General features: G+C 54.0%; 233 protein-coding genes, 1 tRNA gene, 2 other RNA genes and 1 pseudogene. 157 read left to right on the top strand and 80 right to left on the bottom strand.

Features of this window, described 5'->3' with window-relative positions; all coding sequences use genetic code 11:
- Positions 1-74 precede the first annotated feature (74 nt).
- On the top strand, positions 75-797 hold the full coding sequence (locus EFB11_RS09810; RefSeq protein WP_164706709.1) for a peptidoglycan recognition protein family protein: 723 nt from the start codon (positions 75-77) through the stop codon (positions 795-797).
- A gap of 97 nt (positions 798-894) precedes the next feature.
- Positions 895-1,905, top strand: a complete 1,011-nt coding sequence (gene aroF, locus EFB11_RS09805; protein WP_122790064.1) for a 3-deoxy-7-phosphoheptulonate synthase — start codon at positions 895-897, stop codon at positions 1,903-1,905.
- Positions 1,906-1,948: 43 nt separating this feature from the next.
- Here aroF and EFB11_RS09800 read toward each other — a convergent pair whose 3' ends face one another.
- Together EFB11_RS09800 and EFB11_RS09795 are read right to left on the bottom strand one after the other, a co-directional pair.
- Positions 1,949-2,770: a polysaccharide deacetylase family protein gene (locus tag EFB11_RS09800; RefSeq protein ID WP_442906856.1), complete on the bottom strand. Its 822-nt coding sequence runs from the start codon at positions 2,768-2,770 to the stop codon at positions 1,949-1,951.
- A gap of 62 nt (positions 2,771-2,832) precedes the next feature.
- Positions 2,833-3,165, bottom strand: a complete 333-nt coding sequence (locus tag EFB11_RS09795; RefSeq protein WP_164706707.1) for a BofC C-terminal domain-containing protein — start codon at positions 3,163-3,165, stop codon at positions 2,833-2,835.
- A gap of 219 nt (positions 3,166-3,384) precedes the next feature.
- On the opposite strand from EFB11_RS09795, the gene EFB11_RS09790 reads away from it, so the two are divergent.
- The 8 genes from EFB11_RS09790 (at position 3,385) to EFB11_RS09755 (ending at position 11,661) form a co-directional block, all read left to right on the top strand.
- A complete protein-coding gene (locus tag EFB11_RS09790) occupies positions 3,385-5,661 on the top strand; it encodes a transglycosylase domain-containing protein (RefSeq protein ID WP_122790062.1) in 2,277 nt (758 codons plus the stop codon).
- Positions 5,662-5,741: 80 nt separating this feature from the next.
- An RNA gene (gene ffs / locus EFB11_RS09785) (signal recognition particle sRNA large type) lies at positions 5,742-6,010 on the top strand.
- A 98-nt stretch (positions 6,011-6,108) separates the two neighbouring features.
- Positions 6,109-7,776 (top strand): DNA polymerase III subunit gamma/tau, encoded by a 1,668-nt coding sequence (dnaX, locus tag EFB11_RS09780; protein ID WP_122790061.1) that lies wholly within the window; start codon positions 6,109-6,111, stop codon positions 7,774-7,776.
- Between the two features lie 14 nt (positions 7,777-7,790).
- Positions 7,791-8,141, top strand: coding sequence for a YbaB/EbfC family nucleoid-associated protein (locus EFB11_RS09775; RefSeq protein WP_122790060.1), 351 nt, complete (start codon positions 7,791-7,793; stop codon positions 8,139-8,141).
- A 3-nt stretch (positions 8,142-8,144) separates the two neighbouring features.
- A complete protein-coding gene (recR, locus tag EFB11_RS09770; protein WP_122790059.1) occupies positions 8,145-8,750 on the top strand; it encodes a recombination mediator RecR in 606 nt (201 codons plus the stop codon).
- 42 nt (positions 8,751-8,792) lie between these two features.
- Positions 8,793-10,391 carry a peptide chain release factor 3 gene (locus EFB11_RS09765; protein WP_122790058.1) on the top strand — a complete coding sequence of 533 codons (1,599 nt, stop codon included), beginning with the start codon at positions 8,793-8,795 and terminating at the stop codon, positions 10,389-10,391.
- 101 nt (positions 10,392-10,492) lie between these two features.
- A complete protein-coding gene (locus tag EFB11_RS09760) occupies positions 10,493-10,807 on the top strand; it encodes an imidazolonepropionase (protein WP_122790057.1) in 315 nt (104 codons plus the stop codon).
- A gap of 50 nt (positions 10,808-10,857) precedes the next feature.
- Positions 10,858-11,661 carry an IS3 family transposase gene (locus EFB11_RS09755; protein WP_243115205.1) on the top strand — a complete coding sequence of 268 codons (804 nt, stop codon included), beginning with the start codon at positions 10,858-10,860 and terminating at the stop codon, positions 11,659-11,661.
- A gap of 81 nt (positions 11,662-11,742) precedes the next feature.
- Here EFB11_RS09755 and EFB11_RS09750 read toward each other — a convergent pair whose 3' ends face one another.
- The gene (locus EFB11_RS09750) at positions 11,743-12,477 is read right to left on the bottom strand and encodes a GntR family transcriptional regulator (protein ID WP_122790055.1); all 735 of its coding nucleotides are present in this window, start codon (positions 12,475-12,477) and stop codon (positions 11,743-11,745) included.
- Between the two features lie 234 nt (positions 12,478-12,711).
- Here EFB11_RS09750 and treP point away from each other — a divergent pair, with 234 nt between their 5' ends.
- From treP to EFB11_RS09710, 8 genes are all read left to right on the top strand, one after another.
- Positions 12,712-14,661, top strand: coding sequence for a PTS system trehalose-specific EIIBC component (gene treP / locus EFB11_RS09745; RefSeq protein ID WP_122790054.1), 1,950 nt, complete (start codon positions 12,712-12,714; stop codon positions 14,659-14,661).
- 12 nt (positions 14,662-14,673) lie between these two features.
- Positions 14,674-16,326, top strand: a complete 1,653-nt coding sequence (gene treC, locus EFB11_RS09740; protein WP_122790053.1) for an alpha,alpha-phosphotrehalase — start codon at positions 14,674-14,676, stop codon at positions 16,324-16,326.
- 148 nt (positions 16,327-16,474) lie between these two features.
- Entirely contained in the window at positions 16,475-17,659 is a 1,185-nt protein-coding gene (gene cbiE, locus EFB11_RS09735) for a precorrin-6y C5,15-methyltransferase (decarboxylating) subunit CbiE (protein WP_122790052.1), read from the top strand.
- Between the two features lie 207 nt (positions 17,660-17,866).
- Complete coding sequence (locus tag EFB11_RS09730) at positions 17,867-18,880, top strand: Gfo/Idh/MocA family protein (RefSeq protein WP_122790051.1); 1,014 nt, start codon at positions 17,867-17,869, stop codon at positions 18,878-18,880.
- A gap of 198 nt (positions 18,881-19,078) precedes the next feature.
- A complete protein-coding gene (locus EFB11_RS09725) occupies positions 19,079-20,806 on the top strand; it encodes a phospho-sugar mutase (protein WP_122790050.1) in 1,728 nt (575 codons plus the stop codon).
- A 78-nt stretch (positions 20,807-20,884) separates the two neighbouring features.
- A complete protein-coding gene (locus EFB11_RS09720; protein ID WP_122790049.1) occupies positions 20,885-21,463 on the top strand; it encodes a hypothetical protein in 579 nt (192 codons plus the stop codon).
- Between the two features lie 429 nt (positions 21,464-21,892).
- Entirely contained in the window at positions 21,893-22,159 is a 267-nt protein-coding gene (rpsO, locus tag EFB11_RS09715) for a 30S ribosomal protein S15 (RefSeq protein WP_122790048.1), read from the top strand.
- 192 nt (positions 22,160-22,351) lie between these two features.
- A complete protein-coding gene (locus EFB11_RS09710) occupies positions 22,352-24,475 on the top strand; it encodes a polyribonucleotide nucleotidyltransferase (protein WP_122790047.1) in 2,124 nt (707 codons plus the stop codon).
- 49 nt (positions 24,476-24,524) lie between these two features.
- Here the strand turns inward: EFB11_RS09710 and EFB11_RS09705 are convergent, their stop codons facing one another.
- Positions 24,525-24,731: a hypothetical protein gene (locus EFB11_RS09705; protein WP_122790046.1), complete on the bottom strand. Its 207-nt coding sequence runs from the start codon at positions 24,729-24,731 to the stop codon at positions 24,525-24,527.
- A gap of 365 nt (positions 24,732-25,096) precedes the next feature.
- On the opposite strand from EFB11_RS09705, the gene EFB11_RS09700 reads away from it, so the two are divergent.
- The gene (locus EFB11_RS09700) at positions 25,097-26,434 is read left to right on the top strand and encodes an IS110 family transposase (RefSeq protein WP_122790045.1); all 1,338 of its coding nucleotides are present in this window, start codon (positions 25,097-25,099) and stop codon (positions 26,432-26,434) included.
- Between the two features lie 176 nt (positions 26,435-26,610).
- Here EFB11_RS09700 and EFB11_RS09695 read toward each other — a convergent pair whose 3' ends face one another.
- Both EFB11_RS09695 and EFB11_RS09690 read right to left on the bottom strand, forming a co-directional pair.
- The gene (locus EFB11_RS09695; protein ID WP_122790044.1) at positions 26,611-26,790 is read right to left on the bottom strand and encodes a hypothetical protein; all 180 of its coding nucleotides are present in this window, start codon (positions 26,788-26,790) and stop codon (positions 26,611-26,613) included.
- Positions 26,791-26,976: 186 nt separating this feature from the next.
- A complete protein-coding gene (locus EFB11_RS09690; RefSeq protein ID WP_122790043.1) occupies positions 26,977-27,960 on the bottom strand; it encodes an RluA family pseudouridine synthase in 984 nt (327 codons plus the stop codon).
- Positions 27,961-28,097: 137 nt separating this feature from the next.
- Here EFB11_RS09690 and EFB11_RS09685 point away from each other — a divergent pair, with 137 nt between their 5' ends.
- The 14 genes from EFB11_RS09685 (at position 28,098) to EFB11_RS09620 (ending at position 43,986) form a co-directional block, all read left to right on the top strand.
- Positions 28,098-28,604: a YceD family protein gene (locus EFB11_RS09685; protein WP_122790042.1), complete on the top strand. Its 507-nt coding sequence runs from the start codon at positions 28,098-28,100 to the stop codon at positions 28,602-28,604.
- 41 nt (positions 28,605-28,645) lie between these two features.
- Complete coding sequence (rpmF, locus tag EFB11_RS09680) at positions 28,646-28,828, top strand: 50S ribosomal protein L32 (RefSeq protein WP_122790041.1); 183 nt, start codon at positions 28,646-28,648, stop codon at positions 28,826-28,828.
- A 78-nt stretch (positions 28,829-28,906) separates the two neighbouring features.
- Positions 28,907-30,208 carry a DUF512 domain-containing protein gene (locus EFB11_RS09675; RefSeq protein WP_122790040.1) on the top strand — a complete coding sequence of 434 codons (1,302 nt, stop codon included), beginning with the start codon at positions 28,907-28,909 and terminating at the stop codon, positions 30,206-30,208.
- Positions 30,209-30,221: 13 nt separating this feature from the next.
- Positions 30,222-31,547, top strand: coding sequence for a ribosome biogenesis GTPase Der (gene der, locus EFB11_RS09670; protein WP_122790039.1), 1,326 nt, complete (start codon positions 30,222-30,224; stop codon positions 31,545-31,547).
- A gap of 21 nt (positions 31,548-31,568) precedes the next feature.
- On the top strand, positions 31,569-32,198 hold the full coding sequence (gene plsY, locus EFB11_RS09665) for a glycerol-3-phosphate 1-O-acyltransferase PlsY (protein WP_122790038.1): 630 nt from the start codon (positions 31,569-31,571) through the stop codon (positions 32,196-32,198).
- 11 nt (positions 32,199-32,209) lie between these two features.
- Positions 32,210-33,220 carry an NAD(P)H-dependent glycerol-3-phosphate dehydrogenase gene (locus tag EFB11_RS09660; RefSeq protein WP_122790037.1) on the top strand — a complete coding sequence of 337 codons (1,011 nt, stop codon included), beginning with the start codon at positions 32,210-32,212 and terminating at the stop codon, positions 33,218-33,220.
- Positions 33,221-33,349: 129 nt separating this feature from the next.
- A complete protein-coding gene (murB, locus tag EFB11_RS09655; protein WP_122790036.1) occupies positions 33,350-34,261 on the top strand; it encodes a UDP-N-acetylmuramate dehydrogenase in 912 nt (303 codons plus the stop codon).
- Positions 34,262-34,274: 13 nt separating this feature from the next.
- Positions 34,275-35,135 carry an RNase adapter RapZ gene (gene rapZ / locus EFB11_RS09650; RefSeq protein ID WP_122790035.1) on the top strand — a complete coding sequence of 287 codons (861 nt, stop codon included), beginning with the start codon at positions 34,275-34,277 and terminating at the stop codon, positions 35,133-35,135.
- Positions 35,136-35,147: 12 nt separating this feature from the next.
- Positions 35,148-36,062, top strand: a complete 915-nt coding sequence (gene whiA, locus EFB11_RS09645; RefSeq protein WP_122790034.1) for a DNA-binding protein WhiA — start codon at positions 35,148-35,150, stop codon at positions 36,060-36,062.
- Positions 36,062-39,580 carry a DNA polymerase III subunit alpha gene (locus EFB11_RS09640; protein ID WP_122790033.1) on the top strand — a complete coding sequence of 1,173 codons (3,519 nt, stop codon included), beginning with the start codon at positions 36,062-36,064 and terminating at the stop codon, positions 39,578-39,580. Before whiA ends, EFB11_RS09640 begins: the two co-directional genes overlap by 1 nt.
- A gap of 92 nt (positions 39,581-39,672) precedes the next feature.
- Positions 39,673-40,650 carry a 6-phosphofructokinase gene (gene pfkA / locus EFB11_RS09635; protein ID WP_122790032.1) on the top strand — a complete coding sequence of 326 codons (978 nt, stop codon included), beginning with the start codon at positions 39,673-39,675 and terminating at the stop codon, positions 40,648-40,650.
- Positions 40,651-40,715: 65 nt separating this feature from the next.
- Positions 40,716-41,441 carry an elongation factor P 5-aminopentanone reductase gene (ymfI, locus tag EFB11_RS09630; protein WP_122790031.1) on the top strand — a complete coding sequence of 242 codons (726 nt, stop codon included), beginning with the start codon at positions 40,716-40,718 and terminating at the stop codon, positions 41,439-41,441.
- On the top strand, positions 41,438-41,956 hold the full coding sequence (locus EFB11_RS09625; RefSeq protein ID WP_122790030.1) for a hypothetical protein: 519 nt from the start codon (positions 41,438-41,440) through the stop codon (positions 41,954-41,956). Before ymfI ends, EFB11_RS09625 begins: the two co-directional genes overlap by 4 nt.
- Positions 41,957-42,273: 317 nt before the next feature.
- A complete protein-coding gene (locus EFB11_RS09620; protein WP_164706706.1) occupies positions 42,274-43,986 on the top strand; it encodes a polysaccharide deacetylase family protein in 1,713 nt (570 codons plus the stop codon).
- A 260-nt stretch (positions 43,987-44,246) separates the two neighbouring features.
- Here EFB11_RS09620 and EFB11_RS17175 read toward each other — a convergent pair.
- The 5 genes and pseudogenes from EFB11_RS17175 to EFB11_RS09595 all read right to left on the bottom strand — a co-directional run.
- A pseudogene (locus EFB11_RS17175) lies at positions 44,247-45,107 on the bottom strand (PSP1 domain-containing protein); the annotation flags it as partial.
- Positions 45,108-45,127: 20 nt separating this feature from the next.
- Complete coding sequence (locus EFB11_RS09610) at positions 45,128-46,003, bottom strand: DNA polymerase III subunit (RefSeq protein ID WP_122790027.1); 876 nt, start codon at positions 46,001-46,003, stop codon at positions 45,128-45,130.
- Positions 46,004-46,327: a cyclic-di-AMP receptor gene (locus EFB11_RS09605; RefSeq protein WP_122790026.1), complete on the bottom strand. Its 324-nt coding sequence runs from the start codon at positions 46,325-46,327 to the stop codon at positions 46,004-46,006.
- Entirely contained in the window at positions 46,324-47,715 is a 1,392-nt protein-coding gene (locus EFB11_RS09600) for an aminotransferase class I/II-fold pyridoxal phosphate-dependent enzyme (RefSeq protein WP_122790025.1), read from the bottom strand. Before EFB11_RS09600 ends, EFB11_RS09605 begins: the two co-directional genes overlap by 4 nt.
- Positions 47,712-48,593 (bottom strand): epoxyqueuosine reductase, encoded by an 882-nt coding sequence (locus tag EFB11_RS09595; RefSeq protein WP_122790024.1) that lies wholly within the window; start codon positions 48,591-48,593, stop codon positions 47,712-47,714. Before EFB11_RS09595 ends, EFB11_RS09600 begins: the two co-directional genes overlap by 4 nt.
- Before the next feature lie 225 nt (positions 48,594-48,818).
- Between EFB11_RS09595 and serC the strand changes: the two genes are divergently transcribed.
- Both serC and EFB11_RS09585 read left to right on the top strand, forming a co-directional pair.
- The gene (gene serC / locus EFB11_RS09590; protein ID WP_122790023.1) at positions 48,819-49,910 is read left to right on the top strand and encodes a 3-phosphoserine/phosphohydroxythreonine transaminase; all 1,092 of its coding nucleotides are present in this window, start codon (positions 48,819-48,821) and stop codon (positions 49,908-49,910) included.
- A 75-nt stretch (positions 49,911-49,985) separates the two neighbouring features.
- On the top strand, positions 49,986-51,137 hold the full coding sequence (locus EFB11_RS09585; RefSeq protein ID WP_122790022.1) for a 3-phosphoglycerate dehydrogenase family protein: 1,152 nt from the start codon (positions 49,986-49,988) through the stop codon (positions 51,135-51,137).
- A gap of 109 nt (positions 51,138-51,246) precedes the next feature.
- On the opposite strand, the gene EFB11_RS09580 is transcribed toward EFB11_RS09585, so the two are convergent.
- Positions 51,247-52,155 (bottom strand): C40 family peptidase, encoded by a 909-nt coding sequence (locus EFB11_RS09580; RefSeq protein WP_122790021.1) that lies wholly within the window; start codon positions 52,153-52,155, stop codon positions 51,247-51,249.
- A 33-nt stretch (positions 52,156-52,188) separates the two neighbouring features.
- Complete coding sequence (locus EFB11_RS09575; protein ID WP_122790020.1) at positions 52,189-52,488, bottom strand: hypothetical protein; 300 nt, start codon at positions 52,486-52,488, stop codon at positions 52,189-52,191.
- Positions 52,489-52,834: 346 nt separating this feature from the next.
- On the opposite strand from EFB11_RS09575, the gene mtaB reads away from it, so the two are divergent.
- The 6 genes from mtaB to EFB11_RS09550 all read left to right on the top strand — a co-directional run bounded on the left by mtaB (position 52,835) and on the right by EFB11_RS09550 (position 56,896).
- Positions 52,835-54,127: a tRNA (N(6)-L-threonylcarbamoyladenosine(37)-C(2))-methylthiotransferase MtaB gene (gene mtaB, locus EFB11_RS09570; RefSeq protein WP_122790019.1), complete on the top strand. Its 1,293-nt coding sequence runs from the start codon at positions 52,835-52,837 to the stop codon at positions 54,125-54,127.
- Between the two features lie 112 nt (positions 54,128-54,239).
- A complete protein-coding gene (locus tag EFB11_RS09565) occupies positions 54,240-55,385 on the top strand; it encodes a hypothetical protein (RefSeq protein WP_122790018.1) in 1,146 nt (381 codons plus the stop codon).
- Positions 55,386-55,466: 81 nt separating this feature from the next.
- Positions 55,467-55,604, top strand: a complete 138-nt coding sequence (locus EFB11_RS16865; protein ID WP_164706705.1) for a hypothetical protein — start codon at positions 55,467-55,469, stop codon at positions 55,602-55,604.
- 199 nt (positions 55,605-55,803) lie between these two features.
- Complete coding sequence (gene efp / locus EFB11_RS09560) at positions 55,804-56,367, top strand: elongation factor P (RefSeq protein ID WP_122790017.1); 564 nt, start codon at positions 55,804-55,806, stop codon at positions 56,365-56,367.
- Between the two features lie 36 nt (positions 56,368-56,403).
- Positions 56,404-56,799 (top strand): CD1247 N-terminal domain-containing protein, encoded by a 396-nt coding sequence (locus tag EFB11_RS09555; protein WP_122790016.1) that lies wholly within the window; start codon positions 56,404-56,406, stop codon positions 56,797-56,799.
- 21 nt (positions 56,800-56,820) lie between these two features.
- Positions 56,821-56,896: transfer RNA gene (locus tag EFB11_RS09550), tRNA-Val, on the top strand.
- 38 nt (positions 56,897-56,934) lie between these two features.
- Here EFB11_RS09550 and EFB11_RS09545 read toward each other — a convergent pair.
- The 6 genes from EFB11_RS09545 to EFB11_RS09515 form a co-directional block, all read right to left on the bottom strand.
- Positions 56,935-58,182, bottom strand: coding sequence for a tyrosine-type recombinase/integrase (locus EFB11_RS09545; RefSeq protein WP_122790015.1), 1,248 nt, complete (start codon positions 58,180-58,182; stop codon positions 56,935-56,937).
- A 79-nt stretch (positions 58,183-58,261) separates the two neighbouring features.
- The gene (locus tag EFB11_RS09540; protein ID WP_122790014.1) at positions 58,262-58,831 is read right to left on the bottom strand and encodes a Uma2 family endonuclease; all 570 of its coding nucleotides are present in this window, start codon (positions 58,829-58,831) and stop codon (positions 58,262-58,264) included.
- A gap of 39 nt (positions 58,832-58,870) precedes the next feature.
- Positions 58,871-59,311, bottom strand: a complete 441-nt coding sequence (locus tag EFB11_RS09535) for a PH domain-containing protein (RefSeq protein WP_122790013.1) — start codon at positions 59,309-59,311, stop codon at positions 58,871-58,873.
- A 265-nt stretch (positions 59,312-59,576) separates the two neighbouring features.
- Positions 59,577-60,716 (bottom strand): DUF4236 domain-containing protein, encoded by a 1,140-nt coding sequence (locus EFB11_RS17170; RefSeq protein ID WP_243115204.1) that lies wholly within the window; start codon positions 60,714-60,716, stop codon positions 59,577-59,579.
- 142 nt (positions 60,717-60,858) lie between these two features.
- Positions 60,859-61,479 carry a hypothetical protein gene (locus EFB11_RS16860; protein ID WP_164706704.1) on the bottom strand — a complete coding sequence of 207 codons (621 nt, stop codon included), beginning with the start codon at positions 61,477-61,479 and terminating at the stop codon, positions 60,859-60,861.
- A 214-nt stretch (positions 61,480-61,693) separates the two neighbouring features.
- Positions 61,694-62,038, bottom strand: coding sequence for a helix-turn-helix domain-containing protein (locus EFB11_RS09515; protein ID WP_243115203.1), 345 nt, complete (start codon positions 62,036-62,038; stop codon positions 61,694-61,696).
- A 126-nt stretch (positions 62,039-62,164) separates the two neighbouring features.
- Between EFB11_RS09515 and EFB11_RS09510 the strand changes: the two genes are divergently transcribed.
- From EFB11_RS09510 to EFB11_RS09490, 6 genes are all read left to right on the top strand, one after another.
- Positions 62,165-62,377 (top strand): helix-turn-helix transcriptional regulator, encoded by a 213-nt coding sequence (locus tag EFB11_RS09510; protein WP_122790010.1) that lies wholly within the window; start codon positions 62,165-62,167, stop codon positions 62,375-62,377.
- Entirely contained in the window at positions 62,368-62,634 is a 267-nt protein-coding gene (locus tag EFB11_RS09505; RefSeq protein ID WP_122790009.1) for a hypothetical protein, read from the top strand. Before EFB11_RS09510 ends, EFB11_RS09505 begins: the two co-directional genes overlap by 10 nt.
- 76 nt (positions 62,635-62,710) lie before the next feature.
- On the top strand, positions 62,711-63,178 hold the full coding sequence (locus EFB11_RS09500; protein WP_122790008.1) for a helix-turn-helix domain-containing protein: 468 nt from the start codon (positions 62,711-62,713) through the stop codon (positions 63,176-63,178).
- A gap of 125 nt (positions 63,179-63,303) precedes the next feature.
- Entirely contained in the window at positions 63,304-63,468 is a 165-nt protein-coding gene (locus EFB11_RS16855) for a hypothetical protein (protein ID WP_164706703.1), read from the top strand.
- Positions 63,469-63,472: 4 nt separating this feature from the next.
- Positions 63,473-64,141: a hypothetical protein gene (locus EFB11_RS09495; protein ID WP_122790007.1), complete on the top strand. Its 669-nt coding sequence runs from the start codon at positions 63,473-63,475 to the stop codon at positions 64,139-64,141.
- Positions 64,134-64,898, top strand: coding sequence for a DnaB-like helicase C-terminal domain-containing protein (locus tag EFB11_RS09490; RefSeq protein WP_122790006.1), 765 nt, complete (start codon positions 64,134-64,136; stop codon positions 64,896-64,898). The genes EFB11_RS09495 and EFB11_RS09490 overlap by 8 nt, the downstream gene beginning before the upstream one ends.
- Before the next feature lie 154 nt (positions 64,899-65,052).
- On the opposite strand, the gene EFB11_RS09485 is transcribed toward EFB11_RS09490, so the two are convergent.
- The gene (locus tag EFB11_RS09485) at positions 65,053-65,232 is read right to left on the bottom strand and encodes a DUF6774 domain-containing protein (RefSeq protein WP_122790005.1); all 180 of its coding nucleotides are present in this window, start codon (positions 65,230-65,232) and stop codon (positions 65,053-65,055) included.
- A 422-nt stretch (positions 65,233-65,654) separates the two neighbouring features.
- On the opposite strand from EFB11_RS09485, the gene EFB11_RS09480 reads away from it, so the two are divergent.
- The 5 genes from EFB11_RS09480 to EFB11_RS09460 all read left to right on the top strand — a co-directional run bounded on the left by EFB11_RS09480 (position 65,655) and on the right by EFB11_RS09460 (position 70,419).
- Complete coding sequence (locus EFB11_RS09480; protein ID WP_122790004.1) at positions 65,655-66,518, top strand: sugar phosphate isomerase/epimerase family protein; 864 nt, start codon at positions 65,655-65,657, stop codon at positions 66,516-66,518.
- A gap of 93 nt (positions 66,519-66,611) precedes the next feature.
- Complete coding sequence (locus EFB11_RS09475; protein WP_122790003.1) at positions 66,612-67,505, top strand: NAD(P)-dependent oxidoreductase; 894 nt, start codon at positions 66,612-66,614, stop codon at positions 67,503-67,505.
- 38 nt (positions 67,506-67,543) lie between these two features.
- A complete protein-coding gene (locus EFB11_RS09470) occupies positions 67,544-68,068 on the top strand; it encodes a TRAP transporter small permease (protein WP_122790002.1) in 525 nt (174 codons plus the stop codon).
- Complete coding sequence (locus EFB11_RS09465) at positions 68,065-69,354, top strand: TRAP transporter large permease (RefSeq protein WP_122790001.1); 1,290 nt, start codon at positions 68,065-68,067, stop codon at positions 69,352-69,354. The genes EFB11_RS09470 and EFB11_RS09465 overlap by 4 nt, the downstream gene beginning before the upstream one ends.
- A 15-nt stretch (positions 69,355-69,369) precedes the next feature.
- Positions 69,370-70,419 (top strand): TRAP transporter substrate-binding protein, encoded by a 1,050-nt coding sequence (locus tag EFB11_RS09460; protein ID WP_122790000.1) that lies wholly within the window; start codon positions 69,370-69,372, stop codon positions 70,417-70,419.
- Positions 70,420-70,459: 40 nt separating this feature from the next.
- Here the strand turns inward: EFB11_RS09460 and EFB11_RS09455 are convergent, their stop codons facing one another.
- Positions 70,460-71,359, bottom strand: coding sequence for a helix-turn-helix domain-containing protein (locus EFB11_RS09455; protein ID WP_122789999.1), 900 nt, complete (start codon positions 71,357-71,359; stop codon positions 70,460-70,462).
- An 88-nt stretch (positions 71,360-71,447) separates the two neighbouring features.
- On the opposite strand from EFB11_RS09455, the gene EFB11_RS09450 reads away from it, so the two are divergent.
- The 8 genes from EFB11_RS09450 to EFB11_RS09415 all read left to right on the top strand — a co-directional run bounded on the left by EFB11_RS09450 (position 71,448) and on the right by EFB11_RS09415 (position 76,743).
- On the top strand, positions 71,448-72,227 hold the full coding sequence (locus EFB11_RS09450; RefSeq protein ID WP_164706702.1) for a TIM barrel protein: 780 nt from the start codon (positions 71,448-71,450) through the stop codon (positions 72,225-72,227).
- A 19-nt stretch (positions 72,228-72,246) separates the two neighbouring features.
- On the top strand, positions 72,247-72,534 hold the full coding sequence (locus EFB11_RS09445; protein ID WP_122789997.1) for a putative quinol monooxygenase: 288 nt from the start codon (positions 72,247-72,249) through the stop codon (positions 72,532-72,534).
- A 1-nt stretch (position 72,535) separates the two neighbouring features.
- A complete protein-coding gene (gene aroE, locus EFB11_RS09440) occupies positions 72,536-73,396 on the top strand; it encodes a shikimate dehydrogenase (protein WP_122789996.1) in 861 nt (286 codons plus the stop codon).
- A gap of 28 nt (positions 73,397-73,424) precedes the next feature.
- Positions 73,425-73,967 carry a chromate transporter gene (locus EFB11_RS09435; protein WP_164706701.1) on the top strand — a complete coding sequence of 181 codons (543 nt, stop codon included), beginning with the start codon at positions 73,425-73,427 and terminating at the stop codon, positions 73,965-73,967.
- Complete coding sequence (locus EFB11_RS09430; protein ID WP_164706700.1) at positions 73,964-74,506, top strand: chromate transporter; 543 nt, start codon at positions 73,964-73,966, stop codon at positions 74,504-74,506. The genes EFB11_RS09435 and EFB11_RS09430 overlap by 4 nt, the downstream gene beginning before the upstream one ends.
- A 76-nt stretch (positions 74,507-74,582) precedes the next feature.
- Entirely contained in the window at positions 74,583-75,020 is a 438-nt protein-coding gene (locus EFB11_RS09425; RefSeq protein WP_122789993.1) for a putative ABC transporter permease, read from the top strand.
- A gap of 338 nt (positions 75,021-75,358) precedes the next feature.
- The gene (locus tag EFB11_RS09420; RefSeq protein WP_122789992.1) at positions 75,359-76,495 is read left to right on the top strand and encodes a G5 domain-containing protein; all 1,137 of its coding nucleotides are present in this window, start codon (positions 75,359-75,361) and stop codon (positions 76,493-76,495) included.
- 71 nt (positions 76,496-76,566) lie between these two features.
- On the top strand, positions 76,567-76,743 hold the full coding sequence (locus EFB11_RS09415; protein ID WP_206424173.1) for a YjfB family protein: 177 nt from the start codon (positions 76,567-76,569) through the stop codon (positions 76,741-76,743).
- Between the two features lie 33 nt (positions 76,744-76,776).
- Here EFB11_RS09415 and EFB11_RS09410 read toward each other — a convergent pair whose 3' ends face one another.
- On the bottom strand, positions 76,777-77,829 hold the full coding sequence (locus tag EFB11_RS09410) for a hypothetical protein (RefSeq protein ID WP_122789991.1): 1,053 nt from the start codon (positions 77,827-77,829) through the stop codon (positions 76,777-76,779).
- Positions 77,830-78,082: 253 nt separating this feature from the next.
- Between EFB11_RS09410 and EFB11_RS09405 the strand changes: the two genes are divergently transcribed.
- From EFB11_RS09405 to EFB11_RS09265, 29 genes are all read left to right on the top strand, one after another.
- A complete protein-coding gene (locus EFB11_RS09405; RefSeq protein WP_122789990.1) occupies positions 78,083-79,261 on the top strand; it encodes an IS110 family transposase in 1,179 nt (392 codons plus the stop codon).
- Between the two features lie 340 nt (positions 79,262-79,601).
- Positions 79,602-81,584 carry a methyl-accepting chemotaxis protein gene (locus EFB11_RS09400; protein ID WP_122789989.1) on the top strand — a complete coding sequence of 661 codons (1,983 nt, stop codon included), beginning with the start codon at positions 79,602-79,604 and terminating at the stop codon, positions 81,582-81,584.
- A gap of 109 nt (positions 81,585-81,693) precedes the next feature.
- Complete coding sequence (locus EFB11_RS09395) at positions 81,694-83,943, top strand: S-layer homology domain-containing protein (protein WP_164706699.1); 2,250 nt, start codon at positions 81,694-81,696, stop codon at positions 83,941-83,943.
- A 385-nt stretch (positions 83,944-84,328) separates the two neighbouring features.
- Positions 84,329-84,712, top strand: a complete 384-nt coding sequence (gene flgB, locus EFB11_RS09390) for a flagellar basal body rod protein FlgB (RefSeq protein ID WP_122789987.1) — start codon at positions 84,329-84,331, stop codon at positions 84,710-84,712.
- 12 nt (positions 84,713-84,724) lie between these two features.
- Positions 84,725-85,192, top strand: coding sequence for a flagellar basal body rod protein FlgC (gene flgC, locus EFB11_RS09385; protein WP_122789986.1), 468 nt, complete (start codon positions 84,725-84,727; stop codon positions 85,190-85,192).
- 33 nt (positions 85,193-85,225) lie between these two features.
- Positions 85,226-85,537: a flagellar hook-basal body complex protein FliE gene (locus EFB11_RS09380; protein WP_122789985.1), complete on the top strand. Its 312-nt coding sequence runs from the start codon at positions 85,226-85,228 to the stop codon at positions 85,535-85,537.
- 59 nt (positions 85,538-85,596) lie between these two features.
- Complete coding sequence (gene fliF / locus EFB11_RS09375; RefSeq protein ID WP_164706698.1) at positions 85,597-87,222, top strand: flagellar basal-body MS-ring/collar protein FliF; 1,626 nt, start codon at positions 85,597-85,599, stop codon at positions 87,220-87,222.
- On the top strand, positions 87,215-88,222 hold the full coding sequence (gene fliG / locus EFB11_RS09370; protein WP_122789983.1) for a flagellar motor switch protein FliG: 1,008 nt from the start codon (positions 87,215-87,217) through the stop codon (positions 88,220-88,222). The genes fliF and fliG overlap by 8 nt, the downstream gene beginning before the upstream one ends.
- Positions 88,206-89,060 carry a FliH/SctL family protein gene (locus EFB11_RS09365; RefSeq protein WP_122789982.1) on the top strand — a complete coding sequence of 285 codons (855 nt, stop codon included), beginning with the start codon at positions 88,206-88,208 and terminating at the stop codon, positions 89,058-89,060. The genes fliG and EFB11_RS09365 overlap by 17 nt, the downstream gene beginning before the upstream one ends.
- A 26-nt stretch (positions 89,061-89,086) precedes the next feature.
- Positions 89,087-90,388 (top strand): flagellar protein export ATPase FliI, encoded by a 1,302-nt coding sequence (fliI, locus tag EFB11_RS09360; RefSeq protein WP_122789981.1) that lies wholly within the window; start codon positions 89,087-89,089, stop codon positions 90,386-90,388.
- A 37-nt stretch (positions 90,389-90,425) separates the two neighbouring features.
- Positions 90,426-90,881 (top strand): flagellar export protein FliJ, encoded by a 456-nt coding sequence (gene fliJ, locus EFB11_RS09355; protein ID WP_122789980.1) that lies wholly within the window; start codon positions 90,426-90,428, stop codon positions 90,879-90,881.
- A gap of 43 nt (positions 90,882-90,924) precedes the next feature.
- Positions 90,925-92,061: a flagellar hook-length control protein FliK gene (locus EFB11_RS09350; protein WP_122789979.1), complete on the top strand. Its 1,137-nt coding sequence runs from the start codon at positions 90,925-90,927 to the stop codon at positions 92,059-92,061.
- 19 nt (positions 92,062-92,080) lie between these two features.
- The gene (locus tag EFB11_RS09345) at positions 92,081-92,659 is read left to right on the top strand and encodes a flagellar hook capping FlgD N-terminal domain-containing protein (RefSeq protein ID WP_122789978.1); all 579 of its coding nucleotides are present in this window, start codon (positions 92,081-92,083) and stop codon (positions 92,657-92,659) included.
- A complete protein-coding gene (locus EFB11_RS09340) occupies positions 92,656-93,051 on the top strand; it encodes a TIGR02530 family flagellar biosynthesis protein (RefSeq protein ID WP_243115201.1) in 396 nt (131 codons plus the stop codon). Before EFB11_RS09345 ends, EFB11_RS09340 begins: the two co-directional genes overlap by 4 nt.
- A 97-nt stretch (positions 93,052-93,148) precedes the next feature.
- The gene (locus EFB11_RS09335; RefSeq protein WP_122789977.1) at positions 93,149-94,237 is read left to right on the top strand and encodes a flagellar hook-basal body complex protein; all 1,089 of its coding nucleotides are present in this window, start codon (positions 93,149-93,151) and stop codon (positions 94,235-94,237) included.
- A 97-nt stretch (positions 94,238-94,334) separates the two neighbouring features.
- Positions 94,335-94,556 carry a flagellar FlbD family protein gene (locus tag EFB11_RS09330; RefSeq protein ID WP_122789976.1) on the top strand — a complete coding sequence of 74 codons (222 nt, stop codon included), beginning with the start codon at positions 94,335-94,337 and terminating at the stop codon, positions 94,554-94,556.
- Between the two features lie 65 nt (positions 94,557-94,621).
- On the top strand, positions 94,622-95,464 hold the full coding sequence (locus EFB11_RS09325) for a motility protein A (RefSeq protein WP_122789975.1): 843 nt from the start codon (positions 94,622-94,624) through the stop codon (positions 95,462-95,464).
- A gap of 35 nt (positions 95,465-95,499) precedes the next feature.
- Positions 95,500-96,264, top strand: coding sequence for an OmpA/MotB family protein (locus tag EFB11_RS09320; RefSeq protein WP_122789974.1), 765 nt, complete (start codon positions 95,500-95,502; stop codon positions 96,262-96,264).
- Positions 96,265-96,289: 25 nt separating this feature from the next.
- Positions 96,290-97,312, top strand: a complete 1,023-nt coding sequence (locus EFB11_RS09315; RefSeq protein WP_122789973.1) for a flagellar motor switch protein FliM — start codon at positions 96,290-96,292, stop codon at positions 97,310-97,312.
- 8 nt (positions 97,313-97,320) lie between these two features.
- Positions 97,321-98,832, top strand: a complete 1,512-nt coding sequence (gene fliN, locus EFB11_RS09310; RefSeq protein WP_122789972.1) for a flagellar motor switch protein FliN — start codon at positions 97,321-97,323, stop codon at positions 98,830-98,832.
- Positions 98,833-98,887: 55 nt separating this feature from the next.
- Positions 98,888-99,253 carry a response regulator gene (locus EFB11_RS09305; RefSeq protein ID WP_122789971.1) on the top strand — a complete coding sequence of 122 codons (366 nt, stop codon included), beginning with the start codon at positions 98,888-98,890 and terminating at the stop codon, positions 99,251-99,253.
- 7 nt (positions 99,254-99,260) lie between these two features.
- Entirely contained in the window at positions 99,261-99,620 is a 360-nt protein-coding gene (fliO, locus tag EFB11_RS09300; protein WP_122789970.1) for a flagellar biosynthetic protein FliO, read from the top strand.
- A 12-nt stretch (positions 99,621-99,632) separates the two neighbouring features.
- Positions 99,633-100,298 (top strand): flagellar type III secretion system pore protein FliP, encoded by a 666-nt coding sequence (gene fliP / locus EFB11_RS09295; RefSeq protein WP_122789969.1) that lies wholly within the window; start codon positions 99,633-99,635, stop codon positions 100,296-100,298.
- Between the two features lie 21 nt (positions 100,299-100,319).
- A complete protein-coding gene (fliQ, locus tag EFB11_RS09290) occupies positions 100,320-100,580 on the top strand; it encodes a flagellar biosynthesis protein FliQ (protein WP_122789968.1) in 261 nt (86 codons plus the stop codon).
- Positions 100,581-100,595: 15 nt separating this feature from the next.
- A complete protein-coding gene (locus EFB11_RS09285) occupies positions 100,596-101,372 on the top strand; it encodes a flagellar biosynthetic protein FliR (RefSeq protein ID WP_122789967.1) in 777 nt (258 codons plus the stop codon).
- Between the two features lie 24 nt (positions 101,373-101,396).
- Positions 101,397-102,467, top strand: coding sequence for a flagellar biosynthesis protein FlhB (flhB, locus tag EFB11_RS09280; RefSeq protein ID WP_122789966.1), 1,071 nt, complete (start codon positions 101,397-101,399; stop codon positions 102,465-102,467).
- A gap of 36 nt (positions 102,468-102,503) precedes the next feature.
- Positions 102,504-104,579, top strand: coding sequence for a flagellar biosynthesis protein FlhA (flhA, locus tag EFB11_RS09275; protein WP_122789965.1), 2,076 nt, complete (start codon positions 102,504-102,506; stop codon positions 104,577-104,579).
- Positions 104,580-104,611: 32 nt separating this feature from the next.
- Positions 104,612-105,394, top strand: a complete 783-nt coding sequence (locus EFB11_RS09270) for a sigma-70 family RNA polymerase sigma factor (protein WP_122789964.1) — start codon at positions 104,612-104,614, stop codon at positions 105,392-105,394.
- Between the two features lie 17 nt (positions 105,395-105,411).
- Positions 105,412-106,167, top strand: coding sequence for a flagellar hook-basal body protein (locus tag EFB11_RS09265; RefSeq protein WP_122789963.1), 756 nt, complete (start codon positions 105,412-105,414; stop codon positions 106,165-106,167).
- A 135-nt stretch (positions 106,168-106,302) separates the two neighbouring features.
- Here the strand turns inward: EFB11_RS09265 and EFB11_RS09260 are convergent, their stop codons facing one another.
- Entirely contained in the window at positions 106,303-107,511 is a 1,209-nt protein-coding gene (locus EFB11_RS09260) for an IS110-like element ISEnfa110 family transposase (RefSeq protein WP_002382856.1), read from the bottom strand.
- Between the two features lie 288 nt (positions 107,512-107,799).
- Here EFB11_RS09260 and EFB11_RS09255 point away from each other — a divergent pair, with 288 nt between their 5' ends.
- From EFB11_RS09255 to EFB11_RS09235, 5 genes are read left to right on the top strand one after another with little or no spacing between them, the layout of a single operon-like run.
- Positions 107,800-108,519, top strand: coding sequence for a flagellar hook-basal body protein (locus EFB11_RS09255; RefSeq protein WP_122789962.1), 720 nt, complete (start codon positions 107,800-107,802; stop codon positions 108,517-108,519).
- 16 nt (positions 108,520-108,535) lie between these two features.
- A complete protein-coding gene (locus tag EFB11_RS09250; protein ID WP_330510778.1) occupies positions 108,536-109,159 on the top strand; it encodes a chemotaxis protein CheC in 624 nt (207 codons plus the stop codon).
- Positions 109,156-109,635, top strand: coding sequence for a chemotaxis protein CheD (locus EFB11_RS09245; RefSeq protein WP_122789961.1), 480 nt, complete (start codon positions 109,156-109,158; stop codon positions 109,633-109,635). Before EFB11_RS09250 ends, EFB11_RS09245 begins: the two co-directional genes overlap by 4 nt.
- 25 nt (positions 109,636-109,660) lie before the next feature.
- Positions 109,661-110,593 carry a chemotaxis protein gene (locus EFB11_RS09240; RefSeq protein WP_122789960.1) on the top strand — a complete coding sequence of 311 codons (933 nt, stop codon included), beginning with the start codon at positions 109,661-109,663 and terminating at the stop codon, positions 110,591-110,593.
- Positions 110,594-110,619: 26 nt separating this feature from the next.
- Complete coding sequence (locus EFB11_RS09235) at positions 110,620-111,897, top strand: EAL and HDOD domain-containing protein (RefSeq protein ID WP_243115200.1); 1,278 nt, start codon at positions 110,620-110,622, stop codon at positions 111,895-111,897.
- A 103-nt stretch (positions 111,898-112,000) separates the two neighbouring features.
- Here the strand turns inward: EFB11_RS09235 and EFB11_RS09230 are convergent, their stop codons facing one another.
- From EFB11_RS09230 to EFB11_RS09215, 4 genes are read right to left on the bottom strand one after another with little or no spacing between them, the layout of a single operon-like run.
- Positions 112,001-116,788: an S-layer homology domain-containing protein gene (locus tag EFB11_RS09230; protein WP_122789959.1), complete on the bottom strand. Its 4,788-nt coding sequence runs from the start codon at positions 116,786-116,788 to the stop codon at positions 112,001-112,003.
- Positions 116,789-116,827: 39 nt separating this feature from the next.
- Positions 116,828-117,418: a PilZ domain-containing protein gene (locus tag EFB11_RS09225; protein WP_122789958.1), complete on the bottom strand. Its 591-nt coding sequence runs from the start codon at positions 117,416-117,418 to the stop codon at positions 116,828-116,830.
- Positions 117,415-117,732 (bottom strand): EscU/YscU/HrcU family type III secretion system export apparatus switch protein, encoded by a 318-nt coding sequence (locus EFB11_RS09220; protein ID WP_122789957.1) that lies wholly within the window; start codon positions 117,730-117,732, stop codon positions 117,415-117,417. The genes EFB11_RS09225 and EFB11_RS09220 overlap by 4 nt, the downstream gene beginning before the upstream one ends.
- A complete protein-coding gene (locus EFB11_RS09215; protein ID WP_122789956.1) occupies positions 117,719-119,137 on the bottom strand; it encodes a hypothetical protein in 1,419 nt (472 codons plus the stop codon). The genes EFB11_RS09220 and EFB11_RS09215 overlap by 14 nt, the downstream gene beginning before the upstream one ends.
- A 120-nt stretch (positions 119,138-119,257) precedes the next feature.
- Here EFB11_RS09215 and EFB11_RS09210 point away from each other — a divergent pair, with 120 nt between their 5' ends.
- From EFB11_RS09210 to EFB11_RS09160, 11 genes are all read left to right on the top strand, one after another.
- The gene (locus EFB11_RS09210) at positions 119,258-121,390 is read left to right on the top strand and encodes a chemotaxis protein CheA (RefSeq protein ID WP_122789955.1); all 2,133 of its coding nucleotides are present in this window, start codon (positions 119,258-119,260) and stop codon (positions 121,388-121,390) included.
- A gap of 34 nt (positions 121,391-121,424) precedes the next feature.
- A complete protein-coding gene (locus tag EFB11_RS09205; RefSeq protein ID WP_164706697.1) occupies positions 121,425-121,910 on the top strand; it encodes a chemotaxis protein CheW in 486 nt (161 codons plus the stop codon).
- Between the two features lie 52 nt (positions 121,911-121,962).
- The gene (locus EFB11_RS09200) at positions 121,963-122,772 is read left to right on the top strand and encodes a CheR family methyltransferase (protein ID WP_122789953.1); all 810 of its coding nucleotides are present in this window, start codon (positions 121,963-121,965) and stop codon (positions 122,770-122,772) included.
- Between the two features lie 20 nt (positions 122,773-122,792).
- Positions 122,793-123,857, top strand: a complete 1,065-nt coding sequence (locus EFB11_RS09195) for a protein-glutamate methylesterase/protein-glutamine glutaminase (RefSeq protein ID WP_122789952.1) — start codon at positions 122,793-122,795, stop codon at positions 123,855-123,857.
- 162 nt (positions 123,858-124,019) lie between these two features.
- The gene (locus tag EFB11_RS09190) at positions 124,020-124,316 is read left to right on the top strand and encodes a flagellar biosynthesis anti-sigma factor FlgM (RefSeq protein WP_122789951.1); all 297 of its coding nucleotides are present in this window, start codon (positions 124,020-124,022) and stop codon (positions 124,314-124,316) included.
- Entirely contained in the window at positions 124,313-124,777 is a 465-nt protein-coding gene (flgN, locus tag EFB11_RS09185; RefSeq protein ID WP_122789950.1) for a flagellar export chaperone FlgN, read from the top strand. The genes EFB11_RS09190 and flgN overlap by 4 nt, the downstream gene beginning before the upstream one ends.
- 35 nt (positions 124,778-124,812) lie before the next feature.
- Positions 124,813-127,215: a FlgK family flagellar hook-associated protein gene (locus tag EFB11_RS09180; protein ID WP_122789949.1), complete on the top strand. Its 2,403-nt coding sequence runs from the start codon at positions 124,813-124,815 to the stop codon at positions 127,213-127,215.
- Positions 127,216-127,235: 20 nt separating this feature from the next.
- Positions 127,236-128,261, top strand: coding sequence for a hypothetical protein (locus EFB11_RS09175; protein WP_122789948.1), 1,026 nt, complete (start codon positions 127,236-127,238; stop codon positions 128,259-128,261).
- A 107-nt stretch (positions 128,262-128,368) separates the two neighbouring features.
- Positions 128,369-128,971, top strand: a complete 603-nt coding sequence (locus EFB11_RS09170) for a DUF6470 family protein (protein WP_122789947.1) — start codon at positions 128,369-128,371, stop codon at positions 128,969-128,971.
- 12 nt (positions 128,972-128,983) lie between these two features.
- Positions 128,984-129,433, top strand: coding sequence for a flagellar assembly protein FliW (gene fliW / locus EFB11_RS09165; RefSeq protein ID WP_122789946.1), 450 nt, complete (start codon positions 128,984-128,986; stop codon positions 129,431-129,433).
- On the top strand, positions 129,427-129,675 hold the full coding sequence (locus EFB11_RS09160) for a carbon storage regulator (RefSeq protein ID WP_122789945.1): 249 nt from the start codon (positions 129,427-129,429) through the stop codon (positions 129,673-129,675). Before fliW ends, EFB11_RS09160 begins: the two co-directional genes overlap by 7 nt.
- Before the next feature lie 67 nt (positions 129,676-129,742).
- On the opposite strand, the gene EFB11_RS09155 is transcribed toward EFB11_RS09160, so the two are convergent.
- Together EFB11_RS09155 and EFB11_RS09150 are read right to left on the bottom strand one after the other, a co-directional pair.
- Positions 129,743-130,804 carry a late competence development ComFB family protein gene (locus tag EFB11_RS09155; protein WP_122789944.1) on the bottom strand — a complete coding sequence of 354 codons (1,062 nt, stop codon included), beginning with the start codon at positions 130,802-130,804 and terminating at the stop codon, positions 129,743-129,745.
- 3 nt (positions 130,805-130,807) lie between these two features.
- The gene (locus EFB11_RS09150) at positions 130,808-131,587 is read right to left on the bottom strand and encodes a ParA family protein (protein WP_122789943.1); all 780 of its coding nucleotides are present in this window, start codon (positions 131,585-131,587) and stop codon (positions 130,808-130,810) included.
- Positions 131,588-131,737: 150 nt separating this feature from the next.
- Between EFB11_RS09150 and fliD the strand changes: the two genes are divergently transcribed.
- Genes fliD through EFB11_RS09135 form a run of 3 tightly spaced genes read left to right on the top strand, consistent with a single transcriptional unit; the run spans position 131,738 to position 135,129 of the window.
- A complete protein-coding gene (fliD, locus tag EFB11_RS09145) occupies positions 131,738-134,356 on the top strand; it encodes a flagellar filament capping protein FliD (protein ID WP_122789942.1) in 2,619 nt (872 codons plus the stop codon).
- A gap of 30 nt (positions 134,357-134,386) precedes the next feature.
- Entirely contained in the window at positions 134,387-134,758 is a 372-nt protein-coding gene (gene fliS, locus EFB11_RS09140) for a flagellar export chaperone FliS (protein ID WP_122789941.1), read from the top strand.
- Complete coding sequence (locus tag EFB11_RS09135) at positions 134,755-135,129, top strand: hypothetical protein (protein WP_122789940.1); 375 nt, start codon at positions 134,755-134,757, stop codon at positions 135,127-135,129. Before fliS ends, EFB11_RS09135 begins: the two co-directional genes overlap by 4 nt.
- Before the next feature lie 6 nt (positions 135,130-135,135).
- On the opposite strand, the gene EFB11_RS09130 is transcribed toward EFB11_RS09135, so the two are convergent.
- The gene (locus EFB11_RS09130; protein WP_164706696.1) at positions 135,136-136,023 is read right to left on the bottom strand and encodes a C39 family peptidase; all 888 of its coding nucleotides are present in this window, start codon (positions 136,021-136,023) and stop codon (positions 135,136-135,138) included.
- Positions 136,024-136,126: 103 nt separating this feature from the next.
- Here EFB11_RS09130 and EFB11_RS09125 point away from each other — a divergent pair, with 103 nt between their 5' ends.
- Genes EFB11_RS09125 through EFB11_RS09115 form a run of 3 tightly spaced genes read left to right on the top strand, consistent with a single transcriptional unit; the run spans position 136,127 to position 139,147 of the window.
- Positions 136,127-136,828 (top strand): cell division ATP-binding protein FtsE, encoded by a 702-nt coding sequence (locus tag EFB11_RS09125; protein ID WP_122789938.1) that lies wholly within the window; start codon positions 136,127-136,129, stop codon positions 136,826-136,828.
- Positions 136,829-136,878: 50 nt separating this feature from the next.
- The gene (locus EFB11_RS09120; protein WP_122789937.1) at positions 136,879-138,744 is read left to right on the top strand and encodes a methyl-accepting chemotaxis protein; all 1,866 of its coding nucleotides are present in this window, start codon (positions 136,879-136,881) and stop codon (positions 138,742-138,744) included.
- A gap of 40 nt (positions 138,745-138,784) precedes the next feature.
- Positions 138,785-139,147, top strand: a complete 363-nt coding sequence (locus tag EFB11_RS09115) for a bacteriohemerythrin (protein WP_243115199.1) — start codon at positions 138,785-138,787, stop codon at positions 139,145-139,147.
- A 52-nt stretch (positions 139,148-139,199) separates the two neighbouring features.
- On the opposite strand, the gene EFB11_RS09110 is transcribed toward EFB11_RS09115, so the two are convergent.
- The 5 genes from EFB11_RS09110 to pyrB all read right to left on the bottom strand — a co-directional run bounded on the left by EFB11_RS09110 (position 139,200) and on the right by pyrB (position 144,183).
- A complete protein-coding gene (locus tag EFB11_RS09110) occupies positions 139,200-140,117 on the bottom strand; it encodes a J domain-containing protein (protein ID WP_122789935.1) in 918 nt (305 codons plus the stop codon).
- Positions 140,114-141,862: an Hsp70 family protein gene (locus EFB11_RS09105; protein WP_122789934.1), complete on the bottom strand. Its 1,749-nt coding sequence runs from the start codon at positions 141,860-141,862 to the stop codon at positions 140,114-140,116. The genes EFB11_RS09110 and EFB11_RS09105 overlap by 4 nt, the downstream gene beginning before the upstream one ends.
- Before the next feature lie 90 nt (positions 141,863-141,952).
- Positions 141,953-142,726, bottom strand: a complete 774-nt coding sequence (locus tag EFB11_RS09100) for a 4Fe-4S dicluster domain-containing protein (protein ID WP_122789933.1) — start codon at positions 142,724-142,726, stop codon at positions 141,953-141,955.
- 103 nt (positions 142,727-142,829) lie between these two features.
- The gene (locus EFB11_RS09095; protein ID WP_122789932.1) at positions 142,830-143,255 is read right to left on the bottom strand and encodes an aspartate carbamoyltransferase regulatory subunit; all 426 of its coding nucleotides are present in this window, start codon (positions 143,253-143,255) and stop codon (positions 142,830-142,832) included.
- Positions 143,248-144,183: an aspartate carbamoyltransferase gene (gene pyrB / locus EFB11_RS09090; protein ID WP_122789931.1), complete on the bottom strand. Its 936-nt coding sequence runs from the start codon at positions 144,181-144,183 to the stop codon at positions 143,248-143,250. Before pyrB ends, EFB11_RS09095 begins: the two co-directional genes overlap by 8 nt.
- A gap of 299 nt (positions 144,184-144,482) precedes the next feature.
- Here pyrB and EFB11_RS09085 point away from each other — a divergent pair, with 299 nt between their 5' ends.
- From EFB11_RS09085 to EFB11_RS09075, 3 genes are all read left to right on the top strand, one after another.
- Positions 144,483-145,121, top strand: coding sequence for an orotate phosphoribosyltransferase (locus EFB11_RS09085; protein ID WP_122789930.1), 639 nt, complete (start codon positions 144,483-144,485; stop codon positions 145,119-145,121).
- Between the two features lie 123 nt (positions 145,122-145,244).
- On the top strand, positions 145,245-146,291 hold the full coding sequence (locus EFB11_RS09080; RefSeq protein ID WP_122789929.1) for an aldose epimerase family protein: 1,047 nt from the start codon (positions 145,245-145,247) through the stop codon (positions 146,289-146,291).
- A 162-nt stretch (positions 146,292-146,453) separates the two neighbouring features.
- Complete coding sequence (locus EFB11_RS09075) at positions 146,454-146,993, top strand: biotin transporter BioY (protein ID WP_122789928.1); 540 nt, start codon at positions 146,454-146,456, stop codon at positions 146,991-146,993.
- 41 nt (positions 146,994-147,034) lie between these two features.
- Here EFB11_RS09075 and ssrA read toward each other — a convergent pair.
- The 3 genes from ssrA to EFB11_RS09060 all read right to left on the bottom strand — a co-directional run bounded on the left by ssrA (position 147,035) and on the right by EFB11_RS09060 (position 148,749).
- Positions 147,035-147,388, bottom strand: a transfer-messenger RNA (tmRNA) gene (gene ssrA / locus EFB11_RS09070).
- Between the two features lie 31 nt (positions 147,389-147,419).
- Positions 147,420-147,887 carry an SsrA-binding protein SmpB gene (smpB, locus tag EFB11_RS09065; RefSeq protein ID WP_122789927.1) on the bottom strand — a complete coding sequence of 156 codons (468 nt, stop codon included), beginning with the start codon at positions 147,885-147,887 and terminating at the stop codon, positions 147,420-147,422.
- 91 nt (positions 147,888-147,978) lie between these two features.
- Positions 147,979-148,749 (bottom strand): heparan-alpha-glucosaminide N-acetyltransferase domain-containing protein, encoded by a 771-nt coding sequence (locus tag EFB11_RS09060; RefSeq protein WP_122789926.1) that lies wholly within the window; start codon positions 148,747-148,749, stop codon positions 147,979-147,981.
- 297 nt (positions 148,750-149,046) lie between these two features.
- Here EFB11_RS09060 and EFB11_RS09055 point away from each other — a divergent pair, with 297 nt between their 5' ends.
- A complete protein-coding gene (locus EFB11_RS09055; RefSeq protein WP_122789925.1) occupies positions 149,047-150,417 on the top strand; it encodes a PhoH family protein in 1,371 nt (456 codons plus the stop codon).
- A gap of 14 nt (positions 150,418-150,431) precedes the next feature.
- Positions 150,432-151,097 carry an HD domain-containing protein gene (locus EFB11_RS09050; protein ID WP_122789924.1) on the top strand — a complete coding sequence of 222 codons (666 nt, stop codon included), beginning with the start codon at positions 150,432-150,434 and terminating at the stop codon, positions 151,095-151,097.
- Positions 151,098-151,144: 47 nt separating this feature from the next.
- Here EFB11_RS09050 and EFB11_RS09045 read toward each other — a convergent pair whose 3' ends face one another.
- Together EFB11_RS09045 and hisC are read right to left on the bottom strand one after the other, a co-directional pair.
- Entirely contained in the window at positions 151,145-152,530 is a 1,386-nt protein-coding gene (locus EFB11_RS09045; protein WP_122789923.1) for an alanine/glycine:cation symporter family protein, read from the bottom strand.
- Between the two features lie 128 nt (positions 152,531-152,658).
- Positions 152,659-153,720 (bottom strand): histidinol-phosphate transaminase, encoded by a 1,062-nt coding sequence (gene hisC / locus EFB11_RS09040; RefSeq protein WP_122789922.1) that lies wholly within the window; start codon positions 153,718-153,720, stop codon positions 152,659-152,661.
- A 141-nt stretch (positions 153,721-153,861) separates the two neighbouring features.
- Here hisC and EFB11_RS09035 point away from each other — a divergent pair, with 141 nt between their 5' ends.
- Positions 153,862-155,112 (top strand): replication-associated recombination protein A, encoded by a 1,251-nt coding sequence (locus EFB11_RS09035; protein ID WP_122789921.1) that lies wholly within the window; start codon positions 153,862-153,864, stop codon positions 155,110-155,112.
- A 24-nt stretch (positions 155,113-155,136) separates the two neighbouring features.
- On the opposite strand, the gene EFB11_RS09030 is transcribed toward EFB11_RS09035, so the two are convergent.
- Positions 155,137-156,063, bottom strand: a complete 927-nt coding sequence (locus EFB11_RS09030; protein ID WP_122789920.1) for a S1 RNA-binding domain-containing protein — start codon at positions 156,061-156,063, stop codon at positions 155,137-155,139.
- Positions 156,064-156,261: 198 nt separating this feature from the next.
- Between EFB11_RS09030 and EFB11_RS09025 the strand changes: the two genes are divergently transcribed.
- The 7 genes from EFB11_RS09025 (at position 156,262) to ispF (ending at position 161,101) form a co-directional block, all read left to right on the top strand.
- Positions 156,262-156,453 carry a DUF951 domain-containing protein gene (locus tag EFB11_RS09025; protein WP_122789919.1) on the top strand — a complete coding sequence of 64 codons (192 nt, stop codon included), beginning with the start codon at positions 156,262-156,264 and terminating at the stop codon, positions 156,451-156,453.
- Positions 156,447-157,202: a uridine phosphorylase gene (gene udp / locus EFB11_RS09020; RefSeq protein ID WP_122789918.1), complete on the top strand. Its 756-nt coding sequence runs from the start codon at positions 156,447-156,449 to the stop codon at positions 157,200-157,202. Before EFB11_RS09025 ends, udp begins: the two co-directional genes overlap by 7 nt.
- Before the next feature lie 67 nt (positions 157,203-157,269).
- Positions 157,270-158,400, top strand: a complete 1,131-nt coding sequence (locus tag EFB11_RS09015; RefSeq protein WP_122789917.1) for an SLC13 family permease — start codon at positions 157,270-157,272, stop codon at positions 158,398-158,400.
- An 82-nt stretch (positions 158,401-158,482) separates the two neighbouring features.
- Positions 158,483-159,277, top strand: coding sequence for a M23 family metallopeptidase (locus EFB11_RS09010; protein WP_164706695.1), 795 nt, complete (start codon positions 158,483-158,485; stop codon positions 159,275-159,277).
- Complete coding sequence (locus EFB11_RS09005) at positions 159,274-159,825, top strand: M50 family metallopeptidase (protein ID WP_122789915.1); 552 nt, start codon at positions 159,274-159,276, stop codon at positions 159,823-159,825. Before EFB11_RS09010 ends, EFB11_RS09005 begins: the two co-directional genes overlap by 4 nt.
- An 80-nt stretch (positions 159,826-159,905) precedes the next feature.
- Positions 159,906-160,628, top strand: a complete 723-nt coding sequence (gene ispD, locus EFB11_RS09000) for a 2-C-methyl-D-erythritol 4-phosphate cytidylyltransferase (protein ID WP_122789914.1) — start codon at positions 159,906-159,908, stop codon at positions 160,626-160,628.
- The gene (ispF, locus tag EFB11_RS08995) at positions 160,625-161,101 is read left to right on the top strand and encodes a 2-C-methyl-D-erythritol 2,4-cyclodiphosphate synthase (protein ID WP_122789913.1); all 477 of its coding nucleotides are present in this window, start codon (positions 160,625-160,627) and stop codon (positions 161,099-161,101) included. The genes ispD and ispF overlap by 4 nt, the downstream gene beginning before the upstream one ends.
- A 16-nt stretch (positions 161,102-161,117) precedes the next feature.
- On the opposite strand, the gene sepF is transcribed toward ispF, so the two are convergent.
- The 7 genes from sepF to proB form a co-directional block, all read right to left on the bottom strand.
- Positions 161,118-161,618 (bottom strand): cell division protein SepF, encoded by a 501-nt coding sequence (sepF, locus tag EFB11_RS08990; RefSeq protein ID WP_122789912.1) that lies wholly within the window; start codon positions 161,616-161,618, stop codon positions 161,118-161,120.
- A 161-nt stretch (positions 161,619-161,779) separates the two neighbouring features.
- Positions 161,780-163,042 carry a diaminopimelate decarboxylase gene (locus EFB11_RS08985; RefSeq protein ID WP_122789911.1) on the bottom strand — a complete coding sequence of 421 codons (1,263 nt, stop codon included), beginning with the start codon at positions 163,040-163,042 and terminating at the stop codon, positions 161,780-161,782.
- Positions 163,043-163,068: 26 nt separating this feature from the next.
- The gene (locus tag EFB11_RS08980; protein WP_122789910.1) at positions 163,069-163,305 is read right to left on the bottom strand and encodes a DUF3006 domain-containing protein; all 237 of its coding nucleotides are present in this window, start codon (positions 163,303-163,305) and stop codon (positions 163,069-163,071) included.
- Between the two features lie 187 nt (positions 163,306-163,492).
- The gene (gene putP / locus EFB11_RS08975; RefSeq protein WP_122789909.1) at positions 163,493-164,983 is read right to left on the bottom strand and encodes a sodium/proline symporter PutP; all 1,491 of its coding nucleotides are present in this window, start codon (positions 164,981-164,983) and stop codon (positions 163,493-163,495) included.
- Between the two features lie 192 nt (positions 164,984-165,175).
- Positions 165,176-165,772, bottom strand: a complete 597-nt coding sequence (locus EFB11_RS08970) for a CYTH domain-containing protein (RefSeq protein WP_122789908.1) — start codon at positions 165,770-165,772, stop codon at positions 165,176-165,178.
- Positions 165,772-167,019 carry a glutamate-5-semialdehyde dehydrogenase gene (locus EFB11_RS08965; protein WP_122789907.1) on the bottom strand — a complete coding sequence of 416 codons (1,248 nt, stop codon included), beginning with the start codon at positions 167,017-167,019 and terminating at the stop codon, positions 165,772-165,774. Before EFB11_RS08965 ends, EFB11_RS08970 begins: the two co-directional genes overlap by 1 nt.
- 40 nt (positions 167,020-167,059) lie before the next feature.
- The gene (gene proB, locus EFB11_RS08960; protein ID WP_122789906.1) at positions 167,060-167,878 is read right to left on the bottom strand and encodes a glutamate 5-kinase; all 819 of its coding nucleotides are present in this window, start codon (positions 167,876-167,878) and stop codon (positions 167,060-167,062) included.
- A 285-nt stretch (positions 167,879-168,163) separates the two neighbouring features.
- Here proB and zapA point away from each other — a divergent pair, with 285 nt between their 5' ends.
- The 16 genes from zapA to EFB11_RS08880 all read left to right on the top strand — a co-directional run bounded on the left by zapA (position 168,164) and on the right by EFB11_RS08880 (position 183,273).
- The gene (gene zapA / locus EFB11_RS08955; RefSeq protein ID WP_122789905.1) at positions 168,164-168,517 is read left to right on the top strand and encodes a cell division protein ZapA; all 354 of its coding nucleotides are present in this window, start codon (positions 168,164-168,166) and stop codon (positions 168,515-168,517) included.
- Positions 168,510-170,573: a U32 family peptidase gene (locus EFB11_RS08950; protein ID WP_122789904.1), complete on the top strand. Its 2,064-nt coding sequence runs from the start codon at positions 168,510-168,512 to the stop codon at positions 170,571-170,573. Before zapA ends, EFB11_RS08950 begins: the two co-directional genes overlap by 8 nt.
- A 21-nt stretch (positions 170,574-170,594) precedes the next feature.
- Positions 170,595-170,825 carry a DUF4321 domain-containing protein gene (locus tag EFB11_RS08945; RefSeq protein ID WP_122789903.1) on the top strand — a complete coding sequence of 77 codons (231 nt, stop codon included), beginning with the start codon at positions 170,595-170,597 and terminating at the stop codon, positions 170,823-170,825.
- A gap of 18 nt (positions 170,826-170,843) precedes the next feature.
- Positions 170,844-171,431: a Maf family protein gene (locus tag EFB11_RS08940; RefSeq protein ID WP_122789902.1), complete on the top strand. Its 588-nt coding sequence runs from the start codon at positions 170,844-170,846 to the stop codon at positions 171,429-171,431.
- The gene (gene mreC / locus EFB11_RS08935; RefSeq protein WP_122789901.1) at positions 171,428-172,267 is read left to right on the top strand and encodes a rod shape-determining protein MreC; all 840 of its coding nucleotides are present in this window, start codon (positions 171,428-171,430) and stop codon (positions 172,265-172,267) included. Before EFB11_RS08940 ends, mreC begins: the two co-directional genes overlap by 4 nt.
- Positions 172,268-172,780, top strand: coding sequence for a hypothetical protein (locus tag EFB11_RS08930; protein WP_122789900.1), 513 nt, complete (start codon positions 172,268-172,270; stop codon positions 172,778-172,780). It begins immediately after the preceding gene.
- A 24-nt stretch (positions 172,781-172,804) separates the two neighbouring features.
- Positions 172,805-174,850 carry a penicillin-binding protein 2 gene (gene mrdA / locus EFB11_RS08925; protein ID WP_122789899.1) on the top strand — a complete coding sequence of 682 codons (2,046 nt, stop codon included), beginning with the start codon at positions 172,805-172,807 and terminating at the stop codon, positions 174,848-174,850.
- A gap of 148 nt (positions 174,851-174,998) precedes the next feature.
- On the top strand, positions 174,999-175,739 hold the full coding sequence (locus EFB11_RS08920) for a nucleotide-binding protein (protein ID WP_164706694.1): 741 nt from the start codon (positions 174,999-175,001) through the stop codon (positions 175,737-175,739).
- Positions 175,740-175,771: 32 nt separating this feature from the next.
- Positions 175,772-176,179, top strand: coding sequence for a methylglyoxal synthase (locus EFB11_RS08915; RefSeq protein ID WP_122789897.1), 408 nt, complete (start codon positions 175,772-175,774; stop codon positions 176,177-176,179).
- A 168-nt stretch (positions 176,180-176,347) separates the two neighbouring features.
- Positions 176,348-177,709: a histidine--tRNA ligase gene (hisS, locus tag EFB11_RS08910; protein WP_122789896.1), complete on the top strand. Its 1,362-nt coding sequence runs from the start codon at positions 176,348-176,350 to the stop codon at positions 177,707-177,709.
- 27 nt (positions 177,710-177,736) lie between these two features.
- Positions 177,737-177,952: a hypothetical protein gene (locus EFB11_RS08905; RefSeq protein WP_122789895.1), complete on the top strand. Its 216-nt coding sequence runs from the start codon at positions 177,737-177,739 to the stop codon at positions 177,950-177,952.
- 7 nt (positions 177,953-177,959) lie between these two features.
- The gene (gene aspS / locus EFB11_RS08900) at positions 177,960-179,768 is read left to right on the top strand and encodes an aspartate--tRNA ligase (protein ID WP_122789894.1); all 1,809 of its coding nucleotides are present in this window, start codon (positions 177,960-177,962) and stop codon (positions 179,766-179,768) included.
- 131 nt (positions 179,769-179,899) lie between these two features.
- Positions 179,900-180,133 carry an IreB family regulatory phosphoprotein gene (locus EFB11_RS08895; protein ID WP_122789893.1) on the top strand — a complete coding sequence of 78 codons (234 nt, stop codon included), beginning with the start codon at positions 179,900-179,902 and terminating at the stop codon, positions 180,131-180,133.
- A gap of 241 nt (positions 180,134-180,374) precedes the next feature.
- Positions 180,375-181,418, top strand: coding sequence for a LacI family DNA-binding transcriptional regulator (locus EFB11_RS08890; protein ID WP_164706693.1), 1,044 nt, complete (start codon positions 180,375-180,377; stop codon positions 181,416-181,418).
- Between the two features lie 130 nt (positions 181,419-181,548).
- Complete coding sequence (locus tag EFB11_RS08885) at positions 181,549-182,121, top strand: sugar O-acetyltransferase (RefSeq protein WP_122789891.1); 573 nt, start codon at positions 181,549-181,551, stop codon at positions 182,119-182,121.
- 108 nt (positions 182,122-182,229) lie between these two features.
- Complete coding sequence (locus EFB11_RS08880) at positions 182,230-183,273, top strand: copper amine oxidase N-terminal domain-containing protein (protein ID WP_122789890.1); 1,044 nt, start codon at positions 182,230-182,232, stop codon at positions 183,271-183,273.
- A gap of 39 nt (positions 183,274-183,312) precedes the next feature.
- Here the strand turns inward: EFB11_RS08880 and EFB11_RS08875 are convergent, their stop codons facing one another.
- Together EFB11_RS08875 and EFB11_RS08870 are read right to left on the bottom strand one after the other, a co-directional pair.
- Entirely contained in the window at positions 183,313-183,885 is a 573-nt protein-coding gene (locus EFB11_RS08875) for a hypothetical protein (protein WP_122789889.1), read from the bottom strand.
- Positions 183,886-184,039: 154 nt separating this feature from the next.
- On the bottom strand, positions 184,040-184,207 hold the full coding sequence (locus tag EFB11_RS08870; RefSeq protein WP_122789888.1) for a DUF1540 domain-containing protein: 168 nt from the start codon (positions 184,205-184,207) through the stop codon (positions 184,040-184,042).
- Positions 184,208-184,414: 207 nt separating this feature from the next.
- On the opposite strand from EFB11_RS08870, the gene rbr reads away from it, so the two are divergent.
- On the top strand, positions 184,415-184,957 hold the full coding sequence (rbr, locus tag EFB11_RS08865) for a rubrerythrin (RefSeq protein ID WP_122789887.1): 543 nt from the start codon (positions 184,415-184,417) through the stop codon (positions 184,955-184,957).
- A gap of 35 nt (positions 184,958-184,992) precedes the next feature.
- Here the strand turns inward: rbr and EFB11_RS08860 are convergent, their stop codons facing one another.
- Entirely contained in the window at positions 184,993-186,354 is a 1,362-nt protein-coding gene (locus EFB11_RS08860) for a HAMP domain-containing sensor histidine kinase (protein ID WP_164706692.1), read from the bottom strand.
- Positions 186,338-187,039 (bottom strand): response regulator transcription factor, encoded by a 702-nt coding sequence (locus EFB11_RS08855; protein WP_122789885.1) that lies wholly within the window; start codon positions 187,037-187,039, stop codon positions 186,338-186,340. The genes EFB11_RS08860 and EFB11_RS08855 overlap by 17 nt, the downstream gene beginning before the upstream one ends.
- Positions 187,040-187,232: 193 nt before the next feature.
- Here EFB11_RS08855 and EFB11_RS08850 point away from each other — a divergent pair, with 193 nt between their 5' ends.
- The 3 genes from EFB11_RS08850 to EFB11_RS08840 are packed head-to-tail and all read left to right on the top strand — an operon-like array spanning position 187,233 to position 190,948.
- Entirely contained in the window at positions 187,233-189,629 is a 2,397-nt protein-coding gene (locus tag EFB11_RS08850) for a YfhO family protein (protein ID WP_164706691.1), read from the top strand.
- On the top strand, positions 189,613-189,996 hold the full coding sequence (locus tag EFB11_RS08845) for a GtrA family protein (protein WP_122789883.1): 384 nt from the start codon (positions 189,613-189,615) through the stop codon (positions 189,994-189,996). Before EFB11_RS08850 ends, EFB11_RS08845 begins: the two co-directional genes overlap by 17 nt.
- A gap of 1 nt (position 189,997) precedes the next feature.
- Entirely contained in the window at positions 189,998-190,948 is a 951-nt protein-coding gene (locus EFB11_RS08840) for a glycosyltransferase family 2 protein (RefSeq protein WP_122789882.1), read from the top strand.
- Between the two features lie 28 nt (positions 190,949-190,976).
- Here the strand turns inward: EFB11_RS08840 and EFB11_RS08835 are convergent, their stop codons facing one another.
- Together EFB11_RS08835 and EFB11_RS08830 are read right to left on the bottom strand one after the other, a co-directional pair.
- Positions 190,977-192,203: a sensor histidine kinase gene (locus EFB11_RS08835; protein ID WP_122789881.1), complete on the bottom strand. Its 1,227-nt coding sequence runs from the start codon at positions 192,201-192,203 to the stop codon at positions 190,977-190,979.
- Positions 192,200-192,889 carry a response regulator transcription factor gene (locus tag EFB11_RS08830; RefSeq protein ID WP_122789880.1) on the bottom strand — a complete coding sequence of 230 codons (690 nt, stop codon included), beginning with the start codon at positions 192,887-192,889 and terminating at the stop codon, positions 192,200-192,202. The genes EFB11_RS08835 and EFB11_RS08830 overlap by 4 nt, the downstream gene beginning before the upstream one ends.
- A gap of 144 nt (positions 192,890-193,033) precedes the next feature.
- Here EFB11_RS08830 and EFB11_RS08825 point away from each other — a divergent pair, with 144 nt between their 5' ends.
- From EFB11_RS08825 to EFB11_RS08815, 3 genes are read left to right on the top strand one after another with little or no spacing between them, the layout of a single operon-like run.
- Entirely contained in the window at positions 193,034-193,948 is a 915-nt protein-coding gene (locus EFB11_RS08825; protein ID WP_122789879.1) for an ABC transporter ATP-binding protein, read from the top strand.
- Complete coding sequence (locus EFB11_RS08820) at positions 193,945-194,694, top strand: ABC transporter permease (protein WP_122789878.1); 750 nt, start codon at positions 193,945-193,947, stop codon at positions 194,692-194,694. The genes EFB11_RS08825 and EFB11_RS08820 overlap by 4 nt, the downstream gene beginning before the upstream one ends.
- A gap of 6 nt (positions 194,695-194,700) precedes the next feature.
- Positions 194,701-195,432, top strand: a complete 732-nt coding sequence (locus tag EFB11_RS08815; RefSeq protein WP_122789877.1) for an ABC transporter permease — start codon at positions 194,701-194,703, stop codon at positions 195,430-195,432.
- Positions 195,433-195,469: 37 nt separating this feature from the next.
- On the opposite strand, the gene yunB is transcribed toward EFB11_RS08815, so the two are convergent.
- Complete coding sequence (gene yunB / locus EFB11_RS08810) at positions 195,470-196,129, bottom strand: sporulation protein YunB (protein WP_164706690.1); 660 nt, start codon at positions 196,127-196,129, stop codon at positions 195,470-195,472.
- 309 nt (positions 196,130-196,438) lie between these two features.
- Here yunB and EFB11_RS08805 point away from each other — a divergent pair, with 309 nt between their 5' ends.
- Positions 196,439-199,060 carry a cation-translocating P-type ATPase gene (locus EFB11_RS08805; protein WP_122789875.1) on the top strand — a complete coding sequence of 874 codons (2,622 nt, stop codon included), beginning with the start codon at positions 196,439-196,441 and terminating at the stop codon, positions 199,058-199,060.
- Positions 199,061-199,154: 94 nt separating this feature from the next.
- Here the strand turns inward: EFB11_RS08805 and EFB11_RS08800 are convergent, their stop codons facing one another.
- The 14 genes from EFB11_RS08800 to EFB11_RS08735 all read right to left on the bottom strand — a co-directional run bounded on the left by EFB11_RS08800 (position 199,155) and on the right by EFB11_RS08735 (position 211,132).
- Positions 199,155-201,092, bottom strand: coding sequence for a bifunctional 4-hydroxy-3-methylbut-2-enyl diphosphate reductase/30S ribosomal protein S1 (locus EFB11_RS08800; RefSeq protein WP_122789874.1), 1,938 nt, complete (start codon positions 201,090-201,092; stop codon positions 199,155-199,157).
- The gene (locus EFB11_RS08795; RefSeq protein ID WP_122789873.1) at positions 201,089-201,676 is read right to left on the bottom strand and encodes a lysophospholipid acyltransferase family protein; all 588 of its coding nucleotides are present in this window, start codon (positions 201,674-201,676) and stop codon (positions 201,089-201,091) included. The genes EFB11_RS08800 and EFB11_RS08795 overlap by 4 nt, the downstream gene beginning before the upstream one ends.
- Before the next feature lie 11 nt (positions 201,677-201,687).
- Positions 201,688-202,362 carry a (d)CMP kinase gene (gene cmk / locus EFB11_RS08790; RefSeq protein ID WP_122789872.1) on the bottom strand — a complete coding sequence of 225 codons (675 nt, stop codon included), beginning with the start codon at positions 202,360-202,362 and terminating at the stop codon, positions 201,688-201,690.
- A 13-nt stretch (positions 202,363-202,375) separates the two neighbouring features.
- Positions 202,376-203,614, bottom strand: coding sequence for an NAD(P)/FAD-dependent oxidoreductase (locus EFB11_RS08785; RefSeq protein ID WP_279220542.1), 1,239 nt, complete (start codon positions 203,612-203,614; stop codon positions 202,376-202,378).
- Between the two features lie 65 nt (positions 203,615-203,679).
- A complete protein-coding gene (locus tag EFB11_RS08780) occupies positions 203,680-204,531 on the bottom strand; it encodes a MurR/RpiR family transcriptional regulator (protein WP_206424201.1) in 852 nt (283 codons plus the stop codon).
- Between the two features lie 130 nt (positions 204,532-204,661).
- Positions 204,662-205,369, bottom strand: coding sequence for a pseudouridine synthase (locus EFB11_RS08775; protein ID WP_122789871.1), 708 nt, complete (start codon positions 205,367-205,369; stop codon positions 204,662-204,664).
- A 36-nt stretch (positions 205,370-205,405) separates the two neighbouring features.
- Positions 205,406-206,500 (bottom strand): D-alanyl-D-alanine carboxypeptidase family protein, encoded by a 1,095-nt coding sequence (locus EFB11_RS08770; protein WP_122789870.1) that lies wholly within the window; start codon positions 206,498-206,500, stop codon positions 205,406-205,408.
- Positions 206,501-206,578: 78 nt separating this feature from the next.
- Positions 206,579-207,013: a GerW family sporulation protein gene (ytfJ, locus tag EFB11_RS08765; RefSeq protein ID WP_122789869.1), complete on the bottom strand. Its 435-nt coding sequence runs from the start codon at positions 207,011-207,013 to the stop codon at positions 206,579-206,581.
- Positions 207,010-207,609, bottom strand: a complete 600-nt coding sequence (locus EFB11_RS08760; protein ID WP_164706689.1) for a DUF2953 domain-containing protein — start codon at positions 207,607-207,609, stop codon at positions 207,010-207,012. The genes ytfJ and EFB11_RS08760 overlap by 4 nt, the downstream gene beginning before the upstream one ends.
- 57 nt (positions 207,610-207,666) lie before the next feature.
- The gene (gene scpB / locus EFB11_RS08755) at positions 207,667-208,221 is read right to left on the bottom strand and encodes an SMC-Scp complex subunit ScpB (RefSeq protein WP_122789867.1); all 555 of its coding nucleotides are present in this window, start codon (positions 208,219-208,221) and stop codon (positions 207,667-207,669) included.
- Positions 208,218-208,940: a segregation and condensation protein A gene (locus EFB11_RS08750; RefSeq protein WP_164706688.1), complete on the bottom strand. Its 723-nt coding sequence runs from the start codon at positions 208,938-208,940 to the stop codon at positions 208,218-208,220. The genes scpB and EFB11_RS08750 overlap by 4 nt, the downstream gene beginning before the upstream one ends.
- An 8-nt stretch (positions 208,941-208,948) precedes the next feature.
- Complete coding sequence (locus EFB11_RS08745; RefSeq protein WP_164706687.1) at positions 208,949-209,623, bottom strand: site-2 protease family protein; 675 nt, start codon at positions 209,621-209,623, stop codon at positions 208,949-208,951.
- A gap of 125 nt (positions 209,624-209,748) precedes the next feature.
- Entirely contained in the window at positions 209,749-210,624 is an 876-nt protein-coding gene (locus EFB11_RS08740) for a hypothetical protein (protein ID WP_122789864.1), read from the bottom strand.
- Between the two features lies 1 nt (position 210,625).
- Positions 210,626-211,132, bottom strand: a complete 507-nt coding sequence (locus tag EFB11_RS08735; RefSeq protein WP_122789863.1) for a hypothetical protein — start codon at positions 211,130-211,132, stop codon at positions 210,626-210,628.
- Positions 211,133-211,314: 182 nt separating this feature from the next.
- Between EFB11_RS08735 and EFB11_RS08730 the strand changes: the two genes are divergently transcribed.
- Together EFB11_RS08730 and EFB11_RS08725 are read left to right on the top strand one after the other, a co-directional pair.
- A complete protein-coding gene (locus EFB11_RS08730; RefSeq protein ID WP_122789862.1) occupies positions 211,315-212,406 on the top strand; it encodes an FkbM family methyltransferase in 1,092 nt (363 codons plus the stop codon).
- Between the two features lie 72 nt (positions 212,407-212,478).
- Positions 212,479-212,904, top strand: a complete 426-nt coding sequence (locus EFB11_RS08725) for an HIT family protein (protein ID WP_122789861.1) — start codon at positions 212,479-212,481, stop codon at positions 212,902-212,904.
- 75 nt (positions 212,905-212,979) lie between these two features.
- Here the strand turns inward: EFB11_RS08725 and EFB11_RS08720 are convergent, their stop codons facing one another.
- Positions 212,980-213,882 carry a DUF4362 domain-containing protein gene (locus EFB11_RS08720; protein WP_164706686.1) on the bottom strand — a complete coding sequence of 301 codons (903 nt, stop codon included), beginning with the start codon at positions 213,880-213,882 and terminating at the stop codon, positions 212,980-212,982.
- A 182-nt stretch (positions 213,883-214,064) separates the two neighbouring features.
- Here EFB11_RS08720 and EFB11_RS08715 point away from each other — a divergent pair, with 182 nt between their 5' ends.
- Both EFB11_RS08715 and iolE read left to right on the top strand, forming a co-directional pair.
- Positions 214,065-215,255 carry an NAD(P)-dependent malic enzyme gene (locus tag EFB11_RS08715; RefSeq protein ID WP_122789859.1) on the top strand — a complete coding sequence of 397 codons (1,191 nt, stop codon included), beginning with the start codon at positions 214,065-214,067 and terminating at the stop codon, positions 215,253-215,255.
- A gap of 187 nt (positions 215,256-215,442) precedes the next feature.
- The gene (iolE, locus tag EFB11_RS08710; protein WP_122789858.1) at positions 215,443-216,369 is read left to right on the top strand and encodes a myo-inosose-2 dehydratase; all 927 of its coding nucleotides are present in this window, start codon (positions 215,443-215,445) and stop codon (positions 216,367-216,369) included.
- 53 nt (positions 216,370-216,422) lie between these two features.
- On the opposite strand, the gene EFB11_RS08705 is transcribed toward iolE, so the two are convergent.
- From EFB11_RS08705 to EFB11_RS08695, 3 genes are read right to left on the bottom strand one after another with little or no spacing between them, the layout of a single operon-like run.
- Positions 216,423-217,058 carry an ABC-2 transporter permease gene (locus EFB11_RS08705; RefSeq protein ID WP_122789857.1) on the bottom strand — a complete coding sequence of 212 codons (636 nt, stop codon included), beginning with the start codon at positions 217,056-217,058 and terminating at the stop codon, positions 216,423-216,425.
- Positions 217,059-217,071: 13 nt separating this feature from the next.
- Entirely contained in the window at positions 217,072-217,920 is an 849-nt protein-coding gene (locus tag EFB11_RS08700) for an ABC transporter ATP-binding protein (RefSeq protein WP_122789856.1), read from the bottom strand.
- Positions 217,907-218,299 carry a GntR family transcriptional regulator gene (locus EFB11_RS08695; RefSeq protein WP_122789855.1) on the bottom strand — a complete coding sequence of 131 codons (393 nt, stop codon included), beginning with the start codon at positions 218,297-218,299 and terminating at the stop codon, positions 217,907-217,909. The genes EFB11_RS08700 and EFB11_RS08695 overlap by 14 nt, the downstream gene beginning before the upstream one ends.
- 172 nt (positions 218,300-218,471) lie before the next feature.
- Between EFB11_RS08695 and EFB11_RS08690 the strand changes: the two genes are divergently transcribed.
- Genes EFB11_RS08690 through EFB11_RS08680 form a run of 4 tightly spaced genes read left to right on the top strand, consistent with a single transcriptional unit; the run spans position 218,472 to position 219,970 of the window.
- Entirely contained in the window at positions 218,472-218,954 is a 483-nt protein-coding gene (locus EFB11_RS08690; RefSeq protein WP_122789854.1) for an RNA polymerase sigma factor, read from the top strand.
- On the top strand, positions 218,944-219,237 hold the full coding sequence (locus EFB11_RS16850) for a hypothetical protein (RefSeq protein ID WP_164706685.1): 294 nt from the start codon (positions 218,944-218,946) through the stop codon (positions 219,235-219,237). The genes EFB11_RS08690 and EFB11_RS16850 overlap by 11 nt, the downstream gene beginning before the upstream one ends.
- Positions 219,234-219,452 (top strand): zinc-ribbon domain-containing protein, encoded by a 219-nt coding sequence (locus EFB11_RS16845; protein WP_164706684.1) that lies wholly within the window; start codon positions 219,234-219,236, stop codon positions 219,450-219,452. Before EFB11_RS16850 ends, EFB11_RS16845 begins: the two co-directional genes overlap by 4 nt.
- A complete protein-coding gene (locus tag EFB11_RS08680; RefSeq protein ID WP_122789852.1) occupies positions 219,449-219,970 on the top strand; it encodes a zinc ribbon domain-containing protein in 522 nt (173 codons plus the stop codon). Before EFB11_RS16845 ends, EFB11_RS08680 begins: the two co-directional genes overlap by 4 nt.
- A 50-nt stretch (positions 219,971-220,020) precedes the next feature.
- Here EFB11_RS08680 and EFB11_RS08675 read toward each other — a convergent pair whose 3' ends face one another.
- Together EFB11_RS08675 and EFB11_RS08670 are read right to left on the bottom strand one after the other, a co-directional pair.
- Positions 220,021-220,278 carry an HPr family phosphocarrier protein gene (locus tag EFB11_RS08675; RefSeq protein ID WP_122789851.1) on the bottom strand — a complete coding sequence of 86 codons (258 nt, stop codon included), beginning with the start codon at positions 220,276-220,278 and terminating at the stop codon, positions 220,021-220,023.
- 85 nt (positions 220,279-220,363) lie between these two features.
- The gene (locus EFB11_RS08670) at positions 220,364-221,074 is read right to left on the bottom strand and encodes an ATP-binding cassette domain-containing protein (RefSeq protein WP_122789850.1); all 711 of its coding nucleotides are present in this window, start codon (positions 221,072-221,074) and stop codon (positions 220,364-220,366) included.
- Between the two features lie 250 nt (positions 221,075-221,324).
- Between EFB11_RS08670 and EFB11_RS08665 the strand changes: the two genes are divergently transcribed.
- Positions 221,325-222,503: an IS110 family transposase gene (locus tag EFB11_RS08665; protein WP_122789849.1), complete on the top strand. Its 1,179-nt coding sequence runs from the start codon at positions 221,325-221,327 to the stop codon at positions 222,501-222,503.
- A 130-nt stretch (positions 222,504-222,633) separates the two neighbouring features.
- On the opposite strand, the gene EFB11_RS08660 is transcribed toward EFB11_RS08665, so the two are convergent.
- The 5 genes from EFB11_RS08660 to EFB11_RS08640 are packed head-to-tail and all read right to left on the bottom strand — an operon-like array spanning position 222,634 to position 226,930.
- A complete protein-coding gene (locus EFB11_RS08660) occupies positions 222,634-223,260 on the bottom strand; it encodes a hypothetical protein (RefSeq protein WP_122789848.1) in 627 nt (208 codons plus the stop codon).
- Between the two features lie 15 nt (positions 223,261-223,275).
- Entirely contained in the window at positions 223,276-224,067 is a 792-nt protein-coding gene (locus EFB11_RS08655; RefSeq protein ID WP_122789847.1) for a hypothetical protein, read from the bottom strand.
- Positions 224,068-224,082: 15 nt separating this feature from the next.
- The gene (locus tag EFB11_RS08650) at positions 224,083-225,681 is read right to left on the bottom strand and encodes a DUF3558 domain-containing protein (RefSeq protein WP_122789846.1); all 1,599 of its coding nucleotides are present in this window, start codon (positions 225,679-225,681) and stop codon (positions 224,083-224,085) included.
- A gap of 16 nt (positions 225,682-225,697) precedes the next feature.
- Entirely contained in the window at positions 225,698-226,501 is an 804-nt protein-coding gene (locus EFB11_RS08645) for a hypothetical protein (protein WP_122789845.1), read from the bottom strand.
- 51 nt (positions 226,502-226,552) lie between these two features.
- The gene (locus EFB11_RS08640) at positions 226,553-226,930 is read right to left on the bottom strand and encodes a GntR family transcriptional regulator (RefSeq protein WP_122789844.1); all 378 of its coding nucleotides are present in this window, start codon (positions 226,928-226,930) and stop codon (positions 226,553-226,555) included.
- Positions 226,931-226,942 lie beyond the last annotated feature (12 nt).

Below are 226,942 nucleotides of genomic sequence, written 5' to 3'. Positions count from 1 at the left end.
TATGGGGGTGGGGCCTTTGTATCCGAGCATACCGGCCTGGGAAGGATGGCATAAATGAGAGAGGGGATATGCTTGTGAAGATCGTAAGTTTCCGAACCAAACCCAAAAAGAAGCGCAGTCCGGCCAAATCGGCGGGGACCGGTCGGCGGGGCCGGAAAAAGCGCAACCTGCGGCCGCTGGCCGTGGGCGGCATCCTGCTGGTACTGATTTTGCTGGCCGTTGTGGTGCAGCAGACCATCGTGGCCAGTTGGCTACATAAAGAGGACGCAAACCTCACGTATATTGACGACATTCCGGTGCATGAGGACTTTTTGCCCGAAGGCTATGCCGCCCGGCCGGGCGAAAAGCGGGTGATTCGGTATGTGGTCATCCATGAAACCGACAATGAGAACGAAGGGGCCGACGCCGAAGCGCATAACCACTTTATGCACACAAATGGCAAGGATAATGAACTAAGCTGGCATTACACGGTGGATGACCATGAAATCTGGCACCACATTCCAGACGACGAAACCGCCTTCCATGCGGGCGACCATATGGAGGACGGCGGCGGCAACAAAAACGGCATTGGTGTGGAAATGTGCGTCAACGCGGACGGCGACTACGAACAGACGCTGAAAAATGCACAAAAATTGGCGGCCACCCTGCTGCATGAGTATGGTCTGTCCATTGACGATTTGAAAAAGCATCAGGACTTTTCGGGCAAAAACTGTCCGTCCCGGCTGCTCAATGCCGGCCGATGGGACGAATTTGTGCAAGGTGTGAAGACCGAACTCGAGGCCTTGGAAGCGGCATAAAATTTTTTCACATTTTATCAGTGAAAAGTATTTTCTTTTTTTCGTTCCATGTTATAATGGAAAACAGATTTATCATGTAGAAAAGGAGAATACAGCCATGATCCTCATTTTAAAGCCCAATCCGGACCAGGCCCGCATTGCCACGTTGATCGGCCATATCAAAAAGATGGGACTGTCGGTCAACTATTCCGAAGGCTCCCGTACGACGATCCTCGGCCTGCTGGGCGATACCTCCGCGATTGACCCGGAGGATTTCGAGGTTTTTGATATTGTAGAACGCGTACAGCGTGTCACCGAACCGTTCAAGCAGGTCAACCGCAAGATGCACCCCGAGGATACCGTCATCGAGGTAGCTGGCCGCAAGATCGGCGCCGGATATTTCAACGTCTTTGCCGGACCGTGCTCGGTCGAGAGCGAAGAGCAGATCCTGGAAGTTGCCGAACGGGTCAAAAAAGCCGGGGCATCTTTCCTGCGCGGCGGCGCATTCAAACCGCGCACCTCGCCCTACTCGTTCCAGGGCCTGGAAGCCGAAGGGCTCAAGCTGCTGCTCGAAGCCAAGCGGCAGACCGGCATGCCCATCGTCACCGAAATCATGAGCGAAAAGCATCTCGACCTGTTCGCCGATGTGGACATCATCCAGCTGGGCGCGCGCAATATGCAGAACTTTATGCTGCTCAAGGAGCTGGGCCGGTCGGACAAGCCCATTTTGCTCAAGCGCGGCCTGTCCGCAACCATGGAAGAATTCCTCATGGCGGCCGAGTACATCTTTGCCGGCGGCAACAAGAATGTTATGTTGTGCGAACGTGGTATCCGTACCTTTGAAACCATGATCCGCAACAATCTGGACATTTCGGCTGTGCCGCTGGTCAAGAGCCTGACCCATCTGCCGATCATCATTGACCCGAGCCATGCGGCGGGCAAGCGGGAACTGGTGCAGCCGCTCTCGCGCGCAGCGATTGCCGCGGGTGCGGACGGCCTGATGATCGAAACGCACAACAATCCGGCATGCGCCCTGTGCGATGGTGCACAGTCGCTCGACCTGCCGATGTTTGACAACGTGATGGATGACATCAAACGCCGCGTTGCATTCGAAGGACGCAGCATGTAACAGAAAAAAGGGGGCTGGAAGATCCAGCTCCCTTTTTGGCATGTTAGGGATTGGCCGTCAGTTCGGTGAGCGAGCCGAAACGATATCCCATCTGCTCGTACCGGGTGAGCAGTTCATCCAGGATTTGGGCGTTCGTGTGCGAGGTTGAATGCAGCAGGACGATCGCTCCGTTGTGGATGCGGGGGATGAGCTTTTCAAACGCCTGCTCGGCGGTTGGCTGGTTGTCGGCATACCAATCGACATAGGCCAGACTCCAAAAGACGGTCGTATAGCCCAGCGCCTTGGCCTGTTTGAGGTTTTCCTCGCTGTATTTGCCCTGGGGCGGACGATAGAACTTGGGCAGTTCCTGTCCGGTCAGAGCCTGGAATTGTTCCTCCACGCCGCGCAGTTCCTTTTCAAAAGCCGCTGCATCGGCGATTTGGGACATATCCGGATGGGTCGAGGTGTGGTTGCCGACCAGATGGCCTTCGGCGACCATGCGCTTGATTAAATCGGGCGCGCTTTCAATATAGTTGCTGACCACAAAGAAGCAGGCAGGCGCCTGATGCTTTTTCAGCGCATCCAGAATGGCTGCCGTGTCGCCGCTTTCATACCCGGCATCGAAGGTGAGGTATATGACCGGCTGGGTGGTATCGCCGACATAATAGGCATCGTATTCTTTCAAGGCTTCGGCCGTGGCATTGCCAATCGGCGCCGCGCCTTCGGTCTGGAAGGAAAGCCCCCAGTCGGTCACCGATGCGGCAACGGCGGGCGCCGGGGAATGCAGCACATGCAGAACCACCGCGCCGCACAGCACCAAGGCAAGCGCACCGCCGATGAACTTCCATTTTCTCGGCCAATGGAAGTGGGAATGCAAAAATTTCAAAATCAATCACCGCCCCATCGTGTTTGTTTCAACGTATGCACGAAAAGGGCGTAATAGAAGCATCAGCCGCTGTAATCCTCCAAAAGCTGGTTGACGTCCGCGGCATTGGCCAGCTGGATGCCTTGTTCCAGCTGTTCGCGATCGGCATCCGGCAAGGTGCGCGCATCGATTTCGGTGATAAGCACCGGCTCGGGCTGACCGTTCAGGTAAATGACCACATGATTATTCGAGAGCGTGGCATAATAACTGGGTGGCGTGCTGGTGGTGGCCGCAGCGGTGGTCGCCTCAACGGGCGCAAGCTGTTGGGAGGAAAAGAGCAGCCAAAGCGAGCAGAGGAACGCGGCGGCAGCGCCGCCAAAGGCCAGCAGCCAGAGCGGGGAACGGGATCGATTCATGGCGGGAACCTCCATATTCAAAATATTTCCTGTCAATATCATGGACAAGTGTGCATCATTTTATCCGGAAACCGGAAAAAACAGAGAAATATTCGCAGATTTTTCGGGATCAGATGAAAAATATTTGGCATTTGTCCGGCTGTGTGGTATAATGATTAGGCCTATTGGACAACGACGGAAAGCCCGCTGCCGTCTGTCCGGCAAGGAGGTTCGTAAAATATGGCAAAACGAAAAAAAGGAAGAACCGAGGGCAAACTCAAAAAGTTCCGCTTCTTCCTGGTTTCCTTTTTGCTGGTTTGCGTGATGAGCGCAAGTATCTGCGGCGTTGCATTCGCCCTGTATTTGCGCATTTACATTGAACCCAATGCAACGATCGACATCAACGAAATGATGCTGGACGTGGATATGACCAGCATGATCTACGCATGGGATAACGAAAAGCAGGACTATGTGGAGTATGAAGTCCTCCGTGCTCCGGAAAACCGCATTTGGGCTGATCTGGATGAAATTCCGAAAGATCTGCAAAATGCCTTTATTGCAATCGAGGACAAACGTTTTTATGAACATAATGGCGTAGACTGGCGTCGAACGGCCAACGGTGTGCTCAACTGGATCACCGGGTCGGAAGGCGGCGGCTCCACTATCACGCAACAGCTGATCAAGAATCTGACGAACGAAAAGGACTACTCGGTCAAGCGCAAACTCAATGAGATTTTCCGTGCGCTGCAACTGGAGAAGGACCTAAATGACAAAGATAAGATTCTGGAGATGTACCTGAATCTGATCTACCTGGGACAGGGCGCTTATGGCGTCAATACCGCGGCGACCACGTATTTTGGCAAGGACTTGCAGGATTTGGATCTCGCGGAATGTGCGATCCTGGCGGGCATTACCAAAAATCCCTCGCTGTATGACCCCTTCAACCATCCAGAAACCATCAAAGAGCGGCAGGAGACCATCCTGGACGAGATGTGTAAGCAAGGGATGATTACCGAAAGCGAGCGCGATGCCGCAAAGGCCGAAGAACTCGAATACAAGTATGAAGATGCCCAAAAGGCCATCAACAACACCTATTCGTACTTTACCGATGCCGTCATCGAAGACGTGATCAACGATCTGGTCGAAAAGAAGGGCTATTCGGAACAGATGGCACGCTGGAAAGTCACCTCGGGCGGCGTGCAGATCTATGCGACCGTGGACACGAATGTGCAGCAGGCAATGGAAGAAGTCTATGCCGACGAGTCCAATTTCCCGAGCGTATCGCGCAACGGCGTCCAGCCGCAAAGCGCGATGGTGGTATGCAACCAACAGGGCGATGTCGTCGGCATTGTCGGCGGACGAGGCGAAAAGACCCAAAGCCGATCTTTGCTGCGTTCGGAATCGCCGCGACAGGCGGGTTCGTCGATCAAACCGCTGTCGGTGTATGCGCCGGCCATGGATGCAGGAATCATCACTCCCTATTCGGTGCGTGACAACGAACCGTTTATGGAACTCAACGGCAAGGACTGGCCGCGTAACGACAGCGGCGGGTATACCGGACCAATGGTCATCCGCGATGCGGTCGCCAAGTCGATTAACGCCGTTGCGGTGCGGGTGGTCGATGAAATGACCCCGCAGGCATCGTTTGATTTCCTGACCCAGCAGCTGAATTTCACGCACCTGAACAATCCGGAAGATATCGACCTCAGCCCCATGGCGCTGGGCGGTATGAACGGTGGTGTTACCGTGCGGGAAATGGCAGCCGGATTCTCGATTTTCCTCAACGATGGCATCTACAATGGTGCGCGCACCTATACCAAGGTGCTCAATTCGGACGGAACCGTTCTGCTGGAAAATCCGCAGCTCAACCGCAAGGTCTTTGAAAATGAAAAGACGGTTTACTACATGCGGGAAGTTCTCAGCGCGGTTACCGAGGAAGGCACCGGCCGCCGGGTCAATGTATCGGGCATGGCGACCGCCGGTAAGACCGGTACGTCGCAGTCCAAGCGTGACCTGTGGTTCTGTGGTTTCACGCCATACTATGTGGGTGCGACCTGGTTTGGTTACGATACCGACTATACCCTGAACAATGTCAGCGGCAACCCCTCGATCAATCTGTGGAATGCGGTCATGAACAAGATCCATGCAAACCTGGAATCCAAGGACTTTGACATGGGCGATGACAGCAATTTCGAAACCGCATCCTTCTGTACGCAGTCGGGTCTTGCACCCAGTTCGGCTTGCCGCGCCAATGGCACGGTCGAAACCGGACGGTACTGGAAGGGCGATGCACCGAGCGAAGTGTGCACCGAGTGCCGTCGCCAGGTGGTCGAAGAACCGGAGGACGAGGAAGAGAAGCCCGAAGGCGCAACCGATCCGGAAAATCCGGAAGGCGGTTCGGGTGAACAGACCGGCGGCGAAGGCGGAAACCAGAGCGGTGACGGCGGTGGACAGACCACCACGCCGACCGATCCGGGCACGACCACACCACCGGAGGAAACCGATCCGGAAGCATAGCGCTTTTTCAAAATCCAGACTTGCTATTTGCAAAAAGGTGTAGTATAATAACTTTATCTGCGAAACAGCGCCGCACAAGGCCGTACTAGTCGGGGAGGTAGCGGTGCCTTGTACCTGCAATCCGCTCCAGCAGGGATGAATTCCGGCCGCAAGGGGCGGCATCTCGGAGTGTGCAGCCCACTGGGCGGTGATGATGGACTGGTACTACGCAACGGAGGACTGTGAACCATGTCAGGCGGGGAACCGAGCAGCATTAAGCAGAACCCACCGTGTGCCGTAGATCTGCCGGTTTTGAGCTGTCCAGCGGGAAAGGCCGCCGGGGTCGTCGTTTCGACCGGTTGGTGTACGGTCTTGTGGGGCGCTGTTTTCCAGCAGTAGCAGCATTCGAAAAGCGGGCAGATGTTCTGTCCGCTTTTTTTGTATCATGACAAGAAGGAGGGGGAGCGCATGTATCAGGCGTTATACCGCAAATGGCGGCCGCTGACCTTTGCCGATGTCATCGGCCAGCAGCACATTACCGACACGCTGCGCGCGCAGCTGACCAGCGGACGCTTGTCCCATGCCTATCTGTTCGCGGGCACACGCGGCACGGGCAAAACCACCTGTGCCAAGATTTTAGCCCGGGCGGTGAACTGCGAACATCCGGTAAATGGCGACCCGTGCGGTGAATGTGCCGCGTGCCGCGGCATTTTGGAAGGCTCGGTGCTCGACGTGGTCGAGATCGACGCAGCTTCCAACAACGGCGTCGACAACATCCGCGACATCCGCGAGGAAGTGCGCTATACCCCTTCGACGGTCAAAAAGCGTGTGTACATCATCGACGAGGTGCACATGCTGTCCACGGGCGCGTTCAACGCCCTACTCAAAACCCTGGAAGAACCGCCGTCGCACGTGCTGTTCATCCTGGCGACCACCGAAATTCATAAGGTCCCGGCGACCATTTTGTCCCGCTGCCAGCGGTTCGATTTCCGGCGCATCACGCCCGAGGACATTGCCCGGCGGCTGATGGACATTGCGCTGGCCGAACAAATCCCGCTCACCGAGGGCGGTGCACGGCTGATTGCCCGTCTGGCCGACGGCGCGATGCGCGATGCGCTGTCCATGCTCGACCGGACGGCGGGCTGTGACCCGGTGGACGAAGACGCGGTCAGCCGGTCGGTGGGCATCCTGGGCGCAAACGACGCGACCGAACTGATGGCCTGCATCCGGGCGGATGACCTGGGCGGGGCCGTGCAGCGCATCGGGCAGGCCTATGACAGCGGCCGCGACCTTGGGGGCGTGTTTGACCAGCTGCTGGGGCTGATCCGCGATATGCTACTGGTCAAGACGGCCAAGAGCGACGTATCGTCCATGCTGTCGCCCGCCTATTCGCTGCGGCAGGTGCAAAACCTGTGCGAAGGCGTCGCGGCATCGACCTTGATTGCCTGGTCGCGCATTTTGCAGGAGAGCCAGGGACGGCTCAAAACCGCAGCCAACCGGCGCGTGGAAGCCGAACTGACCATCGTGCGTCTGTGCACCCTGGGCGGGGATGGCTATGATTCGCTGGAAGGCCGGGTGGAAGCGCTCGAAGAAAAGGTGAAAAACGGCATTGCCGTGCGTGCCGTACCGGCAGATACCGGAAATGACGTTCCGCCCCCGCCGGGGGATGCGGACGCGCCTCCGCCGCCGGACGACGCCGACGCGCCGCCCTGGCTCGAGGACGAAGAACGCGCACCGGCACCGCAGGCACCTGCGGCGCCCACCAAGGCCAAACCGGCAGCCCCAGCGGCTCCGGTCGAAAAACCGTGGGAACTGTGGCCCAAGCTGCTCAATGCCTTGACCGGCAAGATCAACATGGGCGCGCTGACCTGCATGAAGGCAGGGTATGTGCGGGCGGTTTTGCAGGATGGCACCTTGCAGCTGTTCTGCGACGACGATATTACGGCCGGGCTGCTCAAAGCCGACCCGACCAAGACGCGCATCGCGGACGCCGCGGCAGCACTTCACGGCGGGCCGCTCAAATTGCGCGTGTATGAACCGGGCAAAAAGCCCAAACCGAGCAAATCCAATCACGAAATTGACGAGGTTTTGCAAAAGGCACAATCTCTGGACATTGAAATCACCGAACTATCTTAAGGAGGAACTGACATATGGCAAAGGGTAAATTTGGCGGCCTGGGCGGCGGCATGAACATGCAGGCCATGATCAAGCAGGCACAGAAGATGCAGCAGGACATGCTCAAGGCACAGGAAGAGATCGCCGTGATGGAGACCGAGGCAACCGCTGGCGGCGGCGCGGTCAAGGCAGTGGTACAGGGCACCAATGTGCTCAAGGCACTGGAGATCAAGCCCGAAGTGGTTGACCCGGACGACGTCGAGATGCTGCAAGACCTGGTGCTCGCGGCCATCAACGAGGCGTTCCGTCTGGCATCCGAAAAGAGCGAGCAGTCGATGAAGAAGGTCACCGGCGGCATGGGCGGCGGTATGCCGGGCCTGTTCTAAGCGATGCCGTTTTTTGCACAGCCGGTCGAAAAGCTGATCGAGGAATTTGCCAAGCTGCCAGGCATCGGTCAAAAGACCGCCCAGCGTCTGGCGTTTTATATCCTGAATCAGCCCAAGGAAACGGCCGAAGCCTTTGCGCAGGCGCTGCTCGACGCCAAAGAGAAGGTCTACACCTGCAAGGTCTGCCAAAACCTGACCGACAGCGAGGTGTGTTCGATTTGTTCCAACCCGGCGCGCGACCATGGCGTCATCTGTGTGGTCACCGAGCCCAAGGATGTCATTGCCTTTGAGCGCACGCGGGAATTTAATGGCCTGTATCATGTGCTGCACGGCACGATCTCGCCGCTTGGCGGCGTGGGGCCGGACGACATCCGCATCAAGGAACTGCTCGAGCGCGTGGCCGATGAAGAGGAGGACGTGCGCGAGGTGATTCTGGCCACCAACCCGGACACCGAGGGCGAGGCGACAGCCATGTATCTGTCCCGCCTGCTGCGGCCGTTCGACATCAAGATCACCCGTTTGGCTTACGGCATGCCGGTCGGCGGGCATCTGGAATACGTCGATGAAGTCACGCTCATGCGCGCGCTCGAGGGCCGGCATGAGATCTAAAATGCGCACGGCGCGATATTTCATAAATTTGGAGGAATCACGTTGTCTGATTTAAGACAGGAAATAGGGAACCGGCGCACGTTTGCCATCATTTCGCACCCGGACGCCGGTAAAACCACCATCACCGAGAAATTCCTGCTGTATGGCGGCGCCATTCAGGAAGCCGGTATGGTCAAGGGCAAGAAAAACAGCCGCCATGCGGTGTCCGACTGGATGGAGATCGAAAAACAGCGCGGTATTTCGGTCACGTCTTCGGTGCTGCAATTCCGCTATGGCGATAAATGTATCAACATTCTGGACACCCCGGGCCACCAGGACTTTTCTGAGGACACCTACCGTACGCTCATGGCGGCCGACTCGGCGGTCATGGTCATCGACGCGTCCAAGGGCGTCGAGGCGCAGACCCGCAAGCTGTTCAAGGTCTGTGCCATGCGCGGGGTACCGATTTTTACGTTCATCAATAAGATGGACCGCGATTCGCGCGACCCGTATGAACTGCTCGAGGAGATCGAAAACGAACTGGGCATCGGCACCTTTGCGGTCAACTGGCCGATCGGCTCGGGCAAGGAGTTCAAGGGCGTGTATGACCGCATGGACGATGAGGTCATCGCCTTCGAGGGCGTAGACGCCCGGCACGAAGTCGCAGCGACCCACCTGAAATTCGGTTCGGACGAACTGAAAGACCTGCTGACCGAGCAGCAGTACAGCACGCTCTCGGACGACATCGAGCTGCTTTCGGGCGCGGGCGACGAGTTCGATCTGGACGCCGTGCATCATGGCAAGCTGTCGCCCGTGTTCTTTGGATCGGCGCTGACCAACTTTGGCGTCGAACCGTTTTTGAAGAAGTTCCTGGTCATGACCCCGCCGCCGACCGCCCGTCAGGCCGACGTGGGGGAGATCGACCCCTTTGAGGACCATTTTTCGGCCTTTGTCTTTAAGATTCAGGCCAACATGAACAAGGCGCACCGCGACCGCATTGCCTTTATGCGCATCTGCTCGGGCAAGTTCGAGCGCGGCAAGGACGTGTGGCATGTGCAGGGCGGCCGCAAGATGCAGCTGGCCCAGCCGCAGCAGCTCATGGCGCAGGACCGCTCGATCGTGGACGAAGCCTACGCGGGCGACATCATCGGTGTGTTCGACCCCGGCATTTTCTCCATTGGCGATACGGTCTGCGACCCGGCCCGCAAGTGCACCTTCTCGGGCATCCCGACCTTTGCACCCGAACTGTTCGCCCGCGTGCGGCAGAAGGACACCTTAAAGCGCAAGCAGTTTGTTAAGGGTGTCGAGCAGATCGCGCAGGAAGGTGCCATCCAGATCTTCCGCGAACCGGCTTCCGGTATGGAAGAAGTCATCGTGGGCGTGGTTGGCCAGCTGCAATTTGAAGTGCTCGAATATCGCCTGAAGAATGAATACAACGTGGAAGTCATCCGCGAGATGCTGCCGTACGAGCATCTGCGCTGGATTGAAAACATCGATTTGGACACGTTCGATTATCACAAGCTGACACTGACCAGCGACACCAAGGTGGTACAGGACATGCGCGGCAATTATCTGCTGCTGTTCACCAGCCCGTGGAACATCTCCTGGGCGACCGACCACAACGAAGGCTTGGAACTGGCCGAATTTTCCGAAAACGCATAAGAAAAAAGACCCTGGGAAAAAATTTGAACCGGTCCAGTAAAAATGGACAGTGACAAAAACCCCCTGATGTAGGAAAATAGACTACATCAGGGGGTTTTGTCATGGAGAAACGAAAATACACACACATTCAAGTGCTGTTGCCAGAAATCAAGGCTATGCTGGCAGCGGGGAAAACCCAGCGGGAAGTTGCAGAATATTACGGTTTTCAGGATAAGCAGGTGATAAAAAGTCTACTTAAGCGTGAACGGAGGAAAAAACGTATGTTAGAAGCTGGCATCCTTGCGCGGCCCCAAGGGCGGCCAAGAACAAATGCCGCACCAAGAGATATTGTAACCGAGCAGGCACATGAGATCCAGCGACTTCGTATGGAGAATAAACTGCTGCGGGATTTTCTGCACTGCATAGGAAGGAAGTGAGGGCAAAGGTAAAATATCACATTATATATCGTCACAGAGCAGAGTATCCCGTGGCAGTTATGTGCAAATTCTTTGGAGTATCCAGAAGCGGATACTATGCCTTCGTCCATCGCCTTGGTAAGCCGGAGAAGGACGCAGCTCTTGCAGAACTAATTGGACAACAGCGGGAACGCAGCTTCCGCACCTACGGCTACCGGCGGATGTGTCTATGGCTGAAGAACCAGAATATTTTCTGTAATCCAAAAACAGTGCTGCGAATTATGAAGAAATATGATCTGCTCTCAGAAATCCGCCGACGCAGGAAATGGCAGCAGATGGGGCAGCAGCTCCACAAGTACGAGAATCTGCTAAGCAGGCAGTTTCAGGCCGACAAGCCCAACAGCAAATGGGTAACGGACATCTCCTACATCCACACTAAGCAGGGCGTACTGTACCTGTCCATGATCCGGGATCTCTATGACAACAGTATTGTGGCTTACAAAACCGGAACGGAACAAACGGTGAATCTGGTTCTGGACACCATTCGTCTGGCAATGAAGCAAGAGAAAAAGAGGGCCGCTGCGGAGTTGCAGCTCCACAGCGACCAGGGTGCTCAGTACGCCTCACAAGCATATTTTGAGCTAACTCAAACATACGGCATTACGCCGTCTATGTCAAGACGTGGAAATCCTTATGACAACGCTATGGCGGAAAATTTCTTCTCTATCCTCAAAACAGAGTGCATCTACCGCCACAAACCGGCTACCTTCTCGCAAGCCAATGAAATGATTGACCGCTACATCTACTTTTACAACCATGAGCGCATCCAGCTAAAGACTGGAGAGGCGCCGCTTACGCGACGCCTCTCCGCTTAAAACTCAATCTTTCCTACCAGGGCTCTTTTTTGTACTGTCCGCACAATCTGGGGCAGTCCAATTTTTTCCTGGGGTCTTTTTTTATCCAAGTGCGCCCGAGCGGCGCACCGCATTGTCCTGGAACCGGAAAAAACCGGGATGGTGGCGCGACTGGGTGTATTCAAACATCACGCCGTCGCTGTTATAGGTCTGGCTGCTGACCACGGCCAGACAATCCATGTCGCCGAGGTCCAGATATTTGCGGTCCAGCCCCGTGGCTTTTTCCACCGTGACCACGCGCTTGCTGTTGATGATGGACACATGCAGCGTTTGCTCCAAGTAGCGGTAAATGGAGCCGGATGCGATTTCGGGCGTCAGGCCCTGCGCCACATCCTGCCGGAAATAGCTGTGGTTCAAGATGAGCGCGCGGCCGTCCATAAAATGCAGACGCTGCAAATAATAAAGCGGCGTACCGACAGCAAAGCCAGTGATTTCACAAAGCGCTCGATTGGCGGTTAAGGCTTTGAAGTAGACCACCTGATTGGCGCCGCTGGAACGGTTGCGGGCCGCGGATTCGGAAAAGGATTCGATGGTGCCCAGGGTGAAGGTCGCCTGCCGGGCGGGCTGAAAGATGTTGCGCACGCCCTTGCCTTGCATGGTCTGCACATAGCCGACGCGCACCAGTTCGCCGATGGCGCGGCGCAGCGTGTTGCGCGAACAAGAAAATTCCTGCACCAGCGCATGCTCGGAGGGGAGCAGTTCCTGGGCAGGGTAGAGGCCGGACTCGATGCGCTCTTTGAGCACCTGATAAAGTTGTTCATATTTTGCTTTGGGCATGGTGCACCTCGTGATGAATCGACATTACGGTATCTATTATACCGCAAAGAATGCCAAATGTCTTGCTGGAATTTCCTTGCTATGCACTGGGGAAACAGGCATTTCGCCCAAAAAAGTTGTGTCATTTTTGTGTATTCCACTTCTTGTATTTTGGGGGTGCAAGTTGTATCCTTAACACAGTACACAACTTGTTTAAACAAGTTAAGAGAAAAGAGAATCGCAGGAGGTTTGACCATGGCAAAATACCAAAACGAAGTGCGGCAGTTGCTGGACGCCATTGGCGGAAAGGCAAACATCCAGGCCGTATCCCACTGTATGACGCGCATGCGCTTTGTGCTTGTCGACCCGAAAAACGCGGACGAAAAAGCGATTGAAAGCATTGCGTGTGTCAAAGGCACCTTCACCCAGGCGGGCCAGTTCCAAGTCATCATCGGCAACGACGTGGCCAATTTTTATCAGGAATTCACCAAGTATGCTGGCATCGAGGGCGTGAGCAAGGACGCAGTCAAGAATGCCGCTAAGACCAACCAGAATCCCTTGCAGCGCATCATGGGCGCCCTGGGCGAGATTTTCGCGCCGATTATTCCGGCCCTCATCTGCGGCGGTCTGGTGCTCGGCTTCCGCAACATCATCGGTGAAGTCGATTTGCTGAACGGCGGCACCCAGTCGCTGGCCGACGTGTCCCAGTTCTGGGCGGGCCTGTACAGCTTCCTGTGGCTGATCGGCGAAGCCATTTTCCACTTCCTGCCCGTCGGCATCACCTGGTCGATCACCAAGAAAATGGGCACCACCCAGATTCTCGGTATCGTTCTCGGCCTGACGCTGATCTCCCCGCAGCTGTTAAACGGCTTCTCGGTCGCGACCACCCCGGCCAGCGAAATCCCGGTTTGGGACTTCGGCTTTGCCCAGGTGCAGATGATCGGCTACCAAGGCCAGGTCGTCGCCGCGATTTTGGCCGGCTTTGTTCTGGTCTATCTGGAGAAGTTCTTTAAGAAAATCTGTCCCGAAGTCATCAGCATGGTCATGGTGCCGTTCTGCGCGCTCGTTCCGGCGGTGCTGATTGCACACACCATCGTCGGCCCCATCGGCTGGAAGATCGGCGACGTTATCGCAAACATCGTCAACATGGGCCTGGCTTCCAACTTCAAGCTCATTTTTGCCGCTCTGTTCGGCCTGCTGTATGCACCGATCGTTATGACCGGCCTGCATCACATGACCAATGCCATCGACTCACAGCTGGTCAATACCTACGGCGGCACCAACCTCTGGCCGATGATCGCGCTGTCCAACATCGCCCAGGGTTCGGCTGTACTCGCTATGTCCGTCCTGCAAAAGCGCAATGAACGCGCTCAGCAGGTCAACATCCCGGCGTGCATCTCCTGCTATCTCGGCGTCACCGAACCGGCTCTGTTCGGCGTCAATATGAAATATGGTTTCCCGCTCATCTGTGGTATGATCGGCTCGGCCTGCGCGGCCATGATCTCGATCGGTACCGGCGTCACCGCCGTGAGCATCGGCGTCGGCGGTCTGCCGGGCATCCTGTCCATCTTCCCGGAATACTGGATCAACTTCCTGCTCGCAATGCTCACCGCCATCGTTGTCCCGTTTGTTCTGACCTTTCTTGTCGGCAGCCGCAAGCTGTCCCGCGAAGACCGCGTGATGGAACCTGCTCCGGCGGTGGAAGCCGCTCCTGCACCGGCAGCCGTTCAGGCTCCGGCCGAAAAGGCAGCCGTTTCGCTCAAAGCCATCTGCGACGGCCGCACGCTGCCGCTGGCCGAAGTGCCCGACGAGGTGTTCTCGCAGGGCGTGATGGGCCAGGGCATGGCCTTTGAACCGTCCGGCGATACGATTTATGCCCCGGCGGATGCGACGGTTTCGGTCGTCATGGAGGACAGCCGCCACGCTTGCGGCCTTGCCCTTGCTGACGGCACCGAACTGCTCATTCACATCGGCATCGACACGGTCGATATGCAGGGCGATGGCTTTACCCTGTTTGTTCGCGAAGGCGACCAGGTCCGGGCGGGCGACAAGCTCATCACCTTCTCGCCCGACAAAATTGCAGCAGCCGGGCATCCCAAAACCACCGTATTTGTTGTGACCGAACCGGCGGGCCATGAAAATATGACCTTCCACACCGGTCTGGAAGTCCAGCACGGCCAGACGGTCTGCGCCGAACTGGCATAAGGAGGAAAAAGAATGTTTGATTTTCGTAAGAGCGTTGTCTATCAGGTGTATCCCAAATCCTTTTACGATACCGATGGCGACGGCATGGGCGATCTGCGTGGCGTGACCGCCAAGCTGGATTATCTGCAAAAGCTGGGCGTCGACTATATCTGGATGAACCCGTTCTTTGTATCGCCCCAGCGCGACAACGGGTATGACATCGCCGATTATCGCGCGATTGACCCCCGCTTTGGCACCATGGAGGATTTTGAGCAGCTTTGCCGCGAGGCCGACAAGCGCGGCATCCGCATCATGCTGGACATGGTCTTTAACCACACCTCGACCAAGCACGAGTGGTTCCAGAAAGCGCTCGCGGGCGACAAGGAATACGAAGATTTCTACATCTGGCGCGAAGGTGGTGCGGACGGCACGCCCCCGAACAACTGGGAAAGCAAATTCGGCGGCAACGCATGGGAATACGTCCCGGAAAAGGGCAAGTGGTATCTGCATCTGTTCGACCGCACCCAGGCTGACCTCAACTGGGAAAATCCGCGGGTGCGCGAGGAACTGCGGGACGTGGTCCGGTTCTGGATGGACCGCGGCGCCAAGGGCTTCCGCTTTGATGTCGTGAACCTCATCAGCAAGGGCTCGTATGAGTCCGACTATGAGGGCGACGGCCGCCGATTCTACACCGATGGCCCGCGCGTCCACGAATACCTGCACGAACTGAGCCAGGCCACCTTTGGCACGGACGCCGAATTTGTGACCGTTGGCGAAATGTCGAGCACGACCATGGAAAACTGCTACCGCTATGCGGGCGCGGACACCGGCGAACTGAGCATGGTATTCTCGTTCCATCACCTGAAGGTAGACTTTGTCGGCAACGAGAAGTGGGTGCTGGTGCCGTTCGACTTTGCGAAACTGAAAAACATCCTGTTCTCCTGGCAGACCGGCATGGCCGAGCACGATGCCTGGAACGCGGTGTTCTGGTGCAACCATGACCAGCCGCGCGTGGTGTCCCGCTTTGGTGACGAGGGCGAATATTGGGCGCCGTCGGCCAAGATGCTGGGCACGGTCATCCACTGCCTGCGCGGCACGCCGTATGTCTACCAGGGCGAAGAGATCGGCATGACCAATCCGGGCTTTACCTCGCTCGATCAGTACCGCGACGTGGAGAGCATCAACCATTTCCACATCCTGCGCGACCGTGGCCTGCACGAGGACAGCGCGTATGACATCCTGCGCGTGCATTCGCGCGACAACAGCCGCACCCCGATGCAGTGGGACGGCACCGAGAAGGCTGGTTTCACCCAAGGCACGCCGTGGATTGAAATTACCCCCAACCACACCAAAATCAACGCCGCGTCCCAGGTGGACGACCCGGATTCGATCTTTGCCCATTATCAGAAGCTGATTGCGCTGCGCAAGCAGTATGATGTGATCGCCTATGGCGATTTTCAGCCGCTGGACGCCGAAAACCCGACCATCCTGGCCTATATGCGTCAGTGGAAGGGCGAACAGCTGGTGGTCATCAACAATTTTTACCGCAAACCGGCCGAGTGGGCATGCCCGGTCGACCTGACCGGCTTTACCTGCCTGCTGTCCAACTACGCCGACCCGTCGATTGGAAGCAAGCTGCATCTGCGGCCATATGAATCGCTGGTGCTGTACCGCAAGGCAGAATAACCGAAAGGAGGAGCTGTTTGGCTCCTCCTTTTTGCGTGGCCGGAGGAAAAGGGAGGTTTACTTGTCCGACAATTTTTGCTATACTAAAACCACTGAATTCAATTTTTTCCGCGGATATGCCGCGCTTTTATAGAGGAGGAATCGCAACATGAGCCGAACATTTTCCATCATCGGCGCAGGCCCCGGCCAGTCCGGTCTGCTGACCGGCCGGGCCCAGGAGGTCATCATCAAGGCTCAGGAAGCCTATGCCACTGGGCGGACGGCGGGTGCGCTCGCTGCGCTGCGCAAGGATTGGAAACTGTGTCCGGCGGCCGATCTTGCCGAGCGGGCGGCCGAATCCACCAGCGAACAGATTGCCATTTTAGTGTCCGGAGATGCTGGATTTTATGCCCGGCTGGACGCCATGCGCAAGGTTTTGGAGCCGCATGGTTCGGTCGAAGTCTATCCCGGCATGAGCAGCCTGCAATATTTATGCGCCCAGATCGGCGAAAGCTATGACGATGTGTTTTGGATGGAGAGCGGCAAACAGGATTTGCTCGCCGCCTTGTCTTACCATAGTAAAGTTTGCCTTCTGCTCGAAGGCAACCACACCCCAGCCGCGGTCTGCACCCAGCTGTGCGCTGCCGGACTGGGACGGCTACGCGTGGTCGTCGGCACCCGGCTGGGTACCGGCCGCGAGCATATTGTCGATCAGACCGCGCAGCTTTTGCGCAACAAAAAATTCGCCGCTCCGGCGCTTTTGCTGCTGTTCCAGCAGGCGCCGGCCGACCCGAACCGTCCGATCTTCGACACCGATCTGGTCGGCATGGACGGCATGCTGCGGCAGGAAGTGCGCTGGAATGCGGCCAATCTGCTGCGCGTAAAGCCCGACGAGACCGTCTATGACATGGCAGCCGGGAACGGTGCGGTAGGTCTGGAACTGGCGCGCAAAGCCTGTGAAGGCCGCGTGTATGCGTTTGAAGAAAACGAAGACAAAATGTCGCTGCTGGTGCGCAACCGCGAAGCGCTCGGCGGCTGGAACCTGTGCCCGGCGCCGGGCAAGTGGAAGGACGTCATCCAGTCTGCGCCCGCACCGGACGCCGCGTTTGTCGGCACCGGCGTGGCCGACATCCATGAAACGCTGGCGGCGCTCAAGGAGAAAAATTCCCATGTGCGGGTGGTCGTCGCCGCCGACAGCCTGGAACGGCTGAGCCAGACCCAGCTGGCGCTGACCGCGCTGCACTTTAAAAACCAGTCGGTCAGCCAGCTTTTGCTGACGCGCGGCCGCACCCTGGGCAGTTATACTATGATGCTGGCCGGGGAAACGGTATTTTTGCTGTGCGCTGGCAAATAAAAGTCCATCGCCAAAGGGCGAGCCAAGAAGGCTCGCCCGTTCTTTTTGCACAATCGCAAGAATGGTATGATTTATCTTGAAAAATCGCAGGAAAATATATGAAAGAATTGTGGAAAATCATTATAATAAACTTGAAAATATCCTATTGATTTTTCGAAAGATTCAAGATTAAAAATATGAAAATTCACATGAGCAGGAGGAACGACCATGGAAATTCGCATCGGTATGGTCGGCGCAGGGCAGATCGGGGAAGATCATGTGCGCCGCATCACAGAGAAGATCTCCGGCGCACGGGTCACGGCGGTTGCGTCCCGCAGCCGCGGACCGGCAGAGCGGGTGGCCGCCCTTTGCGGCGCGCGGGTCGAGCCGGATGTGCAGAGCCTGCTCCGGGCCGAGGATGTGGATGCCGTCATTTTGGCTTCGCCCAGCGAGCGGCACGAGGAACAGGTGCTCTGGGCACTGGAAGCCGGAAAGCCGGTGTTCTGTGAAAAGCCGCTGGCCATTACGGCGGCGGGCTGCCGCCGGATCGTGCAGGCCGAAGTCGCATGCGGCAAGCGGATGGTTCAGGTCGGGTTCATGCGCCGGTATGACCGCGGATACCGACAGCTCAAACAGGCGGTCGAAAGTGGCACCTGGGGCAAGCCGCTCATGATTCATTGTGCCCACCGCAATATCGCGCCCCATGGACACTTTACTACCGAGATGTCGGTCACGCAGACCGCCATCCACGAGATCGACGTCACCCGCTGGCTGCTGGGCGAGGACTACGAAACCGTGCAAGTGCGCTTCCCGCGGCAGACGGCCAATGCCGATGCCAGCGTACTGCGCGACCCACAAATTATGATGTTCCAGACCAGGGGCGGCGTGTGCATCGATTTGGAAGTATCGGTCAACTGCCGGTATGGTTATGACATCCAGTGCGAAGTGGTCTGCGAAAATGGGGTGCTGCGTATGCCCGACCCGTCTGGGCTGCTCGTGCGCGCCGAGGCCAAACGGTACACCGCCCTGGAAACCGACTGGGTGCTGCGCTTTTTGGATGCGTATGATTTGGAATTGCAAGAGTGGGTGGAGGACCTGCAAGCCGGGCATCTGCGCGGACCGTCCAGCTGGGACGGTTATGCGGCTGCCGTGACCGCCGATGCGCTGCTTCGCGCGCAAAAATCGGGGCAAATCGAGCCGGTTTCGCTGGAAACCTGCCCGGATATTTATCGTTCGTTATAAATTTTTTCCAGAGCGACAGACCGAATTTCGGCCTGTCGCTTTGATTTTGGCAGGGTTTTGGGGTAAAATTGTGTGAAAAGTTGGTAAAAATTAGATAATCGTTGTGCTGTTTTGTAAAAAAGGCTTCCAAATATACAGAAAATATTGTATAATGTTTCTAAGGTATCTACACAAAAATAATCATGAGGTGATCAAAAGATGGATTTTATGTCCGAATATAAGCGCTGGTTGGATTCTGATGCTCTGAGCGCAGACGAACGCGCCGAGCTGCAGGCCATCGAAGGAGATGAAGAAGCCATCCGCGACCGCTTCTTTGCACCGCTTTCGTTTGGCACAGCCGGACTGCGCGGCATCCTGGGCACGGGCCTGTACCGCATGAACCGCTTTACGGTCGGCGCGGCAACGCAGGGCCTGGCTAACCTCATCCGCGAAAATGGCGAAGATGCCATGCGGCGCGGCGTGGCGATCGCCTATGATTCGCGTCACTATTCGCCCGAGTTTGCCCATCTGGCTGCCTGCATCCTGGCGGCCAACGGCATTCAGGTCAAGCTGTACGATGAACTGCGTCCCACGCCCGAACTGTCCTTTGCCATTCGGTATTATGGTACCATTGCGGGCATCAACATCACCGCCTCTCACAACCCCAAGGAATACAACGGCTATAAGGTCTACTGGGAAGACGGCGCGCAGCTTCCGCCCAAGGAAGCCGACGTGGTCGCCAAGGAGATGGATGCGCTCGATCTGTTCCGCGACATCAAGACCATGGACTTCGATAAGGCTAAGGCCGACGGTCTGGTGCAGATGATGGACTGGCAGACCGACGAAGCATATCTCAAGCAGGTGCTGGCGGTTGCGATCAATCCCGACTGCGTCAAACAGGTGGCCGACGAGTTTAAGCTCATCTATACGCCGTTCCATGGCGCAGGCTATCGTCTGGTGCCCGAAATCTTAAAGCGCATCGGCTATAAGCACATCCTGTGCGTGCCCGAACAGATGGTGATCGACGGTGATTTTCCGACCGTCAAGAGCCCGAACCCGGAAAATAAGGAAGGCTTCAACCTGGCTATCGCCATGGCCAAGGAGCATGACGTTGACCTCATCATCGGCACCGACCCGGATGCCGACCGCACCGGCATCGTCCTGCGTGACAAGACGGGCGACTACATCACGCTGTCCGGCAACCAGGTGGGCGTTCTCCTGAGCGACTATGTCATTACAGCCAAGAAGCTGACCGGCACCATGCCCGAGCATCCGGCGCTGCTCAAGTCCATCGTTACGACCGAGATGGCGCGCGCCGTGGCCGAAAAGAACGGCGTCGACTGCTTTGACACCTTTACCGGCTTTAAATTCCTGGCCGAGAAGATCAAGCAGCTGGAAACCTCGGGCTCGCACGAATATCTGTTTGCGTTTGAAGAATCGTATGGCTATCTGGCCGGCGATTACGCACGCGATAAGGATGCCGTGACCGCTTCGATGCTGATTGCGGAAATGGCTGCCTACTACCGTACCAAGGGCATGACGCTGTATGATGCCATGCAGACTATGTATGAAAAATACGGCTTCTATTCCGAGCAGACCATTTCGATCACCATGCCGGGCGTTTCCGGCCTGGAGCGCATGAAGGAACTGATGACCGAACTGCGCGTACGGCCGCTGGCACAGGTTGCCGGCCATAAGGTCGAATATGTGCGCGATTATCAGCCGGGTACCCGTACGTGCACGGCAGACGGCACCACGGAAACACTGGAAATGAAGGGTCAGAACGTGCTATACTATGAACTGGAAGGCGGCACGACCTTTATCATCCGTCCGTCGGGTACCGAACCCAAGGTCAAAGTCTATATTATGGCAAAGGCAGAGGACAAGGCGTCCGCTGACGCCAAGGTGGAAGCTTTGGCGGCTGCGGCGAAAGAGATCGTTCAATAAGCGGCAGGATACACGGAGAGGGGCGCGCTTGTAAAGATCGCGCCCCTTTTTCTTGTGAGAGAGAAAAGAGGAAGATACATGGGGAAACGGAGCATGACAGAGGAACGTCTGACCTGGGCGGTCTGGCTGACAGGGGGAGTGTCTGCCTGGATTGCCTGTGCGGTGTTGGTTTCCACCTATCTGGGGCGCTGGTCGGAGGGACCCAGCCGCGGACAATGTATTGCATCCAGTGTATATGTGGTCGTTTTGCTGCTGGTGACGGCGATCGGGAATTTTGCCCGCGTGCGTACCCTGTTGACGCTGCAAGCCATTTATGGCATCGGGGTGTTCGTGCGTTCGGTCGCCGGTGCCGTGTGTGCCCTGATGTTTATCGAACTGAATGAAATTCCAGGGGCGGCATGGATCGCCTGGCTGGATATTTTGGTGCGTCCGCTCTATGGGCTGGAATATGCGGCAGCCAAGCTGACGTCGCACTTTATTACCGAGATCTATTGGCTGGGCCTGGCACTGGGTGCCACGATCCTGGTCTTTTTGTCGTGCGTGGCGCGCATGGCTGTGACCAATCGGTTGGCCCGCGCGCGGCAGCAGCGCCAGCGGCGGGAGCAGCCGGCCGCCGAGCGGGAATACGCTTTTGGGCGGGAGACACGCCGCAAATAAGAAAAGCAGCCCGGATGGGCTGCAGGAAAACTTGCAAAATGAAGATGAAAAAACGCGGCATCAGGCCACACTATTGCACAGCCCCGCCGCGTTATTCACAAAAAACGTATCTTTCTGGACACCAAACGTGTCACATTGTGATAAAAATTATACTCCATTGCCGTCGAATCCTGCAATATGAAAGTTTCATAAAATTTTTGTGAATAGACTGTAAACAAATCAGCACATTGCCAAACTATACTTTGCAGGGAGAAATTCATGCGCAAGAGTTTCCAAAAAAAACTTTACAAACGGCAAAGTCCGTGGTAAACTACTATTAGTTTTGCCCCATGTTTCGTTTGAGGGGACACGGCACGTTCAGCGCGCCACATCACCAGCCTTTTACGCAGCATGCGGGGACTGAAAAATTTTTTATGAGGTGAATTTCCCATGATCCGTAAGGAAGTCAAGACCTCGGTCATCGAGGCAAATCGTACGCACGAAACTGATACCGGTTCGCCGGAGGTACAGGTTGCAATCCTGACCGCTCGCATCCAGGAGCTGACTGAGCACCTGAAGCAGCATCCGAAGGACAATCACTCCCGTCGTGGCCTGCTGAAGATGGTCGGCCAGCGCCGCAGCATGCTCGCATACCTGCAGCGCAAGGACATCAACCGTTACCGTGAGCTCATCAAGAAGCTGGGTATCCGTAAGTAATTTTTGGAAGGGGGGCTCCGCCCCCCTTTTCCGCTTTGTAATCCAGCTTCACGCAAACGCGGGATCCGCAGTTATTAGCAGTTGAAGGACAAGCCGTATCCGACGGCCTGCGCTTCAAGTGCTAAAAACTGTCGGTTTTCCGTTCCGCCCGCCCGGGACACCGGGCCATGAAAACACAAATAGGAGGCAGTTATGAGCAATATCAACCATTTTGATTTCAAAAACTACCGCGTGTTTGAAACCACCTTTGCAGGCCGGAAGCTGACCGTTGAAACCGGCAAAATGGCACAGCTCGCCAATGGCTCGTGCCTGGTACGCTACGGCGAGACCGCTGTGCTCGTCACCGCGACCGCGTCGGCCAAGCCGCGCGACGGCATCGATTTCTTCCCGCTCTCGGTCGACTTTGAAGAGCGCCTGTATGCGGTTGGCCGCATCCCGGGTTCGTTCATGCGCCGTGAGGGCCGTCCGAGCGAAAAGGCCATCCTGGCATCCCGCCAGATCGACCGCCCGATGCGTCCGCTGTTCCCGAAGGACCTCCGCAACGACGTTTCCATCGTCTGCACGGTGCTCGAGAACGACTATGACAACTCGCCCGAGGTCGTCGCTCTGCTGGGCGCGTCCATCGCGGTTTCCATTTCGGACATTCCGTTCGACTACGTCGTTGGCGGCTGCCAGGTCGGCATCGTAGACGGCAAGGTCGTTATCAACCCGACCAGCGAGCAGCGCAAGGTCAGCGAAATGGACGTGACCCTGTGCGCGACCAAGGATAAAATCGTCATGATCGAAGCCGGCGCCAAGGAAGTGCCCGAGGACGACATGTTCAACGCCCTCATGGAAGCCCATGAGGAAATCAAGAAGGTTTGTGCCTTCATCCAGAGCATCAAGGATGAGATCGGCAAGCCGAAGTTCGAATATGAGCATCACGACATCGACCACGACCTGTTCGACAAGCTCGAGGCAGAGTGCAACGACAAATTCGAAATGGCGATGGACACCGACGACAAGACCGTTCGCGACGCGGGCGTGCGCGAGATCGTCGACGCCTTCCAGGAAACCCTGGACGAAGCGTATCTGGAAGAGCACGGCGCCAATCTGGCCGAGTGCGTAGACAAGCTGCAGAAGAAGATCGTTCGCCGCTGGCTGGCCAATGGCAAGCGCGTCGATGGCCGCGGCATGGAAGAAGTCCGTCCGCTGGCTGCCGAAGTTGGCATCCTGCCGCGCGTACACGGTTCGGGTATGTTCACCCGTGGCCAGACGCAGGTACTGACTCTGTGTACCCTGGGCACCCTGGGCGATGCGCAGGAGCTCGACACCATCTTTGAAGAAAAGGAAAAGCGTTATATCCATCATTATAACTTCCCGTCCTTCTCGGTCGGCGAAACCCGCCCGTCCCGCAGCCCCGGCCGTCGTGAGATCGGCCATGGTGCGCTGGCAGAACGTGCGCTGCTGCCGGTCATCCCGAGCGTCGAGGAATTCCCGTACGCGCTGCGTCTGGTTTCGGAAGTTATTTCGTCCAACGGCTCGACCTCGCAGGGCTCTGTCTGCGGTTCGACTCTGGCCCTGATGGATGCTGGCGTGCCGATCAAGGCACCGGTTGCTGGTATCTCTTGCGGCCTGATTACCGACGGCGGCCAGGAAACCACCTTTACCGACATCCAGGGCGTCGAGGACTTCTACGGCGATATGGACTTTAAGGTCGCTGGTACCAAGAAGGGCATCACCGCTATCCAGGTGGACATCAAGGTCGACGGCCTGACCCCGAACATCATCAAGCAGGCGTTTGAGAAGTGCCGCGTTGCCCGTTATGGCATTCTGGACGAGATCATGCTCAAGGCGATCGCCGAGCCGCGCGCGGACGTATCCGACTGGGCGCCCAAGATGACCACCATGCAGATCGACCCGGACAAGATCCGTGAAGTCATCGGCAAGGGCGGCAGCGTCATTCAGAAGATCGTTGCCGAATCGGGTGCACAGATCGACATCAACGACGACGGCGTCATCACCATTGCGGCCGTCAAGGCATCGGATGCTGCGGTTGCCAAGCAGATGATCGAAGCCATCGTTAAGGAGCCGGAAGTCGGCGAAATCTACTATGGCAAGGTTGTTCGTCTGATGAACTTCGGCGCATTCGTTAACCTGACCAACAACAAGGATGGTATGGTTCACATCTCCAAGATGGCCAACCACCGTGTAGAAAAGGTTGAGGATGCTGTCAAGGTCGGCGACATGGTTTGGGTCAAGGTCATGGAAATCGATGACAAGGGCCGCATCAACCTGTCGATGAAGGACGTTAAGGACGAAGAAAAGATCCTGTAAGAACAAAAATCCCCCGGCCGCAGCCGGGGGATTTTTTGCGCTTATGAAATTACTTGTTTTTGATGTCATGTTTGGCCTTGCCGACCAGTGCGCCGACAACCGCCCCTGCCGGGCCGGCCACGACTCCACCGACCGCCGCATTTTTCACGATGGTCTTGGTCGCTTCCCGGGCTTTTAGTTCTGCCCTTGCTTTTTCCCCCGCAGAACCGGACATAAACGAGCGGGCTTCCAACAGATACTTGGGTGTGAAACTCATAACTTTTCCTCCTAGTATAATAATGGTGTAGTCAATAATGACTACGGTTTAATAGTTACAAAGTCTAAATGAATAACTGAAGGAGGGATTCCCTCTCCATCAGAAGTTATTGTTTCCTTACCGTGTCTGAGGCTTCCATGATGCACCAGATCAGATCATGAGGTATAATCACTGAGGCAGGGCAATTGACGTTTCCTCCTTGGGACCCGGCCTCCCGCCGGGAAAACCTCTTAGAAAGTCTGTCTGTCCATTCGGTGGTGATTTATGGTTTGGCTGGTTGGGAAGCCTCAGGCTATACCTGTATAAGCCGCTAGGTTGTGTATCCGCCTTTTGGAAATGGATGCCTGCCGGAAAGGATATTTTCTATGCATTACAAAAGATTACTTGCACTTATTGACAGCGTTTCTTCTCACCTCTCTGTCGGCCTTGATGTCGGCGCTGATTTTACCTGGATGTCTATCGCCCTCCCTAACGGTTCTTTTACCGGGAAGCCCTTTAAAATCGTCCATTCGGATCCAGGCTCCAGAGACCTGGCTGTCGCAAAAATAAAGGAAGCGCAAGAGACGTATTCTCTCAAAAGCCGCTGCTTCCTTGAGTCTACCGGGATCTACCACATCCCGCTCCTGTGCTTCCTTCGTGATAAGGGGTTTGACTGCTCAGTCATTAATCCTATCATCACTAAGAATAGCACAAATATCAACATAAGGAAACTGCATAATGATAAATTCGACTCGAAAAAGGCTGCCCTTGTTGGCCTGAACGTTTCTCTCAAGACTTCCATCATCCCCGATAATTCCGTTGTCGATCTGAGAAACCTGGTCCGTGATTATTATTATTTCAAAGACCTCCAGTCTGCCGTTGCCCTGAAGCTCACTGCCGAACTGAAAGTGTCTTTCCCCGCTTATGCGAAAGTCTTCAGCAAAATCACCACACAGTCTTCCTTAAAGCTGCTGAGCGCTTATCCTCTTGCTAAGGACATGCTTGCCGCTTCTAAAGACGATATCGTGGAGATCATCCGCAGTACGGCACGTTTTGGCGAAGCTTATGCTTTGCGTAAGTATAACGCCATCATTGCTGCCGCACAGGACGCTGCTGTTTTCGGAAGGGCGCTTCCCAGCAATGCTGTCCGCATCCGCCTTTATATTGATACTTACCAGGAATACCAGAAGCATCTGGACGCACTCCTGAAGGCGCTCCACGAGACGGTAGACCGGCTGCAGGATACTTTGGTCTATGACCAGATCTGTCTTCTGCAGTCCCTGCGCGGGATCGGTTTCTTAAGCGCAGTCGTCCTGATCGCGGAGATGGGCGATTTTAAACTTTTTTCTTCCCCGAAAAAGCTTTACGCTTACTTTGGGCTTGACCCTGCGGTAAAACAGTCTGGGAAACTCAATGGCGATAAAGTCCATATGTCCAAACGTGGCTCCAGCCTTGCCAGACGTGTCCTTCACATGGCTGCGCTCAATAACGTAAAGGTTGATAAGAGGAGCGGTACGCCTGTGAATCCTGTAGTTTACGACTATTACGCCCGGAAGTGTTCCGGCAAGAAAAAGCCGGTAGCAATGGGCGCTGTCATGCATAAGATCTGCAACATCATCTTTGCCATGCTCCGGGATAACAAACCCTTCGAGGTCATCCCTCCGGAGGAACACTGCAGGCGTTTTGCCGCAGAGCATCCAGACAAGATACGCAAAGCCGCATAATCAGCACGGCACTCTCAATATTTAGTTTGCGGCCAATCCAATATATCGGGATGGTCTGTTAAGGTTACCCTTTTTTCGCGGCTGTAAGAACTTTAACTTTTTTTATATCACCTCTTGACATTTCTTAGCTGGACTTTGATATCGTGGTTGCGCACAAGAAATTCATGGACCGTTGCTTAGAACAAATTTTCATCCCGCCATTCACGGTCGGCGTCGATGACAGCCTGGCGAGCCTCTTCATATTCTTCTTCGGTGACGCCGCGCAGACCTCCGGTGTCACTGCTGCTGGACCCGCAGGCTGTGAGCAATCCCATTGCAGAGATCGCCAGGACCATCAGAACCAATGCCTTTTTCATAACACCCCTCCTTGACCGAAAATAATTTACAATACAGAGAAAATTTGCTCTGTTTTTCTCATTTTAACGCGCCCCAGGGAGGGAGTCAATACACAAAGCAATCCTTAACGGGAATATGACAGATATCCAAGAATGTAGCAGAAAAAGTATTGCAAAAGGGTGCATAGAGCGGAAAAGATGCTTCTTTTAGAGGGATTCCGGTTTGCATTTCCAATCCGGGAAATACTTTTGCACAAACGGAATGTTTTGCACCGTGAACGTCCGGCCGTTCAGATACGCGAGCGCTCCGGCGTCCGACTGAAACTGGAAGGTCAGCGCGTACGAATACAGCAGCTGGCCGGTTTCGCGGTAGCGCTTGTTCTGCTCATTGCGGCCATATTTGCCGTCGCCGAGCAGCGGGCAGCCCAGAGACGCCATGTGGGCGCGGATTTGATGGGTGCGGCCGGTCAGCAGCGTACACTCGACGAGCGACAGCCCATCCCGGCTGGCCAGGGTGCGATAGACCGTCTTGGCGATCTTGGCGCCCGGCGCGGGATGGTCGAAAAGCTGCACCTGTTTGCGCTTTTCGTCGCGCCGCAGATAGTTTTCGATCAGGCCCTTGCGCGGGGCAGGGGTGCCGTGTACGACGCACAGATACCGCTTGGTCAGTTCGTGCTGCTTGATTTTGTCGTTCATCACCCGCAGGGCTTCGGCGGTCTTGGCCGCGATGACGATGCCGCCCGTGTTGCGGTCGATGCGGTTGCACAGCGCCGGGGTGAAGGACAGAGCGTCGGCCGGGTTCCACTGGCCCGTCTGGTAGAGGTACGCCTGGATATGGGCGATGAGCGTATCGGTATCGCCCTGCTCGTCGGCGTGGACGACCATGCCGGGCTTTTTGTCGGCCAGCAGGATGTGCTCGTCCTCGTAGACGATGGACAGGCGCGGCGTCTGAATTTTTTGATAGGCTTCTTGTTCGGAAGGGGTTTCAAAAAATTCATCGTTGATGTATAATTGTATCAGGTCGCCTTCGACCAGGCGGTAAGCCGGCTCCGAGCGTTTGCCGTTGACTTTGATGCGCTTTAACCGGAAATATTTGTGCATCAGCCCGGGCGGGAGCAGGGGGACAGCCTTTTCCAGGAATTTATTCAGGCGCTGGCCGCTGTCGTTTTTGGAAATGATGTATTCTTTCAAGGAAACTCCTCCGTTTTGTTGTTCCCTTTTAGTATAACGCAGCGAAGGCAAAAAGAAAATATGCTTTTCGTGCGTATTTTTGTTGACAAACCCAATTTGAGTATAGTATACTATCAGATGTACCATGTGAGGTAGGTATGAGGATTGATCTAAAAAAACTCAGCGGCGTGTATGGAAGCAAAATCCCGTTTGCCGGCCAGGCTGATCTGTCGGCCGAAGCGGTGTACGGTGAATATCCGTTCCAGCAGCCAGTGCAATACGAAGGCGAGATCGTCAACCATTTGGGCGTGCTCAAGTTGACGGCTGGCGTGCAGGCGGTGTATTCCACCCATTGCGCGCGCTGCTTGAAACCGCTCGATGTGCCGCTCGAAGCGCAGGTCGAGACTGTGCTTTCCCGCGAAGGAGAAGAGGAGGACGAAGTTTTCCTTCTGACCGAGGACACGGTGGAAGTCGAGGATGTGCTCATCCCCGAGTTGTTGTTACAGGTGCGCATGACCTATCTCTGCAAGGAGGACTGCAAAGGGCTTTGCCCGGTTTGCGGTGCGGACCGCAATGTGACCGCATGCACGTGCGAGTCCAAGCAGGTGGATCCACGCCTGGCGGCGCTTGCCGCCCTTTTGGGGGACAAGAAGGATCCAAACTAGGTTGCAAATAAACAGAACATAGAGGTAGGAGGTGTTACCACATGGCAGTACCTAAGAGAAAAACGTCCAAAGCAAGACGTGATAAGAGACGTAACTCCCACTGGAAGCTTTCGCTCCCCGGCATGACCAAGTGCCCGAACTGCGGTGAGTTCAAGCTGGGCCACAGAATGTGCAAGGCTTGCGGCTACTACAACGGCCGTGAGGTTGTCAAGACTGAGGCGTAATCAAATCGAAATGAAGGATAGGGGAAGCTCCGGCTTTCCCTATTTTCATGTGTGGACTTTTGGGAAAGGAGGGACGGCATGGCGTCCAAAATCGTATCGGTCGACCCGGGTTCGCCCTGCGCGCGCGCCGGTGTCCAGGCCGGGGAAACGCTGCTCAAGATCGACGGCGCGCCCATCCGGGACGTGCTCGACCTGAAATTTTACAGCTATGACAGCCGCGTGACGCTGCTGGTGCAGGATGCGGCCGGACAGACGCGGGAGGTCCGGGTGCGCAAGGCCGAAGGCGAACCGCTGGGCCTGAATTTTGAGCACTACCTGATGGATAAAATGAAGCGGTGCTCCAACAAATGTGTCTTTTGCTTTATCGACCAGCTTCCCCGCGGTATGCGTGATACACTGTATGTCAAGGACGACGATGCACGCCTGTCCTTTTTGATGGGCAACTATATCTCGATGACCAACCTGTCTGAGGAGGACGTGCAGCGCATTTTGCGCATGCACATCTCGCCCATCAACATTTCGGTGCAGACGACCAATCCCGAATTGCGCGTCCAGATGCTGCGCAACCCGCGCGCGGGCGAAGCGCTGAAACTGCTGCCGCGCTTTGCTGAGGCAGGCATTACGATGAACTGCCAGCTGGTCGTGTGCGAGGGTCTCAACGACGGGGAGGAGCTCGTCCGGTCGCTGCGCGACCTGGAAGCCCTGTTCCCGGCGGTAAACAGCATTTCGGTCGTGCCGTTCGGCATGACCCGCCACCGCGAAGGACTGTATCCGCTCAAACCCACGTCGGTCGAGGGCGCGGGGCGTATCCTGGACATCGTGGAAGCCTTTGCGGCCGAGTGCCTTACAAAGCATGGCACGCGCCTGGCCTGGGGCGGGGACGAACTGTACCTCAAGGCCGGCCGGCCGCTGCCCGATGCCGATTATTACGAGGATTTCACCCAGTTTGAAAACGGCATCGGCATGCTGCCCCTGTTTATGGAGGAGTTCCGGCTGGCGCTGCCCGATTATGCGGGCCGCACGGCGCGGTCGTTCACCATCGCCACCGGCACGGCAGCCGGTCCGAGTTTGGCAAAACTAATTGACGAGGCCGGACAGGTGTGCGATAATTTAGACGGAAAAGTTGTGGAGATCCGCAACGACTTCTTTGGGCATGGCGTTTCGGTGGCTGGCCTCATCACCGGCCAGGACCTGGCCGCCCAACTGGAAGGCCGGGATTTGGGCGAACGGGTGCTCATTTCGGCCAATATGCTGCGCGACGGCGGCGATGTCTTTTTGGACGACCTGACGCCCGCCGAGGTCAGCGCGCGTATCGGAGTGCCGGTGGTGCCGGTCGAGATCGACGGCGCCGACCTGCTGGCCAAGATTTTTGAAGAATAAGGAGGTTTCCCTCATGTCGAAACCTACGGTTGCGATTGTCGGCCGTCCGAATGTCGGCAAGTCGCAGCTTTTTAACCGTCTGGCCGGCAAGCGCCTGTCCATTGTCGAGGACACGCCGGGCGTGACGCGCGATCGCCTGTATGCAGACAGCGAATGGCGCGGCCGGACCTTTTCGGTCATCGATACCGGCGGCATCGAGCCGCGAAACGATAACGAAATCTTAAAATTCATGCGTTACCAGGCCGAAGCGGCCATCCATCACGCGGATGTGATCGTGTTCATCACCGACCTCAAGACCGGTGTGACCGCGGCCGACGAGGAAGTCGCCTCCATGCTCCAGCGCTCGGGCAAGCCGATTGTGCTGGCAGTCAACAAGTGCGACAAGCCGGGCGCACCCGACCCGGGCATCTTTGAGTTTTATAACCTGGGGCTGGGCGACCCGTTCGGCATTTCGGCCCTGCACGGCTACGGTACCGGCGACCTGCTGGACGCGGTGTATGAACACTTCCCGCCCGAAGAGGGGGATGGCGAGGAGGAAGGCCGCATCCGGGTCGCACTCATCGGCAAGCCCAATGTGGGCAAGTCCAGCCTTTTGAATAAGGTGCTGGGCGAAGAGCGCGTGATCGTGTCCAACGTCGCGGGCACCACGCGCGACAGTGTGGACGCCGATGTGGACAACGCCCACGGCAAGTTCACCTTCATCGACACCGCGGGCATCCGCAAGAAGTCCAAGGTCGAGGAAAAAATCGAAAAATTCTCGGTCATGCGTTCGCTTATGGCGGTCGAGCGCGCCGATGTGTGCGTCATCATGATCGACGCGACCGAAGGCGTGACCGAACAGGACACCAAGGTCGCGGGCGAAGCGCACAACGCGGGCAAGGCCTGCATCGTGGTGGTCAACAAATGGGACCTGGTCGAAAAGGACGGCAGCACGATGAAGGAATACACCCTGCGCGTGCGCGAAGGCCTGGCCTATATGCCCTATGCGCCCGTGCTGTTCATCTCGGCGCTGACCGGCCAGCGGGTGGATAAGCTCTACGGCCTGATCGCCGAAGTCTACGAGCAGAACCATAAGCGCATCCCGACCGGCCAGCTCAACTCGATTCTGGCCGAGGCGACCGCGCGCGTCCAGCCGCCCACCGACAAGGGCCGCCGCCTGAAGATCTATTATGTCACCCAGGCTGGTGTGACCCCGCCGACGTTCGTCTTTTTCTGCAACGATGCGCGGCTGTTCCATTTCTCCTATCAGCGCTATCTCGAAAATCAGATCCGGGAGGTCTTTGGCCTGACCGGTACGCCGGTGCGCATCGTTGTGCGCCAGCGCGGGGATAAAGAATAACCGAATCAGAGGAGGACAGCTATGGGGGTATCTCATTTTTGCATCATCGCAGCCATCGCCTATCTGCTCGGTTCGCTGAGCTTTGCCATCATCATCTGTAAGCTGACGCTCGGCAAGGACATCCGCACCTATGGCAGCGGCAACGCCGGATTGACCAATTCCTACCGCACCATGGGCGCGGGCAAAACGCTGCTGGTGCTGGTGGGCGACATCGGCAAAGCTGCGGTTGCGCTGGCCGTGGGCGGTATGCTCGCCGGCATGATGGGCAAACTGGTGGCAGGGATCTTTGTCATCCTGGGCCATGTGTTTCCGGTGTACTTTGGTTTTCGCGGCGGCAAGGGCGTGCTCGTCGGCGCGACCATGCTGGTCTTTTTGGACTGGCGCATCTTTCTGGTGGCGTTTGTCCTCTTTGTGATCGCCGTGGGGCTGACCCGCTGGGTGTCGCTCGGCTCCATTCTGGGGGCCATCAGCTTTCCGATCACCATGCAGATTTTCCATCACGACGTGCGGCTGACCGTCGTATCCGCCTGCATGTCGGCAGCGGTCATCTTCATGCACCGCTCCAATATCAAGCGCATCCTGACCGGCAAAGAAAACCGGTTTTCCTTCCACTCCAAACCGCAGATCGAACAGGACGCGGAAAAGAAATGAGGGTATAAATCATGAAAATCTTTGTTCTTGGCAGCGGCGGCTGGGGTTCAGCCCTGGCGATTTTGCTGCACAACAATGGGCACAAGGTCACCATGTGGACCTTCTTTAAGGAAGAGTGCGAGCGTTTGCAGCGTGAGCGCGCCAATGAGAAGTTGCTGCCCGGTGTGAAGATCCCAGAAGAAATCGAGATCACCAACGAGATGACGGGTGTGCAAGATGCAGAAATGGTCATCATGGCAGTACCGAGCTTTGCGGTGGCATCCACGGCCGAAAGCCTGGCCGCCGTGCTGCCCGAAGGCATCCCGGTGGTCAATGTAGGCAAGGGCCTGGACGCCAAGCATGGCTATTGCCGTTTTTCCGAGACCATCGACCGGGCGCTGCATGGCAAGAATCCGGTCGTCGCACTCACCGGCCCGACCCATGCCGAGGAAGTTTCGCGCGGCGTGCCGACCGCCATTGTGGCCGCCTCGGCCAGCCGGCAGGCAGCCGAACTGACCCAGGATGTGTTCATGAGCGATGTATTCCGCGTGTACACCTCGCCCGACATCGTCGGGGCAGAACTCGGCGGTGCGTTTAAGAACATCATCGCCTTGGGCGCCGGTATTTCGGATGGTTTGGGGCTCGGAGATAACTCCAAGGCTGCGTTTATGACCCGCGGCCTGACCGAGATCGCCCGCCTGGGCGTGACCCTGGGCGCGCGGCAGGATACCTTTGCCGGGCTGTCCGGCGTGGGCGACCTGATCGTCACCTGCTGCTCGATGCACTCGCGCAACCGCCGCGCGGGCATCCTCATCGGCCAGGGCAAAACGGCTAAGGAAGCCATGGAAGAAGTCGGCGCCGTGGTCGAAGGGTATTACGCGACCGAAGCCGGATATATGCTGGCCAAAAAGATGGGCGTCAATATGCCGATCGTGGAAGCGATGTACCATGTGCTGTACGAGGGCGGCGATGTGCGGGAAGGCATTACCGCACTGATGCGCCGCGCCAAAACGCACGAAAGTGAAGAAGTCTGGCTGAGCTGACAGCCAGTGGACAAAAGCCATCCTGCCGGGCGGGATGGCTTTTTCATATTTTTGAAAATGGTGTACGGATGCGCCGAGATATGGTATACTATAACATGCGATAGAGTTGTTTGATGGAGGAACTACAACATGGATTATCGTACGTTTTATGAAAAAATCACACCGGTCCGCGCGGAAATCGGCCTGATCGAAGGCGAACCGATGAAAAAGCATACAACTTTTCAAATTGGAGGCCCAGCCGAGATTTTTGTGCAGCCGCGCAGTCTGGGCGCGTTTTTGACAGTGTTCACCGCCGCACGCGCCACGGGCGCGCCGCTGACCGTCGTGGGACGCGGCTCCAACCTGCTCGTCAGCGACGCCGGGGTCGAAGGCATTGTGCTGTGCACCTGCGGCATCAACGGCGTGCGGGTCGAAGGCAACCACATCCGGGCCGAAGCCGGGGCCACCCTGGCTCAGGTCGCGCAGGCCGCGCTGCATGCCGGTCTGACCGGCGCCGAATTTGCCGCCGGGATTCCGGGCACCGTGGGCGGCGGCGTGTTTATGAATGCCGGCGCTTACGATGGACAGCTGGCCGATCTGGTCACCCAGTCGGTCTATTTGGACGAAACAGGCGCCAGCCGGGTGCTGCGCGGCGAGGAGCACCGGTTCGGATACCGCATGAGCGCCTATAAAGAGCACCCCGATTGGGTGGTAATGGAGGCCGAATTTGCCTTGCAGCCGGGCGATCCGGCGCAGATTCGCGCCAAGATGGACGATTTTGCCCGCCGTCGCCGGGAAAAGCAGCCGCTCAATTATCCGAGCGCGGGCAGCACGTTCAAACGGCCGGAAGGATACTTTGCCGGACGGCTCATTGAGGACGCGGGCCTCAAAGGCGCGTCGGTGGGCGGCGCACAGGTGTCCGAAAAGCATGCGGGCTTTGTCATCAACCAGGGAAATGCGACCTGCGCGGATGTCGCGGGTCTGATCGCACACATCCAACAGACAGTCTATGAGAAATTCGGCGTGCGGCTCGAGTGCGAGGTGCGCCGGATCGGATCGTAAGGGAGGTAGAACCGTGCATTTTTTGATTGTTTCCGGTATGTCGGGCGCGGGCAAGAGCCGTACCGTGGCCACGCTGGAGGACCTGGGGTTTTATTGCGTGGATAATTTGCCCATTGCGCTCATCCCGCAGTTTGCCGAGGTCTGCTTTGCGGCCGCTGAGCGCTATGAGCGGGTCGCTTTGGTGACCGACGTGCGCGCCGGCGGGGATTTTGAGCAGCTGTTCGGTTCGCTCGACAGCATCCGGGATATGGGCTGTGATTACAGTATCCTGTTTTTGGATACCGATACCGAGACGCTGATTCACCGCTTCAAGGAGACCCGCCGCAAGCATCCGCTGATGAAAAAAGGCGTGGGCATGCGCGAGGCCATTGAGGAAGAACGCAAGATGCTGGAAAATGTCCGCAGCCGTGCCGATTATGTGGTGGATACCACCCATCTGTCGGTGGCCGCGCTGCGCGAGCATCTCATCCAGATTTTTACCGAAAGCGACCCGGGCAGCCTGCTGCAAGTGACCGTCCAGTCGTTTGGGTTTAAGTATGGCATCCCGACCGAGGCCGATCTGGTCTTTGACGTGCGTTTTCTGCCCAATCCGTACTATGAAATCAGCCTGCGCGAACACAATGGCACCGAAAAGTGCATCCGCGACTATGTGTTCCAGGACGGTGTCGCCGACGAACTGATGGGGCATCTGAGCGGCCTGATCGACTTTTTGCTGCCGCGGTATGCCAAGGAAGGCAAATCGTCGCTGGTCATCTGCGTCGGCTGCACGGGCGGCAAGCACCGTTCGGTGGCCATTGCCGAAGCCCTGACCGAGCACATCAACACGCATGGCGGCAACGCCAGCGCGGTACACCGCGATTATCAGCGAGGATAAAGGAAACGCATCATGTCTTTTTCAAGCAAGACCAAAACCGAATTATGCCGCGCACCCTTGGGACGCGCCTGCTGCCAGCTGGCCGAGATCTATGGGGTGCTGCTGTATGCGGCCGTGTTTTCCCATCGGGAAATCCGCATCACCACCGAGCTGCCCGCCTTTGCGCGGCGTGCGGCCCGGCTGCTGGACAAGGTGTTCGGCGTGCAGGTGAAGGCTGAAACGGTGGGCCGCCGCCGGGTGCTGCGCATCACCGACGAAAAGGCGCTGCGCATGATTATGACCAGCTTGGGGTATGATTTTAAAAGCCACATCACCTATCATTTGAACCGGAATATGGTGGAAAATGACTGCTGTGCGGCCGCGTTCCTGCGGGGCATCTTCCTGATGAGCGGGTCGGTGGCAGGTCCCGATAAAAAAAGCCATCTGGAAATTAAATGCAGCCATCAGACGCTGTGCCGGGAAGTCATGAGCCTGATGCTCGATTTGGGGATTCAGCCCAAGCTGACCGCGCGGCGCACGGCGTATTTGATTTACCTCAAGGACACGGCGGGCATCGAGGACCTGCTCACGCGCATCGGCGCATCGCGCGCGGCCATGACCATCATGGAAGCCAAGATCGAAAAGAATCTGCGCAACAACATCAACCGGCAGGTCAACTGCGAAACCTCCAACCTGATGAAAACCACCGATGCGTCGGCGCGGCAGATCGCCGCCATCGAGCGGGCGCTCACCCTGGGCGGCATTGAGATTTATCCGGAGAACCTGCGCGAAACGGTCGATTTGCGCGTGGCCAATCCGGCGGCCAGTCTGGCCGAACTGGCGGCCATGTTTGACCCGCCGATCTCCAAGCCCGGCCTGAGCCACCGCCTGCGGCGCATCATGCAGATATCAGAGACCCTCATCGAGCGGGCAGGGGAGGAGACATAATGGAACAATTTGCCCATTTGCATGTGCATAGTGAATACAGCTTGCTGGATGGCGCCTGCCGCATCGAGGAACTGATGGACCGGGTGGCAGCGCTCGGCCAGCCGGCCGTTGCCCTGACCGACCATGGCGTCATGTACGGCGCCATTGATTTCTACCGCGCCGCCAAGGCGCGGGGCATCCATCCGGTCATCGGTTGTGAGGTGTATGTGGCGCCCAAATCCCGGTTTGATAAAAACTATGTGGGTGGGGAATGGCACCGGCACCTCATTTTGTTGTGCGAAAATATGGAAGGATATCGCAACCTTATCCATATGGTCAGCCTGTCGTTTGCCGAAGGGTTCTATATCAAGCCGCGCGTCGATATGGAACTGCTGCGCAAGCACCATAAGGGGCTCATTTGCCTGTCGGCCTGTCTGGCGGGCGAAATCCCCAATAAACTCATGAACGGCGACTATGACGGCGCCAAGGAAACTGCGCTGGAATTTCAGTCGATCTTCGGGGAGGGCAATTATTTCCTTGAAGTACAGGACCACGGCATCGCCGCCCAGCGGGATGTCAACCGCGCGCTCTATCATATGTCGGAAGAAACCGGCATTCCGTTGGTCGCCACCAACGACGCGCACTATTTAACGCGCGAGGACGCCAAGATCCAGGACGTCCTCATGGCCATCCAGATGGGCAAGACGGTGGACGACCCCACGCGCATGAAATTCGAAACCGAGGAATTTTATATCAAGAGCCGGGAAGAGATGGAGCGCCTGTTCCCCAATCACCTGGAAGCGCTGGAAAACACGGTCAAGATCGCCGAGCGGTGCCAGGTGGAGTTTGAATTCGGCAAATATCACCTGCCCGCATTCGATGTGCCGGATGGCTACACGGCCCGCGAATATCTGCAAAAGAAGTGCGACGAAGGCTTTGCCGTGCGCTATCCCGCCGACGACGGCACGGTCCGCGCGCGCCTGCAATACGAACTGGACATGATTACGAAGATGGGCTTTGTGGATTATTTCCTGATCGTGTCCGACTTCATCGGCTACGCCAAGAGCCAGGGCATCCCGGTCGGGCCGGGACGTGGCTCGGCGGCCGGGTCGATCGTGTCCTATTGCCTGGGCATCACCGACCTGGACCCCATCCAGTATTCGCTGTATTTCGAACGCTTCCTGAACCCCGAGCGTGTATCCATGCCCGATATTGACGTGGATTTCTGCTATGTCCGCCGTCCGGAGGTCATCGAATACGTCACCCAAAAATACGGCAAGGACCGCGTCGCGCAGATTGTGACCTTTGGCACCATGGCCGCCCGCGGCGCCATCCGCGATGTCGGCCGCGCGCTCAGTATCCCCTATAACGAGGTGGACGCGGTCGCCAAACAGGTGCCCAACGAGCTGCATATCACCATCGACAAGGCGCTCAAGGTCAATCCCGAGCTGCAAAAGATGTACGAGGACAACCCGCAGGTCAAGGACCTCATCGATACCGCCCGCAAGCTGGAAGGTATGCCCCGCCATGCGTCCACCCACGCGGCGGGCGTGGTCATCACCAAGGACCCGGTGGATACCTATGTCCCGCTCGCCCGCAACGATGAACAGATGGTGACCCAGTACACCATGGTCACGCTCGAGGAACTGGGCCTTCTCAAAATGGACTTTCTCGGCCTGCGCAACCTGACGGTCATCGCGGACGCCGAAAAGCTCATCCGCCGCCATACGCCCGATTTTTCGATCGAAAAGGTGGACATGAGCGACAAGGCCACCTATGAGATGCTGGGCCGCGGCTCGACCATGGGCGTGTTCCAGCTCGAGTCGGCGGGCATCACCAATGTCGTCACCGGCCTCAAGCCGCAGTCCATCGAAGACATCACGGCGGTCGTGGCGCTCTACCGTCCCGGACCGATGCAGTCCATCCCGCGGTATATCGCCTGCAAACACGACCCGAGCAAGGTGCAGTATCGGCATCCGCTGCTCGAACCCATCCTGTCGGTCACCTATGGCTGCATGGTCTACCAGGAACAGGTTATGCAGGTGTTCCAGAGCCTGGCCGGGTACTCGCTCGGCAAAGCGGACATGGTCCGCCGCGCGATGAGCAAAAAGAAATTCAAAGAACTCGAAAAAGAACGGGTCAATTTTATAAACGGCAACGAGGAACTCGGCATCGACGGCGCGGTCAAACGCGGCGTGCCCGAACCGGTCGCGGCCGCCATCTTTGACGAGATTCTGGACTTTGCCAACTATGCGTTCAACAAGGCGCATGCGGTTTGCTATGCGGTCGTCGCCTTCCGCACCGCGTATCTGAAATGCCACTATCCGAGCGAATACATGGCTGCGCTCCTGACGAGCGTGCTCGATTCGTCGGGCAAGATTTCGGAATACATTGCCGCCTGCAAGGAGATGGCCATCCAGGTGCTGCCGCCCGACATCAACGAATCCGAGGACGGCTTTACCGTTTCCGGCCGGAACATCCGCTTTGGTCTGGCGGCCATCAAGAATGTCGGCCGCAGCTTTATGAAGCAGCTGGTGGCCGAGCGCAGCCGGGGCGGCAAGTTCCGGTCGCTGTCCGACTTCTGCGAGCGGATGTATGACCACGAACTCAACAAACGCGCGCTCGAAAGTCTGATTAAGGCCGGGGCGTTCGACTCCACCGGCGCCCGCCGCAGCCAGCTGCTGGCGGTCTATGAGCAGGTGGCAGACGCGACCATGCACAGCCGCCGCAAGAACCTGGAAGGGCAGCTGGATTTGTTCGGCATGGGCGATGCCCAGGAGGACACCCACGACCAGGTGACGCTGCCCAATATCCCGGAACTGGACAAGCGTGAACGGCTGGCCATGGAAAAAGAGATCACCGGCCTGTACCTGTCCGGCCACCCGATGGACGAATACCAGGCGCTCGCCAAGCGCACGGGTGCGGCCTCCATCAAGGCGATTGTCGATGATTTGGGCGGCGAAGCCGAAAACCCGACCTATCACGACGGCATGAACGTCCGCCTGGCTTGTGTCATCACCACCGTGCGGCTCAAATCGACCAAAAATGGCTCGATGATGGCCTATGTCACGGTCGAGGACATTTCGGGAGCCATTGAACTGGTCGTTTTCCCGCGCACCTTGCAGCAGACGGGCACCTATCTGAAAGAGGACAGCGCGGTCCTGCTCGAAGGGCGCATCGACGCCCGGGAAGACGAAGCGCCCAAGGTGATTGTATCGGCGGCCTATCCGCTGACCGAAGAACAGATCGACGTGCTCGAAAGCAGCCGGCAGCCCGCGCGTCCGGCCCTGCCCAACCGGCAGGCGGCGGCCAAATCCGAGCAGCGGCTGTATATCAAAGTGCCGGATATGGAAGGCAGCCTGTGTGAGCAGGTCAAACAAACGCTGGCCGCAGCATCCGGCCCCATGCCGGTGGTCTTTTATGCGGCAGACACCAAAAAGAAATTGCTTGCCCCGCGCCGCATGTGGGTGCAGCCCGAGCGTGAACTGGTGGAAAAGTTGAGGTTCCTTCTCGGGGAAAAAAATGTTATAATAAAGTGAATTATAATTTGGAGGCAGGCGGGCCCTGCTTCTGAAAATCGCATTGTTCCCGGACATAAGGTAACCGGGCCCAGGAATTGGAGGGACAAACCATGGAAAACAAGACCATTCGCCGCATCGGCGTGCTGACGAGCGGTGGTGACGCACCGGGCATGAACGCAGTCATTCGTGCGGTCGTTCGTACGGCATCGGCCAATGACATTTCGGTGCTCGGCATTCGCCGCGGATACAGCGGCCTGATCAATGGCGACATCATCGAGATGGCAGCCCGCAGTGTAGACGGCATCATCCGCAAAGGCGGCACCATGCTGTATACCGCACGTTGCCTGGAAATGCTCACCGAAGAAGGACTGCAAAAGGCAGCCGATACCTGCCGGTATCTGGGCATTGACGGCCTGATCTGCTGCGGCGGCGACGGTACTTTCCGCGGCGCCCAGGCGCTTTCGCGCAAGGGCGTTCCTTGCATCGGCGTACCGGGTACGATCGATAACGACATCGGCTGCTCGGATTATACCATCGGCTTTGATACGGCCTGCAATACGGCCATCGAGTGCATCGACAAACTGCGCGACACCATGCAGTCGCACGAACGCTGCTCGGTGGTTGAGGTCATGGGCCGCCATGCCGGTCACCTGGCGCTCAATGTTGGCTGCGCCGTGGGCGCGACCGCGACCCTGCTGCCTGAGCGGGAGATCGATTTTGAAACCGATGTCATCGAAAAAATGCGCATTGGCCGCATCAAGGGCAGAAACCACCACATCATCATCGTCGCCGAAGGCTATGGTTCGGCGCAGGAAGTCGCTGACCGCATCCACGAAAGCACGGGCGTCGATACGCGCGTGACCATCTTAGGTCACATTCAGCGCGGCGGTTCGCCGTCCTCGCAGGACCGCGTCATGGCTACCCGCATGGGCTATGCCGCTGTGCGTGCCCTGATGGAAGGCAAGAGCAACCGCGTCATCGTGTTTGAGGACAACCAGATCACCGATTTGGATATTGAAGAGGGCCTGAGCCGTAAGAAGGACCTCAACCAGTGCCTGTTTGAAGCACAGCAGACGGTTGCCATTTAAGAATTTGACAGCAAAAAGAGGCCGGCCCTGCCGGCTTCTTTGATTGCAAAGGAGAGAAGAAGGAGATGAAAACCGTTTGGGTCACCGGCGGTTCGCGCGGCATTGGCGCGGCGGCGGTGCGGGAATTTGCCGGGAGCGGTTGGCAGGTGGCATTTACCTACCAGAAATCCGCGCAGGCCGCGCAAGATTTGACCAATGAATTGGCCGACTATCCGGTGCTGGCCTTGCAGGGCGATATGGCCGTGCGGGCCGAGGTCGACCGGTGCGCGCAGCAGATACGGGACCATTTTGGCCCGATCGATGCGCTGGTCGTCAATGCCGGTATCGCGCAGCAGAAGATGTTCTGCGACCTGACCGACGAAGACTGGCGGCAGATGTTTGCCGTCAACCTGGACAGCGCCTTTTATACCATCCAGGCGGTCCTGCCCGACATGGTGGCCGCCAAGGCGGGCAGCATCGTGACCGTGTCCTCGGTCTGGGGTGTGACCGGCGCGTCGTGCGAAAGCCATTACGCCGCGTCCAAGGCCGGGCTGATCGGCCTGACCAAATCGCTCGCTCAGGAACTCGGGCTCAGCGGCATTCGGGTCAACTGCGTGGCGCCCGGCGTCATCGATACCGAGATGAACGCCATGCACAGCGCCGAAGTTTTGGCCGAACTGGCCGAAGAAACCGCGCTCGGTCGTCTGGGAACGCCGGACGAGGTCGCGCGGCTGATTCGCGCCTTGTGCGGAGAGGATACATCGTTTGTCACCGGGCAGGTCATTGCCGCAACAGGAGGGTTTCGAATTTGAAAAAGCAGATCTTTGTCATCAACGGCAGCGGCGGCGCGGGCAAGGACACCGTGTGTGAGATCGCCGCGCAGGCCTACCGGGTGCGCAACGTCTCGTCGATCACCCCCATTGTCGAGATCGCGCGCTTTGCCGGTTGGGATGGCGTCAAAACGCCCGAAGCCCGTCGGCTGCTCGCCCGGCTCAAAGAGGTGTTCACCGAATACAATGACCTGTCCTTCCAGTATTGTATGCAGCAGGTCGAGCAGTTTCGGCAGAGCGACGAACAAATCCTGTTCGTGCACATCCGCGAGCCGGAGGAGATCGCCCGGTTTTGCAGCGCCGTGCCGGCAGGCTGTCAGACGCTGCTCGTGCGCCGTCCCAGCCTGGACGCCCGCGGGCCGCTCGGCAACCGCGCGGACGATTCGGTCGAGCAATATACCTACGACCATGTGCTGGTCAACGACGGCGATCTGAACTGCTTGCGCGAACGTGTTTTAGACTTTTTACAAGGTCAGTTTGCCGCGCAAGAGGGATAGCCGGGAGCGTTCGAAAAAAGAGTGCTACCCAGGGCCCGGACGCGATATAATGGGAAAGGCAGCCGGACCGGACGGGATGATGCAACTTGGAAACAATCGTGCCGCAGCCCGGATGCAAAAGTCAAAAAACGCAGGAGATTTTTCCGGATTCCTGCGTTTTTTTTGTCATTTTGTTACCCGAAATGTCGTAGAATATGTTATAATAGGCGAGAACCCAAAGAGTGTTGCCAGCGGTGCATGGGGCGGAGATGGCGGCCGCCGCAGGCGGGCACACTGGGCGGGAATTATTTCATTCTGTGGGAGAAGGTAAGCACGCTATGAAATGGAAAATTGGCGCTGTTTTAATGGCGATCGTATTCTGTCTGGCCATCCTGCCGCCGCTGATCAGCGGCGCAAGCGCAGGCGGATTTCCGCTGCTCGGCGGCTCGTCGAGTGAGCTGGTTCTGCAGGAGGGCAACGATCGCGCCATGCTCAATGGCAAAGAAGTTTCGCTGGGAGAGAATGCGGCGGTGTACCGCTCGGAAGCCGGCGATGCGATGGTCCCGATTCGCGGACTGTCGGATGCCCTGGGGCTGGAGATGGAATGGGATAACGCAGCACAGACGGCTACGTTGACCCTGGACAAAACGGCAGTGAAAATCGCCGTAGACGGCACGGAGATCACCGGCGGGGAAGAAAACGTACCGGTATCGTCCCCGGCTGTCAACACGAATGGCACGCTGTATGTACCGGTCAAGGCCGTGTCGCAGGCATTTGCCTGGGGCTATGCCGAGGACAGCACGACATCCAGCGTGATCGTCAACACCAAGCGCAAGGAAATCAAGGATAAGGACATCGAGAAGCTGGGCCAGAAGGCTGTGGAAACGCTGGGCGTACCGCGTGCCACCCTGTTGGCCAATAGCCTGGTGTTCCGCACCGATTCCGACTATGTTGTCAAAAATGGCGAAAATGTCGACCTGATGGATGGCGATGAAGTACTGTATACGCCCATGATCGCCAACGATAAATACTATCTGCCGGCCAAGGCCGTGGCTTGTGTCCTGGACGGTCAGGCAGAAGATCTGGACGACGGCGGCGCCAAGCTGACGATTGGGGAAAAATCCATCGAGCTGACCAGCGACGGCGGCGCCAAGGTCGACGGCAAGGACGCCAAGGGCGATTCCAAGGACGTTCTGGTGCAGGACGAAGTTCTGTATGTTTCGTCCAGCCTGCTCACGAGCATGCTGGAGTATTCCGAAGCAGGCGAAGGCGAAGTCTGCATGATCGGTTCGCAGAGTTTTGCAAACGCCACCAGCCAGGTCGCTTATCTGACCAGCTTGGGCGAAGCTCTGCCCGAGAAGCGGCCGCCCATCCCCAAGGCAGATGCTTATGTGGCCCTGACCTTTGACGATGGCCCGACAGGCGGTTCCTCGGGTCTGACCGCCCGCCTACTCAATGGCTTGCAGGAGCGCGGCGCACATGCAACGTTCTTTATGTGCGGCTACCGCATCAAGGATTTCCATACCCATATGGACCGCTACCTGGCCGAAGGGCATGAACTGGGCAACCACACGATGGACCATCCGGGTGTGCTCACCAAAAAGAGCTATGACACCATCATTGAACAGATTCAGTCCAACGATGAACTGATCAAGTCTTACTGCGGCGAAAAGCCGACGGTATTCCGTCCGGTTGGCGGCGCGGTCAACGATGATGTCAAGAATGCGGCCAAGGAACTCGGCCTGCCGATCATCAACTGGAGCGTGGACACCGAGGACTGGAAATACCGCAATGCCGAGCATATCCGCAGCGTGATCGTGGAAAATGCCAAGGATGGCGACATCGTCCTGATGCACGACCTGCGTGACTGCACGCTGGAAGGTGCGCTGGCAGCCATCGACGAGCTGAGCGAACAGGGTTATGCTTTCGTCACGGTGGAAGAATTGGCACGCATTAAGGGTGTCGAAATGGAGCCGGGCGAAGTGTATACCGACTTCCGGGATTCGACCGTAGAAAAAATCAAAAACGGTACCTACGAAGCCCGTTATTAAGCAGCAAAAGCCGCGCGAACGATTCGTTCGCGCGGCTTTCTCCATAAAAAGACCTGCCCAGCGGCAGGTCTTTTTGCTTATTCTTGGGTCGGCGACTCAGAAGCGCCCTCTCCGCTGGGCTTCCGGCGGCGGCGTGCACCACCCCGGCGTCGGCGGCGCGGTTTGGATTCTCCGCCCTCGCCAGCGGGCACAGCTGCCTCCTCTTCGGGCGGCAGCGCGGCAGAACTTTCCTCCATCACCGGTTTTTCGGTCTTGACCGGCTTTTCCGGCTTGGGAGCAGATTCGGTGTGGTTGGGGGTGCGCTTGGCGCGACCCGACCGCAGCATCACGCAGTCCTGACAGCAGAAGGTCTTGGGCGTGTCGGGCGCATCCTCCAGCTGCACTTTGCAGGTGCCGCAGAGCATCTGGGTCGATACGACCGTGCCGCGGCCTTCGGGCGTCTCCACCAGGCTTTCGACCTTGGGCGTCACCTTCTGCATTTCGTGATAGCCTTCATATTCGTACTTCAGGCAGCACATCAGGCGGCCGCAGGTGCCCGAGATCTTGGCCGGATTGAGCGACAGGTTTTGGTCCTTGGCCATGTTGATGGACACCGGCTGAAAATCCTCCAGATAGCTGGCGCAGCACAGTTCCCGACCGCAGATGCCCAGACCGCCGATCATCTTGGCTTCGTCGCGCACACCGATCTGGCGCAGCTCAATGCGGGTACGGAAGATGGACGCCAGGTCCTTGACCAGGGCACGGAAGTCCACACGGCCATCGGCGGTGAAGTAAAACAGGATCTTGTTTAAATCAAAGGTGCATTCGACCGACACCAGATTCATGTCCAGACCGTGCTCGGCGATCTTGGCTTTGCAGATGTCGAACGCTTCGCGTGCTTGCTGCTCATTGCCGCGCGCGACCTGCAAGTCGGTCTCGGTGGCGATGCGTACCACTTTTTTGAGCGGCTTGACCACCTGGCTGTCGTCCACATCGGTGTTGCCAAGCGCGCATTCGCCGCATTCGATGCCACGTGCCGTTTCGACGATCACGTGCTCACCCGGACGGACTTCCAGCCCGTGCGGGTCAAAATAATACACTTTGCCCACTTTTTTAAAGCGGACACCAATAATATTCGTCAATGGGGGTCCTCCTAAGCATTTTAACTGGGGAAACAGATTTGATATGCCCCGGCGCAGAGGCCGGCGCATTGAATGGCCGCCGCAGCATTGGTTTCGGCGCGGCGGGACAGTGTTCCGCAAAAATCATACAGCTGGAGCAGTCGGTCGCAGGGGACACGGGCCGCCAGACGCTGCAAATCGTCGGCTAAACTGGGCAGCAGGGCGCCCGAAAGCGCCTGGGAATAAAAGACCGCATCGCGCAGCGCGGTCTGCACAAGGCCTAAAATCGCCTGAAATCCGGCTTTGGGCTGCTTTTCCAAGGCCATGGCTGCCAGAAGCATGTGGTATTCATCGCCGTCCGCCAACGCGTGAAGGAAGGGCTGGATGAGGGGCAGAAGTTCATATTCGTCGGGCGCCTGCGCGGGCGCCAGCTGATACCGGGTGCACCGCGAACGGATGGTTTCCAAGATTTCGCCCGGCTGCTCACTGGTGAGCACGAAGAACGCATACCGGGGCGGCTCCTCGAGCACCTTGAGCAGCGCGTTCTGCGCCGCGGTATTGAGTTTGTGCGCATGCCGCAGGATGACCACACGGCGGTCGCCGTCGTTGGGCAGTACGCAGACCTTGGCGCGGATGTCCCGCGCCAGGGCGACCGGCAGATCGCTTTCGCCCTCGTCAATGATGTCGAGATCGGGGTGTGCATCGTGTGCCAGCTTGCGGCAGGAGGGACACACGCCGCAGGGCCGTTCCCCGTCGCCGGTGCACAGCAGCGCGGCGGCCAGTTGCCGGGCCAAATCCATTTTGCCGCTGCCGGGTGGGCCGATCAATAAAACAGCCTGCGGGAATCGGCTGCTCAGCGCCGCGCGCAGGCTGTCCTGGACCGCTTGATTCCCCGCAGGGAGGTGTAATCCGGCCATTTATATTTTCTCAAACCGTTCGACGCCCAGCACGAACACGGTCGCGCCGCCGACCGAAACTTCCATCGGCATGGGGGGCGCGGCGCCCAGTCCCAAATCGGTGGTCATGGGCACGATCTGGCGGCGGGACGTCGAATAGGTGCGGATGATCTCGAACGCATCGTCGACCTGATGGTCTTCCAGGCCGATGAGGATGGTCACGTTCCCCGAGCGGAGAAAGCCGCCGGTACTGGCCAGCTTGGTAATGGAAAAACCGGCTTTCATCAAATGGCTCATCACATTGCGGGAATCGTCGTAATTGACGATGGCAAGCAACATTTTCATGGAACGTTCCCCCTCACATCGTTTGCACAAATCTGAACTTCGCTGACAGTATTATAGCATCGTTCGGTCAGAAATTCAACGTGTTTTCGTTCGATTTCCTCCCCCGGCCACAGCACCGGGATGCCGGGCGGATAGGGCGTTACCGGGCGGGCGCACACGGATCCGGCGGCTTCTTCCACGGGTACGGTCCGGCGCGGCGCGAACCAGGCGCGGCGCACCGAGCACGCTTGCCGCGCGGGCGGCGGCATGGGCAAGCTGCGCGGGGGCTGGACGGCTGGGCATCCGGCCGAGAGTTCTGCCAGCGCCGTTTGCAGGGCAGCGAGGTCGTTGTCCCGGTCGGCGCCCGACACGATGCACACCAGATTGCGGTCGTCGGCCATTTCGCAGGCAATGCCATATCCGTCATACAGCCGGTCGGACAGGGCGTGGCCGCTGACACCTCCCAGCGCGCTGCACACGGTCAGGCGGCAGGGGTCGAGCCGCGGCGCGCCCGCTTCGGTCAGAACCCCAAACGCCGTATGCGCGGGCAGCCAGGCGCGCAGCGCTGCGGTTTGCTCGGCGGCATGGGCATAGGCCGCGCCGCCTTGGCCCTCCAACCAGGCGCGGGCCAGGTCGAGCGACGCCAAAATGGGATAGGATGGGCTGGAGGTGCCCACCATGCTTTCGGCGGCGCGCAGGGCGGAACCGTCCATGCCCTCGCCGAAAATCAGATACGCGCCCTGACCCAGACTGGGCAGCGTCTTGTGCGCGCTCATCACGGCCGCGTCGGCCCCCTGCGCGACCGGGGAGGGCAGCCCCAGGGCGGGCAGATGCGCGCCGTGCGCGGCGTCCACCAACAATTTTTTGCCGTACCGGTGGCACAGGTCCGCCAGCGCGGGGATGTCCTGCATCACGCCATAATAGTTGGGCGATACAATCAGCAGCGCGGCCGCTTCCGGGTGGCGGCACAGCAGCGCTTCGGTTTGGGTCAAATCGAGCGCCGCACCGATGCCGAACGGCTCGAGCGGGGCGGGGGAGAGAAAATGGGGCGTCAAGTCAAACAGCGCGCAGGCGCTGGCCGTACTTTTGTGGCAGGTGCGGTCGAGCAGGACGGTGCCGCCGTCGCCGCAGGCGGCGGCGAGCATGGCCTGTACCCCCTGGGTCGAGCCGCCGGTCAGAAAATGGCAGTCGACCGCCTGATAATAGGCCGCCGCGCGCTGCTCGGCCAGCCGAATGGGGCCGGTTTGCTCGTATAGGTTGCCGGTGTCGTAGGTTTCGGTAAAATCGAGCGGAAACACCCCGGCAAAGGCATCGAACAGGGGATAGCCCTTGTGGCCGGGCATGTGGAAACGGGTAGTCTTACGCGCCGCCAGGGCGCACAGGGCTTCATAAAGTGGGGTATCGGTCATGAATGGGACTCCTTTTGTAGGTTGAGGTTGCGGACAAGCGGCTTGGGGCCGCGCCAGGTAAACGCCCGGTCGGGATAAGCTTCGGCAAACTTACGGCGGGTGAGGCCAGCCACATCGGCCTCGCACAGCGAGGCGATTTGGTTTTCGCAGAACGCCGGGTTCTGGCTGTGCCGCACCAAACGGTTGAGCGGGCAAATGGTCTGGCACTGGTCACAGCCCCAGATGCGGTCATGCCGCGTGACCAGGGCCGCGGCTTCGGGCGACAGTTCGCCGCCTTGCTGGGTCAGCGCGGACAGGCAGCGCGTCTGGTCGACTGTGCCGTCCGGCCCCAGCGCGCCGCCCGGACAGTTCCGGTGGCACGCGCCGCAATGGTTGCATTGCAAAACGCGGCTGCTCATATCCGGCGGCGCGGTCGGCGGGTCAAATTCGTGTACGGCAGGCAGAGGGGCAAATGGCCGGTCGGTCAAAATGGTGCCGATGAACACGAACGAACCATAGTCCGGGTCGAAAATCAGACCGTTTTCGCCCAGCTTGCCCACGCCCGCCAGACGGGCCGCCTGGGTCTCGGGCAGGGGGGAGTCGTCGGTCAGCACAACGGCCTGTACCCCTTCGATTTGCTGCAACTTGGCCGCAAAGGGGGCAAGCGTGCGGGCGATGACCGTATGGTAATCGGTTCCCCGCGCATAAAGCGACAGATTGCCGGGCGCGCGGCCGGTAAAATAGGGAAACAGCGCCACCAGAACGCTTTGCGCACCCGGGCACAGCCGCTCGGCCCAGGCGCGGGCGCCCTCGTCCATCCAGGGGGTGAGCGCGCGGTATTCGCAGACACCTACGGACGAAATTCCGCCCACGGCGCACAAACTATCCAGAATGATCATCCGTATCTGACTTCTCCTTGCTTTTTTTATACATTATACCATAACAAAAATGGGCTGTGAACCTTGAAGAAAACCGGAAAAGTGGATTATAATAAATAGTATATTTATAAAGGCTCACAGGGGATTTGGGCGAGAAAAGGCAGTTTCCCTGCACTTTTTGTGCAGAGACTTTTGCAAAGCCGAAAATTCTCCGTGGCCGCGAATGAAAGGCAGGTTACTTACAAGATGTCAGAAACCAGAATTTACAACTTCTCCGCAGGACCCTCGATGCTGCCGCTCTCCGTACTGGAAAAGGCTGCATCCGAAATGACCAACTACCATGGTAGCGGTATGTCCGTAATGGAGATGAGTCACCGCTCAAAGGTCTATGACACGATCATTAAGGAAACCGAGGCCTCTTTGCGTCGTGTCCTGTCCATCCCGGAGGGCTACAAGGTTCTGTTTTTGCAGGGCGGCGCGACCACGCAGTTCGCAGCCATCCCGATGAACCTTCTCAAGACCGGCAAGGCCGATTATGCCCTGACCGGCAACTTTGCAAACAATGCTTACAAGGAAGCGCTCAAGTTCGGCGACATCCATCTGGCGTTCTCGTCCAAGGACACCAATTTTGACCACGTGCCCAGCCAGGACGAGCTGGACATCCGCCCGGATGCCGACTATTTCTACATCTGCGCCAACAACACCATCTACGGCACCGAATACCACTATGACCCGGTGACCCCGGCTGGCGTGCCGCTGGTGGCCGATATGTCCTCGAACATCCTGTCCAAGCCGGTTGACGTATCCAAGTACGGCGTCATCTATGCAGGCGCGCAGAAGAACATGGGCCCCGCGGGCGTCACGGTCGTCATCGTGCGCGAAGACCTGCTGGGGAACTACCCGCTCGAAAAGTATCCGGTCATGCTCGACTGGAAGACCATGGCTGACAAGGACTCCATGTACAATACGCCCCCGACCTATGGCATCTACATCCTCGGTCTGGTGCTCGAATGGGTCGAGCAGATGGGCGGCGTCAAGGCCATGCAGGAGCGCGCGGAGAAGCGTGCCGGCATGCTGTACGACTATCTGGACAGCCAGGACTTCTACAAGGCCGTGGCGCGTAAGGATTCGCGCAGCAACATGAACGTCACCTTCCGCACCGGCAATGATGAACTGGACGCCAAGTTTGCCAAGGAATCCATGGCAGCCGGCATGTCCAACCTCAAGGGCCACCGTTCGGTCGGCGGCATGCGCGCATCCATCTACAATGCTATGCCGATGGAAGGCGTAGAAAAGCTGATCGACTTCATGAAGAAGTTCGCAGCCGATAACGCGTAATTTTATACCGGGGATGGGGCCGCTGGGGGACAGGGCCCCATGCCCCCTTTCATTTTTTCATAGGAGGGGATTCCCATGTATCAGGTGAAATTATACAATAAAATCAGCAAGCAGGGTCTGGATAAGCTGGACCCGGCCAAGTATACATACAGCGAAGATCTGACCGATTACGATGCCGTTCTGGTGCGTTCGGCCAAGCTGCATGACGTCGAGTTCCCGAAGGACCTCAAGTGCATTGCCCGTGCCGGTGCTGGCGTGAACAACATCCCGATCGACAAGTGCTCAGAGCAGGGCATCGTGGTCTTCAATACCCCGGGTGCGAACGCCAATGCAGTTAAGGAACTGGTCATCTGCGCGCTGCTGCTCGCTTCGCGTAAGATCGTGCAGGGCGTCAACTGGGTCAAGGGCCTCAAGGGCACACCGGACATCGGCCCGGCTGCCGAAAAGGGCAAGGCAACCTATGCTGGTCCGGAAATTTCGGGCAAGCGTCTGGGTGTCATCGGTCTGGGCGCCATTGGCGTCAAGGTCGCTAACGCTGCCATTGGCCTCGACATGGATGTCTGGGGCTATGACCCGTATCTGTCGGTCGACGGAGCGCTGCAGCTGTCCCGCTCGGTGCGTCACGTGACCGACCTCAATGAGCTGCTTGCAAACTGCGACTACATCACCATCCATGTACCGCTGACGCCCGACACCCGCAACACCATCAATGCCGAGAGCATTGAAAAGATGAAGGACGGCGTTCGCGTCATCAACCTGGCCCGCGGCGAACTGGTCGACGTGGAAGCTATGGCGAAGGCGCTCGAAAGCGGCAAGGTCGCAGCTTATGTCTCCGACTTTGCATCCGACTGCATTCTCGCGCAGGAAAATGCCATCACGCTGCCGCATCTGGGTGCATCCACGCCCGAGAGCGAGGACAACTGCGCCGAGATGGCCGTTTATGAGATCACCGAATACCTGGAGAAGGGTACCATCCGCAATTCGGTCAACTTCCCGAACCTCAAGGTGCCGTATGAAGGCGGTTACCGCATCTGCATGATCCATCGGAACATCCCGAACATGATCGCCTCCATCACCGCAGCCGTTCGGTGCAACATCGAAAACATGGGCAACCGTTCGCGCGGCGACTATGCTTATACCATCGTCGACACTGCCGAGCCGCCCACCGAAGCCAATCTGGAAGATCTGCGCGCCATTGACGGCATGATCTCGGTACGTGCTCTGTAAGAAAAACCAAAAGCCATCCGGTATAAAACCGGATGGCTTCTTTTTTTGCGGACAAAAAACAAACGCTCAGGCATCAAACCTGAGCGTTTTGCATAGGATGCTATGTAGATTAGTCGTTCAGCACACGGCCGCCGCAGATGAAGCGGTTGTAGTAGCTGCCGCTCGACAGGGTGTCATACTTGACAACCGAGCCGGTGTGCGGGGAGTGGATGAACTGGCCATTGCCAACGTAGATACCAACGTGGCTGACCGTGTTACCCGAACCGAAGAAGACCAGATCGCCGGGGAGCAGCTCGTCCATAGTGATGTTCTTGGTGGTTGCACGCTGATCGGAAGAGGTACGAGCGATCGGGCAAACCGTGTTCTTATACACGTAAGAAGTGAAGCCCGAGCAGTCGAAACCATCCGGTGTGCTGCCGCCGTATACATACGGGGTGCCGAGGAACTGTGCTGCGTAATCGATGATTTCCTGACGAACCGCGCTGGTTTCTTCCGTCGTGGTCACGGTGGTGGAACCGGTAACCGTCGACTTATCAGCAGCGGTGCCGCCCTTGATGTCCAGATAATCTGCGCAGATGAAACCGGTCTTGCCGTTGACTTCGGCCTTGTACCAGCCCTGTGCGATGCCGATGACGTTGACCTTCTGGCCATTGGTCAGGGAGCCGAGGATCTGGCTGCTGGTGTTGGGCAGGCTGCGGAAGTTTACGGTCGTCGAGCACTTGACAACGCCGGTGCCCAGATCAAACTCGCAATCCGGAATCCAGTTGATATACGCGCCGCTGACGTAAGCCGTCTGGCCGTTTACAGCGATTTCGTACCATTCGGTGCTGTTGCTGATGACAGCGACCTTGGTGCCGCGTGCCAGGGTGCCGATGGCCGCGCCGCCCGGAGCGGAACGAACATTCAGGCTGCTTGCGGTAACTTCACCTGCATACAGAGCAGATGCAGCGGTAAACGAAAGGGTTGCGGCCATGGCGCCGGTCACCGCGAATTTGATCCATTGCTTGGACAAATGCATGGGAAAGACCTCCTACTGAAACTGTCGGTTGATTTACTTGGTTGTCAATGCGCGCCGCAGCCAAATCGAAGCGATATCCATCGCGCCCCACAGGCTGTTCTTCTCTGTGCTCTTGACGATGCGTTCCCGAGCGCGGAGATTGGGCGAAGTTTGTTGCAGTTGAACCGATACACGGGATGCCAGGTCCAGACCGTTTTCCTTCTTGGTGTCCAGAATCTGCATCATGATAATGTGACTATCAGCCATGCTGCCGTAATACAGGACATTGTCTTTGCGGATCAGGGGGTGGCCCTTGTACTGCAAGACCTTGTCTTTCTTTGCGTTTGCAGACATGCGATTCTCCTTCTTCTAGTTACAGAATGATTTCTAAAGTTACAAAACAGTTACAAGATTTGATTACATTACGGTTACATAATACCACAGGCCGTTGGAAATGTCAAATCAAAATACGATGAAATTTTCATCCGAAGGAAATTTCATCCGCCATTTTTGCGTAAAAAAGCAAAAAAAGTTGCACATTTCCCCTGGTAATGCCAAATCAGGCGGCTTCACACAACCTTCACATTGTCTTAAAAAATTCACGGCGATGATGCAAATTTGAGGGCAAATGCAGGAATGGATGCTTTTCCGAAGGTTCTATGCTATAATGAAAAAATCTCAAGGGAAATGAGGACCATTCATGAAATTCCGCTTTTTTGCACTGGGCTGTAAAGTCAACCGGTTCGAGTCGGAAGCGCTGGCCCAGCTGGCCGAAGCGCGCGGACATACGATCGTCACCGAAGGGGCCGACGTCTGCATTGTCAACTCCTGCACGGTGACCGCGTCGAGCGACCACAAGAACATCCGCGCCATCCACAAGCTGCGCCGGGAAAATCCGAAAGCTGTTTTGGCCGTGTGCGGCTGCATGGCCCAAATGGAGCCGGACAAGCTGTATGCGACCGGACAGGTCGACCTGGTGTGCGGCACGAGCGACCGGGCGGCGGTGCTCGATTTGTGCGAACAATATCAAAAGGGATTGGCCCACGCCGACCCGGCGCATTTCCGGGAACGTACGGCGGCATTCGAGCCGCTGCCGCCCGGCGTGCCGCGCGGCCGCACGCGCGCCCTTTTAAAGATACAGGACGGCTGCGACAACTATTGTACCTATTGTATTATCCCGTACGCGCGCGGGCATGTGCGCTCGCTGCCGGCGCACGAGGCCGTGCAGCAGGCCAAGGACTTGGCGGCTGCCGGGGTGCATGAGATCGTGCTGACCGGCATCGAGATTTCCTCCTATGGCCGCGACCTGCCCGAGGGCGATTTGGTTTCTTTAATTGAACAGGTGTGCCAGGCCGTGCCCGAGACCCGCATTCGCTTGGGGTCGCTCGAGCCGCGTACGGCCGATGCGCGCTTTTGCGCGCTGGCGGCCTATCCCAATCTGATGCCGCATTTTCATCTGTCGCTGCAAAGCGGCTGCGACACCGTGCTCGCGCGTATGAAGCGGCGGTATACGACCGCGCAGTTTGCGCAAAATGTGCAGGCCCTGCGCGCGAGTTTTCCACACTGCGCCATTACCGCGGACGTGATCGTCGGTTTCCCGGGGGAGACCGAAGCCGAGTTTGCCGAGACCCTTGCCTTTTTGGAGCGCTGTGCCTTTGCCGATGTGCATGTGTTTCCGTATTCGCCGCGGCCGGGCACCCCGGCGGCGGCCATGGAAGGCCAGCTTTCGGCGGCGGACAAGCAGGCGCGTGCCACGCGGGCCAAGGAAGTCGCGCAGCGCACCCAGCAGGCGTATCTGGAAAGCTTTGTGGGGCAGCGGCTGCCGGTGCTCTGGGAGCATGTGGATAAGGAAGGGCTGTGGTGCGGCCATGGGCCGTATTCCTTCCCGGTGCGCACGGCCTTTGCCGGATGCCGGAAAAATGAATACCGCGATGTGATCGTGACCGCCGTGCAGGGAGACGGTGTCCTGGCGGCGCCGGATGGGAATATCTGAGAAACCAAACGGCTGCCTTGACCGAAACGATGGTCAAGGGTATACTATATTTTAAATGACAGGGTCATCGTACTGTCATACTGCGGAATTTTTCCGAAAGGATTTCGATGTTATGAGTAAGTTATATGGACGGCTCCCTGGCACGCTGACGGCAACCGCCGCCGCTTTGCTGGTGTGTGGTTCGGTCGCATTGGCCCTGTCACAGGCCGGTTCGGCTTCCGACCCTCTGGTCAGCAAAACCTATGCCGAAGGCACCTACCGCAGCGCCATCACCGCCAAGGCGGCCGAAATTTCCCAAAGCGAACTGGATGCAGCCCAGTCCACAGCCCAGCAGCTGCTTTCCTCGGCAGAGGGCCAATATACCGACGAGGAAATCGAAAATGCGCTGGCCGAGCAGGTCGCAGCCCTGCTGGCCGGACGGATGACGACCACCTCGCTGTCCACCGGCTCGACCGTGCAGGCCTCTTTGGGGGCGGAACTGTGTCTGGTCAGCGGTTCGGCTAGTGTCAAAACCGGGGAACTCATCAATCTGACGACCGGACAAACCGCACCGGCCGGTTCGGTGCTGACGCGCAATCAATTGTATCTGGTTTCGGAAAGCGGCGCGTCGGTGAGCATCACCTCGCCCGCGAGCGTGCGTCTGGCAGGGGAGTACACCACCTCAGCCGGCACGAGCAGCGGCTATACCGCTCAATATACCATTTATGCCGATGCGCTGAGCGACCTGGGGCTGTTTTCGGGCAGCAATGCCGGCTATGAACTCGAACGCGCTTCCACCCGCGCCGAAGGTCTGGTCATGCTGCTGCGTTTGCTGGGCGAAGAAAAGCAGGCGGCGGCGTATACGGGAAGCCATCCGTTCCAGGATGTCCCGGCGTGGGCCGACCGCTATGTCGCTTATGCGTATTCCAAAGGATACACCAGCGGCATGAGCGCCACCGAATACGGTTCGCAGCGCAGCCTGTCGCTCAATGACTATATGACCTTCTTATTGCGTGCGCTCGGCTATAACGATTCCCAGGGGGACTTTGCCTGGAAAACGGCGGCCGATACCGCGGTGACCAAAGGCATCCTCACCCAGACCCATCAGCAGCAAATCACCTCGCGCGGCACCCTTTACCGCGACGACATTGTGTATACCTCGTATCAGACCCTGTTTTTGCTGTGCAAAGACAGCAATACCCGCCTGTGTGACCGTTTGATCGCCCAAGGGGTGTTCACCCAGAGCCAGCTCGACGCCGTCACCGGACAGGTCCCGTAAATTTTTCTCAGAAACCTCGCACCAATTGCGTCCTCCGACCATAGTATAGTAATGAAATCACTGATTAGGAGGATTTAGATTATGTGTTCTTCTTACAACGCTCTGGGCGAGGGTAACTGCTGGTGGATCATCATCCTGTTTGCCATCATTCTGATCTGGTGCTGCTGCGGCAATAACAGCAATACCTATTCGGGCAACGACGACTGCTGCTGCCGTTAACCCAACCCCCTGCGGGCCGGAACGAATTTCGTTTCCGGCCCGTTTGTTTATGCAGAAATCGGCTTTCCGAAAGCATAGAAAAAGAAAAAATGATTTCTATGAAAAAAAGACTTGCAAAAACACAGGAAATAGGGTAGAATATAAAGGCATTAGAAATTAAGTCGCACTTGTTCACAGTGCTTTTGGAGGATTAAGATTTATGATTTCCGCTGGTGAATTCAGAAACGGCGTAACTTTTGAAATGGACGGCCAGGTCTTGCAGGTGGTAGAGTTCCAGCATGTCAAGCCGGGCAAGGGCGCGGCATTCGTTCGCGTAAAAATGAAGAATGTTATCACTGGTGCGGTCACCGAGCGTAGCTTCAACCCCACGGACAAGTATGAGCCGGCTTACGTAGAGCGCAAGGAGATGCAGTACCTGTATTCCGACGGCGACCTCTACTATTTCATGGACACCGAAACCTACGAGCAGCTGCCCATCAACAAGTCCACGCTGGGCGATGACTTCCGTTTCGTAACCGAAAACATGAACGTAAAGGTACTGTCCTACAAGGGCAATGTCTTTGCCGTAGAACCCCCGCTCTTTGTGGAACTCGAGATCACCGAGACCGATCCGGGCTTCAAGGGCAACACCGCAACCAATACCCTCAAGCCGGCGGTTGTAGAAACCGGCGCTACGGTACAGGTTCCGCTGTTTATCGAGCAGGGTGATAAGATCAAGATCGATACCCGCACGGGCGAATATCTCGAACGCAGCAAGGGCTAAGATCGTCATTCGCCTACCCCAAAAGGAGGCTGGAAGATGAATATTACAGAACGTGTTGCATATCTGCGCGGCCTGTACGAAGGCTTGGAAATGGACCCCGGCAAAAAAGAGGGGAAACTTCTGCGCGGAATGTTGGAAACCATGGAAGACATGGCGCGTTGCGTAACCGACTTGCAGGAGCAGAATGATGCCTTGCAGGACGAGCTCGACGACATTTACGAGGAACTCTCGGCAATCACCGAGGATTTCCTCGAGGAAGAAGAAGATGACTTGGAGCCCGAAGAGGACCTCTATCAGGTGATTTGTCCGACTTGCGGCGAAGTCATTTATCTTGACGACGATATGCTGAAGGAAGGTTCCATGACCTGCACCGCGTGTGGGGAAGAGTTGGAATTTGACCTTTCCGATCTGCAATCTGACGAAGAAGAATAAAGCGGCTTGTCCGCTTTATACGGACACTTAGCTCAGCTGGAAGAGCATCCGCTTGACGTGCGGAAGGTCGAGGGTTCGAGCCCCCCAGTGTCCACCACCGAAACCCGCTGATTTGAAAGAATCAGCGGGTTTTTCTTACTTTTTCGCGCGTTTCAATTTTACTACGACACCATTACGACACTGGTATCGGATTACTTTGTCCGCGCGGGACGGACGGTCGATTTGCAGCGCCTTGCGCAGGGTTTCCACATTGTTGTGGGCATACCGTTTTGCCAGCATATCCAGATCGGCATGCCCCATCAGTTTGGCGATGGAAAACAGATCGACCCCGGCATCTTTCCAAAGTGTCGCACGGGTGTGGCGCAGTTCATGCGGCGTCAAAAAGGGGATTTCCGGATGCTGAGCGATCACCGATGCCATGAAGGTCTTGTAATTGCGTTTGTACCAATTGGTCGGGCTGAGCATGCCGCCGGTGGAAGAATGAAAGATGTATTCGGTTTCGATCATGGTCGGGGGGATGCCTTTTTTCTGATTGCCGCCGACCGGAACCACACGCGGCTTTGCTTGCAGCAGCGCCGAAAGCTGCACGTCAATCGGGATGGGCCGCCGCCGGAATGTATTTTTCAGACCATCCGATATCAGCGTCCATTGTTCGGTTTCCAGGTCTTTGTATTGGACCAGGCCTTGTGTGATATGCAGCGTGTTGGTTTCGGCGTCCAGGTCCTCCCATTTCAGGCCGAGCAGCTCCGAACGGCTGATGCCCGTGCGCAGAAGAACCAGCACATCCAGCGCACCGGCTTCCAGGGCCGCTTGTTCCACGAGGTTATATTGTTCTTGGGTATAAGTCTTTTTCTGCGGGGGAGGAACCTTGCTGACCAGTTCCAGGCTGTCGGTCACCGGATTCGTCGGACAGAGATGGTTTTCCACAGCGGTCTGAAAAATGCCATGCAGGCAAGAGCGCATTTTCTTCATGGATTCATACGAGCAGGTTTTGCCCTTTTCATTGAAAAAGGTCTGAATGTCCAGCGGACGAATCTGATCGAGCGGCGCAGCGGCAAAGTAGGGAATGAGATGATTGCGCACCGTGCCCAGATAGGTGCTGTAATAGGTGTTGCCCTTGACCTTGCCGAGCTTGTATGTTGTCAGCCAGGTTTCGGCCCAATCGCTGAATTTGGCGGTGCGATCGATGAAGGCAATGCCGGTCTGCTCGGCAACGGCCTGTTTGATGCGATAGCGTTCGGCTTGTTTGCGGGCATCGTCTTTGCTGATGGATGAATAGAACGATTTACGGACCAGACTGCCATCCAGACGCCTGCCCAGTGTGATCTTAACTTCATACAGTCCATCTTTGCGGTTTGGTGGTTGTTTTCTTGGACGTGGCATCGGGATTCCTCCTTAAAATAAAACAAATGTTCGGTTACATGTGTGAAATTTTTCCCGCCCAGGGATTGGGCGGGATGTTTTATTGTGCAAACAGATTGGTTGTGGAAAGAACAAAGCCGGGCAGGACGCCGGAAACAATCGGCTGACCGGGCGTGAAAATATCGGATGGCGTAAACAAGCCATCGGTCAGGGAAAAGACCTGGACGGTCTGTTCCAGCGGGCTGACCAGCCAGTATTCCCGCACCCCGGCGCGCTGGTACGCATTGAGTTTGACAAAGCGGTCGGCGCGGGCGGTGGAAGGGGAGAGAATCTCGAAGATCACATCCGGCGCGCCCAGACAATGCTGATCGGTGAGCTGTTCCGGGTCACAGATCACGACAAGATCGGGGACAAAGACGTTGGTCACATCCTCTGCCTCCTGCTGCGCGGTGTCCGGGAGCAGCACTTCGATCTCGGTAAGCGCCCGGCAAGGCTTATCGGCTAGGAACTGCATGAGCTGGAACAGGATCGCGGCCTGCACCGACTGATGCAGAACCGATGGCCGCGCCTGCATGACCGGCGTACCGGCAAACAGTTCATAGCGTTCGTCGGTGTCCCATGCAGCATAGTCGGCATAGGTATAGGTTTGCTTTGAACTTGGCAGCGGCATGGCAACACCTCCAATTAAATCAGCAGTAGAAGCTCGGATTTATTTGTTTAAAGCTTCGTGATTGCGGTAAGCGACTTCCTGCAGCTGCTTATAAAGCGATTGGATATTATACTGCTTCGGAAACTCGAATTTCTTTTCTTCTACGGTAACACCGCCGCTGGCTCTGTAATAGGGCGAAGAAATATAGTGAACATTGATTTCGCTATCATCCAGACCAAAGCCAGAGGTTTCGGCCGAAACATGGATGATGCTGCTCAGATTGATCGAATCGACACGCATTTTCTGACCAGTAGCACCCTGCTTGTCAAAGTCGATGATACGCTTGTCGGTGAACAAAACGACATCTCGTACCAAGCGGAATCCCACCTGAATGTTTTCGCCATCCATCAAATAGGCACCATATTCCTTTTGCAGTTCCTCTGGAGAAAGCTCATTCATATTCCCCAATGCGCCTTGCACCAATTTGTCCATGAATCCCATGTTAATATCCTCCTTTGGATTGACAAAGTTCGCCTATCCTGTATAATATTTTTGGAAGAGGTTCTCCAATTTCTTCCTTGCGCCCTGTTCTCGAAGTGGCATGAGAGAGCGGGGCGTTTTTGTGTCCAAATTGAACACCGAAACAAATAGATTTCCCTCTTGCCAAAAGTCGATGTATTATTAGACACACAAACACATGTTCGACTTTTGGGAGGGCGACAGATGAAATATATAACCTAGAGTCAAAAAAGAAGAATCTATAAAATTATCCGCCTGCACATTTCTTGCAGGGGGTGCGGCCGCCGACCTCGCTGATATCAACCGGGTAGGAATTCTTGCCGCCGCAATCGGGGTCCAGATGATAGCGTTCACCCGATGGCGTGATGTAGACGGTTTGACCGCCAGACTGCTGTTCGGCTTGGGCCGCTTGTTCGGCCGCAATGCGTTCCTGTTCGGCTTTTTCAGCTGCAAGACGTTCTTGCTCGGCCTGTTCGGCTGCAATGCGTTCCTGCTCGGTTTTTTCAGCTGCAATGCGTTCTTGTTCGGCCTGTTCTGCCGCTTGACGGGCAGCTTCTGCCTCCTGTTCCGCCACAGGATCGGTGATTGTGAGTTTCACATCCGGCGCAGAAACATCTCCCGATTTGCAAGTTAATGTGGCCTGTCCGGCGGCCAGCGGTGTGACCTGACAAACAATTTTTCCATCTTCCACTCGCATCGCCTCAACCGTGAGGACCGAAAGATCGGATGAATTGAATTCAATCTCCCCAGCCGAAGCATCTTTGGGGGAATAGGTGTATTCAATCTGCATAGGGTCGGGAACAGCAAGGTCGATGGCGTCCGGAGATGAAAGCTTGATCTGTGTGATAGCGACTGGTGTGGTGGAGTCCGGTGTGGTTAGCCCTACGACAGCTAGAAGCACATACATGACTGCAACAACAATCTGCCAGCGTTTGCGATAAAACGGGCGAGTATCTGTGTTCAGTTTAGAAGCCCGATAATGCAAAATGGCGCAGCCGATCGCGGTGGAAACCAAACCTTGCACAATCGAGGTACAAGTCAGGATCAGGCCGCACACAACAAGAATAATGCCCAAGATACGCAAGCCGCGGTATGTTTTGGGCGGCTGTGGGCCATTGGATGGATTCTGAGGCTTGGGCGGCGTGTTTTCAGCTTTGGGAAGTGACGGTTTCGATGCTTTGGAAGCAGCTTTCTTACCGCCAATTTTACTGCTTTTGACATAGCTGACGCCAGTGCCGGGGATACTGAGGGATTTTGTTACGCGGCCCGAGCTATTGACGGAAACCCGTGCGCCCTTTGTGCCAGCGGAAATCCCGATTCCTTTTTTGCCGACGTTTAGCTTGATACCGGGTGCGATTTTGAAACTTTTTCGAAAACGAAAGCCCATATGGATATCCCCCTCACGATTGACAAAGTTCGCCAATACTGTATAATATTATTTGGAAGGAGATACCGGATTTCTTCCTTGCGCCCTGTTCTCGAAGTGGCATGAGAGAGCGGGGCGCTTTTGTGTTTCAAGAGAATGATGATTATTTTGCTGTGACCATCAATGAAATGGATGTCCCATCTACAAGATACGTCCAATCTGCAACCGTGCCCGAAGCAAGTGTCACAGCATCTTCCGAAATGTTGGAAGTGTTTAATTGTTGATCGATTTGTTGACGCATGGCTTCATTGGGTTCCAACGCAGCAAACAGAATGCCCTGGATAAATCCAATCTGCTGAATGCTTGTTTCGTCTTCCTTGTCAACTTGGAAGGATAAAAACACCTCATAAAGCTCTTGGGAGTCTTTCTCATCAAATAGAACAAGCGCACCAGAATTTCCAACAGGATACGAATATGACATCGCAGCTGGGGTCACTTCACTTGCATCATGTTCCTGAACAGAAGGTTCCTCAGAAAATAGCGTGGGGTACTGATTTTGAATGGACGGTTTGATGGCTTCCAGAAAAGCTTCATGGGATGAACCAAAGGTCGAAAGGCTGGATGGGGTTGCAGCGGGTTGGGATGAATCCGCGCTACTTGAAGAGGAAATGGAGCTGGAAGCTGCACTGGAAGAAGATGCCGGTGTGTTGCTTGGTTGTTCACCGCATGCCGCTAGGGTAAAACATAACGACAGGCCAATTCCCAAGAGAAAGCTCTTTTTCATAAAATCCCCCTATGGTCGGGTGTCCAAATTGAACACGAAAATTTTCTGATCGCTTGAATTGTTTGACTTGACAAAATGGAAAAACCGCCCTATTATTTTAGATACAATACAGAACGAATGTTCGATAAATAAGGGGCGGTGCATATGAATTACGAGAAAGCGTTATTGGAATTAGTCGAGAGCTTGGGGGCTCCCAAAGCGCTGGTCGAAGCGCTTATTCTTCGCGCCGCTGAGATGCAAGGTATTTGCCATACCGATACAGTTCTTCCTGCTGCTGCGGAGAAAGCTCCTTAACAAGCTCCCGCAATTTTTGCAGTTCTTCTTCGCTTGCCCGATCGGGGGCAGGCGAATTTTTTTGGTCTGTTTTTCCAAGAAGATAGTCCACGGAAACATCAAACAAATCTGCTATTCGCATCAGGGTGTCCGGATTTGGAGAAGCCTTTGACGAAGGATTTTCCCATTTAGCAACGGCTTGTTGACTGACAAATAATTTTTCAGCGAGCACTTTTTGCGACATTTGATGCTCATAACGTAGCGTTTTTAGCCTTTCTTCAAACAAAATGCTCACCTCTTTGCAATAATGATACCACTAATGGTTGTATGTGTAAACAAAAAAAGGATTAACAACAACCAAAAAGAGTATTATCATTAGTTACACAACCAAAGGTAGTTATGAGGGAACGATTTGATTTGCAAAATTGCATTGCTGCGTGAAAAACGTAAATTGACGCAGGCTCAGCTTGCAGCTGCATGTGGTGTTTCGCAGCAGGGAATCAGTAAAATTGAAACCGGCAACAGCGATCCATCTTGCTCTTTGGCCTTTAAAATTGCGAAAACCCTCGGCTGCACCATTGATGAATTATTCGACGACGGAAAGGAGAACAAAAAATGCTTGTAATCACGATTCCGCCTTGTGTGGCGGAGAATCTGGATGCACTCAGTGCCTTATGCGATCAGTACCCGTTAAAAATCCCGCTGACGGCTGCGGCTGAATTTCTGCATGTCCATCCGGATGGGCTGCGCAGTGCCGCTGAGAAAGGGCAGTTGCCGTTTGGATTTGGCTGGCAGAAGGACCTCCTGGGCAACCGTGCCTTTTGCATCCCGACGGTGCCGTTTTATCTATGGTACACACAAAGCGCCGGATTCCGGCTGTGACCTAACGCTATGGTACATCCAAAAGGAGATCTTGACCACGAAACGGGAAACATAAAATGTCTACCAATCTGCCCGCATCGGTGCGGGTCTGACACAGGAAGCCGCAGCCGAACAGCTCCATGTATCGCCGCGCAGCGTGCAGAAGTACGAATCCGGCGAACAAACGCCGCCCCCGGATATTGTCGCACGTATGGCACAAACCTATGCAGCGCCATGGCTGAATAACTGGTATTGCGTGCATCAATGCCCCTTGGGCTGCGAGCGCAACCTGCCGACCGAGGCCATCGAACTGCAACAGGCAGCCTTGCTGCTCGGTGCAATCGAAAATCCGCAACAGCTCTCACAGGATGCCCGGCGGCTGTTTCAGATCTCACTCGACCGGGTGATCGACGATGGCGAGATCGACGATTATATCGCCATTGCACAGCGGCTCAGCCAGCTGGGCTATGTGTCGCAAGCCATTGAAATGGTACTCAAACAACATCTGCTGCAAACAAAAAAATCCCCCGATCGTACGGGAATACGATCCGGGGAAAGACGTTAGACTTTTGACTCGTCTACGTCTATTCTAACGCAATTTTGCAGAATGTCAACACTATTTTGCACAGGCTGGGGAAAGTTCCCCGGCTGGTCGCGGCGTGTCCAAATTGTACACAGGAAAGGACGTTTATGAAACAGAAATTTTATGCCCTGGGGGCGGTCGTATGCTTTATGATGCTGCTTGGCACCGCCGGACAGGCCGATGCGTTTGTGCTGGATGGACGGACGCTGGTGGAGCAGGCCGCCTTGCAGGCGGTCGGCTTTTGCGCCTGCATCCGCGGCGCAGGAGGGTGAAACCATGCAATATCAGTTTGATGTGACGGTGGCCGAACGGTACAGCCTGGAAGAAGCGGTGTTTGTCCACCGCATTTATCACTGGGTCATGCACAATGCCGCCAATGAACGCAACTTTGCAGACGGCCAGTATTGGACGCACGATTCGGCGCAGGCGCTGGCCAAGCTGTTCCCCTTCTGGACGGCGCGGCAAATCCAGCGCATCGTCCAGAAATGCCGGGAGCATGGCCTTATTCTCACCCGGCAGTTAAGTAACAATCCGACTGATCGGACGCTGTGGTATACGGTGACCGAAACGGTGAAATCCATTTACGCAAATGGTGAAATGGATTTAACCGATTGGTGCAATGGATTTCACCAAACGGGTGAATGTATAAAAGGAACAAATAAAAGACCAAATAAAAGACAGAGAGAGACGCGCGCGGAAACCGAAGAAAAAACCGCTTATGGCGAATTTGGCAACGTGTACCTGACCCACGCCGAATACGACAAATTACATGCCCGCTGGACCGAAGCCCAGGTCGCGCAGGAGATCGAAAACCTGTCGGCCTATATGGCGTCCAAGCGCAAGCGGTATGAGAGCCATTATGCGACGCTGCTCAACTGGCTCAAGAAGGATTTTCCGCCCCAAAGCAAGACAACACTGATCGAGGAGGATTGGGTCAATGGATGATGTACGTACGCTGCCCCGGCAGATTTCGTCCCAGGCGGCGGTGCTGGGGTGCCTGCTGATCGACTCCAGCTTGTGCGGGGAGATTTTCTCCCGCGTGCAGGCCGAGGATTTCATCACCCCCGAATACCGCCACGTGTTTGAAGCCGCGCAGCGGGTGTTCTTTTCCGGCAAGGACGTGGACGCGCACGACCGGTCGGTCGGGTTTTTCAGTCTGGAAACCAGCGAAGGTCAGCTATACGACCGGTTGGTCGCCCAGACCTGTCTGATCGATTTTGGGGATATCAAAGCGCGCAAGATCTCCGAACGCGATTACATACGCCTGACCGACCGGCAGCGCGAACTGGGCGCGCGCAAGCTGGACATCATCCGGGCCAGCGGCATGTCGGCGTCCGATATCCAGGCCATCACGCTCGCCAAGCGGTATCAGGTCATCGTCATCGATTATTTGCAGCTGCTGCGCGAAACCGGCAGCAACGCCAACCGCACCGAAGCGGTCAGCCGCATGTCCATCGAACTGCACCAGCTGGCGCAGACCCATGGCGTGACCGTCATCGCCCTGAGTCAGCTTGGCCGCCCGGAAAACAAGGGAGAAACACAGCAAAAAGCCCCGACGCTTAGCAGCCTACGCGAAAATTGTGCTCGTACCGGGCCACCTGGGTCGGTTTTGAGTCTCGGATTCCAACAGCCTATTGGGTGTTTCCTCTACGCTTCCGCACACAAGTTCCTTGATCTACCCCTTGATAACCTCTTCGTTTAGCTGTACAATCTTTTCAGCCATGGTTTGCTGTCTCCTTTCAGAATGGTGTGTCACGACTTCATTCTATCAGAGTTCTGCAAACCATGTCTCTTTTTATTCACTTTTCAATTTGCAAAACTTATTCTACCTTATCCACAAAAACAGACTTCCAAATTCATTCGCCTGTTTGCGTTCGGTGCGCCGCATCGGCTGCGCGTTTGGTTGCCAAGGTGGCAAGCGTATCGCCCAATTGCACAAAGACCGATGCCAGCAAGGCAATTTCTTCTGGGGTATGGGTATCGGAAATGGTGATAGCCAGTGCAGTAATCGTTGCCGCGAGTTGGTTTGCATCCAAAAAGATCACCTCAGCAATCTATATGCACAGAATCAAAAAATAGACAAATAACTTGACGGATCCGACTGCTGCGCGATAGGAAAAAAGACATCGGGCGATGACATTGCTCGGTGTTTTTTTCTTTGCCAAAGCACGGTTTGTTTTTGCAGGATAATTTATTTTGTGTGCAGAAAAGTTTGAACAGGCAGCAGAAAAAAGCTATTTTCACTGAAAAACCAGAAATACAGAGCAGGATAATTTATGAACATACATGAATTATAGCTAGAAATTTTGCGGAAATCCTCCTATAATACAAGTCGTAAAGAAGAAAAAGTTCTACAAAGTGCACAGAATTTGAAAATCTATTGTTTTATCGAATGCGGTACATCAAAATCATGATGCACACATTTTAAACAAACAGAATTATTTACAAGGAGGAAGTTATGAAAGTCAGCGTCATTACAAACGGCATCAGCCAGGACTATGAAACCTGCTGTAAGATCATGCAGGAAACCGGGGTTCAGTATGACGAACTGCAAGAAGTTTATGGAAAGCGTGTAGAACTGCTCAGCGAGCAGGAAGCACAACAGATCAAGGCACTGAACGACCAATATGGAATCACGCCGGTTTCGGTGACCACCCACGCTTTTGCAGGTGTCGATGTCATGAGCCTGGAAATCGGCGATGCCATCTATGAAAAGCATATGAATCTGCTAAAAAACGGCATTCGGGTTGCCAAAATTGTCGGCGCACCGCAGGTACGTGCCATGCCGTTCACCAAGGCGATTGTCTTGCATGGCGCACACGGTTCCGACCAGTGGAACGCCGGCGGCAACAAGGCTTGGCCCAAGTTCATCGAACTGTATCGTCCCATTGCCGCGTTGGCCGAGGCAGAGGATATGACGATCACGGTGGAAAACGGCTTCAATGCCATGATCGTTTCCGGGTATCAGTGCCGGAAGTTCATCGAGGAACTGGGATGCGACAAGATCAAGATCTTGTGGGACCCGGCCAATGCCCTGTATTATGGTGACATTCCGTATCCGAACGCGTACAATGAAATTCGGGATTGTTTGGGCCATGTCCATATCAAAGACCTCAACTGCTCGATCATCGAAGGCTGGGTGGATATCAAAAACATCGGCCACGGTATGATGGCGCCTTACTTGGACGACATCCGCGAAGCGCTCGAGCGCGACGGCTATGAGGGATACATTTCTTTGGAAAATATCTATCGGCCGGACGGCGGTGATTTTGTAGACGGGTATTATCTGGACATCCCGGAGCTGAAAAAGCGGTTTGAATAAGCCAACATTCTATCCTTCTAAACTGCCGCGGGGCACACACCCCGCCCCGCGGTTCTTTTCCTCACAGATATTTTGTTAAAAGGAGTCTTACATATGAAAAACGTAGGCATCATCGGACTGGGCAATATGGGCATGGGCATGGCCAAGAATCTCATTAAAAAAGGCTTCCCGACCAAGGGCTATGATATTTTTGCGCCCAAGCTGGACGAGTTTGCACAGGCAGGCGGCACGGCTTGCCATTCGCCGGCCGAAGTTGGCAAGGGCAGCGACGTGGTTTTTGTGATGGTCCTCAACGGCCAGCAGGCGCTGGACGTTGCATTCGGTGAAGACGGTCTGGTGAACACCATGGCGCCCGGTTCGGTCTTTTTCCTGACCTCCACCATCGGTCTGGGGTATGCCCAGAAGCTCGGCAAGGGCCTGGCTGAAAAGGGCATTGAAATGATCGACTGCGCGGTATCGGGCGGTCTGCCGGGCGCACAGAACGGTACGTTGACGCTGATGGCATCGGGTAAGAAAGCAGTTTATGATGATTGTGCCGATGTTATGGCAGCGATCGCGACCAACCCGAACCATGTCGGCGAAGAGCCCGGCCAGGGCCAGGTGGTCAAGGCCTGCATGCAGGCACTGGTCGGCGCGCAGTACACGGCGATTTTCGAACTGATGGTCATGGGCTGCAAGGCAGGCGTGGACCCGCAGGTGCTGCAAAATGTAATCAGCACGTCGGTTGCAGGCAGCAAGCTGTTTGATATTTGTGTGCCGCTGATCATGGACCGCAAGTTCAAGAACACCGGTTCTTCGCTGGCGGTCATGAGCAAGGACCTCAACATCACCATGGATTTGGCGCGGGAAGTTGGCTGCGCGATGCCGACCGTTGCCATTGCCCGTGAAATGGTACAGGCTGGCTTTGTCCGTTACCCGGATGAGGACAACTGGGCAGTCACCAAGATTCTGGAAGAGATTGCGCAGACCGAAGTCAAGCGCCGCTAACTAGGGAGAAGGGAACAAAAGAAGAAGGAGGAAAAGGAATGCGAGTCGTAAAATGGCTGGACCGGCATGCCGAAGAAGTCTTGCTGGTCGTGATGCTGATTGCGATGCTCATCATTGAGATCGCGCAGATTTTCATGCGCCGCGTGATGGGAGCGTCGTTGTCCTGGGCCGAGGAAGTGGTACGATATTTGTTTGTCTGGTCGGGCTTCCTCAGCATCAGTTTCACCATCCAAAACCAATCGGCCATGCGGTTGACCATGCTGGTCGCAGCGCTGCCGCGCATGGCGCGCCACGTCTGCATCGCGTTTGTGTACATCATGCTGACCGTATTTTTCGGGTACATGTCGGCGGTTGCCATCGTGCAGCTGGGCTCCATGCACCAGACCAGCGCAGCGCTGGGTATGCCGATGGTCTACGTCTATTTGGCACCGGTGCTCGGTTTTATTTTGACCGTCATCCGCTGCTTGCAGGCACTGGTAATTGTGTTTAAAGGCTTTGGTAGAAGCAACGATCACGATATCGTCATCAATACCAAGCCGGAGGAAGGAGGCGCAAACGGATGATTGGTGCAATTTTTGCAGGTATGATCGTTTTATTGTTGCTGGCCGTCCCGATTTGTGTGGTCATTGCGATGATCTGCCTGATTCCGTATGGTTTGGACCCGACCTTTGCCGCAAGCCCGATGTTCATTTTGCGCAACATGGTTTCCGGCCTGGACTCTATCACGCTGATCGCCATTCCGATGTTCGTGCTGTCGGGCATCATCATGGCACGCGGCGGCATTTCCAAAAAGCTGTTTAACGTATTTTCCTACTTCATTGGCGATAAGACCGGCGGTCTGCCGTGTGCGGTGGTCATTACCTGCCTGTTTTATGGCGCCATTTCCGGCTCGGCTCCCGCGACAACGGCGGCGGTCGGCGCGATGACCATCCCGCTGCTCGTCAGCTTGGGCTATGACCTGACCTTCTGTGCCGCGCTCGTCGCGATCGCGGGCGGCCTGGGCGTTATCATCCCGCCGTCCATCCCGTTTATCCTGTATTCGATGAACTCGGGCGCCTCGGTCGGTGAACTGTTCATCGCCGGTATCCTGCCCGGCATCCTCATCGGCGTATGCCTGATGATCTATTCTGTGTACTACTGCAAGAAGCATGGCGAGGACAAAGAGAAGCTGCACGAGAATATCGGCGAACTGCGCGAAAAGGGCTTCCTCCGCGTTTTCCTGGACAGCTTCTGGGCGCTGCTCAGCCCGGTCATCATTCTGGGCACCATCTACGGCGGCATTTGCACGCCGACCGAAGCGGCGGTCATCTCGGTGGTCTATGCGCTCATCATCTGCCTGTTCGTTTACAAGACGCTCCAGCCCAAGGACCTGTATGCCGTCCTGCGCGAAGGCGTGGAAACCTATGCGCCGATTCTGTTCATCCTGGGCGCGGCACAGGCATTCAGCCGCGTACTGACCTTGACACAGGCGCCGCAGGAACTGGCAAGTGTAATGGGTTCCACCTTTACATCTGGCATTGCGCTGATTTTGGTCATCAACCTGTTCCTGCTGTTTGTCGGCATGGTCATGGATACCGGCCCGGCCATCCTGATTTTGACCCCGATTTTGGTGCCGATCGTCACCAATGCAGGCTTTGACCCGGTTCATTTCGGCGTTATCATGATCGTAAACCTCGCAATTGGCTTTGTCACTCCGCCGATTGGCAACAACCTTTACGTTGCTTCCACCCTGACCAAACTCCCGGTGACTGCCATCGCCAAAAAGGCAGTCCCCTTTATGGGCGCATTCTTCATTGCGCTGCTGATCATTGTCTTTGTACCGCAGGTTTCCCTGCTGCTCGTGCGATAAGGAGGGAGTCACGCTATGAGATTGCCACGAAAAATTTTGGCGCTGGCCCTGGTCGGCAGTACGCTGCTGATTAACGCGGGCTGCGAACCGCTGGACGCGGTCGCCGCGCCCGACGAACAGGGGGAACTGGTCGTCAGCATCGCGTATGATGCGCAGCCCGATTCGGTCACCGGCATCATCGCTTCCAGCCTGGCCGAAAAGCTGGAAGAAAAGAGCGACGGAAAAATCACCGCCCATGTGTATCCCTCCGGCCAGCTGGGTTCGGATAAGGAACTGATTCAAAGCTGCATTTCGGGCGACGTGGAATTTGTGGTGCAGAACCACTCGGCCCAGGTCAACGACATTGTGGGCACCAAGGTGTTGGACATGCCGTATCTGTTCCCCAACATCGACATCGCCCGCGCCACGCTGGATGACCCGGAGTTCCGCGAAGTGTACGACGCCCTCTATCCCGAAGTGGGACTCAAGCTCCTCATGATTTCGGATATGGGCTACCGCCAGACGTCCTCCAACCGCAAGCTGGAAACGCTGGAAGACTTCAAGGGCCTGGATATCCGCACCATGGAAAACCCCATCCATCTGGCGCTTTGGAAGGCGCTGGGCGCCAACCCCACGCCGATGAACCGCAGCGAAGTGTTCTTGGCTTTGCAGCAGGGGCTGCTGATGGCGCAGGAGGACCCGTATGTCAATTTCCTGCTGAATAATTATCAGGAAGTGCAGACCTATGCGGTGGCGACCAACCATCTGTTCCATGATATTACGGTGATTACCAACGACCGGTTCTATCAGGAACTGCCGGCCGAATATCAGGACTGGATCGACGAAAGCTGTGAAGAACTGCTGCCCGAGTCGCGTGCGGTTTCGGACGACATCAACAACGAACAGGATCTGATCGACGCAGGCATGGAAGTCATCCACCTGTCCGACGAGGTCTTCAACCAGATCGCGGAAATCGAAGAACAGGAAGTTTGGCCGATGATCCGTGAAGAAGTGGGCGACGAACTGACCGACGCGCTGCTGGATGCCGTCGAGCGGGCCAAAGCCGCCTACGGTTACACCGAATAACATAAAAAAAGCGGCCCCGGAAGACCGGGGCCGCACAAAATCAGGCGAAAAGGGAGGATTCATCGGGTTTTACGGTGGTGTATTGCTCCCGAAACTCCTGCGGATGCAGGCCGATGTGCTTGGTAAACAGCTTGGTAAAGTGATAGGGGTTTTCATATCCGACCGCCCGGGCAATCGCGCTGACCGAATGGGTCGTGCGGATGAGCTGCCACTGTGCATCCGACATGCGGCGGCTGATCTGATAATTGATGGGCGAAATGCCGAATTCGGAGGTAAACAGGTGGGCCAGATGGCTGGAACTGACATGGAACCGGTTGGCCAGGTCGTCGATTTTGATGGTCGTGCAGTAATTCTTGTCGATGTAATGCAGCACATCGAGCGCGATTTGGCGGCGTGCCGTTTCCTTTTGGGTAGGCTTCTGCGCCGAATCGCTGTGCTCCACCATGCGGTGCACCATCAAAAGCACCGAAAGCCCCAGAATATGGGTCAAATCGTTGGTATAATCGCCCGTCGCGTCCTGGGTATAGGCGGACAGGATGCGCTCGAGCAGCAGGCGGATGCTCTCCCCGGTGGCGCCGGCCGCATAATACGGATAGGTCTGCGGCGAAATGATGTAGCCGGGCGGCAGATGGTCCAGCTGGATGCCGGTCATGGTGAGCGTCCAGGCATCGAGTGCATTGTTTGGGTCGGACAAAACCGCATGCACGGTATTGGGGTTGATGACCAGCAGATCGCCCGCATGCGCATGAAAGACCGAGCCGTTGAGCATGTAAGTGCCCTGTCCATCGGCAATGTAGATGATTTCCGACAGGTTTTCATGCGAATGGAAATGAAACACCCAGTTGGGATTGCCAAAAACATGGGTGATCTCGGTCACTTGAAAATCCTGATTGTCCCGCAGGAATGTCGAAGCCTGCTTTTCAAAATGCAACTTGATCATGCTTGTCTGCCTCCTGTCATTTTATTGTAGGGCAAGGCGGACGAGCCGTCAAGTATTCCCACTGTTTTCGAAAAAAAGGAGTCAAAAGATGAAAAAGTCCATCTGTATCGAAAAGATTTTTTTGGAATATGATTTTTATGACCGTTTTGCCAAGGTCGCCGAAGCCGGGTTCCAGTATGTCGAATTTGGATACTGGCCGGGCCGTGACATCGACCGCATCAAGGCCGAGTGCGACAAATATGGCCTGACCGTCACCACGTTCTCGGCCGACTTCAAGGCATCGCTGATCGTACCCGAAGACCGCGCCGAATTCCTCGATTACATCGCCAAATCGATCGAAGTGGCCAAGAAACTGAACTGCAAAAACCTGGTCATCCACTCACAGGCCATGGACGATACCGGCAAGTTCACCCATGACGGCAGTGACCTGCCCGAAGTGGTCAAGCTGTACAGCGCCGCTCTGACCGCACAGGATGCGGCCAAGCTGGCTGAAGAGGCAGGCGTGACCCTGGTGCTCGAAGCGGTCAACAACATTTCCAAGCCCGGCTATTACATGACCACCAGCAACTTTACGGGCAATCTGTGCAAGGTGGTCGGTTCGCCCAACCTGAAAATCTTGTATGACATCTGGCACATGCAGCAAATGGAAGGCAACATGGTCGCCAATCTGCGCAAATATGGCGATGTGCTGGGCTACATCCATGTGGGCGACTGCCCGGAGCGGCATGAGCCGGGCACGGGCGAGATCAATTTCGATAAAATCAAGCAGGTGGTCTGCGAGGAACTGGGGCTGGATGTTGTCTGGGGCTTTGAACTCGACCCGGAGATTTCCTCGGAAGACTGTGTGAAAAAGTTAGCGGCATTTTGAGAAAAGGGAGGAACCTCACATGATCGTCACCATTGCAAGACAAGTCATCAAGCCGGAATGTATGGACGCATATCACAAGCTTGCACAGGAGCTTGTGAGCAAATCGGTAGCCGAAGCCGGATGCGTTAGCTATTATTCGGTGCAGGCCGAGGACGACCCGCGGGTGCACCTGTTTGTCGAATGCTGGAAAGACCAGGCCGCTATTGATTTTCATGGCGCGACTGAGCATTTCACCCGCATTGTGCCGCAGTTTGCAGCCATGTTTGCGGATGCGGAGGTCGTGACCCGCTATCAGGTGCTCGCCTGAGATGCTGCCTTCGGTTTCGACGCGCTACATTGCGCTTCTGGGCAAGCCGTTGGGATTTTCCCGGGCATCGGCCATGCAAAATGCGGCGCTGCGCGCGTGCCGGTTGGATGCACTGTATTTCCCGCTGGAATGCACGGAGGACGACCTGCCGGTGCTGCTGCCTGCCTTTCGGCGGATGCCGTTTTTGGGCTTTGCCGTGACCAAACCGCTGAAAATGAAAATCCTGGACTATTTGGACAGTGTGGATTTGATGGCCGGGCAGATTGGCGCGTGCAATACGGTCAAGCTGGAAAATGGATGCCTGGTGGGGTATAACACCGATGGGACCGGCTTTGTCCAGGCACTGGCCGAACAGATCGATTTTACCGGCAAGAACATGTTGGTGCTGGGCGCAGGCGGTGCCGCGCGGGCGATCAGCTTTGCCTGTGCCGTGCACGGGATCGGCGGCATCCAAATCATGAACCGCACCCCGGCGAATGCCCAGGCATTGGCGCGCGATTTGGTCCATGGCGCCGGCATATCGGCCGAAGCGCTGCCATATTGCGCGCAAATCCCGCGGGACATCATGCAGCAGGTCGATATTCTGGTCAATGCGACCGGACTGGGGATGCAGCCCTATGTGGGGCAGTCGCCCCTGGCGCCCGATTGTTTGATGCCGCATGTGCTGGTCTGTGATCTGGCGTACAATCCATCGGAGACGCAGTTGCTGCTCGATGCCAAAAAAATTGGATGTCGTACGATGAATGGCTTTCAAATGGCTGTTTATCAGGGGGCCCATCAGTTTGAACGATTGACAGGGCATCAGGCACCCTATGAACAAATGCTTTCCCATATGCAGCGGAGAGGGAGAAAGGGTGGCTGAGCCACCCTTTCTTTTGTTGGGAGGAATCATGCAATATCTTCATCTTTATCTGGCCTTTCTGCGGCTGGGAGCCTTTACCTTTGGCGGCGGATTGGCGATGCTGCCGCTGCTGCGGCAGGAAGCAATCGACCGGTACCATTGGGTCACCGAAGAAGAACTGATCGATATGTATGCGGTCGCACAGTGTACGCCGGGGATCATTGCGGTCAACACCTCGGTGTATGTCGGCTATCGGGTGGCCGGGATCGGCGGTGTGTTTGCAGCCGTACTCGGACAGGTCACATCGCCCATGTGTGTGATGACCATTCTGGCGATGCTGTTTCACAATCATCTGGACACCGGGGCCTTTCAGCATGCCCTGGCGGGCATTGGCGCCATGGTCTGTGTGTTTTTGACGAATACGGTCTGGACTATGGGCAAAAAATGTATCCGCGACCGGTTCACCGCCATCTTGGGTATGGCCGCTTTTGTGCTCGGTATGGCTTTGGACCTGCCGATTTTGCTGCTGACGCTCGGCGGGGGAATCGTCGCGGTGTTGTATGCCGCGCTGACCGGGAGGTGGCATACATGATCTGTGTGCAGCTGTTTTTGAATTTTGCGCGGATTGCGATCTGCACCCTGGGCGGCGGCGCGGCGACCATCCCGTTTTTAATGGAACTGCCCGAAAAATACGGCTGGGTGACCGAGGAGCAGCTTGCCGCCATCATTGCCGTTGGCGAAAGTGCGCCGGGGCCAGGCGGCGTCAACATGGCCAGCTGCATCGGCTACCAGGCGGCCGGGATTCCCGGCGTCCTCAGCGCGGTCGCGGGTTTGTGCCTGCCCAGTATCGTGATCGTAACGATCGTGGCGGTTTGTGTGCATGGATTTCAGGACCGGCCGCTCGTCAAGCAGTTTTTTTATGGCTTGCGGCCAGCCGTTGTCGCAGCGATTGCAGCGGCCGTGGTCGGGCTGATGGGACTGATACTGCTGCGCGAGCACCAGCTCTATGGGCGCGCGATTCTGATTTATATCGCCGGTTTTGCCGTCACCCATTTGCCGGTTTGCAAACGGGTCCCGCTGATCGTATGGATCGTCGCCGCCGGAGCGGCAGGCATGGCGTTTTCGTGTTAAACGGTGTTTTTTGCGCATATTTCCGGCCGGTCGCCGCATAAAATCCCAATAACAGAACCGGAAAGGGGGAACGCATATGCGGGCCGGTGGCCAGGTGCTCCTGCATGGGATGATTGCAGGCTTGGGCGGATTGGCCTATATGGGGGTCGAACTGCTGTGGCGCGGCAGTACGCACTGGACGATGGGCGTTTTGGGAGGGGTTTGTTTTGCTTTGATCGGTCTGCTCGACGAATGGCAGGATCACTCCTCCATGTTGTTGCAGATGGTCCAGGGAGCAGCGCTGATTACAACATTGGAACTGTTCACGGGCTTGATTGTCAACCGCTGGCTGGGAATGCAGATCTGGGATTATTCGGATATGCCGGGCAATCTATGGGGGCAGGTATGTCCGCAGTTTATCGTGGCCTGGCTGGCTCTGGCCTGGCTTGCCGTGCATGCCGAAAACCGGATGCATGGGGTGCTGAAAAAGATGTTTCCAAGGCTTGGAGAAAGACATAAAACATCGCACAATTGAAACCAAAAGCAGCAGGAAACACCCCTGCTGCTTTTGATGTTGCGGCCGCCGCGCGCGGGAAAGCCAGGACATGAGGATAACTTGGGGATAAGACTTAACTGCGGCAGACTTTGGACGATATACATATTGATCATATACTTTTTTGTATTGCAATACCATGCAGGCGGGGCGGGGAAGTCCGCAACGCCGCAGAAAGGATCAAAGGAGTGTCGGGGAACATCAAGAAAAGATATAAATCAGAGAACCCGTATGGCCAGCGCTCCAAAAAAAGCAGCTGGTTTGCGCGATATCAACCCAAGCACTCTGCCAAACCAGGGGGAGAAAAGAAAGTATGGACCATGGCGGCTGTTGTCAGCGGACTGATCGTGATGCTGGTGACAGGCAGCGCGGTCGCCTTATCTGGATTGGCGCATGCCTATGTGCTGGAAGACGGCACCCGGTCGGAAACCGTATATATGTTTCCGGGGTCATTGGAAGAAGCGTGTGATCGGTTTGGCGTGACGCCATCCGAACTGGAAAGCCACCGCAAGGAGGGCAACCGTACCTATTTGACGATGGGCGACACCTTTGATGTGTCCATAAGTACGATGGAAGGCAATGTCACCGTGCGTACTAGCGAATGTACGGTTCGTGAGATCTTGCGGGAAAATGACATCCAACTGGGGGCAAATGATATCGTAGAGCCTGCTCTGGACGAGCATCTGGAAGAAAGCACCGAAATTCAGGTCACACGGGTGACGTACAAGACCGAAAGCGAAACCAAGGAGACCCGATTCGATGTGCAAACGCGCGATAATGCAGAGCTGCTGAAAGGCAAGCAAACGATCGCGCAAAAAGGCCAGTATGGGGAAGAAGTGGTGCAATATCGCATTACGCTGCACGATGGTGAGGAAGCCGAGCGGGAGATCGTATCACGAGAAGTGATCAAAGAGCCGGTAGACTGCATCATTGAGCGCGGCACCCGGGAACCCAAAAATGAAAGCGAAGAAAAAGAAGTGGAAGAAGTCAAGGTGGATGAGCTCATTCAGGGCACACCGCTGCTGGAAACCACGACCCAAAGCGGCGGCCTGACGACCGATGGCCGGCAGCTGGTGTGGTCGGTTCCGGCTGGGATTACCGATAATCCGACCACCAAGACCATTACCGCGGGAGACGGCTCGACATATCGGTATACGTCGGTGCTCGAAGTCAAGGCAACCGCCTATCACCGCATCGAAGAGGGCGGTACCATCACCGCATCGGGTACCACGACCCAATATGGCACCATTGCCGTTGACCCATCGGTCATCCCGCTGGGCAGCCGGGTGTATGTCGTATCCAACGGCGGCGACCAATCCTGGTCCTATGGCCCTGGCCTTGCGGAGGATACGGGCGGTTTGATCAAAGGCGCACGCATCGACCTGTTCTTTATGACCGGCGAGGAAGCCGAACAATTTGGGGTGCGCCCAGCAAAAGTCTACATTTTGGAAGATTAAACCATTATGCAGCAGACAACAAAGCCGATATTTACAATAGGCCGCAAGGCCTGGAAAGGAGGTGCCGCAAAATGATGGATAGCATCGCGGCAATGTCCGTCGGCATGAGCAATGCACAGTTGCAGCAAAGTGTGTCGATTTCGGTGGCCAAAAAAGCAATGGATTCCGCTGAGTTGGCAGCACAGGAGATGCTCCAGATGTTGCCGAGCACACCGGGTGTAGGGGCGAATATCGACACCTACGCATAAAAAAAGAACGGTACCTTGGTACCGTTCTTTTTTTTATTCTGCACTGCTGGATGCCGCGCTGCTTGCATCCGGTTCGCTGGCCGATTCGGCAGGGGAGATATCCTTCAAAATGACTTGTTCGACCTCGTTGGAGCCTTCGCGCACCTGACGGAACAAGTTGGCGCCATCCGAAGAGATGAAGTAAGTACCCATCAGAGAATTGGTGCCTTCGCTGTTCTTGCCGTAGACATATACGGTCAGGCAAGCTTGGCCGTCGACCATCACAAAGCCAGGACCAGGCTTCAAACTATACAAAGCCATCGTGTCACCGGGCAGCCCGATTTCGGCCGGACTTACCGTATACATCAAATCTTTTGCAGCACTAAACGATAACATTTCGCCTGCTTCCAAAAGTGAGGTCTGGAAGTCCTTGCCGGCAACTTTGTCCAGCGTTACCAGGCAGCTAGTCGGGGTCCAGTCGACCCGTACCCGGAACAGATTCTGATTATCATACACACAGGAGGCATAGGGGGGAGCGGTGACTTCGGCGCTTGTATCGCCCTTGTCAGCGTCTTCGGAGTCCTTTTCCTCGTCATCACCCGTGCTGGTATCGATTTGTGCAGCATCCGCTGTCTGCGGACCGCCATCCGCACCGACCGCAACCGCCTGGCGGGACAGCGTCACCGAACCGGTATCCGCCGTATAATCCGGGTCGTCCTCGGTCACCATGGCATATTCTTCACTGCATAACAATTCGACATAGCTTTGCACGACCTTGCCGGTCTGGCCCTCGGTGAATTGCTGATAGTCATAAGAAAGATAAGCAGGTTGTGCGTCCTCGCCCGATGCACTGCTGCTGGATGCGCTTTCTTCTTCCGCATCTTCGCCGCCTTCGGTCCCATCGCTCTGCCCGTCCGGGGAAAGTGTGGCAATAAAGCGGCCGCCCGATTCACTGGTGATGACCTGCTCCAAAGAAGGGATGGTATCCGCTTCAAAGGTGTAGCTGGTCAAGGCCGTGGACTCCGGCGCTTCTTCGGATTTGCCACACGAACTGAGGAGCGGGACCGTTGCGGCAAGCAGCACAATGCAGAATCGTTTGGTAATCAAAATGGTGATTCTCCTTGTATTATAGAGTAGTAGTTTTTAAGGCCCCTCTCCAAGGGCTGTGCTACACTGTAAGGGATGCTGTGGATTGGTGCGATTCTCCTACCACAAGATGGTTCCTGAAAGGTTCCAACCACAGCCCTTTGCAGTTTTGTTAATCAGTTAAATACCGCCAGACGGTTTATGTGGAACAAGGTTACAAAAGCAAAGTGTTCTGTGGAACAGCATCACAAATTTACCGTTGGAGGTTTTAGAAATGGTAGTTTCTGTTGGTATTGATGTGGCAAAGGACAAGCACGACTGCTTTATTCAGAGTTCGGAGGGTGAAGTGCTTGCAGATGTGTTTACCATTTCCAACAATATGGATGGATTTCACACACTGCTGGAGAAAATCCAGGCCTGCACCGCATCCCAGGACAAAATAAAGGTAGGGCTTGAGGCTACGGGACATTACAGCTACAATCTGCTTGGATTTCTTCTTGACAACGGTCTGGCCACCTATGTCTTGAATCCCTTACGCACGAACCTCTACCGGAAAAGTCTCAGCCTGCGAAAGACCAAGACCGACCGTGTAGATGCTCGAACCATTGCTACTATGCTGTTATCCGATGTGGGCCTCAAACCCTACACGAATACAGCATATCACAATGAGGAACTAAAGTCACTCACCAGATACCGTTTTGACAAGGTAAAAGAACGAGCAAAACTGAAAAGCTCAATTTCCAGACTGGTTTGCATTCTCTTCCCTGAACTGGAGAAGCTGGTGTCCTCTCTCCATTTGGCGACTGTCTATGCTCTGCTGGAAGAGTTTCCAGGTGCCAAACAGATTGCCAGGGCACACCTGACAAGGCTCAAATCCCTTCTGGAGAATGCCTCCAAAGGACGCTATAAGCGGGATATGGCTGTGGCAGTTCGGGATGCGGCACGAAACTCCATTGGTTCTAAAATGCCTGCCAAGTCCCTGGAATTACAGCACACCATCCGGCTCATCCAGGAATTAGATACCGAGATTGACGAGATTGAAGCAGAAATTGAGGCCATGATGGAGGAAATCCATTCTCCCATCACCACCATTCCAGGTATTGGCTGCCGCATGGGTGCCATGATCCTGGCAGAGGTTGGGGATCTCTCTCGCTTCGACTCCTCAGACAAGCTGCTGGCTTATGCCGGAATGTCACCGTCTACTTACCAATCCGGACAGCTCAAAAATTGCTACCCGCACATGGAGAAACGAGGCTCCCGATACTTACGCTACGCTCTTTACAATACTACCAAGTATGTCTGTCTTTGGAATCCAACCTTTGCCGCCTATCTCGCTAAAAAGAGGGCCGAGGGTAAGCACTACAATGTTGCCATCTCCCACGCTGCCAAGAAGCTGGTGCGGCTTATCTTTGCCATGGAGAAATCCAAGCAGCCCTATCGCTCAGTAGCCTGAGTGACAACCACTTGAATAGCCGCCCAGTAGGGGTCTGACAAGACCTCAGCTTTGCTATGCCCTTTTTGAACCATCTCCGTTTGACCACTACTTGACCACCACCATTCATTTTAGGGGTTGACTTTTAATAGTTAATCTTTCTGCAAGACTTTTTGCCTTTATGCTACATGATTCCAAACAGAAAAGCAAGCCCAAAATGTATTTCTTGGCGTAAAAAGTGTAATAATTTACGGCTGCATAAAAAAGATGCAAAAAAATACAGTTCATATATTATTTAACGAGGGAATATGTCGAATTTAATAAATATCCTGTCGGAACAAATAATAAAGGGTGGTAGTGTATGAAAAGTGTAAAAAGCAAAATATTGATAGGAATGGTAGCGACGATCGTGTTCGGTATGGTCGTACTGGGGGTTATCAGCGTTTTGATGAACTTGCGTGGTTCACAAAAACTGACGGAAACAGCGCTGGAAGGCGCGTTGTCGGTTGCGACAGAGCGCGTTGAGCAGGAGTTGACGAGATATACGGAAGCCATTCAAAGCGCAGCCAAAATGACGGAATTCAGTGATCCACTGGTGCCTGTCGCAACCAAGCAGGAAAACCTGAATGCTTGGGCGCAGGATTACGGCATGGTGCGCGGCAACATTTTGGACACCAATGGCAACAGTTTGTTTGACGGAAACAACTACTCGGACCGCGAGTATTTCCAGCGTGCGATGCAAGGGGAATATTTTGTTTCCACGCCGGTTCTGAGTAAGGAAACTGGAGAACTGACTATCATTGTGGCAGGTCCGTTGTATCAGGGCGGCAATGATCAAAATCCGATCATGGGTGTACTCTATTTTGTGCCGCAGGAAACTTTCCTCAATGATATTATGGCCTCGATTCATATTACGGAAAATAATGGTGCGTATCTAATTGATAAGGACGGCACCACGATTGCAGACGTAACAATGGAAAATGTCGGTGTAGAAAACATTGAAGAGGAAGCGAAAACCGACTCCAGTTTGGCGGCATTGGCTGAGTATCATCAGGCAATCCACAACGGTAAGAGCGGCGTTGGTGAGTACAAGTACAAAGGCGAAACCAAGATGGTAGCATATGGACCTCTGAAAAGTACAGACGGCTGGGGCATGGGCATCATGTTGCCTAAGTCGGATCTGATGAGTGATGTCTACGCTGCAATTGTCGTTACTATCATTGTGGCAGTTGTCGTTACGTTGCTGGGCATCATCATTGCGATCGGTATGGCCGTTTCGATCAGCCGTCCGATTCAGGCATGCGTGGAACGCATCGATCTGCTGGCAGAAGGCAACCTGTCTGCACCGGTTCCGCAGATCAATACCAAGGACGAAACCGGGCGATTGGCCAAGACAACCGAAAATATCGTGGAGCATCTGCAAAATATCATTGGCGATCTGAGTTATCTGCTGAAGGAAATGGCTAATGGTAACTTCGATGTTCGTTCGCGTGACCATGGATATTACATTGGGGACTTTGCTCCGGTTTTGACAAGCATGCAGCAAATCAACCGTGATCTGAGCAGTACAATGGCACAGATCAATACCGCTTCGGTACAGGTTTCCGCCGGTGCGGAACAGGTATCTTCCGGTGCGCAGTCGCTGGCACAGGGCGCAACCGAGCAGGCCAGCGCGGTACAAGAACTGGCAGCCACCATCAACCAGATCTCGACGGACAGCCAGAGAACTGCAAGCATGGCAGAAGATGCGAAGGCTGCAACCCAGCAGGCTGGTATGGAATTGCAGACCAGCAGTGAAGATATCATGACGCTGGATAGCTCGATGGAAAAGATTTCGAGCGCATCCCAGGAAATCAGCAAGATCATTTCGACGATCGAAAACATTGCGTTCCAGACCAACATTCTGGCGCTCAATGCTGCGGTCGAAGCAGCTCGTGCGGGTGCAGCTGGTAAGGGCTTTGCAGTCGTTGCGGATGAAGTACGTAACCTGGCATCCAAGTCCGACCAGGCAGCAAAGGCTACCAAGGAACTGATCGAGAAGTCGATTGGTGCAGTGGATGAAGGTGCGGCCCTGATGAAGCGTGTCAGCAGCTCGGTCAACTCTTTGATGGAAGCAGCACACACGGCAACATCTGGTATGAATGCAGTTGCAGAAGCAGTACGGCAGGAAACCGAGTCGATCGTCCAGATCACGCAGGGCATCGATCAGATTTCCAGCGTAGTACAGACCAACTCGGCAACGGCAGAAGAATCGGCAGCAGCAAGCGAAGAACTTTCGGGACAGTCCGAAATGCTCAAGTCGCTTGTTGGACGGTTCCGTCTGCGGCAGGAGGATATGCACTAAAAGAACAGCAAAAGAGTCTTCGCCAAAAGGCGGAGACTCTTTTCTTATGTTGCAAAAAAAACGGACGATATATAAAAATAAGATACTTTAGGAAGGAGCAATGGTGGGCATGAGACACAAATGGAAACGGATGATCGCAGCTGCGTTATCTGTTTTGATGGTTTTGCCGTCAACCATATGGACAGCAGCGGCAGGGGATGATGAGGAAGGCGCGGAAGAATCGGTGGCAGAAGCGAAGATTGATTTTAAACCAGAATCTCGTGTTGAAACACCGGAAGATTTTACGCTGAAAGTGAATGAAAAACAAGATTTTAATATTGGAATAAATAACGAAGCGTATCGATTGCAATCGATTACATTGAACATCGCAACACGGCCTGAAGCAGGTTCGGAGAGTGAAGCGGAAGTTCTTATATTAGATAAGGACCATAAATCAGAAGAAAGTACAACAGAGTTAAGCGCAGCAGTAGCCAGCTGGCCTGTGGATGATGGCGATTGTACATTGACCATTGATGCCACAGGAATTCAGGAAAATTTGGATGTTACCGTTAGCTTTGAAGCAGAAGATCGGGAAGAATTTCTTGCATCTATTCCAGATGCCTCCCATGCAACAGTAACAGGAACCAAGGCGAGTAATGAATATTACGATGGGGATGCCGTGACCTTGACCATAGAGCCGGAAAAAGGGTATGAGCTGAAGCAGCTTGTTTTGAAAAATAGCTCCGGGCAAACGACCGTTACCGGTAGTGCAACTTGGAATGGGTGGACGGTCACTTGGAATGCGACTGATAAAACCACAATTAAAACAGAAGCGATTCACGATTATTTGAGTGTGGAATCTCTGGTAGAGGAAATCCCGCAGACTTATCGGGTGCAAATCGATGTAGATGATGGTTTGGAGTTGGAACGCCCGAGCAGCAGTTCTACCACGGTCACCGAAGGCGATACCCTGTATGTTCGCGTATCGGCGCGTGCAGGCTACACATTTGGCGACATGACCGTGCAGTATGGCAAGAATTATGCCAGCTGGGCGACCGGTCAAACCTATCTGGTCATGGGCAATGACCGTGCGCTCGTCAAAGAAGAGGATGACGAAATCACCTTTACGCTGCCGAGCATCTATTATGATACGACCATCTATATTACATCGGGATATGATGAAGACAATATTCCGATTGAGACCAGCGAAGGCAGCCGCATCAATATCGACACCGATTGCGGCGATACGGTATCACGAGGGGACGATGCTGAGTTTTATATCAGTACAACATCAGACAGCTATTCGGTACGCCGCATCACCCTGAAAATCGGGGACGAAGAAGCGAGCGCCGATCCGGAGGATGGCGAAATCCGGGTGGGCCGCCGCAACTATGAGATCGAAGATCTGGGCGATGGCGAATATGTTCTTTATGTAGACAACATCACTGAGCCTGTCAAAGTGTCTGCCACTTCGACCAGTTCGGGGACCGTTTCCCGTCCAACGTTGACCATCCAATCATCCAGCAACATGAAGATCACCAAGAGTGTATCGTCCAGCCGGATCGATGCCGGTGATGATGTCATGTTCTACTTTACCCCGAACACCAACTACCAGATCGATGAGATCACGGTGAAAATCGGGAATAACAGCCGTACGGTTGGCGCGGATAAAACATCGATCAAGGTCGGTGGTACCACATATCAGATGCGCCGCAGTTCGACTGGCGTGGTAACGCTATATTTGACCGATATTGAGCAAAATGTGACGGTATCCGGCCGGGCTTATTATTCCCGCGACCCGGTCCAGCCGACCAATCAGGTGCGGCTCAATACCTCTTCCCGCAGTGCGTTTATGAGCGGTTATACCGATGGCACCTTCCGCCCGGAAAATAATATGACCCGTGCGGAAGCAGTGGTGATGTTGTATCGCCTGTGTGATATCAGTTCCAGTGTTTCGGTCACTGGCAGCACCTACCGGGATGTTGTCAATGGTTCGTGGTATGCACAAGCGGTGAATACCTTCCAGGCAGCGGGAATCCTGGACAGCACGACCTATTTTTATCCCGATCAGGCCATTACCCGTGGCGACTTTGTGGATATGATCTATCGGCTGATGGGTTCGCCCACAGTATCCAGCAGCGGCCCGACCTTCACCGATACCAACAACAGTGCGGTACGCTATGCTGCTTCTCGTGGTTGGATCAGCGGTTACAGCGATGGCTCGTTCCGGCCCTATAATGGCTTGGCGCGCAGCGAAGCGGCCTCTCTGATGACACGTCTGCTGGGCCGCACATCCGGGGGAACGACGGTCTATTACCGCGATGTGCCCACGACATACTGGGCTTACCGGGCAATACAATTGGCGTCCTCTTACGTGTAACACATAACATAAAAACCGGTTCTGACCTTCTTTGACGGGGGTTGAACCGGTTTTTTATGTGTACAATCTGGAGAATCGAATATAAAACAAGCGTGCAGGGTGCATTGTTTTTGTGAAAAATCATGTGGTGAAAATGTACAAAAATTTTTAGAAAAATATCCTTTAAAATTGTGGAAATAATGGTAATTGGGCAGTTGGATGCTTGTTTGATACGCTTTTCTTACAAATAAGATAGGGAAAAGAACTTTTTAGAAGGAAATATCGGTTGTGGAAAATGATAACGAAAAGTATGTAAAGTTGTCGAAAAAATGTTGAATCGGCGCCATAAGAATAGTAAAATATATGCAGAATAAATATTTTAAACAAAAATGATGGAGGCGTTCCAATGGAACCATTGACAAATAACGCATTGTTGATGATGCAACGATCCATGGATTTTCTGTGGACCAAGCAAACTGCAATTTTGGATAATATTGCAAACGTGGAAACGCCGAACTATAAGGCGAAGTACGTTACCTTCGAAGAAACGCTGCGAGGGAAATTAGACGCTGTCGGAAATGGCAAAGCACAAGACTTCCGAGATGTGCTGGAAGACTCTTCGGCGACCGTTCATGTAGCCGAAAACGAAACCGCACGTATGGACGGAAACGGTGTGGATATGACCGAGCAGGCTATCGAATTAGCGCGCAACGCCCTTCAGCAACAGCATGTATTTAACGCCATCTCGAATGACCTTACTCTGTTGCGTACCGCAATTCGTGGACAGTAAGGAGGGAAGACGATGGCTTTTTTAAGTTCTATGAATATTACCGGCTCGGGCATGACCGCTCAGCAGCTTCGTTTGGATGTCATTTCGGAGAATGTTTCGAATATCAATACAACGAGAGTAGAAGGCGGAGACGGTCCATATCGCCGGAAGATGGTTGTGATGGAAGCAGACGGCGGACGGGATTCCTTCCGGGAAGTTCTGGCGCGGGCGGCAGGCAATTTACCGCAGGCGACTGGGAATCTGTCGGAAAACGGCGGGGTACGTGTTACGCAGATCGTCGAGGATCAAAGTGCACTGAAGTTGCAGTATGATCCCACCCATCCGGATGCCAATGCACAGGGGTATGTAGAGTTGCCGAACGTGGATCTGGTGAAGGAAATCACCGACGCGATGGCTGCAACACAGGCATTTTCGGCCAATGTAACAGCATTCAATACGCTCAAGACGGTTGCAACCCGTGCGCTTGATATTGGCAAGTAAACGCAGGATTTAAAAAGAAATGGGGAATAAGGAATGGCAGCAATCGGATCGATTCAGCCGTTGTGGGACACATTTCCGAGTGTATCCGCAACGACACAAAACACAGGAAATACAACAAGCGGATCGCCTATTTTTGCAGATGTTTTCCAATATGCAATCGATAACGTAAAACAGACCGATGCGGAAAAGAATCAGGCAGAATATTTGTTGGCAACCGGACAATTGGATAACCCGGCAACCTTGTCGATTGCAAGCACGAAGGCACAGCTTTCCGTGGAACTGCTGGTGCAGTTGCGGAATAAAGCCTTGGATGCTTATAGTGAAGTAACACGTATGAGTATCTAACAAAACGTGCAGGTGTTCATTAAGCGGGAAATGATAGAAGGATAAGGGCGGAGTCAATTGTGAAAGAAAAGCTGCAAGGCGGTTTGGAAAAAATAAAAGGGCTTTATACTGGGGATAAAAAATCCAAAAGCATTAAAATTACGGCGGTCGTATTAGTGGCGGTCGTAGTTTTTGCTGTCATCATGGCGGTTGTCATCAACAACCGACCGTATGAAGTTCTTTTTACAGGGCTGTCTACCGATGAGGCTTCGGCGGTTGTCGCGAAGTTGGAAGAATACGGCGCAACAGACTACAAGATCGAAGGCGATACGATCAAAGTGCCGCAGGCGGATGAACCGAATCTGAAGGCCAAGCTGTTGCTGGACGGCTATCCCAAATCCGGTTTTAACTACGATACATATTTTAATAATGTCGGCATGATGGCCAGCGAATCCGACCGGGAAACCGTTCGTAACTACGAGCTGCAAGACCGCATGGCGGCCGTTATCCGGTGCTTTGAAGGCGTAAAGGATGCAGTCGTTACCATTTCGGCCGGTTCCGACCAGCGATATGTGCTGGATAGTGAAAACGCCGTGCCGGCCAGCGCTTCGATCGTCGTCACCATGCAGGACGGCGCAGCACTGCCCGAAGAATATGTAGAAGCAATCGGCAATCTGGTTGCGCGCAGTGTCAAGGGACTGGAATTTGACAGCATTTCGATCAGTGACTCGCTCGGCAATACCTATACCCCGGGCGGCGATTCCAACACCAGCGCATCGGCTTCGGATTTGAAAATGCGCTTGGAAACGCAGGTCAATAACCGGGTGCGTTCGGAAGTTTTGCAGGTTCTGACCCCGGTTTACGGCACTGACAATGTACGCGTCAGTGTCAACAGTACAGTGGATGTCAGCCGCAGCGTTTCGGAATCGACCGAATACACCACCCCGGAAGGGGCCCCGGCTGGCGAAGGCATCATCGGTCACCGGGAGTATGAACAGTCGCTCACCCGCGATGGGGATACGGCAAACGGCGGTGTTGTGGGCGCAGAAACCAATGCGGATATCCAGACGTATATGGATTCGCAGAATGCGGTCACGGGCAATGAAACATCGCTCTACAATTCGGGCTCGGAAGACCATAACGTCAATAAGACCACCGAACAGCGCGAACAGAATTCGGGCGTTGTAACCGATATCATGATCGCCGTTACCATCAATCAGGATGCGGCCGGCGATGTGGGTACCGCACAGCTGACCAGTCATATCGCCCGTGCGGCCGGTATTTCGACCGACCAGCAGGCGGATAAGATCAATATTTTGGTAGCTCCGTTCTACAATGCAACGCCGGAAGGCGATAACGAAGGCGGCTTCCTGCGCAATATCCAGCTGCCCAAGTGGGCGCTGTATGCAGGCGCTGGCGTAGGCGGTCTGCTGCTGCTGTTGATCGTGCTCCTGATCATTGCGACCAGCCGTCGCCGGAAGAAGCAGCAGGCAATGCTCGAACTGGAGCAGCAAGAGCAGGCAGCGGCATTGGCGGCACAGGCCGAAGCAATGGCGGCCCAGGAAGCTGCGGAAAATATCCTGGATATCAAGAATGAGAAGAATATGGAACTGAAGCGGGATATCCGCAAGTTCACCGAAGAAAATCCGGAAATCGCAGCACAAATGATCCGTACATGGCTGAAGGGGGAGAACGCAAATGGCTGAGTTGAATTTGACGACCGCGCAAAAAGCTGCGACCGTTATCGTAGCTCTCGGCACGGATAAGGCTTCCCGTATCTACCAATACATGAACCCGGATGAGCTGGAACAGCTCACGATTGAAGTCGCCAAGCTGGGATATGTTGCGCCCGAACAGACCGAAATGGTCTTGGAAGATTTCTATCAGATGTGTTTGGCCAACAAGGCCATTACCGAGGGCGGCTTGGAATATGCCCGTTCGGTTTTGCAGAAGGCCTTTGGCAATCAGGAGGCCGAACAGCTTTTAAACAAGGTCACCAAGGCACTGACCAACCGTTCGTTCTCGTTCCTCAACAAGACCGATCCTAAGACCTTGCTGTCGACGTTGCAGCATGAACGCGCGCAGACGATCGCGTTGGTTCTGTCCCATGTCGATCCGGACAAGGCGGCGGCCGTTCTCGAGGAATTGCCGCCCAAGAAGAAGCTGCGCGTGGTCGAAGACATTGCACGTATGGACAGCGCATCGCCCAATGCGGTCAAGATGATCGAGGACGAACTGCAAAAGAAGTTCTCCAGCATCGTGGTCACCGAAAACATCCAGATCGGTGGTCTGGATCATATTGCGGCTATCATGAACAACTTGGAACGCTCGAGCGAAAAGGCGATCTTCGACGGCCTGGAAGTCAAGGACAGCGGGCTGGCCGAAGAGATTCGCAAGCGTATGTTCGTATTCGAAGATATCGTTCACATGGACGACCGTTCGGTTCAGCGCTTTATCCGCGATTGCGATATGCGCGACATCGTATTGGCCCTCAAGGGTGCCAACAAGGATGTGGCCGACAAGCTGTTTGCCAACATGTCCACCCGTATGCGCCAGAATATCCAGGAAGACCTCGATATTACGACCAATGTGCGTATTCGTGACGTGGAAGAGGCACAGCAGCGCATCGTGGGCGTTATCCGCGAATTGGAGGAACGCAATGAAGTCCTTATCCTAAAGGGCGGAAAGGATGAGATCATTGTCTAGTATCCTGAAGTATTTTGTAAAACCCAAGGCAGAAGAATACAAGATGCCAGACGCCGAGCAGGTCGCAAGCCAGCTCGAAGAAATGGTCCGCATGAAAGAAAGCATTCCCTATACCGGGGAACAGACCCCGCCTATGGAGGAGTTCGAAGAAGAAACCACACCATCATCGCCCGAGGAGCCCCGTGCCGGGGTCTCCGAAGGTTCTGTGACCTTTGCCCGTGTCCAGGCCGATGCCCTGCTTCAGCAGGCACGGGAACAGGCTGAGCAGATGATCGAACAAGCCAAACTGGCCGCAGAAGCCGAAGTGGCACAGATCCATCAGCATGCAGCCGAAGAAGGATATAACCAAGGCTATGCCGAAGGGCGTGCCAAGGGCGAACAGGAGGCCATTGCGGCCACGAAGGAAGCGGCCGAAAAGGCCATCGGGGATGTGAAGCGCTTTTTGGAACAGGCCGCTTCCATCCGCGATCACTCGATCGACCAGCTGTGCGGCGAACTGCTGGATGTAGCGGTCACAGTGGCCGAAAAGGTCATCCATGTTAGCCTGAAAAGCAGCGATGAGATCATCAAACGAATGATCCTGTCGGCGACCGAGAAACTGAAACGGCGCGAATGGGTGCAAATTTATGTCGCTGACTGCGACATCAAAGGCGTATCCCAAAGCGATCCGATGCTGGCGGCAGCTCTGTCGAGCCTGTCCGACCATATTAAAATCGTGCCGATGCGCGAAGCAGAGGCCGGCACTTGCATCGTCGAGATGCCGGATGAAATCATCGATGCAAGCGCATCCACACAGCTGGAAAACATCCGTTCCGTGATTCGTGAGAACACACGATAAATCCGGTTTGAGGGAGTAAACACACCATGTTCGAGCAGGTAATCCAACAAATCAAAGACGGCGATATGCTCAGCCGCACCGGCAAGATCGAAAACATCGTTGGCATGTCGATCGAGTCGTCCGGTGGCCGCGGGGCGATCGGCGACATCTGCCGCATCTATTCGGCGGAGTCGAACAGTCAGGTGCTGGCCGAAGTGGTGGGCTTTAAAAGTGACCGCATGCTTTTGATGCCATATCAAAATATGAATGGTCTGGCTCCCGGCAGTTTTGTACGCAATACAGGACGGCGCTTGCGGCTGCAAGTGGGGGATTTCCTCCGCGGCCGCATCATCAACGCTATGGGCAAACCAATCGACGGTTTGGCCCCCTTTCCCGAAGGGGACAGCTACTATGTAGACAGTCCCTATATCAACCCGCTGACGCGCCCGCCGATCCGGGAGCGTGTGGATTTTGGCGTCCGTGCCATCGATTCCACCCTCACCATTGGCAAGGGACAACGTATCGGCATCTTCGCCGGTTCCGGTGTCGGCAAGTCCACGCTCATGGGCATGATCGCCAAGAACGTAAAGACGGATATCAACGTCATTGCGCTGGTGGGCGAACGTGGACGCGAAGTGCTCGAATTCGTGCAAAAAGACTTGGGCGAAGAGGGCATGCGCCGCTCGGTTCTGGTAGTAGCAACATCCGACCAGCCTGCGATGCTGCGGATGAAATGTCCATCGGTTGCAACCGCGATTGCCGAATATTTCCGCGATCAGGGGCTGGATGTTCTGCTGATGATGGACTCGCTGACACGTTTTGCCATGGCGCAGCGCGAAATCGGCCTGGCGGTTGGGGAACCGCCGGTCGCCCGCGGTTATACACCTTCGATCTACGCCGAATTGCCCAAGCTGCTCGAACGCAGCGGCAATTTTGAACGCGGCTCGATCACCGGTGTGTACACCGTGCTGGTAGAAGGTGATGATACAAACGAACCGATCGCCGATACCGTACGCGGTATTTTGGACGGGCATATCGTCCTATCGCGTAAACTGGCAAATGCCAACCATTTTCCTGCGATTGATGTATCGGCCAGCATTTCTCGTCTGATGACCGAGATTGTTTCGCCCGAGCATATGAAACTCGCAGGCAAGCTACGCGATATTTTGAGTATCTATGAAAAGAACGAAGATCTGCTGGCCATTGGCGCATACAAGGCCGGGACCAATCCCCGACTGGACTATGCGATCTCGAAAATTGACCGGATCAACGAATTCTTGATGCAAGGCATCAAAGAATCTTTTACCTACGATCAAAGCCTGGAAATGTTGGAAAAGATTTTGCGATGACTCAATAATGGGGATTACATAAGGGGAGATGGTTCCAATGAAGAAGTTTCGATTTTCAATGGAAACGGTGCTGCATTATCGCGAACAGCTTCTCGATGCTCTGCGAATTGAGCACGCGGCTGCTTTGGCCCGTGTGCGCGAGCAGGAAGCCAAGGTGGATGCTCTGCAAAACGAGTTTGAAACCGTGAATCAGGAATACCGCCGGCGTAAATGCGAAGGCATGACCATTGCCGATGCCTTTGGTTTTGACGTGATGCTGCGTGCGCAGGAGCGCGAAATCCAAAAAGCGCAGCAGGTGCTTGACAACTACCGCAAGGATGAAGAAGCCAAGCGCAATGAAGTGATCGCGGCCAAGACCGATAAGGCGACGATCGAAAAGCTCAAAGAAAAGAAATTGGAACTCTACCGCAAGTCCGTACAGAAAAGTGAAGAACAATTTATCGATGAATTTGTGTCGACGGCCCGCGTGATGGCCAAGGCATCGTCCTATTGACCGTAAGCGGGCCGAAGACCCCAGGGAAAGGAGGTGAGAAAGAGTGGATACACAGACCATTTCGTTGCTGATGCAGCTGATGCAGCGGAACGATGTGATGCAGAGTCAGGGCAACCGGAAGGATCAGGACAGCACCTTTGAGGACATGCTGAACCAGAAGCGGGAGGACGTTTCGAACAAAAAGGATACGACTTCCAACCAGACGCCGGCAAAGGATACCCAGGTGCAGGAAAAGCCTGAGCAGCCGGAAACCCCCAAGGTACCCGGACAAGAGCAGGACGTGACCAATGCCCAGCAGCTTTTGGCCGCCATGATGTCGCAGCAGCCGACCCCGCAAGTGATCGAGGTCCAGCCGGATGTCGCAGCCGTGCAAACGCCTCTGGTGCAGAATGTTGCACAGACCGTTGTCGCACAGACCGTAGTCGAAACGACCATGCCGGGTCAGACAGCTCCGCAGACACAGGCCGCACAGACTGCCAATGTGGAAATGCCGACCTTGACTGAGGTGCAGCCGCAGACCAATGCAACCGCAGTTCCGGCACAGTCGCAGCAGCAGACCGTAACACCGCAGGTACAAACCGCAACCGAAACCCAGCAGCCCCAGACCGCGACCGCACAGGAGACTGTTGTAACTGAGCTGAAAGCTCCGCAGGAACAGGAATCTGGGCAGAACAAGGAGCCGGTGGTTGTCGCCAATGCGGGAGAGCAGCCGCTTTTCCAGGATGTTGAGTCGGTACCGGTGAAGGTTGGCGATGCGACGCAGACCCTGGATACGACCGCGAATGTGGATAAGCAGCTGGCAGATACCATCCAGGCCGAACTCAAGACCGTCGGGGATAAGGTGCAGGTACAGCTCAAGCCCGAACACTTGGGTCAAATCACCATCGAGCTGACGCAGCATGGGGATAAGCTGGGTGTAGTCATCTATGCGGAAAACTCCAAAACCGTTTCGCTCCTTGCACAGCATGCCGGTAGCTTGGGCGTCCTGATGGAAGACCGTACCGGTCAGAATGTCAACATTCAGGTGCAGCAGCAGGAGCAGCAGCAACAGCCGCAATATGATGGACACAATCAGCAGCAGTCCCGGCAGGAGGAGCGTCAGCAGCCCCAGCGCAAAGAAGAGCAGGATAACTTCATGAACCAGCTCCGCTTGGGTTTGTTCCAGCTTGAAACAGTTTGATGGAAGGAAGTGAACGGAAATGAGCGATTTATTTACCCCAACCGTGGCGCGGATGTCTTCGACTGTGATGGCTGCCAATGCCAACACGACCACAAAAACCACTGGTACTACCAAAACCGACAACAGCGGGTATATGCAAGACAGCAGTTCGGATAATTTGACGCTGACTATGGAGGACTTTCTCCAACTTATGGTCATGCAGTTTCAAAATCAGGATATTGAAAATCCCGCTTCGACCAGTGACATGATGAATCAGCTGATCTCCATGTCGACGATTCAGGCTATGGCAACCATGACCGATGCCGCAACGATGAGTTATGCTGCATCTTTGGTTGGCAAGACCGTAACCATTGGTCAGTATGAAGGTGGTTCGCTGAAAGAGATCGTGGGCGAAGTGACCGGATCGGCAACCTATAACGGCGAGCAGGTCATTTTTGTCGACGGCAAGCAGTATTATCTCAGTGATATTATGGCAGTTGGTAAATTGCCGGAAGAAGAAGAACCCGAAGAGCCGGGTGAAGGCGGCGATGGCGGCGAAGGCGGCGAAGGCGGTACCGAGCCACCCGAAGGTGGAACGGAGGGCACTCAAAAGATATGATTGAACGCTTAACGAGCCACGGGATGGTTCCCGGTCCCAGCACAGGGGCAGGACAAAACGTTGCGGAAGCTGGTACATTCGGTGAACTGCTGCGGCAGCGAATGGAATCAGTCGGTACTGCACAGCCAGCGGCTCCCAAGGTCGAATTTTCCAAGCATGCACAAATGCGCGCCGAAGAACGCGGCATTGAAATGAGTGCAGACTTGATCGACCGCTTAAGCGATTCGGCTCAGCTCGCACAGGAAAAGGGCGCGAGAAATATTCTGGTGTTCGATGCGAGTCGGGCATTTATCGTCAACGTGCCGCAGAACCGTGTGGTGACGGCCATCTCACAAGATGAAATGCAGAACAACATATTTACTAATATCGACGGCGCTGTTCTTCTAAAATAAAAGAAGAAGGCAGGTCCTTCGGGATGCTTTGAAAGTTTGTCCGTTTGACAGCTTTCGATAGCGCCACGTTTTCCTCGGAAGGAGCATACAAACACTTATGACAGGTTCCATGTACGCTGCGATTGCGGGTCTTCAGACCCACATGCAGAAAATGAATGTAATCGGCAACAACATTGCCAACGCAAATACTTATGGCTTTAAGCCCGGCATTACTTCGTTTTCCGAATCCATGTACACGTCGATCAGCAATAGTACGGCTGGCGGCGCGCAGTATGGTGGTACGAACGCTTCTCAGATCGGTTATGGTTCGAAGGTTTCGTCCATTGACCTGAATATGACTGGCGGCACCTATGCCATGACCGGTGTGCCGTCGCATCTTTACTTAAACGGCAACGGCTTTTTCCTAGTTGGGCAGAAGTCGGATGGTGTGACCGACCCGAATGATTTGACATTAAAACGTGTCGGTAATTTTTCGCTGGACTCAGATGGATACCTTGTAGATGCAAAAGGCAACTGTGTCTATGGCTTTATGCCTTTGGGCGAAGAAGACACTGGTGCGATAATCGAAGGTGAGTGGGATACAACCTTGCGTCCGATTCGTTTGCCAGTATCAGCTCAATCTTCGGGTGACCCAACGAAAGATACTATTCCGGAAGGCACACCACTTTATCCACACTTAACGGATCAGGATGACGGTACAGCAATAGGATATCCTACAGATGTGAATGGTAATCCTGTTGATTCGGAGAATCGAATCGATAATGTGAACGGCTTGAATATGAGCGTGGATAATAATGGCGTTGTTACATTGACCACGCAGGACAACAAGAGCATCACAGTCGGTGTCATTGCCATTGGCAGTGTCATTAACCCGAATGGTTTGACTAAAGAAAGTGATGGTTATTATAAGGCCGGTAATAATGCAGGTGATGTTACCGTTGGTACTTGCGGCCAAGTTATTGGTGAAAACAAGTATTTAAATAATGATGATGCGAATGGTGATAATCAGCTTCTGACCGGCGTTGGTCCGACGCAGATCCTGTCGGGCGGCCTGGAAGCATCCAAGACCGATATCGCAACCGAATTTGCCGATCTGATCACCACACAGCGTGGTTTCCAGGCAAACACCAAAATTATCACAGTCACCGATGAAATGCTTTCCGATCTGGTTAGCATGAAGCGCTAATTAAAATTTGAATGGAACTTTCGGAGTATCCTGCGGATGCACGTTGCGGCATCCGCAGGCGCCCCGGAATCTGGTCAATGGGGAGGGGAGAGGAACTATGATTCGACTCACAAAACTCAACCGAGAACAATTTTTGTTAAACCACATGCAAATCGAAACCATTGAAATGATCCCGGAAACAAAGATTATTATGATGAACCATGATTACTATATCGTACGCGAATCGCCCGAACAGGTCGTGCATCTAATTCAGAATTATACGGCGAAAGTGCGCGATATTTACCGTGAAATTTCGATTTCCGATCGACGGGAAGTCTGATAATAGAGAAAAGCATTCTAATAATCGCCCTGTGTTTGGGGTGTTAGCAGAGGAATGAAGGAACGATGAATTTAACTTTTGTACTTGGTATTGTTGGCGGCTTTGTCCTGCTGGTTTTGGGTATGTCAATTGGCGGCGATCCAGGCCCGTTCGATTTCACACAGTTGCAGAACTTTGGTGATGCAGCCAGTATTTTCATTGTACTGGGCGGTACCTTGGCAACCATTATCGCAGGTCATCCAGGGAAAATGATTGCCAAGTTCCCGCGGCATATCGGCATCATCTTTAACCAGAAGAAATTTAACCCGGCAGCGGTCATTGATGAAGCAGTCGAGTTCGCACAGATCGCTCGTAAAAGCGGCCTGCTGGCGCTGGAAGAACGTGCCAATCAATTGAACGATCCCTTTTTCAAAAAGGCGATCATGCTGATTGTCGATGGTAATGATGCCGATAAAGTTCGAGAAATGCTCACCAGCGACATTGAACAGCTGAGCACACGTCATGATGATGTGGCGTCCATGTATGAAAAAGCTTCGGCTGCGGCACCGGCATTCGGCATGGTCGGTACGCTGATCGGTCTGATCAACATGCTGGTGAATATGGACCCGGAAAGCGGCAGTTCGTCCATTGGTAAGGATATGGGTGTTGCATTGATCACCACCTTCTATGGCGTTCTTTTGGCAAACCTGATCTTTAACCCGATTGCAAACAACTTGCGCACCCGTGACGAAGAAGAATGTCTGTGCCGCCAGTTGGTGGTAGAAGGCGTTATGGCGATCCAGTCCGGTGAAAACCCGAAGTTTATTCGGGAAAAGCTGGAAGGTTTCCTGGAGCAGTCTGCTTCTGGGGAAGGCGGCGGCCGAAAGGGTCGTGGCAAAAAGAAGAAAGCGGGCGCCGACGAAGAATAACACGAAGGCTCTCAGTGAGGGGATGATACAGGGCTATGAAGAGACGGAGAAAAGGCGGAGGCGGCGCGAACTGGCAGGATACATATGGCGATATGGTCACGTTGCTTCTCTGCTTCTTTGTTCTGCTGTATAGCATGTCGACGATCAATGAAACCAAATGGGCAATGATCGTGCAAAGTTTCCAGCGGGAAACCACCTCGGAAACAATGGGGACTCCGGGTCAGGGAACTGGGCTGGAAAATGAAGAAAAGGATACGATTACAGAGGAAGAAGTCAATCAGGCGCTCGATCAGATGGCGATGGCCCTGAAAGATTACAGTGATAAAAACAACCTAAACGAACAGATGGCCGTAACCCGCGGCGCAGATTATGTATTTATCACCTTCCAGGATGCTGTATTTTTTGAAGGCGGCAGCTTTACGCTGATGGATTCCGGTAAGCTTATGCTCGATCAGGTTGCACAGGCAATCGCGCCGGAAAGCCAATTGATCGATGAGTTGCGTGTCATGGGACATACCTCGCAGGGTTCCCCGACACAAGCAAACAATCCAACCGTGGACCGTTTTCTAGCTTCCAACCGTGCAGCGGCGGTCACAGTTTATTTACAGGAGAAAAACATCCTTGATCCGGACAAGTTAGTCAGTGTTGGATATGGACAGTGGCGTCCGATCGCTGGTTTTGATACGAAGGAAGAGCGTGCCCGCAACCGGAGAGTTGAGATCATGATCACAGGACTGGATCCGGAAAGTGCGGAAAATGGAGTTGACAAGTATTTTTCCGTTCGAGAGGGCAATGAGTAAGTAAGATTAAAGGATTTGTTGTATTATGCCTGAAGTTTTATCGCAAAGCCAGATTGACGCATTGTTGTCCGCTGCGCGAAATGGCGAGATGGATATGTCATCGGATACGGAAAAATCGGATGAAGAAAAATACCCCAAATATGACTTTTACAGTCCAAAGAAATTCACACGCGATCGTCTAAAGATGATCAGCAGCGTCTTTGAAAGCTATGTGCGAATTTTATCCTCCCGGTTCAGCGCCTTGCTGCATATGTCGTGCGAGCTGGAAGTCGAATCGGTCGAGGAATTGCGGTATTTTGAATTCTCCAATGCGCTTTCCGAACGAGATGTACTCACCTTGGTGGATAATTCCATAGACGATGCAGCCGATAAGGAACCGATTCTGTTCCACATCACGACCGGCATCATGCTCAGTATGATCGACCGGCTATTGGGCGGAAGCGGGGACGTCGAAGGCGAAGTCGGATCGGATTACCAATATACGGACATTGAGCTGCGGCTCTATGCGGACTTTATGGGAAATCTGGTAGAAGGCTTATCCAATGCCTGGCGAAATTATATTGATATTGATTTCAACTTTCAACGCATCGAGGTCAACCCGACCTTGGTACAGTTGATCGGCTTGGAAGAAGCGGTTGTGATCGTGGGTCTGACCATTCGAACCCCGGTAAGCAAGGGACGATTCAGTATCTGCTTACCCGGAACGATGTTAAGCGATATTTTCGGTCAAATGAACCGGGAAACAGCCAGCCTGCGCCAGCCGAACAAGCAGGATAGTGAAGAGATCATGGATTATCTGCGTGGCTCGGAATTGGAGATCACGGCAGAATTCCAACATACAACGCTGCAACTAGCGGATATTTTTCATCTGCATGTGGGCGATGTGATCTGTTTGGATCAGCCAAAGGATTCCAAAGTCTTCCTAAATATCGGGGGAAAACGTTGGTTTGACGGTAAAATGGGCGTGTTCCAAAAAAACAAAGCGGTTCGGATAGACCAGACGTATGTGTTGCCCGAATTGGATCACTTGCAGGATAAAGGAGAGTAGCAATAAAAATGGGATCGAGTTTGTTTAGTCCAATGGCGATTGATGCGATTGGAGAAATTTTTAACATCAGTCTTGGCTCCTCTGCGACCGCGGTTTCCAATATGCTCGCAAGGCGTGTGGATATCACGACACCGACGGTAAGTGTAGTTTCAGCCAGTGAATTCTCGTTGGGGGATGTGCAGCCGGCAATCGGCGTGAAGATCGACTATGTGGCAGGTCTGAGCGGCAGCAACATCATGCTGCTCAAGCGCAGCGACGTGCGTGCCATTGTCGATATCCTCATGGGCACATCCACAGACGATGAAGATTTTCAGATCAATGAGCTGAACATGAGCGCCATCTGTGAGGTCATGAACCAGATGATGGGCGCTGCATCGACAGCCATGTCGGATTTCCTGAGCCGTATGGTCAATATTTCGACGCCGAAGGCTTTTGAAATCCAAAGTCTGGATGAATTTATCGAGAAATACTTCCCGGCAGATGGCATGCTGGTTGTCGTTCGGTTCCAGCTGTCGATCGAAGATGCGGTCGAAAGCGAGTTCATGAGCGCATTGAGCATGGATCTGGTTCGGGAACTGCTGCAAGGCTTTGGCATCGGCGGCGCCGATGTTGGCCTGCCAGAGGGCGAACCGGCACCGGCGGTGGCACCGCCCGCAGCCGAGCAGCCGGTAGAAGCACCGGCAGCAAGCAGTGATGCTGGCGGCGGGGCAACCCTCAGCCAGGAAGAGATCGAGCGCTTGATGGCGAGCGCTGCACCGAGCGAACCGGCACCGGCTCCGGCGCCTGAACCGGCCGCAGCAAGCAGCGATGCCGGCGGCGGGGCGACCCTCAGCCAGGAAGAAATCGAACGGTTGATGGCGAGAGCTGCAGCGAGTGAACCGGCTCCGGCTCCGGCCAGCCCGCAGCCCGAGCAGCCCGCGGCCGCTGCACCGCAGCCACAGCAGCAACCGGCACAGATGCCTCCCATGCAAATGCCGCAGCAGCCCGTAGCACAGCAGATGCCGCAGCAAATGCAGCAAGCGGTTCCGATGCAGCCGGCAGCACAAATGCAGCAGCCGATGCAGCCGCAGGCTGGTGCTCCGAATATGATGCAGCCGTATGCTGGTATGCCGTATCCGCCGTATGGCTATCCGCCGATGTATTATGGCATGCCGCCGCAGCAGCAGGCACCGCAGCAAAAACCGGCAGAGCCCAAGATGATCAAAACAACCAAGCCGGAAATGCCGACCCTGGATTCGCAGACAACTCAGCTGAGCGAAGAGCAGGAAAGCAATCTGGATCTTCTGATGACCGTGCCGGTGGATGTGGCCGTCGAAATTGGCCGCACCAGACGTCGCGTCAAGGATATCCTCAATTATACAAAGGGTTCGCTGGTCGTTTTGGACCGCTTGGCGGGTGACCGTGCAGACCTGTATGTCAATGGCAAATGCATCGCCAAAGGCGATATCGTCGTAGTCGATGATAGCTTTGGACTGCGCATTGCAGAAATCATTGAACCGCTGGCTCTGGAAGACCTTTAATGGCCAGGGGCTTGATACATAAAATCTTTTAAACAAGAAAAGGATGGGTACAACAATGGCAAAGATTCTTTTGGTGGATGACGCCGCATTTATGCGAATGATGGTAAAAAATACGCTCAATGAAAATGGATATTCGGATACCGTTGAAGCAAGCGATGGCGCAGAAGCAGTCGCAAAATATGCGGAGATCCATCCGGATCTGGTTATTATGGACATCACCATGCCGAACATGGACGGCTTGCAGGCACTCAAGGAGATCCGCAAGTCCGATCCCAATGCATCGGTCGTTATGTGCTCGGCCATGGGCCAGGAGGCCATGGTTATCGAAGCAATCAAATCGGGTGCTAAGGACTTTATCGTAAAGCCGTTTAAGCCCGATCGTATCATCAAAACCGTAAGCTCGATCGTCGGCCAGCCGTAATTTACAGATGAAGGATTGGCTTTCGCTGATTGGGATGCTGCTGTGCGTCGTGGTGATTTTATACCTGGCCTACTGGTTCACACGGCGCATTGCTGCGGGCAATAACATACGGATGCGGACCGGCGGCCGACACATGCAGGTTTATGATCGTCTGCCGCTGGGACAAAACAAGATGCTGACCGTGGTTCGTGTGGGGTCCCGCTGGTTTGTTCTTGGCATTTCGGGAGAACATATCACAACGATTGCCGAACTGACCGAAGAAGAGGCACACCATTGGCGGACAGACAGTTCGGGGCAGGGAAGCGTAGAAACGCTCAAATTTTCCGATATTCTCGATGCGCTGCATCGGAAAAGCAAGAAACCGTAAGGGGGATCGTACATGCCGGAAGGTCTAATCAATGTAAACGGCGACAGTGTGCAAACACTGGAGATCCTATTCCTCACAACCATCATCACCTTGCTGCCCTCGATCCTGATTATGATGACTTCGTTTACCCGAATCATCATTTCGCTGTCCTTTTTGCGGACCGCGATGGGCACACAGCAAAACCCGCCGAATATGGTGCTGATTGGGATTGCCCTGTTCCTGACCTTGTTCATCATGAACCCCGTTCTGACGGACATCAAACAAAATGCCTATGATCCCTATACCCGTCAGGAAATCACGCAGGAAGAAGCGATCAATCGGGCCAAGCAGCCGCTGAAGGAATTTATGCTGCGCAATACCGAGGAATCGTCTTTGCGGCTGTTTTGTGATCTGGCACAGGTCGACGAACCGGCAAACGATGAGGAAGCGATGCAGCTTGCCATGCGGGTGGTCATTCCATCCTACATGACGAGCGAACTCAAAACCGCGTTCCAAATCGGCTTTTTCCTGTTCATTCCGTTTTTGCTGATCGATATCATTGTTTCATCGACCCTGATGAGTATGGGTATGATCATGTTGCCGCCGTCGATGATCTCCATGCCGTTTAAATTACTGCTGTTTATCACAGTGGATGGCTGGCAGCTTTTGTTTTCCACGCTGGCGCAGGGCTTCCGCTGACGGGGAAAAGGAGGATAGGTCTTGGATCAGAATCAAATCATTGATCTTTTGCGGCAAGGCATTTGGGTCGCGTTGAAGCTCGGCGGCCCAATGCTGATTGCAAGTATGGCAGTCGGTATCCTGATCGCCATCTTTCAGGCCGCAACACAGATCCATGAACAAACGTTGACGTTTGTTCCAAAACTCCTGCTTGTCATTGCATTTATGCTGATTGGCGGCAATTGGATGCTGACCACCATGCAGGAGTTTACACGGATGATTTTCACGCAAATGTTGGGATAACCGAAGGGGATACACATGATCGACCAAGCACAATTAACACTCTTCTTATTCATTTTGATGCGGATGACGGGATTTGTTGTGTTTAACCCCTTGTGGGGTGGCCGGTCCGAGGTCCCGGCGATGGTGAAGGCAGGCGTGAGTCTGGTGATGGCCATCAGTGTCTATTCTCTGACGGCCAACACACCGCCAGCGATCCCGACAACGGTGATTGAATTGGCGGTCAGACTGCTGCTGGAACTGGCGCTTGGGTATCTGGTTGCTCTTTTGGTGCATTTCTTTTTTTATGTGGTTTTGCAGGCCGGCAATCTCATCGATACGCAGATGGGCATGAGTATGTCGGAAACATACGACCCTTCGATGGGCACGAACGTTTCCATGACCGGCACGATCTATCAAATCATGATGGTGCTGCTGTTCTTTGCAGCAGGCGGCCATATCACGCTGTTGCGCATCTTGCTCAATTCCGGGCAGGTCATTCCGTTTGGCAGCGTGATGTTTGGCCCGCAGGCAGTGACCTATGTGCTCGAAATGTTCGTATCGTGCACGGTGCTGGCGATAAAACTAAGCTTACCCATTCTCGCGGCCGAATTGATCGGTCAGCTGGGTATGGGTATTTTGATGAAGGTCATTCCGCAGATCAACGTATTTGCGATCAACTTTGAATTGAAGATCATCCTGGGTATGGGATTGGTCATCCTTTTGCTGCCGCTCGTTGGCGAATTTATCCTGAGCCTGGAAAAGCAAATGTTAGTATCCATTGAAGATGCGATGCGAATGATGGCATCGGTCTGATGAGCACCCAAAGGGGGGAACAAAATGCCGGGCGGAGCGGGTGAAAAGACCGAAAAGGCCACACCAAAACGAAGACGTGACGAACGAAAAAAAGGTAACGTCATGTTCAGCCAGGATGTGGTTGCGGTTGCGACGTTATTCGCCAGCTATATCGCACTGCGGTTTGGCATCCCCATTATGGTCAGCGCTCTGGATGAGTTCATCCAGTATTGCTTCCAGGTGATTGGTAATGTACCCAATCAGGGCTTGAATGAGGTCGGAAGCGAACTGGCCAGCCATATGATCGGCACCGTGGCAAAAGCTTCGGCGCTGCCGCTGCTGGCTACGGTCCTGGCGGCTGTGGTGGCAACTTTTGCACAGACCAAGCTGCTGGTTTCGTTTGAGGCTCTGCGGCCCAAGTTTAACCGGCTGAACCCTTTGGAAGGAATCAAACGATTATTTTCGCTGAAAAGTATCGTTGAAGTTTTCAAAAATGTACTCAAGATTACGATCTTGTTGATCCTGATTTATCGATTTGTCAGTGGGTCCCTGCTGCAATTTTCGCAGTATATGGATTCCGACATCGGTGTTTCGCTTGCCTCCATGCGGGATTTGGGTTTCCAACTGCTGGTGGAGGTCGGCATAGCATTTGTCGTCATTTCCTTTTTCGATTATCTTTACCAGCGCTGGCAGTTTGAACGTGACCTGCGCATGACCAAAGAGGAAATTAAAGAAGAATATAAACAGACCGAAGGCGATCCGAAAGTCAAAGGTAAAATCAAAGAATTGCAGCGCAAGATGGCCCAGTCCCGTATGATGCAGGCCGTCCCGGGCGCGGATGTGGTCATCCGTAACCCGACCCACTTTGCTGTCGCGCTGCGATACCGGCCCGGCAAAGATGTCGCCCCCGTGGTTGTGGCCAAGGGACAGGATGAAATCGCGCTGCGCATCGTCGCAGTGGCAGAGGAACATCATGTCGCGGTGGTCGAAAACAAGCCACTGGCGCGGGCGCTCTATGCAGGGGCCGAAATCGGTGGGATCATCCCGCCCGACCAATATGGTCCGGTCGCCGAAGTTCTTGTTTACATCTATAAACTCAATCATAAAACCCTTTGAATTTAGCAAAAAAACTCGTACAGAAATGGTGGAACTATGAGACGAATTTTTGACAATGTCATATCGGTGTTCGTAGTGGTCATCGTACTATTCATCCTGATTCCGCTCCCGCCGTTCCTGCTCGATGTTTTCTTTATCATCAACATCGCTCTGGCACTCATCATCTTGCTTATCACGATGAATATCCATGAGCCGCTTGAGTTTTCGATTTTCCCATCGATTTTGCTCATTACCACGCTGTTCCGGTTGGGACTCAATGTCTCCTCCACTCGTTCGATTCTGTCGCGCGGCGGCGATGCCGGTCAGGTCATCAAGGCATTCGGTGAATTCGTTATCCAAGGCAACGTCGTCATCGGTGTCATCATCTTCCTGATCATCGTTTTGATGCAGTTCATCGTTATCACCAAGGGTGCCGAACGCGTTGCAGAAGTTGCTGCGCGATTCACCCTGGACTCCATGCCCGGTAAACAGATGGCGATCGACGCCGACCTGTCTTCCGGCCTGATCAATGAGCAGGAAGCCAAGCTGCGCCGCAATAAGATCCAGCGTGAATCGGACTTCTACGGCGCCATGGACGGTGCTACCAAGATCGTCAAAGGCGATGCGATCATGTCGATCATCATCACCGCGATCAACTTTATCGCAGGTTCGATCATCGGTGTGATTCAGTCGGGCATGACCATCAGCGAAGTGCTCAGCGTCTATTCGATCGCGACCATCGGTGACGGTCTGGTATCCCAGCTTCCGGCGCTGATGATTTCGACCGCAACAGGCATGATCGTTACCCGTTCGGTGTCCGAAGGCAGCCTGAACGAAGACGTCATCAAGCAGTTCCTGGCACAGCCCCGGGCCTTGATGATCGCAGGCGGTATCTTGGCGCTTTTTGCGGTTGTGCCCGGCACCCCGCATATACAGCTGATTTTGATTTCGGCTGGGCTCATTCTCCTGAGCCGTCGCGTAGCACACAAGATGGAGATGTTGGAAAAGCAGCAGGAGGAACTTCCGGCTGTGCAGGAGGCCGCCCGCAAGGAGGCCGAAGCCCAGCAGTCGGAAATGGATTACTACAAGGATGTCAACAATGTCTATTCTCTGATCCATGTCGAGCCGATCGAGATGGAATTTGGATATAGTTTGATTCCGTTGGTGGATGAATCGAGCGGCGGTAAGCTGATTAGCCGTATCGTGATTTTCCGCCGGCAATATGCGCAGGAAATGGGCTTTGTGATCCCATCGATTCGCTTGCGCGATGCTTCCATGCTGGGTACCAACCAGTATGTCATTAAAATCAAGGGCGAAGAAATCGCCCGCGGCGAAATCCTGCTGGATTACTATTTGGCTCTGGAGCCGTCCAATCCGGCGGGTGAGATCGAAGGCATTGAAACCGTGGAACCGGCCTATGGCATTCCGTCCCGGTGGATTTTGCCCGAGAACAAGGAAATGGCCGAAATCTATGGCTATACCGTCATCGATCCTTTGTCGGTTATGCTGACGCATTTGTCTGAAACGGTCAAAAAACACACGTATGAACTGCTCAACCGTGCAGAAACCATCCAGTTGGTGGAGAACCTGAAACGGACCGCTCCCCAGCTTGTGGAGGAGGCTTTCCCGAACGTCATTTCGTATGCCATGTTGGAAAAAATCCTGTGCAATCTGCTCAAGGAAGGCATCCCGATCAAGGATTTGGGCACCATCGTGGAAACCACCGTCGATGCGCTGGCCATCACAAGGGATACCGACTTAATTACCGAAAGTGTGCGTGCACAGCTTCGACGGACAATCACCCATCGGTTCTGCGAAGATGGCCGTTTGAGCGTGATCACATTGGATGCCGATGTAGAGAAAAAGCTGGTTGCCAGCATGACCAAGAACGACCAGGGCGTATATCTGGCTCTGGGCCCCGAAGTCATGCAGACACTCCTGGGGCAGATCGGCGAATATATCAAAAAGTTTTCCGATTTGTCGCAAAAGCCCATCCTGTTGACCAGCCACATCATCCGCATCTATCTGAGTCGGCTGCTGGAACAGTTCTATCCAGATCTGACCGTGCTTTCGTTCAATGAGATCGTAACCAACGTGCAGATCCAGTCGCTTGGAAACATCACGCTATCCTAAAATGGCACACACGCAAGAAGGGGGAGAACACCTTGGATAAGCAGAAGCAATGGGACGACATGCCAAACGAGGCGTTGCTCGTGGAATATAAGCGCACCGGCGATCCGGAACTGAAGAAAGTGCTGGTCATGCGGTACGCTTATTTGGTAAAAAATATCGCCCTGAAGCTCCGAGGGGTTTATGTTGGCTTCGCACAGGTCGATGATATGATTAATGAAGGTATTATCCTCCTTATGAATGCGCTCGATAAATTTGACCTCAGTCACAATGTAAAATTTGAAACCTTTGTATGCAAACGTCTGCGGGGGATGGTCATCGATCTGGCCCGGCGGCAGGATTGGGTACCGCGTTCGGTACGCAAGCGGCTGCGCGAGATCGATGAAGCCAAAGCGACCCTGTTCGATGAACTCGGACGCACCCCCACCGATGCAGAAGTGGCCAAACACCTGGGGCTCAGCGAAACACGGTACCAGGAAGAAGTGGCCAAAACAGCTTTTGGAAATGTGATCTCCCTGGATATGTTGTTGGACGACCGGGATTCGGAAATGCCCACCAAAAAATTGCCGCAAAGCGATGAAGATATGCAGCCCGAAGAGCACATGCAGAAAAAAGAAATGTTTGAAGTGCTCAAGGCAAGCATCGGGGAACTACGGGAAAATGAACAGCTCGTGCTATCGCTGTACTATCAAAAATCTCTGCAAATGAAAGAGATTGCGCAAGTGCTTGGCGTGAGCGAGCCGCGCGTTTCGCAGATCCATTCCAATGCAATCCGGAAGCTGCGGGTGAGCATGCAGAATTACATCAATGGTACATAACAGGGAGGTAGGAATCCATGTATAAAGGCTTCTATAATGTAACGTCGGCCATGCTGACCCAGTCCCGCAACCTGGATGTTGTGGGCAACAACATGAGCAACACCGCCACAGCAGGCTATAAGGCGGACCGATATGCCGATACGACCTTCGACGAAGTGATGCGCAGCCGCATCGGCAACAAAATCAAAAACCCCCAGCCCTTAGGGACAACGACCAGCTATGTCACAGCCTTGGACGAGGTCTATACCGACCACTCCCAGGGTGCTTTGCAAGCGACCGGTTTGCCCCTTGATTTTGCGATCGAGGGCGGGGGGTATTTTGCCGTTCAGACGGCCGACGGCACGGCCTATACCCGCAATGGTTCGTTCATGCTGGACGACCAGGGGTATCTGTATCTGGCCGGCCAGGGACGTGTCCTGGGCAGCAATGGCCAGCCCATCTATCTGGGGATCGACAAGATCCAGGCATCGAACGACGGCACGATCACAACCGAAAACGGGCAGGTTCTGGGCCAGCTGGGTGTCTTTGCGTTCAATGATCCGGCGCAGCAGCTGCAAAAGTCCGGGGAAGGCATGTTCACCGCAAATGTACAGCCGCAGGCGGCCACGGGGTTTGTGATCCATCACGAGATGATTGAACGTTCGAACATCAATCTGGTGCAGCAAATGACCGAGATGATTACTTGCCAGCGTGCATTGCAAAGTGCTTCACAGCTCAGCAAGATGTATGATCAGCTTATGACCAAAACATCGACCGATGTTGGCCGCGTGTAATGTGAAAGACCTGCTAATAAAAGTCAAGTAGAAATTTCAGATTTTTAGGGAGGCGAAAAAATGCAATACAAAATCAAGCCGCTGAGCATCTCAAAATTAAAACGGCGGCCAGCCAGATGGTATAGAGTGTAAAAATCAGTCGTGCTCCAGGGATTCCAAGTAGGCTTTCACAGAAGCGTAGTAGATGCGCAGGAACTTGTTGGCAGAGGCCATCATGTAGACACGATATGGCTTGCCTTCAGAGCGTTTCTTGTCCATGAACTGGTACACCGGCTCGTCTATTGGAGCACATTGCAGGATGACGCTCATCACCAGAAAGAGCGTCCTGCGCAGTGAGGCAGATCCTCGCTTGGAAATGCTACGGCTACGGACATCTATTTGACCGGATTGGTAGGGCGGGGCGTCAATACCCGCAAAGGCAACCAACGCTTTTTTGGAATGAAAACGGCGTACATCGCCAATTTCAGCCAGGAGTTGAGGGCCGAGGGTTGGGCCAACACCAAACATCCCCATCACTACAGGATACTCCGGCAGAGAAGCTGCCAGGGATTGCATCTCCTGTTTGAGAGCAGCTAACGCGGAAGAAGTTGTCTGGAGTTGAGAAATGGCCTGTTCTACCAAAAGTTTTGCCGTATCCGTTTTCGGTATGACACCGAAGTGTCTGCAAGCAGAGGCATAAATATCCAGCGCCTTATCCTCGCTGAAATTGTAGCCGTGCTTTCTGCACCACTTCTGGTATTGGGTAGTAAAGGCCTTCTCAGACCGGCCACAAACGCACTCGCAATGCCAAAAAGTAGCGACAAAGTCCACCCACTTCTCGCTGCCATCGGCGCGGGGCGGACTGGTAAACAAGCGATTTGCGTCTGGGAAGGTGGTGTCCAGCAGGGAGATCAGGTTATTCTTCAGCATGGTCTGAACTTTGGAATACTGTTGGTACTGCCGGTAGCAGATTTTCAGCATGAGTCGGGTATCCTCCTCCGGGATATATCTCGGCAATGTGAGCCAGTGGTCAAGACCGTAGTTGGCCAGCTTTACGGCATCCTTTTTGTCGGTTTTGGCCCGTCTTAAACTGTTGTTTCCGTAGTCATGCACCAGCATTGCATTGACTACCGAGACATAAAGGCCCGCGTCGTGGAGCAGCCAGGCCACCGGAGCATGGTAATTACCCGTGGATTCCATCACCACACGGGTCTCGCCGTCCAGGCTTTTGAGCAGTCCTGCCAGCTCGCTCAGTTCATTGGCGGTGTGACGTACTTCAAAGGGTGAAACCACTACCTCTCCGAAGGGCCGCATGACTGCAATCATGCTCTTACCCTTGGAAACATCGATGCCAACGCAGTTCATTCACATTCCTCCAATACAAAGAATCTGCAACCGGAATCCATCTTTTCTCGCTGCCGATTCAATCTATTGTGTGACACGAACTCTCCGACATCCGGTGGTTCAACCTGCTTAAATCGAACGCTGCAACGAGAGGATGGCTAACAGTCTTTCACACGGACATACAAGCCCAAGGAGTGATTGGTCAGCCAGTTGCTCCTCTCATTGTAGCTTAGGCACGAGATGGAGGGAAAGCCGGACTGGCTGTCCGGCTTTCCTGTCCAAATTTATTGTAATAGGAGCAATGCATCGATGAACCAGTCGTTTTATGCCGCAGCGGTTGCTGCATCGCAGCAGCAGCAGCGCCTGAATGTAACCGCCAATAACCTGGCGAATGTCAATACGGTTGGCTTTAAGGGCGAACAGGCACAGTTTGCCGATCTGTTATACCGCAATCTGGTTGGACCGGAAAATGCGCAGCTGCCCCGTGGTTCGGGCAGCCGCATGATCCAGACCACGACCGACTTTGCGCCCGGCGCCATGATGACCCGGACAGACGGACAAAACTACGCCATCCAGGGCGATGGATTTTTTGCCGTACGCGACCCGCAGACCAATCAGGTCAGCTATACCCGCGCTGGTGTTTTCCATTGGGGCAGCGTGATGCAGGGCGGTCAGACGACCTATTATCTGTGCGATCCGCAGGGCAATTATGTGCTGAATCAGAACCAGCAGCCCATCCCCATGACCGATGACGCGGAAGCGACCTATGCCGTCGGTGTTTTTGACTTTGCCAATACGGATGGCATGCAGCATTTGGGGGACAACCGGTACTTGCCGGTCGCAAAGAACGGTCCGGTGCTCGCCGGAACGGGTACTGCGGTACACGGCATGCTCGAAATGTCCAACACCGATATTGCTACGGAATTTGCCAAGGTGATCGAAGCGCAGCGTTCGTTCTCGTATGCTTTGAAAATGACGCAGACACAGGATGAGATCGAATCCACCATCAACGGCCTGCGCAATGGTTAAAAAAGGAGTGTGACTTGTGGAACTGAAAAAATATGAAGAAATGAACTCCCTTCAGATCGACGCGCTGCGTGAGATCGGGAGTATTGGTACCGGCAACGCGGCCACGGCCCTTTCCGCACTGCTCGGGGTCGAGGTACGCATCCCACTTCCCAAGGTACAGATCCTGGAATTTAATGAAGCCGTAGAACAGCTGGGCGGCTTTGAAACCATTTCGGCGGGTATCATTTCCAGCCTGGGTGGTGAGATCAACGGCCTGATGCTGGCATTATTCCAGCTCGATGCCATCAATTTGCTTTTGGGCCGTATGATGAATATGCAGATCGATGACTATTCCCAGCTGACCGAAATGGAGAATTCTGCGATTATCGAAGCGGGAAATATTTTGATTTCCTCGTTCGTGAACGCTTTGTCCGGCCTGAGTGGGGTACGGATTACCCCCTCGGTTCCGCAAATTTCGATTGATATGCAGGGTGCGATCATCACTGTACCCATGGCTGCATATGGTAATCAGTCGGATTATATTATGCTGATCGGCGGCAGTTTTATTGTAGAGGGGAAAGAGGTGCCGTGCCGTCTGCTGCTCGCACCAGATGTACGTTCCCTGAATTATTTACTCAATCGACTGGGGATTCTGGAATGAATAAGTTAACGATTGGTATCGCGGATATGAAGATGACGCGCAATGAAGGAACCTTGATTACCTATGCGCTCGGTTCCTGCATTGGCATCTGTCTGTATGATCCGTTGATCCGTCTGGGGGCCTTGGTTCATATCATGCTGCCGATCAACATGGAAACCAACCGGACTTCCCCCTTCAAATATGCCGATACCGGTATTCGCATGACCCTGGACCGTATGGTCAAAATGGGCGCGCAGCGGTCCCGCATTGTGGCCAAGATCGCAGGAGGCGCCAAAATGTTCGATGTAGCCGGAAACGGAAACCTCGGCAACATTGGACAGCGAAACATTGAAAGTGTACATCGCGTCTTGCAGCAGGAGCGTATCCGCTTGGTTCGGGAAGATGTCGGCGGTTCGACGGCACGTACGCTGTTATTCGACGTTGCAACCGGGCAAGGATGTATTAAAATCTATGGTAAAGCCGAGCGATATCTCTGACGCGCAGAAGAGGAGTGATTGGAAAATGAGAGAATATGAACGTGGTAACATTTTGTTGGAGTCTGGTACCAACGAAATCGAAATCATGCAGTTTACCATTGACAACAACCTCTATGGCATCAATGTTGCCAAGGTACGTGAGATTATGATGAGTGCCGCGGTAAAACCCATGCCGCATGCGCATCCTGCGGTAGAAGGTATTTTTAAGCCTCGGGATGTTGTACTGACGGTGGTCGATCTGCCGTATTATCTGACCGGACAGCATTTTGAACCGGACAGCCGGAACCTGTTCATTGTGACAAACTTCAATAAGATGTTTATCGCTTTTCGGGTGCATACCGTGGTCGGCATCAGCCGTATTTCATGGACCGATATTCAAAAGCCCGACAAAACGATTTCCGGGGGCGAAGAAGGGGTTGCCACCGGCATTGCACAATGTGAGGGGAATCTGGTAACCATTCTGGACTTTGAAAAGATCGTGGCAGAAATTGCACCGGAAACGACCATTCAAATGAAAGAAATTGAAATGCTGGGCGAACGCAAAGAGCGCAATCTGCCGGTTCTGGTGGCAGAAGACTCGATTTTGCTGTCCCGCATGATCCAAGAGGCCCTCAATAAAGCAGGGTATACCAACCTGACGATGTTTGCAAACGGCCAGGAATTGTGGGATTATGTGCAGCCGCTTGCGGAATCTCCGGAAGCTTTGAAAGACCGGGTGGCACTGATCATTACCGACATCGAGATGCCGAGTATGGATGGCCACCGTTTAACAAAACTGGTGAAATCCGATCCGGTGCTGAAACAAATTCCGGTTATCATTTTCTCCTCGTTGGTTACCGAAGAAATGCGTATCAAAGGCAAGCAACTGGGTGCAGATGAGCAGCTTTCAAAACCAGAGATCGGCCATTTGGTCGATGTAATGGATGGCCTGTTGAGCAGAGCCCAAGAAGGCCGGTAAGCAATTGACAGAAAGGGTGCATTTCGGTGGAAAAGAATAGATATATTGTCCGGCAGGCGATCAAAGATGCAGATAGCCATGTGCTCGGCTATGAGATCATGTATTCGAGCGGTAATGAAGCATACGGCGAGGAAAATTCCAATGAAATTTCAGCCGCACAGGCGATTTATGATTTTCTGACGCAGAATTCAGAAAAAGCGCTCAAAAATTCTCGTACGTTTATGACCTTTACCAGCTCCTTATTGGCGAAACGGACACCGCATTTGTTTCAAAATACAAATCTGGTGATCCAGATCGATGATAGCGTGATTATCCATCCTTTTGCGATGCACCTGGTACAGCAGTACGTACAGGAAGGCTATGAGATTGCCGCCAATGATTTTCAGTTTGTCCCGCGGTATTTGGCGCTGATGGAATACCTTTCTTATATCAAGATTGATTTGCATGCGATTGGGAAGACTTCCGCAGAAAACATCATGCGCGTGGCAGACAGCATGAAAAAGCGTGTCATTGCGACGGGGATCGACACCAAGGAGCTCTTTGAGATGGCGAAAAGCCTTGGGGTATACGGCATGCAGGGTGCTTATGTGGCCGATAAGCTGGCCAATCAGGTTCATCAGAGCGGATATTTGCGCAGCAACTTCTTCCGTCTGGTGGTTGCGATCACACGGGAAGAGCCGGATATCCATGAGATCGAGCAGATCATCTCCATGGATGTTACGCTATCGTATAGCTTGCTGAAGATTGCCAACTCGGCGTATTTTGCGCTGCGGACCAAGACAACCTCGGTACAGCAGGCCATTATGACCTTGGGTCTCAATCAGCTCAAGCGATGGGTCTACCTGCTCAGCGCAGGCGGTCAAGGGGATGAAAACCTTTCGGATTCCGAAGAGTTTATCAAGATTTCGTTTATGCGCGCTAGCTTTGCAAGCGAGTTGCAGAAGTACATTAAAAATCCGGTGCTGACGCCTTCGGAAGCATATCTGCTGGGTATGTTCTCCACGCTGGAGTATTTGATCGATGCACCGATGGAAGAAATTTTGGCGGACATCCCGATGGTAGATGAACTGCGCAATGCACTGATCAAGCATGAGGGCAACGGAGGCAAGCTCCTGGATCTCGTCATCAGCTATGAAAAGGCGGATTGGAAGCACATCACGCAGTATGCAGAGGAATTGGGTATCCCGTCGAATAAGCTAACCAACATTTACTTTAACTGCATGGAAGAAGTCAACAGCATCTGGGATCAGATGATGAACTCGTCGATGCAGGAAGAGCGTCCTACGATTACATTAAGCGAATAAAACTAAAAAAGAGTGGAAGGATGTATCCTTCCACTCTTTTTTGTTGCAAAAAATAAACCTTCAGCTTTACGCTGAAGGTTTATTTTGCGAGATGTGTGAAAGATTACGGCGTAGGGTTGGTTTCCGATGTCTGGCCATCGAAGGAACCGCCATTAATAACACAATTCCACGATACGTTTCCATCATCAGCAACCGTTTTTTTCATTCTGAAGCTTAAGATAGAATCGCGAGCAAAGCCATCTGGAGAATAGAATAGATTTTTGACGGCAATCGTTTCTCCAGCACTTCTTACTGTGCGCGGGATAATATTAAATGTTTCGCCGTCTGCGAATGCACCAAGAGACACTGTAATTTGTGATTCAGAAACACTATCAAATGTTATTGTTCCATCAGAAGATATCTTATCTAAGGAATCTTTTCTCGCACTAAATGGATACAGTTGAATTCCCTCTACAGCTTGGACACGCAATGCAGGACTAAATAGGATGCCGACAGTACCGGAAAAATATTTCTCCGGGTTTGAACTTTTATTATTGCCAGTTGAGATTCGAACGATTTGGGGACCCTGCATATTGATAAGGCGGATATTCGTAACGGCCTTAAATACAGGGCGTCCGCCTAAAACATTTTTTGCACCAACAAACAAAACATAAGTATTGTTCATTTCCAGCAAATCGGTGTTAATGAAATTGCTAACTCTTTTACCGGATGTAGTTGCCTCGACAGGTTCTTTGCCAGCTTGTATCATAGATGTACTGCCATCCTGTGGATTGATCAAAAGATTCCACAGAGCCTCTAGCTCTTCGGGATCTTCGGTAACTTTTTCATCGATAATTTGCTGGAACTCCTCCGGATATAACTCATTAACATAAGGATATAGCATCCAAGCGGTATCTGCTTCTACCCGTGTCTCGCCCTTAGCGGGAGCAATGGTATAAGATGCATCGCCGTTCCCTTCGCCACGAGCTGTCAAAACAGGCGAAACAACGTCTCCGGTAGTGAACTGATAGCAATGTACATAGGAAGGATCCTTATAACTGCCTTGCAGGACAAAATAGATATAATATGGAGTATTCGGTTTCAAGTTTTCAATGGAGAACGAAGCTTGACCGGTTCCATATTCGTAGCTAATGATACCTGAACGGAAGTCCTCACCTGGGAAGTATTGATTTACAATACTGGACTGGCTAGGATAAGTGATACCTAAATCTTCCGAGGGGAGAAACTCATGGCGACTAGGATCGCCAATGTTATAAATTTTAGCTTCTTCAATCGGCTGACCATTTTTTGTCGGAGCCAGCTGTGTTTTCGGTGCTACCACGTAAAACAATTTACCGCTGCGATCAAGCTGGAACTTAATCTTGGTAACTGAGTCGCCGGGCTCGGCTTGGGGATAGGTGTCAACAAATTGCGGTGGAGTTTGGTTCACACGGCGGATCTCGATGTTAAAGTCAGCCGGACTACCAATAGAAGACACCTTGCGCTGCTGCACAACTTCGCTTTCCCATCGAGAAGATGTAATGTAACCACCCACTAAGTTATTTAACTCGCCGGCAGCCCCAGCAACACAGAAGGCCTTAATATTAATAGTAGCATCCCATTTTTCAGGATTCGATTCCTGATTCACGCTTCTCAAGACGATAGCATATTCATATCCTTCGGTAGGCATCTCCCACAGCTTCGGAAATTGGTTAAAGGTTAACCCCTGTGAGTTATTCAGGCTGATAGCAGTCCAATCTTCATTGTTAGGGTCATGCGATATGGACAGCGGTTCGTCAGGATTGTCAGGATTCGCACCATTGGGAACTTTATTCCAATCAGTCTCTCCTCGTTCACGCGAATACAGCTCAAAGGTAATGGTTGTATCCGATGCAATGAGAACATCGTAGCGTGTATCTTTCGAGGCACTTTCTGTGCTACCTGCATAGGGAACCATGGAGAACGACGCATCGATAAGGGGGCCATTGTCTGGATCGATAGATACCTCTGTTAATTTGGTAAAATCGACTTGCGCATCCAAAGTGCGGAATACTTCACTCTTGGTATCGCGGCCCATCGTATTGCTGGAAGAGTCCGAGATAAAGTTCAGAACAAACTGATAATTGGTGCCGCTAAGAAGATTGAGTGCATCCCTAGTAAAAGTCACTTCGGTCTGGCCTTCATCGTTGAGTTCGATTTTTACTTTGGTCTTATCGAGCACGTCATCGCCAAGATCAATCGTCCATTTCTTAATAGGGTCGGTGCTGTCCAAATTGTTAAGGGTGAACATACCATCGATGATGTCTCTTAAAGAAGTTTTTTCTCCGGTACTGCTACCGGAAACAGCAAATTCGGTTTCATCCGATTCGTACATCTCAACCAGTGACATACGGGTCTCTGCGCTGTAAATATCCTCGCTGAATACCAGTGTGATATCGGTATCCGCCAAGGGGATATTTTCATCATTTGCCTGTGAGAAACGCAGTTCAATCAGCTCTGGGGCTGTATTGTCCAGCGTCTTGGCATTCTTAATGACCTCGATCGTAGACAGGTTTCCGGAAGTATCCTCCGCAACAAAATAGATATCATAAGCCGTCTCAGCTTCCAGATTGTTCATATTGAACGATTGCGCGGTGTTTTCCTTGGCGGAGAACGAACCATTGGCAAGCGCGTACATGCCGCCCTTGATCTGGAGTTTCTTATCCAGCTCGCGTGCTTCATCATCGGTGAGTCCCGTATTGGGAACCGGGTACTCAGTACCATGCTTTACAGCCGCCCAGTAAACCTTACCGTCTTCATTGATTGCGCCTTCGCCGGTCAGGGACTTTGCCTGAATCTTGCTGATGCGCGGATAGTTGGTCAGGAATTTCGGCGGGGTACGGTCGGCCGTCTTGACCGAAACCTTGGTGACCGAAGAATCGTTGATGCTATCGGTCAGGAAGAAATAAGCATCATATTCGGTCATTTCTTCCAAAGCTTCCTTCGCGGTTTCGATTTCCGAACCCATGCGGATGTTGTCTTCTTCGCTGCGGATCATCTTGAGCGTACCCGAATCGATCGCGCCGCTCAGCGAGCCATCCTTAAAGTCATTAGCCGTCGGAGCCGGCATGCCCTTCTTGTAGATCGCCCAATACAGCGTACAAGTCTTGGTGGTCGCGACATCAAAGTCAACATAAGTATCTTCAATGGTGCTGGCCTTCGGATAGCCCGATGCAAAGGCAGGCTTGCTGTTATCGGGGGTCGTGAAGTAGACGCTCTTGACCACGCTGTAATCGCCGCGCGAGTCAACCAGAACCGCCGACAAGACATACGAGGTATCGATCTGCAAGCCGGAGATCTTCTGCGACAGCTTAGTGTTGGCATCCTTCACCGAGAGATTGCCGCTCTTGACGATTTTGCCGCCATAGGAGGGCGGTTCGATCAGGTCGCTGGCGGTAAAGGCGCCATCGCCGCTCAGACGGACTGCCCAATACAGCTTGCCCGGCTTATTGGTCATAAACGAAGCGGTTGCCTGGTTGGGAGCAATATCGTCCATACGCGGATAACCGCTCAGGATACGCGGCTTATCGGACATCTGCTGTGCCAGCGTATTGTCCATGATCGTACCATCGACATTCGCGGTGATACCCGGACGGATGTTGATGATATCGGGCAGCATTTCGATGACGCAACCCGGCGCATTGATATTGGCGGTGCCGATGTCACCCTTGCCAGATACCGTCGTTGCAGTATCCAGATTGAGTTCTTCTACCACCGCACCCTGATCGATGCGTACGGTCGAGCCTACGGCCTGTTCGTCGATGGTCATCTTTTCGACTGTGCCGCTGCCGACATTGATCTTGGATTTCGGGGTCAGGGTAATGACTTCATGGATATTGCCGGCCAGGTCAAGCTGTGTGCCTTCCTCGCCATCGACCTGGATGAACTGGAAGCCATAATCCCCGCTGGATTTGCCTTCCAAATAGGTATCGGTACGGACGTACACTTTTCCAATTTCCGTGCTGCCGACCGAACGGATGGTCACATACTGATTGCTGGGGCTGTCGACGATCATTTCCGGGGCATAGCTGTTTTTCAAAATGATACTGCAATCGCCCTTGTTACTTTCGCCGGCGCCGCTGGCAATGATCTTACCATACACCTTGACATTGTTCAGGGTGACATAGCCCAGACCGACGCCGCCGGTAATATACAGGTCACCGGTGACCGTCATGTTTTCCAGGGTAACGCCCGAGCAGGAAACCATCAGGTTGCCTGCAACGCTGTTGGAGTAAGTGCCAGGCGACTGGATCGGCGTGCCGATGACACGCACCAGCATGATCGCAACTTCGCCGCGGGTGATGTTATCGAGCGGGCGGAACGTGCCTTCCGGGTCACCCAGCAGGATGCCTTCTTCGGCAGCAGCCTTGATATAACCGCGGCTCCAGCTGCTGGCCAGCCGGCTGTCGGTAAAGGAAAGATCTTCGCCCGATTGCGGCTGGAGCATCAGGTTGCGGCATAACAGAGTCGCAGCCTCTTCACGGGTCAGGGTCGAATTCGGGGATGCCGTGGTCTTGGAGGTACCCTGGAAGTAACCTGCCGTATACGCAATGCTGATATCGTCATAATACCAGTCACTGGTCACAACATCGCGGAAAGGCTGTGCGCCGGTTTTGGTGTAGCCAAACGTGCGGTTGAGCATGCTGGCAAATTCGGCGCGTGTGATCGCGCGGTTGGGTTCCAGATTGCCATACTGGTCGCCGCGCATGATGTTCCACGAAACAAGCTTATCGAGTGAAAGCTGCTGCGTGGAAGAAGCTGCCTGGGCTTCGGGTTGCAGGGTGGGCAGGATACCCAACAGCATGGCTGTGCACAAAAGCAGGGCACAGGCACGCTTCCCGGCAGAAGCCAGAAACTTAATCGCGTGATTCATAATGGTTTACAACACCTTTGCTTGTAGATTTTGGATGCTTTAAGCACCATGATGATGTAGATCATATTCGAAAATACATTCCTGGATCATCGCCTCCTCCTGTGGCAGCAGATCGCAAAACTGACAGGCGAAGAGTTTTTGCTCTGCAGAAAGAACATGCAGCACCTCGATCTTCACGAGGAGCGGAGGTTCGGTGCAGGGCAGGGCGATCTCATAGGTCTGGCCCACCGAAAGGGGGACCGAACTATAAAAAGCAACGCCGCCGCAGCTGATATCCTTGCTGACGATGGGCAGACGCGGTCCGGAACCTTTGACCGGATAGATATGGCTGCGAAATGCCATTTCGATGCGCAGATGACGGCGCAGACGCGAGTCGATCCGCTCATCGGCCCGGAAATACAACCGGTCCTCCCGCAAACCCTGTACCCGTCCACGCCAGGCCATAAATTCGGGGGAGTTGATGCTCAGCACATTGATGGCCGGCAACTCCTGCAAATTGCACATCGGGGTAGAAGTCAGCTCAAAGATACGGTCCTGCCCCTGTTGACTGATGAGCGTGGCGCTGGCCAGCGGCTCATGCTGATCGTTTAGGATCACAAACTTTTTATCTTGTTGTGCACGATGAATCATGGCTCTTGCTCCTTTTCTGCCGGGGAGGGGGGAATACGCTGTTTCTGCGGATTGTTGGGATCAAAATGTAGAAAATATACATAGATATCCACAATAAAGCGATATAGGGACTCTGGGATTTCCTGTCCAAGCTGGAGTTGGGAAAGCATGGTCGCCAGAGAAGTATCCTCATAGACCGGCACGCCGTTTTCTGCCGCGACTTCGACGATCTTTTCGGCAAGGTATCCCATGCCCGAGGCAACGACCACCGGAGCAGGAGAACCGTTTTCATATTGCAACGCAACAGCTTTGCGGCTTTGGTCATATGGTGACATTGATGCTGTCCTTCCTTTCAAAGATTTTCGGAAATACTTCCGAGATGGTTAAGGGGCGCGCCATGGGTGAGGCGCGGATGGAGGCCGCATGCAGTCCCTCCTTTTCGGCCAAGGATTCCATCTTTTGCGCAAACAGGTCGGAGAAGCGCTCCAGATGGGGCGGACAATGCAGCGAAACATCGACGGTATCGTCGCGATAGGTCAGGATAAGGTCAAAAAGACCGAGATCCTGCACGTCGAATTTCAGCAGCAGCCGCATACATTTTTCCGACCCTTCGCGGCCGGATTCTTTTTCGGCTTCCGGATCGACCCACAGTTCGGAAAACATCATGCGCCCATTCATTTCGACCGGGAGCATGGCGTGGGCGAGCGGCATGTATACACTTTGGTTGACCAGCACCGAGTCGACCAGCGCCTGGAAAGTCTGGCGCAGATCGGCGCCGCCATCGCCGCGCAGCGCGCGGGAAGAAAGCTGGGCCAGCTGGTCCGAGACCGCGTGGTTGGTCTCCTGGAAAGAAGATGCATTGTCTTGCAGCAGTTTGAGCAGTTCGCTGCTGCTTAAGTTGCCAAATTCCTGCTTGAGGGCCGAATACCCCAAAAGCTGATAGAACGACTGCAACAGATTTTGGGGAGAACCGTTGGCGTAACGCGCGATGTCCAGGATGACCAGACTGAGCAGGCTGCGGGCAATGCCGCGGTCGTGCATCTTGGATACATAATCCCCCATATAGGGCACCAGCGTGTTTTGCAGCAAGCTGAGCGCGCCCGCTCGGTTGCCCTGACCGATCAGGTTTTCCAGCTGAGAAAGCTGATCGGAGAGCGGTTCGCTGAACCGCTGCGGCATGAACCAGGACATTTGCCGGATGGATCGCAGCAGATTTTGCTCGATGTGCGGGGTGGAGGAAAAATCGTTGTAGGTCTTGAGAAACTGCAGGATGCTGTTTTGCAGGCCGGGCGAGGGATTTTGCCGCATGGCCTGCCGCAGCGTGTTAAAGAGCGGGCCGGTAAACCGCCCGGACGTGGACAGTTCGCCTTTGAGCAGGTCCAGCAATTCTTCGGGGCCGACTTGCAGCATCTGCAAAAACTGCGCCAGTTCCTGACTGATGCCCGCCGTCATCCCGGACGTGACAAGCGTGCCCGGACGGGCAATCAAAAACTGGGCCAGAAGGTCGGTGACTGTGCCGGAAGAGCGCAAAGACTGCAAAAAAGACTGGAAGTACGAATCATAGCGCCGCGCCACGTCGGTGGACGCGGTATCCTGCCGGTCGGTCCGCGCATCGGTCCGGCTAACGCGCGTAGGATCGGGGATATTCTTGATTTGCGTATCGTTTGGGGTGATTGGAGAGCGGTATGTATTGGAGTCCTGCCCCGGGGCGGGGTTGGTGACGCTCGTGATATTTGGCATAGCAAAGCCTCGTTTCCTAGAAAAATTAAGCAATGTTTTGTGCGCTGCCTTAATTTGTACGGTCTTTGGTCGATTTTATTCAAAGAACAGTGCAAATTTTTGAAAGGACGGCGTTACTATATGGGAAATAATGGCGACAGCGTTCTGGAAATGTATCTATACGAAACTAATACATTACTGGAGCAGCTTGATAATATCATGCTGACCGCAGAACAAGCGGATACATTGTCCCAAGATGATGTAAATGAGATTTTCCGTATCATGCACACCCTGAAAGGGTCGGCTGCCATGATGGAATTCGAACCGCTGATGACGATCGCGCATCGGATTGAGGACTTGTTTTACCTCATCCGCGAAGGAACGATGGACATCATCCCGGAGCAGGATCGTCCGCAGTTGTTTGATCTCTTGTTCCAATCGATCGACTATTTCCGTAGCCAGGTCGAAAAGATTGAAAAGGGCGAGTCCCTTTCTCAGAATATCGACAGCTTTCTATCGGCAATTAACACATTCGTTGATAAAATTCAGAAGGATAAGCAAGCAGAAACCGAAGCTGCGGCACAGCCTGCCGCGGGCGCTGCGGCAGACACCGCAGAACCGGCGATCGGCGATCCGGCCCATCCCTATTCGCTGCGTGTCTTCCTGGACGAAGGCTGCGGCATGGAAAACCTGCGCGCCTTCATGGTTGTCAACGATGTCAAAGAAAATTGCCAGGACTTTATCTATGAGCCCGAGGGCTTGGAAAATGACAGCGAATTGTCGGCCGAAATTGCTGAAAAGGGCTTTATGATGCACTTCGCGAGCGATGAGGAACGCAAGATCGCGATTCAGGTCATTACCGGCATGGGCTTTGTCAAGAACTACGAGGAAATCGACCGTGCCGCAGCACCGGTCGAATCCGCTCCGCAGCCGGAAGCGCCCAAGGAGGCTGCGCCGGCCCTGGCTCCAGCACCGGCACCGGCTCCGGTCGAGGCAGAAAAGCCCAAGGAACAGCCGGCTCCCAGCCCGATGCCGAGCAAAAAGGCCGAACCGGCCGCCCAACAAAACACCGGTCATCAGATCAAGCAGAGTTTGATCAGCGTCAACCTGTCCAAGCTCGACCAGCTCATGGCCGTGGTCGGCGAAATCGTCATCACCGAAGCCATGGTTACGGCATCTCCGGACCTGCGCAACCTCGATGGCATCAAGCTGGATAATTTCAATAAGTCGGCCCGTCAGCTGCGCAAACTGACCGACGAATTGCAGGACATTTCCATGTCGCTGCGCATGGTGCCGGTTTCGGGTACCTTCCAGAAGATGCGCCGTATCGTGCGCGATATGGGCCAGAAGCTCAACCGCCGTGCCCGTTTGACCATCATTGGTGAGGACACCGAAATCGATAAGACCATCGTTGACGCCATCAGCGACCCGATCATGCACATTGTCCGTAACTCGATGGACCATGGCATCGAGCCCAATGAGCAGATGCGTATTGACGCAGGCAAGGACCCGGAAGGCGAGATCATCCTGTCGGCTCAGAACACTGGCAGTGAGGTCATCATCAAGATCCAGGATGACGGTATGGGCGTCAATTATGAAGCCGTACTCCAAAAGGCCATTCGTCAGGGCCTGGCCAACCCGGATGTCGATTACAGCCAGCGTGAGATCATCAATTTCCTGATGATGCCGGGCTTCTCGACGAACACCGAAGTGACCGAGTTCTCCGGCCGTGGCGTCGGCATGGACGTTGTAAAGAAGAACATTGAAGCGGTTGCCGGTGTTGTGATCATGAGCAGTGAAGAAGGCAAGGGCAGCTGCACCACCTTGAAAATTCCGCTGACGACTGCGATCATGGACGGTATGGAAGTTTCGGTCGGCGATTCGATCTTTACCATTCCGATTCAGAATATCCGGCAGTCGTTCAAGGCAACCGATGAAGACATCATCCACGACGCGATGGAAGGCGAAATGATCAACAAGATGGACCATTTCTATCCGGTGCTGCGTCTGAACGAACTGTATGGCTTGGAATCCAATGCCGCGACCACAGCAGACGGCATCTTCGTCTGGGTGGAAACCAGCGAAACATCGTACTGCCTGTTTGTCGATGAACTGCTGGGCGAGCAGCAGGTCGTTATCAAACCGCTCCCGAGCTATCTCAATAACTTTGGCATCAAGGACGCCGGTATTGTGGGCTGCACGATTCTGGGCGACGGCAATATCAGCTTGATTTTGGATGTATCCAGCTTGCTGGAACCCTCTAAGGGATATTGAGAACCGGTCGGCGATGGAAAAGGAGTGAATGACAATGGCTGATGAAAATATGATGTTTGCGACCGAGGACCAGCAGCGTGCGTTTCAGGACGGAAATGCAGCCGAAGAGGTCGTCACCCGCAAATTTGTAACCTTCCGAACCGAAAACCTTCTGTTCGGCATTCAGGTAGAAGACGTTGTGGAGATCATTACCAACTATCCGATCACCCGTGTTCCGATGGTACCGCCGTATGTGCGGGGCATCATCAATCTGCGCGGACAGACCATTCCGCTGCTCGATATGCGGATGCGGCTGAACATTGCCCCCGCGGACAATGACTGCATCATCGTCCTCAATGTCAACGAGATGCAGATCGGCATTTTGGTGGACACGGTGTGCCAGATCATCGACATTCCGGTGGACACGATCTTGCCGGTGCCTTCGCACAACGCGCAAAAATATGTGTCGGGTATGTCGGCAATGCCGGATAAGTCCGGCACCATGCTGGTGCTCGATTGTCCGCTCCTGCTTGGAGATTGAAGAAAGTGCCAAGATTGGGCGGGATCACAAAAATAGAAAGGGCGTTTGCACAATGATGCAGTTATCCGATTCGGATTTTCATCGCCTTGTCCGTTTTGTTCAAGATAATTACGGCATTAACTTGAAGCAAAAACGGTTGCTGATCAACAGTCGTCTTTCGGCAACATTACAAGCACAGGGTTATCATGATTTTAAGGGGTTCGTCGATGATCTCCTGAAGAAAAAAGATAAGGAACACATCGAACTCCTTCTGAATAAACTGACGACGAATTATACCTATTTTATGCGGGAAAAGGATCACTATCAGTTCTTTATGGATACGATCCTGCCCGATATCACCAAACGAAATGAGCGCAAAAAAGTGCTGTCCATTTGGAGCGCAGGCTGTTCGACCGGCGAAGAACCCTACAATATTTCCATGTGCATCAAGGAATATCTGGGGGCCAATGCCGGGGCCTGGGATACCCGCGTTCTGGCAACCGATATTTCGCAGCGGGTTTTGTCTCAGGCCAAGGATCCGTCTTATGAACTGCCGGTCGATATCCCGCCGTCCTGGCGTACGCGCTATTTTGTCAAGCGCAAGGATGGCAGCGGTATGTATACCGTGACCCCGGAAATTCGCCGCAACGTAATTTTCCGCACCTTTAACCTGATGGACCCCATCCGGTTTAAGCTAAAATTCGATGTGATCTTTTGCCGGAACGTCATGATTTATTTCGACCAGCCGACCAAGGATGCGCTCATCCAGCGGTTTTATAATGCAAGCAATCCTGGCGGCTATCTGCTGATTGGTCATTCGGAGAATATCAGCAAAGACAGCCCTTACCGAATGCTCCGTCCGGCAACTTTCCGGAAGGATTAAAGTTTGAAAGGATGGGAAAGATGGCATTATCTTCGAAAAAGATACGGGTCATGATTGTAGATGATTCGATGCTGGCGCGTCGAATGCTGCAAACCGGACTGAGCAAATATCCGAATATCCAGGTGGTGGGCGAAGCCATCAACGCGATGGATGCTCGGCGGAAGATTCCGCTGCTCCACCCGGATGTGATCACCATGGATGTCGAGATGCCGGGTATGAATGGGATCGAGTTCGTCAAGAGCATCTTGCCCGAATATCCCATTCCGATCATTTTGGTTTCTTCGCTCAACCTGCGGGTATTTGATGCTTTGGCCGTGGGCGCTGTGGATTTTGTCCGCAAGCCGGATGGCAAGGTCATGAACAATGACCACTTTATTCAAAATTTGGCCAATAAAATCGTGGTCGCCTCCTGTGCACGGGTGCGCAAGCCGATGGCGCGTTCTGCCGTGGCATCGGCGGTGGCCGCTGCGTCGAACGTTGCGCCGCTGCACATGAGCGGGCTTCCGACCGAAACGATCATCGCTTTGGGCGCGTCCACCGGCGGCACCGAAGCGACATTGGAAGTACTCAAACGTCTGCCGGCCAATACGCCGGGCATGGTCATCGTTCAGCATATGCCGCCTGGATTTACCAAAATGTATGCCGAGCGGTTGGACCGGAACTGTCCCATGCATATCAAAGAGGCAGAGAATGGCGATGTGATCCAGCCGGGCTGCGCCCTGATCGCGCCTGGGGACAAACAGATGCGCGTCGTGCGTACGGGCACGCGGTATACGGTATCCTGTCAGCCGGGCCCCAAAGTTAGCGGGCATTGTCCCTCGGTGGATGCGCTGTTCCAGTCCATGGCGCAAAGCGTCCAGTGCCACATGGTCGGCATCATCATGACTGGCATGGGCAGCGATGGCGCCAAAGGATTGCTGGAGATGCGCAAGCGCGGCGCCTTTACCATCGGCCAGGATAAAGAGTCGTGCGTCGTGTATGGCATGCCCATGGTTGCGTATAATATTGGTGCGGTCGAGCAGCAGGCTTCCTGCGAGTCGATCGCTGGTGTCGTCGTACGTCACTTAAGCAGTTTGCGACGGTAAACTGGACAATTCATCGTAAAAATAGGCGATAGACAAAAATATTATTGTGTATCGCTTATTTTTTTTGCATCTGTTCCGATAGTGTAAATATCAACATGGTGATGGTTTCCGCTGCTCGATTCAGTGAAAGCGCGGCATTAAACCTAAGGAGGAGTTGATACAATGATGATTCAAAAACCAGGAGGCATAACCCCTCTTCAGATGCCACGCATGCAGGCGGAATCTAATGAAGGACGTACGGTCCGGGCTGGACAGTACGACCGTGTGGAATTGACATATACCGCCTCAGAGGAACAGCGCTTTGCCAAAGAGCTGGCAGGACGGCTGTCCCAGCAGGTGCGTACGCATCAATCGGAAGACATCTCACAGCTGAAAGAACAGGTCCAAAGCGGTACCTATTCGTATTCCATTGATGAGCTGGCTGTGCAGATTATGTTGTTTGGAGGATATCACACATGAGCAACCAATTCGATGGCCTGATCCAGTTGATGCAAGATTTGACCAAGACCCTGACACAACTGACAGCGGTCCAGAAAGATGTGGCCTCGGCCGTCCATACCGATGACCTGACTGCATTGGGCGAATGTATGAAAAAAGAAAATGTGTTGGCCCTGACCCTGCGCAACATCGATCAAAAGCGCGAAAAGGTGCAGCAGCAGTTGGGACTGGAAGGCGTGAAGCTGTCGGAATTGCCGGGTAAAGTTTCAGATGAAGAAGCCCGTCCCAAAGTGAAGCAGACGGCGGAAGAATTGCAGGCGCAGTATCGTGTGATGCAGAGCGCGGCAGAGGTTGCTCGTTCGGCACTGGAATGCAGTTTGTATGAAGTGGAAAATATGATGACAAAAATGGGAATTGATCCGCGGCAGGTAGAGCAGCAGCCAGCGTCATCCAATGGCGCACATACCGATTTCCGCGCATAAACCCGGTAGGTCGATTTAAGGAGGTACAGCCTGAAATGGCAACTTTTGGTGAATTTTCGGTCGCACGTATGGGCATGATCGCCAGCCAGTTTGCCCTGAATGTAACCGGACAAAATATTTCAAATATTAACACCCCAGGCTATACGCGCCAGCAACTGGACCAGTATAGCTTCGTGACCAATGGGTCGGGGATTTATCGTTCCAATAATGTCTTTAGCGTTGGACAGGGTGTTATGATGTCCGGCGTTTCGCAGCTGCGCAACCCGTATCTGGACATTCGTTTCCGCAAGGAAATGTCCAGCGTCGGTTCGACCGATGCGCTCCTGAGCAGTTTGGAACAGATCCAGAGCGTTATCAATGACGTCAATAAATCCGGCCTGACCGAACAGCTGCAGGAATTATACCAGCGTATATCGGATTTGATGCAGGATAACAACGTCAACGAGCAGGAATTTGATACGTTGGTACGCTCTTCGGCAGAAGAACTTTGCAAGCTGCTGAATTTGAATGCCGGTAAGCTGGAAGAGGCTTACGAAAATGTGATGAACTCTTATAAAGAGGACATCGATGGATTGAATGAAACGCTGGAACGCATCCAAAAGCTTACCGAGCAGATTCGTGTGGCAGACATCAATGGCGACTCAGCATTGGAACTGCGCGACCAGCGCAACTTGCTGATCGACGACCTTTCGCAGTATATGAAGATCGACGTGACGTATGGTACAGAAGATGTCGGCGCTGGATTTGAAATTGAAAAACTTACCATCAAAGTAGTTGACAACGCAACTGGTAAGCCGGGACAGACACTCATTGACGGCATCTATCGTGCAGAAGTGACCCTGCCGGATATGATCAAAGATAAAAACGGAAATGATGTTGCGAACGATCGCCTTCTGCTCAATATTGGTGAACTCTTCAGCCCGGATGGAAAAGATTATATTTCGAATACGAAATTTTCTTTTGAAGCAAGTGGTATAAATATTGAGCCTGGCTCAGCGGGCGGACCCCAGACTATTACAATTTCATATAAAGATGCAGCTGGAGCAGTGCATAAGCAAGATATTTTCTTTGAAGTGGCACCACTTGCTGCTGATGCGACTGCGGAGCAAATTGAAGCAGCGCGAAAGGCTACGATGCAGAAGCTCAATGAGGAAATTAGAAAAAATTCTGAGTTGTCGAATTTGTTCACATTAACGGCGAGAGATCATGGGTTCCTGTTGACATCCAAAGGAACAGGTGCAGGCGCTGCCGAGATTACTGGTATTGATTTAAGTGGAAGCGACATTACTTTTGCAAGCACAAAACGAACGGAAGCGGTTGATTCCAACCAGGGAGTGATTGCAGAGGGGTCTGGATACGGTGCTTTGGAATCGACCCGCCAGATGCTGGTCGGTGAAGGTGAATTTACCGCAGATGGCACAGTGGATACTCGCGGTATTCCCTATTACATGAAGTCGCTGGACATGCTGGCGAATAAGTTTGCAACCGAAATGAACCGTATTAACACAACCGGACCGGATGGACAGCCGCTGAAAAGTGTGGACGAAAACGGTAACCTTGTTGATAATAAAAAGGCGGGCTATCTCTTTGTGGCAGAAGATGACAATCCGGACAATCCCACAAAAACCATTACTGCGAGCAATATTTCCCTTTCCAGCAAGTGGATGAGCGGCGAAACGCAGATGGTTGCAGCGATTACCACATCTCCCGATCAGACAACCCAAAATGACAACTTGGGACGTTTCCTTAATGCACTCAATGCAGAACATGTATATACGGCATTTGACATTGTACGTGATAATAGTACAAATTTTGCAACCGGTCAGATTACCTACGGCAATGGAGCACATGATGGAGATTCCTTAACGGCCCAAATTACATACATTGATAGTATGAACCAGGAGCACACTGTAACAGTAGATTTTTTTGCAGGAACAGATGCCGCATCAACTCTTAAAAATTTGGAAACTGCTATTAAGGGTAGTAAGGAAATGCAGGATGCCAATTTCTTGACTATTCAGAACCAAACGGGTCATCTTGATATTTCTGCCGATGGTGATGAAGATTCGCTGTGCAATGTCATTACCAATCTCGAAATTGTAGATCCTAAAGGTAATATTTCTATATCTGAAGGCAAAATTGAATCTAATGTTTCGATGGACTCGATTTACAAGGGCACCATCGAAGGCAGTTATTCCAATATGCAGGGCGTTCTGGGTTCGGATTACAATACAACAGCCGCGATTTATGATACCTATGCAACATCGGCAGATGAATTGAACAACAGCCGCGATTCGGTATCGGGTGTTGACCTGAACGACGAAGGCATCAATCTGATGACGTATCAAAAGGCATTTGCCGCCGCTTGTCGATTGATGACCACCCTGGATGAAGCAATGGATAAAGTAATCAATGGCATGGGCATTGTTGGACGTTAATAGAAGGAGAGATCAATCCAATGGCAATGCGAGTTACAACAAATAGTTCTCTGCGCACCTATCGATCGCATTTGGCGCGCGCGACCAGCAATATGTATCAGTCCATGAATACGGTGCTAACCAATGGCCGCCGGTTTAATTCTTTTTCGGATGCACCGGCGCTGGCTACGCAGTCGTATCGCGTGCATTCGGCATATGCCCGGAATCAGGCACAGCAGGAAACCAGCAGTAGTGCAATCAGTAAATTTGAAGCAGCTTTCAGCAGCTTGCAGGAGTTCGACAATGAATATAACAATGCGTTGTCGCAAGCAATGCAGGCAGGCAATCCGCCGTCTGGTGGCGGCCTGAAAGCATTGGGTCAGACTCTGACCAGTACGGCGGAAGCGATGGTACAGACCCTGAATGCAAAATATGGGGATAAGTTTATTTTTGCAGGGGCCGATGGAGATAATGCACCGTTTTCACTGAAAGATGGACAATTATATTTTCGGGATATACCGGTGGATACTGAGGATGAAGACATGCTGGCACAGTTAAAGTCCATGGCTGGCGAAACCACTTATGTGGATGTTGGACTGGGCTTTGAGTTGGATGAAAATGAGCAAGTCATTCCATCCACTGCGTTCAATTCGTCCATTTCCGGTATCGGCTTAACAGGGTATGGTGTCGACGAAGAAGGCGTTCCCAACAACGTCATTTCGATTATCTCCCAGTTGGGTGCAATTTACTCTCAGGCTGATACAGATGGCAATTTGTCTCCTGCTCTGAAAGAAGAAGCAGATCAACTTTTTGGTAAGATGCAGGAATCGTATAGCGAGTACATCACCAACCACAGTGAAATGGAAAGTCGTGCAGAGTTCCTGAAATCCAACGACAAACGTTTGGCCACAACAGGGGATACATTGGTCGAACAATATGAATCGTTGGATCGCGTGGACTTGGCAGATGCGTTAACAACGTTTGCATATGCACAGTATAGCTATAATGCGGCTCTGCGTGTTGGCAATGAGATTCTATCGCAATCCTTCTTGGATTATATGAGTTAATCCAATCAAACGTACGTAGGGGAAACGTATGTAGATTGTAAATTACAGCAAACGCTACAATAGAGGGTATATTGCTGTGAATTTATTATAATAGGAGTGAGTGCTGTATGGAGCGGCTGATTGAAATTAAAACAGTTCCAATCGAATTGGAAATGAAAGTGAATCATGCGCGGCTGGAGTATAAGCGTTCTACGGTTGATTTAGAGATTTCAAGAGATACCGGTGGCTTGAAGATCAAAAGCAAGCCAATCAAGCTAAACATTGACACTTTCGAAGCACGGAATTCTGTGACCCCAACGGCGATGCGCAGCATCGAACAAGCGGCGCAGCGTGGGCAGCAGAAAGTCTATGAAACAACGGCGACCTATGCAAGACGAGGCGATTTGTTATTGGAAGCGAAGATTGGGGAAGAAATGATCTCGCGGTTTGCCATGGAATCGCAACAGGTCAACACAGATTTTGCGATGCAATGGCTGCCGTCGACCGGCCCGGATATCACATGGGACGCAGGGGAACTCAACATCCGATATGAAATGGATAAACTGAATTTTGACTGGCGTATGAACAGCGGCAATGTCGAGTTTACACCAGGCAATATCGAATTTACAGTGACCCAGCAGCCTGATGTCATTATCAAATACATCGGTGGGCCGGTCTATGTACCGCCGTCCGCAGAGCCGGGATATGAACCTGTGGATACCAAAGCGTAACAAGGAGTCAGAATGAAAATACAGACCAAGTATTTTGGAGAATTACGGATCGACGAAAACACAACCCTGCATTTTGCCGAGGGCCTGTTTGGCTTTGAGGAGGAAAAGGAGTTCATTTTACTGCCCTTTTCCGAGGAAGCAGATTTTTTGTTGTGCCTGCAAAGTGTGACCAATCCTTATCTGGCATTTACATTGCTTAATCCGTTTATGTTGATGCCGGAGTATCGGCCGAGTTTGCCAAAAAAAGAATTGGACAGCTTACAGGTCGAAAAAAGCGAGGACTTGTGCTACTACGTGTTGTGCCGGGTGGAAAAACCGGTTTCCAACAGCACGGTCAATCTGCGATGCCCTATCGTAATCAATGATGAAACCAGGCAAGCTCGCCAAGTCATTCTGGACCAATATGAAATGCGTTGCCCGCTTTCTTCCTTGGAACAAGGAAAGGGGGAAGGACTGTGCTGATTTTGCAGCGCAAAGAAGGCCAGTCCTTTATGATTGGGGATGATATCACCATCACGGTGCAGGAAATTGGCCAGGGACGTGTGCGGCTTTCCGTAGATGCGCCAAGACATGTGTCTGTATTGCGAACCGAATTGGTGGAAGCGCGGCGGGAAAACTGCTCGGCCGCCGAAGAAAAAGACTCTCCCATGGAGTTGTTGCGCTTGTTGCAGGCGGGACAAAAACGGGATGGTTCTACAAAATAGAATCGATTGAAAAAGCCTTCCATTCTGGCACGGCCAGAAATGGAAGGCTTTTTTGTTGGCAAATCAATTATTTGTTGTCTGTCAGCGCTGCCGAATGATGCGGATGATCGTTAACAATCATGCAGGCACGAACCATTTGAATGGCAACTTCATTGGCATAGCGTGCGGAAAAAACGCTCATATGGGCATTTTTTTCGATTTCACTCAATACAACATATTTGGAGGGCAGGTTGGTGAGTGCTAAAGCTTTCATATCCGCAACACATCGCGGGCAGGCGCATTGCAGCATGTGCTTGGTATAATACGAGGCATTTTCCTCAACAAGCGCCTGTAAAACATTGCAATACGAAATATCAGCTTCCGCAGGAGCGGGAGGAGCCGGCGCTGGCTCTGCCTGCGATAGCGGCATTTGTTGGATTTCCGGTTCGGGTTCTGGTGTGGGCTCCACGGGTGCCATTTCCGAAATGGGCTGGGGTTCTTCCTCAATAGAGAGTTCGGACGCAATGGCTTGTGCCAGCACATCATCCGGTGTAGCCGCAGGCGGCAGCTTGCTTTCCGAAGCCGGTGCCTCAGAAGGCTCGGGGACTTCTTCTTGGACAGGCGACTGCTCGGGAATCATAGATACCTCGGGTGGCTGCGGAGCCGGTTCCGGCGGGTCCAGCGGCTGCGTATCCAAAGAAAGCAAATCGTCCATGCCCTCGGCTTCTGTCAAGGCTTGCAGCAAACCGGCTCGGATGTCATCGGCCAGGGCTTGCTCCTTTTCCCGCACGGTTTGTACGATCGGTACAATGGGCTGCGGAGCAGGCGGCAATGTCGTAGAAGCGGGGGCAGGCTCTTCCACAGACGTTTCCGCAGGAGTTTCCTCTGTGGGCGCTGGCTCTGCGGTGGGAGCAGTCGGCTCGGGTTGCTTTTGTGCTTTCTTCGAAGATGTAGACCGGGTGCGGGAAGAAGTTTTGCGGGCAGGCTTTTCCTCTTGCGGCTTTGGGGCCTCGGTTTCTTCTGCTTCCACGGGGGCAGGGGCAGGGTCCGGTGTAACGGTCGCCTCCTGTTTTTCCGGTTCGGTTTCAGGGCCGGCACCTGCAATCAGGTTTAAGACACGTGCAGTTTTGTTGCTTCTTTTTGATGGCATTGGTTATCCTCCCACGGTGGTATTTTGATCCAGGCCCAAGATATCATCGACCAGAGCGGAAAAGTCTTGCGAAGGTTTACAATTCGGCGCATACGTGACGACACTTTGCCCATGTGCAGGAGCTTCTGCGACCAAGACGCTTTGGCGAATTTTGGTTTCAAACACTTGGGTATCGAGCTGCTGTGCGATTTGTTGGGAAAGTTCCAAAACGTCGCGGTTGAGATTGAGTCGAGCATTGAATTTGTTCAGCAAGATGCCGATAACCGATAAGCGCGGGTTGTAATATTGCCGTACGGTTTCGATCGTTTCTTTGATTTGGGCGACCCCAAGCAAGCTAAGGATTTCGGGCGCCATGGGGATGATCAGCTTGTCCGATGCGACATAGGCGTTTACAGTCAATAAGTTTAATGCAGGCGGGGTATCCACGATGATAAAATCGTAGCGGTCCTGAAGCGGGGTGAGTTCGGTTTTGAGCATATACTCCCGTCCGGCGCGGTTAAATTCCAGCTCTACACCGGAAAGTAAAATATTAGAAGCTAACAGATCACCATATGCCATTGGACAAAGAGCCTGCTCGATGGAGATCTGTTTTTTGAACACTTCATAGATGGTATGGCTGTTTTCGATATCGACACCCAAACTAAAACCAAGGTTGCCCTGCGGGTCCAAATCGACGCCAAGAACCTTTTTTCCACGCTGTGCAAGCGAGGCAATCAATGCAGCGGCAGTTGTCGTTTTGCCGACGCCGCCCTTCTGGTTGGTAATGGCGATAATCACTGCCATAAAAATCACTTCCTTATTTGAAAAAAATCATTCTACCTCTTATGTCCAGTATACTACATGTCGAAATAAAAACATAGAACTAAATTTTAATTCGGAATACAATTCTCTTTGTATCAAACATAGCCCTTGTCTTTAGGAGGAGTGATTGATATGGCAGTCAGCAGTGTAAGCAGCAGCAGTAGCTCCAGCATTTACGGCAATCGAAATGTCATCAGCGGCCTGGCCAGCGGCATGGATACCGAATCCATGATCGAAAACATGGTTTCTGGCATCAAGAGCAAAATCGATTCGCAAAAGCAGGATCAGCAGATTCTGCTCTGGCAGCAGGAAGCTTATCGCAGCATCAGCGACCAGCTTGTTCAAATTTCGCAGAAGTATACGTCGTACACCTCGACAACCAACCTGATGAGTTCGGCCTTTTTCCAGCCGAGCATCATCACGTCGCTTGGTAAGTACGCCGATATGATCTCGGCATCCGGCAGTACCAACAGTGATATCGAGATCGGCAGTGTGACGCAACTTGCCCAGAATGAAACCATTACTTTCAAAGGATTGACCGGACAGACCAGCATTGATCCGGAAAAGATTTCTGCCGGAAAAGATGTGTCCCTGACAGGAAAAGCAGATGTCAGCAACTTAGCGGGCCAGCAGCTTTCCTTTAAATACGGCAACGAATCGTTTTCGATTACCTTTGATAGCAACCGCGAATACAACGATTTGGATGATGTTGTAGATGAGATCAATAAGCAACTGGGGAATGCATCAATTACCCTGGGTGATGATACGATTACAATGGATTCCAAGGTCAAAGCGCAGGTTGTAGATTCCTTGGGGCCGGATGGAAAGCCGACTGGAGATCAAACGATCGCCTTTACTTTTGTAGAAGGCGAAAATGAGAGCAATACATTAGAAGTACTTAGCTATTCTTCTACATCGGCACTTGAGGCGCTGCATCTGTCGGCCGGTGATAAGCTCAATGGGTCTGGAGTCCTGGCTTCCAGAGCTCCTGTCACAAAAGATGACTTGACATCGGAAAAATATGTTAGCGATGTGCTGGCAGGTGCATCGATGACCGTAACTTACAACGGTACAACGGCTACCATCAAAATGCCGGAAAAAGGATCGGATGAATATAAGGAGATCTTTGGGGCGGGAGATGATGCAACCGCTGCCGAGAAGATGACCAAATATTTGCAGACCCAGTTTGATCAGGCTTTTGGTTATGGGCGTATTACCGTAGACAATGCCGGGAAAGATGGAGCATTCAAACCGACATTTTCGGTAAAGGAAAGCGACACCTTGTCCATTGACTCGGGCACTTTGAACGTGATCGGTAAAGGCGGCATTTTGGGCATTGACCGTGGTGCATCCAACCGCGTTAACGTCAATAAAACGTTGGGGGATATGTATGGAACGGTCGAAACCAGCCAAGACGGTGAAACAATCATTGGTCTGGGCGGCGGCATGAGCGCGATCACAGATGAAAACGGGAAAGTTAAAGTTGATAAAAACGGAAAAGCATTGTATGCTTTTGAAATCAACGGCGTAAAGATTGGTGAATATACGGCAGATACAACGCTGCAAACCATCATCAATGATATTAACAACAATGCCCAAGCTGGCGTAAAGGTGAATTACTCAGCGACAGCGGACCAATTCGTATTCTCTTCCACACATGGTGGTGAAGGCGGACGCATTGCGATTGGTGACACAACAAGCGATAATGCACAGAATCTGGCTGCTCAAATGTTCGGTTCGGTTAAGTATACAGGAAGTACCATTAGCGAAATCGTCATTGATGGACAGTCGATTGTACCGTCGTTTACGGATGGCTCGTATACCGATGCCACAAATGGGGTCAGCATTATCAAAGGCCACGATGCGCAGATGACAGCCTACATCAATGGCGTTGAAAAGACTTTGACCAGTGCGACCAATACCTTTGATATCGATGGTTTTAAAGTAACTGCTAACGGTACCTTTACAGCAGAAAATGGAGAACGTGTTTCGTTCAATTCCAAAGTGGACACGGACAAGATTGTAGATGCGATCAAGAGCTTTGTAGAAGATTACAACAAGGTTCTGGCGGAAATCAATGATCAGTACAGCACGCAGCCTGACCATAAAAAAGAATATCTGCCGCTGACCGATGATCAGAAGGCGGATATGAGTGAAAAGCAGATTGAAGAATACGAAGCAAAGGCCAAGGAAGGTATTTTGTTCAACGATCGCGATCTGGGCAATCTGGCAAACAGCCTGCGATTTGTATTCTCGGATTCCAAATTCAGCGAGATCGGTATTGAAGTATCCACCGACTATTCGGACAAAGGCAAAATTTCGCTCGACGAAAACAAACTGCGGGAGATGCTGGAAAGCGATCCGGAGAAGGTCTCCAGTGTCTTCTCGGACCCGCTGGTGTATAATGAGACCACCGATAGCCAGGGAAAGACGACTTCTTCGGTCAATAGCGCGGAGAGTGGTGTCATGGCGGTGCTTAAGGTTCAGCTGGATAAATATGCAGCAACCACAGGCTCCACAAAGGGTATCCTAATCGAAAAAGCAGGTTCGCAGTATTCGCCGCTGGCTTTGCTGCAAAATACCATGCAGACACAGATCGACAATATTGACAAAGTGATCGATTCGTTGACAGAAAAACTGAATGACAAGATTGATTATTACACTTCCAAATTTACAAAGCTGGAAACCTTGATTGCGCAGATGAACTCGCAAAGTTCGTATCTGGCAAGCTTGGGTGGAGGCAGTTATTAAGTTCAGGATAACGGAAAGGAAATCCAAAACATGGATATGCAAGGTTATCAAGCATACAAAGCGCAGTCGATCAACACCATGACACGAGGGGAATTGCTGCTTCTTTTGTACGATGAGCTGGTCAAACGGCTGACTCGTGCAGAACTGGCGTTGGAAAAGCAGGATTTTAAGTTGTTTGATGAATCGATCATTCGCTGTCGGGAGATTCTGCGTTACCTGGACGATACCCTTGATATGCAATATCCAATCAGCCGAGACCTGCATCGTCTTTATGACTATTTTTCCTATGAACTCAGCCGTGTATTGGCTGGCCGCAATGCCAAAGTGCTGGCAGAGGTCAAGCCGCGCCTGGCTGATTTACGGGATACATTCCGTCAGGCACAGAAAGCGGGTGGCATATGACTGGAGAATGGATAGAACTGTTGGTCCAGCTTCGCAAACGATATACAGTTCTATCAGAAATCTATGATTTAACGACACAAATGGGGGAAGCGCTGGATCGAAACGACCAGACCTCGTTTAGTATGCTTTTGGCCATGCGGCAGGAGCCCGTGCTCCTGGCCCAAGAGTACGAAAAAAATATCCAGCGGATTTGCGAAAGCCATCCGCTGGAGCAACAAAAAAGATGGAAATCTTTGCTGGGGGGTGATGCACCGCTCGACGATCAAGAGCGATTGGTAGTGAATCAATTGGAACAAAATAAGCGGTTGATCGGACGTCTGGTTCCGCTGGACGAGCGGATTTACAAGGCACTGAACGCGAAAAAGAATTGACCGCAGTTATGCACCGCTTGGGCCAGATAAGAACCAAAGCGGTGCACCTGCGGTTCGGCTATTGCTCAGTTCATTCACAATCAGTTGTGGATCCCATTCCTGTAAGCTGCGTTCCCGACTGTTCGGGTCCGCCACCAGGATGTTGCCATTGAGCGTCGTGCCGCGTAACAAAATGAAATGTCCAGAATCGGTAAAATGTCCGGCCTTCATGAGCGCTACGGCAATCTCGCCGCTGGAAAGCCGTGTGCGCAATTCATCCACATTGAGTTCTTTCGGAGAACTGCATGTCATGCCAAAACCAGAGGCAACCCCTTGCACGATCGTGTGATACGAACCGCTTCCCGCAGCCCAATAGCCATATTGGCTGCACCATTGTGCCATGCTTGCGGGAGTGACATCGGCGCCGACCGTGCTTTTGGCTGCCATTGCCATTGCCGTGGGACCACAGCCATAGTCGCCGATATTATCGGTGCCATAGGGCTGATCTTTCCAGGCAGGGTCACTTTGTGCAAAATAAGCAATGGGCAGCGCACCACCAGTGAGCACTTCCTGACCATCCCGGATTACCAGTTCGGTGATGGTTGGGTCCTGAATCGGAATGCCATCGCCTTGCAAAAGCGGCGTACCCGCTTTTTGCGACTCGATTTCTTCGGGTTCTTCCTGGGCGCCGATGGTCTCGATACGCTGCGCAAGATTGGTTTTGGCGTCCGAAAAGAGTTCAATGCTGGAATTCCAAAGGGACGATGCTGCTTGCAGCACAGGCGTTGTGATCTTATCAAATATGGCAGGATCCAGCCAATAGCAAGCGCAAAGTTCTGCACCGCCGATAAAGAGGATACATAAAAGAAAAATCTGAAGTCGGCTTTTCCATTTATTTTTCTTCGTTTTTTTCACAATACGACACCTCGCGTGGTTTTCTGTATTCATGATAGCAAACCATGTCGGGTTTGTCCAATGATTTCGTGGGTTGATAATAGATTGGAGTAGGAGGAATAGTGTGCCTCAAATTGAACTGCAACATGTAACAAAATACTATACCAATGAAAAAAGACGGTTTGCTGCCGTGGATGATCTTTCTTTGGAGATCAAACAAGGAGAGTTCGTTTTCATCATTGGCAGTAGTGGCGCCGGCAAAACAACGCTGTTGCGCTTGATTGCAAATCAGATCCTACCCGATCGAGGACAGATTCGCGTGAACGATATGGATATCACAAGACTGAAAAGTTGGCGGCGCCCATCGTATCGCCGCAGCATTGGACAGGTTTGGCAAGAAGCCGGCCTGATTCGAAAAAAAACGATCGGAGAAAATCTGGCGCTGGTGCAGCATGCCATGGGAATTCGTCCCAACAAGATCGTAGAAAACACACAAAAAGCATTGGCTCTTGTAGGAATGCGTGCCTTTGAGCATCGACATCCGTTTGAATTGTCCGGCGGCCAGGTCAAAATGGTCGAACTGGCAAGAGCTGTGATCTGCAATCCGCCCATTCTTCTGGTGGATGAAATCACAGCCAATCTGGATGACGATACCGGATGGGACATCATGAATATCCTGCGAGAGATCAATCGCTGCGGCACAACCGTGGTCGCAGCAACCCATGCGAAAAACTTCGTAAACATTATGTGCCAACGAGTCGTTACTCTGGTCGCTGGCCAAGTCGCTGGAGATGTGGAGAAAGGCAAATACGGCGAACTGAGATAAATTCGCCGATTTGATATAAATGTAAGTCCAGAAGGAGGAAATCATCAAAAATGAAACTGAAGAACTTACGGATCACAAAGAAGCTAATTTTAGGATTTGCGATCCCGATCGTGTTATCATTGGTACTTTTATTGATGGCAGTGATGAATATGTTCTCCATTCGGCGAGGATATGAAGACATCATTCAAAATGATGAAGTTTTGCTGCAGCAAGTGCTCGATTGCCGCGTTGAGATCAATACGGCCGCACGGTATGCGCGTGACATCGTTTTGGACACGACAAAGAGAAATTACTCGAGCAACCAGACCAGCTTGAACGATGCACTGTCTGCATTGGATGAAGCACGTGACTATGTTTCCCAGAACTATGAACTGGGCGACGGTCTGGATCAAGAATTTTTAGACACGATTTCGACTTGGGAAGCCGTAGTACCGCGCATTACAGCGGCGATTGAGCAGAATAATTTTGTGCAGGCACAGGAAATCCTGATCAATGAATGTACGCCGGCACTGGATGCACAGCAGCAGGCTTCCGAGGCGCTAATCGATGCCATCTCCCAGCACGTACAGGACAACATGGAGACGCAGCAGAGCTCGGTCGTACGTACGCTGATCTTCATGCTTTGCCTGATGGTGGTATTCCTGATTCTGGTTATTCTGTTTGCAACCAGCCTGATTCGTTCGATCGTACGTCCGCTGGATGAAACCAAGACTGCGCTCAACGAAATCAGCCGCGGCAATCTGTCTCATGAAGTACGGTATGAGTCCAAGGACGAAATCGGCGAAATGGCCGAGGCACTGCGTACCAGCCAGAAGGTGCTGCAGGCAGTTTGCTCGGATATTTCTCGTGTTACCTCTGAAATGGTTCACGGTAACTTTGATGTTTATACCGAAAATCAGCTTCCGGGTGCATTCCAGAAGGTTTCGACCAATCTGTCGCAGGTTACTGCAAAGATGCGCGACCTGATCAGCACGGTCAAGCAGTCCATCGACCAGGTATCCAGCGGTGCCGAGCAGGTATCCAATGGTGCACAGTCGCTGGCACAGGGTGCAACCGAGCAGGCAAGCGCAGTAGAAGAATTGTCGGCAACCATTAACGATATTTCGATGGCAGCTCGCAAGAATGCAGATGCTGCACAGGATGCGAAGGAAAATGCAGACGAAGCTGGCCAGAAGAACGAAGAGAGCCAGCAGCAGATGGAACAGATGATCATTGCGATGGATGAGATCACCTCCAAGTCCAAGGAGATCAGCAAGATCATCAAGACCATCGAAGATATTGCATTCCAGACCAACATCCTGGCACTCAACGCTGCGGTCGAGGCCGCACGTGCAGGTGCTGCCGGTAAGGGCTTCGCCGTTGTAGCGGACGAAGTACGAAACCTGGCTTCCAAGTCGGCCGAAGCTGCAAAGAATACGACGACCCTGATCGAAGATTCCATCCGTGCCGTAGAGCATGGCTCGGAGATTGCACATGCAGCCGCAGATTCCATCAATTCGAGCAATGAACTGACCGAAAGAGCGGTAGAAAAGATTGCACAGATCGCACAGGCAGCTGCGCATGAATCGGATTCGATTGCGCAGGTTACGCAGGGTATCGACCAGATCGCAACCGTTGTACAGACCAACTCGGCAACCAGTGAAGAGTCGGCAGCAGCAAGTGAAGAACTCTCTTCGCAGGCGAATATGCTGCGTCAGATTCTGTCGACCTTCCGTGTAAGTGAAGGCAAGGCCGTTGCACAGCCGGTTGTAGACCAGAGCGCGTTTCCCACCACCCCCATCGACAGCATCCCGAGCGGTGCAACAAACAGCGGCAGCTTTCATGCAGGAGGTAACTTCCCCTCTTCGGGGGACAGGTTTCAAGGCTCCAGCACCAGCACCGATTTCACAACGATCGACGACCCCGGCAAATATTAAGCACTATGAACTGACGCCGGAGTTGGAAACTGGAAATGAATTGATCGACTCCGAACACCGTATGTTGTTCGATGCGATCAATCAGCTGTTGGATGCTTGTGCGACTGGGTCCGGTCGGACACAGATCACGCAAACTGCCCAGTTCCTTGCGGATTACGTAGATCAGCACTTCTCTGATGAAGAGAAGTTGCAGCGTGAAAATGAGTATCCGCACTATAAGTCCCACCATACATTCCATATCAAGTATAAGGAAATGATTCGTAACCTTTCGAATGAATTCAAGCACAGCGAGGTTACGGTGCAGAAGGTTGGAGAACTCAATCGCTTAGTCAGCATTTTGATTAGCCACATCAAATCGGAAGATAAGCGTTTGGCCAACTATCTCAAGGGACAGGACGTCTAAAAGCATGAAAAACCCCCGACGTTGTAGAACGTCGGGGGTTGTTTTAGAATCTTTACTTTTTGCGCGAAGAGTCGGGATAAAACGTATGTACAAAGTCCATGCGGCGACGAATCACGCGGTATAAGAACAGGCATCCGGCAAGGATTTTTAGCACCAGATGTGCGGTGTCATAAAAATCTGCCTGTTGCAGCGACTCGTTGAAAAAGGCCAGAACCGTACATTCGGTCACGATTTCTTCGATCGTCAACACCCAAGACCGGCGGATTTCATCCCGGTATGCCTGATATGCCAAATATACGATGAACAGACCGACCGAGACCGGCAAAGGCAGTAATTGAATCAGGGGTACCAGAAAGAAGGGCAAAAGCAGCAGATTCACAGGAAAACGCCGCTCGGGTTCCGCAGACGGCTCCTCCGGCTGCGCCGCAGGGGAGGGAGTATCTGTTTCTTGGGAAGCCGGGGGAGTATCATCTTCCGTGTCTTGCGGCGAATCTTCCTGATGCAGCGCGGAAAAATTGAGCCCGCCGACCGGCTCGGCTTGCCGTTTGGCGCCACGAATCGGGATTTTTCCCGCCGGCAGGGAAACCGAACTGGCTGTCCGGGGCAGCGGACGTCCCACCCGTTTGTTTTCGGTACAGAAGTCCTCAAATTGTGCCCGGGAAAATTCATCGTCCGAAGAGCGGTAACGATTTTGCCGATGGGCATTGTCATCCGATGCCGGCGTATAGATAGCCGGCTTTTTGAGGGTCTGTACGGCTGGACGGGCAGGAGCGGGTTCTTTGTTGGGCGCAGAGGGCGCCGCTGCATGCTGTCTGGCATAGCGAGAGGCCTTCCGGTAGGCTTCGTGTAAGGTTTGGAACTCCTCCGGGTGTTCTTCCGGATGGAAGAGCTTCACCTTTTCCGCATACGCCTGCTTGACAGCATCCAAATCACCGGTCGGGGAAAGGCCAAGCACTTGCCACGGATTCATACCTCATCGTCCTCCTCGTCGCTCCAATCTTCCCGGAAGGCACGCAGAATATCTTCATCCGTGTGCAGGTCATTGTCCAGTTGATCGAAAAAATGATGGAGATCTTTGCGATAACGGCGCAGCTTGGCTTCGCTGCCTTCGTGCAGCAGGAGATTAAAATAATCGATTTGCTGATGGATCTGCTCGCGCAGCAAACCGGTGGATTCCTCATACAGCCGGGACGCACGGGCCAGGAGTACCTTGTTTTCTTCCTCTTCCCGGGGCAACAGCTTGAATTGCTCGAGTTCTGCCAGCCGCTGCTTAAGTTCGGCGTCACTCAGCTTTAAGTTGGGATTTAAAATCAAAGCCTGATTTTTTTGCCCGGTCGATTGGCAGGTGACTTCCACCTGCAAGATTCCATTGATGTCATAGGTGAAGCGGACATCGGCCCCTTCCTTTCCGCGGGCACCGCGGGGGACTTCGATCTCCAATTCGCCGAGTTTTAAGTTCTCCCGGCAATAGATCGATTCGCCTTGATAGACTTCAATGGACATTCTGGTCTGGCCTTCACGCGCGGTATAGTAGCTGCGCATGCGGCTGGCCGGCAGCGTGGTATTGCGCTCGATAATAGGCGAGAACAGGTCATTCGAGGGATCCTCGTGGTTGATGACATTGACGCCCAGGGTAAAGGGGCAAATGTCGGTCAGCAGGGTATCGCGCAGATCTTGACTGCGCTCCTTGATGCCCGCGGCAATCCCGGCGCCAATGGCGACCGTGGTATCGGCATCAAAATCACACAGGGGCTGCTTGCCCAGAATATGATGCAAATATTGCCGGATGAGCGGCATATGGCAGGAGCCGCCAACCAAAACCACTTCGTCGATTTCACCGACCGTGTTTTGACAGTCCCGCAGCGCTCGGGCGACCGGCTTTTCCAACCGCCGCAGCAGGGGCGCGCTGATTTCCACCAATTTCTGATTGGTGAGCATGATCGAACGTTCCTGTCCGTCGATGTCCGAGACCATCATGACCGGATCGGTCGAAGAAAGCGCGATTTTACAATGCTCGGCCTGCCGAATCAAACTGGCCTGGGTTTCGCGCGGCAATTTGGACAGGGTCAAACCATTTTGCTTGCAGAAATATGCAGCGATCGCCTGGTTAAAATCATCGCCGCCAAGCTGGTTATCCCCAGCGACGGCCACGATTTCAATGACATTGGAGAACGCATCCACGACCGATACATCCAGCGTGCCGCCGCCAAAGTCAAAAACCAGGAAACTCATGTCCTCGTCCTTGCCCTTGTGGTAGGCGAGGGCTGCGGCGCTGGGCTCATTGATGATCCGTTCGACCCGGAAACCGGCCAGTTCCCCAGCGGCCTTGGTCGCGCTGCGGCCATTGTCATCAAAATAGGCCGGTACGCTGATGACCGCTTCTTCGACCGGCTGGCCAAGAAAGGCCTCGGCATCTTCTTTCAAACGGCGCAAGATGAGCGAGGACAGTTCAATCGGGGAAAAGACCTGCCCGGCAAGCGCTAATTTTGTATCGGTACCCATAAACCGCTTGAAGCTGGCAGCCGTGCGTTCGGGATGGGAGACCAGACGGTCTTTGGCGGTCCGACCGACCAGGACGTTGCCCTCCTCATCGATGCTGACCGCCGAAGGCGTCAGGACTTCGCCCAGTGCATTGGGGATGAGCTGACATTGTCCATCCTTCCAGACTGCCGCTAAGCTGTTGGTGGTTCCTAAATCAATTCCGATAATTGGCATAGAACATGCCTCCCTTGCGGGGGATTCCTATGCTTCCATTATACCATAGCGATAGCTGGAAATTAAGGCGAAGACATAGGATTTTTGCAGTTACAGGAAATATTCGTTTTCCCGGCGCTTGGCAAGTTTCTGGGAAAAATCCTGAGCAAATGCCTGATATTGTGGCACGTTCATATTTTTTGCGCCCGTGGGACAGCGGCGGATGCAGCGGAAGCACGCCAAACAGGTGCTGTCGTCGATCAAGCTGACATTTTGCGGATCGATCGCACCCTGCGGGCATTCCCGGGCGCACAGGCCGCAGTTCACACATTTTTCCGGGTCGGTGAGCGGGCGGAAGGAGCCGCGATGTCCACCGTCCCGATACGGACGGTCGCCCGGCACAGCAACAGGAACCAGCGGGGCATCTTGCGACAGCCGTGCCGCGGCTTTTTCTGCAAAGGCACGGTCTTCTGCCAAGTCCGCTTCATTGGGCCGTCCGACCTGAATCTGGCCATATGTATGCTGAGCCACCAGCGCAGCGGCTGCAAACGGGACAAACCCGCCGGCCTGCACGATGTCGGACAGCTCCAAAAGGGCGTCGTCATAATTGCGGTTGCCATACGTCACCGTAATGATGCAGGGCGTATTGTGCCCCCGCAGCTTGGCAAACCGTTCGGCACAGCCTTCATACAGACGGCCGGCATAGACCGGGGCGCCAAACACCACCAGTTCATCCGGGCCAAAGGCATCCGGCAGCGGGGCGTCAAAGCGGGTCAGATCGACATGTTCTGCCTGCGGCAAAATGGCTTGTGCAATGGTTTCCGCGCCCGTCTTGGATGTCTGGGTGGGGGAGAAGTAGACGGCTGTTACACGATTGAGTTTCAAGTTTCATACCTCCTCATTCAAATGCGAGCAGCCCTGTGCGGGCAGGGCCGCTGGTGAAAAAGCAGCCGCCCCAAGGCGGCTGCTTTGGACATGCAAAGCATGCTTACGAATTATTTTTACTGGGCTCCTGCTCACAATACGCGCAGCGGTACCGGCCATTTTCGCTCAGATAGAAAATATGGTCGATTTCTTCCTCAATAGAAGTGATGCAGCGCGGGTTTTTGCAGCGGATCACATTGACCAGCTTGGGGGGCTTCTCCAGCTTTTTCTTTTCTACGATCACACCGTCCCGGATGACATCGATGGTGATGTCCGGGTCCACATAGCCCAGAACATCCAGATCCAGATCGATCATGCTTTCGATCTTGATGATGTCTTTGTGGCCATGCTTGTTCGAGCGGGCGTTGCGAATCAGGGCGACACAGCAATCCAGCTTGTCCAGGCCAGCCAGATGATAGATCTGCATGCCGGTGCCGGCTTTGATATGGTCGATGACCAAGCCGTTTTGAATGGAATCAATATTAAGCATGTTCGTCCTCCTTTCCGGCCAGGCCGAGCAGGGTCATAATCAGTGCCATACGGACATAGACGCCGTTCTGTGCCTGCTCAAAGTAAGCGGCACGCGGGTCGTCATCCACATCCAGCGCGATCTCATTGACGCGGGGTAGCGGATGCAGTACCGCCATATCCGGCTTGGCCAGTGCCATCTTATCGGTGGTGAGGATGTACGTGTCCTTTAAGCGGATATAATCTTCTTCGTTGAAGAAGCGTTCGCGCTGTACGCGGGTCATATAGAGGATGTCCAGATGGGGCATCGCATCTTCCAGACTGCTGACTTGTTCGTAAGGGATGCCGCGGGGTTCGAGCACCTCGGTGATGACATAATCGGGAACCCGCAGTTCTTCGGGTGAAATCAGTATAAAACGCATCCCTTCATAACGGGAAAGCGATTTGATGAGCGAGTGCACCGTGCGGCCGAATTTCAGGTCACCGCACAGACCGATGGTCAGGCCGGACAGACGGCCTTTGCGACGGCGAATGGTCATCAGGTCGGTCAGGGTCTGGGTGGGGTGCTGGTGGCCGCCATCGCCGGCATTGATGACCGGGATGCGGGAATACCGGGCAGCCCGCAGCGGAGCGCCTTCTTTGGGATGACGCATGGCCGCAATATCGGCATACCCCGAGATGACACGGATGGTATCGGCCACGCTTTCTCCCTTGGAAGCCGAGGAAGAATCCGCGCTGGCAAAGCCGAGCACCGAGCCGCCCAGATTGAGCATCGCCGCTTCAAACGACAGGCGGGTGCGGGTGGAAGGCTCATAGAACAGGGTGGCCAGTTTTTTGTGAGCACACACGTTTTGGAATGCCGTGGGGTTGGCCACGATACGGTCGGCCAAATGGAGAAGGGAATCGATTTCCTCGACGGAAAAGTCGAGCGGGTCAATCAAATGACGCATAGTTTCCTCCGTTCAAATATATTCTTCATGCTACTATCATATCTATGATAGTATCCTGGGGGCAGCTTGTCCAGTCCATTTTTGGCAAATCGGCTGTATAAATAACATTTCGCCAAAATGCGCAAAAGCTTTTGCAGCGGAGCAAAAGGCGGTTTTGCACATGGGAAAGGTATCTGTTTCCGGCGTTTCTGCATGAACAAGTGTCGCACACCATCAAAAAAATCAGCAGATTGCACAGAATAGAATTGCCAAAACCAGCGGATTGGGCTATAATAAAACCAGACAAGGAGGCGAATGGAATGGAAAGAAAAATCATCAAACTGCCCAGTGCATCGGGTCAAATTTCGTTGACGGCTGTGAGCGGCCATTTTGCGACCAATCACTCGCATGTCAACTATTATATCGACATGACAGATATCAAAACCAACCAGCGCGTCGCCGACGAAATTGCAAAGATGTTGGCGCGTCAATATTCCTCCACAACAGTGGTCAATGCCATCGTATGTCTGGACAGCACCCAGATGATCGGTGGTTTTTTGGCACAACAGCTGTCGCAAAGCGGTTTCCGCAGTTTAAACCGCGGGGAAGCGATCCATGTTGTGACCCCGGAATTCAATTCCTTCGGGCAGATGATGTTCCGGGATAACATTCGTCCGCTCATCCGGGGCAAGAGTGTCATGCTGCTGATGTCCTCGGTCACCACCGGACTCACCGTCGAACAAGGCGCCGAATGTATCGAATACTATGGCGGGCATCTTTGTGGTGTTTCGGCTATTTTCAGCGCTGTCGACCGGGTCGATGATACGACCATCCATTCTTTGTTCCATATCAACGATTTGCCGGACTATGAAAGCCATAATTCTGCCGAATGTCCGGCGTGCCGCCGCGGCGAACGGATCGAAGCCATCATCAACGGCTTTGGTTATTTTAAAATCTAACCAGCAAGGTCCCCCTGTTTCGGCCGCAGTCCAGGAATAGGGGGCTTTTTGCCCAATGTGCAGGATTTTCGACGCCTTTGCAAGCACAAGGATGGTCGGAAGGAAACGGGGGAGGAATTTGAGATGAAGATTTATTGTGATGGGATCTTTGGCTATACACAGGCAGGCAAGCCAGTCCAGCGGTATATACTCGAGGGAAGCGGACTGCGCATGTCGGTGCTTACGTATGGCGGCACCATCCAGAACCTATGGGTGCCCGACCGACAGGGACGCCTGGTCGATGTGGTTTTGGGATGTGATACCATCGAGGGCTATGAAAAGCAAGACAAATTTTTAGGAGCGCTGATTGGACGGTATGCCAATCGCATCGCACGTGGGCGGTTCACCCTCAACGGACAGGAACATACCTTATATTGCAACGATGGCCGCAATCATCTGCACGGGGGAAAGAAAGGATTTGATAAGCGGCTGTGGGAGCCGGAAATCCAGGCAGATGGCCTGCATTTGCGGCTGGTGAGCCGAGATGGGGAAGAAGGCTATCCGGGTACTTTGAAGATCGAAGTGGTTTATGCACTGGTCGAGAATGCGCTGAAAATCACCTATTGGGCAAAAGCCGAACAGGATACGCTCTGCAATCTGACCAATCATACGTATTTCAATCTGGGAGGCCATAACAGTGGCGACATCTGCGGGCAGGAGATTTGCCTGTATGCCGACCGCTTTACACCCGCCGACGACGAGTCCATCCCACATGGCGAATATCAGGAAGTCGAAGATACGCCGATGGATTTGCGGGACTGGACCCCCATTGGCGCGCATATTGATGATGCCTTTGAGCAGCTGCAATACGCGGGCGGATATGACCACAACTGGGTTTTGCGCGGCATACCGGGGAAGCTGCGGCCGGCTGCATCGGCCCGGTGTCAGCAAACCGGCATTGTGATGGAGGTCGAAACCACCCAGCCTGGAGTGCAATTTTATGCAGGCAATTCTTTGGACGGCACTTGTGCAGGCAAAGAAGGCGCTTGTTATCCCCGGCGCAGTGGGTTCTGCCTGGAGACGCAGGCTTTTCCGAATAGCATCAATTGTCCGGAATACCCCCAGGCGATCTTGCGCGCAGGACAAATATACCGCCATACCACGTTGTATGAGTTTGGTATCGAAAAGTAAAGCGAAGAAAACCCCTTGTACCAGCAAATACGTTCGGTTGGTGCAAGGGATTTTTTGTGGGCACAGAGAGATGTAAACTTCATTATTGATTTCTGTTTACAAGTATGCTATACTCAAGAAGTAAACCGAAGTATAAAAAATAGTTTACAAGAGGAGCGTACCATGAAAACAAGACAACTTTGTTATACCGCTTTGTTTGCGGCTTTGACGGCCATATGCAGTCAGTTAGCCATTCCCACCCCGTGGCAAGTGCCGATTTCCATGTCCATGCTGGCTGTTTTCCTATCGGGCAGCCTATTGGGGTTCAAATGGGGGACAGCCGCCCAGATCGTCTATTTACTGCTTGGCATGGTAGGGGCTCCGGTGTTTAATGGGATGCGTGGCGGGCTGCAAGTCCTGGCTGGCCCGACCGGCGGATATTTGGTCGGGTATGTTGTGGCAGCGGCTGTGATCGGTCTTATGATGCCTTTGGTAAATGCCCGTTGGAACTTAGCCATTGTTTTGGCAGTGGGCCTCGCGGCATGTTATGCCTTTGGGACGGCGTGGTTTATGATTTTGAACCATACCGCCTTGGTTCCGGCTTTGACGCTGTGCGTCCTGCCGTACCTGCCGGGGGATTTGGTGAAGATTGCGGTTACCACGTGGATTACATGGCGAGTCGGTGTGCTGCGGTTTGAAAAGGCGCAGCTGGCACAACAATAAAGAAGAGCCAGACGAACGACAAGTGTTCGTCTGGCTCTTTTTGGTGGAGACGAGGGGAGTTGAACCCCTGTCCGAAAGCACATCCACAAGAACTTCTCCGGGCGCAGTTTGTCCTTTTACATTCCCTCCACAGCACGCCGGCAAACAGGCTTACTGCTTGAGTAGAGTCATCTTACATGACGGGCGCAACTCTTAACCCGTACACGTTCACCACTGATCGACGCCCTGGTCCCGAGCCGTGGTCCTCTCAGGCAGGACGGGCCAGCCTAATTAGGCAGCCTGCAAAGAATAATCTTTGTTGTTTAATTTATAAAAGGTTGAGGCTTTTAAGGAAGCGTCCTCACTTCCGCCCGCTATTCCTGCTTCAACACCCCCGTCGAAGCCGGTACGTCCCCATAGGAACAACAAATTCTTTGCATTCGTTTTTTATCGGTTGCGCGACTTCATCGCGCGGTCGATCTCGCGTGCAGCATCCCGCTTGGCCATACTGTCCCGCTTATCATGCAGCTTTTTACCTTTGCATAAGCCAAGTTCCAGCTTCACATGCGAATTACGGAAATATACGCTCAGCGGAATGACCGCATAACCGTCTTGTTTGGTTTTTCCAAACAACCGCAGAATTTCTTTTTTGTGCAAGAGAAGTTTCCGCAGCCGCATCGGGTCCTTATTAAAGATATTACCCTTTTCATAGGGGCTAATATGCATCCCGCGCACAAAGATTTCGCCATCCTTGAAGGTACAATAGGAATCTTTCAGATTGACTTGTCCCAAACGGATAGATTTGACCTCTGTGCCGGCCAGTTCGATGCCAGCTTCGATTTTTTCCTCGACAAAGTAGTCATGCCATGCCTTTTTGTTGGCAGTGACTTGTTTGGTACCTGCTTTATTTGCCATGACAGACTCCTTTCCTGCGTGTAGTACTATGGTACCATGAGTGAAAAGAAATGTAAAGAGTCATTTCTGTTACGCCTTTCGACAGAAACGATCAAAACACCAACATCATGCCGCCCAGGAGCAGCGGCTGATGCAGAAGATAGACCACCAAGCTGTGCCGCCCGAGGAAATTGAGCGGGCGCAGGCCCAATGTTTGAATCGATTGCGGCAATTTCAAAACCAGATACCCCAGATAATGCCCAAACAAAAACAGGAACAGATAGGGGAAAAGCGGGAAATAGTCGGCCGAATAAAACGACACCGACCGAAATCCGAGCAGCGAGAGCGGATAAAACACATACAAGCTGGCCGGCAGCGAGAGAGAAAAAGGCTCAAAAAACAGATACTGATGTGGCAGATGAAAGGTCACAAAAAACAAAAGCGCGCAAACAAACATTCCCAGCCCGGCAGGCACGCGGCGCAGCCAGGGCTGGAACGCGCCATAAATCAGCAGACAGGCCGCAATGCAGTGCAGAATCCCAAAAACGATCAATTCTTCCGGCATAAACAAAAAAGTGACCAGCGATAAGGCGATGGCTACCAACGCCAGACGGATGGCGCGCTGGAAGATGTGCCGGGTCAAATGGGTGCAGATCCCGGCAATCAGCAGGAATAACGCGCTGTTGCAAAATTGCCAGGCAGCAGCGCCGAAGGTATGGAACCACGGCAGCGAAACATGAAAGATGGAATCCAGATTAAAACAGAAATGATACAAAATCATCCCCACAAGCGCAAGTCCGCGCAGCATATCCAAAAGTGTCCGCCGCCCGGAAAATGTGCTCGATGCTGCAAGATGCTGCGGACGTTGTATGGTCATTGGCATACAAAAACCCCTCTTTGGCCAGAAAATGGCCGTCCCCCTAAAAATTTATATTTTTAGTATAGCATTTCTGGGCGCTCGATGCAAATATCAGGCAGCGGCGATTTACAGACCCTTTACCGCAAATTCACCGGCGCACGATAGCAGCATGACCGGTTTTTACGGTATGCTGAATATGAAATCAACAAAGTAAGGATGTTCCCTATGACGGCCCAATCTCCATCAGGATAAACCGCACAACGCACTCGCAGCCGCGGGAAGCGTTTTGTGCGGTTTTTTTACGAAACAGGAGGAAGATGTATGACAAAGACCTATGTTTTAGATACCAATGTATTGATTCAGGCGCCGTATGCACTCCATTGTTTTGAGGAAAACGATGTGGTGTTGCCGCTGGTTGTTTTAGAAGAGCTGGACGGGCTGAAACGTGCCGAAGGCGAGCGTGGCGCCAACGCGCGGACGGTCATCCGCACGCTGGAAGACCTGCGGATGCAGGGCGATCTGCTGCATGGTGTTCGGCTGGACAGCGGCGGACAGCTGTGGGTGGAAGCCAACTGCGTGGCGGTCGAACTGCCCGAAAGCCTGCCGGAAAACCATAAGGACAACCGCATTCTGCGCGTGTGCAAAGGCTTACAGGAACAGGGAAGGCCCATTGTTCTGGTGACCAAAGATATCCTGCTGCGCGTCAAGGCACAGATTTTGGGCGTACGAGCCGAAGACTTCACCACCGAGCAGGTGCAGGAAGACCGCACGGCATATACCGGGCGGGTGGAGTGCTATGTCGCTGAGGAGCGGTTTAAGGAATTTCGCAAAAAGGGGGTCGCTCTGAGCGAATTGTATCTGTCCGATGCGGACGGCAACCGTTCGGCGCCGCGCCTGACCGAAAATCAATTTGTGGTGCTGCGTGCCGACCAATCGCGCAAAAAGACCCATCTGGGCCGGGTGTGCGGCAATAAGGTCGTGGCGCTCGACTACATGAAACGCTCGCCGTATGGCGTGACACCGCGTTCCGCGGGACAGTATTTCCTGCAAGAAGCCCTGTTCCAGCCCGCCGACACCGCCCCGCTGGTCATCGTCCGGGGCATGGCAGGCACGGCCAAAACCTTTTACTCGCTGGCGGTCGGCCTGGAAAAAATGATCGGCTCGCCATCGGACGAGTATCGCCGGATTCTCATTTGCCGCCCCAATGCACAGTTTGATTTGGACATTGGCTTTCTGCCCGGCGATGAGCAGGAAAAAATTTCGCCGCTGCTGCGTCCGGTGATGGACAATCTGGAGCAGCTGCTCGATTCCAATGAACACGAGCGCTATCGGGACGAAGCCGAACTGCGCGACAAGATCGAGGAGATTTTCAGCCGGGGCATCATCCAGGCCGAAGCCATGAACTTTATCCGCGGCCGTTCGATCGTCCAGACTTATCTCATCATCGATGAAGCGCAGAACATGACACCGGCCCAGGTCAAGGGCATCATCACCCGTGCCGGACGGGGCACGAAAATCATTTTATTAGGTGACCCTGGGCAGATCGACCGACCCTATCTGGACGAACGCACAAACGGTCTGAGCTATGCAGCTGCGCGGATGCAGGGGAGCCCTCTTTGCTGGCAGATCACCTTGACTGCCGAAGAATGCGAACGCTCGGCGCTCGCCATGGATGCAATACAACGCTTATAAAGGATGAAAACAACATGGAAACCATTACATATAAAGATATTCGAAACAACGAGGAAGTCAATGCCCTTATCGAGCGGGGCAATGCCATGCTGGGCGTGATGGGATACACCGAACATTCCCACAAGCACGCCGTGAAAATTGCGATCGGGGCAGGCAGCATCCTGAGCGACCTGGGGTATGATAAGAGATTGTGCGAACTGGCGCGCATTGCAGGCTATCTGCACGACATTGGCAACTGTGTCAATCGGGAGGACCATCCTCACAGCGGGGCGATTTTAGCGTTTCAGATTCTGCGCGACCTGCATATGGACCCGCAGGAAGTGGCGCTCGTCGTATCAGCCATCGGGCAGCACGATGAGTCGACCGGCGTTGCCGTGGACCCGGTTTCGGCGGCTGTTATTTTGGCGGATAAGACCGATGTGCGCCGCAACCGCGTGCGCAATCGGGTCAAGGCGCGGTTTGACAAACACGACCGGGTCAACTATGCGGCGGTTTCGTCCAAACTTTCGGTGTGCCCGGAGAAAAAGACGGTCAAGCTGGATATCGAACTGGATGAAAATATCTGTTCCATTCTGGACTATTTTGAAATTTTCCTGGGACGCATGCTGATGTGCAAGCGCGCAGCCGAAGTGCTGGGGCTCAAATTCCGCATGAACGCAAACGGCCACAAGGTTTGCTGATGATATAGAAAAAGAGCAGGACACGATGTGTCCTGCTCTTTGCATGTTTAACGGCTGTGTTTGTTTTCCCGCACGAGTTTGGCCACGGTTCCGGACAACAGGAAGAGGGCAATCAAGTTGGGGATGGACATCAAACCATTGAAGGTTTCGGCGATGCTCCACAAGAGCCCTAAATCGGCCGTGGCGCCCAAAACAGCGACCGCAGCATAGACCAGCATAAAGGGCCGGATGACCTTGGGGCCAAACAAAAATTCAATGCAGCGTGTGCCATACAGTCCCCAACCGATGATGGTCGAGAAGGCAAAGCAGCACATGGCCACCGCGGTAAAGATGGAAACCCAACTGCCATAGGTGGCGGTAAAGCCGCTGATGGTCAGTTCTGCGCCGGCCGCGACCGTGTACGGGAAATCGACGCCGCTACACAGGATGACCAGCGCGGTCAGGGTACAGATGACAATGGTATCGGTAAAGACTTCGAAGATGCCGAAGAAGCCCTGATGCACGGCATCGCTGGTATCCGCAGCCGCATGGGCGATCGAACCAGTACCGAGGCCGGCTTCATTGGAGAAGATACCGCGGGCGACGCCGCTTTTCAGGCTCAGAAAGAAGGTACCGATGGCACCGCCGGTGACAGCCGATGGCTGGAAGGCTCCCTCAACGATCGACGCAAAGACACCCGGCACACGTTCCCAGTGCAGTGCAACGACGCCCAATGCCAAAATGATATACAGCAGCGCCATGAAGGGGACCAGCTTTTCGGTCACGCGGCCAATGCGCTGGATACCGCCGACCAGCACGAGTCCGACCAGAATGGCAATAAAAATACCGAGTCCCAGATTAAATTGCGGCAATACCTGAGCCGATAAAATATCATAATTGAGCAGCGCCGAGTCGATGGCTGCCGTGATGGTGTTGACCTGGGTGGCGTTGCCGGTGCCGAACACGGTCAGCACGCCCAGAATGGAGAATACAACGGCCAGCCAGCGCCATTTGGAGCCCAGACCGTTTTTGATGTAGTACATCGGGCCGCCTACCCAGTCACCGTGCTTGTTTTTCTCACGGAAATGGACGGCCAACGTCACTTCGGAAAACTTGGTACACATACCAAGCAGGGCGCTCATCCACATCCAAAAGACCGCGCCCGGACCGCCCAGAGCGATCGCACCGGCCACACCAGCGATATTACCGGTACCGACCGTGGCTGCCAGCGCGGTACAGACCGCCTGGAAGGGTGTGACCGAGCCATCGGCCGCATCTTTTTTGTGGAACAGGCGACCGATCGTCACCTGAAAGGTATAGATAAATTTCCGAAACTGGATGCCTCGCGTGCGGAAGGTCAGCAGCAGTCCCACGCCGATGATGCAGATCATGGCCGGGATACCCCATACAAACCCATTGACCGCTTGGTTGATCTGTTCGATTGTTTGCAGCATGCTGGGCGTTCGCTCCTCTCTTTTTCATTCGTTTATTTTACCATGATTTTGTCAGAAATGCAAAGAAAACTGCCCTTTTCGGAAACAAAAAAACACGCCCAGAAGGCGGCTGGGCGTGTTTGGAGATGTTATGCCGCAAGGATTTCCCGCAGCGCCTGCATCAGGGCATCCATTTCGGCATCCGTGCCGATGGTGATGCGCAAATGGTTGTCCACGCGGGGAAGGTTAAAGTACCGCACAAAGATCTTGCGCGCCTTGAGCGCTTCGAAAATCTCCCGCGCAGATTTTTGCGGATGGGTCGCCAGCAGGAAGTTGGTCAGGCTGGGCAGGACCGAAAATCCCAGCGCCTGCAGTTCGGCGCTAGCGCGTTCCCGGGTCCGCATGACCTGCGCGCACGTGTCGCGGAAATAGGCATCATCTTCCACCGACGCGGCGGCGGCTTCCAGGGTCACGCTGTCCATGGTATAGGAATTGTACGAATTTTTGACCGCTTCCAGCGTGGCGATTAAGGCTGGATTGGCGAGCGCAAACCCGACGCGCAGACCGGCCAGCGAGCGGGATTTGCTCATGGTCTGCACGACCACGAGGTTTTCATATTTTTTCAGCAGCGGCACAGCACTTTGTCCGCCAAAATCGATGTAAGCCTCGTCGATGATGACGATGGAGTCCGGATTGACCGTCAAAAGCTGCTCGATAAACGCCAGTCCTTCGCCGATGCCGGTGGGGGCATTGGGATTGGGCAGGATGACACCGCCGTTCTGCGGGGCATAGTCCGCCGGGCGGATGCGGTACTGGTCGTCCAGCGGGATGGTCTGATAGGGGGTGCGGAACAGCGAACACCAGACCGGATAGAACGAATAGGTCAAATCCGGGAAAAAGATGGGCTTGTCCGAGCAGAAAAACGCCTGGAAACACAGGGCCAGCACATCGTCCGAGCCATTGCCCAGAAAGACCTGGTCGGGCGCAAGCCCATAGTGGGTGGCCAGCACCTGCTTGAGATGGCTGGCGTTGGCATCCGGGTACTTGCGCAGCCCCTCAGCCGAAAACGTGCGCAGCACCTCCTGCACCCGCGGAGAGGGGGCATAGGGGTTTTCGTTGGCGTTTAATTTTATAATATCCGGGTCTTTGGACTGCTCGCCGGGCACATACGGGTCGATTTGGCGCAGCTTGTCCTGCCAGGGCTTGTTCATCACACGGTTCACCTCAGTTACCAAATTTCCCTATTATTTTAGCACAATAAAGCGGCGCAGTCAAGCGGCCTGCCCGGTTGTCAAGCCAGGGGGGAACTGGTATAATGAAGAAAAAACGATGGGGAAAGGGGACAAAGGCCCATGTATCAGCCTTTAGCCGATAAAATCCGTCCGCAAACCCTGGATGACGTGGTCGGACAGACCGAACTGCTCCGCCCGAACGGTGTGCTGCGCCGCATCGTCGAAAGCGGACAAATCCCGAATATGATTTTTTATGGTCCTTCGGGCGTGGGCAAGACGACCGTGGCGTCCATCATCGCCAAGCAGACCGAGCGCAAGCTGTACCGCCTGAACGCGACCACAGCCGCCATTGCCGACATCCGCCGCATCATCGACGAACTGGATACCTTTCTGGCGCCCAACGGCGCGCTGGTCTACCTGGATGAGATTCAGTATTTCAACAAAAAGCAGCAGCAAAGCCTGCTGGAATTCATCGAAGACGGCCGGATGACGCTCATCGCGTCCACGACCGAAAACCCGTATTTTTATGTCTATAACGCGGTGCTCAGCCGGTGTACGGTGTTTGAATTCAAACCCGTGGAGCCGGAGGAAATGCGCCGCGCGGTCAGCCGTGCCTTTTCGCTGGCCCTCGAGGGGCGGACGGTCACCTTGGATGAGGGCGTTGTGGACGCCATCTCGACCGGGTGCGGCGGCGATGTGCGTAAAGCGCTCAACGCAGTCGAGTTGTTGGCCGCCAGCGCAGCAGAGAACGGCACGATTGCCTTAGATGACGCGCTGGAGGTTTCGCAGCGTTCCAACATGCGCTACGACCGCGATGGCGACAGCCATTATGACATCCTGTCCGCCCTGCAAAAATCGGTGCGCGGCTCCGACCCGGACGCGGCGCTGCATTACCTGGCACGCCTGCTCGAAGCCGGGGATATGATCTCCGCCGCCCGGCGGATGTTGGTCATCGCCAGCGAGGATGTCGGTCTGGCCTACCCGCAGGCGGCTTCCATTGTGAAAGCGTGCATCGATTCGGCATTCCAGCTTGGCATGCCCGAAGCGCGCATCCCGCTCGCGCAGGCGATCATCCTGATGGCGACCGCGCCCAAGTCCAATTCGGCCATTCGCGGCATTGACGCGGCTATGGCCGACGTGCGGCATGGCAACTGCGGCGATATCCCGGCGAATTTGAAAGACTGCCATTACACAGGCGCCAAGAAACTGGGGCGGGGCCTGACCTATCAGTTCCCGCATGATTTCCCGGGTCACTGGGTCGAGCAGCAATATCTGCCCGACGCCCTGATGGGCCACACCTATTATGAATATGGGGAAAACAAAAACGAACAGGCCGCGCGCGCCTATTGGGAGAAGATCAAAGGCCGGTAAGCGGGAGGCGCGGCGGCCGGCAACTCACAAAAAGCTGGTGGCGATGTATTTGGACATGCAGCAGGGCGGGGAATAGACCCATTGCTCGATGCGTCCCTCGGTCAAATAATACCGCGGCGCAGGCGGCGGACCGGTGGGGCGGCGCAGATGGTCAATGACCGTGAGTTTGATTTTCATGCGCTCGGGCAGGATGGATTTGATGTACACCGAAACCGCATCGCCCTCCTGTAAGCCGGGTCGCCGCTCGGATAAGCCGGAAAGATTGGGAGCCAGTTCGATAAACACCCCATAGGATTCAATGCTGCGGACAATGCCCTGCACAGTCTCTCCAGCGTGGAACTGGGCGGCATTTTCTGCCCAGGTGCCGAGCAGCTCCCGATGGGTCAGATGCACCCGCTTGGTTTCCGGGTCGGTATAGAGGACGGCCGCATAGATCATCTGGCCGCAGGCAAACCGCTCCCGCGGATGAAAAATGCGCGAAACCGAAATATTTTCAATGCCGATGAATGAGATCACTCCGCAGCCGATATCCACGAACGCGCCGAACGGCTCCAAATGGGTCACACAGGCCGGGATAATATCGCCGGGCTGCAAGTGGCTGAGCAGATAGGAGAGCGCCCGCTGCTGGGCGGCGCGGCGGGAAAGCAGCAGGGTTTCGCCGTCCATCCCGGTCACGACAAAGCAGACCGGTTTGCCCACCCGGGACAAGATCGCGATTTCCCGGGTTTGGCCGTCGGCAATGCCGAGCGCACATTCGGTGCGCGGAATGATGCCGCGCCGGGGCCCGCATTCGACCACCAGATTATGTTCCCGGTCACAGGATACCGCCATCCCTTCCAGGATGATGCCGGTATCTTGTGCATTTTTTATCCCTTCGGGCGAGGTGAACAGGTTGTCGTTGGATGGCTGGCCAAGCCGCGTCCCTTCGGGCGCATATTCGTGTAAATTCATGCACAAGCCTCCTTCATGGCGGCAACGGTTCCGCCGTTTTTTCCTTTTCTCTGCACGATGCTATTACTATATGCGGCCGCTTGGCAAAACTGAACGCACAATTCGGGAAACACCCGAAAAAACCTCCCCGCCGGGGCTGAGATGTGATATACTAAAAGCAAGCCAGTTTGAAAGAACCACAAAAGGAGGGCATATCGTTTGGATATTCGCCTGGGAGATAAATTGACCATGAAAAAAGCCCACCCCTGCGGCAGCAAAGAATGGCTGGTGCTGCGGGTCGGGATGGACTTTCGGCTGCGGTGCTGCGGCTGCGGACATGAAGTGATGATCCCGCGTAGCAAGGCCGAAAAAAACATTCGCGCCATACAAAGGGAGGAATCGACATGTTGATCGATGGAAAACAGATGCACATCCAGATCACCAAGGGGCAGATCGGCCGGTATGTCATTCTGCCGGGCGACCCGGCCCGTTGTGAGAAGATCGCTCGTTATTTTGACAATCCGCAAAAGCTAGCCTCCAACCGGGAATATACCCTCTATACCGGCACCTTGGACGGGGTACAGGTCGGCGTATGCTCCACGGGCATCGGCGGGCCTTCGGCCGCCATTGCCCTGGAAGAACTGGTCGAGTGTGGCGCTGATACTTTCATCCGGGTCGGCACCTCGGGCGGCATGCAGGACGATGTCAAAGCCGGGGACATCTGCATCGCCACGGCGGCCATCCGCCAGGAGGGCACCAGCCGGGAATACTTGCCCATCGAATTTCCGGCAGTCGCCAATTTTGATATTGTCCTTGCGCTGCGCGACGCAGCCGAGCAGCTGGGGTATCCATACCATACCGGCGTCATCCAATCGAAAGACAGCTTTTATGGTGAACTGCGGCCCCATCAGCAGGCCATTGCCGAGGAACTGCTCAGCAAATGGAAGGCTTGGAAAGCCGGCGGCGCGCTGACAAGCGAAATGGAGACTGCCGCATTGCTGATCGTTTCAGCGGTGCTGGGCGTGCGCTGCGGCGCGGTACTCAATGTGCTTTGGAATGCAGACAACGATGCAGCGGATACCATTCCGCCGGACGCGACCGAGCGGGGCGTCCGGGCGGCAGTGGAAGCGCTGCGGCTGTTGATTGCACGCGATGTATAAGAAAAAGGCGGGGCGGGCTTTTCCCACCCCGTCTTTTTCCGGGAATAGGGGAGTCGACAAAGAAAGAATGAACGAATTTATCAGACAGAAAGCCATTCCATGGCTCAAACAGGAAGCGCTTCTGGTGATTTCCTGGGTGCTGGCCGGGATTTCGATGTTTTGGGTCAAACCCGACCGCGAATCTATCGCCTATGTGGATTGGCATACCATTGGGCTGCTGTTTGCGTTGATGGCGGTCATGGTGGGACTGGAACGGCTGGGGTTTTTCCGCACCTTGGGCGAAGCCATGCTGCAACGAGTCAAGAGCAAACGACAGCTGGAAGCCGTGCTTATTTTACTCTGCTTCTTTTCCAGTATGGTGATTACCAACGATGTGGCGCTCATCACCTTTGTGCCGTTTTCCATTGAAGTGCTCAAAATGGCCCAGCCTTCCCGGGAGATGATCCCTATTGTGGTGCTGCAAACCATTGCCGCCAACTTAGGGAGCATGCTCACACCCATCGGGAATCCGCAAAATCTCTATTTGTTTTCCAAGTCGGGCATCAGCCTGCTGAACTTCATCGGGATCATGCTGCCATACGCCGCTTTATCGTTTGCCCTGATCTGCATCTTTTTGTTCTGCCGCCGCAATGAAACCTTGCAGCAGATGCTCGATTGCCGGCCGGCGGCTTTTCGCTCCAAACGACTGGCGGCAGCCTATGGCCTGTTGTTTACCATCTGCTTAGGGTCGATTGCAGAAGTGCTTCCCGTGTGGATTCTGGTCCTGATCGTGATTGCATTTTTGCTGGTGGCTGACCGGGGGACCCTTTGGCATGTCGATTATACGCTGCTGCTGACCTTCATTGGATTTTTTATTTTTGTCGGGAATATGGGGCGTATTGCGGTGTTCCACCAAACGGTGGCTGCCTTTTTGGAGCAGAATGACTTCTTTACGATTTTGGGCGCCAGCCAGATCATCAGCAATGTGCCGGCGGTTTTGCTGCTGTCCGGGTTCACCACCCATTGGGATATTTTGCTTATTGCCAGCAACTTGGGCGGCCTTGGGACCTTGATCGCTTCCATGGCCAGCCTGATTTCGTATAAATGTGTGGTGCGGGAAACGCCGGAAAAGGCAGGACGATACTTGGTCTACTTTACCATTGCCAATCTGATTTTCCTGGCCGTCAATGTTTTGGTGTATGAAATTTTTCGGGCTTAAACGGGGAAACTTCGGTTTCCCCTTCTTTTTTGGCCAGGCCGTGCATATCCATAAACGAAGCATCAGGAAAGGATGGATGGATATGGCGGGCAGTACGCATCAAAAAACAAGCACAGGGATGACCAAAAGCGATGTACGCCTGTTGCTGTCAGCGGCCCTGTTTTTAGGGGCGGTACTTCTGAAAACATCGGGTGCGCCGTGGGCGGATGATTTGCGGGAGCGGACGGTCGCCATGTTGCAGGGCGGGATTCCAACCCAGGAGGTCTTGCAGGTGGCCGGACAGACCCTGGAGGGCGGAGGCTTATCGGCGGTGTTTGCCGAGTGGTCGAAAGACACAACGTCAGAAACCGAGCCGGACCCGGCATCCAGTCAAGAGGATATTGACCTGACCGCTGTCTATGCCGAATCGGGCTTTGGGGAAGATGAGCTGGCCAGCCGCATCGAATCCGAATTCCCCAAAGAAGAGGATGAAACTGCCTATGTGATGGCATTTGACACCCAAAACCCGGTCGAAGGCACCAAAACCTCCGACTTTGGTGAGCGGATTCATCCAATCTCGGGGAAAGCCAGCTTTCACTATGGATTGGACATCGGCGCTCCCGAAGGAACGACCATTGCGGCTTTCGCCAGCGGAACCGTGCGCGAAGCGGGCTCCAATTCTTCGTATGGCAATTATGCGATTTTAGACCATGCCGAGGGCTTTTCTACGCTGTACGCCCATTGCAGCAAGGTTGATGTCCAGCAGGGGGATACGGTCGAGGCAGGAGACAAGATTGCCGAAGTCGGGGCGACCGGCAACGCCACCGGGAACCATCTGCATTTTGAAGTCTGGCGGGATGGCAAAGCCCTGAACCCGGCGCATTATGTGACCTATTGAGCGGTCGCATCCAAATCGCCGATTCGTTTTGGCTGCTGGCCGCACTGGTTGCTTTTTTGGACCAAAGCGGGATCGGGATGCTCTTTTTACTCGCAGCCAGCATACACGAAGTCGGGCATGCGGCTGCCGTCTGGCTGTGCAGCGGCCAGCTGCTGACGCTGCGGCTGACGGCATTGGGCGGAGTGATGCGCTACCGCCTGCGACGACAACAGACCGGGCGGGAAGTCTGCATTGCAGCTGCCGGGCCGCTTATTGGATTTTTGACCGCATGGCTGGCGGCCGCGGGCGGATACACTCTGTTCGCGGGGGCAAATTTGCTGCTGAGTTTGGTCAATCTGACCCCGGTACGACCGCTGGACGGCGGGCAGATCTTGCAGGCTATCCTGGGGCCTGGAAAGCTGTTACTGGGCGTCGAAATGCTCGGATGCCTGTGCGTCAGCCTCATGGGCATTGGACTGGCAACCCATCACGGCGGATATGGCTTGCTGGTGTTTGGGGCTGTACTCTGGTGGAACTTTCGAAAAAACTTGCAAAGCACCCCTAAATAGGATAAGATAGAAATAGAAAAATGCGCGGCTTTGTCGAAAAGCGAGGACAGAGCCGCGTTTTTGTTAGGAGGGAATATCCCATGTGGTGGAAGAAAAAACAGGAAGCGCACAAACGGCCTTATGTTGCCGCCGTGATTCCAGCGGCGGGGTCTTCCAGCCGGATGAAAGAATGCAATAAATTGCTGCTCGATTTGGAAGGCATCCCGTTGCTGGCGCGCACCCTGTTGACGTTTGAACGCTCGCCGCTGGTCGATGAGATCATCGTGGTTTGCCGGGAAATCGATATGCTGCCCTATGCCAAGCTGTGTGAAGCATTCGGCATCACCAAAGTGCATCAAATGGTGCGCGGCGGTGCCAGCCGGGCAGAATCGGTCTGGAAGGGCGTACAGGCCTGCAAAGAGGAAACCGACCTGATTGCCATTCATGATGGCGCGCGGCCGCTGCTCAGCCAGCAGACGCTGGAACAGGTCATTCAGGACGCGGCTGAGCATGGCGCGGCAGCGCCGCTGGTCCCCATGAAGGACAGCGTCAAGCGCCTGGAAGATGGCTTCATTGCCGGCGATGTGCCGCGTATGTCGATCGCCGCCGTGCAGACGCCGCAGATCTTTACCAGCGACTGCATCCGCAAAGCGCTCAAAAACGCCATGGACAAAGGCTTGTCGCCGACCGATGATTGTGCCGCTGCCGAGCTGATCGGCGTTTCGGTCTTTGCTTCGCAAGGGGAGTATACCAACATCAAAGTGACCACTCCCGAAGATATGCTCATTGCACAGGCGTTTTTACAGGAGATGGAATACGAATGAATCTACGAATTGGACACGGATATGATGTACACCGTCTGGTCGAAGGCCGCAAGTGCATTCTGGGCGGCGTAGAAATCGCCCATGAAACCGGCCTTTTGGGGCATAGCGATGCCGATGTGCTGGTGCATGCGGTTATGGATGCGCTGTTGGGGGCTGCGGCCCTTGGGGACATCGGAAAGCTGTTTCCGGACACCGACCCGCAATGGAAAGGGGCGGATAGTCTGGAACTTTTGCGCAAGGTGCGTGCCCGGCTGGAAGAAGCCGGTTGGCAGGTCGGCAATATCGATGCGACCATCATCGCGCAAGCGCCGCGCATGGCGCCGCACATCGAAACCATGCGGCAGAATATCGCTGCCGCGCTGGACATTGCGGTCGGACAAGTCAACGTCAAAGCCACGACCGAGGAAAAGCTGGGGTTTACCGGCGCCAAAGAGGGCATCGCAGCCCATGCAGTCTGTCTGCTGCAACAATAAGAAAAAGCCGTTCGTGTTACGAACGGCTTTTTTTCGGTTCTTCTGCTTTTTTGTCTTGTTCTTCGGATTCGAAACCAGCTACGAGTTCGACATTCTTGGGAGTCAGCAGATACGTATAGGGAGCAATGCGATTGATCTTGCCCTCCATATAGTAGGTCATACCGCCCAGATAGTCCAGCCAGCGGCGGGCCAGCGTCGGATCGGTATGTTTCAGGCTCAAAATAACCACCTGATTTTTCAAGAAATGATCGGCTGCCTCGCGAACCGACTGCAATTTTTCCGGGCGAAGCAATGCAATTGTATCCACGATGGCATCCGGTACAGCGGTAGGCTGCGCCGCGGGTTGCTGCGGCTGAGCCGGGGTCTGATAATAAGAATAATCAGGGGCCGTAGAAGCTGTACTTGCTGTCGCATAAATATCATTACGGGTGCGAGAAACGGGTGCCTCCTCGTACTCGTCATAATCGTCACCAGAAAAGCTGCGCAATACATCACGCAGACCATCAACAAAACCCATCAGATGAAGCTCCTTTCCGATTCACCGCTCAGATCGGATGGCAAATCGTTTCTTAATATATAGTATACCATCATCTTGCAAAATTGCAAAGGGAAAATCCCGAATTTGCAGGAAAAAGGGACGGCGTTTTTACCGTCCCTTAAAAAGATTAGTTCTTTTTCTTATTTTTTGTCGAAAACGTGTGTGACATCCAGCGTTGCGAAATAATCAGCCGGTGTCTCAGCGCGGCGGATCAGCTCGGTCGAACCATCTTCCTTGAGCAGGACTTCGGCCGAACGCAGCTTGCCGTTGTAGTTGTAACCCATGGCAAAACCGTGCGCACCGGTATCATGGATGACCAGATAGTCGCCGATCTCGATTTCAGGAAGCATACGGTCTACGGCAAACTTGTCGTTGTTTTCGCACAGGCCACCCGTTACATCATACAGATGGTCGCAGGGAGCATCTTCCTTGCCGAGCACCGTGATGTGATGGTATGCGCCGTACATGGCCGGACGCATCAGGTTGGCAGCACAAGCATCGCAGCCGATGTATTCCTTGTGGGTGTGCTTCTGATGGATGCAGCGGGTGACAAGGCAGCCATACGGCCCCAGGATGAAGCGGCCCATTTCGGTGTAGATGGCAACATCGCCCATACCAGCCGGAACCAGGATCTCTTCAAACGCCTTGCGTACGCCTTCGCCAATGGCCATAATGTCGTTGGGCTCCTGATCGGGACGATAGGGGATGCCGACACCGCCCGACAGGTTGATAAAGGCGATATGTGCGCCGGTTTCCTTTTGCAGTTCCACAGCCGTCTGGAACAGGATACGAGCCAGCGCCGGATAATATTCATTGGCGACCGTGTTGGAAGCCAGGAAAGCATGGATGCCGAAATTCTTGACGCCCTTGGACTTGAGTTTGAGGAAAGCTTCGGTCATCTGCGCGCGGGTCATGCCATACTTGGCCTGCTGCGGAGTGTCCATGATTTCGTTGTCCAGCACAAAGTCACCGCCGGGATTGAAGCGGCACGACATGGTTTCCTGGAACGGTGCAACCTTTTCATAAAAGTCGATGTGGGTGATGTCGTCAAAGTTTACGATAGCGCCCAGCTTGGCAGCCAGGGCAAAGTCTTCCGCCGGGGTCACGTTGGACGAGAACATGATGTTGTGTCCATTGAGCCCTACGGCATCGCTCATCAGAAGCTCGGTATAGCTCGAGCAGTCCGCGCCAAAGCCTTCTTCCTTGAGGATCTGCAAAATGCGCGGATTGGGCGTAGCCTTTACAGCGAAATACTCCTTATAACCAGGGTTCCAGGAGAACGCAGCCTTTACGCGGCGGGCATTTTCACGGATCGCCTTTTCGTCATAGAGATGAAAGGGGGTGGGGTAGCTCTTCACCATTTCCTCGATTTGAGGGAGGGTAACAAACGGTTTTTTCTGCATTCGTTCATACTTCCTTTGCTTAGGGTTTACATGAGGTTGCGCCGACCGAGCAGACGCTCAAAACGTTTTTGCAAATCATATTCCTGCCGCGCGGTTTCTGCCTCGTCGATGGAAAGGATGCGGTCATCTTCATACCAGACGACCATTCCTTCCCCGACCATGGCAGGTGCATTGGCACGATTGATTTTGATGTACTTGCCGTCATCACATTCCAGAATGATGAATTCGCCTTCAAAACGGTCAACAATGGCTCTCTGTTTCATACGGCATTCTCCTCTGCATTCGTGTCCGTATTATGAAAATAGGATTGGAACCTTTCGGGAAGATGCCCAGGGAAAGGCAACATCCAGAATGGCGAGGAAAGGCGATCGGTCCCGCCTTCCCATATATGCTTGACGCTGTGCAAAGACAGCGCGGCATGCGTTGTCACTGTGGCGGCAAATGGTGGGATTACTCCTCGCAGGAGCGGTATTCTTCAAATTCCTTGACGATTTCCGCAGACGGAGCCGGCGTCAGCAGGCTGACCACGATGATCGCCAACAGGCCAATGAAGAAACCGGGGACAATTTCATAAACGTCGAAAATGCCGCCTTGCAGCTGTGCCCAGACGATCGAAGTCAGACCGCCGACCACAATACCGGCATATGCGCCATATTTGTTGGTGCGCTTCCAGAACAGGGAGCACAGGACGAGAGGGCCAAAGGCCGAACCAAAGCCAGCCCAGGCATACGAAACCAGACCCAGAACGGTGCTGTTCTGATCGGTTGCAATGAGGACTGCAATGATGGATACCGCCATAACGCAGATGCGGCTGACCCACATCAGCTCCATCGGAGAAGCGTTGGGACGGATCTTGTTGTGATAGAAATCCTCGGTGATCGCCGAAGCGGTAACGAGGAGCTGGCTGTCCGCCGTGGACATGATCGCTGCCAGGATGGCAGACAGGAAGATACCGCCAATGAATACCGGGAAGATGCGGGATACCATGGTGATATAAATGGTTTCCTGCTGGCCGCCTTCCATCAGAATATCGCCGAGGAACATACGGCCTGCCACACCGATGAGAACGGCAGCGGTCAGAGAAATAAGCACCCAAACGGTTGCGATGCGGCGCGACTTTTTGATGGCCGCCGGCGATTCGATGCCCATGAAACGAACCAGGATATGCGGCTGGCCAAAGTAACCAAAGCCCCAGGCTACCAGCGAGAAGATGCCCATAAAGGTATACGGCTGGTTGTTGGCGCCATCGACGAACATGCTCAGGAAGTTGGGGTTAAACGCTTCGACATTGGAAATAAAGGTCGAGAAGCCACCCATTTCCTGAATGGCGATGGTCGGGACTGCAATGACACAGAAGAACATCAGCAGGCCCTGGAAAAAGTCGGTCCAGCAAACGGCGAAGAAGCCGCCGGCAAACGTATACGAAATGACGACCACCGCGCCGATGACCAGTGCTACATAATAGTTCAGGCCAAAAACCGAGGCAAACAGCTTGGCGCAGCTGACAAAGCCGGATGCCGTATAGAACAGGAAGAACACAAGGATAAAGATCGCAGCCAGCACCGAGATCATACCCGACTGGTCGCGGAAGCGGTTCTTAAAGAACTGCGGCAGGGTGATGGCGTCTCCAGCCACCTTGGTATACTGGCGCAGCGGCTTGGCGACAAAACGCCAGTTCAAATAGGTACCGACCGCCAGGCCAATGGCGATCCAGCCGGCCGAGATACCGGAAAGATAGGCAGCACCCGGCAGGCCCATCAGCAGCCAGCCCGACATATCGGATGCTTGCGCGGACATGGATATGACCCAGGACCCCAGCTTACGTCCGCCCAGGAAATATTCTGTCGTAGTACGATTCTTGCCATAGAAGTACATGCCGATAAAGATCATGAAGATCAAATAGCAGCCAAAGGCAAGAATGACAGGCAGTTTTTCATACATTGTTTTTACAGTCCCCCTTGATATATTTACATATGTATTCAAGCTTATTATAGCGAAAATGTCGGATGAATGCAATAACAAAGCCGCAAGTTTTCCACTTGCGGCTTTCGTTTGCTTTGCTGTGCTAAATTAGGGCAGAAATCGGTTTGTTTCGGCAGGTTTCCAGCAAAACCATGCACGGGAAAACCGACATTACGGCTGTTTCCGTTCCAAATCCAGCGCGCGGGATAATTTGCTGCGCGCCTCGGGTTTGAGCGAAAAACGATGGGCGATCAATTGACAAGCTTCTTCAAAGGCGGCATCGTCCCCAGATTTTTGTTCGCATTCGATCTCGCTGACCGTGATTTCATGACCCGCGCAGCCCAGCGTGCCAAAATCAAAGCTGAGTTCGGCTGTAAACATTGGGTCGCTCCAAATCGCGCGCCGACGAAGGAACTTGGTTTGACAGACCGCGTCCAGCGCCGTATTGCGCAGGGCAGAACACAGGTCGGTGGGTGCACCTTGCGCCGTCAGGGCTTGCAGCCCTTCGGATAAAGTAGCGGCCGGGCATTCGTATTCCTCGTGCACATGCAGACCATCGTTCGAAGCGTCGCGGAGTTTCAGGCAGCACATCCGGGTGTCGCCTTCGTAGCGCATGCGCAGAGCGATCTTGCGTGCCCGCAGCAAGCGGTCGCTCGTATCATAATAATCGGCCCGCATTTCCAGCGGAGCGATTTCGGAGAGATTGAGATAGCGCAGGATACTCTCAAAATCCTTTGCATTGGCTTTCCATTTGAATTCTCGTTCCATTATCTCACCTGTCCATTTCCGTAAATGATGTATTTTTGGCTGGTCAACGCCTCCAGCCCCATGGGGCCGCGGGCGTGAAGCTTCTGAGTGGAAATGCCGATCTCGGCGCCAAAGCCGAATTCAAAACCATCGGTGAACCGGGTGGAGGCATTGACATAGACCGCAGCGGCGTCGACTTCTTCCAGGAACCGCTGGGATGCCGTATAGCTCTCGGTGACGATGCATTCCGAGTGACCGGTATTATAGGTATTGATGTGTGCGATGGCCTCGTCCAGGCTGTCGACCACCTTGACTGAAATCTCATAGGCCAGGTATTCGCGGCCATAATCCTCCTCGGTCGCCGGGATGACACTGCTGCCCAGGATTTCCTGGGTGCGCGGACAGCCGTGCAGCCGCACATGATCGGGCGCCAGTGCCTGGGCTGCCATGGGAAGGAATTTTTCGGCGACATCTTTGTGTACCAGCAGGCTTTCGGCGGCATTGCACACCGAAATGCGCTGACACTTGGCATTTTGCAGAATGCGCGCCGCCATGTCCAGGTCAGCCGAAGCATCGACATACACGTGGCAGTTGCCGGTGCCGGTTTCGATGACCGGGACGGTCGCGTTCTGTACAACCGCCTGGATGAGTCCGGCGCCGCCGCGGGGGATGAGGACATCCAGATAGCCGTTCAGGCGCATCATCTGATTGGCCGTGTCGCGGCTGGTATCCTCGACCAGATTGATGGCATCGACCGGCAGACCTTCGGCGGCCAGTGCGCCGCGCATGATCTCGGTCAGGCACATGGAAGAATGGAAGGCTTCCTTGCCGCCGCGCAGGATGCAGGCCGAACCAGCTTTGAAGCACAGCGCCGCCGCATCGACCGTAACATTGGGGCGGGCTTCATAAATAATGCCGATGACGCCCATGGGCACACGCTTCAGGCCAATTTTTAAACCGTTGGGGCGGGTCTTCTGCCAGAGCACTTCGCCCACCGGGTCGGACAGGGCAGCGACCTGCCGGCAGCCTTCGGCAATGCCGGCAATGCGGGCTTCGCTGAGCATCAGCCGGTCGATCAGGCCTTCGTTCAGACCGTTTTGACGCCCGTTTTCAATATCCACCACATTGGCGGCCAGAATCTTTTCGGTATTTGCCTCCAAAGCCGAAGCAATGGCAAGCAGACCGCGGTTTTTATCGTGGGTGCCAAGGCGTGCAACCTCATATTTGGCTGTGCGGGCCGCCTCGGCAATGGTCATTAAATCTCTCATCCGTTCCACCTCGTTTGTAAATTGCAAGAGAAAATGGTTGTTATTCTGCCGATTTCCGGCGACGTGGGCGTTTGAACAGGGTGCCCACCGGCTTGCCGTCGACAATATCATAGAGGATTTCGGCCTGGTCGCCCTTGGTGATGAGCATGGAAATGCCGGCATCCATACAAAGTTCGGCCGCGGTCAGCTTGGTCGCCATACCGCCGGTGCCGCCCGCCGTGCCCGGGCCGCCCGCAATGGCGCGCAGGGCAGAGTCGATCTTTTCCACCCGGCCAATCAGCTTGGCGTCGGGATTTTCGCGCGGGTTGGAGTCGTACAGGCCTTCGATGTCGGTAAAGATGACCAGCAGATCGGCGCCGCATACACGCGCGACGACCGCCGACAGGGTATCGTTATCGCCGAAGGTTTCGATGTGCTCAAGCTCGGCCGTGGCCACCGTGTCGTTTTCGTTGACGATGGGCACCACGTCGGTGTCGAGCAGGATGTCAAAGGTCGAATGAATGTTGGCGCGCTGCTCTTCGTCGGTGATGTTTTCGCGGGTGAGCAGCACCTGCGCGACCTTGACGCCATATTCCAGGAACATTTTATCGTAAATGTGCATCAGCTCACACTGGCCGACCGCGGCGGCGGCCTGTTTCATGCGGATGTCCCGCGGTCGCTCGCGCCAGCCGATTTTGGCCGCGCCCACGCCGACCGCACCCGAGGACACCAGAACCATCTGGTACCCGCGGTTTTGTAGGTCGGAAATGACGCGCACCAGCTTTTCAATGCAGCCGATGTTCAGTTTGCCGTTGGGGTAGGTAAGGCTGGATGTGCCGACTTTGACAACGATGCGGCGCATCTCTTGAGTTTGTGACATGGTGAATCGCTCCGCTTTCTTCTCCTGATTTCAGGACGGTTTCATATTCAAATAGTACCATAGGAAAAAGCAGGTTACAATATGCAAATCATGCTTTTGGCGCAAATTTGACAGCGCAGAGAAAAGTTGGAGGACCGGCACAAAAGACCCGGCTGCAAAAAATCTGCGACCCGCTCGATAAAATAAAGAAATTGTCTTAAAATTTGGAGAGAGATATGGTATAATGTAATCTGTTATCGAATCGCCATTTTTAGAAAACGAGTTTCCGAGGAGGATTTTTAACATATGCCAAATCGAATTTCGGTCACGATTGCCGGACAAAATTATACGGTTCTGGCGGAAGAAAGTGAAGAATATACGCGCCAAGTCGCCGAGCGGGCGGACACCAAGATCGCGGAGGCCAAACAGGTCACCGAAGCATCTTCGCTGAACGCTGCGGTTTTGGCAGCACTGAATTTAGCCGATGAAGCGACCAAGGCCGAGCGGGAGATCAAACGTGCCCGTGGGGAGATGGTCGAACGCACCGAACAGGCCGAAGCCATGCGGGAGGAGATCCTGCGGCTGGAGCAGGAAAACAGCAAGTTAAAAGACGAGTTGGCCGCTTTGCGCGGCGCGCGGAAGGAGAGCGAAAATGCCTGAATTTCTGGCGCCGGCCGGTTCGATGGAAGGGGTACGCGCCGCGGTACAGAGCGGGGCGGACGCCGTCTATCTGGGGTTCGGCACCTTTAACGCCCGCCGGGGCGCGAAGAATTTCAGCCGCCAGGAGATGGCGGATGCTATCCGCTATTGCCGGGAACGGGGCGTCAAAACCAACGTTACCTTTAATATTCTGGCGCTCGACCGCGAGCGGGAGGACGCCATGCGGGACATCCGCTTCCTAAACGACGCGGGTGCGGATGCGCTGATCGTGCAGGATTTGGGGGTCGCCCGGCTTATCCGGGAATGCGCGCCCGATTTGCCGCTGCACGCTTCGACCCAGATGACCATTCACACCTTAGATGGGGCGCAGATGGCCAAAGAGCTCGGGTTTTCCCGTGTCGTCCTGTCGCGGGAGTGTACGCTGGAACAAATTAAAATGATCACAGCCCAGGCGGGCATCGAAACCGAAGTGTTCGTGCACGGCGCGCTGTGCATGTGCTATTCCGGGCAGTGTTATCTGTCGGCTGTGATCGGCCAGCGTTCGGGCAATCGCGGTCTGTGTGCCCAGCCCTGCCGTCTGCCGTATACCTATGACGGACAGAAACGGGAAACCTATGCGTTGTCGCTCAAAGACCTGTGTTTGGCCGGTTGGCTGCAACCGCTGGTCGAAGCCGGAGTGGCTTCGTTTAAAATCGAAGGACGGATGAAACGGCCAGAATATGCAGCCATTGTCACCGAAATTTATGCTCGGCTGCTGCGCGAGAAGCGTCGCCCGACCCGGGAAGAAGCCGACATCTTGCGGCGTGTCTTTTCGCGCGACGGTTTTACCGACGGCTATCTGACCGGCAAGACCGGGGACGCGATGTTCGGCACCAAGACCGACATCCCGCTGCACGAGGTCAAGCCGCTTTACGACCAGGCCGCGCAGCGCTTTGCCGAAGGGCGAGAGGCGCCGCGGGTCCCGGTGACTTGGTCTTTCAAGGCCGATGAAACCGGCTTGCTGCTCAACGTCTGGGACGGGGAGACCGACGGCGTGACCGTTTTGGACACCCAACCGGTCGAAGCGGCACGCAACCGGCCAGCCACCGAAGAAAGCGTGCGCAAATCGCTCGAAAAGACCGGGGGCACCCCGTTTTTTGCAAAGGAGACCCACATCCAGCTGGCGGATGGCCTGATGCTTCCGGCCGCGCGTTTGAACGCACTGCGCCGGGAAGCGCTGGAAAAGCTGCTTCATCAGCGCGGCCAAGCGCCAAAGCGCCGATGGCAGGAACCTATGCCGAGGATGTACCACGAAAAAAAGCCGTTTTCCGGCTTTTTGGCAACGGTCACGACCTGGGAACAGGCGCGTGCTTTGCAGGAAAGCGGACTGGAAACCATCTATGCACCGCTCGAATGTGCGGCGCAGCATCCGGGCTTGCAGCCCATTTTGCCCCGGGTGTTCCGGGATGACGAGCAGGAAAAAATCGAGGAACTGCTGCAAATCTGCCGGGAAAACGGCGCGACACGCGCCTTGGCCGGCAATTTGGGGCACATCCCGTTGCTGCGGCGCATGGGACTGGCCATCGACGGCGACTTTGGGCTCAATGCCTACAACAGTGTAGCCCTGCAAACGCTGGCCGATTTGGGGGTGCAGCGGCAGACACTGTCCTTTGAAGCGCGGCTCGCGCAGCTGCGCGATTTGGATAAGCCGCTGGATACCATGCTGATCGTCTACGGGTACTTGCCACTGATGGTGTTTGAAAACTGCGCCATCCGCCGCAAGACCGGACAATGCAGCTGCAAAAAGGGCATCACGCACCTGACCGACCGGCAGGGCAAGCGCTTCGCGCTGTTACCGGCGTTTGGCTGCCGCAATGAGCTGCTCAACAGTCAGCCGCTTTCGCTGTCGGATAAGACAGGGGAGTACCGTACGGTGGGGGTATCGTACGGGATGCTTCGGTTTACGACCGAAACACCGGCCCGCTGTGCGGCGGTCTATCAGGCGTTTCAGGAAGGTGCGTCCATCACAGCTTCCGAAGGTGTGACGCGCGGACTTTATTACCGTGGGGTAGAATAAAAAAAGAAAGGATTCCAAGGCATGAAAGTGTTGATTCTGGTCATAGGCGCCGTGCTCGGCAGCCTGATCGGCCGGTTGTCCAAAGGCATCCGCTTTTTGGACTGGCTCAGTTTCGGCGACAGTTTTGGACTCAAAGCGGCGACACTCGACCTCGGATTGTTCGATATTACGTTAGGATTTCATTTAGAAATTACGATTGCAGCCATTTTAGGACTGATTTTGGCAATTTTCTGTTGCCGGAAGCTGCGATAATAGTAAGGAGCAAAGCATATGCAACCATTGATTCTGGCCTCGGCATCTCCCAGGCGGCAAGAACTGCTGGGGCGGATCGCAGAAGATTTTACCGTTTGTCCGGCGGACACCGACGAAACGCTGCCGGACGGGCTGCCCATCGCGCAGCAGATCGAAACCCTGGCGCTGCGCAAAGCGCAGGCCGTGTTTGACACCCATCCGGACAGCACGGTCATTGGCGCGGATACCATGGTCGTGGTCGATGGCGTACCGTTTGGTAAGCCGGTCGATGCAGCCGATGCAGCGCGCATGCTGGAAATTTTGTCCGGCCGGGCCCATGAAGTCATCACCGGTGTGGCGGTGTTGTCGCCGCAAGGACGCCGAGTGGCTCACCGGGTGACCAAAGTGTATTTCCGGGCGCTGACAGCCGAGGAGATCGCCTGGTATATTGCGACCGGGGAACCGCTGGATAAGGCGGGTGCCTACGGCATTCAGGGCAAGGGTTCGCGGTTTATTCCTGGCATCGAAGGGGACTACTTTAATGTGGTCGGCCTGTCGGTCGAACTGCTGGATACGATGTTGACCGAAGTTGGTTTTTTGGATAAAGAGGTGCTGAATAAAAATTGAAAAATTTGTTTTCTTTTCGCGTTGTTGCGGCCTTTATCGTGATCATTTTGATCTGTCTGGGCCTGATGGTCTATTCCGGTGCCACGGGACGCAGCAATCCGGTATCCGATGGCATCGGTGTAGTGATGGCGCCGCTGCAAAAGGGTGTCACCAAAGTGGCCAATGTCATTTCGCAGGGCAGGGCCTATTTTGAAGGGTACGATGCACTGGAAGAGGAAAATGCAGAGCTGAAGAAAAAGGTCAGCGAGCTGGAGCAGAAAGAACGCGATGCAGACATCGCGCTTGAGGAAAATGACCGTCTGCGTTCGCTGCTCGGCATTCAGGAGCGTAACCGCTCTTTCAAGTTGCAGACCGCCGAAGTCATTGCACGCAGCCCGGGCGAGTGGGCTACGACCATTTCTCTGGACAAGGGTTCCAACCAGGGCATTGCTGTAAATGACCTGGTCATCACCGAGGAAGGCAACATGGTCGGGTATGTGTCCAATGTGGCGCCGACGTACTGTGATGTCACGACGGTCATTGACACCAACATGCAGGCGGGTGCTCTGGTCACCCGTACACGCGAAGCGGCCATTGCCGAAGGTGACTATACGCTCATGAGCGAAGGCAATCTGCGGCTGTCCTATTTGGAGCCCGATTCCGATGTGGTCATTGGCGACACCGTAGAGACTTCCGGCCGTGGCGGCGTATTCCCCAAGGGCATCATGATCGGCACCATCGAGCGGGTGGTCCCGGAAGACAACGGTATTTCCAATTATGCGGTCATCAAGCCGTTCGTGAATGTCGAAAAGATCACCAACGTTGCGATCATCACAGACTTTGAGGTGAACGAATAAATGATACAGAACGACCGACCGCCGATTTTAAAAGTCGTGCTCTATCTCTTGTTTCTCATCCTGGTGTATGTGATCGAAACCGCGAATATGCCGTTTTCGGTGTTTGGGTTCCACATCGACCTGCTGCCGTGTATTCCGGCGGCAGTGGCGCTGATGGAAGGCCCTGTGATTGGCGGTGTGTTCGGTTTGCTCACCGGCATGCTGTATGATGTGGGCTTTATCGGTGTCGATGGGCTGTTTCCGCTGTATTATATGCTCTTTGGCATCGCAGCTGGCGCGCTGAGCATGCGCTTTTTGCGGCGCATGTTCCCATCCATGCTGCTGCTCAACACCTGCGGCATGCTGATCATCGGCCTGTTTCGATACGGTTTTTCGGTGCTCCTGTTTGAAGGCGCGCCGTTTCCCCTCGCATTTCAATCGATGTGCGGTGAAATCCTGGTGAGCGTGGCGCTGTCGCCGGTTGTATATCTGCCGGTGCGGACCATTGCCCGCAAATTTGACCGCATGCTTTGACATCCTTCAGAAAGGAGATCTTCTATGGACAATAAGGCAAAACTGCTGCGCCGTTTGATTGCGCTGTTTGTCATCATGGTGCTGCTGGCCGGTGTTTCCGGCGCTGGACTGTTTTCGCTCCAGGTCATCAATGGTGCCGCTTATCATGAGCAGGCCCAGAACCGGCTGACCAGTTCGTCGACCGTATCGGCTTCCCGCGGTGAGATCGTGGACCGGTATGGCCGTCCGCTGGTAACCAATGAATCGGTCTATTCGCTGCGCATTGACTATCCCTATTGGGATCAGGAAAAGCAGAATAACACCATTTTGCAGCTGGTGCAGCTCATCCGGGATGCCGGCAGCCATGAAGTGGATTCCCTGCCGATTTCCGATCAGGCGCCGTTTGAATACATTGGCGAAGCGGACAGCGACGAACGCGAACTGCTCGATGAGTTTATCAAAGACCGGGAGTGGGGAAGTGATCTGACCGCAGAGGAAGTCATCGCCAAAATGCGTGACTACTATGAAGTCGATTCGTCCCTGTCGGACGGAAATGCGCGCATTGTCGTCGGTGTACGGTATGAGATGCAGCAGAGCGGCTTTTCCATGTACAATTCGTTCATCATTGCATCGGACGTATCGCTCGACCTGATTTCCCAGGTCAAGGAGCAGCACAGCACCTTTATGGGTGTGAACGTCGAAACGCAGGCAGTCCGTAAATATGAAACCACCCATGCCGCACATATCCTCGGCCGTGTTAGCAAGATCTATAAAGAGGACTGGGAAGGCGAGGACGGTTATAAAGCCAAGGGCTACAACATGAACGCCATGGTTGGCCGCGAAGGCCTGGAAAAATCGTTCGAGGAATATCTGCATGGCACAGACGGTACCCGTTCGATCGAAACCGATATTTCGGGTAAGATCACCAATGTGATCGAAGGCGAGGCGCCGCAGCCGGGCAATAACGTCATTACGACTTTGGACCTCGATCTGCAAAAGGCGGCCGAGGATTCGCTGGCCAATACGTTGTCGGCCATACCGGGCGCCGGTGGCGGCGCAGCGGTGGCAATGGACGTGAATACCGGTGAAGTGCTGGCCATGGCCAGCTATCCGACCATTGATCTGACCCAGTGGAATGAAATGTATTCGATCTGGGCAGAGGATGAGGAAAACACGCCGCTGCTCAACCGTGCCATTCAGGGCGCGTATCAGCCGGGTTCGACCTATAAGCCGCTGACGGCGATTGCAGGTCTGGAAGAAGGCGTCATTGATGAAAATACCCTCATCGATTGTAAGCATTATTATGATCGCTTCCAGTCGCGTACGTATAAGTGTATGGGCAATCACGGACCATCGGATGTATTGCGTGCGATTCAGAAATCGTGTAACGTATTCTTCTATGAAACCGGCTATCTGCTGGGCGGCGAAAAAGAAGAAGAATGGGCGCACAAATTTGGCTTTGGCGAAAAGACCGGTATCGAACTGGCGGGTGAACGCGCTGGTACGGCATCGGGTCCCAAAAACCGCGAAAACATGCTGGAAAACAATCCGCTTCTGAACCCTTGGCAGCCGGGTGACGTCATCACCACAGCGATCGGTCAGTGTGACCTTGCGGTAACGCCGCTCCAGCTTGCCAACTATACGGCAGCGATCGCCAACGGCGGCACGCTGTACAAGCCGACCCTGCTCAAGAGCGTGAAGACTTACGACTACACCCAAACCGTTAAGGAGCAGGAGCCCGAAGTGCTCAAGACCATCGAAGTATCGGACAAGACCTGGGATATCGTACATGAAGGCATGGCCGAAGTTACCGACGACGAAGGTACCGCAGCGGCAACCTTTGCAACGTATCCGATCAAGGTTGCTGGTAAGTCGGGTACCGCGCAGCACGGCCAAAAGGACAAGGAGGACCACGCAGTATTTATCGCTTACGCTCCGTATGACGATCCGCAGATCGCGGTTGCCGTCGTTGGCGAATATGCCGGACATGGTGCAGATGTTGCGCCGATTGCACGTGACATTTTTGATGCATACTTTGCAAATAATGGAACGGTCAACAGCGTGGACTATGAGAATACTTTGCTGAAATAACAATCATTCTCATCAAAAGATGCAAGAGGCATTTTCATTGTGGAATGCACACAAAAATTTTTGAAAAATGCACTCAAATTTTGAAGAAAACCTTGTATCTGCGAGGTAAATGCATTATACTAAAAATAAGCTGAATCATGGAGGCAGTATGTTTAAGGTAATCTTAGTCGCGTCCGGCAAGGGCGGGACCGGAAAAACGTCGCTGACGGCAAATGTTGCATTGGCGATGGCCGAACGCGGACATCGCGTTCTGGTCATTGATGCAGACAGCGGGCTGCGGAACTTGGACATCGTATTGGGCCTTAGTGATTCGATCGTATTTAGCTTTGCAGATGTCGCGCAGGGGATGACGCCGCTCGAACGGGCGGCTGTCCCTCATTCTATCTTCCCGGGGTTGTCATTGCTGACAGCGCCCGGGAAATTGCCGCCGCTGACCCGAGAACAACTCGAGCACCTCATGCGGCAGGCAGAACAGCTTGGATTTGAATATGTGCTGATCGACGGTCCGGCAGGCCTGGCACCTGAGATCCGGATGTTCGCCAGTGTGGCGACACAGGGTCTTGTGGTGACCATGCCCGACCAGGCGAGTGTACGTGGCGCCGAGCGTGTGGCGCGTTTGTTGGAAAGCGAAAATATCATCCGCATACGTATGGTGGTCAATCGTGTCCGCCCCGCTTTGATCAAACATGGCGTGCTGGGGAACATTGACGATACGATGGATTTAGTAGGGCTGCCCCTGTTGGGGATCGTCCCGGAAGATGAAGACGTGATTGCGTGCGGCAGTCGTGGCAAATGCCTGTTGCAGACAAAACGAGGTGGGGCTGCAACCGCATTTCGCAACATTGCCCAGCGGCTCGATGGAATACGTCTTCCCATCATGCGTCTATAACATGAATTGCGATTCGAAAGGGGACGTACAACATGAATATCGCGCTTATTGCACACGACCGTAAAAAAGAACTGATGGTACAGTTCTGCATGGCGTATTGCGGGATTCTCGCAAAGCATAGTCTGTGTGCAACCGGCACAACGGGCAAGTTTGTAGCCGAAGCGACTGGACTGAAAATAGAAAAATATCTGGCCGGCATGCAGGGCGGCGAAGAACAGATCTCTGCGCGCGTGGCCTACAACGAGATCGACTTGGTGTTGTTCTTCCGTGACCCCATGTCCAACAGCGAATATGAGCCGGATATACACGCGCTGGCACGTCTGTGTGATATGCACAATATCCCGATTGCGACCAACTCGGCAACCGCAGAAATGCTGATTCTTGGGTTGGATCGTGGCGATCTGGATTGGCGTAATATCGTCAATCCCAAATCACACTAAGAAAATAGGAGCTGCGGCCCTGTGCCGCAGCTTTTCTATGCCCAAACGACTGCATGCGCTGCTTGTTTTTTGATGGCGGGTATGGTATGATATTGTAGTTACAGTATGTGCTGACATGCGTAGTTTGACAAACTACGGAACATTTTCACAATAAAGGGGCAACCAAGAATGGAAAAGATCAAACCCCGGACGCTGTCCGGCTTTATGGAACTGCTGCCGCAAAAGCAGGAGCAGATGGAGCGTGTGATGCAGACGCTGCGGGAAACGTATGCGCTGTATGGTTTTTATCCGCTGGATACGCCGGTGCTCGAAGCATCCGAAGTGCTGCTGGCCAAAGGCGGCGGTGAAACCGAAAAGCAGATCTACCGCTTCCAGAAGGGCGACACCGATCTGGCAATGCGGTTTGACCTGACCGTCCCGCTGGCCAAGTATGTGGCGCTCAATTACGGACAGCTCACGTTCCCGTTCCGCCGCTACCAGATCGGCAAGGTATACCGCGGCGAACGCGCGCAGCGCGGCCGCTTCCGCGAGTTCTATCAGGCGGACATCGACATCATCGGCGACGGCAAACTGGACATCATCAACGAGGCCGAGATCCCGTCGATCATTTACAAGACCTTCTCCAAGCTGGGGCTGAAGCGCTTCAAGATCCGAATCAACAACCGCAAGGTGCTCAATGGCTTCTTTGCCTCCCTGGGTCTGACCGAACGCGCAGGCGATGTAATGCGTACCATCGATAAGCTGGAAAAGATCGGCGCCGACAAGGTGCGCGAGATTCTGGTAGAGGATTGCGGCGCATCGGCTGCGCAGGCAGACGAAATTCTCAAGTTCATCACCATCGAGGGCGGCACCGCCGGCATCCTGGCAGCGCTGGAAGGCTACAAGGGCAAGAACGAAACGCTCGATTTGGGCATCGAGGAGCTGACCACGGTTGCCACCTATATGGAAGCCTTCGGCGTTCCGGCCGACCACTTCGAGATCGACCTGACTATCGCGCGTGGCCTGGACTACTATACCGGTACGGTATATGAGACCACCATGCTCGACCATCCGGAGATTGGTTCGATCTGCTCGGGCGGCCGGTATGACAATTTGGCCGAGTACTACACCGATAAGCAGCTGCCGGGCGTTGGCATTTCGATTGGCCTAACCCGTCTGTTCTTTGTCCTGGAGGACAAGGACTATTTGAACGAAAACCCGCCCGCGTCGCCGGCGGACGTGATGATCCTGCCCATGACCGACGATGTTGGACCGGCCATTGAACTGGCGACCCGCCTGCGTGATAACGGGGTACGCGTGCAGCTGCATTGTGAAAAGAAGAAGTTCAAGGCCAAGATCACCTATGCGGACAAGCTGCATGTTCCGTATGTCATCTTCATGGGCGAAGATGAGGTCAAGAACGGCGTGGTTGCCCTCAAGGAACTGGCGACCGGCGAACAGACGAGCACCGGCTTTGACGAAGCACTGGCACGCATCCGGGCAGGCCTGACCGAGCGCGCTAAGGGCACGGTCATTGTCGATCGGGCATAAGCATCCACGTGAAACGAGGAGGACGCCATGAAAAACTTAGTTTTGGGTTGTACCGGCGTGCTGGCCAGTCTTCATGTGTTGGAATGGGGCTGGTATCTGCGCTATTTTGGAGACACCGAAAATGGGAGGGTTTTGGGAATGGCACTGCTTTTAGCAGCAATCGCATTGCTGTTATGCAGCCTGAACTTTGGTATCCTTTCTGGCTTGCGTGTATTACGAGAAAATAATACAGATGAGGACTGATAGAATTATGAATAACACATCCATTGCGGGAATGAAGCGCACCCATATGTGCGGCGAACTGCGCCTGAAACATGCCGGGCAGGAAGTGACGGTTAACGGTTGGGTAGACCGCGTACGCGATAATGGCGGCGTCCTGTTCCTGCTCGTGCGTGACCGTGCAGGTATTGTACAGTGCACGTTTGACAAGAGCGTCAACAAGGACCTGTTTGACATTGCCTTTACCTGCCGTACCGAGTTCGTTGTCGCCATCCGCGGCAAGCTGGTGGCACGTGATGCAGCGGCGGTCAACAAGAAGATGCCGACTGGCGAAGTGGAAATCATCGCCGAGGACATCCGCATCCTGACTCGTGCAGAGACCACGCCGTTCGAAATCGACGACAGCAAGGAAGTCGGCGATCCGGTGCGCCTGAAGTATCGCTATCTGGACCTGCGCCGTCCGTCGATGCAGCGCAACATGATGCTGCGCCATCGTGTGACCCAGGTTGCCCGCAACTACTTCGATGAGCAGGGCTTTATCGAGATCGAAACCCCGATGCTGACCAAGTCCACGCCCGAGGGTGCCCGCGACTACCTGGTGCCGTCCCGTGTGCATCCGGGCAAGTTCTACGCGCTGCCGCAGTCGCCGCAGCAGTATAAGCAGCTTCTTATGCTGGCTGGTATGGACCGCTATATCCAGATTACCCGTTGCTTCCGCGATGAGGACCTGCGTGCCGACCGTCAGCCCGAGTTTACCCAGATCGACTTGGAAATGAGCTTTGTTGAGCAGGACGATGTCATTGCGGTCAACGAAGGCTTCCTCCAGCGCGTCTTCAAGGAAGTGCTGGACGTGGACATCCAGCTCCCGCTGCCGCGCATGACCTGGCAGGATGCCATGGACAAGTACGGCTCGGACAAGCCGGACACCCGGTTTGGTTTTGAAATCAAGGACATCTCCGACATTGCGGCAAATTGCTCGTTCAAGGTATTCCATGACACGGTTGCAAACGGCGGTACGGTACGCCTGATCAACGTCAATGGTTATGCGGATAAGTTCCCGCGCAAGGAGATCGATAAGCTGGGCGAGTTTGTCAAGACCTATCGTGCCAAGGGTCTGGCCTGGATGAAGCTGGCGGCAGATGGTTCGATGACTTCGTCGTTTGCCAAGTTCCTGTCCGAAGAGGAGATCGCGGCCATCAAGGAACGCGCTGGCGCCAAGGAGAACGATGTTCTGTTTGTGGTTGCAGACGCAGACTGGGAAACCGCAGCGGTTGCACTGGGCGCCCTGCGCTGCGAGCTGGCTAAGCGCCTGGGTCTGGCCAATAAGGATGACTTCAAGCTGCTGTGGGTCACCGAATTCCCGCAGTTTGAGTACAGCGAGGAAGAAGACCGTCTGGTTGCCAAGCATCACCCGTTCACGGCTCCCATGGACGAGGATATTCCGCTGCTGGAAACCAACCCCAAGGCTGTCCGCGCCAAGGCATATGACATCATCCTCAATGGTTGCGAGCTTGGCGGTGGTTCCATCCGTATCCATGACCCCGAACTTCAGACCAAGATGTTTGAAGCCCTCGGCTTTACCGACGAAAAGGCAAACGAACAGTTTGGTCATCTGATTACGGCGTTCAAGTATGGTGCGCCCCCGCATGGCGGCTTGGCATACGGTCTGGACCGTCTGTGCATGCTGCTGGCTGGCCTGGATTCCATCCGCGATATGATCGCCTTCCCCAAGGTACAGAACGCATCGGACCTGATGATGCAGTGCCCGGATGTGGTCGATGACAAGCAGCTCGATGAGCTATCCATCGCAGTGACCCGTACGGAAGAAACCGAAGAATAAAAAAGATACCCTCCCGAGCCGATTTTGGGAGGGTATCTTTCTGTAACATATTTGTAATACAATTATTCATGTGCAGTTCATCAATTCTTCATAGAGCTTTGCTATACTGAATGCAAGAGAGGTGAGAATTGATGTATCAAAAGACGATGACAGTCAAAGATGCGGGGATGGATTGGTATTTGCAGGCTGTTTATGAAGCCTTGCAGGAAAATGGATATGCACCGCTCGATCAAATCGTGGGTTATCTTTTGAGCGGGGACCCAACGTACATCACCAGTCATAACCACGCGCGCAGCTTGGCGGCAAGAATCGACCGGGAAACCTTGATTCGGCGCGCGCTGGAAAAATATATCGACGAACTTTAAAGAAACCCAAACGGCCTCCGATCCGAACGGAGGCCGTTTTTTAACGTGTGAAAATGTTGAATATTCGTAAAAATATTTCTACTAAAAATTGAAGGTGAAAGAACATTTCTAATGAAAGAAAACTTGTGAAAAAAGCAGAATATTGGAAATTTTAACCTTGATTTTTACAAAAAAAGACGATAAAATGATAAAAACAGAGTGATACCGCTAAAGCGTGAAAGCACTATGGAGGATGCTGGAAATGGCAACTTTAAAGGATCTTGCGGAATATACTGGATATTCGATCGCAACGATATCACGCATTCTCAATCATGATCCTTCGATGAGTGCAAGCGAGGAAACCCGGAAAAAGGTGTTGGAAGCAGCCAATACGCTCAACTATGCGGCGACCAAAAGCCGAAAAGGGCGTAGTTTGAAAACTGCTTTGAACATCGGCGTGGCGATATCTTGCCCCTATCCCCAACGGCGGGAAGCCTATGAAAAACAGTGGTTGTCCAGCTTGGAGCAAATCTGTAAGGAAATGAAGGTCGCGTGGTTTCCGATGCGCTTCGAGACAAGGGACTCAGGCTCAGCCAAGGAAGAGGAACTGGATGGAATTTTAGCAATCGGTACCTTCCAAAATGCACAAATGAATTGGCTGTTTCACCGATGTGAACATGTTGTATTTATCGGTACATCGCCCGATGAAGCACGTTACGATTCGGTCGCCGTCAATCCGGTGGCGGGTATGGCGCAGGCCATGGAATATTTGACCTCCTATGGCCATCAGCACATTGGACTCATTGGCCCCAGTCTGTCGATGTACCATCATGGCCAGTGCATGTCGTATGAGGTCATCGAGGGGAATTACCTGGATGCCATGCGGATGCACGGACTCGGAAAGTACGGTTGGGTGTTAAGGGCGCAAGTTGACCCCGCAGAAACCAAGCGTCTTTTGCAGGAGTATCTGCGATCCGGTCAACCCTTACCGACCGCATTGCTGGCAGCGACCCGGGAAAATGCCGAAGGTGCTTTGCAGGCACTGACAGAACATCAGATCGCCGTTCCTCGGGACATGTCGATCGTGGTATTTTCCGATTTGGTGCAGGCCGCCGAGGAAGGGGAAATGACCAGCATCGAACCGCAGATGGATTCCATGTGCCGGGCTGCCATTCGTCTGCTCAGCGAATGTATGCCGGGACAGGCGCTTCAAATCGTTCGAAATGTTCCTAAAAAGTCACTGATTCCACCGGTCTTGGTGCGAAGGAACAGCGTGGGAGAGCCCCGCGAACCACAGAAAAAATAGCAAATAAAATGCAAGAGAAGGCACACGGCTCCAAAGGAGCTGTGTGCCTTTTTGGATGAAACTGGTTGATACGGAAAATCACTTGTGCTATACTATGCTGGAAATACAGCAAGATAGGAGTCGGAATGCAATGACCGAAAAAGAAAAGCGCGACCAGGGACTTTTGTATGACGCCAATTACGATCCGGAAATCGTGCAAGCGCGCATCGCGTGCCAGGATCAATGCCATCGATACAACATGCTTTTGCCGTCGCAGACCCAGGAGCGACAGGAACTTTTGCGCGGCTTGCTGGGCAAGACAGGGGAACGGTTTTGGATTGAGCAGCCCTTCTGGTGCGACTGTGGAGATCAAATCGAACTGGGCGAAGATTTTTATGCCAACCACAATTTGCAGATCATTGATGCCGCAAAAGTCACCTTTGGGGACCATGTATTCATTGCGCCCAATTGCGGGTTTTACACAGCGGGACATCCTTTGAATCCGCGGCAGCGAAATCAGGGACTGGAATACGCCAAACCGATCACAGTGGGGAAGAATGTCTGGATTGGAGCCCATGTGGTCGTGCTGCCGGGTGTGACCATCGGCGATAACACGGTCATTGGAGCGGGCAGCGTGGTCTGCAAGGACATTCCGTCCGGGGTTGTAGCGGTTGGCAATCCCTGCAAAGTGGTGCGTGTCTTGACCGAAGAAGAACTGGCCTAAAAAAATATTTTGGGAAATTCCGAAAAAGCAGGGAACCTTTTATTCCTACCTCTCGTCAAAAGAGCAAATACCGAAACACAATTCGGTTCCATCAAGGAGGTATGAGATATGAAAAAGCTATTTGCAGCAGTATTGAGTGCATCGATGATATGCGGTGTCAGCATTCCGGCCGTTGCGGTCGATACCGTAGATACTGCACAGAGTGGCGAAACGGCGATGCAGGCAGCAGACCGTGAGCTGGCCTATGGTACGATCGTTTCCATCAAGACCGAAAACGATACACCATCTCAGATCTTGATTCGCAGCCAGGCAGAAGGCGAAATTTTGCTTCAGATCGATACTTCTACCATTTTGCTCGATAGCGGCTCCGGCATTCCCGGCAACTGGACCGATCTGAAGGAAGGCGACTCGATCTATGCGTTCCATTCTCCGGCCATGACATCATCCATCCCGCCGCAGACAACCGCAGAGGCGATTGTGTATAATGTGCCGCAGGATGCAGGCTGTGCGATGCTGTATAATGTCGGCGAGATCGAAACGACGGACGATGGAATCCGATTTTTAACGAGCGACGGCTCGATGTACATCAGCGCCAATCAGGACACCACTCTTTCGTCGCTGTACACCAAGGAACAGGTTACTTTGCAGGATATTCAGAAGGGCGACCGTGTATTTGCCTGGTACAGTACGGTATTGGAGAGCTATCCGGGCCAGACCTATGCCAGCAAGCTGGTCCTGATCCGGGAAGAGAGTGATACCGAAAAGCCTTCGCAGTACAGCATCGTGTTGGACCACGACATGGCCTTGGGGGATGAAAAGGCAGTTCGCAAAAATGATGTTGTGATGGTACCCATGCGCACCGTGGCAGAGACGCTGGGCTGCACGGTTACATGGGACGAGGAAACCCAGTCGGCAACCATGACGAATGATACGCGCACGATGACAGTTACCATCGGCAGCGACAGCTATGTTTCGGCGGCTGCACCGGAGACCGGTATGATCGGCATGACATCCCCGACCTCTCTGGGCTGCGCCCCCTATGTCGATGACGCATACCGGACCTGGATTCCGGCCGAAGCGTTTACTGTTCTGGGCGGCTACGAAGTGAACATTGACGATGCTACGGCAACCGTTGACATCTACACCGCTTAAACACACAAAAACCCGTCCAAAAATGGACGGGTTTTTTGCTTAGAAACAGCGGGAACAAGCGGTGTATCCTTGCGACTTGGCCTTTTCCAGCGAAATGGCAATTTGCGATTGCCGTAAGTATTGACAGCCGGCGCGATGGTATTTGGAACCAGTGTTCGTGATGTAGACGGTCTGGGAAGTGCTTTGCCCACTGGAGGGCTGCGCAGCCGAGGCAGAAGAAGTGGTTTGCCGCGCTTCTACTTGGGCATAAGCGGCATCTAAGTTTTTCTGCGCCGCGTCCACACGCGCCCAAAGATCATCGATCTGGGTTTGGCGATTGGCAAGCTCGGTGGCCTGCTCGGCATTTTTGGCGGTCAAGTCATCGATTTGCGTTTGCCGGTTGTCCAGCTCGGTCGCTTGTGTCGCATTTTCCGCGGTTAGGGTATCGATTTCCGATTGCAGCTGCGCGTTTTGCGCTTCCAGTTCGTCAATCTGTTCTTGATAAGCGGTGACAGTGTCCGCAGAGACCGAAGGGGTATCTGGGGCGCTGGCCTGAAAGAACAGAATGGCAAACAGCACCGTGGTACAAGCCAGGATGATGGGAAGAAGCCAACGTTTTTTCTCAGGCGACATCAGAGGCACCTCCATTTATGGAAAGAATTTACCTCTTATGTATAACATAAACTTACAAGAAACGCAGTCGAATGCTGTCGAAACCATACACTTTTTGCAAGGTATAGAAAAGAGCGTCTGCACGATCTTTTGGTCGGGCAGACGCTCTTCTTTTTTATTTGCAGCAGAAAGACTCGCAGTCTGTGCACTTGCACTGCGTCGGGTTGGTTTCATGGGTACCAACCGTGATGGTATCCAGCGCGCAGTAGTCGCTGGTGGTGCAATGGTTTGCGCATTGGGTCACCGTACAGCGGATCGCCTTGTTTGCTTGACACTTATCCATTTGAAATGCCTCCTTTTGTTTGGTGTGCTTTTATCATATCCCGATTGCTTCGGCATTATTCACAAGAAAAATCATATATTTTTTTCGTATGTGGAGAAAAATAAAGAGAAAATCGCTTGACTTTTTGCGTGCGATCGAATATACTAGAGACAAATAAGAATTATTCTTATCTAAGAATTTCAGACATGACGAATGGAGGCAATGTTTATGGCACAGTTAAAGGGCAGCAAGACCGAAGCAAATTTGATGACTGCATTCGCTGGCGAATCGCAGGCACATACCAAATATCAGTATTACGCATCCAAGGCTAAGAAGGACGGCTATGTTCAGATGGCCGCGATTTTTGAAGAAACGGCTCACAATGAGAAGGAGCACGCAAAGATTTGGTTCAAGCTTCTGCACGATGACGGCATTCCGTCGACGATGGACAACCTGAAGGATGCCGCTGCCGGTGAGAACTACGAATGGACTGACATGTACGCGACCTTTGCCAAGGAAGCACGCGAAGAGGGATTTGACCACATCGCGTTCCTGTTCGAGAGCGTGGGCAAGATCGAGAAGGAGCATGAGGAGCGTTACCGCAAGCTGCTGGCAAATATCGAAGGCGGCCTGGTATTCTCCCGCGATGGCGATATGATGTGGCATTGCTCCAACTGCGGTCACATCCACATTGGCCAGAAGGCGCCGGAAGTTTGCCCGGTTTGCGCACATCCGCAGGCATATTTCCAGCTCCGCGCACAAAACTATTAAGAAAAAAAGCACCCCGCCGCTTGGCGGGGCTTTTTTTATGCCTTGTGATCGAGTGTGCTGCCTTGTATGGGCAGCGACAAAAATAACAGAAACATCTGGTTTTCTTCGGTGTAATAGAGCGAGCCATGGTGCAGGGAAAGGATCTCCTGTGCACTTTTCAAACCGATCCGGTTGCTTTCCATTTTCTCTCGGTGGGAACGAATGGCATTCGAAAAAGAGATTTTCAGCTGCGCCTGTTCCACAGAACATACAATCGATACCGGGGTTTGTTTGTCGCCATACTTGAGGATATTAGAGAACAAATTCACAAACACCCGCTTGAGCATGGTTTCGTCGGCTAAGACCGTACCAGCAATCGGTGGGAGGTCACTATGCACGGTAAACCCGGCCAGTTCGATAAAATCACAGTGCTCCGACAGATCTTTTTCGATGTCTGCAATCGAAAACGGTGCAAAGTGCGGCTCAATGTGATCGGAAAATACCAGGGCATATTCGAACATTTTATCGGTCATTGCTTTGAGGTCCTGGGTTTTGCGCAAACAGCGGTCCAGATATTCTGCGTGCTGAACGGGATTGCCGTGTCCCAGCTTTAAAATCTCCAGATAACCGGTCAGGATGGTGAGCGGCGTGCGCAGATCGTGGGACATGGCAGCAATCAAATCCTGATTGGCCTTGCGGCTTTGGGTCTCCATCTGAATATTTTCATCTAGGGCAAGCCGTAACTGGTCCAGCTCCTGCGATAAAATGCCGATTTCATCCCCGCCGCAGTCGGGAACCGGCTGGGTCAAATCGCCGGATGCCATGGTCAAAATGCTTTCCTTGAGACGGGAAATTTGCTGGATTTTCCGGTGGATGAACCACAAAACTGGAAACAAAAACGTCAGGATGCCCAGCAGTAGGCAGACGCCCAAATAAGGATACACGGTCTTGACTCGATGATAGGAGTAAATGATAGCCTCCACTGTGCAATTTTGAAATTCTAAAATTTCCGAGTAATACATTTCGGCGCGGCCGTTGGTCACCGAATAACCAATATCAAACAGGCCGCGCGTGGAGATATCTTGAAGGATGCGAGGCATAGCCCCGCATAAAAACAGGCCGTCCTCCATCGAATAGAGATTGACGGCAGTATAGTCGTCCCGCAGCTCAAAAAAAGCATCCAGTTTGGGGTCGGATTCTCCTTCCTCCGGGATGGTGATGTCTTTGGCATGTTCACGCAGCGTTTGCGCAAAAGCTTCTTCATCCCAGGAAATCGACGGAAACCGTTGACAAAACCGCCAAAAGCGGTATTCCTGACCCCAAAGGGTACAGAACACAAACGTAGCGCACAATCCGGCCAGCGCCAATACCGCCAGAAGCTGCTTGCGCAGGCTCCAATGCTTAACCCAGTTTTTCACAGCAGTAACCCTTTCCCCATACGGTTTTGAGGATGACGGGATGTTTGGGGTCCTCCTCGATTTTTTTGCGCAGATTGCGGATATGCACCATGACCGTATTGTTGGCCCCGGCATAAAACGGTTCGCCCCAGACCTGCTCATAAACAGCCGCCGGAGAAAAGATCTGCCCCGGATGACGCAGCAAGAGGAGGAGAAGCGCGTATTCGGTATCGGTCAGAGCCACCGGCTGGCCATGCACCAGAACGGTATGGTCAGCAGGGTCGACCGAAACATGCCGCACCTGAAGCAGGGGAGAGGCCGGTTTTTTCCCGCGATAGACTTGATACCGGCGGAGCAATGCCTTGACCCGACCAATCAGCTCATTGGAAGAAAAGGGTTTGGACAGATAATCGTCGCCGCCGTTGAGAAAGCCTTGCAGCTTATCGTTCTCCTGCGATTTGGCGCTTAAAAACAAGATAGGAGCATTGCTGGATGCCCGGATGCGCTGACAAGTTTGATAACCGTCCGGTCCGGGCATCATAACATCCAGGATGATCAAATCAAAATCCTGGGTCTGGACCCATTGCAGCGCCGACATTCCATCGGATGCCTGCTGGACGGAAAACCCCTCGGCAGAAAGAAGGATCTGTAAAATTTCACGGATTTCCGGGTTGTCATCCACCACTAAGATTTGGCTTGTTTGCATACGAGCACTCCTTTCGGAACCGTCTTTATTATACAAGATTTTTCAGCCTCTTTGGAAAATCTTAAGAATTCTTTTGTTTTTGAGCCGTAGAATTTTCAAGATATCTGTGGTATACTTCCATATGGTTCAAACAAATGGACAACCGAAAGAAAGGGGAGATGCCATGCGCCGGTTTTTCAAATGGGGGTATCCGATGCTGCTAATCGGACTGATTGCGCTATGGTTATCCCTTTTGACGTCATCTGGTTTGCTGTTTGGGTCGGAGATTGACTGGTATTGTCAACATATTGCCTTAGCGGAGACCATTCGGACCGAGTGCATCCAGCAGCATACGCTCGCCCCGGCGTTTCTGCCGCTGGGTGGAGGGACCAATGGGTATCAGTTTGCATACTATGGATACTTTCGGCCGGATATCCTGCTTGGCTGCCTGCTGCCGCAGGTCCCGATGACCATTTTGGTGCCGCTGTATCTAATCGTGGGCTATATCGCTGCGACGCTGCTGTGCTATGCGCTGCTGCGAAGCCACAAGCTGGAACCGTTCTGGGCCTTTCTGGGCAGTGGTTTGTTCTTGAGTGCCGCCTGCTTTTTTCATTTGCACCGGCAAATCATGTTTGTCAATTTCCTGCCGTTTTTCCTGGCTGCGTTGCTGACGATACGAAAAGGAAAAATGCACGTCTTGCCTCTATGGTTCTTCCTCATCTGCATCCATAGCTTTTACTATGCCCCGGCTTGTATGCTCATCGCGGGCTGGTATTGGTATCAGCAGGAGGGAAACCTTCGGTTTTGGAAAAAATATCTGAGCACCACGATTTTAGGGACTGCCATGGCCGCCATGCTCCTGCTTCCCACTGGCCTTGCGATCTTAGAGCATCGCCGCGCATCGACAGGGGGCGGGCTTGTGGACATCCTGGCGCCCAATCTGACGCTCAAAGGGCTGCTGTATAGCAATTACGGCATTGGACTGACTGCGATCTGTCTGTATGCCTTGCTGTTGGGATTGGCCTATCGGCGTTTCCGGCGGGACAGCATCGTCTATCTGGTGGTCACGGTCTGGAATCTGGCGTCCTATCTGCTCAATGGCACGCTGTATACCCGGCCCAAGATCCTGATCCCGTTTTTGCCGCTGCTGGTGCTCCATACAGTTTGCATTCTGCGCGCTGTGTTCCAGCGGGAAATTCAGGCTCGGCTGTGGCCTGGCATCGTGCTGCTCGGCGCACTCATCCCGTATTTAAACGCGGACAGGCTGCCCTGGTTGGCTGCCGATGTGCTGCTGGTGATGGGATTCATGGGGTGTACGCGGTATGTGCGGCAGCCTGCCTGGTATGGCCTTTTGTTGGTGCTGCCGTATGTGCTGTCCATCCAAATCTCCCGGACCGAAGATTTTGCCGTACAAAGAGAAGCGCCCGCATTTTCAGCCGGGGAGTATCAGCAGGTCTATCAGGATACCCGCTATCGGTTTGACAGCCTGAAAGCTCCGCTCGATCAATGCAATCGGCTGGATTTTGCCGGGCAGAAAAAAAGCACCATGTATTCTTCGGTGACCAACAGCGCCTATAACACGGTGTTTTTCGATGTGTTGCAGACGCCCATCCGGGTTAACAACCGTACGGCCATGATCGCGGAAAGCAATCCATTTTTGCTGCGGCTGATGGGGGTGCGGTATATCCAGACACCGGCCAGCAAAGTCCCGGCCGGCTATACGGTCATCGAGCAGCGCGATAACGTCGTGCTGGCCGAAAACCCATCGGTTTTGCCCATTGCCTATGGGACCACAGAGGTCATGGGACAGGAGCAGTTTGACATACTGGACGAGACCGAGCAGCTGGAAGCCATCACGACCCACACCATTGTGCCCGAAGCCTCGGTGCAGGAGCAAACCGCATCCATCCAAACCGTGCAGCCGTCACTGGACACCATCGACTGGCCGGACAGCGTGCAGGTGGAAGAAACCGAAAATGGATACCGCCTGCATGTGACGAAGGAGAGTACCATTTCGCTATCCTCGGAGGGCTTGCCCGCCGACCGGATCTTGCTGCTGGATTTCACGGTGGAAAACCATACGCGGCGCGCGGTCGAGATTACGATCAATGGCATTCGAAACCGGCTTTCCAATGCCGCAGCACCTTATCCCAATGGCAATGACCATTTTCATTATCAAATTTCAGGGGCAGAAGGCATATCCGAATTGCGCATCACCCTCACAAAAGGAGAGTATACCATCCGCGATCTTCGCTGGCAGCAATGCCCGCTTGATCTTCTGACCGAACAGGAGATCGGGCCAATCGAGGATTCCTCCGAACAGGCGATTGTATCCGGCAGTCTGACCATGGAAGAAGACGGGTATTTGGTGACCTCCATTCCGCTGCAACATGGCATGCAGCTGTTTATCGATAACCAGGAAACACCCATTGAGCGGGTGAATCTGGCTTTTGTAGGGGCGAAGCTCACAGCTGGCCGGCATACGATACGGCTGGAGTTTACACCACCGGGACAACAAGTAGGATATGGCGTAAGCCTGCTTGCCTTTGTCCTGTTTGGTTTTACATGGTATCGACGAAAGGAGAAACGGAAAAATGGAACAAAAACGTGAACTGGGTTGTTACATCATATCCGGCGGTGTGACCACAGCGGTCAACTATGTGCTGTATGCGGCGTTCCTGGCGCTGCATCTGGACTATCTGGTCGCCAATGGTCTGGCTTGGTGCGGCGCGGTGGTTGCCGCCTATTGGATGAATCGCAAATGGGTCTTTCGTTCGGAAAATGCGGTCGGTCGGGAATTTTTCTCGTTCGCCGCAGCCCGGCTGCTGACCTTAGCGGTCGAAAGCGCCTGCCTGTGGGTCGCGATCGACTGTTTGCACATCCTGCCCATCCCAGCCAAGCTGCTGGTCAGCGTGGTGACGGTGGTAGGCAATTATGTGCTGTGCAAGTATAAGATTTTTGCCAGTGAGGGTGCATGAGATGGATAAGATCAGTATCATTGTACCCTGCTATAACGAAGAAAAGGTTTTGCCGCTCTTTTATCAGGAGATTTGCAAAATTTTTGCCGGCATGCCGCAGGTGCAGGGAGAATTTCTGTTTATCGACGACGGCAGCCGCGATCATACGCTGGACATTCTGCAAAGCCTGGTGGCGCAGGACACCCGCTGTCGGTTCTTATCCTTTTCGCGCAATTTTGGCAAGGAAGCGGCTATGTATGCTGGGCTTCAAAACGCACAGGGCGACTATTGTGTGATTATGGATGCCGATTTGCAGCATCCGCCGTCCTTGCTGCCCGAAATGTACCGGGTCGTCCGGGACGAGGGATATGACTGCTGCGCCGGGTTCCGGCAGGACCGGGAAGGGGAAGGCAAAATGCGCAATTTCCTTTCGCGTGCCTTTTACCGACTGATGGACCGAATTTGCAACTTGGAAATGCGCGATGGCGCCGGAGATTTCCGCATGATGAGCCGCACAATGGTGCAGGCCATCCTGCAGTGCCAGGAGTACAACCGCTATATGAAAGGTCTGTTCTCCTTTGTCGGGTTTGATACCAAGTGGATTCCGTTCCACAATACCCCGCGGGCAGCCGGGGAGACCAAATGGAATCTGCGCAGCCTGTTCCGGTATGCGCTGGAAGGGATTTTTTCGTTTTCCACGGCGCCTATCACTTTGGTGGGTGTAATTGGCCTGGTTTTGGTTGCGGCCGCCTTTCTGTTTGGAATGGGCCTCATGGTGCGTGGCCTGATTTGGGCTGGTACGGTCAATGGGCTGGCGGTTGTGGTCGATGTGCTTTTGCTTTTAAGCGGACTGCAATTTATCTTTTTGTCCATTGTGGGGCAGTATATCACCAAGGATTATATGGAAAATAAAAACCGTCCGGTGTATATCGTCAAACGAAGCGGCGGCACGGTCAAACAGAATCACGCATAAGAAAACCCCCGCTTGTAGCGGGGGTTTTTTAATGCCGCTTTACCGGCAAATGAATTTCGCAGCAATAGGCGGCTTCGGTCACATGAAAAATGGCACGCCCGCCATGGGCGCGTGCGATTTGCCCGACAAGCTTGAGTCCGGTTCCATGGGCCGCTCCGCCATCGGCTTCTATCCCATAGGCATTGGGCTGGGGCGCAGCACCGGTGGAATGCGGGGCATCATTCGTCACCCACAGCACATAGGTCTTTTCCTGCAACTTGACCCCAAGGGTGATGGCGCAGCCGTCTGGATTGTGCTGAATGCAGTTGCCCACCAGATTATACAGCGCCCGGCATAGCAGGAACCGGTCGGCTTCCAGCGGCGGCATTGGAGAAGACGCAATATCGACCGACAGGGAAAAACGCGGGTCCAGACCGCTGTTGAGGACCTCGGCAGCGACTTGGCGCACCAGCGCTGCCGGATAGAGTGTGGTTTTGCGCAGCGGCTGCATGGCATAATCCAGCCGCATGGTGAGATTGAGGTCATTGACCAGTTCTTTGATGCGCTGGCTTTGCCGGACCAGGACAGACGCCTTACTCCGCTGCGCCGCCGATAGGGAAGGGTCCTGCTCCAGTTCGCTGGCATACCCCATGACCATGCTCAGCGGGGTGCGGATATCGTGCGAAACGCCGCTGACCCAGTCGGCGCGCGCCTGGTCGCGCTGCTTCTGTTCGGCGCGGAACCAGCGCCGCAGCAGAAGAGAACACAACCATACCACCATGCTGATACTGAGCAGAAAAAACAGCGGACCGCCCCAAAAGAGAACATTCAAACTGGCGAGTGAAGATTCAAAGGTGTATTTCCAAGTCGTGTTCTGCGGAGCGCCCACGACAAGCAAGCCATCGTCCCGCACTTGGCATTGCACCGGATAATCGCAGAGATACCACCGCGTAAACGCGGCAATGTCATTGCGGGAATAGGTGGTGGGGACTTCGGGCGGCTTGGCTTCCGACCAGACCACAACGCCATCCGGATCAATCAGCATGGCCCAAAGGTCTTGCTGCTGCAACAGTTCCTGCCCGGTGAAGGTATAATGGTTGGACGCATCGCACGAAAGCGCGTCGGAGATCGACCGCATCGGTGCGTTCCAGGACTGGGTTTGTCCCGCCGAATACAGGACAAAGGACAGCAGGCTCACAAAAAACAGCCCGATTGTGACCACAATGGCCAGAACGATGAGCATGACTGTGCGGAAAAAGATGGTTGCCTGTTTCATGAGGTCCCCTCCGGCGCCAAACGGTAGCCCAGCCCACGCACGGTCAGCAAATAACGCGGATGGGATGGGTCGTCTTCGATCTTTTCCCGCAGCCGGCGGATATGCACCATCAGTGTATTTTCATACCCTACGAGTGTGCCTTCCCAAAGCGCGGCACACAGCGCGTCAATGGTCACAATGTTGCCGCGGTTGCACCATAGTTTGTGCAGCAAGGCATATTCTTTGGCGGTCAGCGACACCGGCTGTGCACCGCCCGACACCGTTCCGGTGCCCCAATCGACCGTACGGCGACCAAGTGTCAAAGAGGCGGTCTGCTTTTGCCCATAGACGCGGCGCAAAACGGCGGCCAGCCGCAGGCAAAGTTCCTTTGGCAGAAAGGGTTTGGTGATGTAGTCATCCGCGCCCAGCCCCAGGCCGCGCAGCCGCGCCTCATCTTCGTCGCGGGCGGATAAAAATAGCACCGGCACATCGCGTTCCTGCCGCAAGCGCTGAAACAGCGAAAAACCGTCCCCGTCAGGCAGCATCACATCGAGCAGCACTGCATCCGGCTGTTCGGCGGCCGCCACCGCCGCGCCTTCGACACAGGTCGCTGCCGTAAAAACAATATATTGTTCGGCCAATAAGATGTCCCGCACCATGTGTCGCAGGGCGGGTTCATCATCGACCAAGAGAATTTTATAAGACATGGTTTTGGTCCCTCCCGTTGTTATCATAACACAATTTGCGTCCTCTGTAAGGAACGAGCCATAAAAAGTAAGGCAAACGTAAGGTTGCCTTCATGTACACGTAAGGAAGGTCCGGTATGATAAAGCCAAAAGGAGGAGATCGACATGGAGATCGTACAAACACAAGGGCTCTGCAAGCGGTATGGCGATGCGATGCGGGTCAGGGAGTTGGCGTTATCGGTGCCGGAAGGCACGGTCTACGGATTTTTGGGACCCAATGGCGCAGGCAAATCGACTACACTCAAAATGATTTTGGGACTGGCCCATCCGACCGCCGGACAAATCACGGTATTCGGCCAGCCGCTGACGGCCAAGAACCGGCTGTCCATCCTGCGGGATGTGGGCAGTCTGATCGAAAGTCCGAGCTATTACGGCCATTTGACGGGCGAGGAAAACTTACGCATCGTGCAGACCCTGCGCGGCGCACCCGAACGGAATATTGCCGAGGTGCTGCAAATCGTGCGGCTGACCGGACAGAAGGATAAAAAGGTTGCGCATTATTCACTCGGCATGAAACAGCGGTTGGGGCTGGCCAGCGCGCTGCTGGGATTCCCCAAGCTGCTGATTTTAGATGAGCCGACCAATGGTTTGGACCCGGCCGGCATCCAGGAGATGCGCGAACTCATCTGCGAGCTGCCCAAACAGTTTGGCATGACTGTACTGGTGTCCAGCCACTTGCTCAGCGAAATTGACCAAATGGCCGATGTGGTGGGCATCATTGCCAACGGTGAACTGGTGTTTCAAGACAGGCTGGAGCGCCTGCACGCGCGCAGCCGGCGCAATCTGGCGCTGCGCACCAGCAACAATGCCGTTGCCGGGGAATGGCTGAGCCGCATGGGGATTCAATCCGAAGTCCAGGAAGACTATCTGCTGCTGCCCGATTTGGAGGATGCAGCGGTGCGGCAGGTGGGCCGTGCCCTGGTGGGGCAGGGGATCGATTTGCTGCGTCTGGAACTGCGGGAAAACAGTTTGGAGGATATTTTCCTAGAGCTGACCGGCGGAAAGGCGGCAAGTCTATGAAAGCACTGCGAATGGAATTTTATAAATGCCGCCGCCGAAAAATATGGCTGGCACCGCTGCTGATGCTGGCCGCACAGCTTACCTGGGGTCTGTATTCGCTTCGCAATGCAGATGCGAAAGAACTCGCGCAAGGCTGGGCGAGCATCCTGTATAATTTTCCGATACTCAATGCCATGATGACGCCAATCATCGCGGCTGTGGTTGCGTCCCGCATTGCGGACATTGAGCACAAAGGGCAGACGCTCAAGCTGCTGGAAACTATACAGCGCACCGGAGCCCTGTTTGACGCCAAGTTCCTGTGTGCCGCCTGGACCATGACCTGGATGGTTGTAATGCAGACGGTAGCTGTCGTGATTTTTGGACTGTATCAGGGCTTTTTGGGAGCGCCGCCCTGGGATCAGATCGGAAAGCATCTGCTGGCGACTTGGAGCGTGACCCTGACCATTTTGCTCATTCAATTGATTTTGTCCCTGCTGATACAAAACCAGATGATCGGCATGCTGCTGGGACTGCTCGGGGCGCTGGTCGGCTTGTTTTCGCTGTTTTTCCCACAGAGCTTGCAGCGGCTGTTTGTCTGGGCCTACTATGGCATCCTTTATGTGTCTGCCGTGGATTGGGACCCGGATACCCGGGTGGTGGATTATTATTTCACGGCATTTGACTGGCAGGGGATGCTGTGCATCGTCGTTATCTTTGTCCTGCTGTATGCGATTGGACGCTGGATGTTTGTGCGCAAGGAGGTGTGAGGGGATATGATGCGTTCCATTCGAGCCGAAATAATGAAGCTGCGGCGTTCGTGTATCTGGCTGGCCATGCTGTTTTTGCCGCTGCTATCTGCGGGATTTGGCACCGCCAATTATCTGGGCAACCTGTCGATTTTGCAGGACCAGTGGTATTCGCTCTGGACCCAGCATGCGCTGTTTTACTGCACGCTCTTTGCGCCCGCTCTCACGGGGGTATACTGTGCCTATGTCTGCCGGTTGGAGCATTTGAACCGCAACTGGAACTTAGTGATGACCATGCCAGTGTCCCGGGCGCAGATTTGGATGAGTAAGATCATCGTAGTATCCATGCTGACCGGCTTGACCCAGCTGTTCATCGGCATCCTGTTTGTGCTGTCGGGCAAGGTTGCGGGGCTCACAGCGCCAATCCCGCTCGCGCTGGTGTTTTGGCTGGTGCGCGGCTGGTGTAGTCTGATCGTACAGACGGCGGTGCTGCTCTGTGTGGCACTCGTCATACGGTCGTTTGCGGTACCGGTCGCCTGCGGCATTGGCGGCGGCTTCCTGGGGATTGCAGTGCTGGTCAAAGGATTTGGCGTATACTTTCCTTTTTCCCTGCTGCCGCTATCTATGTGTTCGCACAACCCAACCGAGCCCATGCAATGCAGCGCGGGACTCTTTGTGTGTATGTCGCTGTTTTATTTCCTGTTGGCCTGCGCATGCGGGATCAGCTGGATGCGCCGCAGGGACGTGCAGACCGCATAAGAAAAGCGCCCTTCCATAGGGAGGGCGCCTTTGGGTTTTATTCGGCGTAATCGTTGATTTTGCCAAGTAGGCTTTGTTCGGTGTCGTCGATGTAGGTATAAGAATCCGGCACCGTGCCGACAATGACCGTATCGGTAACTGTCATGCGGTTGGTAATGCTGACATCACAGCCGCCCATGGCGGTCATCAGCCGCGCGTCAGCCTGGATTTCAAGCAAAATCTGATGGCGGGTCTGGTTGATGCCGGCCGAGGTAAAGGCGCTGATAAAATCAGCGTCTGCATATCCCAGCGAGGCCACACCGACATGAATAGTAGGCCCGCGCCCGGCAAAGAGAGTGGGGAAGAAGACCGACCCGAGCGGGATGTCCACTCCGCCCTGTTCGAGAGTATTGAGCGCGTCATACGCTGCGCGGGAAAGCTGCACCTTGAGATAATCGGCCAAGATGGTGTCGGTTTTCAGTGCCGTGACCTGATTTTCGTTGTCCCGCTCCAGCGTGACCAGATCTTCGTATTGGGCGCGGTTTTGATAAATTACATCGGTCAGCGTATCGTGAATGGCGTAGGAGGCGGTTTGCTGCACCAGATTTTGTGCATATTCCAGCACAATGGGACGCAGCAGACGCAAAAAAATCCAGGTGCATCCCAAGCTGCACAGGAGCAAAAGAATCAGCCAGGCACGCCAGTTGATCCGCCGCATCCGATACCACCTCCCCAAAGGAAGGATATGCGTGGCAGATACAGAATAGAAGATGGAAAAAAGCCGTTGACAACTAGGAACAGAAAGGATATAATGGAAACACGTTTCCAAGAGGGAGTAGTTCGAAGGATTGCTATCAACATCCCGATCCATTTGTGATCTGGTAGCGATCGCCGATGCAAAGCGGTTACAAGACTTTTGTGAAAACGTCCTGTTAGAGGCAGGACGTTTCACAAAAGTCTTTTTTTATGCCGCGTTTGATTCCTGATACGGCAGCGTATAATAAAACAAAAAAGAAGGGGAAACGCGATGGAATCATTTTTTTATCGACAGACTACCGACCAAACTTTGCAGCAGATGCAAAGTTCTCGGACGGGCCTGGATGCCGCGCAAGCGGCCGAGCGCATCCAGAAATATGGCCCCAATGAACTGCAAGAAGGCAAGAAAAAATCGATTGTCCAGGTCTTTTTGGAGCAGTTCAAAGACCTACTGGTTATCATCTTGCTGGCAGCGGCCCTGATTTCCATGGTATCCGGCAATGTAGAGAGTACGATCGTAATTTTTGCCGTGCTGCTGCTCAACGCAGTCTTGGGCACCGTGCAGCACTGCAAAGCTGAGAAGTCGCTGCAAGGTTTGAAGTCCATGTCAGCCCCCAGCGCCAAGGTGATCCGGCAAGGCGTGCGCCAGGTGATCCCTTCGGCGCAGGTGGTACCCGGCGACATTGTCGAACTGGAAGCCGGGGACTTGGTCGTTGCCGATGGCCGGATTTTGGAAAATTTTTCGCTCAAGGTCAATGAAAGTGCGCTGACCGGTGAGAGCGAAAGCGTGGAAAAAACACAGGATGTGATTGCCGGGGACCAAGTCGCATTGGGGGACCGGCGCAATATGGTGTTTTCCGGTTCGCTGGTCACGTATGGCCGGGCTGTGGTTGTGGTAACGGCGACCGGCATGCAGACCGAACTCGGCAAAGTCGCAGCGCTGATGAACCAGACCCAGCAGCGAAAGACGCCGCTTCAGCAGAGTTTGGATGACTTCAGTCGCCGCTTGGCTGCAATTATTTTGGTGATTTGTGTGGGCGTGTTTGCCCTGACCCTGTATCATGCAGGAGAGATCACCATGCCGGCGGTTTTGGATTCCATGATGTTTGCGGTTGCGCTGGCTGTGGCCGCCATCCCGGAAGCGCTCAGCTCGATTGTGACCATCGTGCAGGCCATGGGAACGCAAAAAATGGCCCGCCAGCATGCCATCATCAAAGAACTGAAAGCCGTCGAAACGTTGGGCGCAGTGTCGGTCATCTGTTCGGATAAGACCGGCACCCTGACCCAAAACAAAATGACCCCGCAAAAGATCTATGCCGATGGGGAGCTGCTCGACCAGGAACATCTGAACTTGGCCAACGATGTGCAGCGATTGCTGCTCAAAGCAGCGCTGTTGGCCAGCGATGCGACCACCGACGAGCAGACCGGCGCCGCCATTGGCGATCCGACCGAGATCGCGCTGGTTATGATCGGCGACCGTCTGGGTGTGGAGGAAAACGCCTACCGGGCGCAGCATCCCCGGCTGCAAGAGTTGGCTTTTGATTCCGACCGCAAGCTCATGAGCACGCTCCATGAAATTGACGGAACGCCGACGCTGTATACCAAAGGTGCCATGGACGTGCTGCTGGACCGGTCACATTACGTGATGACCTCCCGCGGACCCGAACCCATGACCGAAAAATGGCGGGCCCAAATTGAGCAAATCAATTTGCAGCTTTCCCAAGAAGGCTTGCGGGTGCTGGCCTTTGCCTGCAAGACCTTGCCGGAAGTTCGGCCGCTGACCTTGGAAGACGAATCGGGATTTACTTTCCTGGGACTCATCTCCATGATCGACCCGCCGCGGCCCGAAGCGATTCAGGCCGTCGCAGACGCCAAGCGGGGCGGCATTCGAACGATTATGATTACAGGCGACCATAAGATTACCGCGTCTGCCATTGCCCGGCAGATCGGCATTTTGGAGGAAGGGGATACCGCAGTCGCGGGCGTCGAGCTGGACGCAATGACCGACGCCGAACTGGATGAAAAGTTAGAGCATATCGCCGTATATGCCCGTGTATCGCCCGAGCATAAGATTCGCATTGTGCAGGCATGGCAGCGGCGCGGGAAGATTGTTTCCATGACTGGCGACGGCGTCAACGATGCGCCTGCCCTCAAGGCAGCCGATATCGGCGTTGCCATGGGCATTACCGGCACCGAGGTTTCCAAGGACGCAGCATCTATGATCCTAACCGATGATAATTTTGCAACGATCGTCGGCGCGGTCGTCAATGGCCGCGGGGTCTATACCAACATCAAAAATGCGATCAATTTCCTTCTGTCCGGCAACATGGCGGGCATCCTGTGCGTACTGCTGACCTCAATTTTGGCGCTTCCGGCACCCTTTGCGCCGGTGCACCTGTTGTTTATTAACCTGTTGACCGATTCGCTGCCGGCCATTGCAATTGGCATGGAACCGGCTACCGGCGACCTTCTGGGAAATAAGCCACGCGATCCCAAGGAGCCCATTTTAACACCGAGTCTACTACGACGGATTTTGGTGTACGGTATTTTGATTGCCAGCGTAACCATGGGAGCCTATTTCATCGGCCTGAGAGGTGGGGGCGCAAATATGGCAATGACATTAGCCTTTGCGACCCTGACGCTGGCGCGGCTGTTCCATGGCTTTAACTGCCGGGGAGAGAAGTCGGTATTCCAGCTTGGTTTGCGCAGCAATCCTGCCAGCCTGCTCGCGTTTGGGGCAGGGGTCTTGCTGTTGGCTGCGGTGTTGTTCATCCCCGGACTGAATGGTCTGTTCCAAGTGGCCGAAGGTTCGGTACAATGGCTTGGAATCGTAGCCGCTCTGGCAGTTTTGCCGACCGTTGTCATCCAGCTTTATAAAGTGTGCACAAAATAAAACGGAATCCCCGTGTGTCCTAATAAGGGCACACGGGGATAAAAAAACAGCGCAGGTTTTATAACCTGCGCTGTTTTGCATTTCAGGGAAAGAATTATTCCTCGTCGCCCTCGCCAGTCAGCAGAGCACGGATGGACAGGGAAACCTTCTTCTTTTCGTCGTTGATGTCGATAATCTTTGCATCGACTTCTTCACCAACCGACAGGGTCTCGTCTGCCTTTGCAATGCGATGGTCAGCGATCTGCGAGATGTGGATCAGGCCGTCAACGCCCGGAACGATCTCTGCAAATGCACCAAACGGCATAAACTTCAGGATCTTAACCTTTGCGGTATCACCAACAGCATACTGCGAGGTGAAGATGTTCCACGGATTGTCCTCTTCGCGCTTGTAACCCAGGGAGATCTTCTTGTTCTCCTTGTCCAGGCCGATGACGTAAACCTTTACGGTGTCGCCAATCGAAACAACCTCAGACGGATGCTTGATGCGGCCCCAGGACAGTTCGGAGATGTGGATCATGCCGTCTACGCCGCCGATGTCAACGAATGCGCCGTAAGAGGTCAGGCTCTTAACAGTGCCTTCGTACTCGTTGCCAACTTCGATGGTCTCCCAGATCTTCTCAGCAGCTGCCTTGCGAGCTTCCTGCTGAACCGCACGGATAGAACCAACCACGCGCTTGCGCTGACGGTTGATCTCGGTGATATAGAAGGACTGCTTGGTCTTTACCAGCTTAGCCATGGACTCATCCTTCGGAACGCCGGTCTGGGAAGCTGGGATGAATACACGTACGCCAAATGCAGTTGCAACCACACCGCCGCGGTTTTCTTCTACGATAACACCTTCTACGATGGTGTGTTCTTCCTTGGCAGCCTCGATGGTCTCCCAGCCCTTGAGCTGATCGACACGCTTCTTGGAAAGCGAAATCAGGCCTTCGCCGTCGTTTACGCGAACAACAACTGCTTCGATCTCATCGCCCGGATGAATGTTCTCTTCAACCTTGTAGGACGGGTCGTCGGACAGTTCGTCGATCGGGATGTATGCCGTCTGCTTTGCGCCCAGGTCAACCTGAACTTCGGTCGGCGAAACAGCGATAACGGTACCAGTTACTTTTTCTCCATTCTTTATAGACTTGAGGGATTCCTCCAGCATTGCGGCGAAATCCTCACCAGTTTCAATTTTCATTTCTTCGCTCATCATGTTACTGACCTCCTTAATAATCCATGCCGGGGTGGAAGCACCTGCGGTAATCCCCACCGCGTGGTGTCCGAACCGGGTAATCTCATCTGCCTTCAATTCGGCCGCATCTTCGATGTAGAACACATGTGGGCAGAGAGTTTTGCTGATTTCATAGAGCCTCTTTGTGTTCGAGCTCTTTTTATCCCCAATCACAATCATGCATCCCGATTCTCCGGCAAGAAGACGAGCCTCCGCTTGGCGCTCGTCCGTCGCATTACATATTGTATCAAATATTTTGCAGTTTGTACACCTTTTTTTCAGAATTTTCACAGAAATATCCCAAAGCGCCCGATTCAGGGTGGTTTGGCCAACCACGCTCAGAGGATCATCCGAAGCAAGCTTTCCTTCGGAAAATGCCGCAGTAAGTTCTTCTGGAGTTTCAAAGACCATGGCTTCCTGGCACCATCCGGCAATGCCGACAATTTCCGGATGTCCCGCGCTGCCTAAAATAATAATTTTCCGTCCAGCGGAATATTCTTCCGCAACGATCCGGTGGATTTTGGCAACAAATGGACAGGTCGCATCCGATACCTGGCAGCCCTTGGCGGCAAACGCCTGATAGACCGATTGCGGCACGCCGTGGGCGCGGATGAGCACATGGGCACCATCCGGGATTTCATCGATCGTGAGGGCGGTGCGCACGCCCTGTGCCGCCAAGCGGTCGATCTCATGGGTGTTGTGAATGATCTCACCATAACAGTACAGCACATCGTGTTGTTTGGCCAGTTCTTCGGCCATATTCACCGCGCGGCGTACCCCGAAACAAAAGCCGGCGGTCTTGGCAACCCGCACCATCATGAGGGGATCTCCTTGCGCAGTTCATAGATGCGGCGCAGAATATCTTCGGAAACCGCCGCATAGTCGCGCGTTTTGGGGTCGGGGAGGAAAGGTTTCCCGAATACGACACGAGCTCGTGTACGGAAATGCTTGTGCTCGGTAACATAGACCGGCACGATGGGAGCCTTAGTTTTCAGGGCCAGCATCGCGGCACCTTCCTTGGCATCGCCTTCCTTGGCGTCGCGTGTGCCTTGCGGGAAAATGATCAGTTTCCGGCCATCTTTGACAGCCTGCAAGGCCGTCTTGATGGCGGTAATATCCGCGCGGTCACGGTCGACCGGGAACGCCCCCAGCCAGGTAATGAGTCCGCCGAAAAATTTGCTCGAAAACAGTTCTTTCTTCGCCATCAGGCGGATGCGGTGTGAGTTGCCCATCGCAGCCGCAACAAGCGGGGGATCGATGACATCCGAGTGGTTGGGACAGATGACACAACCGCCTTCCGGAATGTTCTCCCGGCCGATGACTTTATAACCAAAATACAGATGCAGCGCAGCCGACACGCAGGGCAGCGCGATATGTTGAAAATAGGGATGATACTTTGCCATATAGAAACCTCCTAGACATCCTGCGCTTTGCGAATGATGCGCAGAACGGCGTCAATGCTTTCTTCCAGCGTCAAATCGCTGGTGTCCAGCAGGACCGCATCGGGCGCCTGACGCAGGGGAGCGACGGCTCGGCCGGCGTCCAGCGAATCGCGGCGCGCCATATCGGCAAGCACCTGGCCGAGTTCCACATCCTGGCCCTTTTCGCGCAGTTCAGCGCAGCGGCGTTCAGCCCGCTTTTCCGCCGAAGCGGTCAAAAAGATTTTCACATCAGCTTGCGGCAAAATGACCGTACCAATGTCACGCCCATCCATAACAACGCTGTTTTTGGCCGCCATGTCGCGCTGGATGCCCAGCAGAAAATCGCGCACTTCCTGTACCGAGGAAACACGAGACGCAAACTGGGCGATCTGTGGGGTGCGGATGAGTTCGGACACATCCTCACCATTTAAGTAGACACGCTGCATATCCAGCAGATACCGCAGTTCGACCTGAATATCCGGCAGCACCGAAATGACCTCCTGCCGGTCAAAGGCGTCATAGCCGCGGCGGCAGACCGCAAGGCCGATGGCCCGGTAAAGCGCACCGGTATCCACATACAAGAACCCAAGGGTTTTGGCTGCGGCACGTGCGATTGTGCTTTTTCCGGCTCCCGAGGGGCCGTCAATGGCAACAGAAATTCGTTTCATAACCGTTTCTCCCTTATTTTGTAGCATCCGCAGCGGACACACCGGCAAGTCTGCCGGTTGCCCACGCAATCTGTAAGTTAAAGCCGCCCGTATAGGCGTCCACATCGAGCACTTCGCCCGCAAAATATAATCCTTGAACTTTTTTCGATTCCATGGTCTTGGGGTTTACCTCTTTGACCGATACCCCGCCGGTGGTGACGATGGCCTCGGAAATCGGACGAGCACCCGAAAGCGCGACCGGGAAGGCTTTGAGTAAGCGCACCAGCGATTGCCGCTGCGCACGGGTCACCGAGTGAACCTTGCCATGGGGATCGATACCGGATAGCCGCACGACCACGGGAATCATCTTGCGCGGCAGCAAATCGCCCAGCGCATTGATAAAATCGCTGTTCTTGTGCTTTTCGAAATCCCCGAGCAGGCGCTTGTCGAGCGTTTTTTCGTCGAGCGCGGGCTTGAGGTCAATGGCCAGACGGTATTCGCGGCTTCCGAAATGCCGCATATGGGCCGAAGCCGACAGGATCAGAGGACCGGATACCCCGAAATGGGTGAACAGCATTTCTCCGAAGTCCTCAAAAATCTTTTTGTCGTTCTCATAGGCGGTGACCTGTACATTTTTGAGCGACAGGCCCATCATTTCCTGGCACACATCGCCCTTTTCGGTCAGCGGCACCAGCGACGGGCGAGGGGATACCACCGTATGCCCCAGGGCACGGGCGAATCGATACCCATCCCCGGTGGACCCGGTCGCGGGATAGGACGCACCACCGGTTGCCACAATCACGCGATCGGCGGCATAGGTCTTACCATCCGCGACCACACCCTGCACCGCGCCGTTTTCGGTGAGGATTTGCTGGACACTGTGAAACAGGATTTGCACCCCTTGCTTTTTGACAAAGGCAAACAGGGCATCGACAATATCCGCCGCGCGGTCGGAGACCGGGAACACACGGTTTCCGCGCTCGGTCTTGAGCGGCACGCCGTGCGCTTCAAAGAAGGCCATCACATCCCGCGGGGAAAACTGCCCGAGCGCAGAATACAAAAAGCGCGGGTTGACCGGCACATTGGCCAGCACTTGGGGAACATCGCAGTTGTTTGTGACATTGCAGCGGCCCTTGCCGGTGATGTAGATCTTGCGGCCGACTTTGGCATTGGTTTCAAACAAAAGGACCGAGGCGCCGTTTTGCGCCGCAAATCCGGCAGCCATCAAACCGGCTGCGCCGCCGCCAATGACTGCGATCGTTGGAGTAGACAACGTATAAAAACCTCTCTTAAATAAAACTGGAAACGCCAGGGGAACCTGACGTTTCCGCAAGTGGATTATTCATCTTCCACGGTCTCATACACATGGTATTCGTCCCAGATGGTCTCCAGTTGGTTGAAGGTCGATTCCACTTCCTCCTGGCGGCCCAGGCTGACCTGGACGATCAGCGCATTGATGACCGACAACGGTGCGACCAGCGAATCGACAAAGCTGGCCATATCGCTTTTGGCGATCAGGGTATGATCGGCATAGCGGGTCAAAGGCGAAAGCCGGGAATCGGTCAAGGCAATAACTTTGGCGCCGCGGTCCTTGGAATACTTCATGGCCGACAGCGTGCGCTGGGAATAGCGGGGGAAGCTGATGCCGATAAAGACATCGTCGGGCCCGATGCGCAGGATCTGTTCGAAAATTTCACTGACGCTGTTGGTGTATAAAACCCGGACATTTTCGAACAAAAGCGTAAAATAAAAGCCCATAAAATTGGCAAGCGCCGATGCTGAACGCACGCCCAGAATATAGATCCTGCGTGCGCGCACAATGGCATCCGCCGATTGGTGGAAAGCGTCGCGGTCCAATTCGTCCAATGTCATGCGGATTTTTTCCACATCCGACCCCAGTACGGTTTCCAGGACATCGCGGTTGCCCATCCGGTCTCCGGCGACTTCCATGCGCTGCACAGCCGTCAGGCGGTTGCGGATCATTTCCTGCAAGGCCTTTTGCAGGTGGGGATAACCGTCATAGCCAAGTTCGGTGGCAAACCGTACTACAGTCGATTCGCTCACACCCACGGTCGCACCCAGCCGGCTGGCGGTCATAAACGCGGCCTTGTCATAGTGTTCGGCAATATAACGCGCGATCAGGCGTTGTCCCTTGGAAAAGCCGGACAGGTTGGTCTGTATTTTGGTCATTAGATCGTTCACGATCAAGTACGCTCCCTTTGTGAATTTCCTATTGTTTATTCTACCGGGCTTGCCGCAAAAATGCAAGTTCTTTCGGGGCAATCATGCAAAATTCAAGGGATTGAAAATTTTGGATGCTTTACACGCCGCGCAGATATTCGATCTCGCTGGCGGTCAGTTCGCGCCAGCTGCCTGGGGCAAGCGCGCGGTCGAGTTCAATAGCGCCCACCGAAATGCGCTTGAGCCGCCGCACGGTCAGCCCGCATTTTTCGCACATTTTGCGGATTTGCCGGTTGCGGCCTTCGTGGATGGTCATACGAAGGCGGGCTTGTCCCTCGCCTAGGCTGACAATAAATACCGTCGCCGGCTGAATGGTATATCCATCGATGTCCATGGGTTCGGAAAGGCCAGGCACCCCGGCCAGGTCGCCGCGGACGGTAACCAGATAGGTCTTGTCCACCTCGTGGGAAGGGTGGGTCAGCCGCTGGGTGACCGCGCCGTCGTTGGTCAGCAGCAGCAGGCCTTCGGAATCGTAGTCCAGCCGTCCGACCGGATAGACACGGCAACCGTAATTGCGTACCAACTGGGATACGTCCTTGCGGCCGCGCTCGTCGTGGAGCGTAGTCACATAGCCGCGCGGTTTGTAGAGCATCAGATAGCGCTTTTCTTCTTTGCGGCCCAGCGGTTTGCCGTCCACACAGATGTGGTCGCGCGCCGGGTCGGCTTGGGTGCCAATCGACGCTTTGCGGCCATTGACCGTGACCCGGCCATCGGCAATCCAGGTTTCCGCCGTGCGGCGCGAGCACAAGCCGGCCTGGGCGATGATTTTTTGCAGTCGTTCTTTCATAGTATTCCCTCACAACAGCGCTCCGGCGGGCGGGCATCAGCCCAGCCCGAAAAAGGAGCGGATTTGATCGATGATTTTTTCCAAGCGGTTCTTTCGTTCGGGCAGCATGGCGCTGTCCTCGGCAAAGACCAGCGTATCCTGCGCGACCACATGGTCACCCAACCGGTATTCGATGGTGCCATAGGTCGCTCCGGCCGTGGCAGGAGCGTACACGAATGGACGGCCATAGACGACCGTTTCGAGCGCTTCCTGTTCTTCCGGTGTGAGCCAAGCGGTGACCGTGGACGAAGCCGACAGGGGAAGGGTGGTCACGTCCCCACCGGCACAGGGCACCTCGCCCAGCGACTGGCCGGCTTCATGCAGGGTGCATTCCTCAAACTGCGCAAACGCGACATCCAACATGACGATGTGATCGTCCCAATCGTCGGGATCATTGAGCGTGACCGCGATCAGGCGGCGGCCATTGCGTTCGGTAGCCGATACCAAACAGCGGCCGCTTTTTTTGGTATATCCGGTTTTGACGCCGATCGCATCCGGATAAAGACGCAGCAGTTTATTATGATTGACCATCGTGCGGCCATTCGAAGAATAGGTGGCCGTGCCAACGATTTCACAGAAGGTCGGATTTTGCATGGCATAAGCGGTGAGCTGTGCCAGCTCCCGCGCCGTGGTGTGGTGATTGGCGCTGTCCAGTCCATTGGGATTATCAAAATGGGTATTGCCCAAACCGAGCTCGAGCGCCTTGTCGTTCATGGCAGCCACAAAGGATTCCAGGCCGCCGCATTCCCCGGCAATGGCCAGTGCTGCATCGTTGCCGCTCATCAGCATCAGGCCATAGAGCGTATCGCGCAGCGTGATTTCCTCGCCTTCTTTTAAGTACATCGACGAGCCTTCTACCAGCGTATATTCCTTTTTGACCGTATACGTGCGGTCCAGGTCGCCCTGTTCCAGCGCCACCAGCGCGGTCATGATTTTGGTCGTCGAAGCCATGGGAAGGATCTCGTCGGCATTTTGTTCAAACAGGACGGCACCGGTCTGTGCATCCAGTACGATCGCACTGCGCGCACTGACCGCGCCAGCCGTGCCCGTAAAAAGCAACGCAAACAACACACCGAGCAGCCATTTCCGCATGGAAAGATCCCCCTATCTGTCAAACACAAAATAGAACCTACTCATACAGCGTACGAGCAGGTTCCGGGGGATATGCCTTTAATTTTCTTCGGACGGTTCCGGAGCCGAGGCTTCGTCTGCCTTTTGTGCCCCGCGGCTTTCCATAAAGCTGGAGATCTTGCTGACCGCGCCGGGGATCATTTCGACCAAGCGGTCGGCTGTGGTTTCTGCCTGTGCATTGAGCGGCAGGATGCGCGCTTCGCCATCGCTTCCAACCACCAGAAAGCAGACCGGGGAAACGGTCACGCCTGCGCCGCCGCCGCCGCCGAAGCACAGCGGAGCGCCGTCTTTGGCATGGCGGGACTGATAGTCCGAACCGCCAGCGCCAAAGCCGAAGGTGACTTTGGAAACCGGAATGATGGTCGTGCCGCTGGACGTGGAAATGGGCGCGCCGATGATGGTGTTGACGTCGACCATGGACTTGATTTTTTCCATGGTTTCAGCCATCAGGTTTTGAATGGGATGTTCACTCATGGGGTTTCGCCTCCGTCTTTTTGTGTAAACGAACCGGGATTTTCAGGTTGTTTCAGCGTGTGATAAAGTTGCAAGATCGTCCGGCGGCGCTTCCAGAGCGCCCAGAAAAACCGAATGGGCCGCGCGGAAAAGGCAAGGGTGGCTTTCCAGCGGGTCTGGTCGGACTCAAAATCGCCGTCCAGGACGATATGATATTCTTTGATAGAAAAAGTATTTTCCAAAAACGGGGTAATCATACCCACAAGGGCCGAACATTCCCCGAGCAGCATGCCGGTCTTGGCGGCGTCGCCCGTAGCGATCACCACATCGGCCCGGAGGATATCGATGCGCACAATATCGCGCAGATCGTCCAGCACATCGAGCAGCAGACAGACCGTATCGCCCAAATCCAGATTGGAAAAATCAAAGCCAGAGGGCGCAGACTGTGCCGCCGCGGGCTTTTTCGGCTTGTCCTCTTTTTTTTTCTGAAAGGCGCGGGGCAGGGGATAGACCCGAATGCGGATGCGGCCATAGCGCAACCAGACCTGGACATCACCGTTTTCACCCTGGGCACGTACCCCGACACGGGGCAGTGTGAGCAGTAGGAAAATCCCCACAAGGCCCAGAAGGATACAGCATACGACACATGCGATTTTCAGGAAAAGCAGGATGATTCACCCCATTTCGCCATCCTCCAGGGAAAGCTGGAGTTGTTCTCCTTCGGTCAGTTCGGGCAGAGCAGGTAGTTCGGTCAGACTCGCCAGAGAAAAGGTACGCAGAAAGCTGTCGGTCGTGCGGTACAAAATCGGCCGTCCGGGCACATCCAAGCGGCCCGCTTCGGCGATCAGTCCTTTTTCGGTAAGACTGGCGACCGTGCCGCCCGAATCCACGCCGCGGAGCTGTTCGATGTATGCACGTGTGACCGGCTGCCGGTAGGCAACAATGGTCAGCACTTCGAGCGCAGCCGGAGAAAGCTGGGGCGCTTTGCGGCTTTCCAGCACGCGCCGCACCGCATCGGCATACAAAGGGCGAGAACAAAGCTGGGCCTTATCCTCCATGCGCACGAGCATAATGCCGCGCTGCTCAAAGTCATATTGGGCGGCCAGAGCTTCCAAAGCCTGTTCGGCATCATCGGGGGGAACACCGGCGGCTTGGGCCAACCGCATGATCGGCACCGCATCACCAGCAGCAAATAAAATCGCCTCCAGAGTGGCTTCCAGGGGATTCAATCAAGGTCCTCCTCTCCGGGCGGGACCAGACGCAGTTCAGCGTCCTCCCCCTGGCCCTCAATACGAATACGGCGGGTCTTGGAAAGTTCCAGCACCGCTAAAAAGGTAGCAACGGCTTCCGAACGGCTGCGTACGCTGCGGAAGAGCCGGGCAAATTGCAGTTTGGAATGCCGCAGGAATTGTTTGAGGATTTGCGCGATTTTTTCACCGACCGGCACGGTTTCCCGGCCAACGATGCCAGAAAATGCGTGGGCCGATGGCGGCACCCGCCGTTCGGCACGGCGCAGCAGGTTTCGTCCCGCACGGACAAGGTCCTGCGGTGTGTGACGATATTCCCGCGGGGCAAGCGAGCGGGCCGCTTCTGGCGGCTTGGTGAAGATATCGCGTCCAAACTCTCCCTGCTGTCGCAGATAGGGTGTGGCCAGCTTGATGCGCTGATATTCCAACAGCATTTCGACAAGCTGGGCGCGTGGGTCCTCGGGGTCGGTGTCCTCGTGCTTGGGCAGCAGCATTTTGGATTTGATATACACAAGCTGCGCTGCCATCGCGATAAAATCGCCCGCAATATCCATGTCCATGGTACGGGCCTCGTTCAGAACCGCCATATATTGCTCCAAAATCTGTGCAATGGGAATATCATAGATGTTGATCTTATTTTTGGAGATCAAATGCAGCAAAAGATCGAGCGGACCTTCAAAATGATCCAGCCGAAAGGTCATGGACTCCATCACAGGAACAGGTTCACCACCGAAAACGCCCAGTTCAAAACGGTCTGGCGTGCGCTCACGATCAGCCAGGACAGGCCGCCGATCCAAAGGAACGCAATCACAGCCAGCAGAATAATCGCACCATAGCGGTTCATAAAATTCTGATAGCGAACTTGCAGACGGAAGGGCAAAATGGCATCCAGAATGCGCGAACCATCCAGCGGATGGATGGGAAGCAGATTAAAGATACCTAGGCCAACCGACATCGCGCCGATATACGAGAAGAACAGGGTCAAAATCTCGGAAAACCCGGACACCGGATAGAATTTGATGTTAATGACCAAGGCAACGATATAGGCCACAAAGCCGAGCAGGAAATTGGACACCGGACCGGCCGCAGCCACCAGGCCCATGCCCCAACGGCGGTTTTTCAGCTGCGAAATATTGACCGGCACCGGGCGTGCCCAGCCAAAGCCAAGCAGCATCATGCAGGCAAAGCCCCAAGGGTCAATGTGCGCGAGCGGGTCCAGGGTCAATCGGCCGGAAGCCTGTGCGGTACGGTCACCCAAAAGATAGGCGGTAAATCCGTGTGCGGCTTCGTGAAAAGTCAGGCAGATGACGACCGCCGGGATGCCGAGCAGTAAGCCGACCACAAGATCCCGGATGTTTCCGCCCATGATTAAGTCGAGAAGCATTACAATCCTCCTGGCCGGGAGCAACTTTAAAATCTCTTTTCCCGGCATTTTTCAAAACGATTCACCATACAGTGTAGCAGATTTTCCCTTTCAACACAAGACTAACCGAAAAGTTTACGTTTTAGTCATATTTTCTGGTCCAAATCGTCAAAATAGGAGGAAAGTTCCGGAAGTTTCTGCAGGACATCCGCCCAATCGGGCGCTTCCCGGTGCAGGCGGGACGCACAGCGGCGGCAAAATCCTTCGAGCAGGGCAGGTTCCTGCTGCATCTGCTGCTTAAAGCCCCAAACGTGCGTAAAATACGTCTGTCCCGAGGTGAATAGAGCCGGGAGATCGGAGAGCGCCCGCAGCGGAACGCCCTTTTTCTGGGCCAGCATGGCGAGCAGACGCTGCTCGGCAAAGACCATATAGGTCAGGGCATTGTCAGCCCCTTGCGCATGGCACATAAAATCAATGGCGGTGTCGGTATAAAACGCGGTAAAGTCCGCGTCGCCAAAATAGGACAGCGCAGTATTGGCGGGCTGCACCGTCCAATCGAGCGAAGAAAAATCAAACCCGGCTGCCGCTGGAAAGGCTTCCGGGCCGGGATATACTTCTGGCAAAATATCCTCGCGATGGATTACCGCAAGCGGCGTATCTTCGAGCAGCGGTTCGATGGACTTCCATACAATAAAGTCAGTATCCAGCATCACACACGGCGCACCGAAGGCGCGCAGGGCAAACAGCTTGCCGGCCGCCCAGAAAATATGCGGATCGATGGCAGGCGGGATGTCATCCAAGACCGTACGGATGCCACCATCCCACAAATCGGACAAGCCGCGCTCCTGATAAAAGGAAGCTGCGGTGCGGTCGCACAGCATGGCAATACTACCCCCGTTTTTCTGCCAGAACAGAGCGGATAAAACCGTGGTCAGCAGTTCAAACGGCGCCACCTGATACGGTGCATCCGGATGCCGGACCCGAAAGGGGGCGGACCAGTTGCAGTGAAAGGCACGCAGCATGTTAAATCAGCTCCAATCCAAAGCCGCCGGCCTGGAAGGCAGAGCCGGTCGCGGAACCGGAGCCCCACCAGTAGGATACCACCCAAGAGCCGGATCCTTGCAGGTAAGAGGTCATAAAAGACGTGAGAAACGAGGTGGAAAAAGAGGAAAGGTACGACGATAGATAGGAACCCGAACCGGTCCAGGCGGTCAGGGTTTGCACCCCTTGCTGCGGCGGGATGGCGCCTGCCATGATTGGATAGACGATTTTCTCCGGGGCCGCCGGTTCATACCATCCAACATGCTGCGGTTCCGCAGCAAACACAGGGGCCGGCGCCGCGGATTCGGAAACGGCCGGTTTCGGGGGAGAGGGTTCGGAAGCTTTCGATTCCTGTGAAAGAGGTTCCGGAGCCTGCGGGGCTTCGAGATGGCGGGCATAACTGTCCAAATCCAGAACAACGCCGTCGATTTCGCGCAGATGCTCGGGGTCCATGGCAAGAATTTTATTGGGAACGGGCTGATTTGACATAATGGACTTCCCCTCGTTGGTGATTTTTCATGATTCAAAGGATTTTAAATCTAATTTTATTATAGAGGATGGCGGGAAAAACCGCAATGGCATCCGGTGGGATTTCCCAAGCTTTTTTGCAAACCTTTACAGGGGCGCAACCAGTGGCTATAATGGAGAAAAATCAAAAAAGGGGAAGGCCTATGAAATGGAAAACCATCGAACAAACGGTGTGGGAACGCTTGGCGGAAGAAAAGCGTCCCATTGTGTTATATGGAATGGGGGATGGCGCGGATAAAATTTTGCGGCAATTTGCGCGGTTTGGCATTGAGGCTTCCGGTGTCTTTGCCAGCGATGAATTTGTCCGGGGCCATAGCTTTGCCGGGTTTCCGGTCCAGACGCTCGCGCAGACCGTCGAAACTTTTGGTGAAGATCTGGTGATCGTCTTGTCGTTTGCCAGCCAGCGCCCGGAAGTGCTCGAAAAAATTTATCAGCTGGATGCGCGGTTTGATTTGGTCGCGCCCGATGTCCCGGTCGCGGGTGACGGCCTGTTCGATCGGGCGTTTGCGGGCGCCCATACGGCCGAGTTGGACACAGTGGCCGAATTGCTGGCCGATGCCCGTTCCCGACAAGTGTTGGACGCGATGCTTTGCTTTAAATTGACCGGAAAAATTCAATATCTGCGCGACGGAGAAAACGACAAGGTAGAAGCCTTTACAAATATACTAAAACCGCGCGAAGATGAACATTTTGTCGATCTTGGAGCCTATAATGGGGATACAATTCGGGAGTTGTTATCCTATACACAGGGGCGCTTTTCCTCTATCACAGCCCTGGAACCAGACCGTCGAAACTACCGAAAGCTCAAAGCCTTTACAGATGACTTGGCCGGACCTGTACACCTGGAACAGGCAGGCGCTTGGGAGCAAGACTGCGTTTTGACCTTTGCGGCCAAGGCCGGACGAAACTCCAGACTGTCGGACAAAGGGGTGGAAACCACCATGCGCGCGGTGGATTGCGTTTTGCAGGGAGACCCCTGCACACTCCTGAAAATGGATGTCGAAGGTGCGGAACGGGAAGCCCTGGCAGGGGCGGCCCAGACCATTGCGCGGTGGAAACCGCGCCTCAACATTGCCTGCTATCATCGCAATGAGGACCTGTTTGCCTTGCCGCTGCAAGTGCATGCGCTTTGCCCGGACTATGCGCTCTATCTGCGGCATCATCCTTATGTTCCAGCATGGGATGTCAATTTATACGCCCGGCCAAAAAATGAAATTGGGGCTGGAAATCCGTAAGCCGTGCGTGTATACTGAAAAAGGAAACAAGTGCTTCCAGCAAGATCATGAGAAAGACAAGGAGAGATCATTATGGGATGTTTCTACTGTGACGAGCACCACGAAGGCCGCGAAAGCATTATGTTCAAGGTCGGCGAAATGAAAGCCGGTATTCTGTATCTGTTTAAGGATCAGGCGCACAAGGGCCGTTGCGCACTGGCGCTCAAGAGCCATAAGAAGGAACTGTGCGAGTGCGATGAGCAGGAGCGCCGAGACTTTTCCGACGATCTGGCCGCTGCATCGGGCGCCATCAAGAAGCTGTGGGGCTGCACCAAGCTGAACCTGGGCTCGTACGGCGATACCAACCCGCATCTGCATTTCCATATCGTCCCCAAGTATGAAGGTGGTTTTGAATTTGGCGGCAGCTTTGCCATCACCAATCCAGAACCCGTCCTGCTCAGCGATGCCGAATATCAGGAGATGATCGGCGCGCTCCAGGCAGAGCTTGGCATGAAATAACCAAGGAAATAATAACACCCGAAACCACCGATGCGCGGTTTCGGGTGTTTTCTATTTTAAGAGCAGGTTGGGGTTTCAGCGCAGCGAGGGCAGGAGATGGTCGTAGGTTTCCTCAAACAGGAAAAAGGCGTTTTCTGCATTCACTTCATCCGGGTCCTGGGACAGCCAGATGCTATGGCGGACATTGCCGTCATCTTCCAGTCGCAAGACCAGATAAGGCCACTGGTTTGTCGTCACCTCCTGCGCACCAAAACGGTCGGCGGTGGTGTCCCGTGTGCAGGTGTAGGATTGTCCGTCATAGGTCACATCCGTAACGATCGGGTCGCCCTCGATCGTATAGGACACCAGGCGCAGATGCGCCGGGATGCCCTGCGTATAAGCCAGATCGATGAACGCATCTCGCGCGGATACATTGGTATCCCCACTGAGCGCCTGCTCATAAGAACCGCATTCAACCTGCCATACCTGGGTGGCAGACAGCGTTTCGCGGAACAGCAGCAGGGTGTCCGGCGTTTCGTTCAGCTCGGCTAGATGGGTGCAGACGTCATAATCGGCGCCGGTTAAATACCAAGAACGGTAGAAAGCAGAGTTTTCATAGGTTTCTACGGGAGTCAGCTGCGCCCAATGGGTCGTTTGCGTTTGCTGTGTGGAATAAGCGGTGGCGGGTACCTCCATGGTGCAGGTAAAAGCTGTGCCGTCGAAGGACAGATCATAATAGATGGACACTCCTTCGATAGATTTGCAGATAACGCGAACAAAACACGGCCGTCCAGCCGCAGAAAGCTCGGCAAAGGCGGTAAAGTATTCGCTGCCGTCCGGGTCTTCCTGGCCGACCGAACATTCTACGATGCCGCAGTCGATGCCTTGTTCGGCGCTTTGCGCGGGCGGCACGGAACTGGATGGCTGGTCGGGCTGCGGCAAGATGCGGCAGCCGGAGAGAAAGAGCGTAGTCAACAGGAGCAGTATCTTATATTTCATAACGATCATCCCCCTTTGCCTGTTTAGACGGCGCAAAGCGGCAAAAAGTTCCGCACGGGATAGCCGGAAACTGGGGGAAATGCCAAAACCGGCTGGACAAATGGAAAAAGGCTAGGCAATCGGACGCAGATGCGGTAAAATAGGGGAAAGACTACATTTTAACTAACGGAGGTTTTCACGAGATGGACGCAAAAGAGAAAGCACTCATCGCCCATGAAAAATGGCAGGGCAAAATCGAAGTTATTGCACGCTGCGAGGTCAATTCCAAAGAAGATCTGTCGGTCGCCTATACTCCGGGTGTTGCCGAACCGTGTTTGAAGATCAAGGACGACCCGTCGCTCAGCTATAAATATACTCGTCGCGGCAATCTGGTCGCGGTCATCACCGACGGCACGGCGGTGCTCGGCCTGGGCGATATTGGCCCGATTGCCGGTATGCCGGTCATGGAAGGCAAGTGCGCTCTGTTCAAGGCCTTTGCCGATGTGGATGCGTTCCCGCTCTGCGTTGCCTCCAAGGATGTGGATGAGATCGTCCGCACCATCCAGCTGATCTCCGGTTCGTTTGGCGGCATCAATCTGGAGGACATCGCAGCGCCCCGCTGCTTTGAAATCGAGCGCAAGCTCAAGGAAGTGTGCGACATTCCGGTGTTCCACGATGACCAGCACGGCACGGCTGTATGCTGCGGGGCAGCGCTCATCAACGCCTGCCGCCTGACCGGCCGCAAGGTCGAGGACATCAAGATGGTGGTCAATGGCTGCGGCGCGGCGGCTATTGCTGTAACTAAATTCCTGATGTTTTTGGGTGTCAAGGATATCACCATGGTCGAGCGCTTCGGCATTGTCTGCGAAGGCGACGAGCGGCTCAATCCGGCGCAGGCCGAAATGGCGCGGGTTACCAACCGCAGCCATATGACCGGCACCCTGGCCGATGCGGTCAAGGGCGCGGATGTCTTCTTCGGTATGTCGGCGCCGCAGGTCCTGACCAGCGACATGGTGGCGACCATGGCCAAGGATCCCATGGTTTTTGCGATGGCCAACCCGGTGCCTGAGATCTGGCCCGAAGATGCCAAGAAGGGCGGCGCGGCAGTCGTTGGCACTGGCCGGTCGGACTACCCCAATCAGATCAATAATGTGCTCGCGTTCCCAGGTATTTTCCGCGGTGCGCTCGACGTGCGCGCAAGCGACATCAACGAGGAGATGAAGCTGGCTGCCGCCAAGGCGATTGCCTATGTAGTGCCGGACAGCGAACTGACTCCCGAGCACATCATGCCCATGGCTTTTGATAAGGAGGTCATTCAGGCGGTTGCTAAGGCGGTTGCGCAGGCAGCAATCGGCAGCGGCGTGGCACGCATCACACAAAATGGCGAGTGTTGATAAATTCCTGGGTAGAGTTTTGTAAATTCCGATTGACTTTGCCGGGGGAGTATCTTAGAATAAGAAATATACCAAGCATGGTGTGAACTGTGAAATGTGGAAGTCTGCTGTAAAAAGCAGGAAATCACAGTTTAGCAGGACGTCCCGGGGCAAAGGGACAAATGCGAGATTTATGGAGGTAAGAAATATGTTGGATCCAAAGAAAGTAAAATTGGGTATCTGTCCGATCGGCTGGTCGAATGATGATATGTGGGACCTGGGCGACGAAAATACTTTCCAGCAGTGCATTTCGGAAATGAAGCTGGCAGGTTTTGACGGCTGTGAGGTTGGCCACAAGTATCCGGAGGATAAGACGGTACTCAAGCACATGCTCGATGTGCGCAACATGACCATTGCATCCAAGTGGTTCTCTTCGTTCCTCGTAGACAAGCCGTACGAAGAAGTAGAAGCTGAATTTGTCAAGGAACTCGAATATCTGTCCTACGTTGGCGCAACCGCAATCAACGTTTCCGAGCAGTCCGGCTCTATCCAGGGCATGATGGACAAGCGCATCCTCAAGGACAAGCGCGTCATGAACGATGAAGAGTGGGATCGTTTCTGCACCGGCCTGAACAAGCTGGGCAAGCTGTCGCTCGAGAAGTACGGCATCAAGACCTGCTTCCACCATCACATGGGCACCGTTTGCCAGACGGTTGAGGAAACCATCCGCATGCTGGAGAACACCGACCCGAAGTATGTATTCCTGTGCTTCGACACCGGTCACTTCACCTTTGCTGGCGAAGATCCGGTTGCCGTTCTGGGCAAGTTTGCTGACCGTGTCGGCCACGTTCACCTCAAGAACATGCGTATGCCGATCGTTGAGAAGGTCAAGAACGAAGACTGGTCCTTCCTCAAGGCTGTTCGTGAAGGCGCATTCACCGTACCGGGCGACCCGGACGGCTGCGTAGATTTTGACGCTGTATTTGATATTCTGGACAAGGCTAACTACGAAGGCTGGATTATGGTTGAGGCCGAGCAGGACCCGGCAAAGGCCAATCCGTTCGAGTATTCCAAGATGGGCCGCGAGTACATTACCGCACACACCGGCTTGGGCGGCGAAGTGGTTCTGAAGTAAGTTTGTTTTCATAAAGAAAATCCCGTTCCGGTTTGGAACGGGATTTTTTGTGCTCAGAACTCTTTTTTGCCGTAAATCAAGCAGGAAATCAAATAGGACAAGACAAACAGCACCACGCTGCACGCGAGCAAAATAAGCAGAAACCAGACAGAGCTCAGAAGCGACAGCACATCTTGCAGCAATTGTTCGTTGCTCGTTTCAAATTTTTCCATCAGCAGCGGCAGAAGCACCGCGGGTCCGATGCAGACCGCCATGATGATAAATCGTGCTTTGGTTGGGCCGAACTGATAGAGGACCGGAAGAAGGATGGCATTGAGCAGCAGAACGAGGGTCAGCGCCACCAGAACAGCGATGATTGCGCCCTCATACTCCTGCATGCTAATCAGGAGAGAACAGGCAAAGCCAATCAAGATAGAACTGACCGCAACGGCTGCGCAGGTCAGGTACCGTCCGCGGACGATACCGCGTCGGGTCACCGGAGCGGAGAGCAGCATAGATTCCCAGCCCGACTGCTCACTGAGCGAAAACACGCTGATAGGCAGTAGAATGGACATGAAAGCCGGATAAAAGAACGCAAAGTAGATGGATTTCTGGACAAATGCGAAAACCATCATAAAGGCGAACACACCGAGTAATGTTTTGAGTTGTCCGCGGAGCAGGTAAACATCACTGCGAAACGATGCAAGCATGAAAATACCTCCTTTACTGAGTCACCGCATAGCGGGTCAAAAAGAGCATGATTTGGTCGATGGAAGCGGGTTCGGCCTGCAATCCCGCCGGCAGACGGCGCGGGTCGACCAGGACTTCGGTGCCGAACTGGTCACGCCGTTCGGCATAGACCGTGCCGGGGGCGAATGACTGCACGGTTTCCGGGGTGCAGCGCAAGATGCCGTACGATTCATTCATGTCCAGCACAGACTCGCTGAACAGTACCCGCCCCTCGTGCAGGAAGGTGATGTAATCGGCGATTTTTTCCAGGTCGCTGGTGATGTGCGAGGACAGCAGGATGGAATGCCCTTCGTCCTGCATGAAGTCGCGCAGGATGTCGAGCACTTCATCGCGTACGACTGGGTCCAAACCGGAAGTCGGTTCGTCCAAGATGAGCAGGTCGGCGCCATGGCACAGGGCGCAGGCGATGGATAATTTCATGCGCATACCCTTGGACAGGTCCTTGCACGGTTTCGCGGGGTCGATGCCGAACGCATGCAGATAGTGCTCAAATTGGCGTTCGTCCCAGTTTGGATAAGCCGAAGCGAGCACCTTGCCGGTGTCACGGGCCCGGTAAGTCGCCGGGTGCATGGTCACTTCGCTGACCACACCCAGCCGCCGTTTGATTTCCAGTTCCTGATGGCGTGGGTCCATCCCCAGGATGGAGACTTCACCGGCATCCGCCCGCAGCAGGCCAAGCAGCAATTTGATGGTCGTCGACTTGCCGGCGCCGTTTTCGCCGATCAAGCCCATCACCGTGCCCGAAGGCAGGGAAAACGAAATGTCATCTAAGGTGAATTTGGGGAAGCGTTTGGTCAAGTGCCGAATTTCAAGTGCGTTCATGGTCGGTATCCTCCTCGTAGAGCAAAGACAGAAGATCGGTCAGGTCACTCAAAGATAAACCGTTGAGTTTGGCGCGCTGGACCGCAGCGCGCAGGTCGTTTTCAATCAGACGGAGCTGTTCTTCCCGAATCAGGTCGCTGTTCAGGCCTGCGACAAAGCTTCCCTTGCCGGTCACGGTGCGGATGTATCCGTCACGCTCCAGTTCCTCATACGCGCGCTTGGTCGTGATAAGGCTCACGCGCAGCTCCTTGGCGAGGAGCCGCATGGAAGGCAGGGGAGAATCGGCGGCAAGCTGACCGGAAATGATGAGGGCCTTGATCTGCTCGGCGATCTGTTCATAGATTGGAACCCCGCTGGTGTTGGAAAGAATGATATTCAAAACCTACCTCCTCATGGATGCGCCGGATGGTACCGGTTCGGCGTAACTAGTGTATATACTAAGTATACACAATATAAACACACTGTCAAGGCAAATCAAAAAAATTTTTCTGCCGCCGGGAACCGGGGGCAGTCCTGCTTCGTATAACAAGATAGAAGGGAGGGGATACAGGGTGTTGGACGAACAAATTGAACGCTATGGCGCACGGCTTTACGCCCTGTGTCTCCGGTTGTGCCGCAACCGTTTTGATGCAGACGATTTGTATCAGGATACCTGGTACAAGGCCATGCGGGCCTATCGGAAATACGATCCCGCGCGGCCGTTTGACACCTGGCTGACCACCATCTGCGTCAATACCTATCGCGACCAATACCGCCGCCGCAAACTGGCCGAAGTGCTGGGGTTTGGCAGGGACGAGCAACCAGACTTCTGGGAAAACGTCGCCGCCCCGCCCGATGACCCTTATCCAGAAGTGCGGGAAGCGGTGGATGCCTTGCCCGAATCGCTGCGGCTGGTTGTTACGCTGTATTACTTTGAGGACTGTGATATCGCGCAGACTGCCCGGCTGCTGGGTGTGCCGGAAGGGACGGTCAAATCCCGTCTGGCACGGGCGCGGGCCAAGTTGAAAGGGGTGCTGGATGACGATGGAGGATAAATTAAAACAGGCTATGACATTTCCTGAGGTAACGCCGCCACGGGTCAGTGAACAGCAGCTGCGGCGGCGGGCACAGCAAAGATGGGAACGATTGCAGTTGCAGCTTTTGTGCCTGATGAGTTGCCTTTGGACGGTAGGACTGTGCGCCTTTGGCTGGAGTGTGCGGCCAATTTGGCCGGAAATGAGTCTTTTCCTGGCGGTTGTCGCCCTGGTCGTGCTGCCAGCTGGCGGCGGAGTGTCTGCCTTGCTGCTGCGCCATTATGGAAAGGAGAAAAAGATATGAATGAATTTGTAGGTTTCAGTTTCTGGAATATCGTGGTGACGATTATCAACACAGTAGCGATCGGCGCGTTGTTGGTCTTTGTCCTGTGGCTTGTCTTGCGCCGCCGGGGCCGGGTATGGAAATGCCCCTCCTGCGGAAAAAAGATTCAGCCGTATTACCAGATCTGTCCCTACTGCGGGGCCGAATTGAAGGGGAAGGAGGATAAGAAGGTATGATGGCATTGACTGCGCTATTGCCGCTCGGATTTCTCTTCGTCATCCTCATCGGCATTCCGTTGTGCGTCGGCATTTGCGTCTATCGGGATGCCAAAGCACGAGGGATGGAGCCGGTGCTATGGACACTGGTTGCTGTACTCGTGCCGTCGTTTATCGGTTTGATCGTTTATTTGATCGTGCGGAGCAGCCATACGGCTTCGGTGTGCGCCCATTGCGGTGCGGCGGTGCAGGATAGTTTTGTGTGCTGTCCGTCGTGCGGGGCTAAGCTGAAATACACCTGTCCGGCCTGCGGCAAACCGGTGGATGATGACTGGAAATTGTGTGCCCATTGCGGCGCCGAATTGGATGCCGACCGGCCGCGAACGGTCGTCCGGCGGGAAGCCGGTTCGCTCAAGTGGTTGTGGATCGTTTTGATTGGCATTGCACTGGTGTTTGTGGCTTTGATTCTCCTAGCCATGCTGAATTATACCACGGCGTTTCACCAAGGGATGACAACCGCGGTGATCGATATAGCATAAAAAAAGCGATATCCGAAATCTTTCGGATATCGCTTTTTATTTGTTTTACATTACAGGTTTTCTTTGAAGAAAGCTTCCATTGCAGCAGCAGCTTCTTCTTCGTCAGCGCCTTCCACCGTAACCTTCAGCTCGGTGCCCTGCTTAACGCCCAGGCCCATAACAGCCATCATGCGCTTTGCGCTGGCCTTCTTGGCCGGGGTTTCCAGCGTGATTTCGCTCTGGAACGGGGTAGCTGCCTTAACCAGCAGGCCAGCCGGACGAGCGTGGATGCCGAGTGCATCGGTAATGGTGTAGGTAAAAGTCTTCATTGGAATCATCCTTTCTGGATTTTTGGGTACAAACCATTTTTTATAGTATACCATGTTTTTTGAAAAATGCACAGACAATCTTGGATTAAAATTCAAATTTTTGATAGCGTTCCGGATCGTAGCCGGTTGCCTCCTGCATCCGCTCGACCAGATTCTGGCCTGCGGCATGGATTTCATCCAAGGTTTGGTCGGAAACCAGGGAACCTTGATGCAAAATGATCGCACGATCGAGAAAATGTTCAATCTCTTCCACCTGATGGGTGGAAATCAGGATGGTTTCTTCTCCGTGCAGGCTGGAAGCCATCAGTTTCAGAAAATCCCGGCGGGTGAAGATATCTTTCCCCAAAAACGGTTCATCCATGAAAATATATCGTGCACCTTTGGAAAAACCGGCGGCGATCTCTATTTTTGCCTGTTGGCCCTTGGAAAAACTGCGAATGGCCCGATCGCGGGGCAATTCAAAAAAGTCCAGCAGGCTTTGATAGCGCTTGGTCAGAAAGCCGGGGAAAAAGTCCTGCAAAAACTCTCCGAACTGCATGGCGTTCATAAAACCGAACCAGCTGCCTTCTTCGGTGATAAACGCCATTTGATCATAGATTTTGCGCGGCGGCTGCCCATCGATGAGCACGGTGCCATCGTGGTCGGTCACACCCGCCAGCACCTTGAGCAGAGAGGTTTTTCCGGCGCCGTTTTCGCCGAGCAGACCGACAATCTGTCCATCTTCGATGGTCAGTTGCGGAATGCGGAACGCGCAAGTGCCATTGTAATATTTTGCGGCTTTTTCAAGCGTGATCATACCGATTCTCCTTGTATTATAGAGTAGTAGTTTTTAAGGCCCCTCTCCAAGGGCTGTGCTACACTGTAAGGGATGCTGTGGATTGGTGCGATTCTCCTACCACAAGATGGTTCCTGAAAGGTTCCAACCACAGCCCTTTGCAGTTTTGTTAATCAGTTAAATACCGCCAGACGGTTTATGTGGAACAAGGTTACAAAAGCAAAGTGTTCTGTGGAACAGCATTACAAATTTACCGTTGGAGGTTTTAGAAATGGTAGTTTCTGTTGGTATTGATGTGGCAAAGGACAAGCACGACTGCTTTATTCAGAGTTCGGAGGGTGAAGTGCTTGCAGATGTGTTTACCATTTCCAACAATATGGATGGATTTCACACACTGCTGGAGAAAATCCAGGTCTGCACCGCATCCCAGGACAAAATAAAGGTAGGGCTTGAGGCTACGGGACATTACAGCTACAATCTGCTTGGATTTCTTCTTGACAACGGTCTGGCCACCTATGTCTTGAATCCCTTACGCACGAACCTCTACCGGAAAAGTCTCAGCCTGCGAAAGACCAAGACCGACCATGTAGATGCTCGAACCATTGCTGCTATGCTGTTATCCGATGTGGGCCTCAAACCCTACACGAATACAGCATATCACAATGAGGAACTAAAGTCACTCACCAGATACCGTTTTGACAAGGTAAAAGAACGAGCAAAACTGAAAAGCTCAATTTCCAGACTGGTTTGCATTCTCTTCCCTGAACTGGAGAAGCTGGTGTCCTCTCTCCATTTGGCGACTGTCTATGCTCTGCTGGAAGAGTTTCCAGGTGCCAAACAGATTGCCAAGGCACACCTGACAAGGCTCAAATCCCTTCTGGAGAATGCCTCCAAAGGACGCTATAAGCGGGATATGGCTGTGGCAGTTCGGGATGCGGCACGAAACTCCATTGGTTCTAAAATGCCTGCCAAGTCCTTGGAATTACAGCACACCATCCGTCTCATCCAGGAATTAGATACCGAGATTGACGAGATTGAAGCAGAAATTGAGGCCATGATGGAGGAAATCCATTCTCCCATCACCACCATTCCAGGTATTGGCTGCCGCATGGGTGCCATGATCCTGGCAGAGGTTGGGGATCTCTCTCGCTTCGACTCCTCAGACAAGCTGTTGGCTTATGCCGGAATGTCACCGTCTACTTACCAATCCGGACAGCTCAAAAATTGCTACCCGCACATGGAGAAACGAGGTTCCCGATACTTACGCTACGCTCTTTACAATACTACTAAGTATGTCTGTCTTTGGAATCCAACCTTTGCCGCCTATCTCGCTAAAAAGAGGGCCGAGGGTAAGCACTACAATGTTGCCATCTCCCACGCTGCCAAGAAGCTGGTGCGGCTTATCTTTGCCATGGAGAAATCCAAGCAACCCTATCGCTCAGCAGCCTGAGTGACACCACTTGAATAGCCGCCCAGTAGGGGTCTGACAAGACCTCAGCTTTGCTATGCCCTTTTTGAACCATCTCCGGTTGACCACCACTTGACCACCACCATTCATTTTAGGGGTTGACTTTTAATAGTTAATCTTTCAGTTTGAAATTGGAAAGTGTCCGTTGCGGTACCGAAAAGGATGGGAAGGCATCAGAAAATTCTTCGCCGCTTGCGTTACGGACATCGCAATAGAGTTTGACATCATCGCCCGCCCAGGTGTTCAGGCGGCCACGGTAGAGGATTTGTCCGCTGGTTCGGTCGCAGATGGTCAATAGATAACCAGGGTCCAGAGCGATCGACAGAAAGGATTCATGAGGAAACTGATAGATGTCCTGCAAATCTTCGGTAACAATCAACCAATACGCTTGGTTTTCTAGGGCAGCAACCGGATGCATTTGTGCAGCGAAATCCGGTAAACCGTCTGGGAGGTCGTGTGTGTTGTCGATTTCGGTTTGCCAACGGGTGCGCACGGCAAGGGTATGGTTTTCCAGCGTATATTCCTGCACCAGAGCCGGACGGTCGGATTGTTTGGGGTCCACCAGATGGAAGCTGAGCGGGAAGGCGTCCAGCAACGCAGGATCGCCCTCCAAATCGGTCAGCGTGACTTCGGGGATTTGGCGCTCAAAAGCCAGAACGACACTGGTAATGCTGCCGATCAGCACAAAGGCTGCGAGGATGCAGAACAAAGGATAGGTTTTCCAAATGTTTTTCTTCATAAGGCTCCCTCCTTGTCAGGCCAGATTGCGGGCGCGCCGGAAACTGAAGATCGCGGCAAGCAGCAATCCGGCTTCCAGAAGTAAGGCAATGCCAGCCAGCCAGGGCATGTGTGCCGCAGAGCAGCGGACGTGCAGATAGATGAGCACAGCGACCACAAGCGCAACAAACGGCATACGCCGCCAACGCCGGACGGACAAACAAGTGGTACCGACGGCCACTGGAAACAGGAGTCTGGACAACCAAAGCGGCAGGCTGCTGCCGTGCAAGGGCAGTAAGGAATGTAAAAACGAATTGCGCAGAAAGGCATAGGATAGCCCTTTGCGGAAGCCTAGGGGTGGAAAATCCGCAGTTGCAAGCCGATAGCGGTCCAGCAGTTCCTCCTGATAAAACTGGCAGGCGAGGTGCTGAAGCGGCGGATACAGTGCGTATAGAACGAAAATCCATAGAAGCTGGATGGCAGCCAGCATGCACATAGCAGCCAGCAGGGTGGTAGCCCACGCCAGTGGGACAGCCCAGAAAGGACCGGGCAGCGTCATGAGCGTATAGATGGCGCGGGAATCGCGGATACTATCGTCCAGAAAACGGCTGATGATATAGACGATCAAAGCGCACAGGACGATGAGAAAACAGGGCCCAATCCAGATGGCGTCCAAGATGGTTTCAAAAGGCTCATAAGCATATATAGACTGTGTGGCGTTGCATAGGTAAAAAATCAGTTCCACAGCCAGCAGGGTAGACGCTGTGACACACAGCGCGATGCGAAAACGCCAGAAAAAATGGCGGCACAATTTGCAATAAGTGTCCATCTGTCGTTCCCTCCTTTAGAATGATGTGCCGCGTTGCAGCGTATCAGGTTCATCCAGAAGATAAAAATTAGCATACGAACGCGAATAGTACGAACGGAAGTATTGGTCGTTGATGTCGGTTTGCAGTTCTCCATAATATAAGCGTCCGGTATCGTCATATACGGATACATACAACTGCGTATAAGATGGGGAATAAAAATAGCTGCTGTCATCGGGCACTGCGGTAGGAAGCGGGAAGTTGCGGTCTACCTGATCGAGGACGAACAGTTTGCCATCGCGGTAAGCCATGAGCATCGGATAGGTGCTGATTTCATAATCTTGATGCGAGGCAAGTTCCAAATGATCTGTGATGCGGAAAGACAAAAATTCCGAAAATTCCACACCAATATGCACGGTGTTTCGATCTTCGTAGTACACATTCGAAGCGGTCAATCCCAAGGTCTGGCAAGCAGCCCCATCGGTATCCCGGTTGGCAAATTGCGATTCGGATTCCCAGGTGAGGCCATCGGATACGTCATCCGGGATCGGAAGGCTGCATTGGTCTTGTACGGTACCATCCGGACGCAGCAGATAAAATTGCAGTTCCCGCCCGGTTTTTACACCCAGGAAAATATATTCATCGTCGATGTTCTGCAAGGTCAGCAGCGAGCAGTCCTCCGCAGGGAAGGACAAGACCGGTTCGACCTTGCCGAAAGTGGTGATGTTGTCTGGTGTGCATCCTTCAAAAGGTACTGCAAAGTAATCCGCCTCCACGACCTGATACAAATGGCATGTGCCGGTGAGCTGGATGGTAGATGTGCTGGTGCTTCCCGGAGAACCGACAGCCGACTGGGAATACTGGGTGACATCGTTGGAATCGGTCGTAATCTGCGTGGCACGTTCGATGGAGCCATCGGTGCAAGGCATGAAGAAAATGGAATCCCCACAGCGTACGCCCTGCAAGTCGATTTGAAAGCTTTCGAAGAGGTCGGGGTCCATGCGATTGGGTCCAATGGTCGCGCCGTAGATAGAATACGAACCCAGACCGTCATCTTTCTTGTCCGCACGGGACGCATACGACAGTTGATTTTCGTCGTAGTACCCAATCGAAAGATCGGGCTCTGTCGATTGCAGATACATATCGCTTTCGATGCAGAAATGTCCGTTTAAAGATTCTTCAAATACATAACCACTGAGGTAGATTTTCGCCCGGTCAGTGGTGAGAATATAGCCTTCTTCCGGTTCCAACTCTTGCGAAGGAAACGAGATGATAGGCAAAAAGCCGGACGTGATTTCGGTCTGTGCGCCAGGGGCTGGCGATAGCATAGAACCCGCGCTGCTGACCGGAGTATCGGTGGCTGCATAAGGCTGTCGTCCGCGGTCGTAACGGACCGAGGAAGTCAAAGTGCCGTTTTCAATGCGAATATCCTGCTTTAGCAATTCGCTTTGCAGGGTAAGGCCCAGCGGGAATGGGTCGAGTGCAGAGCGGTCACCGGAGAGGTCGACCAGTTTGGCGGTCAGTTCACGTGGGGCGGCTATCATCCAGCCACTGAATACGGTATAACCGACCAAAACGACAACCAGTGCGAGTGGGAGGATGATTTTATGGCGGCGGGTAGGCTTCTTGGGAAACATAGTAATGAGCCTCCTTTCAGGTCAAAGGCGAGCGACGAGCACGGTAAACCGTATACGCCATCAGACAAACGGCGATCACTAGGAAAAGTGCGCCAAAAGCTGGCGTATAGTCAGACAGTGCGGAATTATCGGTCAGAGTAAAGGTAATGTACAATGTAGCGACCGAGATGCGGTTGCTCATGAGAAAATCAAAGGCATTCGAGGCAGCAAACAAACCGCATAAGCCCAACGGATACAGTGCATAAAGCGGTGTGGACGGCAAAACCAGTGCCCCCACAGGAGAATGGGCAAACGCCAAATACAAATCATTGTTGACAAAGGGCAGCACATTGGCGGAGTGCAACGCTTCATAGACCGTAGGGTCGGTGCTCTGAATCTGGGAAAGATAGGCTTCTGCCGCAATCGGTGTTTGATGTGCCCATAGATGATACCCGGCAAATAGAATGCCGCATTGCGCCAGCAAAAACAGAGCAAAGGCGAGCAAAACTGCTGTAAACATGGCAAGGGGCAACGCCGCACGCGGGCCAGGCAGGGTGAGCAGGGTATAGAGAGGATGGCGCTTGCCATGAAAACTAGCCAGGATCCATAAGGAGATGGCCACACAGAAAAGGGTAAACACAATCGAAAATATCTTGCTCACATGAAACCATCGGCCGGGATTATACACCATCAGTTGATACGTTGCATAGGCGGCTTCGGGTTGCTGGGCGGAATACCACAACCAGCCGAGTTCGGCTGCGGCAGCCAGCAGAATCATGCCCAAAGTGATCCATTTAAGATACCGGAAGAAAAAACAGGTGAGTTTATAATAGTGTTTCATAAGGGGTCCCTCCCTGTGTATTATTTGAGTAGTACATGGTTGGTAAAAAAATTAGTCCTTTTCCCACAGTTCGCCGATCAGAGAAATCACGCGGGGGAAGGATAGACCATTGTCTTTGGCGTCTTGCACGAATTGTTCGACCATGCCGCGGGTCAATTCTTCATCGATGCGGTGCAAAATGGCGTCATCGACAAAAATCACACTGCCAGCATTGCCATTTGTGCGGATAAATCCTTCTTCTTCCATCAGTCGAAAGGCTTTTTGTACCGTGTTGGGGTTGACAGCCAAGGTTGCAGCGATTTCACGGCGTGAGGGGATGGGATCCCCGTCCTGCGCCGTGCGCCGGAAAATCTGCCGCTTGACATGGGAAGCGATCTGCTGATAAACCGGTTCGCGTGCCGTGAGCGTAAGGTCATGAAATTGGACCACGGGGTACTCCCT

Origin of the sequence: Intestinibacillus sp. Marseille-P6563 (genome assembly GCF_900604335.1) — a bacterium.
GTDB lineage: Bacteria > Bacillota > Clostridia > Oscillospirales > Butyricicoccaceae > Butyricicoccus_B.
Note: the sequence above shows the minus strand (reverse complement) of the source record. Positions and strands in the feature narration are given on the sequence as shown.

What these genes read in the sequence shown, in the direction of transcription:
- EFB11_RS08875 (WP_122789889.1), bottom strand. Translation starts at nt 183,885, where the DNA reads ATGTCGCCTGAGAAAAAACGTTGGCTTCTTCCCATCATCCTGGCTTGT.
- treP (WP_122790054.1), top strand. Translation starts at nt 12,712, where the DNA reads ATGGCAAAATACCAAAACGAAGTGCGGCAGTTGCTGGACGCCATTGGC.
- aspS (WP_122789894.1), top strand. Translation starts at nt 177,960, where the DNA reads ATGAATAACACATCCATTGCGGGAATGAAGCGCACCCATATGTGCGGC.
- EFB11_RS09705 (WP_122790046.1), bottom strand. Translation starts at nt 24,731, where the DNA reads ATGAGTTTCACACCCAAGTATCTGTTGGAAGCCCGCTCGTTTATGTCC.
- pfkA (WP_122790032.1), top strand. Translation starts at nt 39,673, where the DNA reads ATGGAAAACAAGACCATTCGCCGCATCGGCGTGCTGACGAGCGGTGGT.
- EFB11_RS09460 (WP_122790000.1), top strand. Translation starts at nt 69,370, where the DNA reads ATGAGATTGCCACGAAAAATTTTGGCGCTGGCCCTGGTCGGCAGTACG.
- fliD (WP_122789942.1), top strand. Translation starts at nt 131,738, where the DNA reads ATGGCAGTCAGCAGTGTAAGCAGCAGCAGTAGCTCCAGCATTTACGGC.
- EFB11_RS08965 (WP_122789907.1), bottom strand. Translation starts at nt 167,019, where the DNA reads ATGAGAGATTTAATGACCATTGCCGAGGCGGCCCGCACAGCCAAATAT.
- pyrB (WP_122789931.1), bottom strand. Translation starts at nt 144,183, where the DNA reads ATGCGTCATTTGATTGACCCGCTCGACTTTTCCGTCGAGGAAATCGAT.
- EFB11_RS16860 (WP_164706704.1), bottom strand. Translation starts at nt 61,479, where the DNA reads ATGAAAAAGAGCTTTCTCTTGGGAATTGGCCTGTCGTTATGTTTTACC.
- EFB11_RS09775 (WP_122790060.1), top strand. Translation starts at nt 7,791, where the DNA reads ATGGCAAAGGGTAAATTTGGCGGCCTGGGCGGCGGCATGAACATGCAG.
- EFB11_RS09030 (WP_122789920.1), bottom strand. Translation starts at nt 156,063, where the DNA reads ATGAATTTACACGAATATGCGCCCGAAGGGACGCGGCTTGGCCAGCCA.
- EFB11_RS09585 (WP_122790022.1), top strand. Translation starts at nt 49,986, where the DNA reads ATGTATCAGGTGAAATTATACAATAAAATCAGCAAGCAGGGTCTGGAT.
- fliS (WP_122789941.1), top strand. Translation starts at nt 134,387, where the DNA reads ATGGATATGCAAGGTTATCAAGCATACAAAGCGCAGTCGATCAACACC.
- fliO (WP_122789970.1), top strand. Translation starts at nt 99,261, where the DNA reads ATGAAGGATTGGCTTTCGCTGATTGGGATGCTGCTGTGCGTCGTGGTG.
- rpmF (WP_122790041.1), top strand. Translation starts at nt 28,646, where the DNA reads ATGGCAGTACCTAAGAGAAAAACGTCCAAAGCAAGACGTGATAAGAGA.
- EFB11_RS08745 (WP_164706687.1), bottom strand. Translation starts at nt 209,623, where the DNA reads ATGCTTCTCGACTTAATCATGGGCGGAAACATCCGGGATCTTGTGGTC.
- udp (WP_122789918.1), top strand. Translation starts at nt 156,447, where the DNA reads ATGTTGATCGATGGAAAACAGATGCACATCCAGATCACCAAGGGGCAG.
- EFB11_RS09565 (WP_122790018.1), top strand. Translation starts at nt 54,240, where the DNA reads ATGAGTAAGTTATATGGACGGCTCCCTGGCACGCTGACGGCAACCGCC.
- EFB11_RS09555 (WP_122790016.1), top strand. Translation starts at nt 56,404, where the DNA reads ATGAATATTACAGAACGTGTTGCATATCTGCGCGGCCTGTACGAAGGC.
- EFB11_RS09075 (WP_122789928.1), top strand. Translation starts at nt 146,454, where the DNA reads ATGAAAACAAGACAACTTTGTTATACCGCTTTGTTTGCGGCTTTGACG.
- EFB11_RS09045 (WP_122789923.1), bottom strand. Translation starts at nt 152,530, where the DNA reads ATGCTGCAAACAATCGAACAGATCAACCAAGCGGTCAATGGGTTTGTA.
- EFB11_RS09305 (WP_122789971.1), top strand. Translation starts at nt 98,888, where the DNA reads ATGGCAAAGATTCTTTTGGTGGATGACGCCGCATTTATGCGAATGATG.
- EFB11_RS09055 (WP_122789925.1), top strand. Translation starts at nt 149,047, where the DNA reads ATGACAAAGACCTATGTTTTAGATACCAATGTATTGATTCAGGCGCCG.
- EFB11_RS09535 (WP_122790013.1), bottom strand. Translation starts at nt 59,311, where the DNA reads ATGGGATTCATGGACAAATTGGTGCAAGGCGCATTGGGGAATATGAAT.
- EFB11_RS08840 (WP_122789882.1), top strand. Translation starts at nt 189,998, where the DNA reads ATGGATAAGATCAGTATCATTGTACCCTGCTATAACGAAGAAAAGGTT.
- EFB11_RS08720 (WP_164706686.1), bottom strand. Translation starts at nt 213,882, where the DNA reads ATGAAATATAAGATACTGCTCCTGTTGACTACGCTCTTTCTCTCCGGC.
- EFB11_RS09335 (WP_122789977.1), top strand. Translation starts at nt 93,149, where the DNA reads ATGACAGGTTCCATGTACGCTGCGATTGCGGGTCTTCAGACCCACATG.
- EFB11_RS08895 (WP_122789893.1), top strand. Translation starts at nt 179,900, where the DNA reads ATGTATCAAAAGACGATGACAGTCAAAGATGCGGGGATGGATTGGTAT.
- EFB11_RS09480 (WP_122790004.1), top strand. Translation starts at nt 65,655, where the DNA reads ATGAAAGTCAGCGTCATTACAAACGGCATCAGCCAGGACTATGAAACC.
- EFB11_RS08705 (WP_122789857.1), bottom strand. Translation starts at nt 217,058, where the DNA reads ATGCTTGCATCGTTTCGCAGTGATGTTTACCTGCTCCGCGGACAACTC.
- EFB11_RS08845 (WP_122789883.1), top strand. Translation starts at nt 189,613, where the DNA reads ATGGAACAAAAACGTGAACTGGGTTGTTACATCATATCCGGCGGTGTG.
- EFB11_RS09430 (WP_164706700.1), top strand. Translation starts at nt 73,964, where the DNA reads ATGATCTGTGTGCAGCTGTTTTTGAATTTTGCGCGGATTGCGATCTGC.
- EFB11_RS08820 (WP_122789878.1), top strand. Translation starts at nt 193,945, where the DNA reads ATGAAAGCACTGCGAATGGAATTTTATAAATGCCGCCGCCGAAAAATA.
- EFB11_RS08920 (WP_164706694.1), top strand. Translation starts at nt 174,999, where the DNA reads ATGTTTAAGGTAATCTTAGTCGCGTCCGGCAAGGGCGGGACCGGAAAA.
- EFB11_RS16845 (WP_164706684.1), top strand. Translation starts at nt 219,234, where the DNA reads ATGAATGAATTTGTAGGTTTCAGTTTCTGGAATATCGTGGTGACGATT.
- hisS (WP_122789896.1), top strand. Translation starts at nt 176,348, where the DNA reads ATGGAAAAGATCAAACCCCGGACGCTGTCCGGCTTTATGGAACTGCTG.
- EFB11_RS08870 (WP_122789888.1), bottom strand. Translation starts at nt 184,207, where the DNA reads ATGGATAAGTGTCAAGCAAACAAGGCGATCCGCTGTACGGTGACCCAA.
- EFB11_RS09175 (WP_122789948.1), top strand. Translation starts at nt 127,236, where the DNA reads ATGGCAATGCGAGTTACAACAAATAGTTCTCTGCGCACCTATCGATCG.
- EFB11_RS09610 (WP_122790027.1), bottom strand. Translation starts at nt 46,003, where the DNA reads ATGGCCGGATTACACCTCCCTGCGGGGAATCAAGCGGTCCAGGACAGC.
- EFB11_RS08850 (WP_164706691.1), top strand. Translation starts at nt 187,233, where the DNA reads ATGCTGCTAATCGGACTGATTGCGCTATGGTTATCCCTTTTGACGTCA.
- EFB11_RS09110 (WP_122789935.1), bottom strand. Translation starts at nt 140,117, where the DNA reads ATGAATCCGTGGCAAGTGCTTGGCCTTTCCCCGACCGGTGATTTGGAT.
- EFB11_RS09425 (WP_122789993.1), top strand. Translation starts at nt 74,583, where the DNA reads ATGCGGGCCGGTGGCCAGGTGCTCCTGCATGGGATGATTGCAGGCTTG.
- EFB11_RS09365 (WP_122789982.1), top strand. Translation starts at nt 88,206, where the DNA reads ATGAGATCATTGTCTAGTATCCTGAAGTATTTTGTAAAACCCAAGGCA.
- flgB (WP_122789987.1), top strand. Translation starts at nt 84,329, where the DNA reads ATGGAACCATTGACAAATAACGCATTGTTGATGATGCAACGATCCATG.
- iolE (WP_122789858.1), top strand. Translation starts at nt 215,443, where the DNA reads ATGTTGGATCCAAAGAAAGTAAAATTGGGTATCTGTCCGATCGGCTGG.
- EFB11_RS08940 (WP_122789902.1), top strand. Translation starts at nt 170,844, where the DNA reads ATGCAACCATTGATTCTGGCCTCGGCATCTCCCAGGCGGCAAGAACTG.
- EFB11_RS09685 (WP_122790042.1), top strand. Translation starts at nt 28,098, where the DNA reads ATGAGGATTGATCTAAAAAAACTCAGCGGCGTGTATGGAAGCAAAATC.
- EFB11_RS09345 (WP_122789978.1), top strand. Translation starts at nt 92,081, where the DNA reads ATGAGCGATTTATTTACCCCAACCGTGGCGCGGATGTCTTCGACTGTG.
- cbiE (WP_122790052.1), top strand. Translation starts at nt 16,475, where the DNA reads ATGAGCCGAACATTTTCCATCATCGGCGCAGGCCCCGGCCAGTCCGGT.
- EFB11_RS09400 (WP_122789989.1), top strand. Translation starts at nt 79,602, where the DNA reads ATGAAAAGTGTAAAAAGCAAAATATTGATAGGAATGGTAGCGACGATC.
- rpsO (WP_122790048.1), top strand. Translation starts at nt 21,893, where the DNA reads ATGATCCGTAAGGAAGTCAAGACCTCGGTCATCGAGGCAAATCGTACG.
- serC (WP_122790023.1), top strand. Translation starts at nt 48,819, where the DNA reads ATGTCAGAAACCAGAATTTACAACTTCTCCGCAGGACCCTCGATGCTG.
- EFB11_RS08735 (WP_122789863.1), bottom strand. Translation starts at nt 211,132, where the DNA reads ATGTCAAATCAGCCCGTTCCCAATAAAATTCTTGCCATGGACCCCGAG.
- EFB11_RS09595 (WP_122790024.1), bottom strand. Translation starts at nt 48,593, where the DNA reads ATGATCATTCTGGATAGTTTGTGCGCCGTGGGCGGAATTTCGTCCGTA.
- EFB11_RS09010 (WP_164706695.1), top strand. Translation starts at nt 158,483, where the DNA reads ATGGCGGGCAGTACGCATCAAAAAACAAGCACAGGGATGACCAAAAGC.
- cmk (WP_122789872.1), bottom strand. Translation starts at nt 202,362, where the DNA reads ATGAAACGAATTTCTGTTGCCATTGACGGCCCCTCGGGAGCCGGAAAA.
- EFB11_RS08655 (WP_122789847.1), bottom strand. Translation starts at nt 224,067, where the DNA reads ATGGACACTTATTGCAAATTGTGCCGCCATTTTTTCTGGCGTTTTCGC.
- flgC (WP_122789986.1), top strand. Translation starts at nt 84,725, where the DNA reads ATGGCTTTTTTAAGTTCTATGAATATTACCGGCTCGGGCATGACCGCT.
- EFB11_RS08985 (WP_122789911.1), bottom strand. Translation starts at nt 163,042, where the DNA reads ATGCAGAAAAAACCGTTTGTTACCCTCCCTCAAATCGAGGAAATGGTG.
- EFB11_RS09405 (WP_122789990.1), top strand. Translation starts at nt 78,083, where the DNA reads ATGGTAGTTTCTGTTGGTATTGATGTGGCAAAGGACAAGCACGACTGC.
- EFB11_RS09445 (WP_122789997.1), top strand. Translation starts at nt 72,247, where the DNA reads ATGATCGTCACCATTGCAAGACAAGTCATCAAGCCGGAATGTATGGAC.
- EFB11_RS08945 (WP_122789903.1), top strand. Translation starts at nt 170,595, where the DNA reads ATGAAAGTGTTGATTCTGGTCATAGGCGCCGTGCTCGGCAGCCTGATC.
- EFB11_RS09035 (WP_122789921.1), top strand. Translation starts at nt 153,862, where the DNA reads ATGTATCAGCCTTTAGCCGATAAAATCCGTCCGCAAACCCTGGATGAC.
- EFB11_RS08970 (WP_122789908.1), bottom strand. Translation starts at nt 165,772, where the DNA reads ATGGAACGAGAATTCAAATGGAAAGCCAATGCAAAGGATTTTGAGAGT.
- EFB11_RS09505 (WP_122790009.1), top strand. Translation starts at nt 62,368, where the DNA reads ATGCTTGTAATCACGATTCCGCCTTGTGTGGCGGAGAATCTGGATGCA.
- EFB11_RS09475 (WP_122790003.1), top strand. Translation starts at nt 66,612, where the DNA reads ATGAAAAACGTAGGCATCATCGGACTGGGCAATATGGGCATGGGCATG.
- EFB11_RS09495 (WP_122790007.1), top strand. Translation starts at nt 63,473, where the DNA reads ATGCAATATCAGTTTGATGTGACGGTGGCCGAACGGTACAGCCTGGAA.
- EFB11_RS09155 (WP_122789944.1), bottom strand. Translation starts at nt 130,804, where the DNA reads ATGCCATCAAAAAGAAGCAACAAAACTGCACGTGTCTTAAACCTGATT.
- EFB11_RS09150 (WP_122789943.1), bottom strand. Translation starts at nt 131,587, where the DNA reads ATGGCAGTGATTATCGCCATTACCAACCAGAAGGGCGGCGTCGGCAAA.
- EFB11_RS08680 (WP_122789852.1), top strand. Translation starts at nt 219,449, where the DNA reads ATGATGGCATTGACTGCGCTATTGCCGCTCGGATTTCTCTTCGTCATC.
- EFB11_RS08795 (WP_122789873.1), bottom strand. Translation starts at nt 201,676, where the DNA reads ATGGCAAAGTATCATCCCTATTTTCAACATATCGCGCTGCCCTGCGTG.
- EFB11_RS09380 (WP_122789985.1), top strand. Translation starts at nt 85,226, where the DNA reads ATGGCAGCAATCGGATCGATTCAGCCGTTGTGGGACACATTTCCGAGT.
- aroE (WP_122789996.1), top strand. Translation starts at nt 72,536, where the DNA reads ATGCTGCCTTCGGTTTCGACGCGCTACATTGCGCTTCTGGGCAAGCCG.
- fliJ (WP_122789980.1), top strand. Translation starts at nt 90,426, where the DNA reads ATGAAGAAGTTTCGATTTTCAATGGAAACGGTGCTGCATTATCGCGAA.
- EFB11_RS08645 (WP_122789845.1), bottom strand. Translation starts at nt 226,501, where the DNA reads ATGAAACACTATTATAAACTCACCTGTTTTTTCTTCCGGTATCTTAAA.
- EFB11_RS08805 (WP_122789875.1), top strand. Translation starts at nt 196,439, where the DNA reads ATGGAATCATTTTTTTATCGACAGACTACCGACCAAACTTTGCAGCAG.
- EFB11_RS09315 (WP_122789973.1), top strand. Translation starts at nt 96,290, where the DNA reads ATGCCTGAAGTTTTATCGCAAAGCCAGATTGACGCATTGTTGTCCGCT.
- EFB11_RS09455 (WP_122789999.1), bottom strand. Translation starts at nt 71,359, where the DNA reads ATGATCAAGTTGCATTTTGAAAAGCAGGCTTCGACATTCCTGCGGGAC.
- EFB11_RS17170 (WP_243115204.1), bottom strand. Translation starts at nt 60,716, where the DNA reads ATGGGCTTTCGTTTTCGAAAAAGTTTCAAAATCGCACCCGGTATCAAG.
- der (WP_122790039.1), top strand. Translation starts at nt 30,222, where the DNA reads ATGTCGAAACCTACGGTTGCGATTGTCGGCCGTCCGAATGTCGGCAAG.
- EFB11_RS09245 (WP_122789961.1), top strand. Translation starts at nt 109,156, where the DNA reads ATGAATAAGTTAACGATTGGTATCGCGGATATGAAGATGACGCGCAAT.
- EFB11_RS09120 (WP_122789937.1), top strand. Translation starts at nt 136,879, where the DNA reads ATGAAACTGAAGAACTTACGGATCACAAAGAAGCTAATTTTAGGATTT.
- EFB11_RS09605 (WP_122790026.1), bottom strand. Translation starts at nt 46,327, where the DNA reads ATGAAAATGTTGCTTGCCATCGTCAATTACGACGATTCCCGCAATGTG.
- EFB11_RS08915 (WP_122789897.1), top strand. Translation starts at nt 175,772, where the DNA reads ATGAATATCGCGCTTATTGCACACGACCGTAAAAAAGAACTGATGGTA.
- EFB11_RS09540 (WP_122790014.1), bottom strand. Translation starts at nt 58,831, where the DNA reads ATGCCGCTGCCAAGTTCAAAGCAAACCTATACCTATGCCGACTATGCT.
- EFB11_RS09240 (WP_122789960.1), top strand. Translation starts at nt 109,661, where the DNA reads ATGAGAGAATATGAACGTGGTAACATTTTGTTGGAGTCTGGTACCAAC.
- EFB11_RS09325 (WP_122789975.1), top strand. Translation starts at nt 94,622, where the DNA reads ATGAATTTAACTTTTGTACTTGGTATTGTTGGCGGCTTTGTCCTGCTG.
- fliW (WP_122789946.1), top strand. Translation starts at nt 128,984, where the DNA reads ATGAAAATACAGACCAAGTATTTTGGAGAATTACGGATCGACGAAAAC.
- EFB11_RS09750 (WP_122790055.1), bottom strand. Translation starts at nt 12,477, where the DNA reads ATGCCCAAAGCAAAATATGAACAACTTTATCAGGTGCTCAAAGAGCGC.
- EFB11_RS08980 (WP_122789910.1), bottom strand. Translation starts at nt 163,305, where the DNA reads ATGAAACAGAGAGCCATTGTTGACCGTTTTGAAGGCGAATTCATCATT.
- EFB11_RS09675 (WP_122790040.1), top strand. Translation starts at nt 28,907, where the DNA reads ATGGCGTCCAAAATCGTATCGGTCGACCCGGGTTCGCCCTGCGCGCGC.
- EFB11_RS09725 (WP_122790050.1), top strand. Translation starts at nt 19,079, where the DNA reads ATGGATTTTATGTCCGAATATAAGCGCTGGTTGGATTCTGATGCTCTG.
- fliN (WP_122789972.1), top strand. Translation starts at nt 97,321, where the DNA reads ATGGGATCGAGTTTGTTTAGTCCAATGGCGATTGATGCGATTGGAGAA.
- yunB (WP_164706690.1), bottom strand. Translation starts at nt 196,129, where the DNA reads ATGCGGCGGATCAACTGGCGTGCCTGGCTGATTCTTTTGCTCCTGTGC.
- EFB11_RS09215 (WP_122789956.1), bottom strand. Translation starts at nt 119,137, where the DNA reads ATGCCAAATATCACGAGCGTCACCAACCCCGCCCCGGGGCAGGACTCC.
- EFB11_RS08815 (WP_122789877.1), top strand. Translation starts at nt 194,701, where the DNA reads ATGATGCGTTCCATTCGAGCCGAAATAATGAAGCTGCGGCGTTCGTGT.
- EFB11_RS08825 (WP_122789879.1), top strand. Translation starts at nt 193,034, where the DNA reads ATGGAGATCGTACAAACACAAGGGCTCTGCAAGCGGTATGGCGATGCG.
- EFB11_RS08855 (WP_122789885.1), bottom strand. Translation starts at nt 187,039, where the DNA reads ATGCAAACAAGCCAAATCTTAGTGGTGGATGACAACCCGGAAATCCGT.
- ymfI (WP_122790031.1), top strand. Translation starts at nt 40,716, where the DNA reads ATGAAAACCGTTTGGGTCACCGGCGGTTCGCGCGGCATTGGCGCGGCG.
- EFB11_RS08885 (WP_122789891.1), top strand. Translation starts at nt 181,549, where the DNA reads ATGACCGAAAAAGAAAAGCGCGACCAGGGACTTTTGTATGACGCCAAT.
- EFB11_RS09640 (WP_122790033.1), top strand. Translation starts at nt 36,062, where the DNA reads ATGGAACAATTTGCCCATTTGCATGTGCATAGTGAATACAGCTTGCTG.
- EFB11_RS08750 (WP_164706688.1), bottom strand. Translation starts at nt 208,940, where the DNA reads ATGACCTTTCGGCTGGATCATTTTGAAGGTCCGCTCGATCTTTTGCTG.
- flhB (WP_122789966.1), top strand. Translation starts at nt 101,397, where the DNA reads ATGCCGGGCGGAGCGGGTGAAAAGACCGAAAAGGCCACACCAAAACGA.
- EFB11_RS09760 (WP_122790057.1), top strand. Translation starts at nt 10,493, where the DNA reads ATGGAGAAACGAAAATACACACACATTCAAGTGCTGTTGCCAGAAATC.
- treC (WP_122790053.1), top strand. Translation starts at nt 14,674, where the DNA reads ATGTTTGATTTTCGTAAGAGCGTTGTCTATCAGGTGTATCCCAAATCC.
- EFB11_RS09730 (WP_122790051.1), top strand. Translation starts at nt 17,867, where the DNA reads ATGGAAATTCGCATCGGTATGGTCGGCGCAGGGCAGATCGGGGAAGAT.
- EFB11_RS08800 (WP_122789874.1), bottom strand. Translation starts at nt 201,092, where the DNA reads ATGATGGTGCGGGTTGCCAAGACCGCCGGCTTTTGTTTCGGGGTACGC.
- EFB11_RS08780 (WP_206424201.1), bottom strand. Translation starts at nt 204,531, where the DNA reads ATGACCAAAATACAGACCAACCTGTCCGGCTTTTCCAAGGGACAACGC.
- EFB11_RS09580 (WP_122790021.1), bottom strand. Translation starts at nt 52,155, where the DNA reads ATGCATTTGTCCAAGCAATGGATCAAATTCGCGGTGACCGGCGCCATG.
- EFB11_RS09105 (WP_122789934.1), bottom strand. Translation starts at nt 141,862, where the DNA reads ATGCCAATTATCGGAATTGATTTAGGAACCACCAACAGCTTAGCGGCA.
- EFB11_RS09545 (WP_122790015.1), bottom strand. Translation starts at nt 58,182, where the DNA reads ATGCCACGTCCAAGAAAACAACCACCAAACCGCAAAGATGGACTGTAT.
- EFB11_RS08950 (WP_122789904.1), top strand. Translation starts at nt 168,510, where the DNA reads ATGCCTGAATTTCTGGCGCCGGCCGGTTCGATGGAAGGGGTACGCGCC.
- efp (WP_122790017.1), top strand. Translation starts at nt 55,804, where the DNA reads ATGATTTCCGCTGGTGAATTCAGAAACGGCGTAACTTTTGAAATGGAC.
- EFB11_RS08830 (WP_122789880.1), bottom strand. Translation starts at nt 192,889, where the DNA reads ATGTCTTATAAAATTCTCTTGGTCGATGATGAACCCGCCCTGCGACAC.
- proB (WP_122789906.1), bottom strand. Translation starts at nt 167,878, where the DNA reads ATGTCACAAACTCAAGAGATGCGCCGCATCGTTGTCAAAGTCGGCACA.
- EFB11_RS16865 (WP_164706705.1), top strand. Translation starts at nt 55,467, where the DNA reads ATGTGTTCTTCTTACAACGCTCTGGGCGAGGGTAACTGCTGGTGGATC.
- EFB11_RS09265 (WP_122789963.1), top strand. Translation starts at nt 105,412, where the DNA reads ATGTATAAAGGCTTCTATAATGTAACGTCGGCCATGCTGACCCAGTCC.
- EFB11_RS09575 (WP_122790020.1), bottom strand. Translation starts at nt 52,488, where the DNA reads ATGTCTGCAAACGCAAAGAAAGACAAGGTCTTGCAGTACAAGGGCCAC.
- EFB11_RS08650 (WP_122789846.1), bottom strand. Translation starts at nt 225,681, where the DNA reads ATGTTTCCCAAGAAGCCTACCCGCCGCCATAAAATCATCCTCCCACTC.
- hisC (WP_122789922.1), bottom strand. Translation starts at nt 153,720, where the DNA reads ATGAACAAGCCCTGGCAGGACAAGCTGCGCCAAATCGACCCGTATGTG.
- EFB11_RS08670 (WP_122789850.1), bottom strand. Translation starts at nt 221,074, where the DNA reads ATGATCACGCTTGAAAAAGCCGCAAAATATTACAATGGCACTTGCGCG.
- murB (WP_122790036.1), top strand. Translation starts at nt 33,350, where the DNA reads ATGGATTATCGTACGTTTTATGAAAAAATCACACCGGTCCGCGCGGAA.
- EFB11_RS09195 (WP_122789952.1), top strand. Translation starts at nt 122,793, where the DNA reads ATGGCATTATCTTCGAAAAAGATACGGGTCATGATTGTAGATGATTCG.
- EFB11_RS09095 (WP_122789932.1), bottom strand. Translation starts at nt 143,255, where the DNA reads ATGCTTAATATTGATTCCATTCAAAACGGCTTGGTCATCGACCATATC.
- aroF (WP_122790064.1), top strand. Translation starts at nt 895, where the DNA reads ATGATCCTCATTTTAAAGCCCAATCCGGACCAGGCCCGCATTGCCACG.
- EFB11_RS16850 (WP_164706685.1), top strand. Translation starts at nt 218,944, where the DNA reads ATGGAGGATAAATTAAAACAGGCTATGACATTTCCTGAGGTAACGCCG.
- dnaX (WP_122790061.1), top strand. Translation starts at nt 6,109, where the DNA reads ATGTATCAGGCGTTATACCGCAAATGGCGGCCGCTGACCTTTGCCGAT.
- EFB11_RS08725 (WP_122789861.1), top strand. Translation starts at nt 212,479, where the DNA reads ATGGGATGTTTCTACTGTGACGAGCACCACGAAGGCCGCGAAAGCATT.
- EFB11_RS09210 (WP_122789955.1), top strand. Translation starts at nt 119,258, where the DNA reads ATGGGAAATAATGGCGACAGCGTTCTGGAAATGTATCTATACGAAACT.
- EFB11_RS09135 (WP_122789940.1), top strand. Translation starts at nt 134,755, where the DNA reads ATGACTGGAGAATGGATAGAACTGTTGGTCCAGCTTCGCAAACGATAT.
- fliP (WP_122789969.1), top strand. Translation starts at nt 99,633, where the DNA reads ATGCCGGAAGGTCTAATCAATGTAAACGGCGACAGTGTGCAAACACTG.
- EFB11_RS09470 (WP_122790002.1), top strand. Translation starts at nt 67,544, where the DNA reads ATGCGAGTCGTAAAATGGCTGGACCGGCATGCCGAAGAAGTCTTGCTG.
- EFB11_RS08775 (WP_122789871.1), bottom strand. Translation starts at nt 205,369, where the DNA reads ATGAAAGAACGACTGCAAAAAATCATCGCCCAGGCCGGCTTGTGCTCG.
- EFB11_RS09465 (WP_122790001.1), top strand. Translation starts at nt 68,065, where the DNA reads ATGATTGGTGCAATTTTTGCAGGTATGATCGTTTTATTGTTGCTGGCC.
- EFB11_RS09415 (WP_206424173.1), top strand. Translation starts at nt 76,567, where the DNA reads ATGATGGATAGCATCGCGGCAATGTCCGTCGGCATGAGCAATGCACAG.
- EFB11_RS09230 (WP_122789959.1), bottom strand. Translation starts at nt 116,788, where the DNA reads ATGAATCACGCGATTAAGTTTCTGGCTTCTGCCGGGAAGCGTGCCTGT.
- EFB11_RS09330 (WP_122789976.1), top strand. Translation starts at nt 94,335, where the DNA reads ATGATTCGACTCACAAAACTCAACCGAGAACAATTTTTGTTAAACCAC.
- EFB11_RS09795 (WP_164706707.1), bottom strand. Translation starts at nt 3,165, where the DNA reads ATGAATCGATCCCGTTCCCCGCTCTGGCTGCTGGCCTTTGGCGGCGCT.
- EFB11_RS09490 (WP_122790006.1), top strand. Translation starts at nt 64,134, where the DNA reads ATGGATGATGTACGTACGCTGCCCCGGCAGATTTCGTCCCAGGCGGCG.
- EFB11_RS08715 (WP_122789859.1), top strand. Translation starts at nt 214,065, where the DNA reads ATGGACGCAAAAGAGAAAGCACTCATCGCCCATGAAAAATGGCAGGGC.
- EFB11_RS08905 (WP_122789895.1), top strand. Translation starts at nt 177,737, where the DNA reads ATGAAAAACTTAGTTTTGGGTTGTACCGGCGTGCTGGCCAGTCTTCAT.
- EFB11_RS08890 (WP_164706693.1), top strand. Translation starts at nt 180,375, where the DNA reads ATGGCAACTTTAAAGGATCTTGCGGAATATACTGGATATTCGATCGCA.
- EFB11_RS08880 (WP_122789890.1), top strand. Translation starts at nt 182,230, where the DNA reads ATGAAAAAGCTATTTGCAGCAGTATTGAGTGCATCGATGATATGCGGT.
- EFB11_RS08665 (WP_122789849.1), top strand. Translation starts at nt 221,325, where the DNA reads ATGGTAGTTTCTGTTGGTATTGATGTGGCAAAGGACAAGCACGACTGC.
- EFB11_RS09450 (WP_164706702.1), top strand. Translation starts at nt 71,448, where the DNA reads ATGAAAAAGTCCATCTGTATCGAAAAGATTTTTTTGGAATATGATTTT.
- EFB11_RS09170 (WP_122789947.1), top strand. Translation starts at nt 128,369, where the DNA reads ATGGAGCGGCTGATTGAAATTAAAACAGTTCCAATCGAATTGGAAATG.
- EFB11_RS09600 (WP_122790025.1), bottom strand. Translation starts at nt 47,715, where the DNA reads ATGACCGATACCCCACTTTATGAAGCCCTGTGCGCCCTGGCGGCGCGT.
- EFB11_RS09050 (WP_122789924.1), top strand. Translation starts at nt 150,432, where the DNA reads ATGGAAACCATTACATATAAAGATATTCGAAACAACGAGGAAGTCAAT.
- mrdA (WP_122789899.1), top strand. Translation starts at nt 172,805, where the DNA reads ATGGACAATAAGGCAAAACTGCTGCGCCGTTTGATTGCGCTGTTTGTC.
- ytfJ (WP_122789869.1), bottom strand. Translation starts at nt 207,013, where the DNA reads ATGAGTGAACATCCCATTCAAAACCTGATGGCTGAAACCATGGAAAAA.
- flgN (WP_122789950.1), top strand. Translation starts at nt 124,313, where the DNA reads ATGAGCAACCAATTCGATGGCCTGATCCAGTTGATGCAAGATTTGACC.
- sepF (WP_122789912.1), bottom strand. Translation starts at nt 161,618, where the DNA reads ATGGGTTTTGTTGATGGTCTGCGTGATGTATTGCGCAGCTTTTCTGGT.
- EFB11_RS09435 (WP_164706701.1), top strand. Translation starts at nt 73,425, where the DNA reads ATGCAATATCTTCATCTTTATCTGGCCTTTCTGCGGCTGGGAGCCTTT.
- EFB11_RS09320 (WP_122789974.1), top strand. Translation starts at nt 95,500, where the DNA reads ATGAAGAGACGGAGAAAAGGCGGAGGCGGCGCGAACTGGCAGGATACA.
- EFB11_RS09015 (WP_122789917.1), top strand. Translation starts at nt 157,270, where the DNA reads ATGAACGAATTTATCAGACAGAAAGCCATTCCATGGCTCAAACAGGAA.
- plsY (WP_122790038.1), top strand. Translation starts at nt 31,569, where the DNA reads ATGGGGGTATCTCATTTTTGCATCATCGCAGCCATCGCCTATCTGCTC.
- ispD (WP_122789914.1), top strand. Translation starts at nt 159,906, where the DNA reads ATGTGGTGGAAGAAAAAACAGGAAGCGCACAAACGGCCTTATGTTGCC.
- EFB11_RS09080 (WP_122789929.1), top strand. Translation starts at nt 145,245, where the DNA reads ATGAAGATTTATTGTGATGGGATCTTTGGCTATACACAGGCAGGCAAG.
- zapA (WP_122789905.1), top strand. Translation starts at nt 168,164, where the DNA reads ATGCCAAATCGAATTTCGGTCACGATTGCCGGACAAAATTATACGGTT.
- fliG (WP_122789983.1), top strand. Translation starts at nt 87,215, where the DNA reads ATGGCTGAGTTGAATTTGACGACCGCGCAAAAAGCTGCGACCGTTATC.
- EFB11_RS09060 (WP_122789926.1), bottom strand. Translation starts at nt 148,749, where the DNA reads ATGCCAATGACCATACAACGTCCGCAGCATCTTGCAGCATCGAGCACA.
- EFB11_RS09285 (WP_122789967.1), top strand. Translation starts at nt 100,596, where the DNA reads ATGATCGACCAAGCACAATTAACACTCTTCTTATTCATTTTGATGCGG.
- EFB11_RS09420 (WP_122789992.1), top strand. Translation starts at nt 75,359, where the DNA reads ATGGCGGCTGTTGTCAGCGGACTGATCGTGATGCTGGTGACAGGCAGC.
- EFB11_RS09660 (WP_122790037.1), top strand. Translation starts at nt 32,210, where the DNA reads ATGAAAATCTTTGTTCTTGGCAGCGGCGGCTGGGGTTCAGCCCTGGCG.
- EFB11_RS09700 (WP_122790045.1), top strand. Translation starts at nt 25,097, where the DNA reads ATGCATTACAAAAGATTACTTGCACTTATTGACAGCGTTTCTTCTCAC.
- ispF (WP_122789913.1), top strand. Translation starts at nt 160,625, where the DNA reads ATGAATCTACGAATTGGACACGGATATGATGTACACCGTCTGGTCGAA.
- EFB11_RS09190 (WP_122789951.1), top strand. Translation starts at nt 124,020, where the DNA reads ATGATGATTCAAAAACCAGGAGGCATAACCCCTCTTCAGATGCCACGC.
- EFB11_RS08930 (WP_122789900.1), top strand. Translation starts at nt 172,268, where the DNA reads ATGATACAGAACGACCGACCGCCGATTTTAAAAGTCGTGCTCTATCTC.
- EFB11_RS09620 (WP_164706706.1), top strand. Translation starts at nt 42,274, where the DNA reads ATGAAATGGAAAATTGGCGCTGTTTTAATGGCGATCGTATTCTGTCTG.
- EFB11_RS09790 (WP_122790062.1), top strand. Translation starts at nt 3,385, where the DNA reads ATGGCAAAACGAAAAAAAGGAAGAACCGAGGGCAAACTCAAAAAGTTC.
- EFB11_RS08700 (WP_122789856.1), bottom strand. Translation starts at nt 217,920, where the DNA reads ATGAACGCACTTGAAATTCGGCACTTGACCAAACGCTTCCCCAAATTC.
- EFB11_RS09395 (WP_164706699.1), top strand. Translation starts at nt 81,694, where the DNA reads ATGAGACACAAATGGAAACGGATGATCGCAGCTGCGTTATCTGTTTTG.
- EFB11_RS16855 (WP_164706703.1), top strand. Translation starts at nt 63,304, where the DNA reads ATGAAACAGAAATTTTATGCCCTGGGGGCGGTCGTATGCTTTATGATG.
- EFB11_RS08730 (WP_122789862.1), top strand. Translation starts at nt 211,315, where the DNA reads ATGAAATGGAAAACCATCGAACAAACGGTGTGGGAACGCTTGGCGGAA.
- EFB11_RS08740 (WP_122789864.1), bottom strand. Translation starts at nt 210,624, where the DNA reads ATGCTGCGTGCCTTTCACTGCAACTGGTCCGCCCCCTTTCGGGTCCGG.
- putP (WP_122789909.1), bottom strand. Translation starts at nt 164,983, where the DNA reads ATGTATGAAAAACTGCCTGTCATTCTTGCCTTTGGCTGCTATTTGATC.
- EFB11_RS09200 (WP_122789953.1), top strand. Translation starts at nt 121,963, where the DNA reads ATGATGCAGTTATCCGATTCGGATTTTCATCGCCTTGTCCGTTTTGTT.
- EFB11_RS09255 (WP_122789962.1), top strand. Translation starts at nt 107,800, where the DNA reads ATGAACCAGTCGTTTTATGCCGCAGCGGTTGCTGCATCGCAGCAGCAG.
- EFB11_RS08660 (WP_122789848.1), bottom strand. Translation starts at nt 223,260, where the DNA reads ATGAAGAAAAACATTTGGAAAACCTATCCTTTGTTCTGCATCCTCGCA.
- mtaB (WP_122790019.1), top strand. Translation starts at nt 52,835, where the DNA reads ATGAAATTCCGCTTTTTTGCACTGGGCTGTAAAGTCAACCGGTTCGAG.
- EFB11_RS09220 (WP_122789957.1), bottom strand. Translation starts at nt 117,732, where the DNA reads ATGTCACCATATGACCAAAGCCGCAAAGCTGTTGCGTTGCAATATGAA.
- rbr (WP_122789887.1), top strand. Translation starts at nt 184,415, where the DNA reads ATGGCACAGTTAAAGGGCAGCAAGACCGAAGCAAATTTGATGACTGCA.
- fliI (WP_122789981.1), top strand. Translation starts at nt 89,087, where the DNA reads ATGTTCGAGCAGGTAATCCAACAAATCAAAGACGGCGATATGCTCAGC.
- flhA (WP_122789965.1), top strand. Translation starts at nt 102,504, where the DNA reads ATGAGACGAATTTTTGACAATGTCATATCGGTGTTCGTAGTGGTCATC.
- EFB11_RS09180 (WP_122789949.1), top strand. Translation starts at nt 124,813, where the DNA reads ATGGCAACTTTTGGTGAATTTTCGGTCGCACGTATGGGCATGATCGCC.
- EFB11_RS09710 (WP_122790047.1), top strand. Translation starts at nt 22,352, where the DNA reads ATGAGCAATATCAACCATTTTGATTTCAAAAACTACCGCGTGTTTGAA.
- EFB11_RS09695 (WP_122790044.1), bottom strand. Translation starts at nt 26,790, where the DNA reads ATGAAAAAGGCATTGGTTCTGATGGTCCTGGCGATCTCTGCAATGGGA.
- EFB11_RS09205 (WP_164706697.1), top strand. Translation starts at nt 121,425, where the DNA reads ATGGCTGATGAAAATATGATGTTTGCGACCGAGGACCAGCAGCGTGCG.
- EFB11_RS08675 (WP_122789851.1), bottom strand. Translation starts at nt 220,278, where the DNA reads ATGAAGACTTTTACCTACACCATTACCGATGCACTCGGCATCCACGCT.
- EFB11_RS09225 (WP_122789958.1), bottom strand. Translation starts at nt 117,418, where the DNA reads ATGATTCATCGTGCACAACAAGATAAAAAGTTTGTGATCCTAAACGAT.
- EFB11_RS09720 (WP_122790049.1), top strand. Translation starts at nt 20,885, where the DNA reads ATGGGGAAACGGAGCATGACAGAGGAACGTCTGACCTGGGCGGTCTGG.
- EFB11_RS08770 (WP_122789870.1), bottom strand. Translation starts at nt 206,500, where the DNA reads ATGCGGAAATGGCTGCTCGGTGTGTTGTTTGCGTTGCTTTTTACGGGC.
- recR (WP_122790059.1), top strand. Translation starts at nt 8,145, where the DNA reads ATGCCGTTTTTTGCACAGCCGGTCGAAAAGCTGATCGAGGAATTTGCC.
- EFB11_RS08835 (WP_122789881.1), bottom strand. Translation starts at nt 192,203, where the DNA reads ATGAAACAGGCAACCATCTTTTTCCGCACAGTCATGCTCATCGTTCTG.
- smpB (WP_122789927.1), bottom strand. Translation starts at nt 147,887, where the DNA reads ATGGCAAATAAAGCAGGTACCAAACAAGTCACTGCCAACAAAAAGGCA.
- EFB11_RS09260 (WP_002382856.1), bottom strand. Translation starts at nt 107,511, where the DNA reads ATGAACTGCGTTGGCATCGATGTTTCCAAGGGTAAGAGCATGATTGCA.
- whiA (WP_122790034.1), top strand. Translation starts at nt 35,148, where the DNA reads ATGTCTTTTTCAAGCAAGACCAAAACCGAATTATGCCGCGCACCCTTG.
- EFB11_RS09340 (WP_243115201.1), top strand. Translation starts at nt 92,656, where the DNA reads ATGATTGAACGCTTAACGAGCCACGGGATGGTTCCCGGTCCCAGCACA.
- EFB11_RS09085 (WP_122789930.1), top strand. Translation starts at nt 144,483, where the DNA reads ATGGAAAGAAAAATCATCAAACTGCCCAGTGCATCGGGTCAAATTTCG.